This is a genomic window from Erwinia plantamica (assembly GCF_043420595.1).
Taxonomy (GTDB): Bacteria; Pseudomonadota; Gammaproteobacteria; order Enterobacterales; family Enterobacteriaceae; genus Erwinia; species Erwinia aeris.
This window is the reverse complement of record NZ_JBGCUC010000009.1, coordinates 1-222,817: the sequence shown is the minus strand read 5'-3', so window position 1 is coordinate 222,817 and position 222,817 is coordinate 1. Positions and strand designations below refer to the sequence as shown.

At 55.4% G+C, this 222,817-nt stretch carries 225 protein-coding genes, 3 tRNA genes, 1 pseudogene and 1 other annotated feature (1 of these 230 cut by a window edge); of the genes and pseudogenes, 105 read left to right on the top strand and 124 right to left on the bottom strand.

The genetic code is table 11. The features are described 5' to 3' along the window. The 3 genes from AB3U87_RS12365 to AB3U87_RS12355 all read left to right on the top strand — a co-directional run. Positions 1–318, top strand: the end of a protein-coding gene (locus tag AB3U87_RS12365; RefSeq protein WP_301253240.1) for a LysR family transcriptional regulator. Its footprint begins 606 nt before the window's first position; 318 of the gene's 924 nt are visible here — the last part of the coding sequence; its start codon lies beyond the left edge, outside the window; the stop codon is at positions 316–318. An 86-nt stretch (positions 319–404) separates the two neighbouring features. Next, complete coding sequence (gene gstA / locus AB3U87_RS12360) at positions 405–1,010, top strand: glutathione transferase GstA (protein WP_394149195.1); 606 nt, start codon at positions 405–407, stop codon at positions 1,008–1,010. An 86-nt stretch (positions 1,011–1,096) separates the two neighbouring features. Next, positions 1,097–1,837 (top strand): NADPH-dependent oxidoreductase, encoded by a 741-nt coding sequence (locus tag AB3U87_RS12355; protein WP_253454422.1) that lies wholly within the window; start codon positions 1,097–1,099, stop codon positions 1,835–1,837. A gap of 33 nt (positions 1,838–1,870) precedes the next feature. On the opposite strand, the gene pdxY is transcribed toward AB3U87_RS12355, so the two are convergent. The 5 genes from pdxY to anmK all read right to left on the bottom strand — a co-directional run bounded on the left by pdxY (position 1,871) and on the right by anmK (position 6,396). Further along, complete coding sequence (gene pdxY, locus AB3U87_RS12350; protein WP_125289802.1) at positions 1,871–2,731, bottom strand: pyridoxal kinase PdxY; 861 nt, start codon at positions 2,729–2,731, stop codon at positions 1,871–1,873. Between the two features lie 94 nt (positions 2,732–2,825). Further along, positions 2,826–4,100: a tyrosine--tRNA ligase gene (tyrS, locus tag AB3U87_RS12345; protein WP_253454423.1), complete on the bottom strand. Its 1,275-nt coding sequence runs from the start codon at positions 4,098–4,100 to the stop codon at positions 2,826–2,828. A gap of 134 nt (positions 4,101–4,234) precedes the next feature. Further along, complete coding sequence (pdxH, locus tag AB3U87_RS12340; protein WP_253454424.1) at positions 4,235–4,888, bottom strand: pyridoxamine 5'-phosphate oxidase; 654 nt, start codon at positions 4,886–4,888, stop codon at positions 4,235–4,237. 60 nt (positions 4,889–4,948) lie between these two features. Continuing rightward, the gene (locus tag AB3U87_RS12335; protein ID WP_253454425.1) at positions 4,949–5,254 is read right to left on the bottom strand and encodes an MliC family protein; all 306 of its coding nucleotides are present in this window, start codon (positions 5,252–5,254) and stop codon (positions 4,949–4,951) included. 20 nt (positions 5,255–5,274) lie between these two features. Next, positions 5,275–6,396, bottom strand: a complete 1,122-nt coding sequence (anmK, locus tag AB3U87_RS12330; protein ID WP_301253237.1) for an anhydro-N-acetylmuramic acid kinase — start codon at positions 6,394–6,396, stop codon at positions 5,275–5,277. Positions 6,397–6,669: 273 nt separating this feature from the next. On the opposite strand from anmK, the gene slyB reads away from it, so the two are divergent. Continuing rightward, positions 6,670–7,137 (top strand): outer membrane lipoprotein SlyB, encoded by a 468-nt coding sequence (gene slyB / locus AB3U87_RS12325; RefSeq protein ID WP_253461006.1) that lies wholly within the window; start codon positions 6,670–6,672, stop codon positions 7,135–7,137. Between the two features lie 27 nt (positions 7,138–7,164). On the opposite strand, the gene slyA is transcribed toward slyB, so the two are convergent. After that, a complete protein-coding gene (gene slyA / locus AB3U87_RS12320) occupies positions 7,165–7,599 on the bottom strand; it encodes a transcriptional regulator SlyA (protein ID WP_253454427.1) in 435 nt (144 codons plus the stop codon). Positions 7,600–7,748: 149 nt separating this feature from the next. On the opposite strand from slyA, the gene AB3U87_RS12315 reads away from it, so the two are divergent. The 4 genes from AB3U87_RS12315 to AB3U87_RS12300 are packed head-to-tail and all read left to right on the top strand — an operon-like array spanning position 7,749 to position 11,230. Beyond that, positions 7,749–7,988, top strand: coding sequence for a DUF1656 domain-containing protein (locus AB3U87_RS12315; protein ID WP_253454428.1), 240 nt, complete (start codon positions 7,749–7,751; stop codon positions 7,986–7,988). After that, complete coding sequence (locus tag AB3U87_RS12310; RefSeq protein WP_253454429.1) at positions 7,985–8,842, top strand: efflux RND transporter periplasmic adaptor subunit; 858 nt, start codon at positions 7,985–7,987, stop codon at positions 8,840–8,842. Before AB3U87_RS12315 ends, AB3U87_RS12310 begins: the two co-directional genes overlap by 4 nt. Further along, positions 8,839–10,842: an FUSC family protein gene (locus AB3U87_RS12305; protein WP_394149191.1), complete on the top strand. Its 2,004-nt coding sequence runs from the start codon at positions 8,839–8,841 to the stop codon at positions 10,840–10,842. The genes AB3U87_RS12310 and AB3U87_RS12305 overlap by 4 nt, the downstream gene beginning before the upstream one ends. A gap of 58 nt (positions 10,843–10,900) precedes the next feature. Continuing rightward, on the top strand, positions 10,901–11,230 hold the full coding sequence (locus AB3U87_RS12300) for a NirD/YgiW/YdeI family stress tolerance protein (RefSeq protein WP_394149189.1): 330 nt from the start codon (positions 10,901–10,903) through the stop codon (positions 11,228–11,230). A gap of 39 nt (positions 11,231–11,269) precedes the next feature. Here the strand turns inward: AB3U87_RS12300 and sodC are convergent, their stop codons facing one another. Together sodC and AB3U87_RS12290 are read right to left on the bottom strand one after the other, a co-directional pair. Continuing rightward, positions 11,270–11,788 (bottom strand): superoxide dismutase [Cu-Zn] SodC, encoded by a 519-nt coding sequence (sodC, locus tag AB3U87_RS12295; protein WP_394149187.1) that lies wholly within the window; start codon positions 11,786–11,788, stop codon positions 11,270–11,272. Between the two features lie 74 nt (positions 11,789–11,862). After that, positions 11,863–12,102 carry a DUF1289 domain-containing protein gene (locus AB3U87_RS12290; RefSeq protein WP_394149185.1) on the bottom strand — a complete coding sequence of 80 codons (240 nt, stop codon included), beginning with the start codon at positions 12,100–12,102 and terminating at the stop codon, positions 11,863–11,865. 131 nt (positions 12,103–12,233) lie between these two features. Here AB3U87_RS12290 and eptA point away from each other — a divergent pair, with 131 nt between their 5' ends. From eptA to rnt, 4 genes are all read left to right on the top strand, one after another. Continuing rightward, positions 12,234–13,901 carry a phosphoethanolamine transferase EptA gene (gene eptA / locus AB3U87_RS12285; RefSeq protein ID WP_253454434.1) on the top strand — a complete coding sequence of 556 codons (1,668 nt, stop codon included), beginning with the start codon at positions 12,234–12,236 and terminating at the stop codon, positions 13,899–13,901. Positions 13,902–13,961: 60 nt separating this feature from the next. After that, the gene (gene nemA / locus AB3U87_RS12280) at positions 13,962–15,059 is read left to right on the top strand and encodes an alkene reductase (RefSeq protein WP_253454435.1); all 1,098 of its coding nucleotides are present in this window, start codon (positions 13,962–13,964) and stop codon (positions 15,057–15,059) included. 210 nt (positions 15,060–15,269) lie between these two features. Then, positions 15,270–15,677: a lactoylglutathione lyase gene (gene gloA, locus AB3U87_RS12275; RefSeq protein ID WP_253454436.1), complete on the top strand. Its 408-nt coding sequence runs from the start codon at positions 15,270–15,272 to the stop codon at positions 15,675–15,677. Positions 15,678–15,780: 103 nt separating this feature from the next. Continuing rightward, positions 15,781–16,431, top strand: coding sequence for a ribonuclease T (gene rnt, locus AB3U87_RS12270; protein ID WP_253454437.1), 651 nt, complete (start codon positions 15,781–15,783; stop codon positions 16,429–16,431). Positions 16,432–16,492: 61 nt separating this feature from the next. Here the strand turns inward: rnt and AB3U87_RS12265 are convergent, their stop codons facing one another. Beyond that, entirely contained in the window at positions 16,493–16,831 is a 339-nt protein-coding gene (locus AB3U87_RS12265; RefSeq protein WP_125289787.1) for a Grx4 family monothiol glutaredoxin, read from the bottom strand. Positions 16,832–17,191: 360 nt separating this feature from the next. On the opposite strand from AB3U87_RS12265, the gene AB3U87_RS12260 reads away from it, so the two are divergent. Both AB3U87_RS12260 and purR read left to right on the top strand, forming a co-directional pair. Continuing rightward, positions 17,192–17,974 (top strand): C40 family peptidase, encoded by a 783-nt coding sequence (locus AB3U87_RS12260; RefSeq protein ID WP_301253223.1) that lies wholly within the window; start codon positions 17,192–17,194, stop codon positions 17,972–17,974. Between the two features lie 319 nt (positions 17,975–18,293). Then, the gene (gene purR / locus AB3U87_RS12255) at positions 18,294–19,319 is read left to right on the top strand and encodes an HTH-type transcriptional repressor PurR (protein ID WP_253454440.1); all 1,026 of its coding nucleotides are present in this window, start codon (positions 18,294–18,296) and stop codon (positions 19,317–19,319) included. A 30-nt stretch (positions 19,320–19,349) separates the two neighbouring features. Here purR and punR read toward each other — a convergent pair whose 3' ends face one another. Further along, complete coding sequence (punR, locus tag AB3U87_RS12250; RefSeq protein WP_253454441.1) at positions 19,350–20,258, bottom strand: DNA-binding transcriptional activator PunR; 909 nt, start codon at positions 20,256–20,258, stop codon at positions 19,350–19,352. A 114-nt stretch (positions 20,259–20,372) separates the two neighbouring features. On the opposite strand from punR, the gene punC reads away from it, so the two are divergent. Together punC and cfa are read left to right on the top strand one after the other, a co-directional pair. After that, complete coding sequence (punC, locus tag AB3U87_RS12245; RefSeq protein WP_253454442.1) at positions 20,373–21,560, top strand: purine nucleoside transporter PunC; 1,188 nt, start codon at positions 20,373–20,375, stop codon at positions 21,558–21,560. 298 nt (positions 21,561–21,858) lie between these two features. Beyond that, positions 21,859–23,007 carry a cyclopropane fatty acyl phospholipid synthase gene (gene cfa, locus AB3U87_RS12240; RefSeq protein ID WP_301253219.1) on the top strand — a complete coding sequence of 383 codons (1,149 nt, stop codon included), beginning with the start codon at positions 21,859–21,861 and terminating at the stop codon, positions 23,005–23,007. Positions 23,008–23,041: 34 nt separating this feature from the next. Here the strand turns inward: cfa and AB3U87_RS12235 are convergent, their stop codons facing one another. Next, positions 23,042–23,698, bottom strand: coding sequence for a riboflavin synthase subunit alpha (locus AB3U87_RS12235; protein WP_301253218.1), 657 nt, complete (start codon positions 23,696–23,698; stop codon positions 23,042–23,044). A 94-nt stretch (positions 23,699–23,792) separates the two neighbouring features. Between AB3U87_RS12235 and AB3U87_RS12230 the strand changes: the two genes are divergently transcribed. From AB3U87_RS12230 to AB3U87_RS12205, 6 genes are all read left to right on the top strand, one after another. Then, positions 23,793–25,166 (top strand): MATE family efflux transporter, encoded by a 1,374-nt coding sequence (locus AB3U87_RS12230; protein WP_253454445.1) that lies wholly within the window; start codon positions 23,793–23,795, stop codon positions 25,164–25,166. 141 nt (positions 25,167–25,307) lie between these two features. Continuing rightward, positions 25,308–25,384 (top strand) — tRNA-Val (locus AB3U87_RS12225). A gap of 4 nt (positions 25,385–25,388) precedes the next feature. Further along, a tRNA-Val gene (locus tag AB3U87_RS12220) sits at positions 25,389–25,465 on the top strand. 4 nt (positions 25,466–25,469) lie between these two features. Next, positions 25,470–25,546: transfer RNA gene (locus AB3U87_RS12215), tRNA-Val, on the top strand. 509 nt (positions 25,547–26,055) lie between these two features. After that, a complete protein-coding gene (pykF, locus tag AB3U87_RS12210; protein ID WP_125289780.1) occupies positions 26,056–27,468 on the top strand; it encodes a pyruvate kinase PykF in 1,413 nt (470 codons plus the stop codon). A 305-nt stretch (positions 27,469–27,773) separates the two neighbouring features. Then, positions 27,774–28,010, top strand: coding sequence for a major outer membrane lipoprotein (locus tag AB3U87_RS12205; protein WP_016169824.1), 237 nt, complete (start codon positions 27,774–27,776; stop codon positions 28,008–28,010). A 317-nt stretch (positions 28,011–28,327) separates the two neighbouring features. On the opposite strand, the gene AB3U87_RS12200 is transcribed toward AB3U87_RS12205, so the two are convergent. The 7 genes from AB3U87_RS12200 to sufA form a co-directional block, all read right to left on the bottom strand. Further along, positions 28,328–29,269 carry a L,D-transpeptidase family protein gene (locus AB3U87_RS12200; RefSeq protein WP_301729661.1) on the bottom strand — a complete coding sequence of 314 codons (942 nt, stop codon included), beginning with the start codon at positions 29,267–29,269 and terminating at the stop codon, positions 28,328–28,330. 70 nt (positions 29,270–29,339) lie between these two features. Further along, positions 29,340–29,762 (bottom strand): cysteine desulfuration protein SufE, encoded by a 423-nt coding sequence (sufE, locus tag AB3U87_RS12195; RefSeq protein ID WP_253454447.1) that lies wholly within the window; start codon positions 29,760–29,762, stop codon positions 29,340–29,342. Between the two features lie 24 nt (positions 29,763–29,786). Further along, positions 29,787–31,010: a cysteine desulfurase SufS gene (gene sufS / locus AB3U87_RS12190; protein ID WP_301729662.1), complete on the bottom strand. Its 1,224-nt coding sequence runs from the start codon at positions 31,008–31,010 to the stop codon at positions 29,787–29,789. Next, positions 31,007–32,284: a Fe-S cluster assembly protein SufD gene (sufD, locus tag AB3U87_RS12185; RefSeq protein WP_253454449.1), complete on the bottom strand. Its 1,278-nt coding sequence runs from the start codon at positions 32,282–32,284 to the stop codon at positions 31,007–31,009. Before sufD ends, sufS begins: the two co-directional genes overlap by 4 nt. Continuing rightward, positions 32,259–33,005 (bottom strand): Fe-S cluster assembly ATPase SufC, encoded by a 747-nt coding sequence (gene sufC / locus AB3U87_RS12180; RefSeq protein WP_125289775.1) that lies wholly within the window; start codon positions 33,003–33,005, stop codon positions 32,259–32,261. The genes sufD and sufC overlap by 26 nt, the downstream gene beginning before the upstream one ends. 55 nt (positions 33,006–33,060) lie before the next feature. Further along, positions 33,061–34,554 carry a Fe-S cluster assembly protein SufB gene (gene sufB / locus AB3U87_RS12175; protein WP_125289774.1) on the bottom strand — a complete coding sequence of 498 codons (1,494 nt, stop codon included), beginning with the start codon at positions 34,552–34,554 and terminating at the stop codon, positions 33,061–33,063. A gap of 5 nt (positions 34,555–34,559) precedes the next feature. Further along, a complete protein-coding gene (sufA, locus tag AB3U87_RS12170; RefSeq protein WP_125289773.1) occupies positions 34,560–34,934 on the bottom strand; it encodes a Fe-S cluster assembly scaffold SufA in 375 nt (124 codons plus the stop codon). A 392-nt stretch (positions 34,935–35,326) separates the two neighbouring features. Between sufA and AB3U87_RS12165 the strand changes: the two genes are divergently transcribed. Continuing rightward, a complete protein-coding gene (locus AB3U87_RS12165) occupies positions 35,327–35,731 on the top strand; it encodes a hypothetical protein (RefSeq protein WP_253454450.1) in 405 nt (134 codons plus the stop codon). 70 nt (positions 35,732–35,801) lie between these two features. Here AB3U87_RS12165 and ydiJ read toward each other — a convergent pair whose 3' ends face one another. Beyond that, complete coding sequence (gene ydiJ / locus AB3U87_RS12160) at positions 35,802–38,855, bottom strand: D-2-hydroxyglutarate dehydrogenase YdiJ (protein ID WP_394149174.1); 3,054 nt, start codon at positions 38,853–38,855, stop codon at positions 35,802–35,804. Between the two features lie 213 nt (positions 38,856–39,068). Between ydiJ and ydiK the strand changes: the two genes are divergently transcribed. Beyond that, a complete protein-coding gene (gene ydiK, locus AB3U87_RS12155) occupies positions 39,069–40,190 on the top strand; it encodes an AI-2E family transporter YdiK (RefSeq protein ID WP_253454452.1) in 1,122 nt (373 codons plus the stop codon). Between the two features lie 422 nt (positions 40,191–40,612). Here the strand turns inward: ydiK and ppsA are convergent, their stop codons facing one another. After that, entirely contained in the window at positions 40,613–42,994 is a 2,382-nt protein-coding gene (gene ppsA / locus AB3U87_RS12150; protein WP_394149172.1) for a phosphoenolpyruvate synthase, read from the bottom strand. A 467-nt stretch (positions 42,995–43,461) separates the two neighbouring features. Here ppsA and ppsR point away from each other — a divergent pair, with 467 nt between their 5' ends. Further along, positions 43,462–44,292 (top strand): posphoenolpyruvate synthetase regulatory kinase/phosphorylase PpsR, encoded by an 831-nt coding sequence (ppsR, locus tag AB3U87_RS12145; protein ID WP_125289768.1) that lies wholly within the window; start codon positions 43,462–43,464, stop codon positions 44,290–44,292. Between the two features lie 164 nt (positions 44,293–44,456). Then, positions 44,457–45,503, top strand: a complete 1,047-nt coding sequence (locus AB3U87_RS12140; protein ID WP_394149170.1) for a 3-deoxy-7-phosphoheptulonate synthase — start codon at positions 44,457–44,459, stop codon at positions 45,501–45,503. Between the two features lie 204 nt (positions 45,504–45,707). Here the strand turns inward: AB3U87_RS12140 and AB3U87_RS12135 are convergent, their stop codons facing one another. From AB3U87_RS12135 to AB3U87_RS12070, 14 genes are all read right to left on the bottom strand, one after another. Next, positions 45,708–47,147 (bottom strand): protein adenylyltransferase SelO, encoded by a 1,440-nt coding sequence (locus tag AB3U87_RS12135; RefSeq protein WP_370733952.1) that lies wholly within the window; start codon positions 47,145–47,147, stop codon positions 45,708–45,710. Positions 47,148–47,248: 101 nt separating this feature from the next. Further along, a complete protein-coding gene (locus AB3U87_RS12130; RefSeq protein WP_253454456.1) occupies positions 47,249–47,989 on the bottom strand; it encodes an EAL domain-containing protein in 741 nt (246 codons plus the stop codon). 330 nt (positions 47,990–48,319) lie between these two features. Continuing rightward, entirely contained in the window at positions 48,320–48,778 is a 459-nt protein-coding gene (locus AB3U87_RS12125; protein ID WP_301729668.1) for an NlpC/P60 family protein, read from the bottom strand. Between the two features lie 30 nt (positions 48,779–48,808). Then, complete coding sequence (gene btuD / locus AB3U87_RS12120; protein WP_394149167.1) at positions 48,809–49,543, bottom strand: vitamin B12 ABC transporter ATP-binding protein BtuD; 735 nt, start codon at positions 49,541–49,543, stop codon at positions 48,809–48,811. Beyond that, a complete protein-coding gene (locus tag AB3U87_RS12115) occupies positions 49,544–50,089 on the bottom strand; it encodes a glutathione peroxidase (RefSeq protein ID WP_253454459.1) in 546 nt (181 codons plus the stop codon). Between the two features lie 41 nt (positions 50,090–50,130). After that, positions 50,131–51,114, bottom strand: coding sequence for a vitamin B12 ABC transporter permease BtuC (gene btuC / locus AB3U87_RS12110; RefSeq protein WP_394149165.1), 984 nt, complete (start codon positions 51,112–51,114; stop codon positions 50,131–50,133). Positions 51,115–51,204: 90 nt separating this feature from the next. Further along, the gene (gene ihfA / locus AB3U87_RS12105) at positions 51,205–51,504 is read right to left on the bottom strand and encodes an integration host factor subunit alpha (RefSeq protein ID WP_004157378.1); all 300 of its coding nucleotides are present in this window, start codon (positions 51,502–51,504) and stop codon (positions 51,205–51,207) included. A gap of 4 nt (positions 51,505–51,508) precedes the next feature. Next, positions 51,509–53,896 (bottom strand): phenylalanine--tRNA ligase subunit beta, encoded by a 2,388-nt coding sequence (gene pheT, locus AB3U87_RS12100; protein WP_253454461.1) that lies wholly within the window; start codon positions 53,894–53,896, stop codon positions 51,509–51,511. A 15-nt stretch (positions 53,897–53,911) separates the two neighbouring features. Further along, on the bottom strand, positions 53,912–54,895 hold the full coding sequence (pheS, locus tag AB3U87_RS12095) for a phenylalanine--tRNA ligase subunit alpha (protein ID WP_125289759.1): 984 nt from the start codon (positions 54,893–54,895) through the stop codon (positions 53,912–53,914). A gap of 80 nt (positions 54,896–54,975) precedes the next feature. After that, positions 54,976–55,101 (bottom strand) — a sequence feature (Phe leader region). A 106-nt stretch (positions 55,102–55,207) separates the two neighbouring features. After that, positions 55,208–55,564: a 50S ribosomal protein L20 gene (gene rplT, locus AB3U87_RS12090; protein WP_016169860.1), complete on the bottom strand. Its 357-nt coding sequence runs from the start codon at positions 55,562–55,564 to the stop codon at positions 55,208–55,210. Between the two features lie 41 nt (positions 55,565–55,605). Beyond that, positions 55,606–55,803, bottom strand: coding sequence for a 50S ribosomal protein L35 (rpmI, locus tag AB3U87_RS12085; RefSeq protein WP_010275699.1), 198 nt, complete (start codon positions 55,801–55,803; stop codon positions 55,606–55,608). Positions 55,804–55,895: 92 nt separating this feature from the next. Further along, positions 55,896–56,447 (bottom strand): translation initiation factor IF-3, encoded by a 552-nt coding sequence (infC, locus tag AB3U87_RS12080; RefSeq protein WP_125289758.1) that lies wholly within the window; start codon positions 56,445–56,447, stop codon positions 55,896–55,898. A 3-nt stretch (positions 56,448–56,450) separates the two neighbouring features. Beyond that, entirely contained in the window at positions 56,451–58,379 is a 1,929-nt protein-coding gene (thrS, locus tag AB3U87_RS12075; protein WP_369896038.1) for a threonine--tRNA ligase, read from the bottom strand. 445 nt (positions 58,380–58,824) lie between these two features. Then, positions 58,825–59,580: a DUF481 domain-containing protein gene (locus AB3U87_RS12070; RefSeq protein WP_253454464.1), complete on the bottom strand. Its 756-nt coding sequence runs from the start codon at positions 59,578–59,580 to the stop codon at positions 58,825–58,827. 431 nt (positions 59,581–60,011) lie between these two features. Between AB3U87_RS12070 and ghoS the strand changes: the two genes are divergently transcribed. After that, positions 60,012–60,305: a type V toxin-antitoxin system endoribonuclease antitoxin GhoS gene (ghoS, locus tag AB3U87_RS12065; protein WP_301251789.1), complete on the top strand. Its 294-nt coding sequence runs from the start codon at positions 60,012–60,014 to the stop codon at positions 60,303–60,305. Between the two features lie 110 nt (positions 60,306–60,415). Then, the gene (locus tag AB3U87_RS12060) at positions 60,416–61,309 is read left to right on the top strand and encodes a fructosamine kinase family protein (protein WP_253454466.1); all 894 of its coding nucleotides are present in this window, start codon (positions 60,416–60,418) and stop codon (positions 61,307–61,309) included. A 5-nt stretch (positions 61,310–61,314) separates the two neighbouring features. Here AB3U87_RS12060 and AB3U87_RS12055 read toward each other — a convergent pair whose 3' ends face one another. After that, a complete protein-coding gene (locus AB3U87_RS12055; protein WP_253454467.1) occupies positions 61,315–61,854 on the bottom strand; it encodes a YniB family protein in 540 nt (179 codons plus the stop codon). A 164-nt stretch (positions 61,855–62,018) separates the two neighbouring features. Here AB3U87_RS12055 and hxpB point away from each other — a divergent pair, with 164 nt between their 5' ends. From hxpB to AB3U87_RS12025, 6 genes are all read left to right on the top strand, one after another. Then, positions 62,019–62,690, top strand: coding sequence for a hexitol phosphatase HxpB (gene hxpB / locus AB3U87_RS12050; protein WP_370733948.1), 672 nt, complete (start codon positions 62,019–62,021; stop codon positions 62,688–62,690). A gap of 376 nt (positions 62,691–63,066) precedes the next feature. Then, the gene (locus AB3U87_RS12045) at positions 63,067–63,657 is read left to right on the top strand and encodes a metal-dependent hydrolase (RefSeq protein WP_369896040.1); all 591 of its coding nucleotides are present in this window, start codon (positions 63,067–63,069) and stop codon (positions 63,655–63,657) included. Between the two features lie 158 nt (positions 63,658–63,815). Next, the gene (locus AB3U87_RS12040; RefSeq protein WP_301251787.1) at positions 63,816–65,213 is read left to right on the top strand and encodes an L-cystine transporter; all 1,398 of its coding nucleotides are present in this window, start codon (positions 63,816–63,818) and stop codon (positions 65,211–65,213) included. 147 nt (positions 65,214–65,360) lie between these two features. Further along, the gene (katE, locus tag AB3U87_RS12035) at positions 65,361–67,625 is read left to right on the top strand and encodes a catalase HPII (RefSeq protein WP_253454471.1); all 2,265 of its coding nucleotides are present in this window, start codon (positions 65,361–65,363) and stop codon (positions 67,623–67,625) included. A 175-nt stretch (positions 67,626–67,800) separates the two neighbouring features. Next, positions 67,801–69,144: an MFS transporter gene (locus tag AB3U87_RS12030; RefSeq protein ID WP_253454472.1), complete on the top strand. Its 1,344-nt coding sequence runs from the start codon at positions 67,801–67,803 to the stop codon at positions 69,142–69,144. 93 nt (positions 69,145–69,237) lie between these two features. Next, entirely contained in the window at positions 69,238–69,663 is a 426-nt protein-coding gene (locus tag AB3U87_RS12025; protein WP_253454473.1) for a DUF6515 family protein, read from the top strand. Positions 69,664–69,719: 56 nt separating this feature from the next. Here the strand turns inward: AB3U87_RS12025 and osmE are convergent, their stop codons facing one another. Next, a complete protein-coding gene (gene osmE, locus AB3U87_RS12020; RefSeq protein WP_125289739.1) occupies positions 69,720–70,055 on the bottom strand; it encodes an osmotically-inducible lipoprotein OsmE in 336 nt (111 codons plus the stop codon). 188 nt (positions 70,056–70,243) lie between these two features. On the opposite strand from osmE, the gene AB3U87_RS12015 reads away from it, so the two are divergent. From AB3U87_RS12015 to cho, 4 genes are all read left to right on the top strand, one after another. After that, a complete protein-coding gene (locus AB3U87_RS12015) occupies positions 70,244–70,825 on the top strand; it encodes a TetR/AcrR family transcriptional regulator (protein WP_253454474.1) in 582 nt (193 codons plus the stop codon). Next, on the top strand, positions 70,822–72,015 hold the full coding sequence (locus AB3U87_RS12010; RefSeq protein WP_253454475.1) for a multidrug effflux MFS transporter: 1,194 nt from the start codon (positions 70,822–70,824) through the stop codon (positions 72,013–72,015). Before AB3U87_RS12015 ends, AB3U87_RS12010 begins: the two co-directional genes overlap by 4 nt. Before the next feature lie 114 nt (positions 72,016–72,129). After that, the gene (gene nadE / locus AB3U87_RS12005; RefSeq protein ID WP_301251781.1) at positions 72,130–72,957 is read left to right on the top strand and encodes an ammonia-dependent NAD(+) synthetase; all 828 of its coding nucleotides are present in this window, start codon (positions 72,130–72,132) and stop codon (positions 72,955–72,957) included. 159 nt (positions 72,958–73,116) lie between these two features. Further along, positions 73,117–73,980, top strand: a complete 864-nt coding sequence (cho, locus tag AB3U87_RS12000; protein ID WP_394149155.1) for an excinuclease Cho — start codon at positions 73,117–73,119, stop codon at positions 73,978–73,980. A gap of 119 nt (positions 73,981–74,099) precedes the next feature. Here cho and spy read toward each other — a convergent pair whose 3' ends face one another. From spy to astA, 5 genes are all read right to left on the bottom strand, one after another. Continuing rightward, positions 74,100–74,594, bottom strand: coding sequence for an ATP-independent periplasmic protein-refolding chaperone Spy (gene spy / locus AB3U87_RS11995; protein ID WP_253454478.1), 495 nt, complete (start codon positions 74,592–74,594; stop codon positions 74,100–74,102). Between the two features lie 307 nt (positions 74,595–74,901). Beyond that, positions 74,902–75,900, bottom strand: a complete 999-nt coding sequence (gene astE / locus AB3U87_RS11990; RefSeq protein ID WP_301251779.1) for a succinylglutamate desuccinylase — start codon at positions 75,898–75,900, stop codon at positions 74,902–74,904. Between the two features lie 79 nt (positions 75,901–75,979). Further along, positions 75,980–77,305: an N-succinylarginine dihydrolase gene (astB, locus tag AB3U87_RS11985; protein WP_394149152.1), complete on the bottom strand. Its 1,326-nt coding sequence runs from the start codon at positions 77,303–77,305 to the stop codon at positions 75,980–75,982. After that, entirely contained in the window at positions 77,302–78,765 is a 1,464-nt protein-coding gene (gene astD, locus AB3U87_RS11980) for a succinylglutamate-semialdehyde dehydrogenase (RefSeq protein ID WP_394149150.1), read from the bottom strand. The genes astB and astD overlap by 4 nt, the downstream gene beginning before the upstream one ends. Further along, on the bottom strand, positions 78,762–79,796 hold the full coding sequence (gene astA / locus AB3U87_RS11975) for an arginine N-succinyltransferase (protein WP_253454482.1): 1,035 nt from the start codon (positions 79,794–79,796) through the stop codon (positions 78,762–78,764). The genes astD and astA overlap by 4 nt, the downstream gene beginning before the upstream one ends. Before the next feature lie 145 nt (positions 79,797–79,941). On the opposite strand from astA, the gene AB3U87_RS11970 reads away from it, so the two are divergent. Beyond that, on the top strand, positions 79,942–80,154 hold the full coding sequence (locus AB3U87_RS11970) for a hypothetical protein (RefSeq protein ID WP_394149148.1): 213 nt from the start codon (positions 79,942–79,944) through the stop codon (positions 80,152–80,154). A 108-nt stretch (positions 80,155–80,262) separates the two neighbouring features. Here AB3U87_RS11970 and AB3U87_RS11965 read toward each other — a convergent pair whose 3' ends face one another. Then, positions 80,263–81,168: a bestrophin family protein gene (locus tag AB3U87_RS11965; protein ID WP_253454484.1), complete on the bottom strand. Its 906-nt coding sequence runs from the start codon at positions 81,166–81,168 to the stop codon at positions 80,263–80,265. 90 nt (positions 81,169–81,258) lie between these two features. Beyond that, on the bottom strand, positions 81,259–82,692 hold the full coding sequence (locus tag AB3U87_RS11960) for a YchO/YchP family invasin (protein ID WP_253454485.1): 1,434 nt from the start codon (positions 82,690–82,692) through the stop codon (positions 81,259–81,261). A 168-nt stretch (positions 82,693–82,860) separates the two neighbouring features. Between AB3U87_RS11960 and AB3U87_RS11955 the strand changes: the two genes are divergently transcribed. The 9 genes from AB3U87_RS11955 (at position 82,861) to AB3U87_RS11915 (ending at position 92,916) form a co-directional block, all read left to right on the top strand. Next, complete coding sequence (locus AB3U87_RS11955) at positions 82,861–83,406, top strand: YbhB/YbcL family Raf kinase inhibitor-like protein (protein ID WP_301251773.1); 546 nt, start codon at positions 82,861–82,863, stop codon at positions 83,404–83,406. Between the two features lie 500 nt (positions 83,407–83,906). Then, positions 83,907–84,395, top strand: a complete 489-nt coding sequence (locus AB3U87_RS11950) for an SH3 domain-containing protein (protein ID WP_125289727.1) — start codon at positions 83,907–83,909, stop codon at positions 84,393–84,395. A 78-nt stretch (positions 84,396–84,473) separates the two neighbouring features. Further along, the gene (gene icmH, locus AB3U87_RS11945; protein WP_253454487.1) at positions 84,474–85,691 is read left to right on the top strand and encodes a type IVB secretion system protein IcmH/DotU; all 1,218 of its coding nucleotides are present in this window, start codon (positions 84,474–84,476) and stop codon (positions 85,689–85,691) included. Further along, positions 85,691–87,796: a type VI secretion system membrane subunit TssM gene (gene tssM / locus AB3U87_RS11940; RefSeq protein ID WP_253454488.1), complete on the top strand. Its 2,106-nt coding sequence runs from the start codon at positions 85,691–85,693 to the stop codon at positions 87,794–87,796. The genes icmH and tssM overlap by 1 nt, the downstream gene beginning before the upstream one ends. Positions 87,797–87,813: 17 nt before the next feature. Beyond that, positions 87,814–88,512, top strand: a complete 699-nt coding sequence (tagF, locus tag AB3U87_RS11935) for a type VI secretion system-associated protein TagF (RefSeq protein ID WP_253454489.1) — start codon at positions 87,814–87,816, stop codon at positions 88,510–88,512. Between the two features lie 34 nt (positions 88,513–88,546). Then, a complete protein-coding gene (gene tagH, locus AB3U87_RS11930) occupies positions 88,547–89,704 on the top strand; it encodes a type VI secretion system-associated FHA domain protein TagH (RefSeq protein ID WP_253454490.1) in 1,158 nt (385 codons plus the stop codon). Then, positions 89,701–90,474: a PP2C family protein-serine/threonine phosphatase gene (locus AB3U87_RS11925; protein ID WP_253454491.1), complete on the top strand. Its 774-nt coding sequence runs from the start codon at positions 89,701–89,703 to the stop codon at positions 90,472–90,474. Before tagH ends, AB3U87_RS11925 begins: the two co-directional genes overlap by 4 nt. 12 nt (positions 90,475–90,486) lie before the next feature. Beyond that, complete coding sequence (locus tag AB3U87_RS11920; protein ID WP_253454492.1) at positions 90,487–91,434, top strand: hypothetical protein; 948 nt, start codon at positions 90,487–90,489, stop codon at positions 91,432–91,434. 51 nt (positions 91,435–91,485) lie between these two features. Then, positions 91,486–92,916 carry a serine/threonine protein kinase gene (locus AB3U87_RS11915; RefSeq protein WP_253454493.1) on the top strand — a complete coding sequence of 477 codons (1,431 nt, stop codon included), beginning with the start codon at positions 91,486–91,488 and terminating at the stop codon, positions 92,914–92,916. 9 nt (positions 92,917–92,925) lie between these two features. Here the strand turns inward: AB3U87_RS11915 and AB3U87_RS11910 are convergent, their stop codons facing one another. Together AB3U87_RS11910 and chaB are read right to left on the bottom strand one after the other, a co-directional pair. Beyond that, a complete protein-coding gene (locus AB3U87_RS11910; RefSeq protein WP_253454494.1) occupies positions 92,926–93,603 on the bottom strand; it encodes a gamma-glutamylcyclotransferase in 678 nt (225 codons plus the stop codon). A 244-nt stretch (positions 93,604–93,847) separates the two neighbouring features. Continuing rightward, the gene (gene chaB / locus AB3U87_RS11905; RefSeq protein WP_253454495.1) at positions 93,848–94,078 is read right to left on the bottom strand and encodes a putative cation transport regulator ChaB; all 231 of its coding nucleotides are present in this window, start codon (positions 94,076–94,078) and stop codon (positions 93,848–93,850) included. Between the two features lie 380 nt (positions 94,079–94,458). Between chaB and chaA the strand changes: the two genes are divergently transcribed. Next, positions 94,459–95,550: a sodium-potassium/proton antiporter ChaA gene (chaA, locus tag AB3U87_RS11900; RefSeq protein ID WP_253454496.1), complete on the top strand. Its 1,092-nt coding sequence runs from the start codon at positions 94,459–94,461 to the stop codon at positions 95,548–95,550. A gap of 282 nt (positions 95,551–95,832) precedes the next feature. Here chaA and kdsA read toward each other — a convergent pair whose 3' ends face one another. Genes kdsA through hemA form a run of 6 tightly spaced genes read right to left on the bottom strand, consistent with a single transcriptional unit; the run spans position 95,833 to position 101,133 of the window. After that, positions 95,833–96,687: a 3-deoxy-8-phosphooctulonate synthase gene (gene kdsA, locus AB3U87_RS11895; protein WP_125289716.1), complete on the bottom strand. Its 855-nt coding sequence runs from the start codon at positions 96,685–96,687 to the stop codon at positions 95,833–95,835. Between the two features lie 28 nt (positions 96,688–96,715). Continuing rightward, positions 96,716–97,525, bottom strand: coding sequence for an invasion regulator SirB1 (sirB1, locus tag AB3U87_RS11890; RefSeq protein WP_253454497.1), 810 nt, complete (start codon positions 97,523–97,525; stop codon positions 96,716–96,718). Beyond that, entirely contained in the window at positions 97,522–97,920 is a 399-nt protein-coding gene (locus tag AB3U87_RS11885; protein WP_125289714.1) for a SirB2 family protein, read from the bottom strand. The genes sirB1 and AB3U87_RS11885 overlap by 4 nt, the downstream gene beginning before the upstream one ends. A 14-nt stretch (positions 97,921–97,934) precedes the next feature. Beyond that, positions 97,935–98,765, bottom strand: a complete 831-nt coding sequence (gene prmC, locus AB3U87_RS11880) for a peptide chain release factor N(5)-glutamine methyltransferase (RefSeq protein WP_394149140.1) — start codon at positions 98,763–98,765, stop codon at positions 97,935–97,937. Continuing rightward, positions 98,765–99,847, bottom strand: coding sequence for a peptide chain release factor 1 (prfA, locus tag AB3U87_RS11875; RefSeq protein WP_253454499.1), 1,083 nt, complete (start codon positions 99,845–99,847; stop codon positions 98,765–98,767). The genes prmC and prfA overlap by 1 nt, the downstream gene beginning before the upstream one ends. Before the next feature lie 32 nt (positions 99,848–99,879). Further along, positions 99,880–101,133, bottom strand: coding sequence for a glutamyl-tRNA reductase (gene hemA, locus AB3U87_RS11870; protein WP_253454500.1), 1,254 nt, complete (start codon positions 101,131–101,133; stop codon positions 99,880–99,882). Positions 101,134–101,350: 217 nt separating this feature from the next. Here hemA and lolB point away from each other — a divergent pair, with 217 nt between their 5' ends. The 3 genes from lolB (at position 101,351) to prs (ending at position 103,936) form a co-directional block, all read left to right on the top strand. Further along, a complete protein-coding gene (lolB, locus tag AB3U87_RS11865; protein WP_253454501.1) occupies positions 101,351–101,974 on the top strand; it encodes a lipoprotein insertase outer membrane protein LolB in 624 nt (207 codons plus the stop codon). A gap of 17 nt (positions 101,975–101,991) precedes the next feature. Beyond that, on the top strand, positions 101,992–102,849 hold the full coding sequence (gene ispE / locus AB3U87_RS11860) for a 4-(cytidine 5'-diphospho)-2-C-methyl-D-erythritol kinase (protein ID WP_253461009.1): 858 nt from the start codon (positions 101,992–101,994) through the stop codon (positions 102,847–102,849). A 139-nt stretch (positions 102,850–102,988) separates the two neighbouring features. Next, positions 102,989–103,936 carry a ribose-phosphate diphosphokinase gene (gene prs / locus AB3U87_RS11855; protein ID WP_124232585.1) on the top strand — a complete coding sequence of 316 codons (948 nt, stop codon included), beginning with the start codon at positions 102,989–102,991 and terminating at the stop codon, positions 103,934–103,936. Between the two features lie 71 nt (positions 103,937–104,007). Here prs and ychH read toward each other — a convergent pair whose 3' ends face one another. Continuing rightward, positions 104,008–104,289, bottom strand: a complete 282-nt coding sequence (gene ychH / locus AB3U87_RS11850; protein WP_125289708.1) for a stress-induced protein YchH — start codon at positions 104,287–104,289, stop codon at positions 104,008–104,010. A 260-nt stretch (positions 104,290–104,549) separates the two neighbouring features. On the opposite strand from ychH, the gene pth reads away from it, so the two are divergent. Further along, the gene (gene pth / locus AB3U87_RS11845; protein WP_125289707.1) at positions 104,550–105,134 is read left to right on the top strand and encodes an aminoacyl-tRNA hydrolase; all 585 of its coding nucleotides are present in this window, start codon (positions 104,550–104,552) and stop codon (positions 105,132–105,134) included. A gap of 52 nt (positions 105,135–105,186) precedes the next feature. Here pth and AB3U87_RS11840 read toward each other — a convergent pair whose 3' ends face one another. The 4 genes from AB3U87_RS11840 to AB3U87_RS11825 all read right to left on the bottom strand — a co-directional run bounded on the left by AB3U87_RS11840 (position 105,187) and on the right by AB3U87_RS11825 (position 110,714). Further along, positions 105,187–106,548, bottom strand: coding sequence for a J domain-containing protein (locus AB3U87_RS11840; protein ID WP_369896052.1), 1,362 nt, complete (start codon positions 106,546–106,548; stop codon positions 105,187–105,189). Continuing rightward, the gene (locus AB3U87_RS11835; protein ID WP_301729683.1) at positions 106,545–108,245 is read right to left on the bottom strand and encodes an Hsp70 family protein; all 1,701 of its coding nucleotides are present in this window, start codon (positions 108,243–108,245) and stop codon (positions 106,545–106,547) included. Before AB3U87_RS11835 ends, AB3U87_RS11840 begins: the two co-directional genes overlap by 4 nt. Before the next feature lie 209 nt (positions 108,246–108,454). Then, entirely contained in the window at positions 108,455–109,096 is a 642-nt protein-coding gene (locus tag AB3U87_RS11830; RefSeq protein ID WP_253454504.1) for an EAL domain-containing protein, read from the bottom strand. A gap of 136 nt (positions 109,097–109,232) precedes the next feature. After that, positions 109,233–110,714: a SulP family inorganic anion transporter gene (locus tag AB3U87_RS11825; RefSeq protein ID WP_394149135.1), complete on the bottom strand. Its 1,482-nt coding sequence runs from the start codon at positions 110,712–110,714 to the stop codon at positions 109,233–109,235. A gap of 335 nt (positions 110,715–111,049) precedes the next feature. On the opposite strand from AB3U87_RS11825, the gene ychF reads away from it, so the two are divergent. Further along, on the top strand, positions 111,050–112,141 hold the full coding sequence (gene ychF, locus AB3U87_RS11820; RefSeq protein WP_253454506.1) for a redox-regulated ATPase YchF: 1,092 nt from the start codon (positions 111,050–111,052) through the stop codon (positions 112,139–112,141). A gap of 413 nt (positions 112,142–112,554) precedes the next feature. Here ychF and AB3U87_RS11815 read toward each other — a convergent pair whose 3' ends face one another. Genes AB3U87_RS11815 through AB3U87_RS11800 form a run of 4 tightly spaced genes read right to left on the bottom strand, consistent with a single transcriptional unit; the run spans position 112,555 to position 116,531 of the window. After that, positions 112,555–113,865: an MFS transporter gene (locus tag AB3U87_RS11815; RefSeq protein WP_253454507.1), complete on the bottom strand. Its 1,311-nt coding sequence runs from the start codon at positions 113,863–113,865 to the stop codon at positions 112,555–112,557. After that, positions 113,858–114,493, bottom strand: coding sequence for a DUF4286 family protein (locus AB3U87_RS11810; protein ID WP_253454508.1), 636 nt, complete (start codon positions 114,491–114,493; stop codon positions 113,858–113,860). The genes AB3U87_RS11815 and AB3U87_RS11810 overlap by 8 nt, the downstream gene beginning before the upstream one ends. 2 nt (positions 114,494–114,495) lie before the next feature. Beyond that, a complete protein-coding gene (locus AB3U87_RS11805; RefSeq protein WP_394149132.1) occupies positions 114,496–115,839 on the bottom strand; it encodes an amidase in 1,344 nt (447 codons plus the stop codon). 11 nt (positions 115,840–115,850) lie between these two features. Continuing rightward, on the bottom strand, positions 115,851–116,531 hold the full coding sequence (locus tag AB3U87_RS11800) for a DUF2848 domain-containing protein (RefSeq protein ID WP_394149130.1): 681 nt from the start codon (positions 116,529–116,531) through the stop codon (positions 115,851–115,853). Positions 116,532–116,643: 112 nt separating this feature from the next. Between AB3U87_RS11800 and AB3U87_RS11795 the strand changes: the two genes are divergently transcribed. Continuing rightward, positions 116,644–117,318 (top strand): GntR family transcriptional regulator, encoded by a 675-nt coding sequence (locus AB3U87_RS11795; RefSeq protein WP_253454511.1) that lies wholly within the window; start codon positions 116,644–116,646, stop codon positions 117,316–117,318. 213 nt (positions 117,319–117,531) lie between these two features. Here AB3U87_RS11795 and AB3U87_RS11790 read toward each other — a convergent pair whose 3' ends face one another. Next, on the bottom strand, positions 117,532–117,933 hold the full coding sequence (locus AB3U87_RS11790; protein ID WP_253454512.1) for an H-NS family histone-like protein: 402 nt from the start codon (positions 117,931–117,933) through the stop codon (positions 117,532–117,534). 544 nt (positions 117,934–118,477) lie between these two features. On the opposite strand from AB3U87_RS11790, the gene AB3U87_RS11785 reads away from it, so the two are divergent. Then, a complete protein-coding gene (locus AB3U87_RS11785; RefSeq protein ID WP_253454513.1) occupies positions 118,478–119,062 on the top strand; it encodes a hypothetical protein in 585 nt (194 codons plus the stop codon). Positions 119,063–119,194: 132 nt separating this feature from the next. After that, positions 119,195–119,560: a DUF6404 family protein gene (locus AB3U87_RS11780; protein WP_253454514.1), complete on the top strand. Its 366-nt coding sequence runs from the start codon at positions 119,195–119,197 to the stop codon at positions 119,558–119,560. A gap of 238 nt (positions 119,561–119,798) precedes the next feature. Here the strand turns inward: AB3U87_RS11780 and AB3U87_RS11775 are convergent, their stop codons facing one another. After that, complete coding sequence (locus tag AB3U87_RS11775) at positions 119,799–120,821, bottom strand: isopenicillin N synthase family dioxygenase (protein ID WP_394149127.1); 1,023 nt, start codon at positions 120,819–120,821, stop codon at positions 119,799–119,801. A gap of 478 nt (positions 120,822–121,299) precedes the next feature. Between AB3U87_RS11775 and AB3U87_RS11770 the strand changes: the two genes are divergently transcribed. The 4 genes from AB3U87_RS11770 to dcuR all read left to right on the top strand — a co-directional run bounded on the left by AB3U87_RS11770 (position 121,300) and on the right by dcuR (position 125,986). Then, the gene (locus tag AB3U87_RS11770) at positions 121,300–122,394 is read left to right on the top strand and encodes a mechanosensitive ion channel family protein (RefSeq protein WP_370733930.1); all 1,095 of its coding nucleotides are present in this window, start codon (positions 121,300–121,302) and stop codon (positions 122,392–122,394) included. Positions 122,395–122,618: 224 nt separating this feature from the next. Next, positions 122,619–123,584, top strand: coding sequence for a LysR family transcriptional regulator (locus AB3U87_RS11765; RefSeq protein WP_253454518.1), 966 nt, complete (start codon positions 122,619–122,621; stop codon positions 123,582–123,584). A gap of 99 nt (positions 123,585–123,683) precedes the next feature. Beyond that, a complete protein-coding gene (locus tag AB3U87_RS11760; RefSeq protein WP_394149124.1) occupies positions 123,684–125,276 on the top strand; it encodes a sensor histidine kinase in 1,593 nt (530 codons plus the stop codon). Further along, complete coding sequence (dcuR, locus tag AB3U87_RS11755; RefSeq protein WP_253454520.1) at positions 125,273–125,986, top strand: two-component system response regulator DcuR; 714 nt, start codon at positions 125,273–125,275, stop codon at positions 125,984–125,986. The genes AB3U87_RS11760 and dcuR overlap by 4 nt, the downstream gene beginning before the upstream one ends. Here dcuR and AB3U87_RS11750 read toward each other — a convergent pair. Next, a complete protein-coding gene (locus AB3U87_RS11750; RefSeq protein ID WP_369896067.1) occupies positions 125,967–126,932 on the bottom strand; it encodes an FAD:protein FMN transferase in 966 nt (321 codons plus the stop codon). The two genes, dcuR and AB3U87_RS11750, sit on opposite strands and share 20 nt — an antisense overlap. Positions 126,933–126,949: 17 nt before the next feature. Next, positions 126,950–129,730 carry a flavocytochrome c gene (locus tag AB3U87_RS11745; protein WP_394149121.1) on the bottom strand — a complete coding sequence of 927 codons (2,781 nt, stop codon included), beginning with the start codon at positions 129,728–129,730 and terminating at the stop codon, positions 126,950–126,952. Between the two features lie 579 nt (positions 129,731–130,309). Between AB3U87_RS11745 and AB3U87_RS11740 the strand changes: the two genes are divergently transcribed. Both AB3U87_RS11740 and fumA read left to right on the top strand, forming a co-directional pair. After that, on the top strand, positions 130,310–131,809 hold the full coding sequence (locus AB3U87_RS11740; RefSeq protein WP_125289686.1) for a DASS family sodium-coupled anion symporter: 1,500 nt from the start codon (positions 130,310–130,312) through the stop codon (positions 131,807–131,809). 87 nt (positions 131,810–131,896) lie between these two features. Continuing rightward, entirely contained in the window at positions 131,897–133,543 is a 1,647-nt protein-coding gene (gene fumA / locus AB3U87_RS11735; protein ID WP_394149119.1) for a class I fumarate hydratase FumA, read from the top strand. Positions 133,544–133,932: 389 nt separating this feature from the next. Here fumA and AB3U87_RS11730 read toward each other — a convergent pair whose 3' ends face one another. Further along, the gene (locus AB3U87_RS11730) at positions 133,933–135,099 is read right to left on the bottom strand and encodes a type VI secretion system ImpA family N-terminal domain-containing protein (RefSeq protein ID WP_253454524.1); all 1,167 of its coding nucleotides are present in this window, start codon (positions 135,097–135,099) and stop codon (positions 133,933–133,935) included. Positions 135,100–135,729: 630 nt separating this feature from the next. Between AB3U87_RS11730 and treA the strand changes: the two genes are divergently transcribed. Together treA and AB3U87_RS11720 are read left to right on the top strand one after the other, a co-directional pair. Beyond that, positions 135,730–137,376: an alpha,alpha-trehalase TreA gene (gene treA, locus AB3U87_RS11725; protein WP_301251747.1), complete on the top strand. Its 1,647-nt coding sequence runs from the start codon at positions 135,730–135,732 to the stop codon at positions 137,374–137,376. A 265-nt stretch (positions 137,377–137,641) separates the two neighbouring features. Continuing rightward, positions 137,642–139,750, top strand: a complete 2,109-nt coding sequence (locus AB3U87_RS11720) for a TonB-dependent siderophore receptor (RefSeq protein WP_253454526.1) — start codon at positions 137,642–137,644, stop codon at positions 139,748–139,750. A gap of 63 nt (positions 139,751–139,813) precedes the next feature. Here the strand turns inward: AB3U87_RS11720 and AB3U87_RS11715 are convergent, their stop codons facing one another. Then, positions 139,814–140,062, bottom strand: coding sequence for a GlsB/YeaQ/YmgE family stress response membrane protein (locus AB3U87_RS11715; RefSeq protein ID WP_253454527.1), 249 nt, complete (start codon positions 140,060–140,062; stop codon positions 139,814–139,816). A 184-nt stretch (positions 140,063–140,246) separates the two neighbouring features. On the opposite strand from AB3U87_RS11715, the gene AB3U87_RS11710 reads away from it, so the two are divergent. Beyond that, positions 140,247–140,984: a flagellar brake protein gene (locus AB3U87_RS11710; RefSeq protein ID WP_394149116.1), complete on the top strand. Its 738-nt coding sequence runs from the start codon at positions 140,247–140,249 to the stop codon at positions 140,982–140,984. A gap of 49 nt (positions 140,985–141,033) precedes the next feature. Here AB3U87_RS11710 and emtA read toward each other — a convergent pair whose 3' ends face one another. Beyond that, positions 141,034–141,633: a membrane-bound lytic murein transglycosylase EmtA gene (emtA, locus tag AB3U87_RS11705; RefSeq protein ID WP_125289821.1), complete on the bottom strand. Its 600-nt coding sequence runs from the start codon at positions 141,631–141,633 to the stop codon at positions 141,034–141,036. 314 nt (positions 141,634–141,947) lie between these two features. On the opposite strand from emtA, the gene ldcA reads away from it, so the two are divergent. Further along, the gene (gene ldcA / locus AB3U87_RS11700) at positions 141,948–142,868 is read left to right on the top strand and encodes a muramoyltetrapeptide carboxypeptidase (protein ID WP_369896071.1); all 921 of its coding nucleotides are present in this window, start codon (positions 141,948–141,950) and stop codon (positions 142,866–142,868) included. After that, the gene (locus tag AB3U87_RS11695; protein WP_253454530.1) at positions 142,865–143,527 is read left to right on the top strand and encodes an MBL fold metallo-hydrolase; all 663 of its coding nucleotides are present in this window, start codon (positions 142,865–142,867) and stop codon (positions 143,525–143,527) included. Before ldcA ends, AB3U87_RS11695 begins: the two co-directional genes overlap by 4 nt. 14 nt (positions 143,528–143,541) lie before the next feature. On the opposite strand, the gene AB3U87_RS11690 is transcribed toward AB3U87_RS11695, so the two are convergent. From AB3U87_RS11690 to AB3U87_RS11680, 3 genes are all read right to left on the bottom strand, one after another. Then, the gene (locus AB3U87_RS11690) at positions 143,542–143,955 is read right to left on the bottom strand and encodes a GNAT family N-acetyltransferase (protein WP_394149113.1); all 414 of its coding nucleotides are present in this window, start codon (positions 143,953–143,955) and stop codon (positions 143,542–143,544) included. Between the two features lie 70 nt (positions 143,956–144,025). Further along, a complete protein-coding gene (locus AB3U87_RS11685) occupies positions 144,026–144,430 on the bottom strand; it encodes a hypothetical protein (protein ID WP_253454532.1) in 405 nt (134 codons plus the stop codon). 90 nt (positions 144,431–144,520) lie between these two features. Continuing rightward, positions 144,521–144,736 carry a YgdI/YgdR family lipoprotein gene (locus AB3U87_RS11680; RefSeq protein WP_253454533.1) on the bottom strand — a complete coding sequence of 72 codons (216 nt, stop codon included), beginning with the start codon at positions 144,734–144,736 and terminating at the stop codon, positions 144,521–144,523. Positions 144,737–144,929: 193 nt separating this feature from the next. Here AB3U87_RS11680 and AB3U87_RS11675 point away from each other — a divergent pair, with 193 nt between their 5' ends. Further along, positions 144,930–145,175 (top strand): DinI-like family protein, encoded by a 246-nt coding sequence (locus tag AB3U87_RS11675; RefSeq protein WP_125289676.1) that lies wholly within the window; start codon positions 144,930–144,932, stop codon positions 145,173–145,175. A gap of 288 nt (positions 145,176–145,463) precedes the next feature. Further along, the gene (locus tag AB3U87_RS11670) at positions 145,464–145,700 is read left to right on the top strand and encodes a hypothetical protein (RefSeq protein ID WP_253454535.1); all 237 of its coding nucleotides are present in this window, start codon (positions 145,464–145,466) and stop codon (positions 145,698–145,700) included. On the opposite strand, the gene AB3U87_RS11665 is transcribed toward AB3U87_RS11670, so the two are convergent. From AB3U87_RS11665 to AB3U87_RS11655, 3 genes are all read right to left on the bottom strand, one after another. Further along, a complete protein-coding gene (locus AB3U87_RS11665; protein ID WP_370733925.1) occupies positions 145,701–145,910 on the bottom strand; it encodes a hypothetical protein in 210 nt (69 codons plus the stop codon). A 544-nt stretch (positions 145,911–146,454) separates the two neighbouring features. Further along, on the bottom strand, positions 146,455–146,742 hold the full coding sequence (locus AB3U87_RS11660) for a phage holin family protein (protein WP_253454536.1): 288 nt from the start codon (positions 146,740–146,742) through the stop codon (positions 146,455–146,457). Further along, positions 146,729–147,109 carry a putative holin gene (locus AB3U87_RS11655; RefSeq protein ID WP_394149109.1) on the bottom strand — a complete coding sequence of 127 codons (381 nt, stop codon included), beginning with the start codon at positions 147,107–147,109 and terminating at the stop codon, positions 146,729–146,731. Before AB3U87_RS11655 ends, AB3U87_RS11660 begins: the two co-directional genes overlap by 14 nt. 523 nt (positions 147,110–147,632) lie before the next feature. Between AB3U87_RS11655 and AB3U87_RS11650 the strand changes: the two genes are divergently transcribed. The 4 genes from AB3U87_RS11650 to budC all read left to right on the top strand — a co-directional run bounded on the left by AB3U87_RS11650 (position 147,633) and on the right by budC (position 150,167). Next, a complete protein-coding gene (locus AB3U87_RS11650) occupies positions 147,633–148,079 on the top strand; it encodes a PACE efflux transporter (protein WP_253454537.1) in 447 nt (148 codons plus the stop codon). A gap of 186 nt (positions 148,080–148,265) precedes the next feature. Further along, complete coding sequence (locus AB3U87_RS11645; RefSeq protein ID WP_253454538.1) at positions 148,266–148,775, top strand: P-loop nucleotide/nucleoside kinase family protein; 510 nt, start codon at positions 148,266–148,268, stop codon at positions 148,773–148,775. Positions 148,776–148,785: 10 nt separating this feature from the next. After that, a complete protein-coding gene (locus AB3U87_RS11640; protein ID WP_301251739.1) occupies positions 148,786–149,271 on the top strand; it encodes a GNAT family N-acetyltransferase in 486 nt (161 codons plus the stop codon). 131 nt (positions 149,272–149,402) lie between these two features. Further along, positions 149,403–150,167, top strand: a complete 765-nt coding sequence (gene budC, locus AB3U87_RS11635; protein ID WP_253454540.1) for a meso-2,3-butanediol dehydrogenase — start codon at positions 149,403–149,405, stop codon at positions 150,165–150,167. Between the two features lie 25 nt (positions 150,168–150,192). Here the strand turns inward: budC and AB3U87_RS11630 are convergent, their stop codons facing one another. The 8 genes from AB3U87_RS11630 to AB3U87_RS11595 all read right to left on the bottom strand — a co-directional run bounded on the left by AB3U87_RS11630 (position 150,193) and on the right by AB3U87_RS11595 (position 157,938). Beyond that, the gene (locus AB3U87_RS11630) at positions 150,193–150,477 is read right to left on the bottom strand and encodes a hypothetical protein (protein ID WP_394149105.1); all 285 of its coding nucleotides are present in this window, start codon (positions 150,475–150,477) and stop codon (positions 150,193–150,195) included. Positions 150,478–150,539: 62 nt separating this feature from the next. Then, positions 150,540–151,217: an SOS response-associated peptidase family protein gene (locus AB3U87_RS11625; RefSeq protein WP_253454542.1), complete on the bottom strand. Its 678-nt coding sequence runs from the start codon at positions 151,215–151,217 to the stop codon at positions 150,540–150,542. An 823-nt stretch (positions 151,218–152,040) separates the two neighbouring features. Beyond that, on the bottom strand, positions 152,041–153,450 hold the full coding sequence (locus AB3U87_RS11620; RefSeq protein WP_394149102.1) for a 6-phospho-beta-glucosidase: 1,410 nt from the start codon (positions 153,448–153,450) through the stop codon (positions 152,041–152,043). A 106-nt stretch (positions 153,451–153,556) separates the two neighbouring features. Continuing rightward, positions 153,557–154,432, bottom strand: coding sequence for an ROK family protein (locus tag AB3U87_RS11615; RefSeq protein WP_394149208.1), 876 nt, complete (start codon positions 154,430–154,432; stop codon positions 153,557–153,559). A gap of 65 nt (positions 154,433–154,497) precedes the next feature. Then, the gene (locus AB3U87_RS11610) at positions 154,498–155,937 is read right to left on the bottom strand and encodes a 6-phospho-beta-glucosidase (protein ID WP_253454544.1); all 1,440 of its coding nucleotides are present in this window, start codon (positions 155,935–155,937) and stop codon (positions 154,498–154,500) included. A 20-nt stretch (positions 155,938–155,957) separates the two neighbouring features. Then, on the bottom strand, positions 155,958–156,299 hold the full coding sequence (locus AB3U87_RS11605) for a PTS lactose/cellobiose transporter subunit IIA (protein WP_253454545.1): 342 nt from the start codon (positions 156,297–156,299) through the stop codon (positions 155,958–155,960). Continuing rightward, complete coding sequence (locus tag AB3U87_RS11600; protein WP_253454546.1) at positions 156,299–157,618, bottom strand: PTS sugar transporter subunit IIC; 1,320 nt, start codon at positions 157,616–157,618, stop codon at positions 156,299–156,301. Before AB3U87_RS11600 ends, AB3U87_RS11605 begins: the two co-directional genes overlap by 1 nt. Beyond that, positions 157,618–157,938 carry a PTS sugar transporter subunit IIB gene (locus AB3U87_RS11595; protein WP_253454547.1) on the bottom strand — a complete coding sequence of 107 codons (321 nt, stop codon included), beginning with the start codon at positions 157,936–157,938 and terminating at the stop codon, positions 157,618–157,620. Before AB3U87_RS11595 ends, AB3U87_RS11600 begins: the two co-directional genes overlap by 1 nt. A gap of 287 nt (positions 157,939–158,225) precedes the next feature. Between AB3U87_RS11595 and AB3U87_RS11590 the strand changes: the two genes are divergently transcribed. Next, on the top strand, positions 158,226–159,254 hold the full coding sequence (locus tag AB3U87_RS11590; protein WP_253454548.1) for a LacI family DNA-binding transcriptional regulator: 1,029 nt from the start codon (positions 158,226–158,228) through the stop codon (positions 159,252–159,254). 472 nt (positions 159,255–159,726) lie between these two features. Here the strand turns inward: AB3U87_RS11590 and AB3U87_RS11585 are convergent. Then, positions 159,727–159,894 (bottom strand): annotated as a pseudogene (locus AB3U87_RS11585) (NADP-dependent isocitrate dehydrogenase); the annotation flags it as partial. A gap of 203 nt (positions 159,895–160,097) precedes the next feature. After that, positions 160,098–160,340 carry a DNA polymerase V gene (locus tag AB3U87_RS11580; RefSeq protein ID WP_394149099.1) on the bottom strand — a complete coding sequence of 81 codons (243 nt, stop codon included), beginning with the start codon at positions 160,338–160,340 and terminating at the stop codon, positions 160,098–160,100. Positions 160,341–160,494: 154 nt separating this feature from the next. Between AB3U87_RS11580 and AB3U87_RS11575 the strand changes: the two genes are divergently transcribed. Both AB3U87_RS11575 and AB3U87_RS11570 read left to right on the top strand, forming a co-directional pair. Then, positions 160,495–160,962, top strand: a complete 468-nt coding sequence (locus AB3U87_RS11575; RefSeq protein ID WP_394149097.1) for an STM2901 family protein — start codon at positions 160,495–160,497, stop codon at positions 160,960–160,962. Continuing rightward, positions 160,956–161,282 (top strand): DUF1493 family protein, encoded by a 327-nt coding sequence (locus AB3U87_RS11570; RefSeq protein ID WP_394149095.1) that lies wholly within the window; start codon positions 160,956–160,958, stop codon positions 161,280–161,282. Before AB3U87_RS11575 ends, AB3U87_RS11570 begins: the two co-directional genes overlap by 7 nt. A 30-nt stretch (positions 161,283–161,312) precedes the next feature. Here the strand turns inward: AB3U87_RS11570 and AB3U87_RS11565 are convergent, their stop codons facing one another. Beyond that, a complete protein-coding gene (locus tag AB3U87_RS11565; protein ID WP_394149093.1) occupies positions 161,313–161,495 on the bottom strand; it encodes a hypothetical protein in 183 nt (60 codons plus the stop codon). A 59-nt stretch (positions 161,496–161,554) separates the two neighbouring features. Continuing rightward, complete coding sequence (locus tag AB3U87_RS11560; RefSeq protein WP_394149091.1) at positions 161,555–162,811, bottom strand: phage tailspike protein; 1,257 nt, start codon at positions 162,809–162,811, stop codon at positions 161,555–161,557. 132 nt (positions 162,812–162,943) lie between these two features. Between AB3U87_RS11560 and AB3U87_RS11555 the strand changes: the two genes are divergently transcribed. Continuing rightward, positions 162,944–163,303 (top strand): Rap1a/Tai family immunity protein, encoded by a 360-nt coding sequence (locus AB3U87_RS11555; RefSeq protein WP_394149089.1) that lies wholly within the window; start codon positions 162,944–162,946, stop codon positions 163,301–163,303. A gap of 50 nt (positions 163,304–163,353) precedes the next feature. Further along, positions 163,354–163,482: a hypothetical protein gene (locus AB3U87_RS11550; RefSeq protein WP_394149087.1), complete on the top strand. Its 129-nt coding sequence runs from the start codon at positions 163,354–163,356 to the stop codon at positions 163,480–163,482. 30 nt (positions 163,483–163,512) lie between these two features. On the opposite strand, the gene AB3U87_RS11545 is transcribed toward AB3U87_RS11550, so the two are convergent. From AB3U87_RS11545 to AB3U87_RS11470, 16 genes are all read right to left on the bottom strand, one after another. Next, positions 163,513–165,990, bottom strand: coding sequence for a hypothetical protein (locus tag AB3U87_RS11545; protein WP_394149085.1), 2,478 nt, complete (start codon positions 165,988–165,990; stop codon positions 163,513–163,515). Continuing rightward, positions 165,983–167,239, bottom strand: a complete 1,257-nt coding sequence (locus tag AB3U87_RS11540) for a phage DNA ejection protein (protein WP_394149083.1) — start codon at positions 167,237–167,239, stop codon at positions 165,983–165,985. The genes AB3U87_RS11545 and AB3U87_RS11540 overlap by 8 nt, the downstream gene beginning before the upstream one ends. An 8-nt stretch (positions 167,240–167,247) precedes the next feature. Beyond that, entirely contained in the window at positions 167,248–167,937 is a 690-nt protein-coding gene (locus AB3U87_RS11535) for a DNA transfer protein (RefSeq protein WP_394149081.1), read from the bottom strand. Then, positions 167,921–168,307 (bottom strand): hypothetical protein, encoded by a 387-nt coding sequence (locus tag AB3U87_RS11530; RefSeq protein WP_394149079.1) that lies wholly within the window; start codon positions 168,305–168,307, stop codon positions 167,921–167,923. The genes AB3U87_RS11535 and AB3U87_RS11530 overlap by 17 nt, the downstream gene beginning before the upstream one ends. 3 nt (positions 168,308–168,310) lie before the next feature. Beyond that, on the bottom strand, positions 168,311–168,793 hold the full coding sequence (locus AB3U87_RS11525; protein WP_394149077.1) for a DNA stabilization protein: 483 nt from the start codon (positions 168,791–168,793) through the stop codon (positions 168,311–168,313). Beyond that, positions 168,786–170,561, bottom strand: coding sequence for a packaged DNA stabilization protein (locus AB3U87_RS11520; protein WP_394149075.1), 1,776 nt, complete (start codon positions 170,559–170,561; stop codon positions 168,786–168,788). Before AB3U87_RS11520 ends, AB3U87_RS11525 begins: the two co-directional genes overlap by 8 nt. Then, positions 170,533–171,018: a packaged DNA stabilization gp4 family protein gene (locus AB3U87_RS11515; protein WP_394149073.1), complete on the bottom strand. Its 486-nt coding sequence runs from the start codon at positions 171,016–171,018 to the stop codon at positions 170,533–170,535. Before AB3U87_RS11515 ends, AB3U87_RS11520 begins: the two co-directional genes overlap by 29 nt. Before the next feature lie 2 nt (positions 171,019–171,020). Next, a complete protein-coding gene (locus AB3U87_RS11510; RefSeq protein WP_394149071.1) occupies positions 171,021–171,275 on the bottom strand; it encodes a hypothetical protein in 255 nt (84 codons plus the stop codon). After that, positions 171,268–171,894 (bottom strand): WDGH domain-containing protein, encoded by a 627-nt coding sequence (locus AB3U87_RS11505; protein WP_394149069.1) that lies wholly within the window; start codon positions 171,892–171,894, stop codon positions 171,268–171,270. Before AB3U87_RS11505 ends, AB3U87_RS11510 begins: the two co-directional genes overlap by 8 nt. A 43-nt stretch (positions 171,895–171,937) precedes the next feature. Continuing rightward, a complete protein-coding gene (locus AB3U87_RS11500) occupies positions 171,938–173,233 on the bottom strand; it encodes a P22 phage major capsid protein family protein (RefSeq protein ID WP_394149067.1) in 1,296 nt (431 codons plus the stop codon). Continuing rightward, positions 173,233–174,156, bottom strand: a complete 924-nt coding sequence (locus tag AB3U87_RS11495; protein ID WP_394149065.1) for a scaffolding protein — start codon at positions 174,154–174,156, stop codon at positions 173,233–173,235. Before AB3U87_RS11495 ends, AB3U87_RS11500 begins: the two co-directional genes overlap by 1 nt. Before the next feature lie 11 nt (positions 174,157–174,167). Next, positions 174,168–176,273, bottom strand: a complete 2,106-nt coding sequence (locus AB3U87_RS11490; protein WP_394149206.1) for a portal protein — start codon at positions 176,271–176,273, stop codon at positions 174,168–174,170. Then, positions 176,273–177,784 carry a terminase large subunit domain-containing protein gene (locus AB3U87_RS11485; protein WP_394149063.1) on the bottom strand — a complete coding sequence of 504 codons (1,512 nt, stop codon included), beginning with the start codon at positions 177,782–177,784 and terminating at the stop codon, positions 176,273–176,275. The genes AB3U87_RS11490 and AB3U87_RS11485 overlap by 1 nt, the downstream gene beginning before the upstream one ends. Continuing rightward, entirely contained in the window at positions 177,765–178,250 is a 486-nt protein-coding gene (locus AB3U87_RS11480; protein WP_394149061.1) for a DNA-packaging protein, read from the bottom strand. Before AB3U87_RS11480 ends, AB3U87_RS11485 begins: the two co-directional genes overlap by 20 nt. Positions 178,251–178,266: 16 nt before the next feature. After that, positions 178,267–178,917, bottom strand: a complete 651-nt coding sequence (locus AB3U87_RS11475) for a hypothetical protein (RefSeq protein WP_394149059.1) — start codon at positions 178,915–178,917, stop codon at positions 178,267–178,269. Positions 178,918–178,978: 61 nt separating this feature from the next. Continuing rightward, positions 178,979–179,191: a helix-turn-helix domain-containing protein gene (locus tag AB3U87_RS11470; RefSeq protein ID WP_394149057.1), complete on the bottom strand. Its 213-nt coding sequence runs from the start codon at positions 179,189–179,191 to the stop codon at positions 178,979–178,981. A 106-nt stretch (positions 179,192–179,297) separates the two neighbouring features. On the opposite strand from AB3U87_RS11470, the gene AB3U87_RS11465 reads away from it, so the two are divergent. Next, positions 179,298–179,558: a helix-turn-helix domain-containing protein gene (locus tag AB3U87_RS11465; RefSeq protein ID WP_394149055.1), complete on the top strand. Its 261-nt coding sequence runs from the start codon at positions 179,298–179,300 to the stop codon at positions 179,556–179,558. A gap of 70 nt (positions 179,559–179,628) precedes the next feature. Here the strand turns inward: AB3U87_RS11465 and AB3U87_RS11460 are convergent, their stop codons facing one another. The 5 genes from AB3U87_RS11460 to AB3U87_RS11440 form a co-directional block, all read right to left on the bottom strand. Continuing rightward, entirely contained in the window at positions 179,629–179,718 is a 90-nt protein-coding gene (locus AB3U87_RS11460) for a helix-turn-helix domain-containing protein (protein WP_394149053.1), read from the bottom strand. 3 nt (positions 179,719–179,721) lie between these two features. Next, a complete protein-coding gene (locus tag AB3U87_RS11455; RefSeq protein ID WP_394149051.1) occupies positions 179,722–180,171 on the bottom strand; it encodes a hypothetical protein in 450 nt (149 codons plus the stop codon). 65 nt (positions 180,172–180,236) lie between these two features. Beyond that, positions 180,237–180,671, bottom strand: coding sequence for a lysis protein (locus AB3U87_RS11450; RefSeq protein WP_394149049.1), 435 nt, complete (start codon positions 180,669–180,671; stop codon positions 180,237–180,239). Further along, on the bottom strand, positions 180,668–181,093 hold the full coding sequence (locus AB3U87_RS11445) for a lysozyme (protein WP_394149047.1): 426 nt from the start codon (positions 181,091–181,093) through the stop codon (positions 180,668–180,670). The genes AB3U87_RS11450 and AB3U87_RS11445 overlap by 4 nt, the downstream gene beginning before the upstream one ends. Beyond that, the gene (locus AB3U87_RS11440) at positions 181,080–181,349 is read right to left on the bottom strand and encodes a phage holin family protein (RefSeq protein WP_394149204.1); all 270 of its coding nucleotides are present in this window, start codon (positions 181,347–181,349) and stop codon (positions 181,080–181,082) included. Before AB3U87_RS11440 ends, AB3U87_RS11445 begins: the two co-directional genes overlap by 14 nt. A 330-nt stretch (positions 181,350–181,679) precedes the next feature. Here AB3U87_RS11440 and AB3U87_RS11435 point away from each other — a divergent pair, with 330 nt between their 5' ends. After that, a complete protein-coding gene (locus tag AB3U87_RS11435) occupies positions 181,680–182,675 on the top strand; it encodes a hypothetical protein (RefSeq protein WP_394149045.1) in 996 nt (331 codons plus the stop codon). A gap of 192 nt (positions 182,676–182,867) precedes the next feature. Further along, a complete protein-coding gene (locus tag AB3U87_RS11430) occupies positions 182,868–184,844 on the top strand; it encodes an AAA family ATPase (RefSeq protein WP_394149043.1) in 1,977 nt (658 codons plus the stop codon). A gap of 40 nt (positions 184,845–184,884) precedes the next feature. Here the strand turns inward: AB3U87_RS11430 and AB3U87_RS11425 are convergent, their stop codons facing one another. The 9 genes from AB3U87_RS11425 to AB3U87_RS11385 all read right to left on the bottom strand — a co-directional run bounded on the left by AB3U87_RS11425 (position 184,885) and on the right by AB3U87_RS11385 (position 190,822). After that, positions 184,885–185,232, bottom strand: a complete 348-nt coding sequence (locus AB3U87_RS11425; protein ID WP_394149041.1) for an antiterminator Q family protein — start codon at positions 185,230–185,232, stop codon at positions 184,885–184,887. A gap of 45 nt (positions 185,233–185,277) precedes the next feature. Next, positions 185,278–185,571 carry a DUF1364 domain-containing protein gene (locus AB3U87_RS11420; protein ID WP_394149040.1) on the bottom strand — a complete coding sequence of 98 codons (294 nt, stop codon included), beginning with the start codon at positions 185,569–185,571 and terminating at the stop codon, positions 185,278–185,280. Next, entirely contained in the window at positions 185,564–187,105 is a 1,542-nt protein-coding gene (locus tag AB3U87_RS11415) for a DNA cytosine methyltransferase (protein ID WP_477181477.1), read from the bottom strand. The genes AB3U87_RS11420 and AB3U87_RS11415 overlap by 8 nt, the downstream gene beginning before the upstream one ends. Continuing rightward, the gene (locus tag AB3U87_RS11410; RefSeq protein WP_394149039.1) at positions 187,102–187,698 is read right to left on the bottom strand and encodes a DUF1367 family protein; all 597 of its coding nucleotides are present in this window, start codon (positions 187,696–187,698) and stop codon (positions 187,102–187,104) included. Before AB3U87_RS11410 ends, AB3U87_RS11415 begins: the two co-directional genes overlap by 4 nt. 45 nt (positions 187,699–187,743) lie before the next feature. Continuing rightward, positions 187,744–188,409 (bottom strand): autoinducer binding domain-containing protein, encoded by a 666-nt coding sequence (locus AB3U87_RS11405; RefSeq protein WP_394149037.1) that lies wholly within the window; start codon positions 188,407–188,409, stop codon positions 187,744–187,746. Positions 188,410–188,625: 216 nt separating this feature from the next. Continuing rightward, positions 188,626–189,093: a replication protein P gene (locus AB3U87_RS11400; RefSeq protein ID WP_394149035.1), complete on the bottom strand. Its 468-nt coding sequence runs from the start codon at positions 189,091–189,093 to the stop codon at positions 188,626–188,628. Continuing rightward, positions 189,083–190,105: a hypothetical protein gene (locus AB3U87_RS11395; protein ID WP_394149033.1), complete on the bottom strand. Its 1,023-nt coding sequence runs from the start codon at positions 190,103–190,105 to the stop codon at positions 189,083–189,085. The genes AB3U87_RS11400 and AB3U87_RS11395 overlap by 11 nt, the downstream gene beginning before the upstream one ends. A 14-nt stretch (positions 190,106–190,119) precedes the next feature. Continuing rightward, positions 190,120–190,563, bottom strand: coding sequence for a toxin YdaT family protein (locus AB3U87_RS11390; protein WP_394149031.1), 444 nt, complete (start codon positions 190,561–190,563; stop codon positions 190,120–190,122). Next, positions 190,514–190,822 carry a hypothetical protein gene (locus tag AB3U87_RS11385; RefSeq protein ID WP_394149030.1) on the bottom strand — a complete coding sequence of 103 codons (309 nt, stop codon included), beginning with the start codon at positions 190,820–190,822 and terminating at the stop codon, positions 190,514–190,516. The genes AB3U87_RS11390 and AB3U87_RS11385 overlap by 50 nt, the downstream gene beginning before the upstream one ends. A 134-nt stretch (positions 190,823–190,956) precedes the next feature. Here AB3U87_RS11385 and AB3U87_RS11380 point away from each other — a divergent pair, with 134 nt between their 5' ends. From AB3U87_RS11380 to AB3U87_RS11335, 10 genes are all read left to right on the top strand, one after another. After that, on the top strand, positions 190,957–191,370 hold the full coding sequence (locus tag AB3U87_RS11380; RefSeq protein ID WP_394149028.1) for a helix-turn-helix domain-containing protein: 414 nt from the start codon (positions 190,957–190,959) through the stop codon (positions 191,368–191,370). Positions 191,371–191,991: 621 nt separating this feature from the next. Then, the gene (locus AB3U87_RS11375; RefSeq protein ID WP_394149026.1) at positions 191,992–192,252 is read left to right on the top strand and encodes a hypothetical protein; all 261 of its coding nucleotides are present in this window, start codon (positions 191,992–191,994) and stop codon (positions 192,250–192,252) included. A 74-nt stretch (positions 192,253–192,326) separates the two neighbouring features. Further along, positions 192,327–192,659 (top strand): hypothetical protein, encoded by a 333-nt coding sequence (locus tag AB3U87_RS11370; protein ID WP_394149024.1) that lies wholly within the window; start codon positions 192,327–192,329, stop codon positions 192,657–192,659. A gap of 50 nt (positions 192,660–192,709) precedes the next feature. Beyond that, on the top strand, positions 192,710–192,868 hold the full coding sequence (locus tag AB3U87_RS11365; protein ID WP_394149022.1) for a hypothetical protein: 159 nt from the start codon (positions 192,710–192,712) through the stop codon (positions 192,866–192,868). Then, positions 192,834–195,797 (top strand): RecE family exodeoxyribonuclease, encoded by a 2,964-nt coding sequence (locus AB3U87_RS11360; RefSeq protein ID WP_394149020.1) that lies wholly within the window; start codon positions 192,834–192,836, stop codon positions 195,795–195,797. Before AB3U87_RS11365 ends, AB3U87_RS11360 begins: the two co-directional genes overlap by 35 nt. Beyond that, positions 195,794–196,897: a RecT family recombinase gene (locus tag AB3U87_RS11355; protein WP_394149018.1), complete on the top strand. Its 1,104-nt coding sequence runs from the start codon at positions 195,794–195,796 to the stop codon at positions 196,895–196,897. Before AB3U87_RS11360 ends, AB3U87_RS11355 begins: the two co-directional genes overlap by 4 nt. 3 nt (positions 196,898–196,900) lie before the next feature. After that, positions 196,901–197,179, top strand: coding sequence for a hypothetical protein (locus tag AB3U87_RS11350; protein ID WP_394149016.1), 279 nt, complete (start codon positions 196,901–196,903; stop codon positions 197,177–197,179). Continuing rightward, positions 197,173–197,418: an excisionase gene (locus AB3U87_RS11345; RefSeq protein WP_394149014.1), complete on the top strand. Its 246-nt coding sequence runs from the start codon at positions 197,173–197,175 to the stop codon at positions 197,416–197,418. Before AB3U87_RS11350 ends, AB3U87_RS11345 begins: the two co-directional genes overlap by 7 nt. Then, entirely contained in the window at positions 197,399–198,526 is a 1,128-nt protein-coding gene (locus tag AB3U87_RS11340; protein WP_394149013.1) for a phage integrase Arm DNA-binding domain-containing protein, read from the top strand. Before AB3U87_RS11345 ends, AB3U87_RS11340 begins: the two co-directional genes overlap by 20 nt. A gap of 19 nt (positions 198,527–198,545) precedes the next feature. Continuing rightward, the gene (locus tag AB3U87_RS11335; protein ID WP_394149012.1) at positions 198,546–199,298 is read left to right on the top strand and encodes a hypothetical protein; all 753 of its coding nucleotides are present in this window, start codon (positions 198,546–198,548) and stop codon (positions 199,296–199,298) included. A gap of 103 nt (positions 199,299–199,401) precedes the next feature. Here the strand turns inward: AB3U87_RS11335 and icd are convergent, their stop codons facing one another. Further along, the gene (gene icd, locus AB3U87_RS11330; RefSeq protein WP_301251733.1) at positions 199,402–200,652 is read right to left on the bottom strand and encodes an NADP-dependent isocitrate dehydrogenase; all 1,251 of its coding nucleotides are present in this window, start codon (positions 200,650–200,652) and stop codon (positions 199,402–199,404) included. A gap of 131 nt (positions 200,653–200,783) precedes the next feature. On the opposite strand from icd, the gene rluE reads away from it, so the two are divergent. From rluE to AB3U87_RS11290, 8 genes are all read left to right on the top strand, one after another. After that, positions 200,784–201,416 carry a 23S rRNA pseudouridine(2457) synthase RluE gene (gene rluE / locus AB3U87_RS11325; protein ID WP_253454550.1) on the top strand — a complete coding sequence of 211 codons (633 nt, stop codon included), beginning with the start codon at positions 200,784–200,786 and terminating at the stop codon, positions 201,414–201,416. 17 nt (positions 201,417–201,433) lie between these two features. After that, positions 201,434–201,910, top strand: coding sequence for an NUDIX domain-containing protein (locus AB3U87_RS11320; protein WP_125289649.1), 477 nt, complete (start codon positions 201,434–201,436; stop codon positions 201,908–201,910). Positions 201,911–201,968: 58 nt separating this feature from the next. Beyond that, positions 201,969–203,066 carry a tRNA 2-thiouridine(34) synthase MnmA gene (gene mnmA / locus AB3U87_RS11315; protein ID WP_125289648.1) on the top strand — a complete coding sequence of 366 codons (1,098 nt, stop codon included), beginning with the start codon at positions 201,969–201,971 and terminating at the stop codon, positions 203,064–203,066. A 50-nt stretch (positions 203,067–203,116) separates the two neighbouring features. Beyond that, positions 203,117–203,758 carry a high frequency lysogenization protein HflD gene (hflD, locus tag AB3U87_RS11310; RefSeq protein WP_125289647.1) on the top strand — a complete coding sequence of 214 codons (642 nt, stop codon included), beginning with the start codon at positions 203,117–203,119 and terminating at the stop codon, positions 203,756–203,758. Positions 203,759–203,776: 18 nt separating this feature from the next. Continuing rightward, complete coding sequence (purB, locus tag AB3U87_RS11305; RefSeq protein WP_125289646.1) at positions 203,777–205,147, top strand: adenylosuccinate lyase; 1,371 nt, start codon at positions 203,777–203,779, stop codon at positions 205,145–205,147. A gap of 148 nt (positions 205,148–205,295) precedes the next feature. Beyond that, positions 205,296–205,964, top strand: a complete 669-nt coding sequence (gene phoP, locus AB3U87_RS11300; protein WP_125289645.1) for a two-component system response regulator PhoP — start codon at positions 205,296–205,298, stop codon at positions 205,962–205,964. After that, on the top strand, positions 205,964–207,424 hold the full coding sequence (phoQ, locus tag AB3U87_RS11295) for a two-component system sensor histidine kinase PhoQ (RefSeq protein WP_125289644.1): 1,461 nt from the start codon (positions 205,964–205,966) through the stop codon (positions 207,422–207,424). Before phoP ends, phoQ begins: the two co-directional genes overlap by 1 nt. Positions 207,425–207,520: 96 nt before the next feature. Continuing rightward, positions 207,521–208,648: a ribosomal protein uL16 3-hydroxylase gene (locus AB3U87_RS11290; protein ID WP_253454551.1), complete on the top strand. Its 1,128-nt coding sequence runs from the start codon at positions 207,521–207,523 to the stop codon at positions 208,646–208,648. A gap of 37 nt (positions 208,649–208,685) precedes the next feature. Here AB3U87_RS11290 and pepT read toward each other — a convergent pair whose 3' ends face one another. Beyond that, positions 208,686–209,921, bottom strand: coding sequence for a peptidase T (gene pepT / locus AB3U87_RS11285; protein WP_394149011.1), 1,236 nt, complete (start codon positions 209,919–209,921; stop codon positions 208,686–208,688). A 68-nt stretch (positions 209,922–209,989) separates the two neighbouring features. Further along, positions 209,990–210,595, bottom strand: a complete 606-nt coding sequence (locus AB3U87_RS11280) for a helix-turn-helix domain-containing protein (protein ID WP_394149010.1) — start codon at positions 210,593–210,595, stop codon at positions 209,990–209,992. 93 nt (positions 210,596–210,688) lie between these two features. On the opposite strand from AB3U87_RS11280, the gene AB3U87_RS11275 reads away from it, so the two are divergent. Both AB3U87_RS11275 and AB3U87_RS11270 read left to right on the top strand, forming a co-directional pair. Next, complete coding sequence (locus tag AB3U87_RS11275) at positions 210,689–211,882, top strand: benzoate/H(+) symporter BenE family transporter (protein ID WP_394149009.1); 1,194 nt, start codon at positions 210,689–210,691, stop codon at positions 211,880–211,882. Between the two features lie 193 nt (positions 211,883–212,075). Next, positions 212,076–212,384: an EthD family reductase gene (locus tag AB3U87_RS11270; protein ID WP_253454555.1), complete on the top strand. Its 309-nt coding sequence runs from the start codon at positions 212,076–212,078 to the stop codon at positions 212,382–212,384. Between the two features lie 134 nt (positions 212,385–212,518). On the opposite strand, the gene cobB is transcribed toward AB3U87_RS11270, so the two are convergent. The 5 genes from cobB to lolC are packed head-to-tail and all read right to left on the bottom strand — an operon-like array spanning position 212,519 to position 217,413. After that, positions 212,519–213,349 (bottom strand): Sir2 family NAD+-dependent deacetylase, encoded by an 831-nt coding sequence (gene cobB / locus AB3U87_RS11265; protein WP_253454556.1) that lies wholly within the window; start codon positions 213,347–213,349, stop codon positions 212,519–212,521. A gap of 10 nt (positions 213,350–213,359) precedes the next feature. After that, entirely contained in the window at positions 213,360–214,271 is a 912-nt protein-coding gene (gene nagK / locus AB3U87_RS11260; RefSeq protein WP_394149008.1) for an N-acetylglucosamine kinase, read from the bottom strand. Position 214,272: 1 nt separating this feature from the next. Beyond that, positions 214,273–215,517, bottom strand: a complete 1,245-nt coding sequence (lolE, locus tag AB3U87_RS11255; protein WP_253454558.1) for a lipoprotein-releasing ABC transporter permease subunit LolE — start codon at positions 215,515–215,517, stop codon at positions 214,273–214,275. After that, positions 215,517–216,221 carry a lipoprotein-releasing ABC transporter ATP-binding protein LolD gene (lolD, locus tag AB3U87_RS11250; RefSeq protein WP_125289636.1) on the bottom strand — a complete coding sequence of 235 codons (705 nt, stop codon included), beginning with the start codon at positions 216,219–216,221 and terminating at the stop codon, positions 215,517–215,519. Before lolD ends, lolE begins: the two co-directional genes overlap by 1 nt. Then, positions 216,214–217,413, bottom strand: a complete 1,200-nt coding sequence (lolC, locus tag AB3U87_RS11245; RefSeq protein ID WP_394149007.1) for a lipoprotein-releasing ABC transporter permease subunit LolC — start codon at positions 217,411–217,413, stop codon at positions 216,214–216,216. Before lolC ends, lolD begins: the two co-directional genes overlap by 8 nt. Before the next feature lie 247 nt (positions 217,414–217,660). Here lolC and AB3U87_RS11240 point away from each other — a divergent pair, with 247 nt between their 5' ends. Together AB3U87_RS11240 and mfd are read left to right on the top strand one after the other, a co-directional pair. Continuing rightward, the gene (locus AB3U87_RS11240) at positions 217,661–217,870 is read left to right on the top strand and encodes a hypothetical protein (RefSeq protein ID WP_125289634.1); all 210 of its coding nucleotides are present in this window, start codon (positions 217,661–217,663) and stop codon (positions 217,868–217,870) included. Between the two features lie 77 nt (positions 217,871–217,947). After that, positions 217,948–221,391 (top strand): transcription-repair coupling factor, encoded by a 3,444-nt coding sequence (mfd, locus tag AB3U87_RS11235; protein WP_253454560.1) that lies wholly within the window; start codon positions 217,948–217,950, stop codon positions 221,389–221,391. Between the two features lie 127 nt (positions 221,392–221,518). Here the strand turns inward: mfd and gvpU are convergent, their stop codons facing one another. After that, positions 221,519–221,947 carry a gas vesicle accessory protein GvpU gene (gene gvpU, locus AB3U87_RS11230; protein ID WP_369896093.1) on the bottom strand — a complete coding sequence of 143 codons (429 nt, stop codon included), beginning with the start codon at positions 221,945–221,947 and terminating at the stop codon, positions 221,519–221,521. A gap of 431 nt (positions 221,948–222,378) precedes the next feature. Here gvpU and AB3U87_RS11225 point away from each other — a divergent pair, with 431 nt between their 5' ends. Further along, positions 222,379–222,726, top strand: coding sequence for a SymE family type I addiction module toxin (locus AB3U87_RS11225; RefSeq protein ID WP_301251724.1), 348 nt, complete (start codon positions 222,379–222,381; stop codon positions 222,724–222,726). Positions 222,727–222,817: the final 91 nt, after the last annotated feature.

Sequence of the window (222,817 nt, the reverse complement as noted above, 5' to 3'; positions counted from 1 at the left end):
GGCTTGCAGGAGCGCGTTCGCATCACGCCCAGGCTAACCGTTAACGAGGTGGAAACCCAGCTGATCGCCGCCCGCGCGGGAAAAGGCATCGCCCGCCTGCTCTCCTATCAGGTTTACGAGGATCTACAGGCGGGAACGCTGTGCGAAGTGCTGCCCGCGTTTCGTTGCGCCGCCGTTCCGGTGCAGCTGGTGACGCAGAATGTCAAATATATGCCCGCCCGCGTGCGGGCATTCTGGGAGCTGGCTCGCGCCGCGCTGCCCGAGCTTGCCTGTTTTCAGACCAATAAGCCGGGCCAGCCCGAAAAAGAGATCGATTAAGCCAGCCGCGTACGCAAAGCCGCTGACTTTTTGAGCAGACGGCACTAAGCTAAGAACATCTTTTCCTCTGAGTCAGGGAGTACGCCATGAAACTGTTCTTTAAACCCGGTGCCTGTTCGCTTTCGCCGCATATCGTGATGCTGGAAACGGGCCTGGATTTCACGCTGGTCAGGGTCGATACCGCCGCCGGGATCACCGAGCAACAGGAAGATTACCGCCGGATAAACCCAAAAGGAAAAGTCCCCGCGCTACAGTTTGACGACGGCACCGTGCTGACCGAAGGCGTAGCGATTGTCCAGTATCTGGCGGATCTGAAGCCCGACCGTCAGCTGCTGGCGCCGACCGGCACGCTGGCGCGCTACCAAACGCTGGAATGGCTGAGCTTTATCTCATCGGAGCTGCATAAAGGCTTTTCGCCGCTGTTCAGCGATGCCGCGCCGGACGACTATAAAACCGTGTTGCGCCAGCAGCTGGAGGAAAAATTCACCTGGATCGATGGCGAGCTGAAAGACAAACAGTGGCTGTCTGGCCTGCATTTCAGCGCCGCAGATGCCTATCTGTTTACCGTAATGCGTTGGGCGAAATTGCTGAAGCTGAATATAGCCAGCCTGTCGGCGCTGGAAGGCTGGTTTCAGCGCGTTGCGGCACGACCATCCGTAATTGAGGCCTTAGAGGCGGAAGGACTGAACTGAAGGCCTGCGGATGAGCCAGCGCATAAGGTGTTAAACCGCGTAGCGGCAATGCCTTATACTCTGCGGCTATTACATCTGGAGGTACTATGAGTTCCGTAATTGATATCCTTACCGCCCATAAAAGCGAGCGCAGCTTTACCGATCGTCCGATTGATGACGCTATCCTCGATCGTCTTGTTGCGTCCGCCTACCGTGCGCCAACCTCGGTGAACTCACAGCAGGTGTCGCTGGTTATTACGCGCAATGCCGAAGCTCGCGGCAAGATTTCCGCTATTGCCGGCGGCCAGCCGTGGATTGCCAAAGCGCCGCTGTTTATCACCTTTGTGCTGGATATGCATAAAAGCCAGCAGGCGATGGCGGCCATCGATAAAGAGCAGATTGCCCAGCAGAGTATTGAAAGCGTGGTCTCCGGCGCGACCGACATCGGCATTGCGCTGGGCGCCGTGATGACGGCCGCGCGGGCTGAAGGCCTGGGCATTGTGCCGATTGGCGGCATCCGTCGCGATCCGCAGGCGATGATTGAGCTGCTGCATCTTCCCGAGCTGACTTTCCCCGTGGTCGGGCTGGCGCTTGGCTATGTGGATGAGCCGGCGCATCAGAAACCGCGCCTGCCGCTGAGCACTTTCCGTCACGAAGAGCGCTACAGCACGGAAGGCCTGCAGGAAAATATCGCGGCTTATAATCAGGAGATGGTGCAGCACTGGCAGAATATCGGCCGCCAGGACGGCGAAAGCTGGAGCGAGAGCGTTTCCGGCTACTATCAAAATATCTATTTCCCGGACGTGCTGTCCGCGCTGCTTAAGCAGGGCTTCGGCAACGAGAAATAATGAGGTTGCCGGGCTGCTTTCAGCCCGGCAATATCAGAGTTTTACCGCATCAAAATGCTGCTGGGGATTGGCGATACTGTCCTGAGCCGCCACCAGTTGAAGCTCGTACTCTCCCATCTCATGGGTTTTCAGCATCACTTCATAGACCGCCGCCGTAATGTGCTCTAACGCCTCTTTCAGCCCCAGACCGTGCAGCAGATCCACCAGCAGCAGCCCGCTGGTCAGATCGCCGACGCCTACCGGCTGACGCACGCCAAAATCCACCAGCGGACGGCTGATATGCCAGGCCTCATCCGCCGTGACCAGCAGCATCTCAAAGCGATCGCTGCGCTGGCCTGCCCGCGCCAGATGCTTCACCAGCACGATTTTCGGCCCTTTGGCGATCAGCTCGCGCGCGGTGGCGATAGCCTGCTCCACGCTGTTGACCTCATGACCGCTGAGCAGCTCCAGCTCCAGCAGGTTCGGCGCAATAATATCGCTGGCGGGCAGCGCGCTGCGGGCATGAAACTCCGCCACGCCGGGCGCAACGATACAGCCCTTTTCAGGATGCCCCATCACCGGATCGCAGAAGTACCAGGCGTCGGGATTAGCCGCTTTCACCTGACGAACGATTTCGAGGATCTGCTCGCCCTGCTCTGCGGAGCCAAGATAGCCGCTGAGCACGGCATCACAGGTTTTCAGCCGGTCGATAGCCGCAATGCCGCTGACGATATCGGTCAGGTGGCTGGCGGGCATAACCACGCCGGTCCACTGGCCGTACTGGGTATGATTAGAAAACTGTACGGTATTCAGGGGCCAAACGTTTGCGCCCATGCGGCGCATCGGGAATTCCGAGGCGCTGTTGCCGGCATGGCCGAAAACGGTGTGCGACTGGACGGAGAGAATGTTTTTCATGGAAACCTTGCCGGAAAAAAGGGACGGGATGCTTAAAAGCGGGCTGGCGCGCCCCTGCTTCAGGACGCGCCTTTGTCTGTTCACGCCTGAAGCATTATTTCCAGACGATCAGACAGTAGTTCTTTTTACCACGGCGCAGCAGCGTAAAGCGATTAAACAGGCGATCTGCCGGTGCAAACGCGTATTCCGCGCTGAGCTGCACGTCACCGTTGATACTTACCGCTTTCGATTCGATCAGCTTACGCGCCTGGCCGCGAGACGGCGCTAAATCGCCGTCGACCATCGCCTGTTGCAGATCCTGACCGGCTTCCAGCTCAACAAACGGCATTCCGTCCTGCGCCAGCTGCTCAAAGTCCGCTTCGGTCATTTCCGCCAGGCTGCCGGAAAAGAGGCTTTTGGTAATGCGCTGCGCGGCGGTCAGGCCTTCTTCGCCGTGCACCAGCTTCGTGACCTGCTCCGCCAGCACATACTGGGCGCGAGGCGCTTTACCGCTGTTTTTGTCTTCTTCTTCCAGCGCATTGATCTCTTCAATGCTCATAAAGGTAAAGAACTTCAGGAAGCGGTAAACGTCGGCGTCCGCGGTATTGATCCAGAACTGGTAGAATTTGTACGGGCTGGTTTTCTTCGCGTCCAGCCACACCGCGCCACCTTCGGTTTTACCGAACTTGGTGCCGTCAGATTTAGTGATCAGCGGAACGGTCAGGCCAAACACCTGGTTCTGATGCAGACGACGAGTCAGATCGATACCGGAGGTGATATTGCCCCACTGATCGGAGCCGCCAATCTGCAACGCCACGCCGTAGCGCTCGTTCAGGCAGGCGAAGTCGTAGCCCTGTAGCAGATTGTAGGAGAACTCGGTAAAGGAGATGCCCTGGTCGTCACGGTTCAGACGCTGCTTCACCGCTTCTTTATTAATCATCTGATTAACGGAGAAGTGCTTACCGATATCGCGCAGGAAAGTCAGCACGTTCATGCTGCCGAACCAGTCGTAGTTATTGGCCGCTACGGCGCTGTTGTCGCCGCAGTCGAAGTTCAGGAAAGGCGCGACCTGGCCGCGGATCTTTTCCACCCACTCGTTAACGGTATCCGCGGTGTTCAGCTTGCGCTCGGCCGCCTTAAAGCTCGGATCGCCGATCAGACCGGTCGCGCCGCCCACCAGCGCCACCGGACGGTGACCGGCATCCTGGAAGCGCTTCAGGCAGAGAAGCGGGACCAGATGGCCCAAATGCAAGCTGTCCGCGGTCGGATCGAAGCCGCAATAGAGCGCGATTGGCCCTTGCGCCAGCCGCTCTGCTAACGCTTCCTCATCCGTTACCTGGGCGACCAGGCCACGCTCTTGCAATTGTTTAATCAGGTTACTGCTGCCCATCTGTGACTCCGTGTAAAAAAAGTCTGCACCTTTGCTGGTACACAGCTCTCCGCTGGCTAGCGGATGAAAAAAAGGGGTATAGAATAAAGCGCCGACGGGCTCTGTGCCAGCGCTTAACGGATTATTTCGCGCAATCAGGGCGCCAGACGATCGATTTTCCACGCCTCGTTGTCGCGCTGGTAGAAAAAGCGGTCATGCAGACGATGTTCGCCGCCCTGCCAGAACTCCATTGAGTCTATGGTAATGCGATAGCCGCCCCAAAAGCTCGGCAGCGGCACCTCGCCCTGCTGAAATTTCTGCTTCAGTTCCAGAAACTTGCCTTCCAGCACGCCGCGCGCGGAAATGCGGCTCGACTGTTTCGATACCCATGCGCCTATCTGGCTTTCGCGCGGGCGGCTGTGGAAGTACTTTATCACGTCGATCATTGACAGTTTTTCAACGCGGCCCAGCACCATCACCTGGCGCTCCAGCATATGCCACGGAAACAGCAGGCTGATACGCGGATTTTTTTCCAGATGCTGCGCTTTGCGGCTGCCCAGATTGGTGTAAAACACCATGCCGCGCGAATCAAAATGCTTCAGCAGCACGATGCGCTGGTAAGGCTGCCCGTGCTCGTCCACGGTCGCCACGCTCATGGCAGTAGGATCCGGCAGCTGCGCGGCAACCGCCTGGCTCAGCCACTGTTCAAACAGCACCAGCGGGTCGTCAGGCAGATCCTTGCGGCGCAGGCCGCCACGAGTATATTCACGGCGCAGATGAGCAATCTGCTGTAGGCTGTCGTCATTCATGGGATTTTCCGCTATCAGAGTTGAGGCATTGTGCGCCTCATCACAATCAATTTCAACGAGTTAACGGTTTTCGAGCCGGCAGTCGTCAATGATGATTTTGCCGTTGCGCTCCACAAAAGCGCCGTCGCCTTTTGACCAGAAAACGTAGTTTTCATCGGCATAGCGCGTGCCGGAAGCGGCGGGCTGCTGCTTCAGCGTCAGCGGATTGCCGTCCAGAATCAGATTCACTTCCTCACGATCGTTATCCAGCAGCACCGACAGCGGCAGCGTGCCGCAGCGATAGTGCAGCCGGCTGATTTTTTCAGGCGTCTGATGTAGACACCCGCTCAGCAGCAGCGCGGCCATCAGCAATAAACATTTTTTCATCTTTGCTCCATTCAGATAACTCAGCGGCAGCGCTGAACATTAGCGGGAAAGATTGCACCGATCACGGAGGCTTCGCGCGCGCCGGTCACGGAAGGCAGATTGCCCGGCTGCGATGAGAGCGTACGGCAGGCCAGCCAGGCGAAAGCCAGCGCTTCCATATCGTCACCGCGAATGCCGACCTCATCGGTGGCGTTGACTTCAATGCCCGGCAGCAGTGCTTTCAACCGCGCCATCAGCAGCGGGTTTTTTCCGCCGCCACCGCACACCAGCAGCCGCTCGCAGCCGCCGCTCAGCATCACCTGCTGCGCAATAGTGGATGCGGTCAGCTCGACCAGCGTGGCCTGCACGTCCTGCGGCGGCAGACCGGGGAAGTTAACCAGCTGCCGGTCGATCCAGGCCGGGTTGAAATATTCTCTGCCGGTAGACTTGGGCGCGGCCAGTGCAAACCAGGGATCCGCCAGCATTTGCTGCAATAAAGGATACACTACCTGGCCGCTGCTGCCCCAGGCGCCGTCCCGATCGTAAGGCTGACCCTGGTGACGCCAGATCCACGCGTCCAGCAGCATATTGCCCGGCCCGGTATCGTAGCCGCCCACCGGCTGGCCGGGGAGCAGCAGCGAGAGGTTGGCAATGCCGCCGATATTCAGCACCATCCGCCGCTCTTCAGGATGCATCAACACTGCCTGATGAAAAGCGGGCACCAGCGGCGCGCCCTGTCCGCCTAACGCCATATCCCGGCGGCGAAAATCCCCCACCACCGTAATGCCGGTCAGCGCGGCTATCTGGTTATTGTCGCCGATTTGCAGCGTATTAGGCGCGTCGCCCAGCGGCTCGTGCCAGACGGTCTGCCCGTGGCAGCCGATGGCGGCGATATCCTCTTTCTCCAGCCCTTCGCGCTCGATCAATGCCTGTACCGCTTCGGCAAACAGCCGGCCCAGCCGCGTATCCAGCTGCCCCAGCCGGGAAAGCGTCAGCGACTGCCCCTGGCTGACCGCCAGGATCTCCTGGCGCAGCGCCAGCGGCATGGGGTGGCAGTAGCTGGCCTGCTGCGCCACCATCTGCGGGTCAATTGCGGCCAGCACCACGTCCACGCCGTCCAGACTGGTTCCTGACATTACGCCTATATAACGTCCCGATCTCATCAAAGTCCCTTACCCGCTGTGGGAATATCAAACCTGAGTACAGCGTCGCAAAAACGGTGCAGCAATTCTATGATTAACTGTGCATTTTTACATGATGACAGACTTTTTACTGCGCTTTCCGCGCCGGCATTGATTTCAGGTTTACCCGCACTGCGCTATGCTTAAAGCAATTTTTTGACGTAACCACACAGCAGGCATTGCCTGTACCATATAATTAGGTTATTGATCGCTGCGCAATTGACTGCAGCACATGGAAAAGAAAGGAGTTTGATGATGTTGAAGCGCATGATGATCGTAGCACTGACCGGTGTGACTTTAGCAGGCTGCGCCAATGACAGCTCGCTTTCCGGCGACGTTTACACCGCCTCGGAAGCGAAACAGGTGCAGAGCGTCACTTACGGCACGCTGGTTGGCGTCCGTCCCGTCCAGATCCAGGGCGGCGACGACAGCAATGTGATCGGCGCGCTCGGCGGCGCGGTGCTCGGCGGCTTCCTGGGTAATACCGTTGGCGGCGGCACGGGCCGCAGCCTGGCGACGGCGGCAGGCGCAATTGCCGGCGGCGTGGCCGGTCAGGGCGTGCAGGGATCCATAAACAAAACTCAGGGCGTGGAGCTGGAGATCCGTAAGGATGACGGCAACACCATTATGGTGGTGCAGAAACAGGGCAACAGCCGTTTCGCTGTAGGACAGCGCGTCGCGCTGGCTTCCAACGGCAGCCAGATCACCGTTTCGCCACGCTAACCGAGGAACCGGCAATCGCCGGTTCTTTTATTCGCGGTTTTGCAGATCCAGAATATTCTTTTCCAGCCTGGCGATTAGCGTCACCAGCTGGTCGATCTCCTGCTGGGAGATACCAGCCAAAATATCATCCCGCGTGGCGTCGATAACATGCTCGACTTCGCTAATGATCGGCGCCGCTTCCTCGGTCAGCTTGATGCGCTTGGCGCGACGATCGCTGGCGCAGGTGGTGCGGGTAATCAGCCCTTTTTCTTCCAGCTGATCCAGCGTGCGCACCAGCGAAGGCTGTTCAATGCCGATGGCTTTGGCCAGCTGGATCTGCGACTGCTCCGGCGGCAGCTGATGAATATTGTGCAGCGTGACCCAGTGCGTCTGCGTCAGCTCCAGGGGTTTCAGGCGCTGGTCGATTAGCGATCGCCAGATGCGCACCAGTCTTGCGAGATCCGTTCCTAATGGGGTATCCAATTTCCTCTCCTTATAATTAGCTTGCTAGCTATCAAGCCTCATTCCAGGCTATTCTGCGAGTTTACAGGACAGAATACAAATATCATTCACATTAAGCGTAATGCCAATCTACAGCTATGCTGTGACCTGGGTAACAAGGAGTGCTTTAAGTGAACAATGCTTTTACGGCGGCTGTTTCGCCGCTAACCGACCTGGTTTTCGGCGCGTCGCTCTATTTTCCGCCGCTGTTTAAAGCCGTGCTGGCCGGGTTTTTCCTCTGGCTGCTGATCCACCCCGTGTTGCGCAGCTGGATCTATTCCGGCGAGATTTGGCATCCCACCCTGCTCGACCTTTCCCTGTTTATTCTCTGCGTCAGCGCTTCGCTGTGGCTACTGATGGCATTCGTATGAAATTCAACTCGCTAAAATATTTTTCAACGCTGATCTTCTTCGCCGCCGCGCTTTGCGCAGGCTGGTGGCTATGGAATTTTTATATGCAGTCACCGTGGACGCGGGACGGTAAGGTGCGCGCCGAGCTGGTTAATATCACGCCGCAGGTTTCCGGGCGCATTGAAACGCTGCTGGTAAAAGATAACCAGTTCGTGACCAAAGGCACGCCGCTGCTGACGCTGGACGCCGAGCCTTATCGCATCGCGGTGCTGAACGCCGAGGCGCAGCTGACGAAGGCACAGGCCGATCTGCTGAAGGCTCAGCATGAGTCGCGGCGGCGTCAGAGTCTGCCACGCAACGTGATTTCCGCAGAAGATTTGGATGCGGCCGAGCTGAACGCGAAGTCGCTGGCGGCGGCGGCAAAGGCCGCTCAGGCGCAGCTGGAACAGGCGCGCTGGAACCTGACCCAGACGCAAATCGCCGCGCCAACCGACGGCTGGATCAGCAATCTGGTGGTGCGGCCCGGTAACTATGCCACCAGCGGAACGCCGGTCTTCGCGCTGGTCGACAGCCACTCTTTTTATGTAATGGGCTATTTTGAAGAGACCAAGCTGCGCCATATTCGTCCCGGCTATCGCGCGACCGTGCGGCTTTACAGCGATAACCGCGTGCTGCACGGCGAGGTCGAAAGCATTGGCCGCGCTATTTACGATCAAAGCGTGGAAAGCGACAGCTCACTCATTCCCGATATCAAACCGAACGTGCCCTGGGTGCGCCTTGCGCAGCGCGTGCCGGTGCGTATTCGCCTGGCCGCGTGGCCAAAAGATTTGCCGTTGGTAGCGGGCACCACCTGCACCATCACCGTTGCGCCATGAACTGGCAGTGGCTGGAGTGGCAAAACCTGCCGTGGATCAAAGCGACCCGAGGCCAGTGGCGCTACGCGTTGCGCAATGCCCTCGCGATGTGTCTGGCGCTGAGCATCGCCTATGCGCTGGCGCTGGACGAGCCTTACTGGGCGATGACTTCCGCCGCTGTGGTGAGTTTTCCGACCGTCGGCGGCGTAATCAGCAAAAGTTTGGGCAGGATTGCGGGCAGCCTGCTGGGCGCGGGCGCGGCGCTGCTGATCGCGGGCTATACGCTGAACGAACCCTGGCTGTTTGCGCTGGCTATCGCGGGCTGGCTGGCGCTCTGCACCTGGATCCAGAACCATTATCAAAATAACGTTGCCTATGCGTTTTCCCTGGCGGGCTACACCGCCGCCATTATTGTGTTTACCACGGTTAATATTACGGAAATCGGCGATCTGTGGGAGATTACCCAGGCGCGCGTTTGCGAAGTGATTACCGGCATCCTGTGCGGCGGCCTGATGATGATGATCCTGCCCAGCACCTCGGACGGCGAGACGTTGATTAACTCGCTGAAAGAGATGCATCTTCGCCTGCTGGATCATGGACGACTGCTGCTGCAACGCGAAAGCACCGATAATGTGCGTAGCGCGCATGAAAACGTTATTGGGCAGATCCTCACGCTTAATCTGCTGCGTATTCAGGCGTTCTGGAGCCATTATCGCTTTCGTCGGCAAAACAACGTGCTGAACTATATCCTGCATCAGCAGCTGCGCCTCACCAGCGTGATCTCCAGCCTGCGCCGAATGCTGCTGAACTGGCCCGACGCGCCGGAAGGCCTCTATACCGTTGTACAGCAGCTGCTGGATGAGCTGGCGAGCGCCGACTGCGATAAATATCGTCTGGCGCGACTGCTCGCCAGCGCCGCGCCGCAGGATCAAAGCGACTATCGCTATCAGGCTTTCTGGCATCGTCTGCGCTATTTCTGCTGGCTGTGGCTGAATATCCGCCGCTGGCTGCGGCTGTTTGAACAGGCCGACGACGATACCCGCCTCGCACCGCCCGCCGCCCCGGCGCTCGCCAGGCACAGCGACAGTGCGGAAGCCAGCTGGAGCGCCCTGCGCACCTTTAGCGTAATCGTGCTGGGCTGCGCCTTTACTATCGCCACCCAGTGGGATGCGGGCTCGGCAGCGTTAACGCTGGCCGCCATCAGCTGCGTGCTCTACTCCTCCGTGCCTTCGCCCGTCAGCAGCGTGTCGCTGCTGCTGAAAACGCTGCTGCTGCTTTCCGTGTTCAGCTTTATCATCAAGTTCGGCCTGATGGTGCAAATCAGCGTGCTGTGGCAGTTTTTGCTGCTGCTGTTTCCGCTGCTGGTCACGCTACAGCTTTTCAAGGTGCAGCAGAAAAAGCGCGCCGCGCTGTGGGGCCAGCTGATTGTGTTTGGCGGCTCGTTTCTTGCCGTTACCAATCCGCCCACCTATGACTATCAAAGCTTTATTAACAATAATATCGCCAAGGTGTGCGGCGTGCTGCTCGCGTGGCTGGCTTTTCTTATTTTGCGGCCCAGTTCCGACAAGCGGCGCAGCCGCCGCCATATCCGGGCGCTGCGCCGCGAGTTTCTCGATCAGCTCAGCCGCAGGCCGCACCTTAGCCAGAGCCGCTTTGAGTCGCTGATTTACTATCGGGTCAACCAGCTGAACGCCAGCCGTGACGAGCCGGCCAGGCTGTGGCTGCTGCGCTGGGGCGTGGTGCTGCTGAACTGTTCGCATATTGTCTGGCAGCTGCGCGACTGGCAATGCGCTTCGCCCGCGCTGCTGGCGGTGCGGGACGCCATGCTGAGCAATCTGCATCGTATTATCAGCGGTAAAGGCGTACAGCAGCACGCGCTGGAAGAGACGTTAAAGGAACTGCAGGAAAATCTGGATCTGCTGGCGGCGGGCAAAACAAAAAGCGAAACGGAACTGGCGGGTATTGCCTGGCGGCTTTACTGCTCGCTCTCACAGCTGCAGCAGGCTTCGACATTGACATAACGCCGAGTTTTTCATTTATACTGGCCACGCTTACATGGAGTTTAACGAATGAGGGATCATGATGAAAAAAATTCTGGCTACCGTTTTTCTGCTCGCCTGTTCTCTGCCGGCTTATGCTCATGCGGCAAAAACCGTCACGGTTAAAGAGGCGAAAACGCTGCGCGATGATACTCGCGTGGTGCTGACAGGCAAAATCACCGGACATGCAGGCGACGACGATCTTTACTGGCTGCAGGACAGCACCGGGAAAATCCGCATTGACATTGATGATGACGAGTGGGAAGACAATCACGTAGCGATTGGCAAAACCGTGCGCGTGGTCGGCGACGTGGATAAAAACGGCGGGCATACCGAAATCGAAGTCGATCATATTAGCGTGCTGCGTTAGGCAATAAACCTGCCGCCGCGACGAGCGGCGGCGGTTTGGTTAGATCACCCCGCAGGCGAAACGGCCGCCTCCGCCGCCCAGCGGCGCAGGATGATCGGCATGGTTATCGCCGCCGGCATGCACCATCAGCGCTTTGCCTTTAATATCCGACAGTTTTTTAATGCGCGGCGCCAGCACCGGATAGGTCGCCGTGCCGTCGGCGCTCACATAAAGGGCCGGTAAATCGCCCAGGTGGCCATCCTGCCACGGTCCCAGATGCTTGCCGGTTTTTTGCGGATCGAGATGGCCGCCCGCCGCGCCTGCGGCAACCACTTTCCCGTCGGTGGTTTTTGGATCGCAGCTGCCGTTGGCGTGTACGTGAAAGCCGTGAATACCCGCAGGTAAATCTTTCAGCTGCGGCGTAAAGCTCAGGCCATAGGCCGTTTCTTCAATCGTCACCTGACCAATACTCGCCCCCGCGCCTTCAGGCGTGGCAAGCCTGATGTCGACTTTTTCGCTGGCGGCATGGGCCAGGCCGCAAAAGGCCAGCGATACCATAAGCAGGTTTATACTTCTCATTACACTTCCTCACATTTTGCTGTGGAAGCTATAAGCCTGGCCGCTATTTGCAGAACTGCATAAGAATCTGTCTACTAAAACAAAGAAGGCTGTTCCGGTTCGTCCGGCTCGGCCGGTTTGCCGACACGATGCAGTCGTTGCCAGCGCAGACGACAAAGCCGCAGCACCTCGCGTTTTTGCGCATCGCTGAACTTCATCCAGTTAAAGCGCTCCTCGCGGCTACGCAGGCAGCCACGGCAGTAGCCGCGATCGTCGCTCTGACAGATCCCCCGGCACGGGCTGGGAACGGGGAAAAACTCCAGTTGTTCGGCCAACGTCGCTCCTTATGCAGGGAAAATTTAAATGTAATATTAATGTTAGTCTTTTAACATCGTTTAGCCTCAGTTAATGTTTAATTGTGCTAACAAAGCTATGCTCATTCACCGCTTACTGCTGATGAACCTTTATGAAGCTGACTGCTTTACGCTGCAATGAAATCAGTTTTAACTTTTATGCTGCCTTGTTTTTTACGCTTATCCCGAATGCGCTGTTCTTTTTTCACGCCTGGGAGCGTATCCCTTACAGCGAGCTGAAGGATTATTTTTTCGCTGCCACCATGCCGCTGGTGCTGTTCTGCGGATTTCTGTTTATTTTTAGCGTGGCCGCCCTGCCGTGGATCAGAAAACCCCTGTTAATTTTTCTGGCTATCGTCAGCGCGGCGGCCAACTATTTTATTTACAGCTTTGGCACCGTTATCGACACCAATATGATCCAGAACGTGTTTGAAACGGATCTGCAGGAAGCGACCGCCCTGTTCAGCCTGCGCTATATCCTCTGGCTGCTTCTGCTGGGCCTGCTACCCGCGCTGCTTATCTGGCGAGTCAGGATTGTAACGCGGCGTCCATGGTGGATGAATATCGCTTTTCGCACCGGCACGGCCCTGGCTGCGCTGCTGGCGATCCTGCTGGTCGCCGCGCTGTTTTATAAAGATTACGCCTCGCTTATCCGTAACAATAAAGGCCTGGTGAAGATGATTACGCCGGTCAATATCGTCAGCGGCATTGGCCACTATATTGATAATCGCTGGTTTGACGGCGATCGCACGCTGATTAAAATCGGCCAGGATGCACGTAAAGGCCCGCAGATTTTAGCGCAGCAGAAAAAAACGCTGGTGGTGTTTGTGCTGGGCGAAACGGCGCGGGCGGAAAATTTTTCACTCGGCGGCTATGTGCGCAACACTAATCCGAAGCTGGCAAAAGATAACGTCATCTATTATCCCAACGCCACTTCGTGCGGAACGGAAACGGCCATTTCCGTACCCTGTATGTTTTCCAATATGCCGCGCGAGCATTACGATGCCAGCCTGGCGCGCCATCAGGAAGGGCTACTGGACGTAATGGCCCATGCGGGCGTCAGCGTGCTGTGGCGGGAAAACGACGGCGGCTGTAAGGGCGCCTGTGACCGCGTGCCGCATACCGACATGACGCGCTGGCAGCTGAAGAACTTTTGCCGTGACGATTACTGCCTTGACGACGTGCTGCTGTGGCGGCTGGATCGCTATCTGGACAGCATGAAAAACGACACGGTAGTTGTGCTGCATCAGATGGGCAGCCACGGCCCGGCTTACTACCGGCGCTATCCGGCAGACAAGAGGCCCTTTACTCCGACCTGCGACAGTAACCAGATCCAGGACTGTGACAGCCAGGCGCTGGTCAATACCTATGACAATACGCTCGTCTATACCGATTCAATGCTGGATGACACCATCGGCCTGCTGAAGACCTACAGCAGCCGCTACAACGTCGCGCTGATTTATCTTTCCGATCACGGTGAATCGCTGGGCGAACGCGGGATGTATCTGCACGGCGCGCCTTATCTTATTGCGCCCACTCAGCAGACGCATATTCCCTTTCTGCTGTGGCTTTCTGACGGCTACGCCAGCGCCTTTGGCATCAATAGTACCTGCCTGCGGCAGGCTTCCGGCGCGGCGGTGTCGCAGGACAACGTTTTCCATACGCTGCTGGGAATGATGAATATTGAAACCAAAGAGTATCAGCCTGCGCTGGATATGATCCGATCGTGCCGTACCGTTGCAGGTAGCGGCAATTTCTCTACTACGCTCAATAGTCACTGAAAATTTTGGCTTTGCCACCGCCGTATCGGCGGTTGGCAGCCGGTTTCCCAGGAGCGATAAATGCAGCTGAAAAAACTTTTTACCCCTTTAAAACTTGGCGCGATTGTGGTGCCTAACCGCATCTTTATGGCGCCGCTGACGCGCCTGCGCAGCATCGAACCGGGCGATATTCCTACGCCGCTGATGGGTGAATACTACCGCCAGCGCGCCAGCGCCGGGCTGGTGATCACCGAAGCCACGCAGATTTCCTTCCAGGCAAAAGGCTATGCCGGCGCGCCCGGCCTGCATACCGCCGAGCAGATCGCCGCGTGGAAAGCGATTAACGCCGGCATCCATCAGGAAGGCGGCCACAGTTCGGTGCAGCTGTGGCATACCGGACGTATTTCCCACAGCAGCCTGCAACCGGAAGGTAAAGCGCCCGTTTCGGCTTCCGCCATCAATGCCGAAACCCGCACCTCTCTGCGCGATGACCAGGGCCGGACGATCCGTGAAGCGACCTCCACGCCGCGCGAGCTGCGTCTGGATGAGATCGACGACGTAATCAACGATTTCCGTCAGGCCACAATCAACGCGCGCGAAGCGGATTTTGACCTGGTGGAGCTGCATTCCGCGCATGGTTATCTGATGCATCAGTTTATTTCGCCCGCGTCTAACCAGCGCACGGATGCCTACGGCGGCAGCGTGGAAAATCGCACGCGCTTTGCGCTGGAAGTGGTGGATGCGGCCATTGACGGCTGGCGCGCCGACCGGATCGGCATTCGTATTTCGCCGCTCGGCCCGTTTAACGGTCTGGATAACGGCGAAGATCAGGAAGCCGCCGCGCTTTACTACATCGGCGAGCTGGCGAAGCGCAATCTGGCCTATCTGCATATTTCAGAACCGGACTGGGCGGGCGGCAAGCCTTACAGCGATGCCTTCCGCGAGGCGATCCGCGCCGCTTATCCCGGCGTGATTGTGGGCGCAGGCGGCTACAGCGCTGAGAAAGCGGAAGCATTGATTGAACAAGGCCTGATCGACGCCGTAGCCTTTGGCCGCGACTACATCGCCAATCCGGATCTGGTCGAGCGCCTGCGGCAGAACGCGCCGCTGAACGAGCAACGCCCGGAACTCTTTTACGGCGGCGGCGCAGAAGGCTACACGGACTATCCGTTCCTGTAAGCGCCTGCGGGTTTTATCGCCGTCCGACGTCTGACGGCGCGAGAAAGCACGCATTTCCTGGTTTCCGCCAGGCTATAGCTGCTATTCTCTCACGCGGGTAAAACGGCCTGAAGGCCGTTTTACCGCCGGGAATGCCTGCTGGTTCCCGTAACGGCAGGAATTCAGGCTATGCTTGTTATCGGATGATAACGTTTGTTCAAAGAGGATGTTATGCGCTTACTTCACACCATGCTGCGCGTTGGCGATCTGCAACGCTCCGTTGATTTCTATACTAAAGTTCTGGGCATGCGCCTGCTGCGCACCAGTGAAAACACCGAATATAAATACACGCTGGCTTTCGTAGGCTATACCGAAGAGAGCGAAGGCGCGGTGATTGAGCTGACCTATAACTGGGGCGTGGATAAATATGACCTGGGCGATGCCTACGGCCATATCGCGCTGGGCGTGGACGACGTGGCGGCTACCTGCGACCGTATCCGCAACGAAGGCGGCAACGTAACTCGTGAAGCCGGCCCGGTTAAAGGCGGCACCACCATTATCGCCTTTGTGGAAGATCCGGACGGCTATAAAATCGAACTGATCGAAAACAAACACGCGGGCCACGGCCTGGGCGCGTAACGCGTCGGGGTGCCTTCCCGGCACCCTTCTTTCCCCTTCCCCTGCTGCAACCCATGCCGAAATTTGCCATAATACGCGCTCAATTTTCGCCTGTGAGATCCTGATGTCCGAATCGAACGAACTTAACGCCCTCAGCAGCCGTTTTCGCGGTTTTTATCCGGTAGTGATCGATGTTGAAACCGCCGGTTTCGACGCCAAAACCAACGCCTTACTGGAAGTGGCCGCCGTCACGCTGAAAATGAACGACGATGGCTGGCTGGAGAAAGACGAAACGCTCCATTTTCACGTTGAGCCGTTCGAAGGGTCGGTTCTGCAACCCGAAGCGCTGGCCTTTAACGGCATCGATCCTGCCAATCCGCTGCGCGGCGCGGTCAGCGAGTACGAAGCGCTGCACGCCATCTTTAAAGCCGTGCGCAAAGGTATCAAAGATCAGGGCTGCAATCGTGCCGTCATGGTGGCTCATAACGCCACTTTCGATCTGAATTTTATGAATGCCGCGGCGGAAAGAGCCGGGCTGAAGCGTAATCCTTTCCACCCGTTTGTCACCTTTGATACCGCCGCGCTGAGCGGCCTGGTGCTGGGGCAAACGGTGCTGGCGAAAGCCTGTACGGCCGCCGGAATGCCTTTCGACAGTTCTCAGGCGCATTCCGCGCTGTATGATACCGTGCAGACGGCCGATCTGTTCTGTGAGCTGGTTAATCGCTGGAAACGTCTGGGCGGCTGGCCGCTGGCGGAAACGGCGAACCTCGACTAAAAAAAACAGGCCTGACGCATTGTCAGGCCTGTCCGATAGTCTCTTCGCTTAGCGCAACGTTTTATTCTGCCGCGTCAGAAGGATATTTCTGCGCCGTCTCTTTGATCAGCTGCTGCAGTTCGCCCGCCTGAAACATCTGAATAATGATGTCGCAGCCGCCGACCAGCTCGCCGTCTACCCACAGCTGTGGAAAAGTCGGCCAGTTGGCGTATTTAGGCAGCTCAGCACGAATTTCCGGATTCTGCAGGATATCGACATAGGCGAAACGCTCGCCGCAGGCGGACAGCGCCTGTACGGCCTGCGCGGAAAAGCCGCAGCTTGGCAGTTTTGGGGAACCTTTCATATACAGCAGAATCGGGTTTTCTGCGATCTGGCGCTCAATCTTCTCAATGGTGCTCATAAATGCCTTCCTCAATCGGCTACTTCGTGTCTGTATAGTGTAGCGAGTCTGCGAGCGTGATGAAAATGTCATTTTCAGTCGCCCACTGACGCTACGGTCGGAAAACAAAATGTTAAAATACCATTTTCGGTCCGGCGGCGCTGCGTTAACTGTAAATATCAGCGGCAAATTTGCGCAGATAAATGTTTGAACAGGCTAAATTTTACAGCTTTTACCGCTTTGCGACGATTGAAACAAAAAAGGCCTTACTTTTTAGTAAAGAGTTCGATTAGAATCGTCCTGACTGACTGCCCAGGCGCAGATCTCCTTATTTAGCCATGCTCTTGCCACTGGCGGGAGCACAAACTGTTAATGGTAAAGATGCGTTTACTCATCACGTTGCTGATGCTGGCCTTTGCCCAGCTGTTTATGTCTGTGGCGCACGCATCGCCACACGCTGCCGTTAAAGCGGACCACCACAAAGCAGACAGCGCCACGCCTGCTCGTGAAGACGATCGCCGCAAGCGCCGCCCGGTGAAAACCTCTACACGTAAAGTAAAAGAAGCCAGCCCAACCAAAAGCCGTTCGCCCCTTGCTAAAAAGTTTAAGCTGCGCAAAAAAACGCAGACCGTCGCCGCTGCGCTGCCGCCCAAGAAACGCTATGGTCGTCATCGCTTGCGCAACGAAGAGACGGAAGCCTTAACCAGCGGCTCGGCCTCAGCCCCGCTTAAGCTCAGCAAAGCGCATCGCGCCCGCTATCAGAAAGCCCGCGAAACGGCGATGAGCAAGCTGATGAACCAGCTGGGCAAGCCCTATCTCTGGGGCGGCACCTCGCCCAAGACCGGTTTCGACTGTAGCGGTCTGGTCTGGTATGCCTATAAAGATCTGGTGAAGTTTAAGATCCCTCGCACCGCTAACGAAATGTACCATCTGCGGGATGCGGCTTCGATCAAGCGCAACGAGCTGGAAAAAGGCGATCTGGTATTTTTCAGCATCAACGGCCGCGCCTCGGCGGATCACGTTGGCGTTTACCTGGGCAACGGCAAGTTTATCCAGTCGCCGCGTACCGGCAAGGATATCCAGGTGAGTATGCTCAGCGAAGATTACTGGGAGCAGCACTACGTCGGCGCTCGCCGCGTCATGACGCCGAAAACTATCCGCTAGCCCACTCAGCAGGCTGGAGGCCCGGATCGCGCAAACGATCCGGGCCGGTTTACTCTTATTTGCGCAAAATTTTCGCCTGTTGCCCTAAAACCCTCGTGTTCTGCGCCTGCTCTTGTTAGAATCCACGGTTTGTTGCGCAACAGGCATTTAGCCGACATGACGCTCTGCTCAAGTCTGTTTCGCCACCCTGAACTCCCTCCTGGTATAACCATTCCGCAACAAATTATGCGCAACTTATATCAGGATTATCATCATTCCAGGCAATCGTTTAACAAACCGCTTTTCAGTGACTTATTGAACAGCGCAGGAGTCTTTTTCCATGGCAACCATAAAAGATGTGGCCAAACGCGCCGGTGTCTCAACCACCACGGTGTCCCACGTCATTAATAAAACCCGCTTTGTCGCTGAAGACACGCGGGAAGCCGTCTGGGCAGCGATCAAAGCGCTGCACTATTCGCCCAGCGCCGTGGCCCGCAGCCTGAAGGTCAATAACACCAAAACCATTGGCCTGCTGGCGACCTCCAGCGAGGCGCCCTATTTCGCCGAAATTATTGAGGCGGTCGAACACAGCTGTTTTGCCAAAGGCTATACGCTGATTTTGGGCAACGCGCATAACGAACTGGAAAAGCAGCAGGCCTATCTGTCGATGATGGCGCAAAAACGCGTCGATGGCCTGCTGGTTATGTGCGCCGAGTACCCGGATGAGCTGATTAAGATGCTGGAAGATCACCGCAACATCCCGATGGTCGTCATGGACTGGGGCGAGTCGCGCGGCGATTTTACCGACACTATTCTCGATAACGCTTTTGAAGGCGGTTATCTGGCAGGCCGCTATCTGATCGATCGCGGCCACCGCGATATCGGCGTGATCCCGGGCCATATGGAGCGCAATACCGGCGGCGGTCGTCATGCCGGCTTCCTCAAGGCGCTGAACGAAGCGGGGATTACGCTGCGCGAAGAGTGGCTGGTTCAGGGCGATTTTGAGCCGGAATCGGGCTATCGCGCTATGCAGCAGCTGCTGGCGCAAAAACAGCGTCCTACCGCGGTATTCTGCGGCGGCGATGTAATGGCAATGGGCGCGATTTGCGCCGCAGACGAGATGGGCCTGCGCGTACCGCAGGATATTTCGGTGATCGGGTATGATAACGTGCGCAACTCGCGCTACTTTACCCCCGCGCTGACTACCGTCCACCAGCCGAAAGAGCGTCTGGGCGCAACGGCCTTCAATATGCTGCTCGATCGTATTACCAGCAAACGCGAAGAGCCGCAGACGATTGAAGTGCATCCGACGCTGATTGAACGTCGCTCCGTAGCGGACGGCCCTTTCCTCGACTACCGTCGCTAAGCGCACGGGCGGCCATCTGCCGCCCGTCTTTTACGCCTCCCGCAGCCATTCGCTGTTCAGCGTTTCCGTTTCGCCTAAATAATCCAGCAGCCAGCGCAGCGCTGGCGACGCCTGCTGTTCCGACCAGCTGACGCAGCAGGGGCTATCCGGAAAAGGCGGATCCAGCCTCAGTTCGCACAGCGAGCCGTTTTGCAGCAGCGGTTGCGCAAGATGCCCCGGCACCATGCCGACACACAGCCCGGCCAGCAGGCAATCAAACGCGCTCTCCCAGTCCGGCGCGACCAGCCGTCGCTGATTATCCAGCGTCCAGGTGGTTCTTTTCGGCAGCGCGCGCGAGGTATCTTCCAGCACCAGCGAAGGCCACTCCCGGATCGCCTCCTCGCTAACCTTCTCCCGGTGTTGCGCAAGCGGATGATCCGCCTTCACCACGCAGCGCCAGTTGAGCATTCCCATATTGCGAAAAGCGAAGCGTCCGCCGACCGGAATAGCCTGCGTCGCGCCTATCGCCACGTCGACCCGGCCGTCGGCCAGTGCATCCCATACGCCGTTGAATACTTCCGGCGAAAGATGCAGTTCCATATCGGGAAAATGTCGGTAAAAATCCACCACCAGCTGGCGCGTACGCGCGGTTTTAACAATGCGATCGACGGCAATATTCAGCTGGCCGCGCCAGCCGTTGGCGACCTGCTGACACTGGCGTCGCGTGGCAAGCATTTTTTTGATAACACTCCGCCCTTCCTGGATAAAGACCTCGCCCGCCGCCGTTAAGACCACGTCCCGGTGACGCCGCTCGAACAGCGGCACCGCCAGCCACTCTTCCAGCTGGCGCACGGTATAGCTGATGGCGGACGGAACGCGATGCAGCTCCGCCGCTGCGGCGGTAAAGCTGCCGGTTCGGGCGACCGCATCAATCACCTCAAGCGAGTGTTCTGACCACATATTCTTCCTGCAAAATTTTTGAACGCAAGACGCAAATATTACCGTTTCACAACCGCTATCGCACTCTTTTACACTGCCGTCCGCTATTCACCTGATAAAAAAGAGCAAAATCTCATGCCGTCGAAAGGATTTTTACTTTACCTCGCGCTGCTCAGCGTTGCGGGTTTTCTTGCCACCGATATGTATCTGCCCGCCTTTACGGCGATGCAGCAGGATTTGCAAACCGAAGCGGGCGTCATCAGCGCCAGCCTCAGTCTGTTCCTGGCCGGGTTTGCCAGCGCGCAGCTGTTCTGGGGGCCGCTTTCCGACCGCATTGGCCGCAAGCCGGTGCTGTTGATGGGGCTGGGGCTGTTTGCCGTCAGCTGCGGCGCAATGTGGTGGGCGGAATCCACCACCATGCTGCTGACGCTGCGCTTTTTACAGGCGGTAGGCATTTGCGCCGCCGCCGTCAGCTGGCAGGCGCTGGTGATCGATCGCTATTCCGGCGCGCAGGCCAACCGCGTGTTTGCCACTATTATGCCGCTGGTGGCGCTGTCGCCGGCGTTGGCCCCGCTGCTGGGTGCCTGGCTGCTGAACCACTTTGCCTGGCGGTCGATTTTCCTGGCGCTGCTGCTGCTGGCCCTGATCCTGCTGGTCGCCACGCTTTTTCTGTCGACGCCTGCTCCAAAAGAGCATAAGGAAGAGGCGAAAGTGGGTTTCTTCACGCTGCTGAAGTCGCCGATCTGGAGCGGCAACGTGCTGATTTACGCCGCCTGCTCCGCCAGCTTTTTCGCCTGGCTGACCGGTTCGCCATTTATTCTGGCCGAACTGGGCATGTCGCCGGGCGATATCGGCCTTAGCTACGTGCCGCAGACGCTGGCCTTTCTCGCCGGCGGCTACGGCTGTCGGGCACTGCTGAAGCAGACCGAAGGCGCTTCGCTGCTGCCCTGGCTGCTGACGCTGTATGCCCTCAGCGTGGGCGCGTTTTTCATCGCCGCACAGGTGGAAACGCCTTCGACCTGGGCGCTGCTGCTGCCGTTTTGCGGTATGGCGCTGGCCAACGGCGCTATCTATCCGATTGTGGTGGCGAATGCGCTGCTGCCTTTTCCGCAGGCCAGCGGTAAAGCAGCCGCGCTGCAAAACACGCTGCAGCTTGGTCTCTGCTTCGTCGCCAGCATGATTGTTTCCGGTTTTATTGCTAACCCGCTCGCCACCACGTCGCTGGTCATGCTCAGTACTGTGTTTTTGACAATTATTGGCTATATTTTACAAAGGACGACGTTAGCCAACGCTCCCCTGACCCACGCTCAGAGCCGTCGTTAACTGGCTGAATCTATTTAGTTAGCGTCCTAACGATAAGGCGTTGAATATTGCCTGAGGTGAGCATATACTCAATTTCAGGCAATAATTCATAACAACTTTGTATCATTTTTTTGATTCCTGACAGGGTTGTCCGGGTGTTCTCTTTTGTGGCAGGCGTCACCCTCATTCTGTAGGTTTCAGTTCAATCCTCTGTAACGCCGGATATCAGGCGCACGGCTAAGCGTGCGTTTTCTCAAACCCTGTGGAAATTGATGATTCTTTTTCTCAGGTTTCAATCACGAAGGGTGATGGAGAAGCTATGAGTTCATCGTGTATAGAAGAAGTGAGCCTGGAAGAAAATCAGTGGTATCGAATCGCCCAGGAAATGTTACGCAACGCGGATATCGAAATTAACGGCACCCGTCCCTGGGATATTCAGGTGACCCATCCCGATTTTTTTAAACGCGTGATGCAGGAAGGGTCGCTGGGCCTGGGCGAAAGCTATATGGACGGCTGGTGGGAGTGCGAGCAGCTGGATATGTTTTTTCACCGCGTGCTGCTGGCTAAGCTGGATCAGCAGCTTCCTCGCCATTTTAAAGATACGCTGCGCATCGCCGCCGCGCGCCTCACTAATCTGCAATCCCGCAAGCGCGCCTGGATTGTCGGCAAAGAGCATTATGACCTTGGTAATGACCTTTTTACGCTGATGCTTGACCCCTACATGCAATACTCCTGCGGCTACTGGAAAGAGGCGGAAACGCTGGAGCAGGCGCAGCAGGCTAAATTAAAAATGATCTGCGAGAAACTTCAGCTGGAACCCGGTATGTCGCTGCTTGATATCGGCTGCGGCTGGGGCGGGCTGGCGGCTTATGCGGCGCGGCATTACAACGTCAAGGTGACTGGCGTGACGATCTCCGCCGAGCAGCAGAAGCTGGCGCAGCAACGTGGTGAAGGGCTGGACGTCACCATCCTGCTACAGGATTACCGTGACCTCGATCAGCAGTTTGACCGCATCGTTTCCGTTGGTATGTTTGAGCACGTCGGGCCAAAAAATTACGCCACTTATTTTAACGTGGTCGATCGCAATCTGAAGCCGGACGGCATCTTTTTGCTGCATACCATTGGTGCGAACAAAACGGACGATAATGTCGATCCGTGGATCGATAAATATATTTTCCCTAACGGCTGCCTGCCCTCCGTACGCCATATTGCCGAGGCGCACGAACCGCATTTTGTAATGGAAGACTGGCACAACTTTGGGGCGGATTACGATCTGACGCTGATGGCCTGGCACCAGCGCTTTTTAGCCGCGTGGCCGCAGCTGGCGGATAAATATGGCGAACGCTTTAAGCGCATGTTCAGCTACTACCTTAACGCCTGTGCGGGCGCTTTCCGCGCGCGGGATATTCAGCTCTGGCAGGTGGTCTTTACCCACGGTAAAGAGGGCGGATTGCGGGTGCCGCACTAGCGGACAAGGTCGGCCACTAAGCTGACCTTGTTTATTACTCTTCCGGCTGAATTTCCGCAGCGGCCGCCGCCAGCAGCGCCGCTTCACGCTGCGCCAGCACGCGCTCAACGGTTTCCACAATCGCCTGGGTATGCGGATCGATTTCAATATTCACTCTGTCGCCCAGCCGCTTGCCGCCCAGCGTGGTTCTTGCCAGCGTTTCCGGGATCAGATGCACGCAGAATTTGCTTTTGGTGACTTCGCCAACCGTCAGGCTGATGCCGTCAATCCCAATAAAGCCTTTGTGCAGAATATATTTCATCTGCTCGCTGTCCTGCGGCTTAAACCATATTTCGCGGTTATTTTCAGACGTCAGGATTTTGCAGATTTCGGCGGTAGTCATAATATGACCGGACATTAAATGGCCGCCGATTTCATCGCTGAATTTCGCCGCGCGCTCTACGTTAACAATATCGCCGGGCTTTAAATCCCCCAGGTTGGTAATACGCAGCGTCTCTTTTACCAGGTCAAAACTGACGCGGTTGCCGTCAACCCCGGTCACCGTCAGGCAACAGCCATTGTGAGATACGGAAGCGCCCAGCTCCAGTCCCGGCAGCAGCTCGTCCGGCAGGCGGACAATATGCGTGCGAAAATTCGGTTTCTCTTCAATTGCCAACACCTCTGCGGTGCCCTGCACAATACCGGTAAACATAATTATGACCTCGGTGGATTTTTCGCTATTCTTGTCTGATCTTAAAACTATACCAAATAGTCTTTCTCCCTTCAGTTAAAAAACAGGTGTATATGTGCAGAAGTATCTGACCGAGGCGCGTCAATTGCTGGCGCTGGCAATTCCGGTAATTTTTGCGCAGGTTGCGCAAACCGCTATGGGCTTTGTGGATACGGTGATGGCCGGCGACGTCAGCGCAACGGATATGGCTGCCGTTGCGGTCGGCACATCTATCTGGCTGCCCGCCATTCTGTTCGGCCACGGTTTGCTGCTTTCGCTCACGCCGGTTGTGGCGCAGTACAACGGCTCGGGCCGCCGCGATCGTATCGCTTTCCAGGTTCGTCAGGGGTACTGGCTGGCCGCCTTCGCTTCCCTGCTGGTTATGGTTGTGCTGTATAACGCCGGCTATGTTATCCGTTCTATGCAAAATATCGATCCCGTGATGGCGGATAAAGCCGTAGGCTATCTTCATGCGCTGCTGTGGGGAGCCCCGGGTTATCTTTTTTTCCAGACCGCGCGCAACCAGTGCGAAGGCCTCGCCAAAACCAAGCCGGGCATGGTGATGGGTTTTCTCGGGCTGCTGGTGAATATTCCGGTTAACTATATTTTTATCTACGGCCATTTCGGGATGCCCGCGCTTGGCGGCGTCGGCTGCGGCGTGGCGACGGCGTCCGTGTACTGGGTAATGTTTATCGCGATGAAAATATGGGTTTCGCGCGCCTCTTCCATGCGCGATATCCGCCTGGCGGATCGGTTCAGTCCGCCCGATGCGAAAGCGCTTTCCCGCCTCTTTAAACTCGGCCTTCCCGTCGCGCTGGCGCTGTTCTTTGAGGTGACGCTGTTCGCCGTCGTCGCGCTGCTGGTGTCGCCGATGGGCATCGTCGAGGTGGCGGGTCACCAGATAGCGCTGAACTTTAGCTCGCTGATGTTTGTACTGCCGCTTTCTCTTGGCGCAGCCACCACTATCCGCGTGGGTTTCCGGCTTGGTCAGGGCTCGACCGAAGGCGCTCGCGTAGCGGCATGGACGGCGCAGGGCGTGGGCATGTCGCTGTCGCTGCTGACGGCGCTGTTCACGGTGGTGTTTCGCGAGCAAATCGCGCTGCTTTATAATCAGAATCCGGCCGTGGTGGCGCTGGCGGCTCAGCTGATGCTGCTGGCCGCAATTTATCAGTTTTCCGATTCGATTCAGGTTATCGGCAGCGGCATTCTGCGCGGCTATAAAGATACGCGCGCCATCTTTTTTATCACTTTTATCGCTTACTGGGTGCTGGGCCTGCCCAGCGGTTACATTCTGGCATTAACGGACTGGGTGGTGGCGCCGATGGGCCCGGCGGGCTTCTGGACAGGCTTTATTATTGGCCTGACCTCCAGCGCGATTATGATGGTCTGGCGTATTCTGCGGTTGCAGCGGCAGCCTGAAGCGCAGCTGCTGGCACGCGCGGCCCGCTAACATCTTCATTTAAACCGGATGTTTAAAAATGCTGCGCTTCGCACAGTTGCGCAGCAGTCGCACCGAAAATAGCGATTTCTGCTTGCAAGCCGCCAGGGCTGTCGTTAATATTCGTCCCCGCTGTCACTCAGACAGCATGATGCGTTCTTAGCTCAGTTGGTTAGAGCACCACCTTGACATGGTGGGGGTCGGAGGTTCGAGTCCTCTAGAACGCACCACAGTGCGTCCGTAGCTCAGTTGGTTAGAGCACCACCTTGACATGGTGGGGGTCGGTGGTTCGAGTCCACTCGGACGCACCATCTTGCGTTCTTAGCTCAGTTGGTTAGAGCACCACCTTGACATGGTGGGGGTCGGAGGTTCGAGTCCTCTAGAACGCACCATCTTCTGCTTTCTCCCGTCACGTCTTTCCACGCCGCTGTTTTGTGTAATCACTTGTTTCAACGCGCTATTTATCTCCCATAATCTTTCGCTTCGGTCTGCTGCTTTTTCCCGTAACGCTTTGCTTCACCGCGCTGCCCTTTCTCGCGCCCGAATGGCTCTTTCTGCGCCCGGCCACCGCCTTTTTTTGCGCAACAATCTGATCTGGTGCAAGCTTTCCCCCGTTCCGGCCTACTTTTTAATTGGTTTTCAATGGGCTGAGTAGCTATAATACGAAACGTTGTTTCACTTGAATGGTTTCAGCGTATGGTTGGCCCTTTAGCAAAAACGATAGCTGGTTGCGCAACCGATCTTTGCGCCTGCGCCAAAACCGCGTTTAAACTTCCTCTGCACGCTTTTTTTCTGTCACCTATCCTTAAGCTGTATCGCAGTTCGCCGCTCGGGCGGTCGCACCCCCAATCACCGGGATTACGCTTTATTTCATCCATCACAACTTAACAGATGACTCGTCATGAAAAAGACCAAGATTGTTTGTACTATCGGTCCAAAAACCGAATCGGAAGAAATGTTGACCAACCTGCTGGACGCGGGCATGAACGTTATGCGTCTGAATTTCTCTCACGGCGATTACGATGAGCACGGTAAGCGTATCGCTAACCTGCGCGCGGTGATGAGCAAAACCGGCAAGCAGGCCGCTATTCTGCTGGACACCAAAGGGCCAGAAATTCGTACCATGAAGCTGGAAGGCGGCGCGGACGTGTCGTTGAAAGCCGGTCAGACCTTTACCTTCACCACCGACCAGTCCGTTATCGGCAACAGCGAGCGCGTGGCGGTGACCTATTCTGGCTTCACTTCCGATCTCTCTATCGGCAACACCGTCCTGGTGGACGATGGCCTGATCGGCATGGAAGTCACCGAAGTGACCGAAAACCACGTGGTTTGTAAGGTACTGAACAACGGCGATCTGGGCGAAAACAAAGGCGTTAACCTGCCTGGCGTTTCTATCCAGCTGCCAGCGCTGGCCGAAAAAGACAAGCGTGACCTGATTTTTGGTTGCGAACAGGGCGTGGATTTTGTTGCCGCCTCCTTTATCCGCAAGCGTTCTGACGTGCTGGAAATTCGCGAGCACCTGAAGCAGAACGGCGGCGAGCATATTCAGATCATCTCTAAAATTGAAAATCAGGAAGGCCTGAACAATTTTGATGAGATCCTGGACGCTTCCGACGGCATCATGGTGGCGCGCGGCGACCTGGGTGTGGAAATCCCGGTTGAAGAGGTGATTTTCGCGCAGAAGATGATGATCAAGAAATGTAACCGCGCACGCAAAGTGGTAATTACCGCTACGCAGATGCTGGACTCGATGATCAAAAACCCACGCCCTACCCGTGCAGAAGCGGGCGACGTGGCTAACGCCATCCTGGACGGCACCGATGCGGTTATGCTCTCTGGCGAAAGCGCCAAGGGTAAATACCCGCTGGAATCCGTCACCATTATGGCTACCATCTGCGAACGTACCGATCGCGTGATGAAAAGCCGTATCGACTCTCAGCATGACAGCCGCAAAATGCGCATCACGGAAGCCGTGTGCCGTGGCGCAGTAGAAACTGCCGAGAAGCTGGAAGCGCCGCTGATTGTGGTGGCAACCGAAGGCGGTAAGTCAGCCAAGTCCGTACGCAAATATTTCCCGAACGCGACTATCCTGGCGTTAACCACCAACGAACAGACCGCGCGTCAGCTGATCCTGAGCAAAGGCATTGTGGCGTCCGTGGTAAAAGAAATCGCTTCTACCGATGATTTTTACCGTATCGGTAAAGAAGCGGCTATCGCCAGCGGCTACGGTCGTAAAGGCGATGTCGTGGTGATGGTTTCTGGCGCACTGGTGCCAAGCGGAACCACGAATACCGCGTCTGTGCACGTTCTGTAATCAAAGATTACGCCTTGTAGTGAAAAAGCGCCCTGAGTGGCGCTTTTTTTACAGCTTAGCTCAAAGGTTTTTCTAAAAATTCCAATCGAGATTAACTATTCAATTGCGCTGTAAGGCGAGATAAGTCCGATTGAAATCGTCTGTTTTCGCTAAATTTTTTGGGCTTTTTCGTAAAGACGGTGCTTCTTTGAGCGAACGATCAAATTTAAGCACGTTCTAACCAAAAATTTATTCTCATTGGAAAAAACTTTGTGTAATACTTGTAACGCTACATGGAGATTAACTCAATCTAGAGGGTATAAATAATGAATCGTACTAAACTGGTACTGGGCGCGGTAATCCTGGGTTCTACTCTGCTGGCCGGTTGCTCAAGCAACGCTAAAATCGACCAGCTGTCTACCGACGTTCAGACTCTGAACGCTAAAGTTGACCAGCTGAGCAACGACGTGAACGCAATCCGTTCTGACGTTCAGGCTGCTAAAGACGACGCAGCACGCGCTAACCAGCGTCTGGACAACCAGGCTCACTCTTACCGTAAGTAAGAGTTCTGGTTTAAAAATGGCGCACATTGTGCGCCATTTTTTTTGCCTGTCGCCTTCACGGCTGCAGAAAGCGTTCCGGGCCGTTTATAACTGTTCCCCGTCCAGCCTCGCTTCGCGGCTGCAGAACACGTTCCCGCCCATTTTTAACTGCCCCCCATTCCAGCCCCGCTTTGCGGCTGCAGAGTGCGTTACGGGCCCTGCCCCCAGCTCTGGCCATCGCTTTGCGTTAGCGCTGAAAGCGCGAAGGCTTCAGAAAGCGTTCCAGCCCTTTTATGGCTTTCTGCCCACTTCCGCCCTCGCTTCACAAAGATAATCGCTTAAAGCGCTTCTGGGACGCTCTCAGACGCCGACGTTTCGCCCTTATTCACCAGCACCGGCAATCCCGCACGTCTTTTTAATGCTTCCTTAATAACCTGACTATCGCTCAGCGCGCTGCCTACAAATTTTTTGGTTTGCGCGGTCAGCGCAATCGGCATCGTTTGTGGATCGTCCTTCTCGCTGTGGGACAGCGGCTGATGGACTTCGATATAGCGCTTGCCGTCCGGCTCTGTGGCGTACTTAACGGGCTGATTGATAATCTGCACGCGGGTGCCTTCAGGCACGCTGTTAAACAGGTTTTCGATATCGTCAGGCCGCAGGCGGATACAGCCGGAGCTGACCCGCATCCCAATGCCGAAATCCGCGTTGGTGCCGTGGATCAGATAGTGGCCTTTGCCGTAAGCCAGGCGCAGCGCATACAGCCCCATTGGGTTATCCGGCCCGGCGGGTATGGTCGTTGGCAAGGTTTTGCCTTCCGCCGCGTAGCGCTTGCGGATATTCGGTGTGGGCGTCCAGCTGGGGTTAGGGATCTTCTGACTGATGCGCGTCACCATCGCAGGCGTGTTGGCGCCAAGCTGGCCAATGCCTATCGGGTAAACGACCACCTTATTTTCATCTTTTGGATAATAGTAGAGCCGTAGCTCGGCCACGTTGACCACGATCCCTTCCCTTTTGGTATCGGGCAGCAGCATCTGCGTAGGGATAACCAGTTTCGATCCCGCTTTCGGCAGCCAGGGATCGGTGCCGGGGTTGGCTTCCAGCATCCCTAACAGGCCCGTCTGAAAGTGCGCGGCAATGCTTTCCAGCGAGCGCCCGTCATCCGGCACGGTATAAAGCTGGTTTTCGCCAATTAAACGGCTGTCGGCGGCGGGAAGCGGATAATCGGCCGCACGCGCCAGAGAGAGGAAAAAAAATAACGAAGAGAGGAGTAGAGTTTTCATTTTTATTTCTCGCCAGGTAAACAACACTTCCCGTCATCATGACGGGAAGCCTGTCGAGAAGTGTAGCAACTTAGCGGCTGATACTGTCCTGCGCTTTCTGGCGAATAGCACGGATCATCGCTTCCAGACCCTGCGAGCGCGACGGCGTCAGGTGCTGGGTAAGCGCCAGCTCGCTGAACCACGGCCGCACGTCAAAATCGAGAATTTCCGCCGGGGTCATCTGCTGGTAAAGCACAAACACCAGGGCAATCAACCCTTTAACGATAGCGGCGTCGCTGTCGCCCTGCAGCAGCACGCGGCCCTGCTCGTCCAGTTCCATCACGATCCAGACCTGGCTCTGGCAGCCGGAAATGGTATTCTCCGGCTGGTGCAGCGAGTCCGGCAGCGCAGGCAGTTTCGCGCCCAGTTCAATCACATAGAGATACTTCTCTTCCCAGTTGGCGCAGCGGGAAAAGTTGCGAACCAGTCTCTCTTTATCGGGCAGTGTTGCCATGCAGTTCTCCTTTGCCTGGGCGGTTTAACCGCCCAGCAGCATATGTATACGTGTCAGGCCTGCCGCCAGGCGGTCGACCTCTTCCTCGCTATTATACAAAACAAAGGAAGCACGACACATCGCCGGGACGTCGTAGTGATGCATCAGCGGCATGGCGCAGTGGTGACCGGTACGAATGGCGATACCGTAGCGATCCAGGAAGCTGCCCACGTCATAGGCGTGATGCTTGCCCAGATTAAAGGCGATCACGCCTGCGCGATACTGCGGGCCGTAAATGACCAGATCCGGCACGGAGGCCAGCTTGTCCATCGCGTAGCGCATCAGCGCCTGCTCGCGCTGCGCAATGTTATCCAGCCCCAGCGCTTCCACCCATTTCAGCGCCGCGCCAAGGCCCATGATGCCGCCGGTATTCGGCGAGCCTGCCTCAAAGCGCCACGGCGCGGCGGCGTAGGTGGTGCCGGCGGTCAGGCTGACGGTGGCGATCATCGATCCGCCCCCTTCCCACGGCGGCATTTGATCCAGCATGGCTTTACGCCCGTACAGGATGCCGATGCCGGAAGGCCCGTATATTTTATGGCCGGAGAACAGATAAAAGTCGCAGTCCAGATCCTGCACGTCGACTTTTGCATGCATCACGGCCTGTGCGCCGTCAATCAGCGTAGCGACGCCTGCGGCTTTCGCCTGCGCCACCAGTTCTTTGACCGGATTAATGGTGCCCAGCACGTTGGAAACGTGCGTGACGGCCAGCATACGGGTGCGGCTATCCATCAGATTTGGCAGCGCGGCCAAATCCAGCTCGCCGTCGGCCGTCAGAGGGATAAAGCGCACTTCCGCGCCGGTGCGCTCGGCCACCATCTGCCACGGCACGATATTGGCGTGGTGTTCCATCTCGGTAATGATGATGTTGTCGCCGGGCTGCAGCTGGCTGCCGCCCCAGCTGCTGGCAACGAGGTTAATCCCCTCGGTCGTGCCCTTAACAAACACGATTTCCTCTGGCGAAGCGGCGTTAAGGAAACGCGCGGCGTGCGCGCGAACCTCTTCCATCTCCGTGGTCGCTTCGGCGCTCAGGGTGTGAATACCCCGATGCACCGCCGCATAGCCGTGCTCGTAGAAATGGCTTTCCGCATCGATCACCGCCTGCGGTTTCTGCGCGCTGGCGGCGCTGTCAAGGTAGGCCAGCGGCTGGCCATTCACTTCTCGCGCCAGAACAGGAAAATCGGCCCTGACGCGCGTCAGGTCAAAACTCATTTGATGCCTCCGGGGAAGCGCTGTGCGATACGCTGCATCACCGCCTCCTTGAGTACCTCGTCCGTGATGGCTTCGGTAAGCTCGGCGGCAAAGGCGTAGATAATCATGCGCTGAGCAGATTCTTCGCTGATGCCGCGAGCGCGCAGATAGAACATCTGTTCGTCGTCGATACGGCCAATGGTCGCGCCGTGGCTGCACTTCACGTCGTCAGCATAGATTTCCAGCTGCGGCTTGGTGTCCACTTCCGCCAGACGTCCCAACAGCAGGTTGTTGTTGGTCATCTGGCCATCGGTTTTCAGCGCGTGCTTCGCCACTTCGATCTTGCCGTTGAACACCGCACGGGCTTTGTCACGCACGATGGTTTTATGCAGCTGACGGCTCTGGCAGTAGCCTTTGTTGTGCTCCAGATAGGTTCGGCTGTCGCACACTTCTTTCTCTACCGGCAGCATCAGGCTGTTGATCGACAGCTCGGTGCCTTCGCCGTTCAGCTGCGTGCTGGTATTGTGACGGGCCAGCCCGCTGCCCAGCAGGAAGCTGTGGCTCTGCACGCGCGCATCACGTTCGATCAGCAGATCGTTATGCGCAAAATGGTTGCTGCTTGCGTGCTCGAAAGCCAGCTTGTAGTGCGTCAGTCGCGCATTATTGCCTACGGTCGCGGTAAAGCGAGCGCCGGTAAAGTGCGTGCTTTCATTCAGGCTGACGTAATGCTCGATAATCGTCGCCTCTGCGCCGTCGTCCAGCTGCAGATGGTGACGATAATGCGAGGTGTTCATCTCGTCCTGCGCGCTGCCGCTGCTGATATGCAGCAGGTAAACGGCACGTTCGGCCGATTTGCCGCGCGGCAGATGGATAGTGGTCACCTCTTCCGCCAGGCTTTCCGTCAGGTGCAGGAAAACTTCAGGCTGGATCGGTGCGCTCAGCTCGCGGCGGCCTGCGGCAATCTGAATATCAAACTGATCCCAGCTGCTGTCGCTCAGCTGCGCGTTGAACCGGCCATCGACGAAAACCAGTTTAATCGCGTCGATATTCAGCGCCAGCGCGGCAACGTCCGCTGCGCTCAGCTCGGCGGCCGTCGGCAGCACGAAGTTGTGCGCCAGCAGGCCATCCAGCGGCGTATATTTCCAGTTCTCATGCTTGCGCGTCGGCAGTCCTAAACGCAGCACCTGCTGCCAGTGCTGCTGAGCCTGCAAAGAACGCTGCTCGCCCTGGGTCTCGAACAGGTGATGCCACTGCTGCAGGGCGTTTTCACTATTCCTGTTCGGTAAGCCAGCCATAGCCTTGCTCCTCCAGTTGTTTCACCAGCGAGAAATCGCCTGATTTCACGATTTTTCCCTGATAGAGCACGTGCACAAAGTCAGGCTTGATGTAGTCCAGGATACGCTGGTAGTGCGTGACGATAATAAAAGCGCGCTTGCCGTCACGCAGCGTGTTCACGCCGTTTGAAACGATTTTCAGCGCATCGATATCCAGACCGGAGTCGGTTTCGTCAAGGATGCAAAGCTCCGGCTCCAGCGCCGCCATTTGCAAAATGTCGTTGCGTTTTTTCTCGCCGCCGGAGAAGCCGACGTTGACTGAACGGGTCAGCAGATCTTCCGGCATTTTCAGCAGGTGAATTTTGTCTTCGATAAAGTCCTGGAAGTCGAAACGATCCAGCGATTCCTGGTCGCGATATTTACGCACGGCGTTGACTGCCGTTTGCAGGAAAAACTGGTTGCTGACGCCAGGGATTTCCACAGGGTACTGGAAAGCCATAAAGATGCCTTCGCCCGCGCGATCTTCCGGCGACAGCTCCAGCAGATCTTTGCCTTTGAACTCAATGGAGCCGCCGGTGATTTCATACTCTTCGCGGCCCGCCAGCGTCGCGGAAAGCGTACTTTTCCCTGAGCCGTTCGGCCCCATAATCGCGTGGACTTCGCCCGGCTTCACCTCAAGGTTCAGGCCGCGCAGGATCTCTTTGTCTTCGATACTTACCTGTAAATCTTTAATGCTTAACATAATCTTTCCTGGGCAATACCTCTCGGCATTGCGCAAAATGAATAAGCAGCGGGGATCAGCCCACGCTGTGTTCGAGGCTGATCGCCAGCAGTTTTTGCGCTTCCACCGCAAATTCCAGCGGCAGCTCGGAGAAAACGTCCTTGCAGAAGCCGTTGACGATCATGGAGATCGCATCGTCTTCGCTGATGCCGCGCTGCAGGCAGTAGAACAGCTGATCTTCGCCAATGCGCGAGGTCGTCGCCTCGTGTTCCAGCTGCGCGGTGTTGTTGCGCGCTTCCACATATGGGAAGGTGTGCGCACCGCACTCTGCGCCAATCAGCATGGAGTCGCACTGCGTAAAGTTACGGGCATTGGTCGCCGTCGGCATTATTTTTACCAGGCCACGATAGGTGTTCTGGCTTTTACCCGCCGAAATCCCCTTGGAGATAATGGTGGATTTGGTGTTTTTGCCGATATGGATCATCTTGGTGCCGGTATCGGCCTGCTGATGTCCGCTGGTCAGCGCCACCGAGAAGAACTCGCCCACGGAGTTATCGCCGCGCAGGATCACGCTTGGATATTTCCAGGTGATCGCCGAGCCGGTTTCCGACTGCGTCCAGGACATCTTGCTGTTTTCGCCTTCGCACAGCGCGCGCTTGGTCACGAAGTTCAGGATGCCGCCTTCCGCTTCGCCGCCGGCGAACCAGTTCTGCACGGTAGAATATTTTACTTCCGCATCTTTATGGATGATGACTTCCACCACCGCCGCGTGCAGCTGATAGCTGTCGCGCACCGGCGCGGAGCAGCCTTCGATATAGCTGACGTAGCTGCCTTCATCGGCAATCAGAATGGTGCGCTCGAACTGGCCGGTTTTCGCCGCGTTGATGCGGAAATAGGTGGACAGCTCCATTGGGCAGCGTACCCCTTTCGGGATGTAAACGAAGGTGCCGTCTGACGCTACCGCCGAGTTCAGCGCCGCGAAGAAGTTATCGTTGGCCGGCACCACGGTGCCCAGATACTGTTTTACCAGCTCAGGGTGATCGTGGATCGCTTCGCCAAAGGAACAGAAAATAATGCCCTGCTCCGCCAGCTTGCCGCGATAGGTGGTTGACACCGACACGGAGTCGAAAATGGCGTCTACGGCCACTTCCTGCCCTTCGCGTACCGGCACGCCCAGCTGTTTAAAGGCGTTTTCCACTTCTTCCGTCAGGTAGTTCGGCGCCGCGGCGCCGGAAGTCTGCTGTGCGCCAGGCTCTGAGGCGCAGCTGTCATCGCAGCTGCCGCAGGACGGTGCGGAATAGTAGCTGTAATCCTGATAGTTCAGTGACTTATAGTTAGCTTTCAGCCAGTGTGGCTCTTCCATCTCCAGCCAGGCCGCGTAGGCTTTCAGGCGGAAATCAAGCATCCACTCCGGCTCATTGCGTTTAGCAGAGATCGCACGCACCACATCCTCATTGATGCCGTTGGCGAACTCCTCGGTTTGCAGCTGAGTGAAGAATCCTTCCTTGTACTTCTGGCGGCTTCCTTCCCAGACCTGCACGTCGTCTGATGTATCAGTATTTCGGGACATAAAATTTACTCAACGCCAAAGCTCTCACCACAGCCACAGGCGTGTTGAGCTTTAGGATTATTAAATTTGAAAATCTGGTTCAGGCCTTCACGAACGAAATCGACTTCGGTTCCGTCGATAAAAGGCATAGCCTGCAGCGGCACATAAAGATTCGCGCCGTTATGGGTAAACACTAAATCATCTGACGCAGGCTCTTTAATCAAATCCATGGTGTAGCCGAATCCGGCGCAGCCGGACGTCTTAACGCCCAGCTTTAAACCCTTAACGTGCGGGTCGCTGGCGGACAGCGCGATGATTTGCTGTGCGGCGCTGTCGGTAAGCGTCAGTCCTTTCCAGACGAAATCGTCCGGCGAAAAAGAAGCGGTCGTTGCTGATGGCATAACATTACCTCGCGAGTCGGTAGCCCTGCGGGCTGATACCCCTATGTTAGTGATAATGATTGTCTCTTCAACCTCTTGTTTTGCAGGGATTAAGGCCAACCGGGCTTTTTTGGGCCTCTTTATTCAGTTTAGACCCTGTGAAGAGGTTTGCGATGTGTGTCACGCAGTGATTTAACGAAATGGTAACACATTGAAAAGCAGCCAGTAAATATCAGCCGCGCTGCGCTAAGCAGGAATAATAGTTATTTTACCTCTTTCATCCTTAACGCGTATTGTTATTACCAATTTATCTGAGAGGCAGCATAAATCGATAAAAATTTTTTGCGCCAGCGTTGAATAATGCGCCAGTTATAATATGATAATGATTATCATTAGCGTGAATGGGTCCCGGAATGAATCTGACGATGAGTGCCTGGCTGCAACATAAAATTGATGAATACAAGTTTTCCATCCGGGATATCACCGTTGATTACACTATGGCGCAGGCCAAAGTGAATCGGCCTGAATGCACCCTGGAACAGCTGCGTAAGTTTAACGATACCTGTCTTGATATGGCCGAACTCTGCCAGCTAAACGGCGATGACCAGAGCTATCTGCACGCGCTCGGCAGGCTGCATCAACGTCTGTTGCAGGAATTGGGCAATCCCGAGCGGGAACGCCTCTTCCGTATGCAAGCCTGGCAGCTGGCGCGCCACTCGCTTACCCGTCTGTGCCATCAGCTCGCGCTGAGCGGCGAATGGGATAAGGCGACCGCGCTGCAAAATGAGTTTGTGCGCAAAGCCTCGCGAATTATGTAGCTCGCCGCCAGAACAGACCATTATACCCTGGCGGCGTGAAGATATCTGCTCTGGCATTACCGAACGCTGCTTAAAGCAGCTCCAGCAGCGCCTGTAAAGGATGCCGCATGCCGTTACCCTCGAGGCGTTTCACCTGGCTGCGGCACGAATAGCCGGTCGCCAGGCAGCGCTGGCGCGGCAGTTTTTGCAGCGCCTGATGCCATGACAGCTCATAAATACCCAGCGAGTTAGCCAGATTTTTTGTTTCATGCCCGTACGTGCCCGCCATACCGCAGCAGCCTACGCTGACGTTTTCCAGTTTTGCGCCAAAGCGCGCGAATATCCCTGCCCACTGCTGGCTGGATGCGGGTAGCGCAGTGACTTCCGTACAGTGGCCGAACAGATACCAGGCTTCGCCGCTTTGCGGGACGGGCTGGCGCGCCGGCAGCGCATTTTGCAGCCATTCATGCACCAGCTGCACGTGGAAGTCGCCGCGTTTTTCGCCAAGGATCTCTTTGTATTCGTCGCGGTAGCAAAGCACCAGCGCCGGATCGACGCCGACCATCGGCAGCTGGAGTTTCGCCACGCGATTAAGAAAATCCGCCGTTTTCTGCGCGGTTCTGGCGAAGCGCTGTAAAAAGCCTTTGATATGTTGCGCCTTGCCGTTGGGCGAGAAAGGCAGCACCACCGGCCGATAGCCAAGCTTCTCCACCAGCGTCACAAAATCGCTGACCAGCCTGGCTTCGTAATAGCTGGTAAACGGATCCTGCACGATCAGCACATGCTGCGCGCGCTGCGTTTCGCTCATTGCCTCAAGCTGCTCCAGGGTGGTGGTCACCGCCCGCTGCCCGGCCAGCTGCTGCTTCAGATTGGGCGAGGAAAGCAGCGGCAGATCGACCATGCCGATATGATCCTTACTCAGCTTGCGCACCAGCGGCTGGCGTAAAAAGAAGTTAAAGAACGTGGGCGCTTTTGCCATCAGCGGCGCGTAGCTTTCCACGCCGGCGACCAGGTGATCGCTGACCGGACGCAGATAGCGGGTGTGGTAAAGCTGCAGGAAACGGGAACGGAAGCCGGGCACGTCGATTTTTATCGGACACTGGGTGGAACAGGCTTTACAGGCCAGACAGCCCGACATCGCCTCTTTCACCTCGTGCGAGAAATCATATTCGCCGCGCTTCGCGTGCCAGCTGTTGCGGGTGCGCTCGATCATGCCGCGTAGGCTGACTTTCGCCTGGGGCAGCGAGCGTTCCAGCGCCAGCGGATCGACGCCCTGCTCCGCCAGCAGCCGCAGCCATTCGCGGGTCAGCGTGGCGCGGCCTTTCGGCGAGTGAATACGATTGCCGGTGATTTTCATCGACGGACACATCGGGCTGCGCACGTCAAAATTAAAACACAGACCGTTGCCGTTGCACTCCATCGCGCCGCGCCAGTCGCTGCGCACGTTGACCGGAATTTGACGATCGAAGGTGCCGCGCTTTACCGCATCCACTTTCATCATCGGCTCGTCAACGCCCAGGGGCGCACAAATTTTCCCCGGATTAAGCCGGTTATCGGCATCGAAGGCCGCCTTGATGCGGCGCAGGTCGTTGTATAACGCTTCGCCAAAAAACGCCGGGCTGTATTCGGCACGGAAGCCTTTGCCGTGTTCACCCCACAGCAGGCCGCCGTAGCGCGCCGTCAGCGCCACCACCTCGTCGGAGATTTGCTTCATCAGCATTTCCTGCTGTGGATCGCACATATCCAGCGCGGGGCGCACGTGCAGCACGCCCGCATCGACATGGCCAAACATGCCGTAGCTCAGGTTGTGGCTGTCCAGCAGCTGGCGGAACTCGACGATATAGTCCGCCAGATGCTGCGGCGGCACACAGGTATCTTCGACGAAAGGGATCGGTTTGGCGCGGCCTTTGGCGTTGCCGAGCAGCCCGACCGCTTTTTTACGCATGGCGTAAATGCGCTCAATACCGCCAATATCGTTGCACAGCTGATAGCCGATAATACCCGCCTCGCCGGCCGCCATCAGGCTTTCCAGCCGCTGGCAAAGTGAGGCGACCTGACCGTCGATCAGCGCCTTATCGTCTCCGGCGAACTCAACAATATTCAGCCCCAGCATTTCCTGGTCCGGCACGTTGGCGATCAGCTCGCTGACCGAATGCCAGACGATATCTTCCCGTGCCAGGTTCAGCACCTTTGAATCAACCGTTTCAACCGACAGCGCCTGCGCCTCCACCATAAAAGGTGCGCTGCGCAGCGCCGAGTCGAAGGAATCATATTTGATATTGACCAGCCGTCGCACTTTGGGGATCGGCATGATGTTCAGGCGGGCTTCGGTAATAAAAGCCAGCGTGCCTTCTGCGCCGCACAGCAGACGGGTTAAATCCACCTGCTGCAAATCGTCGCTGATGGCGTGGCGCAGATCGTAGCCGGTCAAAAAGCGGTTGAGCTTTGGAAACTTCTCAACAATAAGGTCACGGCGATCGCGGCAGCATTCCAGTACCGTGCGATAGATTTCGCCCTCGCGCGTTTGCTCCGCCGCCAGCTGCTCCGCCACGCCTGTCGGGATTGCCCGCGTATCCAGCAAGTCGCCGCCCAGCAGCACCGCGCGCAGCCCTAAAACGTGATCGGAGGTTTTGCCATAAACCAGCGAGCCTTGCCCTGACGCATCGGTATTAATCATGCCGCCGAGCGTGGCGCGGTTGCTGGTGGAGAGTTCCGGCGAGAAGAAGTAGCCCAGCGGTTTCAGGGCGGCGTTGAGCTGGTCTTTGATCACCCCCGCCTCTACTTTTACCCATCCCTGCTCCACATTGATGTCCAGAATGCGGTTCATATAGCGGGACATATCGACCACGATGCCCTGATTCAGCGCCTGGCCGTTGGTGCCGGTGCCGCCGCCACGCGGCGTAAAGACCAGGCTTCGATAGCGCTCTTCGCCCGCCAGACGAGCAATCAGCGCAACATCGGCCGTGGATCGGGGGAACAGCGCCGCATCGGGCAACAGCTGATAGATGCTGTTATCGGTGGACAGGGTAAGACGGTCGGCATAGCTGGTAGCGGTATCACCGGTAAAACCCTGCTGCTCTAACGCCTGCAAAAAATTCAGCACCAGTTGAACGAGGCCCGGCGCCTGAGAAATCTGTGGGATCATTATCGTGTGACCAGGTTGTGTTTGAGGTGTAACGTTTGCTCTTTCTTATGGTTTTATCACATTTTTTTATGACCTGTCGCCCTTTCAAAACCCCAGCGAAAAGAATAACGTGCCGTTTGTGTGGAAAATGCGTTTAATACATCAGGAGCGGAATGTCCGCTCCCGCTTTCCGGCCTTTCTGACGACTTTATTACTTGAGGTTAATGGTCATACATGAAGAACACGCAAAACGGATGGGATATGCTGCAAATCATCTTCTCCATCCTGTTTATTACGCTGCTGATCGTCGCCTGTCTGTGGGTGGTTCAGCCCTTTGTGCTGGGATTCGCCTGGGCGAGCATGGTGGTGATCGCCACCTGGCCTTTGATGCTGAAAATCCAGGGCTGGCTGTGGGGGCGCCGTTCACTGGCGGTGATCGCCATGACGCTGCTGCTGGTGCTGCTGTTTGTTATCCCCGTCGCGCTGCTGGTTAACAGCCTGATTGAGAACAGCGGGCCGGTAATCGCCTGGGCGACCTCGGGGCATGTGATGCTGCCGCAGATGCTGTGGCTACACGACATTCCGCTGGTGGGCAAAAAACTCTATTCCGCCTGGCGTCATCTGGTGGCGGGCGGCGGCACGGCGATGGTGGCCAGCGTTCAGCCCTATATCGGGCGCACCAGCATCTTTTTATTCGCGCAGGCCGGGCACTTTGGTCGCTTTATGCTGCATCTGGGACTGATGCTGCTGTTCAGCGTGCTGCTTTACTGGCGCGGTGAGCAGGTGGGTAACGGCATTCGCCACTTTGCCTATCGGCTGGCCCATCGTCGCGGCGACGCGGCGGTGCTGCTTGCCGGTCAGGCCATCCGCGCCGTGGCGCTTGGCGTGGTGGTTACCGCGCTGGTGCAGGGCGTATTAGGCGGTATCGGCCTGGCCATTTCCGGCATTCCTTACGCTACGGTACTGACGGTAGTGATGATCCTCTCCTGCCTGGTGCAGCTGGGGCCGCTGGTCGTGTTGATCCCCGCTATCATCTGGCTCTACTGGAGCGGCGACACCACCTGGGGCACCGTCCTGCTGATCTGGAGCTGCGTGGTGGGCACGCTGGATAACGTGCTGCGGCCAGTGCTTATCAGAATGGGTGCCGATTTGCCGATGATTTTGATCCTTTCCGGCGTGATCGGCGGGCTGGTGGCGTTCGGCATGATCGGCCTTTTTATTGGCCCGGTAGTGCTGGCAGTCTCTTATCGACTGGTATCGGTCTGGATGCATGAAGAACCCGCGCCCAGAGACGATCCTGAAGAGGTCGTTGAAGAACTTGCTGAAATAGAACAGGAAAATTCAGTTAAGCAATAACTTTAAGGCGGTTAGCATGCCTGACCGCCTTAATGCTTTAAAACCACCTATTACTTTAAAAGGCGCATTTGTTAAGCAACTTTTACCATTATCCGCCGGTTTTTCGCCCTTCCCGTCTCACTTACCGGCAATTGATTAATATAAGTACACATATCGCCCCTTACGCCTGCAATTTCAGTGATTAAATATTATCGTCTTTAAACTAATAAGAGGATTCTTAAAGACTCACTTCAGCGGGGGGAATAGTATATCGGTTATGTTTAGCAGCAACGCGCTGATTTATAAACAACCTTTTTCCCCAAACACCCTAAAGAATTGCTGTGTGTAGTCTTTGCCCATCCCATGTGATGGGCTTTTTTTTATCCATAGCAAAGCAAAAAGGCCGAACAAGTCGGCCTTTCACTGCGTCTGGTAATGAATCGCTACGCTTTAGGCAGTTCTGCCAGGCTTAACCAGGTCTGAACTACCGTGTCCGGATTGAGCGACAGGCTGTCGATGCCCTCTGCCATCAGCCATGCGGCAAAATCTTCGTGATCGGATGGCCCCTGGCCGCAAATGCCCACGTATTTTCCGGCTTTTTTCGCCGCACGGATCGCCATCGACAGCAGCGCCTTCACCGCATCGTTACGCTCATCGAACAGTTCTGATACCACGCCGGAATCCCTGTCCAGCCCCAGCGTCAGCTGCGTCATATCATTTGAGCCGATGGAAAACCCGTCGAAGTATTGCAGGAACTCATCCGCCAGCAGCGCGTTAGAAGGGATTTCGCACATCATAATGATTTTTAATCCGTTCTCGCCACGCTTCAGGCCCTGACGCCCCAGCTCTTCCACCACCGCTTTCGCCTGCGCGACAGTACGCACGAACGGCACCATCACTTCGACGTTGGTCAGCCCCATTTCGTTGCGCACGCGCTTGACGGCCTCGCACTCAAGCGCAAAGCAGTCGCGGAAGCTGTCGGCCACGTAGCGGCCCGCGCCACGGAAGCCCAGCATCGGGTTTTCCTCTTCCGGCTCATAGTGCTTGCCGCCGACCAGGTTAGCGTACTCATTGGTTTTAAAATCCGACAGGCGCACAATCACCCTTTTCGGCGAGAAAGCGGCGCCCAGCGTGGCGATGCCTTCCGTCAGGCGGGCAATATAGAACTCTACCGGATCGTCAAAGCCTTTCATCATGCTGCGGATCTGCTGCTGCAATTCCGGCGTCTGACTGTCGAATTCAAGCAGCGCCTTAGGATGCACGCCGATCATGCGGTTAATGATAAATTCCAGTCTCGCCAGCCCCACGCCCTCATTAGGCAGGCAGGCGAAGTCGAAGGCGCGATCGGGATTGCCGACGTTCATCATGATTTTCAGCGGCAGCGCGGGCATTTCATCAACCTGTGAGCTTTTTACCTCAAAGTCGAGCAGATCGTCGTAAACATAGCCGGTATCGCCTTCTGCGCAGGAGACGGTGACCTTATGGCCATCCTTCAGAAGCTCGGTAGCGTTACCGCAGCCGACCACGGCAGGAATACCCAGCTCGCGGGCGATAATGGCGGCATGACAGGTACGCCCGCCACGGTTGGTAACGATTGCCGACGCTTTCTTCATAATCGGCTCCCAGTCGGGATCGGTCATATCAGTGACCAGCACGTCGCCTTTTTCGATGCGGTTCATCTCGCTGATATCGTGGATCACTTTGACCTCGCCCGCACCGATACGATGGCCGATAGCGCGCCCCTCCACCACTACGGCACCTTTCCCCTGTAGCGTATAACGCTCCATCACCTGGCCATTGGAGCGCACGGTTTCCGGACGCGCCTGCACGATAAACAGCTTGCCGGTATGGCCATCCTTCGCCCATTCAATATCCATTGGCCGCTGATAATGTTTTTCAATCTGCACCGCCTGTGCCGCCAGCGCTTCCACTTCTTCGCTGCTGAGGCTGAAACGGTCACGCTCCGCTTCCGGCACGTCTTCGATTTTGACCTGCTCGCCGTGCGCCTGCGAATCGGCGTAGACCATACGGATTTTTTTCGAGCCCATGTTGCGACGCACGATAGCGGGACGACCCGCCGCCAGCGTCGGCTTATGCACATAAAATTCGTCCGGGTTAACCGCGCCCTGAACCACCATCTCGCCCAAACCATAAGCAGAGGTAATAAACACCACCTGATCGAAGCCCGATTCGGTATCAATGGTAAACATTACGCCAGCGGCGCCGGCATCGGAGCGCACCATCCGCTGTACGCCAGCCGACAGGGCGACGCCGCGATGATCGTAGCCCTGATGCACGCGATAAGAGATCGCCCTGTCGTTAAACAGCGAGGCGTAAACATGCTTCACCGCCACCAGCACGGCGTCGAAGCCCTGTACGTTCAGGAAAGTTTCCTGCTGGCCGGCGAAAGAGGCATCCGGCATATCTTCGGCCGTAGCGGACGAGCGCACGGCGAACGAAGCCTCGGCGTCGTCAGCGGAAAGCTGCTGGTAGGCTTCACGGATAGCCTGCTCCAGCTCTGGCTGAAAAGGCGTCTCTACAATCCACTCGCGGATCTGTTTACCCGCTTTTGCCAGTTCGTCCACGTCATCAATATCGGTTTTGTCCAACAGCGTATGGATGCGCTCACTGACGCCGCTCTGATCGAGGAACTGATTGAATGCATCGGCCGTAGTGGCAAAACCGTTGGGAACGGAAACGCCAAGCGATGACAAATTAGTGATCATTTCACCCAGAGAGGCATTTTTGCCGCCCACCCGATCAACATCGTTCATGCCAAGCTGGTTATACCAGAGCACAAACGGCAGTGCGCCTTGATTGGACATTGAAGCAATCCTTTTATGAATGAATTAATGGAAATAGCATCGTGCGTTTTTGAGCCTGGCACATTCCGTGTATGGAAAGAAACTGTTGAATCGTTCAAGCTGACTAAAAGGAAAACTTTAAGACTATTCCGCGAACAGCAATCTTATTTCGGGCGATAAAAATATATTTAAGCTTATGATATATAAGATTATTTTAATTAAAAGGGCTATTTAAAAAAGGAAGAGATGTGGCGAGCTATTTTGATTCCCTTTTAGCATGCTTTTCCGGAAAATAGCGCTTTTTACGCATGACAAACAGGAACGTTATTTCATTAATCCTCTTTTTCAGCCCCGTCTTTCTTTTTATAAAAACAAAAAGTTCATTACAATGAGAAGTGAAATTTTAATTTAATTTCGTCAGCTGGCGCTAATTGCTATAAGACTGTAGTTTAATTTACTCTGCCACTCAGTTTCTTAGGGATCGAAAAATGGACAGCAACGAACGCAGCGTATTTTATATTTCTGACGGAACGGCCATTACCGCTGAAGTGCTCGGCCACGCGGTGCTTTCGCAGTTTCCTGTCAACATTAACAGCGTGACGCTGCCCTTTGTGGAAAACGTGCAGCGGGCGCAGGCGGTCAAAGCGCAGATTAACGCTATCTGGCAGAAAAGCGGCCTGCGCCCGCTGGTGTTTATTTCTGTGGTCACGCCGGAAATCCGGGAAATTATTCTGCAAAGCGAAGGCTTCTGTCAGGACATCGTCCAGTCGCTGGTGGCGCCGCTTCAGCAGGAGCTGGGCATAGCGCCCGCACCGGTCGCCAACCGCACGCACGGTCTGACGGCCAACAACCTGGGCAAGTACGATGCGCGCATCGCCGCCATCGACTACACCCTGGCACATGACGACGGTATCTCGCTGCGCGGGCTGGAGGAGGCGCAGGTGATCCTGCTGGGCGTTTCGCGCTGCGGCAAGACGCCGACCAGCCTCTATCTGGCCATGCAGTTTGGCATTCGCGCCGCCAATTATCCTTTTATCGCCGACGATATGGATAACCTGAAGCTGCCGCCCGCGCTGCGGCCTTTCCAGAACAAGCTGTTTGGCTTAACTATCGATCCCGAGCGGCTGGCCGCGATCCGCCAGGAGCGGGCGGAAAATACCCGCTACGCGTCCATGCGGCAATGTCGGCTGGAAGTCGGCGAGGTGGAAGCCCTGTTTCGTACCCATCAGATCCGTTACCTCAACAGTACCAATTACTCCGTTGAGGAAATCGCCACGAAAATTTTAGATATCATGGGCCTGACGCGTCGAATGTACTGAGGCGCAGCCGTTTTTTGATTCCGCGCCAGAAAAAGTGATATTTATCCCGTTGCGCCGTTCTGTCCGGCGTTTCGGGTTGAAATCCACGCCGTGTCGGGTTTATTGTGATCGCCATCACTTCCCGGTATTTCCGCCGCTGCGAAGAAAAAAATTTTTGGACAACTATGAACAAGACAGATGAACTGCGGACCGCGCGCATCGAGAGCCTGATTACGCCTGACGAACTGGCGCAGCGTTTCCCGATCACGCCTGATATCGCCGCGAACGTGACCGCTTCCCGCCAGCGTATTGCCCGGATTTTGTCCGGCGAAGATCGCCGCCTGCTGGTGGTGATCGGCCCCTGCTCGCTCCACGATCCCGATGCCGCGCTGGCCTATGCGGCGAAGCTTAACGCGCTGCGCCAGCGCCATGCCGCCGAGCTGGAAATCGTGATGCGCGCCTATTTTGAGAAACCGCGCACCGTGGTGGGCTGGAAAGGCCTGATTTCCGATCCCGATCTGGACGGCAGTTTCCGGGTGAATCACGGCCTGGCCGTAGCGCGCGAGCTGCTGCTGGAGATCAACCGGTTGGGCATGCCTACGGCCACCGAATTCCTGGATATGGTGGTGGGTCAGTTCCTGGCAGATCTCATCAGCTGGGGAGCCATCGGCGCCCGTACCACAGAAAGCCAAATCCACCGCGAAATGGCTTCCGCGCTTTCCTGTCCCGTTGGCTTTAAAAACGGCACGGACGGTAATATTCAGATTGCGGTCGATGCGATACGCGCTGCCCGCGCCAGCCACATGTTCCTGTCGCCGGACAAGCATGGACAGATGACCATTTATCAGACCAGCGGCAACCCGTCCGGCCACATCATTATGCGCGGCGGCAAGCGGCCAAACTATCATGCGGAAGACGTCGCCGCCGCTGCCGCCAGCCTGCGCGAACACAGGCTGCCGGAACGGCTGGTTATTGATTTCAGCCACGGCAACTGTCTGAAACAGCACCGCCTGCAAAAAGAGGTCGCCGCGTCCGTAGCGCAGCAGATCCGTGACGGTTCGTCGTCGATTGCCGGCGTAATGATTGAAAGTTTCCTGAAGGAAGGCACCCAGAAAGTGCAGGCCGGTACGCCGCTGGTATACGGCCAGTCGATTACCGACCCCTGCCTGGGCTGGGGTGACAGCGAAGAGGTGTTAGCGCAGCTGGCCGAGGCGATTAAAGCGAGGCGCTAAGACAGGCCTGAAAGCAGGCAGGACGCCGTGCGCATGGACGCGCTGGCGTACCCTGCCTGCCGCTTTATCATCTTTGTTGAAGCCTGCATCACGTCCGTTTAATTACCCTCGTTAAAGCCTGCATCACGCCCGTTTAATCACCCTTGTTCAAGCCTGCATCACGTCCGTTTAATCACCCTCGTTCAAGCCTGCATCACGCCCGCTTTAGCTCGAGCAGCTGACCTCCAGCTTTTTACCCCAGTCTGGCGGACGCCGCATCAAATCGGCAAACTCCGGCGCGTCATCAAAAGGCCTGATCAGCGCCTGGTGTAGCCTGGCCAGCACGCTGACGTCATCCTGCTCGGCCTGTTCAATCGCCTGCTGGGCCAGATAGTTTCTTAACACCACGGCCGGATTGACCTGCTTCATCTTTTGCTGACGCGTAGCGTCGTCGCTCTCTTCCTGCAGTAACCGCTGACGGTAAATGTTGTACCAGCTGTCAAAGGCTTCACGATCGATAAACTCATCCCGCAGCGGCGAACGCGACTGCTGCTGCTCGGTATCGCACAGCATGCGGAAAGTCAGCGTATAGTCGCTGCCCTCTTTAGTCATCAGCGACAGCAGCCCGGTCAGAATGTTGTTATCGTCTTTATCCTGCGTCAGCAGGCCCAGCTTCGCGCGCATCCTGTCGCCCCAACACTGCATCAGCTCCGGCTCGTATTCCGCCAGCGCCTGCTTCAGCTGGGCGGTATCCAGCAGCCCGGAAAGCGCATGCGCCAGCCTGTTCAGGTTCCACAGCCCTACCACCGGTTGATTATCGAAGCTGTAGCGCCCCTGATAGTCAGAATGATTGCAGATAAAATCCGGTTTGTAGTCGTCCAGGAAACCGTACGGGCCGTAATCCAGCGTTATCCCTAATACCGACATGTTATCGGTATTCATTACGCCATGCGCAAAACCGACGCTCTGCCACTGGGCGATTAGCCTGGCCGTGCGCCTGACCACATCACGGAACCAGAGCAGATAGCGATCCTGCTCCTCCTGCAAATGCGGCCAGTGATGACGGATTAAATAGTCAGCCAGCTGGCGGACTTTTTCCGGCTGCTGCGCGTAAAAGAAATGCTCAAAGTGGCCGAAGCGGGCGTGGCTTTCCGCAACGCGCAGCAGCATGGCGCCGCGCTCGGTGGTTTCCCGCTGCACAGGCTCGTCGCTGGTAACGACCGTCAGCGCGCGGGATGTGGGAATACCGAGGTGATGCATCGCTTCGGAGGCAAGAAATTCGCGCAGTGAAGAGCGCAGCACGGCGCGTCCGTCGCCCATACGTGAATAGGGCGTCAGGCCCGCGCCTTTCAGGTGCCAGTCCATTTTACGGCCGTCGTCCAGCTGCTGTTCGCCCAGCAGGATGCCGCGCCCGTCGCCCAGCTGTCCCGCCCAGACGCCAAACTGATGTCCGCTGTACACCTGCGCCAGCGGCTGCATGCCCGGTAGCAGCTGCGCGCCGCTCCAGATAGCGGTTTTATCGGCGGTGAACCAGCTTTCGTCCAGCCCCAGCTCCCGCGCAAGCGGCGCGCTATGATAAAGCAGACGTGGGTTTTTCAGCGGCGTAGGATTGAGGGCGGTATAAAATCCCGCCAGCTCGTCATGCCAGCTATTGTTAAAATGCATACGCTCCCCTTACTGTTTACCGACGCCCTGATGCGCTTTCGGTACCGGCTTTAAGTGTAAACCTCATACGCTGCGGTAAACACGGAGAGAGTAAAGGGATATTACATCGCTTCGCCTGTCAGCTCTTTCGGCGGCACAATCAGCGAGGAAAGCGACTCTCCCGTTACCGGAGAAAACAGCGCGCTTTGAATACCGTCGAACTGATAGCGGCTGACTTTTTCCAGGCCGGTAATATCGTCCACGCCCTGGACAATAACCTGCTGGCAATGGGGCTTAATATGCTCCAGCAGCGTACTGATAAACGGCTGAAAAGAGATCCGGTTAATATTATGCTGAATAAAGCCTTTATCGAGCTTAATACGGGAAAAGAGATTGTCGTATACTGCTTTTGACGGCGCTTTTCCTGCGCCGTAATTCGCCAGGCTTAAATCAAACCTTTCACTGAGCGCCATCAGGCCGGGGTGATCTTTCCCCAACTTTAAGTCGGTGAAACTTTCGCTAATTTCCAGCTCCAGCCACGCCAGCGCGTCCAGTTTGCGGCTCAGAAACTCGCTATCAAGGATGGTTTGTGCCAGCAGTTCGTCTATTTTCAGCGTGACCTTCACTCTTTCCTGACTAAAAAAATCGGCGTGTCGTTCAATGCAGTTGATCTGATTCTGTAATAAAAGAATACGCTGATCTGTATTGAGCTGTGGTAGTAAAAGTTCCTGAGGGATGGCGACGTTAGCGGTACTGTGGGAAAAATGCGTGAGCAATTCGACGGCGATAAGCTGCCCGCCGAAACGGTAGATCGGGTTAAAAGCTGTGTGACTTTTATAATCCGCTTCCAGATGGATATTCATTTTTATTCAGCCATGATGCAGCCGCCGTACGGCGCATTAATACGCCTGTTGTACACCGACCAGGATAAAAACCCATAGCGGGTTAAGCTATCACATATTCAGCAAGAAAAAATGCTTTACTATTAAAGCATAGTTTCGTGCTGAGATATCCCCGTGGCGCATTTCTTTAAACTATCTTTACAAAATCCGACACGGGAAATCACTTTTAACGGGCTGGTTAAAGCCTGATGCAATAAGCTGCTAAACCGGCCCGCCGGGTTTATTATAGCCACAAAAGTTAACCGGCGGATAGATAAGCCTTTTCTGAAATTCGTTAGCAGGCTATATTAATTAAATACGCCTCGCCTGCCAGAAAACTTTTTTCCAGTACACGTTATTCAGCGACGATCGGATTACGCCCTGGCTGGTAGAAGCATGGATAAACTGGTCGTCAGTATCATAAATGCCGACGTGCAAACCGTTTTCTCCCGCGCCGGTTTTAAAAAACAGTAAATCGCCAGGCAACAGATCCTTTTTACCGATGCGCGTTCCCGTTTTCGTTTGCGCAAGCGTCGTACGCGGCAGCTGCAAATCAAAGCGATCGCGAAAGGTCAGATAAACGAACCCGGAGCAGTCAACGCCTCTGCGTCCCATGCCGCCGTAGCGATAGGGCGTGCCGCGCCACTCGCTGAGCTGTTCGTTCAGCCGGGCGATAACCATAATGGAATCGGAAAGATGGCCGTTCGGCGGCGGCGCATGGCTGCTACAGCCCGCCAGCAGGATAGCCAGTAATAAGACCAGGTAGCGCATAACAGATTCCCTTTATTCTTTGCCGCTGGTTTAAAACAGCGTGGTCAACAGCGATTGTCCTTCTACATCTATTTTTCTGAAAGGCACGTGATACACCGCCGACAGCGTTTCCGGCCGTAACACCTCTTCCGTGGCGCCCTGCCTCACTAAAACCCCCTCTTGCAGCAGCCAGATGCGCCGGGCGTGATGCAATGAATGATTGATGTCGTGTCCGCTCATGATAATCGTCAGGCCTTCTGCGACCCTGGCGGCCACACAGCGATCGAACGCGGCCTGCTGTGCCAGATCCAAACCGGTTAACGGCTCATCCAGCAGCAGCAGCTGCCCTTCCGGCTGCGCGGTCTGACAGAGCACCGCCACCAGACGCACCCGCTGCCATTCTCCGCCGGAGAGGCGGTTAAGCGAGCGAGCCAGTTTATCCGCCAGCTGAAAAGTTTCGCAAAGGGTTATCAGTATCCGATCGCCCTCGTCCACCAGCTGATGCTGCTTAAGGTAATGCCAGACCGGCATACTGCCAGGTGGTCGCTGCTGCTGGGCCAGATAAGCGCGATGGCGGGCCAGCGCATAGCCGTTCCAGGCCGACAGCGGCGTGCCGTTGAAAACGATACGCCCTTCCGCCGGCAACAATCCCGCCAGCGCCGCCAGTAAGGCGCTTTTACCTGCCCCGTTAGGGCCAAGCAGATGGATCAGCTCGCCCTTATCAACGCTGGCGGTAAAGGGCGCGAGGCGCTGCGCGACCGCAACGCCCTCACACTGCAACAGCATCTATTTTGCCAGCGCCGCTTTGATACTTTCCATCACAATAGGATCTTCCGGCGTCATATCCGGCGAGAAGCGCTGTACCACCGTGCCGTCGCGACCAACCAGGAACTTTTCGAAGTTCCATAAAATGTCGCCCGGCTCTTTTGGCGCGCGTCCTTTACTGCTCATACGCGCCAGGAAACCGCTATTTTCCGGCGCTACCGCTTCCGGTCTTGCCGCAATCAGCTGGCGATAGAGCGGATGCCGATGCGGGCCGTTGACCTCGATTTTACTGAACATCGGGAAGGTTACGCCATAGGTGGTGCTGCAAAACGTTTTAATCTCTTCGTTGCTGCCCGGCTCCTGCTCCAGAAACGCGTTGCAGGGGAAGCCAAGCACGGCAAAACCCCGATCCTGCCAGGCTTTGTGAATATTTTCCAACTGCTCATACTGCGGCGTCAGGCCGCACTTAGAGGCGACATTAACGATCAGCAGTACGTTGCCCTGCCACTGCGCCAGCGTCGTCGGTTCGCCATCCAGCGTCACCAGTTCTGTATCGTAAATACTCATTGGTTTTTCCTGTTTCAGTAGAGAAAAAAGCGGGCCGCAGGTCAGGCCCGGTTACGTAACAACAGCCAGATAAAAACCGGCGCGCCCAGCGTGGCCGTCACCACGCCGATCGGCAGCTCCGCCGAAGCGATGGCGATACGGGCCAGGATATCGGCCGCCAGCAGTACGCCGCCGCCCGCCAGCGCGCAGGCCGGCAACAGCATACGATGATCGCTCAGGTTGTTCAGCCGCAAAATATGCGGAATGACCAGGCCGACAAAGCCGATCGACCCGGCCAGCGCCACGCTGACGCCAATCAGCCAGCCTGTCGCCAGCACCAGCAAATTGCGCCACAGCAGCAGCGGCAGGCCGAGCTGGCGGGCGGAAACCTCGCCCAGCGCCAGCAAATTCAGCACGCGCCACTGGCGGCATAGCCACAGCAGCACCGGCAGCAGCGCCAACATCAGCCCGCCGTAGCGCCAGTCCACGCCGCTAAAGCCGCCCATCATCCAGTACATTAGCTGGCGCAGATCCAGGCTGGCGCTGAAATAGACCAGCCACGTCATGCCCGCGCTACAGATAATGCCTAAGGCCACGCCCGCCAGCAACAGGCGGCTGGTGGAAAGCGAGCGGCGGGAAAAACGCAGCAGGATAAAGGTAATCAACAGCGCGCCTGCAATGGCGAAAAAGCTTAGCGGCCACAGCCCGGTTACGCCGCTAAAAATCCCCAGCACCAGCCCAAGGCCTGAGCCGTTGGCGACGCCAAGCAGGCCCGGCTCCGCCAGCGGATTTTCAAACAGCGCCTGCATCACCGCGCCGGACACGGCCAGCGCCGCGCCGACCAGCAGCACCGCCAGCGAACGCGGCAGCCGCAGCTGCCAGACAAACAGTCGGTTTTCACCGCTGAACCAGCTTTGCGGAAAAAGCCAGCGGTCGCCGGCGCAGAGGCTAAGCAGAAAAACCAACACGCAGAAAATGCTCAGGATGCAGAGCCAGCGTCGCTGATGCCGACGGGCCAGCGCGATCCGTTGAGAAAGCAGAGTCATAAATCCAGGCCTGGCTAATGGAAACGGGCAGGGTTAGCGGAAATTCAGCGATAAAAAAGGCCGCGTAAGCGGCCTTTTGCAGAGCACTGGTCAGTCTTCTTTCGGCGTAGCGTTCTCAACCCGGCTTTTGAGCTTCTGCCCCGGCCGGAAAGTCACCACGCGACGCGCCGTAATCGGAATATCCTCGCCCGTTTTAGGATTACGTCCCGGACGTTGATTTTTGTCGCGAAGGTCGAAGTTACCAAATCCTGACAGTTTTACCTGCTCGCCGTTTTCTAAAGCGCGACGTACCTCTTCAAAAAACAGCTCTACCAGCTCTTTGGCATCCCGTTTGCTAAGCCCCAGCTTTTCAAACAGGTATTCAGACATCTCAGCTTTTGTAAGCGCCATAGGTTCAATCCCTCAAGGTTGCCTGGAATCGCTCTTTTAACGCCGCAACACATTTGGCGACGGTTGCAGCGATCTCCTCTTCTTCGAGTGTCCGGCCGGTATCTTGCAAAATCAGGCTGATAGCAAGGCTCTTAAAACCTTCATTAACACCCTTACCGCGGTACACATCAAACAAGTTTACGCCAACTACCTGATTTACGCCAACTTTCTTACATTCGGCGATAATATCTGCTGCGGGCACGTTTTCCGCCACCAGAACGGCGATATCACGACGGTTTGCCGGGAAACGTGAAATCTCGCTCGCCTCAGGCAGGACGCGGTCTGACACCTTATCCCACTCCAGTTCGAAGACCACGGTACGGCCGTTAAGATCCAGTTTCCGCTCAAGTTCCGGATGAACCACGCCCAGATAACCGATGCGCTGTTCCTGCAAATAAATGCCGGCGCTCTGTCCCGGGTGCAGGGCCGGATGCGCTTCGGCCCGGAACTGGATGTCGGCCAGTTTACCGGTCAAATCGAGGACGGACTCCAAATCACCTTTTAAATCATAGAAGTCAACTGCCTGACGCGCCAGATCCCAGTGTTCTTCATAACGCGCGCCGCTGATAACGCCCGCCAGCATAACGTCCTGCCGGATCCCCAGGTTTGCCTGTGTATCAGGCACAAAGCGCAGGCCGCTTTCAAACAGGCGTACGCGGCTCTGCTGGCGATTCTGGTTGTAGACAACGGCAGAGAGCAGGCCCGTCCACAGCGAGAGCCGCATTGCCGACATCTCAACTGAAATCGGGCTTGGCAGTACCAGGTTTTCCTCGCCCGGATGCAGCAATGCCTGCACTTTAGGATCGACAAAGCTGTAGGTAATCGCTTCCTGATAGCCTTTATCCACCAGCATCGCTTTTACCCGCTTCAGCGACAGGTTCGCTTCACGGTGCGAGGTCATTACCAGACCCGCCTGCACCGGCACGTCAGGAATATTGTTGTAGCCGTAAACGCGCGCCACTTCTTCGACCAGATCTTCCTCAATCTGCATATCGAAACGCCAGCCCGGCGCCACGGCCTGCCAGACGCCTTCGCCTTCCGTGACGTCACAGCCTAAACGACGCAGAATATCGCTGACCTCGTTGTCGGCAATCACGTGACCAATCAGGCGATCCAGCTTTTCACGGCGCAGCGTGATAGTCGCGCGCGCAGGCAGCGTCGCCTCGTTGGTTTGATCGATAACCGGCCCGGCCTCGCCGCCGCAAATATCGAGCAGCAGACGCGTTGCGCGCTCCAGCGCTTTATATTGCAACTGCGGATCGACGCCGCGCTCGTAGCGATGGGAAGCATCGGTGTGCAGTCCATGACGACGCGCACGGCCGGTGACAGAAAGCGGGCTGAAGAAAGCGCACTCGAACAGAACGTTAGTGGTTTCTTCGTTCACGCCGGAGTGTTCGCCGCCAAAGATACCGCCCATCGCCAGCGCTTTGTGGTGATCGGCAATAACTAACGTATCCGCGCTTAGCTTCACTTCCGCGCCGTCCAGCAGCGTCAGCGCTTCGCCCTCTTCCGCCATGCGCACCACAATCCCGCCGTCTACGCGGTCAAGATCGAAAGCGTGCATCGGCTGGCCCAGCTCAAGCAGCACATAGTTGGTGATATCCACCACCGGATCGATAGAGCGAATGCCGCAGCGACGCAGCTTTTCTTTCATCCATAGCGGCGTGGCGGCCTTGACGTTGATGCCCTTGATCACGCGTCCCAGATAGCGCGGACAGGCGTCAACCGCATCCACGCGGATCGGGAAGGTTTCTGCAATCGTAGCGGCAACCGGCTCAATAGCTGGCTCGTTTAACGGCAGCTTGTTCAGCACGGCAACGTCGCGCGCAATGCCGATAATGCCCAGGCAGTCCGCACGGTTTGGCGTCACGCTGATTTCAATGGTGTTGTCGTCAAGCTTGAGGTAGTCACGAATATCGGTGCCGACGGTCGCGTCCAGCGGCAGTTCGATAATGCCGTTGTGATCGTCGGAAATTCCCAGTTCGGAATAAGAGCAGAGCATCCCTTCCGACGGCTCGCCGCGCAGTTTGGCCGCTTTGATTTTAAAATCGCCCGGCAGCACCGCGCCCACCGTTGCCACAGCCACCTTCAGGCCCTGACGGCAGTTTGGCGCGCCGCAGACGATATCCAGCAGGCGGTCGCCGCCCACGTTAATTTTGGTGACGCGCAGTTTGTCAGCGTTCGGGTGCTGTCCGCACTCTACTACTTCGCCCACCACCACGCCGTGAAAAGCACCGGCTACCGCTTCCACGCCGTCCACTTCCAGACCGGCCATGGTGATCTGTTCGCTGAGCGCTGCGCTGTCGATGGCTGGGTTAACCCACTCACGTAACCAGAGTTCGCTGAATTTCATAGGTTTTACCCGCTCTTATTTAAACTGTTTGAGGAAACGTAAATCATTTTCGAAGAAGGCACGCAGATCGGTCACGCCATAGCGCAACATGGTCAGACGCTCCATACCCATCCCGAAGGCGAAGCCGGAATAGACTTCCGGATCGATGCCAACGTTGCGCAATACGTTCGGATGCACCATGCCGCAGCCCAGCACTTCCAGCCACTTGCCGTTTTTGCCCATCACGTCCACTTCCGCAGAAGGCTCGGTAAACGGGAAGTAGGAAGGACGGAAGCGGATCTGGAGATCTTCTTCAAAGAAGTTGCGCAGGAAATCGTGCAGCGTGCCTTTCAGGTTGGTAAAGCTGATGTTTTTATCTACGATCAGGCCTTCCATCTGGTGGAACATCGGCGTATGAGTCTGGTCGTAATCGTTACGGTAGACGCGGCCCGGCGCGATAACGCGGATCGGCGGCTGCTGGTTTTTCATGGTGCGGATCTGCACGCCGGAAGTCTGGGTACGCAGCAGGCGCGTGGCGTCGAACCAGAAGGTATCGTGATCGGCGCGCGCCGGGTGGTGTCCCGGAATATTCAGCGCGTCAAAGTTATGGTAGTCATCTTCGATCTCCGGGCCGGTTTCCACGGCAAAACCCAGCTCGCCAAAGAATGTCTCGATACGATCGATCGTGCGGGTCACCGGATGCAGACCGCCGTTTTCGATGCGGCGTCCCGGCAGCGAAACATCAATGGTCTCCTGCGCCAGGCGAGCGTTCAGCTCTGCCGACTCCAGCTCGTTTTTACGCGCGGTCAGCGCTTCCTGCACCTGCTGTTTGGCCTCGTTGATCACCGCGCCCGCTGCCGGACGATCTTCGGCAGGCAGGTCGCGCAGCGTGGTCATCTGCAGCGTAAGCTGCCCTTTTTTGCCCAGATATTCAACGCGTACCGTATCTAACGCGGCAACATCGTGTGCATTCTTAATGGCCGCTTGCGCGTTCGCCACCAGTTCTGCGAGATGTGACATGCTTTCCTCTTCTTCCAGCCGCCGTGGCCGGTCTGTTTTTTTATGGGGACGACAAGGCGCCCTGGATCTGCCGCGCCAGAAACAAAAAAGCCTCCACGAGGGAGGCTTTCAGCGCGATTTTTCGTTTCTTTTCTTTGCGCACAAGCCCCCGATGTTCAGGTGCTAAAGTAAAAAAAGAAACGGAAATTCGCGGTCATAATGCGTTGCCTGGTCGTCAAAAGAGGCTCTATTGAAAAACGCATGGACAAAAATGTCAATCTTTTGCTGCGGTTACAAAATAAAAGAGGGAGCAAGCTCCCTCTTTCACCTGACTTACGCCAGAGCTGATTTCGCTTTTTCGACCAGGGCAGTAAATGCCACTTTGTCGAATACGGCGATGTCAGCCAGGATCTTACGGTCGATTTCAATCGAAGCCTTTTTCAGGCCATTGATGAAACGGCTGTAAGAAATACCGTTAGTGCGTGCCGCTGCGTTGATACGCGCGATCCACAGCTGACGGAACTGACGCTTACGCTGACGACGGTCACGGTAAGCATACTGACCAGCTTTGATAACAGCCTGGAAAGCAACGCGGTAAACACGTGAACGTGCACCGTAGTAGCCTTTAGCTTGTTTTAAGATTTTTTTGTGACGTGCGCGAGCAACTACACCACGTTTTACACGAGCCATTTAGCTCTCCTGTTTAATATTCTGAATTAAAAAAAATAGACTTATGCGTACGGCAGGCAGGCAATAACCAGACCCAGATCGCCTTTAGACACCAGGCCTTTCGGACGCAGGTGACGCTTACGCTTAGTAGATTTTTTGGTCAGAATATGACGCAGGTTTGCGTGCTTACGCTTGAAGCCGCCAGAGGCGGTCTTCTTGAAGCGCTTAGCCGCGCCACGTACAGTTTTAATCTTTGGCATTTAAAAACATCCACTTCGCATTGTTAATAAAATAAAACAGGCAGGCGAACAGCGATCGGCGGCGAACCGCCGAACCGCTGCTACTTTATGGCCTACTGTTTCTTCTTAGGAGCGAGCACCATGATCATCTGACGACCTTCGATCTTCGAAGGGAAGGATTCGACAATCGCCAGATCCATGTCTTCACACAGATCTTTACGGACGCGGTTAAGCATTTCCATACCGATCTGCTGGTGCGCCATCTCACGACCGCGGAAACGCAGCGTGATTTTAGCTTTATCACCCTCTTCCAGAAAGCGAATCAGGTTGCGTAGTTTTACCTGATAGTCGCCATCATCGGTGCCAGGACGGAATTTAATTTCCTTAACCTGGATAATCTTTTGCTTTTTCTTCTGTTCTTTAGAAGATTTGCTTTTCTCGTAAAGGAATTTGCCGTAATCCATGATACGGCAAACGGGCGGCTCGGCGTTAGGGCTGATTTCTACTAAATCAACGCCTGCTTCCTCTGCTTTTTCTAAAGCCTCATTCAGACTGACAATACCAATCTGCTCGCCATCGACGCCAGTCAGACGAACCTCGGTGGCGCGGATTTCTTTGTTAATGCGATTAGGACGCGCCGGTTGAACTCGTTTTCCGCCTTTAATACCTTATTCCTCCAGTTGATGAAGATTGCGACTGCGGATTTCATCCTGCAGCTTCGCGATCGCTTCGTTTACGTCCATGCTGCCCAGGTCTTTACCACGGCGGGTGCGAACGGCAACCTTGCCTGCTTCCACCTCTTTATCACCACAGACCAACATATAGGGGACACGACGTAACGTGTGCTCGCGGATTTTAAAGCCAATCTTCTCGTTTCTCAAGTCCGCTTTTACACGAATGCCCGCATTCTGAAGTTTTTGGGTCAATTCTGCAACATATTCGGACTGGCCATCGGTGATATTCATCACCACTACTTGTACAGGAGCCAGCCAGGTCGGGAAGAAACCGGCGTACTCTTCGGTCAAAATACCGATAAAGCGCTCCACAGAACCCAGGATAGCGCGGTGGATCATCACCGGCACCTGACGTTCATTATTTTCACCCACGTAGGAGGCGCTCAGGCGGCCCGGCAGCGAGAAGTCCAGCTGAACGGTGCCACACTGCCATGCGCGATCCAGACAGTCATGCAGGGTGAACTCAATTTTAGGGCCGTAAAATGCGCCCTCGCCCGGCTGATACTCGAACGGAATAGCGTTCTCTTTCAGCGCGGCAGCCAGATCGGCCTCTGCACGATCCCACTGTTCGTCACTACCGATGCGCTTAACCGGACGGGTTGACAGTTTCACCACGATTTTTTCAAAACCGAAGGTGCTGTACATGTCGTACACCATACGGATGCAGCTATTCACTTCAGCGCGCACCTGCTCTTCCGTACAGAAGATATGGGCGTCGTCCTGAGTGAAGCCGCGTACGCGCATCAGGCCATGCAGCGCGCCAGACGGCTCGTTGCGATGGCAGCTACCAAATTCCGCCATACGTAGCGGCAGGTCGCGGTAAGATTTTAGACCCTGATTGAAAATTTGCACGTGACCAGGGCAATTCATTGGCTTGATGCAGTATTCACGGTTCTCCGAAGAGGTCGTGAACATCGCTTCTTTATAGTTTTCCCAGTGGCCGGTTTTCTCCCACAGCACGCGGTCCATCATCAGCGGACCTTTCACTTCCTGATAGTCATACTCAGTTAGTTTGCTGCGGACAAAAACTTCCAGCTCGCGGAAAATTGTCCAGCCGTCATTGTGCCAGAACACCATGCCCGGCGCTTCTTCCTGCATATGATACAGGTCAAGCTGTTTACCGATTTTACGGTGGTCACGCTTGGCCGCTTCTTCCAGGCGTTGCAGATAGGCAGACAGCTGCTTTTTATCCGCCCAGGCGGTACCGTAGATACGCTGCAGCATTTTGTTGTTGCTGTCGCCGCGCCAGTAAGCGCCGGAAATTTTCTGCAGCTTAAAGTGATGGCAGAAGCGCATGTTAGGCACGTGCGGGCCACGGCACATATCCACGTACTCTTCGTGATGATAGAGGCCCGGACGGTCGTCGTGACTGATATTTTCGTCAAGAATAGTCATTTTATAGGTTTCGCCACGGGCAGCAAAAGCGTCACGCGCCTCCTGCCAGCTTACCTTTTTCTTGACGACGTCATAATTCGTTTCGGCCAGCTGGTGCATACGCTTTTCCAGCAGCTCGATATCTTCCTGGGTCAGGGTATGATCCATATCGACATCGTAGTAAAAACCGTTGTCGATAACCGGACCGATTGCCATTTTGGTATCTGGCCACAGCTGCTTGATCGCGTGTCCCAACAGGTGCGCGCAGGAGTGGCGAATAATTTCCAGTCCGGCTTCATCTTTAGCGGTAATGATGGCGACGTTCGCGTCTTCCGCGATCGGATCGACCGCATCCACCAGCTCGCCGTTTACGCGGCCTGCGATACAGGCTTTCGCCAGACCCGGACCAATGTCCTGGGCAATCTCGATCACGCTAACGGCGTGATCGAAGGTACGCTGACTTCCATCAGGAAGTGTAATTACGGGCATGATACATCCTTAGCTGCAGTGGTAACCCATACGCAAGGCTACATACAAAATTCAGGTTTAGTATATATATCAGGCTGGTGTCTCTTAAAATCAACTCACAGTTGTCAATTTGGAACAGCGCCTGATACACAGAGTCAAAAGCCTGCCGTCGGCAAAAACCTTTGAAGGAGTAATATCTTACACGTCATAGCGCCGAAATGCACGGCGGGATGCAGAATCAGGAATCCGCGCCGCAAAATCCGCTGCCGATGGCTTTACGTTAAACGGGATATCTGACCGCAAGCTGTAAGGTGGTTTTCCCCTATAGCCACAGCTCCGCTGAGGAGCGCCATAAGCTTGTGGTGAGAGTATCGTGCCGGGGCGGCTTTAAAAATGGTGAAAAGCAAGCATGAAGCGCTGGACGGAACAACCAGGTGGGCCACAGAAACGTGGCCCGGCAGGCTTTTTACATGGCGTAAGAAAGCTGAATAGTGGTTTTGGTATCGGTTTTATCCGGCGCGGATGACGGTGGGTTCTGGTTCCAGGTCACGTTATAGGCCATCTTCAGCGAGAAGTGGGCGTTAATCGCCACCTGCAAACCGGTTTCGGAGTTCACCGTGGTGTCATCGCTACCCAGCACGGAAACGCCCTGGACAAATTTAGTGGTGTCGGTCAGCTGCCACTGATAGCTGGCCGCGCCGTAAGCCAGCGCCTGCGTCTCATGACCGCCATCGTGGTAATCGTCATAGCGTACGCCAGGACCGGCTTCCAGACGCAGCGAGTGCACCGGACCGTTCAGGATCTGGCGACCGTAACCGGCAGCCAGAATAGAGCGGCCGTCGTAGCCGTTGAAACGATCGCTTAACCAGCTGGCCTGACCAAACAGGTAATCGGAAGGGTTCAGGTTATAACGTGAACGGCCGCCAACCTGATAGGTTTCAGAAGAACGCTCATCGTTGGAAGAAGTGTTGCTGGCGTTGCCCCACAGGCTGTAGGCCATCTGGTTCTGATACCAGGTCATGTTGGTGCTGGCCGTCAGCGAGGAGCTGGTGGTGTTGCCGGTCTGAGCCAGGTAACCCGCCGCCGCATTGCCTTCAAAGTTCTTTTTGGCCGTAGAGGGATCGTCCATGACGGTAAAGACATTATTGTCCGCCAGTGCCTGGTGACAAAAAACTCCGCCGGAAAGTAAAAGAACTGCCGACAACTTGTTAAGCGCTTTCATTAAATAAGATCCATACCACTGAGAATTGAAAAGAGGTGAGTCTGAAGAGTTTTACCGGGCGTTCAATCTCTTTTATTGAAAGAATAGTAACATTTTGTTAAATGCTTCCGGATGCTTATGAATCAGGCTCACCCTACTCTAAATGGGACTATTCTTATCAGCGCGACCCGGCGCAGCCTGCTTTTCCTCGTATGTTCTTCGGCAATCTGGCTTTCGGCAGACATAAATATGTCAAAGCATTGCCTGTTACGTAATAATGTAACTTCACTGATTTACTTCTGAATATAAAATTCTGTCGGGATTTTTCGACCGCCTGAAGCTTTGCCCCCTCGCTAAAACGGCTTCCACAGGCGTTAAGCCCGATAGCTGGCTGATAAAAGGCGATGATGAACTATGCTAAAAAAAGAAGAAGGTAAACAAAGGAGTTCATCATGGTTTCGTCTGATATTGAGCAATATGTCGTCACTTTCCGTTTTAAAGATGAAGGGCTTAGCGATGTCCTTGAGCTGAACAGTGCCCTGACCAACGGCGGATTTACCACCTCGCTGCACGACAAGGAAGGCCACCCGCACGAGCTGGGCACAAACAGTTTCGGTATCGTCAGCGCGCTGAGCGCAGAGCAGATACGCGAACAGGCAATCAACCTGGGTGAAATCGTGCTGGGCGAAAAGCCGGAGGTGGAGGTGGAGCGCTGGCAAGCATTTCAGCAGAAAAGCGAAAACTGACGTTTTGTAAAAATGTGTTGTTCATTACGTAAACACTGGTTTTGTCTATTATTTAAGCGTTAGTATCAGCATGTCCCGCAGCAAGTCACAGCGAAAAAGAGGAAACCGCTATGTGGTCAGCCATTGGTCGTCTGTTGAGTGAGCAGTCAGGTGATGCTGAAATCAGCCAGCGTACAGCGTTGCCAGGAGGCGATGTGCATCCGGCGTGGCGCCTCCGCTACGGCGATCGCGACGTTTTTGTTAAATGTAACGGCCGTGAAATGCTCGATCTTTTTACCTGGGAAGCCGATCAGCTGCAGCTTTTGAAGCGCACCGGCACCATCCGCGTGCCGGATGTCTACGGCGTAGGTTACGATCGGGACGTCAGCTTTTTACTGCTGGAGTATCTTCCCCTTTCGCCGCTCCATGCGCAAAGCGCCCATCAGCTTGGCCAACAGCTGGCGCGCCTTCACCAGTGGAGCGATCAGCCACAGTTCGGCCTGGATTTCGATAACAATATCAAAACGTCGCCGCAGCCTAACAGCTGGCTCAAGCGCTGGTCGGTCTTTTTTGCCGAGCAGCGTATCGGCTGGCAGCTTCAGCTCGCGGCGGAAAAAGGCGTGCAGTATGGCGATATCGATCTGATTGTGCGCTGCGCCAGGGAGCTGCTCGACTCGCATCACCCTCAGCCTTCGCTGCTGCACGGCGATCTCTGGCCGGCAAACTGCGCGACGGCGGCTGAAGGGCCCTGCGTGTTCGATCCGGCCTGTTACTGGGGCGACAGAGAGTGCGATCTGGCGATGCTTCCCTGGTTTCCGGCGCTGCCGCAGGAGATTATGGAAGGCTATGAGTCGGTATGGCCGCTGCCTCGCGATTACCAGCAGCGCCAGCCGGTTTATCAGCTCTACTATCTGCTTAATCGGGCAAACGTCTTCGGCGGCGAATGGCTGAAGGAAGCCCAGCGGGCGGTCGGCGCCCTGCTGGACCAGGCGGAGGCGGGCAAACAATTTGCCCGTCCGGCGTAGGGCCGTCAGCTGATAAAGCCTGCCAGCTTAAGCACAAAATAGCCCGCAACGGCTATCAGGATGGGCAACACGTACAGCGGAAAAAACTGCAGAAAAATGGTGTGGCGCGGCACCACGATTTTTTCTTCCAGCTGCTGGCGGCTGCGCCCTTCTTCACCTTTCGCTTTTTCCAGGATCATCTGATCCTCAATGCCTTCACGCAGATGCCGGGACTGTCGCCACATTCTGGCGCCGGAGGCCTGTAGCGCCAGCCCGACGAAAATCAGTATATAGATTAGCCAGAACAGCCAGTTGCCGCCCTGGTTAAAATCCGGCACCGGTGAATTATGCCAAAAGGCGTTTAAAAAGCCGGTATTGAAGCGGATCATATCGATCATCACGTGAGAAAAATCCTGCATTACCGCATTGATCCCTTCGCGCTTTTCACGACTCACTTCCAAAAAACGCATCAGTGAAACCAGCGTGGAAATCAGCGCCGGAATAAAGATAATCCAGCCGGCGATCCGCTTTAGTATCGCGACTCTTCCAGCCTGTTGATAAGTCATGCTTTCTCCTGTCCTTATGCTGTGAGGGCTGTAAGTTTACCCTCGCCCGGCAAAATGTGCCTGAAAAAAGTGTGCCCTTAAGCGGAAAGGCAAATTAACGCGCGCAATGCTCTGGCTGTTAACTTCATGTTAAGGTGTCAGAAAACTGCTAACGGAGCCGCATTATGTCTTATTCACGTCCAGTGCTAGCCGCAATTTTTGATATGGATGGATTACTAATTGATTCCGAGCCGCTATGGGAACGCGCGGAGCTGGACGTTTTCGCTACGCTGGATGTCGATCTTTCCCGCAGAAGCGAGATGCCGGATACGGTAGGCCTGCGCATCGATCAGGTTGTGCGCATGTGGTATGAAACGCTGCCCTGGATCGGGCCATCGCAGGAGGAAGTCACGCAGCGTATTCTTACCCGCGCGCTGACGTTAATCGAGGAGACGCGGCCGCTGCTGCCCGGCGTGGAGCTGGCGCTGAAACTGTGCCAGGCGGAGGGGCTGAAAATTGGGCTGGCTTCCGCCTCGCCGCTTTTTATGCAGGAAAAGGTGCTGGCGATGTTCGGCCTGCGTCACTATTTCGAAGTGCTGGCCTCGGCAGAATCGCTGCCGTACAGCAAACCGCATCCGCAGGTCTATCTGGACGCGGCCACCCGTCTCGGCATCGATCCGCTTAACTGCGTTACGCTGGAAGACTCCGTTAACGGTATGATTGCGACCAAAGCCGCAAGGATGCGCTCAATCGTGGTGCCTGCGGCCGTTTATGCCGACGATGCGCGCTGGGCGCTGGCCGACGTCAAACTGACCTCGCTCACCGAGCTGGGCAGCAAGCATCTGCTTGGCAAGTAACATCAGTGTCCGCTTTCCGCCCTGCCGTAAACTGGCCGGGCGGTACGGCTTCTTTAAGCAGAATGAAATGCTGACCCTGCTGCTTCCCGTCAGCTGAATGTTAACAGGCAGATACAGCCTTTCGCTATTTTCTACCCGGCAATGAAATCTGTAATCGGTGGAAGACCTTTGCGCGTCCAGCCCCTTAATCAAGAGTATTGATGCCATTACGGCGCTTAACCGCTTATACTAACTGGAACCGCTACGTTTTCTTATCCATGCTCAACGCGCAGACGTAAAGGAAATATTAACCTTTCGTTACAGCGTCACATATTTATTCTACTGTATATATCCCCTATACTGGATGCATTGACAGTTCAGTTACCGAGCGTTTTCCATGACGGCCGAAGGCCACGTTATTTTTGCTATCGCCAGCGCGATTTTTGCCAAGCGCGCCGACCTGACGCCCGTTCTTGGTGATGGCGACTGGTGGCACGTTATTCCCGCCACGCTGCTTACCTGCCTGCTGCCGGATATCGATCACCCGCGCTCTACCCTTGGTCAGCGTTTTCGCTGGCTGTCGCAGCCCATTGCGCGCGCCTTTGGGCATCGGGGCTTTACCCACAGCCTGCTGGCCGTAATCGGTGGCGTGGCGCTGCTTCAGCTAAAACTGCCGCAGGAATGGGTGCTGCCTGCCGATGTCTTTCAGGGCATGGTGCTGGGCTACCTCAGCCATATTGTCGCCGATATGCTTACGCCTGCCGGCGTGCCGCTGCTGTGGCCCTGCCGCTGGCGTTTTCGCCTGCCGCTGCTGCACAGCCGCAACGGCAACCAGATGGAGCGAATGCTCTGCCTGACGCTGGTTGCGCTGGCGCTATGGTTCCCGGCCGGGTCGCCCTCTTTTGGTGCGGCAAGCTGGCCCCTGCAAATGATCGATCAGGTGCAAAACAGCGTTACGCGTTTTATAAATCACCAGGTAGCGCAATAAGTCACCGATTTCGTTCAATAAATTATAAACTATTCCTTTTGATTATATGGGCGTCTCTCCGCGAGCTGCTACCATCGCCCCCAACGCGTATCCGATGCGCAATAAAAATAGCTCACTGACGAGGCCGCTGATGCCTCGTCAAAAAAGGAGATCTGGGGATGAATTTTCCATTAATTGCAAACCTGGCGGCGTTTATTCTGCTGCTGGGGCTACTGGCTAAAAGCGGCAACGCCAGCTGGAGCCTGGCGAAAAAAGTGCTGCTGGGCCTGGTTGTAGGCGTGCTGTTTGGGCTGATCCTGCACACTATTTACGGTGCCGATAACCCGGTGTTGAAAGAATCCATTAGCTGGTTCAACGTTGTCGGCAACGGCTACGTACAGCTGTTGCAGATGATCGTCATGCCGCTGGTGTTCGCTTCGATTCTCAGCGCCGTGGCCCGTCTGCATAACGCGTCGTCGCTGGGCAAAATCAGCGTGCTGACTATCGGCGTGCTGCTGTTCACTACGGCGATTTCCGCGCTGGTGGGCGTTTTTGTTACCTGGCTGTTTGGGCTCAACGCCAGCGGTCTGGTGCAGGGCGTGCAGGAAACCGCGCGCCTGTCTGCGCTACAGTCTAACTATATCGGTAAAGTGGCCGACCTTTCCGCGCCGCAGCTGCTGCTCTCTTTCGTGCCGAAAAATCCTTTCGCCGATCTGACCGGGGCCAATCCGACCTCTATTATCAGCGTGGTGATTTTTGCCGCTTTCCTGGGCGTCGCCGCCCTGCATTTACTGCGTGACGACAAACCGAAAGGCGAGCGTGTGCTGGCCGCCATCGACGTGCTTCAGGCATGGGTGATGAAGCTGGTGCGTCTGATTATGAAGCTGACGCCTTACGGCGTAATGGCGCTGATGACCAAAGTGGTCGCCAGCTCTAACCTGGCGGATATCGTCAAGCTGGGCAGTTTTGTCATTGCATCTTATCTGGGCCTGGCGATTATGTTTGCGGTGCACGCGCTGCTGCTTTCCGTTAACGGCGTCAATCCCAGGCGTTTCTTCCGCAAGGTCTGGCCGGTTATCACTTTTGCTTTTACCAGCCGCTCCAGCGCGGCGACCATTCCGCTGAGCGTGGAAGCGCAAACCCGCCGCCTTGGCATTCCGGAATCGATCGCCAGCTTCTCAGCCTCTTTCGGCGCCACTATCGGCCAGAACGGCTGTGCCGGGCTGTACCCCACCATGCTGGCGGTGATGGTTGCGCCAACGGTAGGCATTAACCCGTTCGATCCGGTCTGGATCGCCACGCTGGTTGGCATCGTTACGCTAAGCTCTGCCGGCGTAGCGGGCGTGGGCGGCGGCGCGACCTTTGCCGCGCTGATCGTTCTGCCAACGCTGGGCCTGCCGGTCACGCTGGTGGCGCTGCTGATTTCGATTGAACCGCTGATCGATATGGGCCGCACCGCGCTTAACGTTAATGGTTCAATGACGGCGGGAATGCTGACCAGCCAGTGGCTGAAGCAAACTGATAAATCTCTGCTGGACGCGGAAGCGGACAACGAAGCCGAACTGGCGCATCGTTAAGCAAAACGTTGTTTATGCAACCTGTTCAGGGGCCGCTCAGCGGCCCTTTTTATTGTCTGCTAAACATAACCCTTCGGTTTCCGGGCGTACCTCGCGCACTGTTCTATAGTTAATGGTTAGAAACACACATCACAGGAGCAAGTGAGCATGTCGAAAGAAACCGATAACAAGGAAATCACCCATAATGCCCCGTTAACCGGGCCTGATTCCGCAAAGCCGGGAATGGATTCGCTGGCACCCGCCGATGGCTCGCATAAGCCGCTTTCTGAGCCAACGCCGCCCGGCAAGCAGCCTACTGCGCCCGGCAGCCTGAAAGCGCCCGAGACCAGTAACGCCAAGCTGGACGCGCTGGAAACCTTCCGTAAAGGCGGCGAGAATTTCCCGCTGACAACCAATCAGGGTACGCGCATCGCTGACGACCAGAACTCGCTGCGCGCCGGTACTCGTGGCCCAACGCTGCTGGAAGATTTTATCCTGCGCGAAAAGATCACCCATTTTGACCACGAGCGCATTCCTGAACGTATTGTCCATGCCCGTGGTTCAGCGGCGCACGGCTATTTCCAGCCCTATCGCGATATGAGCGATATCACCAAGGCGGATTTCCTGCGCGATCCTGAAAAGCAGACGCCGGTTTTCGTGCGTTTCTCTACCGTTCAGGGCGGTGCAGGCTCGGCGGATACCGTACGCGATATTCGCGGCTGGGCCACCAAGTTCTATACCGATGAAGGCGTTTTCGATTTAGTCGGCAACAATACGCCGGTGTTCTTTATTCAGGACGCGCACAAATTCCCGGACTTCGTGCATGCGGTAAAACCCGAGCCACACAATGAAATTCCACAGGGCCAGAGCGCGCACGACACCTTCTGGGATTACGTCTCGCTACAGCCGGAAACGCTGCATAACGTGATTTGGGCAATGTCCGATCGTGGCATTCCGCGCAGCTACCGCACGATGGAAGGCTTCGGCATTCACACCTTCCGCTTTATTAACGCCGAGGGCAAAGCGACCTTTGTGCGCTTCCACTGGAAACCGGTCGCGGGCAAAGCTTCGCTGCTGTGGGACGAATCACAAAAACTCACCGGCCGCGATCCCGATTTCCATCGCCGCGATCTGTGGGAAGCCATTGAGGCGGGCGACTATCCGGAATATGAGCTGGGCGTACAGCTGATCCCGGAAGAAGATGAATTCAAATTCGATTTTGACCTGCTGGATGCCACCAAGCTGATCCCGGAAGAGCTGGTGCCGGTGCAGCTGGTCGGTAAGATGGTGCTGAACCGCAATCCGGACAACTTCTTTGCCGAAACCGAGCAGGTTGCTTTCCATCCCGGCCACATCGTTCCCGGCCTGGATTTCACCAACGATCCGCTGTTACAGGGCCGTCTGTTCTCCTATACCGATACGCAGATCAGCCGTCTTGGCGGGCCTAACTTCCATGAAATTCCGATTAACCGTCCGACCTGCCCTTACCATAATTTCCAGCGTCAGGGGATGCACCGTACGGATATCGATACCAACCCGGCCAACTACGAGCCGAATTCCATCAACGATAACTGGCCGCGCGAAACGCCGCCGGCTCCGCATCGCGGTGGATTTGAAAGCTATCAGGAGCGTATTGAAGGCCACAAGGTGCGCGAGCGCAGCCCTTCCTTCGGCGAATACTACTCGCAGCCGCGCCTGTTCTGGAACAGCCAGACGCCTGTTGAGCAGCAGCACATTATTGACGCCTTCTCTTTTGAGCTGAGCAAGGTGGCTCGCGCCTATATCCGCGAGCGCGTCGTGGATCATCTGGTGCGTATCGACGTGTCGCTGGCTAACGGCGTGGCGGAGAACCTGGGCATCGCGCTGTCCGATGAGAAGATGCATACCGCGCCGCCGAAAGACGTTAACGGCCTGAAAAAAGATGCCAGCCTGAGCCTTTATGCCGTGCCAAGTGGCTCGATCAAAGGCCGCCAGGTGGCGCTGCTGATCAGCGACGGTGTGGTAGCGGCAGACGTGCTGGCAATCTTGCAGGAGCTGAAGGCGCAGGGCGTGCACGCCAAGCTGCTGGCGCGTCATATGGGCCAGGTTCGTGCCGACGACGGTTCTAATCTGCCTATCGACGCTACCTTTAGCGGCCTGCCGTCGTTGACCTTTGATGCGGTGATCGTGCCGGACGGCAACATCGACGCGCTGCTGCTCAGCGGCGACGCCCGTTACTTCCTGCTGGAAGCCTATAAGCATCTGAAGGTGATTGGCCTGAGCGGCGACGCCCGCCGCTTCAAATCGCAGTTCGGTCTGGGCGACAGCGAGCGTGAGGAAGGCGTCATCGAAGATGATAAAGCCGAAGGCGTGCTGATGAGCGAGTTCCTGGCCGCGATGGCCGCGCACCGCGTCTGGTCGCGCAGCCAGAAGGCGCTAAGCGTTCCGGCTTAATCCGCCGTTCGTTTGTTCACTGAAGGTGCAGCCGGTAGCGGCTGCGCCTTTTTATTTGGCATCTCCTGCCGATTAGCGCGCATAAAGCGCCTTTCGCCCGCGCCTTATCCGATCTCTACACTGTGGCACTGAACTTGCTTCTTCCTGATACCACTCGTTGTTCAGGAGAAGATCCATGAGAGTTGACACCCGCTATCGTTACCGCATTTTCGCCATGCTGTTTTTTATCGCGCTGATCAACTATATCGATCGCGGCGCCCTCTCCTTCGCGGCAAACGCCATTTCTGCGGAATTTCATTTCAGCAAAACGGAGCTGGGCGTGGTGCTGAGCTATTTCGGCTTTGGCTATCTGTTCGGCTCGCTCTGCGGCGGGTTTCTGGCCGATCGGCTGGGCACAAAAAAAGTCTGGCTGCTGGCGGGCGTGCTCTGGTCGCTGTTGGAGATCGCTACCGCCTGGGCGGGAGAGCTGGGCGTGGCGCTGTTTGGCGGCTCGGCCATTATGGGCTTTGCCGTAATGCGCATCCTGTTCGGCTTTGCCGAAGGCCCGGCCTATGCGCTGATGAACAAAGCTATCGCGCACTGGGCGCCCGATAACGAGCGCGGCATGGCGCTGGGCATCGGCTTACTCAGCACCCAGGTAGGCGCGCTGCTGACGGCACCGATCGCCGTGGGCCTGCTGCTGTTGACCAACGACTGGCGGCTGATGTTTATCCTGCTCGGCGTTTTCTCGCTGATCGCTATGGTGATTTTCGCGCGAATTTTCACCGACAGCCCGATGCAGCAGCCGCGCGCCAGCCAGGCGGAGCGCGAGTTGATTATGCAGGGCCAGCAGCAAAGCACCGCCGGGCCGCGCCTGCCGTGGTGGCGCTTTTTCACCAGCCGCACGCTGGTCTGCAACGCGCTGGGCTATTTTTCTTTCCTGTATGTCACCTTTACCCTGGTCACCTGGGGGCCGAAATATTTGCAGGACAGCTTTCACTACGATCTGCACTCGCTCTGGTATGTGGCGATGATCCCGTGGAGCGGCGCCTGCATTACCGTGCTACTCGGCGGCAAGATTGCCGACACGCTGCTGAAGCGCTCCGGTAATCTGCGGCTGGCGCGCAATCTCTTTGCTGCCGTCGGGCTGCTTTGCACCGGACTCTGCTTTATGGCGATCCCGTGGATGGCTTCCGCCGCCGGGATTATCCTGCTGATGACGCTGGGCAACGCCCTGAACGCGCTGGTAAATAACGTTTACTGGTCGGTGGTGATTGACGTCACGCCGAAATCCACGGTCGGCACCTATAGCGGGATGACGCTGGCCATCGCCAACCTGGCATCGATCCTGTCGCCAATGCTGAGCGGCTGGCTGGCGGAGCATTTCGGCTACAACGCCATGTTCAGCGCGACGGCGGCCATTGCCTTCGGCAGCATGCTGGCGATGACGCTGCTGCAACCGGAGAAAAAGCTGACGGCAACGCCCCCTGTCAGTCCCGATCTGGCAGCCAACATGGAGGCGGAGTTAAGAATACGTTAAGCAGTGTAAGCAACCCGCAATAGCCGCAGCCGCCGCTTGCGTTTTCACTGGCCCGGAGTAATGTTAGCGGCAGTGAGGACCAGGAGAAACTGTATGAAAAAGGTGATAAGCGCTCTGTTCGCCTTAACGCTGTTGTCGCCAACGCTGGTGGCAGCGCATCCTGGCGGCTGGGGACCGGGGCCAGGCTGGGATCGCGGTCCGGGTTGGGATCGCGGTCACGGCTGGGATCGCGGCCACGGTTGGGATCGCGGCCGTGGGCCGGGCAGGCTCTCTTTTTTACCGGGAGCGGCAGCGGCGGTGATTATCGGCGGTCTGACCTATTACGCGCTCAACGGCAACTACTACCAGCGCCAGCACGATAACACCTATGTAGTGGTGCAGCCGCCGGTAGAGCGCTTCAGCAGCGATATGCGCGCGCTTGATTACAACGGCGAACGCTTCTACGTGCAGGAAGGCCACTACTATCGCCGCGATATCGACGGACGCTATCTGGAAGTGCCGCGACCGCCAGGCCTGTAGGCAACAGGCATAAAAAAACCGGCTAAGGCCGGTTTTTTCTTTACTCCGTCAGGCGATTACTGATTAACCTGCGGATCGGTATCGTACTCTTTGCAGCTCTGGAAGCCGTAGTTCATTACGCGGCCTGTGTCGCTGTAGCTGACAAAGTAGGTCTGCTGCTTGCCGTCACGCTGGCCCAGCACATAGGTCTGGCAGGTGCCGCGAGCGTGAACCATGGTGATTTCAGTTGAAGGCGGGCCGGCGATATCGCGAACCTGCTGGCGGGTCATGCCTTTTTTCACGTCCTGTACCACAGGCTTAGTGACATAGCTTTCCGCGCGGTCATAAGCTGAACAGCCGGATAATACAGCAAGCGCCACTGCCGCACCGATAAGTCCTGTTACCTTGTTCATGTTTTTTATTCCTCATTTATTGTCCATGTCGCTTTAAGCTTGGAACATAAATGCAGAGTTATCAACTTTATGGCAGAAAAAAACGCTTACCCCGGCCGGATAAAGACGCTTATAATGCCGCCCCCGAGAATGAACGTTCATTCTCAAACGGCGCCTGCGCCTTTTGTCATTGCCCAGCGCGAGGGAGTATGAGCCAACCCAATCCAACCCGCGACGCCCGCCATCGGCAGCGTCAGGACGAAATTATCGCTGCCGGTCGTCGCTGCTTCCGCCAGTCCGGCTTTCACGGGGCCAGCATGGCGCAGCTGGCCGCCGAGGCGCGGCTTAGCGTAGGTCAGATCTATCGCTATTTTGCCAGTAAAGACGCGATTATCGAGGAGATGGTCAGGCGCATTATCGATGCCCGTCTGCAACATATCAAAGAGACCGCTACCGCCGATCTGCCTCGCCTGCTTGCCTGGCGTCACGCGCTTAACGAAGACGACGAGGCGCTGATGAAGGAAGTTGCAGCGGAAGCGACCCGCAATCCGGTCGTGGCCCGCATGATGGCGGAGGCCGACCACCGCATGTTTACCCAGGCCTGCCTTAACGTAAAGCGCGACCATCCCGCTATGAGCGATGAACAGGTGCGCGCCTGCGTAGAGGTCATGGCCGTCCTGACGGAAGGCACGGCCTGGCGACGCCTGACGCCGCAGAAAGCGTCGGCGGAGCGCCTTTACCAGCTTTACCAACACATCAACGCACTACTTTTCACCACAGAGGATCCATGACATCTGCACACCCCAACCGGTTTGGCTATGCCATTACGCTCGGCCTGCTGGCAGCGCTCGGGCCGCTTTGTATCGACCTGTATTTACCTGCCCTGCCCGCGCTTGCCCGCGACCTGGCCGCGCCTACCGCCACCGCCCAGCTTAGTCTGACCGCCGGCCTGATTGGCCTCGGCGCCGGCCAGCTGATATTCGGCCCGATGAGCGATAAATATGGCCGCATCAAGCCGCTGCTGCTGTCGCTGGCGCTGCTGCTGATCGCCTCCGTCGGCTGCGCGATGGCACAGACTATCCACCAGCTGCTGCTGGCGCGCCTGTTTGAAGGGCTTTCCGGCGCAGGCGGCGCGGTGCTTTCCCGCGCTATCGCCAGAGATATGTACAGCGGCCACGACCTGACGCGTTTCTTTGCTTTGCTGATGCTGGTCAACGGCCTGGCGCCCGTCGCCGCGCCGGTGCTGGGCGGCGCGCTGATGACGCTGCTGAGCTGGCGCGGCCTGTTTATGGTGATTGCCGTTATCGCGCTGCTGCTGTTTATTCTGGCGCGCGTAAAACTGCGCGAAACCTTAACGCCGGAACGCCGCAGCCAGGGCAGCCTGTTTTCCGCGTGGGCCGTGCTGGGTCAGGTGGTTATCCACCGTCCCTTTATGGGTTTTTGTCTGACCCAGGGCTTTATGATGGCCGGGATGTTTGCCTATATCGGCGCTTCGCCTTTTGTTTTACAGCAGATTTATGGCCTCTCGCCGCAGGCGTTCAGCTTCTGCTTCGCCGCCAACGGTATCGGCCTGATTATCGCTTCGCAAACCAGCGCGCGCCTCAGCCCGCTGTGGGGTGAGTATCGCGTGGTGAAAGGCGCGCTGGTGCTGGCCTTGGTCTCCTCCGCCAGCCTGCTGCTGGCCGGTCTGAGCGGCGCGGCGCTGCCTTTCGTGCTGGTCGCCCTGTTCTTCAGCGTGGCGAGCAACGGCGCGGTCGGCGTGGCTGCCGCCTCGCTGGCGATGCAGAGTCAGGGCCATCGCGCCGGCAGCGCTTCCGCCGTGCTGGGCGTGGTGATGTTTACCCTGGGCGGCATCGCCGTGCCGGTGACGGGTATCGGCGGCACCTCGGTGTTGACCATGACCGCCACCATCTTCGGCTGCTATATGCTGGCCATCGCCATGTTCGTTTTGGTGGCGCAAAAACCGAAAAAGCCTGATTAATCAATAAAAGGCGCGTAAATAGCGGGTTCAACCTTGTTGTTTCGCGCCTGGCACGTTAATTTTAAGACAGAGGTTTTCGGCAACTGCCCTGACACTAAATCTGAGGAGAGGTAAATGGCTCTGCAACAGGAAATTATCGAAGCGCTGGGGGTTAAACCCACTATTGATGCACAGCAGGAAATTCGCACCAGCGTCGACTTTCTGAAAGCGTACCTGAAGGCTTACCCGTTTATTAAGTCGCTGGTACTGGGTATCAGCGGCGGTCAGGACTCCACGCTGGCCGGCAAGCTCAGTCAGCTCGCCATCAGCGAGCTGCGTGAAGAGACCGGCAATCAGGACTATCAGTTTATCGCCGTGCGTCTGCCCTATGGCAATCAGACAGATGAACAGGACTGCCAGGACGCGCTGCAGTTTATTCAGGCCGATCGCGTGTTGACGGTTAACATCAAAGAAGCGGTGCTGGCCAGCGAAAAAGCGCTGCGCGATACGGGTATCAACCTCTCTGATTTCGTGCGCGGCAATGAAAAAGCGCGTGAAAGGATGAAGGCGCAGTACAGCATTGCCGGTATGACTTCCGGCGTGGTAGTGGGAACGGATCACGCCGCGGAAGCGGTGACGGGCTTCTTTACCAAATACGGCGACGGCGGCACGGATATCAACCCGCTGTTCCGCCTGAACAAAGGCCAGGGCAAACAGCTGCTGAAAGCGCTGGGCTGCCCGGAGCACCTCTACCTTAAACAGCCGACCGCCGATCTGGAGGACGATCGTCCCGGTTTGCAGGATGAAGTGGCGCTGGGCGTGACCTATGAGATGATCGACCAGTATCTGGAAGGCAAGAAGATTGCCGACGACGCGGCGAAAATTATTGAGGGCTGGTATCTGAAAACCGAGCACAAACGCCGTCCGCCGATTACCGTATTTGATGACTTCTGGAAAAAATAAACCCGCCGGGCGGCTTTCCGGTCGCCCGCTTTTTTACGTTATTTTCCCTCTTTTCGTCGCTTGCCGTCAGCGGCATGTTGATTACCAGCGCGATCCGACTCTTTTTTATCCAGCAAACGCCTGATACACTGTATAAGCAAACAGTAAGCGGAGTGCAATGTGGTCAGACGTCAAGCCAGCCATCGCCTGTCTTTTGAACCGGCGGCAATTTATCAGTATCCCGAACACCTGCGGCCTTCGCTGGAAGGTCTGCCTTCCCTGCCCGGCGTGTATACCTTTCATGGCGACAGCGAATCCCTGCCGCTCTATATCGGTAAAAGCGTCAATTTGCGCAGCCGGGTAATGTCCCATTTTCGTACGCCGGACGAGGCGAAAATGCTGCGCCAGGCGCGTTACGTCAGCTATATCACCACGGCGGGCGAACTGGGCGCGCTGTTACTGGAAGCGCAGATGATCAAGGTGCAGCAGCCTTTGTTCAATAAGCGCCTGCGCAAAAACCGCCAGCTTTGCTCGCTGCTGATAAGCGATCTGAAGCCCAGCGTGGTTTACGCCAAAGAAGTCGATTTTTCCCATACTTCCGATCTGTTTGGCCTTTACTCCAGCCGCCGATCGGCGCTGGAAACGCTACAGAAAATCGCCGACGAACAGCGGCTTTGCCTGGGCCTGCTGGGGCTGGAGAACGTCAGCAAAGGCCGCGCCTGTTTTCGCGCCAGCCTGGGCCGCTGTGCGGGCGCCTGCTGCGGTAAAGAGACGCCGGAAGCCCATCACGAGAGGCTGCTGGCCGCGCTGGAACGCGTGCGCGTGCAGTGCTGGCCTTGGGAGGGCGCGGTCGGCGTGGTGGAGGATGGCCCGCTGAAAACGCAGATCCACGTGATCAATAACTGGTTTTACCTTGGCTCGGTGGATGATATCAGCGAGGCGGGCAAGCTGACCTCCACGCCACAGGGTTTCGACAGCGACGGCTATAAAATCCTCTGCAAGCCCATCGTCAGCGGCAAGTTCCCGATCGTTCCGCTTGGCTGACGCCACGTCAGCGCCGACAGCCAGATAAACGAAACCGCCGACGCTGCTCCCTGGTTCAGGAAACAGCGTCGGCGGTCTCAGGCGTGGCCTGCCGGGCGATCGCACCCGGCGGCTAAGGCTTATTCAGCGGCCGGTGCGGCTGGCGCAGGCTCGCCGTGGTGCGGCTTCTCGGTCAGACGTTTTTCAAAGTTCGCATTGAACTGTTTTTTCTGCTCCGGCGTCAGCACGTTATACATTTTGTTCTGCGTTTCCAGCATGGAAAGCGCACGGGCTTTGCCGTTAGCCGACATTTTCTCCGCCTGCGCTTCCGCTTTGGCCTTGTCGAAGCTGTCAGCCGCGATGATGCTGTGCAGCGTGCGGCGCTCTTCCAGGGAAGGACGCGGCATCTCTTTATGCGCCTCTTTCATGATGCTGCGCATCTGCTCTTTCTGCGCGTCCGTCAGGTTGAGGCCTTTGAACATCTCGTGCGGCCCACCGTGGCGAGGCGGCTTGTGCATCATTGGTTTATCTGCGCCAGCCGGTGCCGGCGTGATGTTATCTGCTGCGGCATGAACAATATTCGCCGCGCCCATTGCCAGTGTCATAGCTACAACCAGAGAAGTTAATTTACGCATACTATTTTCCTTTTGCATTTCTGTGACGACAGCGTTGTCGTAATGTCGGGATTCAGTTTATTGCGCTGAACGTCAAGTAGTCAGAACGTGGGTAAAGCCTTGAAAGCATAAAAGATAAAAAAGCGGCAATCATGGAGAGAATGCGAAGATTATGGTGAGGAATTGCAAAAGGATATGTATTTAGCGCGTTTAATGCAGAAATTGTGGAGGAGTGTAATACAGCCGACAGGAACGAGAAAGGAAAAAGTAAGGCGGGACGACCGCCGATGGGCTGGCATGAAGCGTCCCGGTCGGCGTCGTTGCGTTATCAGCTGCTGCCGCTGGTTTCATTATGGGCGTTATCTTCCACCAGCATCAATCCGGCGCGCTGCCCTTTCGCCACGTCGGGATTGGGAAAAAGAACATATTCCCGCGCCTGCTGCACGTAGCAGCGTTTGTCACCATCCTCCGCCAGCAGCGTGCCCTGCGGGAAAGCGGTAAAGTTCAGCGTTTCCGCGCCCATATGCAGCACGAAAGCCTCGGTAAAACGGGTGATCTGCTGCGAAACCCGATAGCGCTGCGGCGGCTCGCCCACGGGCGGTAAAGGTTCACCGGAGAGCAAAGCGGCCAGCGCGTCGCGCGCGGCGCTAAAAAGCGTTAAATCGTTGCGGCCAAAAGGCAGCGCTTTACCTAACTCCAGCGTGCAGCTGGCCGCGTTAAAGTGCTGCGAACTGTAATGCGTAAAGGTGCCGCCCGGCGAGCGATGGAACACCAGCGCCTCAAGTCCGGCCGCGCTCAGCCAGTGCAGGAAGGCGTCCGGCCAGGGCGTTTCACGCAGCGGCATGACGCCGAAGCGGCTGTGCCAGGAGCCGCGAATGGCGGTATGCAAATCCAGATGCCAGCGGCTCTCTTCGGTGCAGCTCACCTGCCAGAACGTCTCCAGCGCCTGTTCCAGTCGCCAGGCGCGCCGCGCTTCGGGATGGTCATCGTACTGCTGCCAGCGGCCGCCGAACAGCCGGTTGAGATCGCAATGGCGATAGCGTTTGCCGCTGGCGATCGCTTCCGGGTTGCCCAGAATAACCAGCACGCGCGCCTTGAGCGGCCGCTTGCCCGCCAGCAGCTCGCCGACCAGCTGGTTCAGGATTTCAATGGGCGCGGTTTCGTTGCCGTGGATCCCGGCGGAGATCACCAGCGCCTGCGTACAGGGCTGATGCGGATTAAGTTCAAGAATGCCGTGGTCCAGCCACTGCCAGCTTAGCTGGTCGTTGCGGCCGGAAACTTGTGCAGGCGGCTCTGTGCTTAACGTCTGCTGAAGAAAGTCCTGCATAGGTTCTCCTTATTATAGTTCTCCCTGCGACTGCCAGCGCGCGCCCGGGGTCAGCCCGACGCGCCCTGTTCCTCCCTGATTAGCGTTGGAAAGAGTAGATACTTCCTAAGTCTAGCATCTTAGTCAGCTCATCCAGCGCTTCGCGGTTTTCCGTGAGCAGCTGCGGGTCAGCCAGATCCGCCTGGCAAAGCCTGTCGCGGTAGTGGCGATCCACCCACGCATTGAGCAAGGTAAACAGCGTATCGGTCAGCATCACCGCCGGATTGACCGCCGCCAGCTCCGCCTCGTTCATCACCACGCGCAGCCGCAGGCAGGCTGGCCCACCGCCGTTGCCCATGCTTTCCCGCAGGTCGAAGACGTGCAGCTCGTCGATCGCGCCGCCTTCCGTGAGTTCGTTCAGCCAGCGCCAGACGCCGTCGTGCCGACGCGCCTCTTCCGGCAGCGCCAGCAGCATTTTGCCGTCCGGCTTGCTTAACAGCTGGCTGTTAAACAGATAGGTGGCGACGGCGTCGCTGACGCTGACCTGCGCATCCGGCACCACCACCGGCGTAAAGCCCGGCAGCCTTTCACGCAGCCGATCGAACAGCGCCTGCTGCTCCAGAAAAGCCAGCTCGTGACAGAACAGCACCTGCTGATTGCTGACGGCGATCACATCGTTGTGGAATACGCCCTGGTCAATCACCGCCGGATTCTGCTGCGCAAACAGCGTCCGGTTCGGATCAAGCTGATGCAGCCGCGCCACCGCCTGGCTTGCCTCCAGCGTTTGCCGCGCCGGATAGCGTGCCGGGATTAGGCCGCCGCCGCCCTCTTCGCGTCCATAAACGAACAGCTGTACGCCCGGCTCGCCGTAGCCCGCGCTGAAACGATTATGGTTGGCCGCGCCTTCATCGCCAAACATCGCAACCTGCGGCAAGGCGTCATGGACGCAGAAGTGGCGCACGTCGCGGAACATCGCGCGCAGTATCGCGCCCGTGGTGGGCGCTTCCAGCGAGCGGTGAAATTTGTTGTTCAGGTTCGCCACGGTCAAATGCACGCGGCTGTCGGCGCTGTCGGCGGAAGGCGAGACGGTAGCGGCGTTAGCGACCCACATTGCCGAAGCGGAACTGACCGCCGACAGCAGCATCGGGGCCTGCGCGGCCGCTTTCGCCAGCACCTGCGGCTCGGTGCCGCTGAAGCCCAGCTGGCGCAGTGCCGCCATGTTCGGCCTTTCGTGCGGTGGGATCACGCCCTGCGCAAAGCCCCTGTCGGCCAGCGCCTTCATTTTCAACAGGCCCTGCTTTGCCGCCAGTTTGGGGTCAGAGAGCTGATGCTGATGCCGGGAGGAGGCTTCGTTGCCAAACGACAGCCCGGCATAGTGATGGGTTAAACCGGGCAGGCCGTCAAAATTGACTTCGCGGGCGCTCATGATGCTTCTCCTGTGGGGCTGAAATCCAGGCCGGGCGACAGCGCGGCGGGCAGCGAAAGATCGGCCGAGGCCAGCGAAGCCAGCGGCCACGCACAGTAGTCCGCCGCGTAAAACGCACCGGGACGATGGTTGCCGGACGCGCCGATGCCGCCGAAAGGTGCGGTGCTGGCCGCGCCGGTCAGCGGTTTGTTCCAGTTGACGATCCCGGCTCGCGCCTCGATCAGCAGCCGATCAAACAGCTCGCGATGCGGCGAAATCAACCCGCAGGAAAGACCGTAGCGGGTGGCGTTGGCAATGCGGATCGCCTGGCTGAAGTCGTCATAGCGGATCACCGCCAGCAGCGGCCCGAACACTTCTTCGTCCGGCAGCGTCAGCGCCGTCACGTCGATGATGCCCGGCGTCAGGATAGCGCTCGTTTTCGACGGCCAGCGCATCGGCAGCAGCACTTCGCCGCCCGCCGCCACGCGCGATTGCCATTCCCCGTAAATGTGCTCCGCCGCCTGCGGCGAAATCACGCTGCCCATAAAAGGCTGCGGATCGGCGTCCCAGCGTCCCGGCTCGATTTTTGCCGCCACCGCCGCCAGGCGGGCAAGAAACGCATCGCCCTGCGCGCCACGCTTCACCAACAGCCGACGCGCGCAGGTGCAGCGCTGTCCCGCCGTGATAAAGGCCGACTGAATAGTAAGATGAACAGCGGCGTCGATCGACTGCGGATCCTCGACGATCAGCGCGTTGTTGCCGCCCATCTCCAGCGCCAGCATTTTTTCCGGCTGGCCGGCGAACTGCCTGTGCAGCTGATAGCCGGTCGCCGCGCTGCCGGTAAAAAGCACGCCGTCCAGCGAGGACTGCGTCAGCGTCCTGCCACAGTCGCCGCCGCCCTGCAGCAGATTCAGCACGCCGTCCGGCAGCCCCGCCTGCTGCCAAAGGCGAACCGTCTGCTCGGCGGTCATCGGCGTCAGCTCGCTGGGTTTAAACACCAGCGTATTTCCGGCCAGCAGCGCGGGCACGATATGCCCGTTCGGCAGATGGCCGGGGAAGTTATACGGGCCTAAAACCGCCAGCACGCCGTGCGGCCGGTGCCGCAGCTCGCTGTCGCCCTGCTGCGCTTCCCCGCTGCGGGCGTGATAAGCGCTGACGGAGATGGCGATTTTATTGATCATCGCCTGCACTTCCGTGGCGGCTTCCCAGCGCGGCTTGCCGGTTTCCCGGGCGATAGTGGCGGCCAGCTCTGCCTGATGTTGCAAAAGCAGCGTGGCAAAGCGTTCCGCCAGCGCGACGCGTTCCGCAAAGGGACGTTTCGCCCAGCCGGGAAAGGCGGCGCGGGCCGCCTCGACCGCCGTCGTTATTTGTGCCTGACTGGCGGCCCGGCCCTGCCACAGCGGCCGCGCGTCGATCGGATCCTGCTTGCTGAGCGCTTCGCCGTCGCCGGTCAACCACGCTCCGTTAATAAAATGGGTCATGCTTTTTTCTCCTCGCAGCCCAGAGTGACCACGCGCAGGCTGTCGCCCTGCCCGCAACGTAAAACAGCCGCCTGTTCCGGCGTCAGCGCCAGCGTGTCCGCATGCGGGTCGGCGTTGAGCAACACGACGCGAAAATCTTCGTAGCGCTCGTTGCCCACCAGGCAAAGCGGCAGCCTGTCGCTCCCTGCCGGCCCGATCGCCGCGCGCAGCTGCCGACTTTTGCGGATCGCCCGCACGCGATCGATATCGCATTCCAGCGTTGGGCCGCCGTCAAAAATATCCACATAGTTTTGATAGCGAAACCCTTCTGCCTCCAGCACCGCGCGCGCCGGTGCGGTTTGCGGATGGGTCTGCCCGATGGTGGCCTGCGCTTCGGCAGAGAGATAGTCGATATAAAGCGGATGCTTGGGCATCAGCTCGGCAATAAAGGTTTTTTTGCCGGTGCCGCTCAGGTAGTCGGCGGTGGTAAAAGAGATGGAAAAAAAGCGGCTGCCTACGCTCTCCCAGAAAGGTGAATGCCCGTTTTCGTCGCTGACGCCGCGCATCTCCGCCACGACTTTTTGCATAAAGCGGTGGCGGAAGGCGGCCATAAACAGAAAGCGGGATTTCGAGAGCAGATAGCCGTTTTTACCGCTGCGGTAATCGGGATCGAGAAACAGCGTGCAGAGTTCGCTGCTGCCGGTGTGATCGTTACTGAGCGACAGCGTAGGCAGCACTTTGTAGACGTTCAGTTCGCGCGAGGCGTGCACCTGCGTGCCGACGCGAAAGTTATACCAGGGATCCTGCATACCAACCGCCACCTCGATGGCGCAAATCCCGATTACGCGGCGCGTCGCCAGCTCTTCCAGCACAAAGACATAGCCCTGATCGGCCTGCGGCAGCTGGCCGCGCCAGGTTTGTATTGAGCGCTCAATCCTTGCGCTCAGCGTGGCGCTGTCGGCAGGCAGCGACGTCAGTCCGCCGCCGGTTTTACCGGCCAGCGTCATTAACTGCGCCAGGTCGTCGTGCTCTACGGGACGGATGACCATCATGATAACGCTCCTCGCGCGCGGCAGGTAAATTAAAGGTTTCAATAATGTTAATTTGGTGTACCACACTGTATGTTGCAGACTTTATGCCAGCCAGTACAAAAATGAATAAAAAAAGTGATAAAAAGAAAAATCAAAGAGATAGGATATGGCGCTATTCACTTTAATTGCATATAAAGTGAATAACGCTCAGGCGGTGCGGGCTGGCGAGACGGTAAAACAGCACGGTTATGCAACTGAACCAGTAAATAATGTTTTTGTGATCGCGAACGTCAATTATCAATCGCCCGGCACAAAGCGCGCACCTTGGGCGTGCAGTACGCACCAGAAAACAGCGCGGCTGAATGCCTGCGTCAGGTAACAGAAAATAGCGCGGCTGGACGCCTGCGTCAGGTAACAGAAAATAGCGTGGGCCTGGTGCCTGTAGCAAACATGCAGCACGCATCAGAAAACAGCGTGGGTCAGGTGCCTATGTCAGGCGATAGTACCGATCGGGAACCGGCGCTTCGGGGAGTTCGCGCTGGTTGTTCATCTCCAGCAGATTGATTTCTATATTGGTGCACATCGCATCCATCGGCAGATGGTTGTTGGCGTAGCCGAAAGGCATTTCCAGCTCCTCCGCCAGCGTATCCAGCGAAAGAAAGCTATAGGCGATAAAAACCGACACCAGCGGCGTCATATAGTGCAGATCCGGCACCAGCGCGAAAGGCAGCAGCGTACAGAACAGGTAAACGGTGCGGTGCAGCAGCAGGCCATAGGCGAACGGCACCGGCACGCTGGCCAGCCGCTCGCAGCCGCCCAGCACCAGCGAAAGCTGATGGATGCTGTTATCCAGCTGCGCGTAAACGATATCCGAGATCGCTCCGCTGCGGCGCTGGTCGGCCAGCCACTGGGATATTTTCAGTTCAATCGCATTGGTACGCGCGCGTCGCCGCAGGATGTCTTCGGCTTCGTCGCCCAGAAAACGGTTGAGATCCTCCCGCGCATCGGTGCGCCTGAGCTGGTGCTTGAGGCTATAGCAAAAGGCCATCAGCAAAGCGGCGATACGCGGCGCATCGGCCGGCGAGATCGCCAGCACCTGGCGCTGAATATCGCGGCAGGTAATTAGCAGGCTGCCCCAGAGCTGCCGCGCCTCGGAAAAGCGCGCATAGCAGACGCTGTTGCGAAAACCCAGGAAGATAGCGATGGAGACGCCGAGCAGGCTGAAAGGCGCCAGCGTCAGCTTTACGCCCAGGGTTTCGTACCAGTCCAGGCAGAAAATGGCGATAATCGACATCAGCAGATTCAGGCCAAGCCGGAACAGGATGCCGGGCAGCACGGAGCCGTGCCAGGAAAAAAGGCGAACAAACCAGTGGCGATGAGGACGGACGATCATAATAAGCAGCCGTAATTTTTTTAGAAAGAGTGGCAAATTCCGGCCGCTCTGCCCAGCTATTTCTGTGATAACTGTCACATCAGGCGCTGGTCAGGGCGCCATCAAATTGAACGAGTCCGCGCCGGAAGACTGTAAGGTTACCGGCGGCGTCAGCTTCAGGGTGATCCAGTTCGAGGTCACCCGCTGCTGCCTGCTGTCCTCGACGGTCACCGACAGATGGTATTCGTTGGTCGCTTCCGGCGAGCTGTCCCAGGCCGGAACAATGATGCTCCAGCCGTCCGGGCTGACGTTGTTGGCAGGCGGCGTCAGGCTCAGCGCCTGGGTGTCGCCCTGCCAGCTAATCGCCTTCAGCGGATTCGCCTGGCGAATCTGTAGCTTCAGGGGCAGCGTTTCGCCCGGCTGCACCTGCCACGGCGGCGTTGCCAGAAACACCGACAGCGTTTTCCGCTGGCGGAACTCCATCACCGGCAGATTACTGCGCGTTACCGCGTCGTAGCGGCTGCCGCTGAGCGAACGCGCGGCGGCCACGTTATCCGCCGACAGCTGCTTGCTCAGCGCCACACCGATCTGATAGTTCATTTTTAGCCCGAGCTGATCCTGCGTTTCGCCGCTGTCCGCCGTCTTATGCGAGGCGGTCAGCGTAAACAGCGGCACCGGCGTATAGCTAACGCCCACTTTAATTGCGGCAGGGTTGCTGCTCTGCGTGCCGCTGTTGAACAGATCGACATTGTCGCCCAGATAGCGTTCGTAGCTGAGCGAGACGCCGAGCTGCTGATAGAAAGGCAAATAGCCCTGCGTGGTGATGTCGTAGCCGCGCGCCATCCGCATCTCCTGCGTTGTCGAACGCTGCCGCCAGCCGGAAAGCGGCTGATAGTAGTTGGCGGAAAAGCGCAGATAGTGGCTCCAGGCCTCTGCGCCCAGCGATCCGCGCCGCTGGTTTTCGGTAAACAGCTCGTCGACAAAGGCGTTATAGCCCAGTCGCCAGCTACCGGTCAGCCAGCGCTGGCCAAGCCCCGCGTTGCCGACCAGCCCGTCATCCGTCTGCTCAACGCCCAGCTGGCTGAACGTCAGATACTGATAGTTATCCTGCCACGGCGTAAGCAGCTGCGCGGACGAGCCGTCGAAATTGCCGTTGCTGTCCACCAGCAGCGATAAGTTGGCCTGACCGTAGGGAGAAAGAAGCTGTTGCCCTTCGTTTTCAACGCGCTTTGCCGCCTCGTCGCGGAAATGATTAAAGGCCCAGGCGCCCGCCTCGCTGCTCAGCGATTTATCTTCATCGCTGTTCATACTGGCTTCGCCGATGCTTTTCATCGCCTGCGCGATACGCTTTTCCAGCGCCTGATCCGAACCGCTGCTGCTGCTACCGAGATCGGGCAGCTCACGGGCGAAGCGGGCAGGATCGGCAAAAGGCGCGTCGGCGACGCGGGTCTCCGTCATCAGCGCCTGAGCAAGCGGCGACAGGGCCAGCAGCCCGGCTGAAACCAGCGCTCTGGCGGGAATGGGAAAGGCAGTTATTTTTTTCATCACGTTATCAGCGGTCGTTAAGCCTTTTTCTGAATAAGAAACTTGGATGTAGATCACAAAAAACTAGCTTAACACTTTTATTTTGTCAGCGGCACCCGCCGTGCCTGCTGGCAGAGCGGCGAATTATCAACCAGACTTTGCGCTAACCTCTTAACCCGGAAACCTCTGATGAAAAAAAGTCTGCTCGCAGCGCTGCTGCTGACGGCCGCGTCCGCGTCTGCCGCCCCGGTTTTTACGCTCAGCTCCCCCGACTTTAACGATAACGCGCTGATGGCGAAAAAATTCGCTGGCGCCGCCAAAGGCAACGCCAGCTGTACGGGAGAAAACATTTCGCCGGCGCTGAGCTGGAATAACCCGCCTGAAGGCACCAAAAGCTTTGCGCTGGTGGTGACCGATCCTGTAGGCGCTAAGGGGCTGGGCGTCGATCATCTGGTGGCCTACAACATTCCTTTTCAGCGCACCAGCTTTGCCCAGGGCGAGCTGACCAGCGGCAAAGGCTATACGGGCGGGAAAAATTCGCCGGGCACTCTGCGCTATCACGGCCCGTGCCCGCCGGTCGGCAGCGGCGAGCATCATTATAACTTCACGCTGATCGCCACCGATTTACCGGCAAATGGACTGGAGCAGGGCTTAACGCGCGAGGCGCTGTTTGGCCGACTGAAGGGCCATACGCTGGGCGCCGCTGGCCTGATTGGACGTTTCGGCAACGGTTAACCGTGAGCGTTGAGCGCGTACGCTCCGGTATGCTTTATCCCGTAAGGATTGCCATTGCGAGCCAGGCACCCCGGCGCGGTTAGTATGATGCGCCAGGCGTGCCGGCACGGTCAGCCGCCGTTGTGCCATGGCGACCAAAAGTGACAGCGTCACTTATAGCCTGCGGATCGGCAGCCTTTAATGCAGTAACCAGGCAGGAAGGATTTAGCCCGATGAGAGAGGAATAAAGGCACCGCTAATGCGCATTCGATTCGCCTGTTTGAAAAAGAGGAACAGGCAATATCCGGGCACTTTATTCCGCTAAACGGGCCAATATCGCCGGGCGGCTGTCAATAACATGTTACGCCCCCGTTCGCAATTGTTCCCATTCTCAAAAGCGTCATGTAGACTAAATACAAATTTATCTTTCTGTAAAACAGAATGATTTTCACGTGGCGGCCCTGCCGTCCGTGAAGAGTGGATTGTAGCCGTAACCACTGACGATATTCACGAGGATCAATGTGAAAATAAGCATCGCGTTAACTCTGCTGGCAGCGCTCGCCCTGTCGGCCTGTAAGGCTCCTGCTCCTGCCGTCACGGACGATACGCTGGTCACTTCCAGCGTCGACGGCGTGACCCTGACGCATCGTCATGCGATCCAGGCTCCTCAATCCTTTACGCCAGTCAATGAAACCTATCGGGCGCTGTACAACGCTTCCGTTATGAACCGTCCTGATTTCGGCGGCAGCCTGGTTCGCTACCTGGAAAACGGCAAGCCTTTCACCGTGCTGGGCGAGGTGGAAAACCACTGGCTGGCTATCGCCGAACCGGACCAACAGGAGCTGATCGGCTACGTACCTTTCAAAGCCGGCGTGAAAAGCGAACTTTATGACGCCACGCTGCGTAGCGATCGGCCACGCCCGCGCAAAACCAAAAAAGTGTGCGTTGACGTCGGCGGACAAAGCAAAGCCTGTCGCAATAACGACACGGCCACCTGGATCCTGGAATAGGCGCGGTCCGCAGGGATCGCCCACTCAGAGAAAGCAAAAGGCGCCTTGCCCGCCACCTGGATGAGAAAGTAAAGCCTGATGACCCCGGAACACCATGCTGACGCGCCTGCCACCGTCAGCCAGGAAAACCCGCTACTCGCCGCCGCCGCGCCTTTGCTGAACGCAATTGTGCAGATCCGCCTGGCGGCAACCCATGACGATCCCGCTGGCCTGCGCCAACAGCTGGTGGATGAGATCCGCCAGTTTGAGACGCGCTGTAAACAGGCTGGCCTGCCGTTCGATATGATTATCGGCGCCCGTTACTGCCTGTGCAGCGCGCTGGACGAGGCCGCGGCCCAGACGCCCTGGGGCACACGCGGCGTCTGGTCGGGCAACGGCCTGCTGGTGACGTTTCATAATGAAAGCTGGGGCGGCGAAAAAGTGTTTCAGCTGCTGTCCCGCATCTCGCAGACGCCGGCGCAGCACCTGTGGCTGCTTGAAACCATCCACTATTGCCTGCTGCTGGGCTATGAAGGCCGCTACCGCGCGGTAGAGCAAGGCCGGTTGCAGCGCGACGCTATCCGCACCCGTCTGGCCCAGCTGATTACCGACACGCGCGGCGCGCTGCCGCCGCCGATGCAGCCGCAGCCGCAGCAACCCGTCGGGCAAAATACGCTGTGGCGTCCGCCGGTTCCGCTTTGGGCCAGTGTGGCGCTGGCCGCTTTTCTCGCCGGTCTGATCTACTCGGGGCTTAACTGGCGGCTGGGCAATGCCGCTGAACCGCTGCTGCGTGCCATTTGGGAAACGCCGCTGCCCAGTAACGAAATTGCCCGTAGCAGTTCGGCTCAGGCGCTGCTGGATCTGCGGCAACGGCTGGACGACCTGATTGCGGCACGGCAGCTCGACGTGGCCGACGGCACTAACGGCAGCAAGGTCATTATCGCCTCTGATAAGCTTTTCCGCCCAGCGGGCAGCGATCTGCTGCCTGAAGGCCGCGCGCTGATCACTCGCGTTTCGGCCGCCATGGACAATATCAAAGGCACCGTGCTGGTCAGCGTTTATACCGATAATCAGCCCGTGCGCTCCGCCCATTTCGCCTCTAACTATGAATATTCGCTTGCGCAGGCCCACACCGTCAGCGCGCTGATGCGTCAGCAGATGCTGGAGCCGAATCATCTTATCCGCAGCGAAGGCCGTGGCGACAGCAATCCGCTGCTGCCCAACGACAGCAGCGAAAACCGGGCGCGCAATCGTCGGGTAGAAATCGTGCTGTTACCGGCACCTGAAGTCCAATCCAGTCAGGCGGAGAAATACTGATGCCTTCCCTTCTCTTTTCTCTTTTTTCCAGCCGCTTGCTGTGGGGCTTTTTCGGCATTACGGCGCTTTGCGCGCTGATCTGGATGACCGGGCCGCTGCTGTCGCTGAACGATATTCACTGGCTGGAAAGCAGCATTAACCGCCAGATAGCCATTGGCCTGTGCTATTTTTTGTGGATCCTTTTCCAGCTGATCCCCCAGCTTTATCGCGCCTGGTTTAACAGCAAGCTGCTGAACAATCTGCAAAAATATAACCTTGACCACGCCGAGCAGGCGGCGGCGGAAGAGCTGCTCAGCGCGCTGTTCAGCGAGGCGGCGACTCTGCTGAAGAAAAAGCATTTTCCCGGCCGCAATCGTCATCGCGGCTGGCTGCAACGGTTTAGCGCGCAGTATCTCTATCAGCTGCCCTGGTACATCATCGTCGGCGCGCCGGGCGCGGGTAAGACCACGGCGCTGCTGAATTCCGGACTGGAGTTCCCGCTGGGCGACACGCTGGGCAGAAGCGCGCTGCGCGGCGTAGGCGGCACCCGCCACTGCGACTGGTGGTTTACCGAAGAAGCCGTGCTGCTGGATACCGCCGGACGCTATACGCTACAGGAGAGTCAGCGCGCCAGAGACGCCAGCGAATGGCAAACCTTTATCTCGCTGCTGAAGCGCTACCGCGCCCGCCAGCCTATTAACGGCGTGATCATGACCATCAGCGTGGCCGATCTGCTTAGCGATTCGGCCGACGCGCGCTACGTGCAGGCAACCGCGCTGCGCAGCCGCATGAAAGAGCTACACCAGCAGACCGGCATTCACTTTCCGGTGTATGTCATGGTGACCAAAACCGATCTGCTGAAAGGATTTATGAGCTACAACGGCTCTCTGGATAAAAGCCAGCGCGACGGGATCTGGGGCTTTACCTTCCCGTGGGAGCCCGATCGCCTCAGCGAACCGACCATTGGCGCGCAGTTTGACCGGCAGTTCCGCGAGCTGACGGCACGCCTTCAGGCCGATTTGGCCGGAAAGATGGCAAAAGAGAGCGATTTGACCCAGCGCGCGGACTGCTTTTTGTTTCCGCAGGAGTTTGCCTCGCTGCGGCCCCTGCTGGCGGAGTATCTGGAGATCGTCTTTGCGCCGGAAAAAGACGGCCTGCCCTGGGCGCCGCGCGGCCTGTTTTTCACCAGCGGCACGCAGGAGGGTCTGCCTTTCGACCGCATTATGGGCGAGCTGACGCGCAAGCTACAGCTGCCGCAGGCCACCAGCCACTCTATCGCCAGTTGGGATACGGTGCACCGCAACGCGCCGATCCCGGCTAATAAAGGGCAAAGCTATTTTATCCATTCCCTGCTCAGGGATCTGATTTTCCAGGAGAGCGGCCTTGCCGGCAGCGATCGCACCTGGGAACACCGTAATCGGCTGCTGCACTGGGCCAGCTACGCCTCGCTGGCGCTGGCGCTGCTGATCGCTACGCTGTTCTGGACCACCAGTTATTATAAAAATCAGCGCTATCTGCAGCAGGTGGAGGCCCGCCTTGAGCCGGTTGATAAGCAGGCGCAGCGGCTGGTGAACAATAACACCGGCGATATCCTGGATCTGCTACCCTTCTTAAATAGCCTGGTTGCCCTGCCGCAAAGCGACAGCTTCTCGCTGGACGATCCGCCGTTGAGTATGCGGGCGGGGCTTTACCGTGGTGACCAGATCGGCACGGCCGCGCTGGGCTTTTATCAAAATGCGCTAAAGACGCTGTTGCTGCCGCGAGTGGCGCAGAATATTACCGAGGCGCTGCGTAATGATAAGGGCGACGACAGCGATTTCAGCCGCAACGCCCTGCGCGCTTACCAGATGCTTTATCAGCCGCGCAGCTACGATGGCGAGTTCTTACGCGGCTGGGTGATGCAGAATTTGCAGCGAACGCTACCCGCCAGCGTAACGACCCGGCAGCTTCAGCAGCTGGACTGGCATTTAAGCCAGCTGTTGGATCGCCAGATCCAGACCTCGCCGTTTGTCAGAGACAACGCGCTGATTATGCGCAAGCTGGCCGTGAGTATTGACAGCGCGGGCAAGCAGGACGCCGGCACCGCGGCAACCTCTGGTTCGTCGGTTCAGGCCACGAACCCTTAGCGGGAAAGGGGATAACCATGACGGAAAAAAGCGAGCTGGGTTGGTACGGCAAGCTGCCGGGCACCGGCGATTTTTTACAGCGTCGTCTGCCTGAACCCATCGTGGCCAGCTGGTCAAACTGGTTCCAGCTCGGCTTATCGCACTGGTATCAGCATGGCGAAGCCGTAGGCGAACTCTTTAGCCGCGCGCCCGTCTGGAATTTCGCCCTGCCCGCCACGCTTGGCGTACAGCGGGTACAGATTGGCTGCCTGTTACCTTCGCGCGATCGCGTTGGCCGCAGCTGGCCCCTGCTGGCGCTACAGAGCGTGCCGGTCAGCCACTGGCATCCGGCGCAGCTTGCCGTTTCCGGCGACTGGTTTCGGGCGCTGGGCGAAGCGCTTCATCACGCGGTTTCGCAAACCTGTACGCCGGCCCAGCTTGAGCAGGCGCTGTTGAGCCTGCCGCCGCTGTCGCTGCCCGATACCAGCCGCTCCGATATTATGGACGTGATCGGCTATCAGGATCTGCCCTGCACGCTGGCCTGGCATGAGGTAGCCAACCGTTTTGACCCTATGCGCTATACCAGTTACTGGTGGACTAACCAAAGCGACGGCTATCCGTTAGCCAGCCATAAACACAGCGGTAATCTTACCGCCCGGCTCTTTACACAACTTTTTGACCCGGCCGCCGTAGCGCAGCCGGGTCGTCATGGACTCTATCCACCGATGTTTGAATAGGGTGACCGAATGACCCAGGTTTCAGGAAAAGCGCATGCGATTTACCCTTGTTGAGAGCAAAACCGAGGCGCCCGTTAACGTCTGTGATTTTGCTCCGCCCGGCGGCACAATAGGCCGAAGCGTAGATAACGATTTGGTTTTGCCAGACAGCGAACGCGCGATTTCACGTCTTCAGGCCGTGGTGCACGTTGCCGGGAACGGCGAGTGCAGGCTGACCAATCATGGCAGCGTGATTGCGATTTTACATAACCATGTCCCGCTGGCGCGCGGTAAGCAGATCCTGCTGCAGCACGGCGATCTGCTGGGGATCGGTGACTATCAGATTGCGGTGAGCGATCCTACCCGCATTGAAGAAAAGCCCTTCAGCGACGTTGACCCGCTGACGCTGTTTACCGAGGATCGGGCGCTGCCGGAAGATCCCCTGGGGATCCTGAACGAACAGGTGCCGATTGTCGTCCCGGTGGAGCGCGAACCTTCGCCCGTGCGGCAGCAGCACCGTCCCGGCGATGCCCGCCTGGGTATCGATCCTGTCGCTCACGAACCTGCCCAGGCCGAACGCGCCGCCGGCGCAAGCAACGAACAGCGTCTGCTGGCCGCGCTGATGGAAGGGATGGGGCTGGAAAGCGGGCCGGGAAAACCGCCTTTTACCGAAGAACAGATGCGTACTACGGGCAGAATGCTGAGCCTGTTTTCGCAAGGCACCGTCGCCCTGCTCTCTTCCCGCTCGATCCTTAAGCGCGGCGTGAAGGCGGAAATGACCATGATCCTGAACGAGGCCAATAACCCGTTCAAGATCCTGCCGTCGGGCAAAACGGTGCTGATGCAGATCTATCAGAGCCAGATGCCGGGTTTTATGCCGCCTGAACAGGCGGTACGCGATGCGCTGGTCGATTTGCAGGCGCACCAGCTGGGCATGATTGCCGGGATCCGGGCGATTATCGCCGCCATGCTGCAATCGTTTAATCCGCAGCGGCTGGAGGATCATGCCCGCCGCGACGGCAATCTGCCGCGCATTGGCCTCAGCGCCATAAAAAAAGCCGCCCTGTGGGACTATTTTTTGCGCCACTATCAAAATACCTCTGGCGAAATTGAGGATGATTTTCATACCCTTTTTGGCGACGCTTTCCTACAGGCCTATGATATGGAAGTGAATCAGTACAAAGATTCGCAAATCAGACCGGAACAAGAATGAAAATAAATCATGCCTCCACGTCGCAAACGGGCGCGCGTGAGAGTAATCAGGATGAAACCGGCGCGCGCGTAGGCGAGCACTCAGCGTGTTTTCTGGTCTGCGACGGCGTTGCCGGCACGGCTGGCGGCGAACAGGCTGCCCGCATCGCCCGCGACGTATTGCTGACGCACGCTGACGATCGTCCTTTTACCGCCTGCGACAGCAAAGCATGGGTGGAGGATGCGGAAGAAGCGATCCGCCTGGCGCAGAGGAAAAATCTGAATTTTGAGCGGATGAGCACCACGCTGGCGGCCCTGTTTATCGACCGCGATCGGCAGCTGGCCTGGTGGGCGCACGCGGGCGACAGCCGGGTTTACCACTTCCGCCGCGGGTTTATCCATTCTGTGACGCGCGACCATAGCCTGGCCCAGCAGCTAAAGGATGCTGGTGTAGATAATACCGGCATTAACAGTAACTTACTTTATAATGCTCTTGGCGCAGAAGGGACACAGCCCGTCAGCTACAGTGAAGTGATGCCGCTGGAGGATGGCGACGTCTTTCTGGTCTGCACCGACGGCTTCTGGTGCAATTTGCAGCCCGGCGAGATGGAGCAGGCTTTGCGCATGGTCAGCTCGCCCCATGAATGGCTGGCGCTGATGCATAAAGCGATCAATCGCAGCGAGAAAAAAGATAATTTAAGCGCGGTAGCTGTCTGGGTTGGCTCGCCGCAGGATACTACCCTGTTACAATCGATGGCGGATTCCGCTCGCTTTCTTCCGTCGCGTGATTAACCAAGGAACGCTATGAAATTCTGGTTGCCGGCTGTCACACTGTTGTTTGCAACTACCGCTCAGGCGGAAGACTACCGCGTGGTCTATTCTCCCAGCCTGGCGCTGGAAGTCTTTATCGATAACGTGGAAAGTAATGCGCCGAAGGACTGGTGTCAGGAGAATATCCCTCTGCGCATCGTCTCGGGCAAAAGCAAAGAGTCGAACGTGCTCAACACTTTTTTGCCGCGCGTAGGCAAGCTGCTGAATAACCAATGCGGCAAGCTGAGCGAGCTGCCGTGGCAGATGACCAACGAGGCGGGCTCGGTGCTCGCTTCCGGCACCGCCGCAAAAGTGCAAAACTGGCGGCCGATCGTTATTGCCGACGGCACCGCTGCGGCCACCGCCAGCAACGCGGAACCGCTGGATTTGTCGCAGCCTGCCAACAGCGCGCCGCTGCAGCATTTCGATCTGCCGGGCGGCTGCCACTTCCGCACCTGGTGGGACGAACGAGGCCAGTCGCTGTTTATTCCGGATGCCCGCCATCTTAGCTGCTCCACGGAAGGCTGGCTGGAAGGCAAAAGCGAACTGACGCTGGCCAGCAACGGCAAGACCCAGGCGATCCCCGTACAGTTTTATCAGGGCTTCCCTTTACGTAACCTGCACCCGTCGCCGGGCGAGCTGACTATCGTCGCCGCGAATAACCAGCGCCTGGTCGTGGCCAAAAAGAGCGCGCCGGACAGCTGGCTGCTGCTGACGTTTAATCCGCAGCTGCACGTCTGGTCTTTTGAAGGCGCGCTGCTGGTGAAAATGAGCAAAAGCCAGGCGAACGATGCCGCGCTGCTGAAAAATCGCGTTGAGGCGCTGCGCAAAACGTGGGGCGCGTTGACCAATCCGCAAGTGAAAATAAATGTGCTGCTGGTGAACGACCTGCATGCAGATCTGGCCGATCCGGCTATTGGCGCCTGGCGCACCGTTAACTGACTGCATTTTCCCGCAGGGTGAAAAGTCGCTAACGCTTAGAGAGTGTTTACTATGTCGGCAAACGATAAGAAAAACGTGCCCAACGCCCTTCCGGCCGGGCACCGTTTTAACGAATTTGAAATCAAAGAGGTTATCGGCGGCGGCGGCTTCGGCATTGTTTATCGCGCCTGGGATCATCTGCTGGAACGCACCATCGCCATTAAAGAGTATCTGCCGGTATCGCTGGTTTCGCGCGATGAGAACCTGACTATCGCGCTGCGCGGCGAACGCTATCAGAAACTGTTTACCGCCGGGCTGAACAGCTTTATCCAGGAAGCCCGCCTGCTGGCCCGGTTTAACCATCCCGGCCTGCTGCACGTGCTGCGCTTCTGGGAAGAAAACGGCACCGCCTATATGGGCACGCTGTACTACAGCGGCATGACGCTAAAGGAGTGGCAGCTGGGCAGCCCTGAAACGCTGACCGACGCCTGGATCCGCCAGCTGCTGCCGCCGCTGTTCGGCGCTATCGACACCATCCATCAGGCGGGCTATCTGCATCGCGATATCTCGCTGGACAATATTCAGATCCAGGATAACCAGCTGCCTGTGCTGCTGGACTTCGGCTCCGCCCGCAAGACCATCGGCAACCTTTCCGACCAGACGGAAATCATGCTTAAGCCAGGCTATGCGCCTATCGAGCAGTACAGCGAAGAGAGCGACAGCGATCAGGGGCCGTGGACGGATATTTATGCGCTGGGCGCGGTGCTGCATACGCTGGTGACCGGCAGTCCGCCGCCGGTCAGCGTGGTTCGCTGTATCGAGGATCGCTACCAGCCGCTGACCCAGCTGCGCCCTGAAGGATTTTCGCTGCCTTTGCTGAATGCGATTGACCGCGCGCTGGCGATGAAACCGCAGGATCGTCCGCAGACTGTCGATGAGTTTGCCGCGCTGATTGCGCTGCCGGTGAGTACGGTAGAAGAGCTGGTGACCAGCGTGACCAGGGTGCCTGAAGAGATCGTGACGCCAATCGTGACGCCGGAAGTGCAGCCGGAACCGCCAGCTATTACCGTGGCGCCCGCCTCGGCCAGTGCGGAGTATGCCTCGCTACGCCACCACAAACTGGCGAAACCGCTGATGATTGCCGCTGGCGTCGCGCTACTGGCGCTGATCGGGCTGCTCGTCGCGCTTAACCATGGCGATGACGCTTCTGCGCCGGAACAGTCTGCTGCGGCCGATAATGCCGGAGGCGCGACGCCATCGACCGCCGTCACGCCTGCGGACAAGCCGACCATCGCCACGGTCTATCTCAAGCTGACCAGCGGCGAAACGGTAATGCTGAACGGCAAACCTGTCGAGGCGAAGCCGAATACCAGCGGTTACGCCGCGCTTAATCTGTCTGCGGGACATTATACTATTGAGGTCCACGCTGCCGATTCTGCCGTGCATACTCAGCAGCTGGATATTGATAAACCGGGCACCTGGCTGATCAATCCCGGCTCCTGAGGACGCGGCTCAGCCGGCCAGGTCGTTGTGGTAGACCTGAAGATCGCGGACGCGCTGAACCAGATCGGTCAGGCAGTCATCATAAAGCCCGCGCCTTTTCAGCTCCTGCTCCAGCGAAAAAAGATATTGCGCGTTGGTGCCCAGCGGCCCGCTGGCCTGAGCAATCAGCGGCGCGATAGTCTGCGGGCAGGAGTCGGCCTCATACAGCGCGTGACGCGGATCCATAACAAAGGCCAGTGCCGTCACGCTGCGACCGTCGGCCAGCTTCAGCTCGCACCAGGTCGGCAGGTAGCAGCCGGTAACCATCTCGCGTTTCCACAGCAGCTCCAGCTCCTCGGCCAGCTTCGCTTCCGGCAGGCGGAAGGCCAGCCCGGTGGTGCTGCCGCCCTCTTTCAACGCCAGCATCCGCCCCGGCTGCTGGGCGGTGCCGCGTCCGGCGGTAAGCCGCAGGCAAAACGCGCGATGCCAGCCGTTTAGCGTGCCTTCCGCTACCTCATCGGACTCGAATACCGGGTTCCACATCAGCGAACCGTAGCCAAAAATCCACACCGGACTGTGATCGGGACGGCAGGCCAGGGTAGCCGCCAGCGAGGCCGCTCGCTGCTCGCAGCTCCACAGCAGCGATTCCTCAATGGCGCCAAAGGCCGTTTTACAATCTGCTTTGGCCAGGAAGTCTCTTGTTAACATTCGCCCTCTCCGCTACTGCCCGTTCCCTGCTGCATTTGTTGTGACATAAATGTGTCGTTACGCTTACCTGACCTTAAGTCATTTCAGGCGTGCCGATCAAGTTTGAAGCGCGTCACAAAAGAATAAATTTACCTTAGGTTTATCATCGGCGGCATAACGGGGAACTTCAGGGTAACGGCGGAGAAAAATCAGTGGTGACGGCGAGGACAGACGAGGCTGCCCGCGACGAGCAGCCCGACGGCATTCAATGCTTCTTATGCCACTTATCATCGTCGCCCTTTTCATACTGGTTTTTAACGGCTGCCCACGCCACCTTGTGCGCCACTTCTTCGCGCGACTCATCGCCCCGACGATCTTTCTTCTCTTTGTATTCATCCCAGGCGCTGTTAAACGCCTCCTGATAAATGTCCTGCGCGTGAGCGGGCAGCACGTTTTTGACACTGTCAGGCAGGGATTCTCTTGAACGGTATGGCATTATCAATCTCCTTGTTATCAGACGTTTTAAGCCTGGAACAAAATCGCTGCGGATGCCACTTATCTCTTTTTAGTGAGGTCACATACTAACTATTCCGTAACAGTCGTTTATCTCGGTAAAATTGATAAATCTCCGCTTTGATCGTCATGATAAAAAGCAGAGAGAGATAAAAAACACTTTGTTAATCAAGATAATTACAGGGAGATGCAGATTTAGGCCCAGCCCGGATAATTATCAGGTTATTCAGGTAAAATCATGTAAAGTTTACCATCAGTTAACCTTACTGCCGTTACACTGCGGGCGGTTGTTATATAATCAATGCACACAGCAATGGTTGCGTCTGTTTCGCAGTTGGACGGTCAGAAAAGGAAATATTGCCTATGAGCGCGCAAGAAAGCGTCAGAACACGTCATAAAGAATCATCCCTGGTCCTGCCGCTCGCGGCCCTGGTTATCCTGTGGTTTTGGGGCGCCTCAGAATCTTTACCGGCCATCATCGGCATTAATTTGCTGGCGCTGGTGGCTATCCTTAGCAGCGCGTTCAGCGTGGTGCGACACGCGGACGTGCTTGCGCACCGCCTCGGCGAGCCTTACGGTTCGCTGATCCTCAGCCTCTCCGTAGTGATCCTGGAAGTCAGTCTGATTTCCGCGCTGATGGCGACGGGCGATGCGGCGCCGATGCTGATGCGCGATACGCTTTACTCTATCGTGATGATCGTAACCGGCGGGCTGGTGGGCTTCGCGCTGCTGCTGGGCGGGCGCAAGTTTGCCACCCAGTACGTTAATCTGGCGGGCGTAAAGCAGTATCTGATCGCTATTTTCCCGCTGGCCGTGCTGGTGCTGGTTTTCCCCAACGCGCTGCCGGAAGGCAATTTCAGCGCTGGCCAGGCGCTGCTGATTTCCGCCATTTCTGCCGCGATGTACGGAGTGTTTCTGCTGATCCAGACCAAAACGCACCAAAACCTGTTCGTTTATGAGCATGAGGACGAAGGCGACGACCCGCATCACGGCAAGCCGTCCGCCCATTCCAGCGTCTGGCATACCTGCTGGCTGCTGGTGCACCTGGTAGCCGTGATTGCCGTCACCAAAATGGATTCCAATACGCTGGGCGCGCTGCTGACCGAACTGAACGCGCCTGAGCAGTTCACCGGTTTCCTGGTGGCGCTGCTGATCCTCTCGCCGGAAGGCCTGGGCGCTATTAAAGCCGTGCTGGCGAATCAGGTGCAGCGTGCGATGAACCTCTTTTTCGGCTCGGTGCTGGCCACCATCTCGCTGACCGTGCCTACGGTAACCATTATCGCCACGCTCACCGGCCAGGAACTGATTTTCGGCCTGGAGCCGCCGCACATGGTGATTATGCTGGCCTCGCTGCTGCTGTGTCAGATCTCTTTTTCGACCGGCAGAACCAACGTGCTGAACGGCGCGGCGCATCTGGCGCTGTTTATCGGCTATCTGATGACGGTGATGCTGTAGGCGTTACGGCGCAAGATATCGCGGCCTGAGGGAAAGGCGGATAACGACTCTGCGGTTAAGGTATGAGATACGGCGTGACTCGCAGATCTGCGGTGACAGGATGTGAGGCGGACAAACTGAAGGTCTGCGGTTACAGGATGTGAGGCGGACAAACTGAAAGGTCGACGGTTACAGGATGTAAGGCGGCAGACTGAAAGGTCGGCGGTGACAGGATGTAAGGCGAATTGATTAACAGGTTAGCTGTTCAGGCCGGCGCCCTCGGGGCAGCCGGCCTGATTTTTATCAGCTGCTGGTATCCAGCGCCGGGAAGTTTTTCACCAGATCGTCAATCGCTTTAATCTGCATCAGGAAAGGCTCCAGCTTGTCCAGCGGCAGCGCGGACGGGCCGTCGCATTTCGCATTGGCCGGATCCGGATGCGCTTCGATAAACAGCCCGGCCAGGCCGACAGCCATACCGGCACGCGCCAGCTCGGTAACCTGACCACGGCGACCGCTGGAAGCGGCACCAAACGGGTCGCGGCACTGTAGCGCGTGCGTCACGTCGAAAATGACCGGGCTACCGTTGGAAACCTGCTTCATGACGTTAAAGCCCAGCATGTCCACCACCAGGTTGTCGTAGCCAAAGTTCGCGCCGCGATCGCACAGGATAACCTTCTCGTTGCCGCCTTCCGCGAACTTCTCAACGATGTTGCCCATCTGACCAGGGCTGACGAACTGCGGCTTCTTGACGTTGATGACCGCGCCGGTTTTCGCCATCGCTTCCACCAGATCGGTCTGACGCGCCAGGAAAGCAGGCAGCTGGATCACGTCAACCACGTCGGCCACCGGCTGCGCCTGGCTGGCTTCGTGCACGTCGGTGATAATTTTCACGCCGAAGGTCTGCTTCAGCTCCTGAAAAATCTTCATGCCCTCTTCCAGACCCGGCCCGCGATAGGAGCGAATCGAAGAACGGTTAGCCTTGTCGAACGAGGCCTTAAACACGTAAGGGATGCCCAGCTTCTGGGTCACGGTGACGTAGTGCTCACAGATACGCATAGCGAGATCGCGCGATTCCAGTACGTTCATACCGCCAAACAGCACGAACGGCAGATCGTTTGCAACCTTAACATCACCAATGCTAACGACTTTTTGTTTCATCTCTTCGCCTTATTCTTTGTTTAACAGATTAGTGCAGCGTGATCTGTTTCTGTTCAATCGAATGGATCTGTAATTTAATCATTTCGCTGACCGGATCTTCCGGGCACTGTTCAACAAAATAGGTCAGATCGCTTACCGCCACGTGCTCGCAGTCCAGCTGCGCGAAAATCAGCCCGCGATCGCGGATTTCATAAGGATCGTCCGGGTCCATATTGACCAGCACCTGGCTGACCTGCAGCGCCAGCTCCATCTGCTTTTCTTCCATCAGCGCGGCTTTCAGCGTATCCAGCATCTTGTTCAGCACCAGCTGCGGCTCGGCCTCCTGTAGATCGTCGTCGTACAGTTCAGCGACCGGGCCGATATTGCCCTTCAACCACACTTCCAGCGTGTGCTCATCCAGCGTTTCGCCGTTAAAGGGATTGATCAGCCACATCTCTTCGTCAATCCAGTCGGCCCGCAGAATCAGCTGCGTGGGAAAAATCACCGGCATCAGCGGCAGCGAGAGTTCGTGAGCGATATGCAAAAAGATCACGCCCAGCGAGACGGCGGTGCCCTGACGGGTTTTCAGCACGTTATCCAGCCACAGCGTGTCGGACAGGCGGTAAACGCCGCTCGCGCCGCCGAAGCCCCAACGCTGCCAGAACAGCTCAATCAGTTTCTCCAGCTGCAAATCCTGCTCCAGCTGTAATGGAATGGTGGCGCGCGCCTCTTTAACCAGCTCCGCCAGCTGCTTCTTCACGTCTTCAGCAGGAAACTCAGGACGGATGGCCAGCGTGGCCGCAATTACCGCCTCGCACAGCGGGGTCGCTGTGTCTTCTTCAGTTGCTATCGACGTCATACATTCCCCAACAATGGCATTTTTGTGGTGGCCAGATGGTAAATCATTACCAGCATCGCGGCCGCCACGATAAAAGCTATCCAGCGCGTTTTTTGCGCGCGTGGTTTGCGCCCAAGGGCAATAAAGCCAAGCGCGATATAGATAATAACGCCAAACAGCTTTTCAGTCAGCCATGCGCCCTGAGGCGTAAAGGGATAAAAGTGCGTTATCGCCACCAGCATCGCGCCCGAAAGCAGCAGCAGCGTGTCGTTAAGATGGGGCACGATGCGTACCCAGCGCTTTTGCAGCATCCCTGAGCCGGTCTGAAGCCAAAAGAAACGCAGCAGAAACAGCGTGGCGGTAAGGATTACCGTCAGCAGATGCAAATTTTTTACAGCACTGTACCAGTCAGCCATTTATTTTCCCTCGTTCAGGGTTTTTGCGCATAAGTCACGCGGTCATTGCCGCCATAATCCCGGGCGGTGGCGACGTTAACAAAACCGGCCGCCCGCAGGATCGCCTGCACGGCCTGCGCCTGTTGCCAGCCATGCTCTAACAGCAGCCAGCCGCCGGGCAGCAGCGCCTCTCCCACCTGAGCGGCGATAATCCGGATATCAGCCAGGCCGCCATCCGCCGCCACCAGCGCGCTTTGCGGCTCAAAACGCACGTCGCCCTGCCGCAGATGTTCGTCGGCTTCATCAATATAGGGAGGATTGCTGACGATAACGGCAAAACGTTGGCCCGCCAGCGCGCTGAACCAGTTGCTGAGGCGAAAAGCGGCGTTATGGATGCCAAGACGTTGCGCGTTGCGCTGCGCCAGCTCAACGGCGCCCTGGATGCGATCGACGCCGGTGACGCGACAGTCGGGCCGTTCACTGGCGATAGCCAGCGCGACCGCGCCGGTACCGGTGCCCAGATCCAGTACCGCCGCCGGTTCGGCAGGAAGATGTGCCAGCGCCTGCTCCACCAGCAGCTCGGTGTCCGGCCGGGGGATAAGCGTATCGGGGGAAACGCTGAGCGGCAGCGACCAGAATTCACGCTCGCCGATCAGGTAAGCAATTGGCTCGCCGTTAACGCGGCGAGCCAGCAGCGCAGCCAGACGATCCTGCTCGCTTTGGGTCAGCGCCGTCTCGTCAAAGGCGATTAGCCAGCTGCGGGAGCGGCCGGTGACAAAGCCCAGCAGGATCTCCGCATCTCTTTTCGGGCTTTCACTGCCCGCCAGTTCGGTAATGGCTCCTTTCAGCCACTGGCGAATCTCCATTACTCCTGCTCGGACAGGGCGGCCAGCTGGTCTGCCTGATACTCCTGCACTACAGGCTCAATCAGCATATCCAGCTTGCCCTGCATCGCTTCGTCCAGACGGTAGATGGTCAGGTTAATGCGGTGATCGGTAATACGACCCTGCGGATAGTTATAGGTGCGGTTGCGGTCGGAGCGATCGCCGCTGCCCAGCAGGTTGCGGCGCGTTGAGGCTTCTTCCTGCTGACGACGGGCGCTTTCGGCCGCGCGAATGCGGGAACCCAGCACCGCCAGCGCCTTGGCTTTGTTTTTGTGCTGCGAACGCTCGTCCTGACACTCCACCACGATGCCGGTCGGCAAGTGGGTAATACGGATAGCGGAGTCGGTGGTGTTAACGTGCTGGCCACCCGCGCCCGATGAGCGGAAGGTATCGATTTTCAGATCGCTCGGGTTGATATCCGGCAGCTCGGCTTCCGGCACTTCCGGCAGCACCGCAACGGTACAGGCGGAAGTGTGGATACGGCCCTGCGATTCCGTTTCCGGCACGCGCTGCACGCGATGGCCGCCGGACTCGAACTTCAGGCGGCCGTAGGCGCCTTCGCCGACGATTTTGGCGATCACTTCTTTATAACCGCCGTGCTCGCCCTCGTTGGCGCTCATCACTTCCACTTTCCAGCGGCGCGATTCCGCATAGCGGCTGTACATGCGGAAGAGATCGCCAGCGAAAATGGCCGCTTCGTCGCCGCCGGTGCCGGCACGCACTTCCAGATAGCAGTTGCGCTCGTCGTCCGGATCTTTCGGCAGCAGCAGCACCTGTAGCTCCTGCTCCAGCTGCTCGCTGGCCTCACGCGCCTCTTTCAGCTCTTCCTGCGCCATATCGCGCATTTCCGCATCGTTAAGCATCTCTTCGGCGGCGGCGATATCTTCCTGATTCTGCTGCCAACGACGGAAACACTGGCTGACATCGGTCAACTGCGCATACTCGCGCGACAGCGCGCGAAATCGCTCCTGATCGGCAATCACGCCAGCATCGCCCAGCATCGCCTCGACTTCCTCGTGGCGTTCCTGCAAGGCTTCCAGTTTGGCAACAATAGAAGGCTTCATGAATATTCCCTGTATATAAAGAGGTAAAAACGCTACAGCCCCAGGCCGTCGCGTAAAATCTGCAGGCGTTCGTCATCGCCGTCGCGGGCGGCCTGCTGAAGGGATTTGGTTGGGGCGTGGATCAATTTGTTGGTGAGCTTATGGGCCAGCTCACGCAGCACGGCCTGCGCATCTGCGCCCTGAGCCAGCGCCGCCAGGGCGCGCTCTTCCAGCTCGGCGCGCACCTGCTCGGCCTGCGAGCGATACTCGCGGATGGTCTGGCTGGCGCTCTGCGCGCGCAGCCACGACATAAACTCGTCGCTTTCCTGCACAACGATAGTTTCCGCCTGCACGGCGGCCGCTTTACGCTGCGCCATGTTGCTTTCGATAATCGCCTGGAGATCGTCCACGCTGTAGAGATAGGCGTTAGGCAGCTTGCCCACTTCCGGCTCGACGTCGCGCGGCACGGCGATATCCACCAGCAGCATCGGCTGATTGCGGCGCTGTTTCAGCGCGCGCTCCACCATTCCTTTACCGATAATCGGCAGCGGGCTGGCGGTAGAACTGATGATAATGTCGGCTTCTGCCAGACGCGAGTCGATCTCCGCCAGGCTGATGACTTCGGCATCAACCTCGTCGGCCAGCTTCTGGGCGCGTTCACGGGTGCGGTTAGCGATAATCAGCTTCTGCACTTTATGCTCGCGCAGATGGCGCGCGGCCAGCTCGATGGTTTCGCCCGCGCCGACCAGCAGCACGTTGACGGTGGACAGCGACTCAAAGATCTGCCGCGCCAGCGTACAGGCGGCAAAGGCCACGGAAACGGCGCTGGCGCCGATATCGGTTTCCGTGCGCACGCGCTTGGCGACAGAGAAGGATTTCTGGAACATTCTCTCCAGCTCGCTGGAGATAGTGTGGCCGCGATGCGAATCGGCGTAGGCTTTTTTCACCTGGCCCAGGATCTGCGGCTCGCCGAGCACCAGCGAATCCAGCCCGCTGGCGACGCGCATCAGGTGGCTGACGGCTTCGTTATCGTGGTGCCAGTACAGGCTTTTACGCACTTCATCGGCGCTGAGCTGATGATAGTCGCACAGCCATTTCACCAGCTGTTCCTGCAGGTTTTCCTGTTGTTCAACGCTAAGGTATAACTCGGTCCTGTTACAGGTAGACAGCACGACGCCGCCCTGTACCAGCGGCTGAGCAAGCAGGCTGTCGAGAGCCTGATCCAGCGTATCCGGCGAGAACGTCACGCGTTCGCGCAGAGCCACAGGAGCCGTTTTATGATTTATTCCGAGTGCCAGCAACGTCATGAGTCAGGTCTGGGAGATCCCACTGTTGATAGGGTTTTGTGAGGCGCATTCTACAAGATGCGCGAGATCAAGAAAAGCCACATTCGCCGTTCGCTGCGATTGATATAGCTATTCAGCACGAAACAGGACAAATTGAGTATTGACGCGGCCCCTGGCGGTCGATAGTTTGAACGGTTACTTTGCGCGTCAGCGCCTGAACGGAGTCTGAGGAGTCCCCATGTTTATGTCGAATCGCCGCCTGCTGCGGCTTCTTCCGCTTGCCAGCGTGCTGCTGGCTGCCTGTAGCGTTAATAAACCCCAGGGGCCAGGACAAAGCGTCACCTCGCCACAGTGGCAGCAGCATCAGCAGGCTGTCGAAAAAATCACCCAGTACCAGACGCGCGGCGCTTTTGCCTATCTGTCCGACAAGCAAAAGGTCTACGCCCGTTTCAACTGGCAGCAAACCGCGCCGGATCGCTATCGTCTGCTGCTGACCAACCCGCTGGGCAGCACCGAACTCCAGCTGGACGCACAGGGCAGCGTGGTACAGCTGGTCGACAATAAAGGCAAGCGCTATACCAGCAACGACGCCGAGAAGATGATTTCGCAGCTGACCGGTATGGATATTCCGCTCAACAGCCTGCGTCAGTGGATGATGGGCCTGCCGGGCGACTCAACCGACTATACGCTGGACGATAAATATCGCCTGCGTGAAGTCAACTACAGCCGTAACGGCCAGCAGTGGACGGTGACCTATCAGGCCTATGACAACAAGCAGCAGCCTGCCCTGCCGGCCAATATGGAGCTGCGCGAAGGCGATCAGCGCATCAAGCTGAAAATGGATGGCTGGACGGTAAAATGACGGCAGTCGCTAAGTCGGTGGTCGCTAAGTGGCCCGCGCCCGCTAAACTTAATTTATTCCTCTACATTACCGGCCGTCGTCCTGACGGCTATCATGAGCTGCAAACGCTGTTCCAGTTTCTGGATTATGGCGATACGTTAAGCATCCAGCCGGACAGCAGCGGCCAGATTACGCTGCTGACGCCGGTCGACGGCGTGCCGGACGAAGAGAACCTGATCGTTCGCGCGGCCAGGCTGTTGCAGACGCGCGCCAGGCAGCAGGGCGTCCTGCCGGAAAACGCAGGCGCATCGATCGCTATAGAAAAACGGCTGCCGATGGGCGGCGGACTGGGCGGCGGCTCTTCGGACGCCGCTACCGTGCTGGTGGCGCTGAATCATTACTGGCGAACCGGCTTCAGTTTTGCCGAGCTGGCGGCGCTGGGCCTGCGGCTGGGCGCGGACGTGCCGGTCTTTGTGCATGGCTTTGCCGCCTTTGCTGAAGGCGTTGGCGAAACGCTGACGCCGGTTAACCCGGCAGAAAAATGGTATCTGGTGATCCACCCTGGCGTTCACATCTCGACGCCGGTGGTGTTTAACGATCCTGAACTGATCCGCAACACGCCGGTAAGGGAAATCAGCCAGTTATTAGCGGATAATTACCGCAATGATTGTGAGCCAGTAGTAAGAAAACGTTTTCGCGAGGTTGAACAGCTTGTTTCCTGGCTGCTAGAATACGCGCCGTCGCGCCTGACCGGAACCGGCGCTTGCGTGTTCGCTGAATTTGACACCGAGCCCGCTGCCCGTCAGGTGGCTGAGCTTGCTTTGAAAAAGTGGCAGGGCTTTGTTGCGCGAGGCGTTAACGTCTCGCCGCTGCACCGCTACCTTTCCGAGCAATAAGAGCCGCGGCGACCGCTTCACCCTGTTCCTGAAGCGGCGCGGCGCTCGATTACACCCGTATGGACCCGTCAGCGGTATACCGCCCAGTGCCGCTGACGCAGATGTTCATTCTCTGGACGCAAAGCCTGAGGTTCTTCTCGTGCCTGATATGAAGCTTTTTGCTGGTAACGCCACCCCGGAACTAGCACAACGTATTGCCAACCGCCTTTACACTAGCCTGGGCGACGCCGCCGTCGGTCGTTTCAGTGATGGTGAAGTGAGCGTACAAATCAATGAAAATGTACGCGGTGGTGATATTTTCATCATCCAGTCCACCTGTGCACCTACCAACGATAACCTGATGGAACTGGTTGTTATGGTGGATGCCCTGCGCCGCGCTTCCGCTGGTCGTATTACCGCTGTTATCCCCTATTTTGGCTATGCCCGTCAGGACCGTCGCGTGCGTTCTGCTCGTGTGCCTATCACGGCTAAAGTAGTCGCGGATTTCCTCTCCAGCGTCGGCGTTGACCGCGTTCTGACTGTGGATCTGCATGCTGAACAGATTCAGGGCTTCTTTGACGTCCCGGTTGATAACGTTTTCGGCAGCCCAATCCTGCTGGAAGACATGCTGCAAATCGGTCTGGAAAACCCTATTGTGGTTTCGCCGGACATCGGCGGCGTGGTGCGCGCCCGCGCAATCGCCAAGCTGCTGAACGATACCGATATGGCTATCATCGATAAGCGTCGTCCGCGCGCCAACGTTTCGCAGGTGATGCACATCATCGGTGACGTGGCGGGCCGCGACTGCGTGCTGGTTGATGACATGATTGATACCGGCGGCACGCTGTGTAAAGCCGCCGAGGCGCTGAAGGAGCGTGGCGCGAAGCGTGTCTTCGCTTACGCCACTCACCCTATTTTCTCCGGCAATGCCGTAGAAAACCTGCGTCATTCCGTGATTGACGAAGTGGTGGTTTGCGACACCATTCCGCTGCCGGAAGAGATCAAAGCCCTGCCGAACGTGCGTACGCTAACGCTCTCCGGCATGCTGGCGGAGGCTATTCGCCGTATCAGCAATGAAGAGTCTATCTCTGCGATGTTTGAGCACTAATCGGATAGCTGCGGCTAAACGAAAAGCGGGACAGATTATCTGTCCCGCTTTTTTTATGGCGTAGCCGGCTATCAGTGATGGCCGTGTCCCGAAGCGCGACGGCAGCGCTTGTCGCCATAGTGGCGCACCCAGTAGTAATGATCGGTGATTTTTTCGCGGCCGCTAAGGCGGGCGCCGACCAACCACATCAGCGCGCCGATAAAGATGGCGAAAATAGAGCCGTTAACCAGCATTTGCGGCAGCTGTAGCTGCGGCAGTTGATTCAGTACGGCATAGCCTATGCCGGTTACCATGACGGCCAGGCCGATCACCATCAGGGCGTTGCCGGTTAAATTAGCGTGTCTGCGTTTCATTTGTCACCTCCAGATGCCAGTGCATTCCTGTGCGGTTAGTGCCATAAGTTTATGCAATGGCTGGCGGATGCGTTGCGGGCCAGATCACATTTGTTGCTAAAAGTTTGACAAAACTTTACGCGCACTTCGCTGATTTTTCTATAGAAAACGCATTATCACCCTGATCAACTATTGTGATATAGCGCGCACTTTTGAGTTCTGTCGCCGCTCTTAGTACACTAGCGCCCTTCCCTGATGCAGCCTTTTAGGAAAACAGACAAGTGAGCAGCATTAAACTGATTGTCGGCCTTGCCAATCCCGGTGCGGAATATGCCGCCACGCGTCATAACGCGGGCGCCTGGTATGTGGATTTACTGGCTCAACGACACAATCAGTCGTTAAAAGAAGAGAGTAAGTTTTACGGCTACACGGCCCGGCTCAATATCGGTGGCGAAGACGTCAGGCTGCTGGTGCCGACGACCTTTATGAACCTGAGCGGCAAGGCCGTTGCGGCAATGGCCACCTTCTACCGTATCGCGCCGGAAGAAATCCTGGTAGCGCATGACGAGCTGGATCTGCCGCCGGGCGTGGCAAAATTCAAACAGGGCGGCGGCCACGGCGGCCATAACGGCCTGAAAGATATTATCAGCAGGCTGGGCAATAACCTGAACTTCCACCGTCTGCGCATCGGTATCGGCCATCCGGGCGATCGCAACAAGGTCGTGGGTTTTGTCTTGGGCAAGCCGCAGGCGGCGGAACAGACGCTGATCGACAACGCCATTGACGAAGCGGCGCGCTGCACCGAGGTGTGGCTGAAGGAAGACAGGCTAAAGGCGATGAACCGGCTGCACAGTTTTAAAGGTTAAGCTAATGAAGGCTGGCTGATTGCTGATAAAAGCGCTCAACCAGCCGTCTGGATTAAGCAAAGAGCTTAAGCAGCGCTACGCCAGTCAGAACAAATACGGCCAGGCAGAGTAGCGCCCAAATAACCGAAAACCATGAGAAATCCATCCATTCCATTAACTTCCAGGGGCTGGCAAAGATTCGGCTCATTACTCTGCCGGGGCGGCGTATAAAAGGGATGCCTTGTGGCCATGCCGCCCAAAACACCATCGACAACACCAGTATCGCAAGCAGCATAACCAGCGCAATGCCGCCATGACCGGAAGGCGGCATAGTAACGATGGCGGCAAAAAACAGTCCGCCAAAAAATAGCTGGATCGCCATCAGCGAGAAAATAAATTCGGTAAAGAGAAACCACTTCACCCATTGCGGCCTGCTTTGAAGGCCCAGCATGACGGCGTCATTGATATACAGGTAAAACATCACTGTCAGAACAGCGATAGCGCTAACGGTCGTATTGATGCCCGACAGAGGGATAACCGCATTAAAGACCAACGCCCAGAACACCAGCAAAAAAATCCCCTGCCAGCTGAGCGCCGCGCGAGGTTGACTCAGGAACCGCAGCACAGGCTGATTTAGCCGTGGAACAATTTCAGGAAAATAATACCCCAACCTGTTTGCCTGTTGTGCAAGGAGCGTGAGCAGACCCGGTATCAGGCGTATCCAGAAAGGCACCTTTTCGCTATCGCTCTTTAGCAGGCGAATCGCTGCCCTGTTGAGCATCGTGCCGTGCTTCTCTTCTGCCTCCATCTCTTTCCATGCCCGGTTCACTTCAGTTTCGCGTAGTTGTTCATGCAGCGCCTCCTGAATGTGATACGGAATAATATGGCTGTAGTCGTACTCGTCCATTCCCCATCCCAACAGGCCGCTGACGCGTTCAAGCAGGCCTTCGGTCAAACCGGGGCTCTCTGCCAGCGCAGCCGCAAGCTGTCGATGGAAAAGCTGTTGCTGCTGCAGGCTCCCCGCTTTGAACACGCTCTCTGACAGGCGATTCATCATAATAATGCCTGTCATTTCTGTGTTTACCAGCTGATACGCCAGTTTATGCAGCTCCTTTTCGCTGTACAGCAAATCTGCTTCAGGAGGGACGGCTGTTTCTCCAACGGTAAAGCCGTTGGCGACTTCACCCTGTTGGATCAGAGGTTCAGGTTCGTGCTTCTCCTGTATCGGCGGTAAAATATCGGCAGTGCTGTCCTCGTGATCAACGATAATGTCAGCCTGCGCCCGTCGCTTTGCCTCATCGAATGCTTCACGCAGCTGCTGATAGCCTGCCGGATCGCTATCCGGTCGATGTTTTTTTAACTGGCGGGCATACGCACGGCGGATTTCCCCTTCATCACGCGTGGGTGACAGTTCCAGCGTCTGCCAGATGCTCATGGCAGGAGGCCCTCTTTGTACTGTTGTAAAAAGTGTTCGGCATCTTCTCTTGATGAGGCAATACGGCGAAGATCCTGACCCTCCAGCGCCTGTTCAAACGCGGTAGTCAGCCGATCCATCCATGCTCGCTCATCGCCAAGTAAGCGTTCATAAAGGCGCGAACAGCGAGCGAGCAGCTCACGATTTTCCGGTCGATCGCGAGGATGCTGTTTAATATCGGCCAGCTTTTGCAGGCTGGCGGCAATTTGCTCTTCGCTCATCTGCCCCGGCACCTTTTCTATCACCAGCCGTGCTATTACCGGACTGCCGTCATAGCGACACTCCACTTCCAGCAGGCCGTCCAGCGTGTAGGTGAACCGCACGTCAACGGTCAGTTCACCTGCCGGTCGAGGAGGAACATCAATACTCATTTCGCCGAGAAAAACGTTATCCTGAACCCTGCGCCCTTCTCCCTGATATATTTTCAGCAGGACGCAGGTCTGATTGTCGCTAACTGTATTCAGCGTCTCGGTTTTGCTTACCGGCAAAAAGGTATTGCGCTCAATAAGCGGCAGGAAAAAGCCGGGTTCAATCTGATTACCATGGCGCTTAACCACCTCAATGCCGAGGGAAAACGGCATCACGTCGGTAAGAATAATGTCTTCGACCGCAGCATCGGCCATCACCATTCCGGCCTGTATGCCTGCGCCAAGCGCAACGGCTTCGTCTGGATTGAGATCGTGGCGAGGGAAACGCCCAAAAAGCCGCGCAACGGTTTGTCGAACCAGCGGCATACGGGTTGCGCCACCCACCAGCAATATGTGGTCGAGATCCTGAAGAGAAAAACGCGCATCGTGCAGCGCCTGCTGTACCGGACGCTGTAAACGCATCAGCAGCGGCTGGCTGCACTCGGCCAGCTGAGCCTCCGTAAAAGTCCAGCTCCACTGCCGACCGGCCCATTCCAGCGAAGCCTTAGCCTCGGTAGCGTGGCTCAGCATTTGCTTCATGCTTTCCGCTTTTGCCAGCAGCGCCGCTGCCAGCCCGGCCTGCGCAGATTTCAGCTCGGGATGCTGGCTCAGCATCCACTGTACAATCGCCTGTGAGAAATCATCGCCGCCAAGCCGGATATCGCCGCTGCTGGCACGAACTTCCACCACGCCCTCGAACATATCAATGACGGATACGTCAAATGTCCCGCCGCCAAGATCGAAAGTGAGGTATTTTTGCTCACGATTTTCCAGCAGGCCAAAAGCAAGTGACGCGGCGGTTGGCTCATTAAGCAAGCGTATTGCGTCCAGCCCAGCCAGCCGGGCAGCATTTTTCACCGCCCGACGCTGAACGTCATTAAAATAAGCGGGTACGGTAATAACGGCCTGTGTTAATTTTTGCCCAAGCCAGCTTTCCGCATCCTCTTTGAGCTGGCGCAGTAATAATGCCGACAACTCTTCGGCACGAAATTGCCTGGAACCAAGTGCCAGCGAAACCTCCGTGCCCATATAACGCTTAAAACTCGCCTGGGTCAGCGCATGATGGCTTTGCAACCGTTCGCGCGCCGGACGTCCAATAATCAGATTAGCTTGCTCATCAAGGCCTACAACCGAGGGCGTTAATACCTCGCCCCATTTATTCGGGACTAAAACGGCTTGACCCTTTTGCCAGACGCAAACCGCGCTATTAGTGGTTCCAAGGTCAATTCCTATAACCTGCTCAATTGCCATGAGTTGTCCTTACTTCCCTGTGGAAGCCATTTAATTTCAGATAAGGAAACGTTATTCGATGCTTATAAATAACTTTTTCTGTTCAGGTAAAGAGCTGCTATCCATTGTTTCAAACTCTCAGCCAGGCCTGAAGGGGATCGGAATATTCTTCCCCAAAATAGATTGAACCCTACGTCAGACAGCTATTGGCTTCCGGTTCTGGCTAACCGTTAACCCCCATCCGTGCCATCAAGCGCGTCCAGCGCCATTGTCTGCGCATAGTAACCCTGCACGCCCCAGACTTTGTTGGCGGCCAGCTTCTCCAGCTGCCCTTCGTTCTCTACGCCCTCCACCAGCACGCGGTTGGTGTAGCGGCGAATATGGGCGATCAGCACGTTAAAGAACGGCTTGCTGATATTATCGAGGTAAAACTGCCGATCCAGCTTAACCACTTCAAACATCTTCGACTGTAACGCATTCAGATTGGCATCGCCTGCCCCTAAATCATCCAGCCATAAGATGTTCAGCCGATCGGTCAGCGCCCGCAGCAGAGGATTGTTTGGCCCGTCGTGCAGGTTGGGGAAATTTTCAGAAAGCTTCAGCCGCAAAAAAGGCAGCTGGCTGAGGATTTGCTGGATAAAAGGCGATTCGGTTACCGCGCAAGCCAGCGGAAAATCGATGGTCAGGCAGCACAGCAGCCCGTGCAGCTGAAAATAGTCCGCGTAGCGTTCTACCGTCAGCAGCTGATCCAACAATCGGCTCTCGGCGTCCCCGGTTTGCGGCGCGGTCTGGTGTGGTAAAACGGTGAGCTCAAGCGCAATCAGCTCGCCGCTAAGAGAGTGAATCGGAACGTAACAGTAATTATTAGTCATGCTTTATAGCCAGCTCAGGACGCCCTGCCAGTGATTATATTCGTCATATCGCCAAAAACCAGTGATTTAATCTAAACCACTGGGCAATATAACGATTTTTATATATATCGGCAGGGCCAGCCTTAGCTTTACGCTTTTAGTCGCTATCGGCCGCAACTTTATAATCAGGCGCATCCAGCTCGTGGCTACAGAAAGGCCCTGCCTGTTTTAACAGACTGATGCAATCTTCACTAAGATGCCGCAGCCTGACGCTTTTTCCTTCCGCTATATAGCGGGCGGTCAATTTATCGATGGCCTCGACGCCGCTGGAATCCATCACCCGCGTACGGGCGAAGTCGATCACCACTTCCTGTGGATCCTTGGCTGGCGTAAACAGTTCCTGGAAGCTGGCGGCAGAGGCAAAAAACAGCGGCCCTTCCAGCCGATAGGTCTTTTGCTCGTCGCGCTCTTCCTGTGCCACGATACTGATGCGGGCATGTTGCCAGGCAAAAACCAGCGCGGAGATGATCACGCCAAAAATCACCGCCATGGCCAGATCGGTATAGATGGTGACCACCGTGACCGCAATCATGATAACCGCATCGGGCTTTGGCATACGTTTCAGACGGCGCAGCGAGCTCCACTCAAAGGTATTAATACAGACCACAAACATAATACCGGCCAGCGCCGCCACCGGCAGCAGGGCAATATATTTAGACAGGCTGACCACAAACAGGATCAGCAATACTGCGCCGACCAGGTTAGAGATGCGTCCACGCCCGCCGGAGGTAAAGTTGATGATCGACTGTCCAATCATCGCGCAGCCCGCAAAGCTACCAAAGAACCCGCACAGCGTATTGCCGATGCCCTGCGCCACGCACTCTTTGTTGCCGTTGCCTTTTTTACTGCCCATTTCATCCAGTACTGCCAGCGTTAACAGCGATTCTATCAGCCCAACCAGCGCGATAATCACCGAATAAGGCAGCACAATTTTCATTGTGGCCCAGCTTAACGGCGCTTCCGGCAGATGGAAGAACGGCAGCGTGCCGGAGATATCGGCCAAATCCCCTACCCGTTTGGTATCCAGTCCAAAGCCGATGGCAATGGCGCTGATGGCGATTAGCGCCGCCAGCGAGCCGGGAATGACTTTGGTAAATTTAGGAAACAGCCAGACGATCAGCATCGCCAGCGCCACCAGGGCATACATGACCGGCCCCTGGTTTTTAATCATCGGGATCTGCGCCAGCGCGATAACGATAGCCAGTCCGTTTACAAAACCGTAGATAGCCGGCTGCGGCACAAGGCGGATAAATTTCCCCAGGCGGAACAGGCCAATAGCCAGCTGGATCAGCCCGGCGAAAATCGTCGCCAGCAGCACGTATTCATAGCCGTGAGTCTGAATAAGACTGACCAGCACCACCACAATCGAGCCGGCCGCGCCGGAGATCATCCCCGGTTTGCCGCCGAACAGCGCGGTGATCAGGCCCAGGATAAAGGCGGTGTGCAGACCGATAGTCGGCGACAGGCCGGCTAGCAGAGAAAAGGCCGTGGCTTCCGGAATAAGGGCCACAGAGACGACAGCGCCGGCCAGAACGTCATTTTTGACGTCGGCAGCCCTGAGGTTGCTCAGTTTGAACATGCTGATTTCCGTTTTTTATCAAATGCAGGTGATTACCGCGCCGCCAGTTTGGGACACAGTTTGAACTCGCCAGAAAGACGAGAAGCGCAACAGGCGTGGAAGGGAGATTTCAGGGTGGCGTAAGCAGGGAGCAGTGCATCCGCGGCGTTCTCCGTCTGTTGTCAAAGATTGTCAGTATGTGAAAACGTGAGCAAGATCTCAACCCCCTTCTCCCACGCGCGGGTAGAAATCCCCGCCATCCAGGCGATAATTACGTGTATAATGCGCAAAAACTTGTGCTAACCAGCTTACCGGGGAAGATTTCTTCTCCTGCAATTAATTAAGGTGATTCAAACATGGGATTCAAATGCGGTATTGTGGGCCTGCCTAACGTCGGGAAATCCACACTGTTCAATGCGTTAACCAAAGCGGGTATCGAAGCGGCAAACTTCCCGTTCTGTACCATTGAGCCGAATACCGGCGTGGTGCCAATGCCCGATTCCCGTCTCGACAAACTGGCGGAGATCGTCAAGCCACAGCGCATTTTGCCAACCACCATGGAATTTGTGGATATCGCGGGCCTGGTAAAAGGCGCGTCGAAAGGCGAAGGCCTGGGCAACCAGTTCCTGACCAACATTCGCGAAACCGAAGCTATCGGCCACGTTGTCCGCTGCTTTGAGAACGACAACATCATCCACGTTAACAATAAAGTTGACCCGGCTGACGATATTGAAGTGATCAACACCGAACTGGCGCTTTCTGACCTGGATACCTGCGAACGCGCGCTGCAACGCGTACAGAAGCGTGCAAAAGGCGGCGATAAAGACGCTAAAGCTGAACAGGCCGCGCTGGAGAAATGCCTGCCGCACCTGTCTAACGCCGGCATGCTGCGCTCGCTGGATCTGAGCGAAGAAGACAAAGCGGCCATCCGCTATCTGAGCTTCCTGACGCTGAAGCCAACGATGTATATCGCCAACGTTAACGAAGACGGTTTTGAAAACAACCCGTACCTGGATCAGGTGCGTGAAATCGCGGCTAAAGAAGGTTCCATCGTAGTGCCGGTTTGTGCTGCCGTTGAATCCGACATCGCCGAGCTGGAAGATGCCGATCGCGAAGAGTTTATGGCCGAGCTGGGTATCGAAGAGCCGGGCCTGAACCGCGTCATTCGCGCCGGTTATTCTCTGCTGAACCTGCAAACTTACTTCACCGCTGGCGTGAAAGAAGTGCGCGCCTGGACTATTCCGGTTGGCGCCACCGCTCCGCAGGCCGCCGGTAAAATTCATACCGACTTTGAGAAAGGCTTTATCCGTGCCCAGACCATCGCCTATGAAGATTTCATTACCTATAAAGGTGAACAGGGCGCGAAAGAAGCCGGTAAAATGCGTTCAGAAGGCAAAGAGTACATCGTGAAAGATGGCGATGTGATGAACTTCTTGTTCAACGTCTAATCTACCGCTGATACCTGTCAGCCGCAGAGAAAAGTAAATTTTATAAAAAAGCCATCTGCTATGCAGATGGCTTTTTATTTATGAAGCAGTGGTTTTCTCCCACAGGCCTCAACTGAGGATAACAGTGAGCTTTTCTTCATTGTTTTTATCGCTTCCTGACAGGTATTTGAACGTATATTGCAGATAGATGTTTCCCTTGTCCTCGCTCTTACAATCACTACCGATAAATTACGTCCGTTCAGGTTTAACAGCCGGTATAAGCTATAACTGCCTGCCAGGAGTAAAGAAGCCGCCGCCCGGCTGATTTTTTTCCAGCGCGGTTCGTCGGTCGAAGAGATATCGGGTGCAGTAGAGGCAGGGTGCAACCATAACGGGGAAAATAATATGTTGTGGCATTCCTTCGCCACCTGTTGTTAGCGATGGTGCGCCGTTTCTTTCGCTTTCCACACGGCAAACAGCGTTATCGCCAGCGCCAGACAAACATATAGCGACACCCACAGCGTGCTGCCCATCTCTTTATACAGCGTAGTGATAATTAAAGGTGCGAAACCGCCGCCAACAATTCCGGCAAGCGTATAGGCGAGCGAAGAGCCAGCGTAACGTACATGACCGGGAAACTGCTCGGTGACAAACGCCGCCTGCGGGCCGTACATCATGGCATGGATCAGCAAGCCGCCAATCACCGCCAGCACGATCAATACCGGCTGGGTGCTGTCGAGCAGTACAAAAAACACGAACGACCAGACAACGGCCAGCAGCGCGCCGGTAATGTAAACCGGGCGCCTTCCCCACTTATCCGACAAGGCGCCAAACATCGGCACGGTAACGGCATTGCCAATGGCGCCCAGCATCGTCGCCAGCAGCGCCAGCGGGCGCGGCATATGCAGGACGGTAGTCACATAGGTCAGCGTGAACACCACCACCAGCGCGTACAGCACATCCGACCCGATACGTGCGCCACCGGCAATCAGCAGCTGTTTAGGGTAGTTAAGAAAAACCTCTTTCAGCGGCGTATGCGTGGTTTTCTCCGCCGCCTGCATCGCCACAAAGGTTGGCGTCTCCTCCACGCCACGGCGCAGCCACAGGCCAAACATCACCAGCAGCAGGCTCAGCAGAAAAGGAATGCGCCAGCCCCATGCCTGAAACTGTCCGGCGCTCATGGCTACCGTCACCAGGGTGATAAAACCAGTACCGATCAGCGTTCCGCAGGAAGGCCCCACCTGCGCGAAAGAAGCATTGCGGCCGCGCTTGTCGGCATCGCCATGTTCCATCGACAGCAGTACCGCGCCGGCCCATTCGCCGCCAAGTGCGATGCCCTGCACAAAGCGCAGCGCCACCAGCAGGATGGGGCTCCAGATCCCCCAAACGGCATAGCCCGGCAGCAGGCCCATCAGGGCGGTCGTGACGCCCATAATCACCAGCGTAATAATCAGCACCGCCTTACGACCGGCGACGTCGCCAAGATGGCCGAAGACAAAGCCGCCCAGCGGCCGGGAAATATAGCCGACCGCATAGGTAGAGAACGCCAGGATCGTTCCGACCAGCGGATCGAAGCTGGGGAAGAACACGTGGTTAAACACCAGCGCGGCCATAATGTTGTAAACAGTAAAGTCATACCATTCCAGAGCCGTGCCAATCGAGCTGGCCGCCGCCAGGCGACCCGTTTTTGATTTGCTTCGCTTCGGGCGTACCGCCTGATGCAGCGTGGAGTGCGTATCAGCCATGAGTCATCTCCTGTCGGGTTAGTGTCCAGCTAAGGGCATAGCGCTGCACCTCGCCCGTCAGCAGTTCTGCCGCAACGGAAGCCAGCCGATCGCAGCATGGCGCATCGCTACAGCTGATAAGTAGCATCGGCAGCATCTGGCGGTTCTCTTTCCCTTCCATCGGCAGCGGCGTGCTCAGATCCGCATCGGGCGTCAGCAGGCTGGAAGAGATATAGCCCGGCGTCTGGCCGATTTGCTGCTGCCAGGCGCTCAGCGCCGCGCTGTCGACCGCTTGTGCAAGCGTGACCACCGCCAGCTGGCTGCCGGTGCCTTTACCGTGGGTATGGGTAACGGCGCTGACCCGGCGCATCGGGTTGACCATCTTTTGCAGATTTTTCACCGACCACTCGGTCTGGCGCGTGAACGCCGCGTGATAGTCCACGCTGGTAAAAGCCTCCAGCGATTCGGTTTCATACAGGCCCAGATATTTACGTTCGGCGTTAATCGCCTGGTAGCGCGTGCCGCTTAAAAAGCCGCTGATGGCCACGCGCTCCTCAACGTGTTCATGGTCATACCACTGGTTAAAATCCGCTTCGTCATCCGCGCCAATATTGGTGGCGACAAACAGCATGCCGTGAGGTTGCTTCATCTTCAGGATCTCCGGGTAAGGGCAGTTTCCACGGCAACAGCCCAGCTGATTAAGCGGGCATCGTCGCCATGAACGGCAGCAAGACTGAGGCCAACCGGCGCATGACCGGCCGGGTGACAGGGTAAGGAAATGGCGCAGCCATCCAGCATGTTGATAACGCTGGTGTTACGCAGCATCAGAGCGTTGATCTCCATATAACGCTGCGGCTCGTCCAGCGAAGCGATAGTCGGCGCAATCTTCGGCACGGTGGGCATCAGCAGCGCGTCGAAGCCTTCCAGCGCCGTGTTGATACGCCGCTGCCAGGCTGCGCGCTGCTGATAAAGTTCAGCGGCATCCTGTTCAGTCAGCTGGCTGCCGCGCTGCAGGCGCATCAGCACCTGCGGATCGTAAGCTTCGGGCCGGGCCAAAGCCGTACGCTGATGCCACTGCCAGGCTTCATAAGCCGTAATACCGCCGCGCGCGTTCAGGGTATTCAGCTCATCCAGCTCGGTAAGTGGCAAGGCCACCAGCGTGGCCCCGGCTTCCCGGAGAAGATCAAGCGCGTACTGCCACGCCTGCGCTACGTCCCGATCCAGATCGTCCAGGACGCGAGTTTGCGGTACGGCAAAGCGGGCGTGGCGCAGATCCGACTCCCGCATCTCAAGAGGCTTTTCGGCAATGATGCTGTCAAGCAGCCAGCAGCTGCGAACGTCATGCGCAATAACGCCAATGCTGTCCAGCGAAGGCGCAAGCGGCAACGTGCCCGCCTGATCGATTCGGCTGGCGCCAGGTTTAAAGCCGGTCAGGCCGCAGAGCGCGGCGGGAATACGTACGGAACCGCCGGTATCGGTACCAATAGCGCCCAGACACAGCCCATCCGCTACGGCCACCGCCGCGCCGGAAGAGGAGCCGCCGGGAATACGTTTCTCCTCGCGCCGCCACGGGTTGGCAGGCGTGCCGTAGTGCGGATTGATGCCCAGCCCGGAGAAGGCGAATTCGGTCATATTGGTCTTACCGACTATCGCGGCGCCAGCCCGATTGAGCTTCTCTACCACGCTCGCGTTCGCCGTGGCGACCGGCGCATCGCTTAACAGGCGTGAACCCGCCGTCGTCGCCTCGCCTTTTACATCGAACAGATCCTTAATGCTGATGGGAAGCCCATCGATCGGGCTACGTGATTGCCGGGCTTGCCAGCGTTCTCCCGCCTCAATAGCCTGCTGCGTGGCCTGCGCCTCATAACGAGTGATGAAAACGCGCGCGCCTTCTTTTTCAGGATCGCGTGCGGCAGCCAATGCCGCCTGCGTGAAAGTTTCAGGCTGAACGTTCCCCGCCTGTAGCTGCTGACTTGCCTGCCAGAGTGTCGTCATAGCCGCGCTCCTTATGCAACGACCGGCAGTGCGCCGGTGCGGTAAGTGTGCTCCAGCGTGCGGCCCAGCACCGGATCGTGCAGCGCCATCCGAAACTCGCTGGCCGGACGGATGCCGCCGATAGTGCTCAGCGTGCCGCAGGACATGGCCAGGCCGTCAGCGGCCGTTTCGCCCTCCAGATAGCGCGAAAGCAGCGCCTGTGGAGTCAGCAGCGACGACAGCGAACCTTGTTGATAAACCACCCATTCGCCCTGCTCTTTTATCCAGGAAGTCAGCTCCAGCGCATCCCAGTGCTCCGCCACTTCGCGCATGCGCCACGCGCCGCTTGCCACCGGTTTGATGCAGGCCTGCTTGGAAAGCGCCACGCTGAAGGTTTCCAGATAGCGATCGGTGTGATCGGAGGTAAGAGAAACCCAGCACTCTCCGCGATGAAAAAAGACGAAAGGTTCGGCTTCGCCGGATGTTTCGTTGCCCACGACTTCCAGCAAGGCGTTCTGGCTGAGCTGATTAGTGGCGACGCGGTAAAAAAGCGGCACTGCACCAGGAGCAGGCACGCCTAACGCTTCAAGCTCCCGAATATGGTGCAGGACGGCATCCCGATCGCGCCCTGCCCAGCCCGCAATAACAAAGCGGGTTACGTCGACATCGAGTCTGGCAGCGGCTTCGTCGCCGGTAATGAACTGTAGGTGCATGGCAAAACCCTCATTTGAAATTAGAGTGAAATTTCACTCGCATTTCAAACTAGCGATTTTCATGCCAGCTTTTTGTGTAATATGTCGCAAAGGCTTAAACAGGAACGGCATCATGAATGAGTCAGCTGGTGAAAATGTGAACCCGATCGAGCGGAAAAAATATCTGTCGCTGAACGAACAGGCCTACCTGGCGTTCAGGCACAGGCTGATCACGCTGCGTTACAAGCCCGGCGATTATCTTAATACCGCCCAGGTAATGGACGATCTGGAAATGGGGCGCACGCCGATCAATCAGGCGATCCACCGCCTGGCTACCGAAGGGCTGCTACAAATCATTCCCCGCAAGGGCGTTATGGTCGCCCCGTTGTCGATCGATGATGCGCTGGAATTGATTGAGGTGCGGCTGGTTAACGAAACGCTGTGCGCGCAGCTTGCCAGCCAGAAAGTAAATAAGGCGCACCTTAACCAGCTGCGCGAGCTGAATCAGCAGATCGGGCTTGCCGGCGGCTCGCGCAACAGAGAGAAAATGATGTTGCTGGATCGCGAGTTTCACCAGGTGCTGGCGGATATTGCGGGCAACCGACGGCTTGCGGATATCCTGAGCGTTATTCACGCGCAGGCGCAGCGCTTCTGGGCGACAACGCTGTCGAGCGTCAGCCATATGGATGAGGTTATCGCTGAGCATAATGAAATTATTGCGGCGCTGGCCTCCGGGGATATTCAGCGCGTGACGGCAGCAACCCGCGCGCATATTGACTCTTTTAGACGCGCGCTGCTCTCTACCTGAAAAGCTGACCGCAGCCTGCAACCGGGGCTGTCGGGCCTGGGTGGTTTAGCGCAGCGATCGGTTTGCGGGGCCGGGATTTATAATCAAAGGAAGATACGCTTCAGCGCCAGAAGACCACTCTGCACGGCGTAATTGATATATTGCTCTTAAAGAGCCGTAAGGCAAAATAAGGCAGCCTTGACGTTCTGCCTTATTGGCCTGATATCCGATCGATTAGATCAGGAAATCGTGCAGCGACTGACCGTTTGCAATGGCATTCTTAACAGGTGTCGGCGTGCGGCCCTGCCCGGTCCAGTATCTGACTTCATTATTGCCGTCGAGGTACTTATATTTTGCGGGACGAGGCGCGCGCTTCTTTTTTGCACGGGCGACGGGCGGCAAATTATTGACCAGTTCTGTCGGTAAAATGCCGTCTTCAAGCATCAGTTCACGGTACATTGCCAGCTTTTCCGCTTTTTCGCGGGCTTCGGCTGCCTGCGCGCTGGCGGCTTCACGACGTTCATTCACGATAATTTTCAGCTTTGATAGTATCTCTTCAAGATCCTCTGTAGCCATATTGCGCGCCTGTGCACGTAGCGAACGGATATTTTTCAGGCTGCTCAGGGTAAAACTCATACATCATTTCCTTAAATCTACTGATTAATAAAACGGCGATCGTTCGCCGTCAGCGGCAAGGGTACCATTTATTGCGTTGTGATTTAAGTTGATGGGCGATAATCAGACGAGTCTGCGGGAATTATATGCAATTAATGTCCTGAAAAAAGGATATAACTTATGGATCCTGCCGGAATCGACATTTATCCGAAAAATGTATTCACTTTCAAAACTACTTGCCTGATTTATACTGATTGTGGAAGTAATTTCCGGCGTCCCGAATATCGTTACCTTTTTAAAAAAACCAAAATCGGGTCTGGTAGTATAAAAATCCCTACCGGTAATATCAAAGACAGTTGATATGTTTTATGCTACCAGCAGCAAGGTGGTTATTAGCCACCTGTCTAAAAACCATATTGGAAATTTATAAAATAACTGTAAAAAGATAGCTGAATCGCCTGTACGACAGATTCTCCGCCAGACCATTATTTCACTGAGCAGTCCTGTCGCATAACCTCTGGTAACTATATTAACAATTTCAACCTTTAAAAGGAGGTTTCGGAAAATGCAGCCTCAGAACGTTTGCCGGGAAGACAAGCGGTATCAGCTAACTGCTACGCTGAAAGCGCAAATAGCGGAGCAGCGGCTACACAGCAGGCTGTGGCGGAGGTTACTTAACCTGTTTATCAGCACTGACGAGCAACAAGCATACTCACAGTTGATAAGCAGTCAGGCCGGAATGAATGAGGAAAATGTCGACCAGCTTAAGGAACCTGAGAACCAAAGGATGCTTTGCGACGTGCGCACTAAAGAATGGCTTCAGTTGCAAATTGTGCAGAACGCACGGCTGACGGAACTTAACGCGCGGGCAGATGGCGAGATTATCGGCACTGTCGTTTCCGATTTCACTCTGGACACCGTGCTCTACCCTTTTGAAGCGAATCGGCAACAGTTTGCGCCTTGCCTTCCCGCAGTCATCTGCGCCGGGATCATGCATCGACAAAGCTGGCTGGAGGTAAGCGCCAGGCAAATACTTAGTGCCCTAATAAAGATCATCCAATTAATTAATAACAACTTCCAGGTCAACTTACTGGCTAATAATTTATTTTTACCGACGCATAAAGCGCAGACACCCTCTTTGGGGAGATAAATTAACCTGCTGGATTATAACTACTTTTTTCCCGTTCCGATGATGTTTCCAGAATTTTCTAAAAAATCTTAAAAAAAGTATATTTTTTGACCCTTCCGTTATAATTAGACAAAAGAAAAACAAGAGGGGGGTATGCAAATGACCGGGGACTCAGTTTTTGAAAAAAGAAAAAATCGTGCCATGGCGATTATGGAAGGCAGGGGGATGTGGCCCAGCATCTACGCCCCTCCGTGCCATATATTTCTGTGGCGGTTGGGGATCCATGTGCCTCCACCGCCCTTCTCAACATTCTGGACGAACTTTTTCAGCTTTGCCGTCGTCTATACGCCGTTCTGGGGGATAGTAATGTGGTTTATTTTCTGGAAATCTCAGGGAGCCACGCTGCTTTATGCCGCTACCTCGACGCTGATAGCCGGTCTGGTTTTCGGGGTGATTATGGCGGCGTTCCAGGAATGGCGAAAACGAGCTAATCACCTGCCAGCGTGGGAAAAGCTATAAAAACGCGGCTGCCGGGCCTGAATCCGGCAGCCGATTTCTCGTGGCCTTTTATACTGCCGCATCATCAGGCTATTAACAGGCGGCCGTCTTTACGCATGCCGTTTCCGGCATGCGGACCTCTTCCGCTGAGGTTCACTATAGCTTTCTTACCCCCTGTTATGTTGTTCCATCATGCCGAACCGCAGCAGCAGCGCTTATCAAAGGCAAATGGCCAATGCGCCTGTGGAGCGCATCTTTCTTAACAGTGCTCAGTGAAGTCTGCATAGAAGCGCTGCGCCACGTCGGGATGCGAGCGCAGCCGCCCTTTTAAATAGTTCCAGCCGACCTCCCGCAGCAGCGGATTTTGCGGATCGCTGTCCGGCCCCTGCGCCATGTTCGCCAGCGCTTCCGGCAGCTGATATACCGGCACCACGGCGTCAAGCTGGGCGCCAAGAAAAAAGGCGACAGATAAACGCTCCTGTTCCGTCTGCGGCGATACTACTCGGTGCACGGTGGCACGCAGATAGCCGTTGGTCGCCAGCTCAAGCAGCTCCCCAATATTGACTACAAACGAACCGGGTAAAGGCGTCGCCGCTGTCCATTCGCCAGGACGAACCTCAACCTCCAGACCTGGCTTATCATCCTGCAGCAGCAGCGTCAAAAAACCAGAATCCTTATGCGCACCCACGCCCTGACGCGATTCGCTGTCGGTGCGCCCCGGATAGCGGATCAGTTTGATATGTTCATTGGGGAAAGCGCCGTAAAGGCCGTCGAAAGCGTCCTGCGGCAGTTGCAGCGCCTCGGCGAAAGCACGCAGCAGTTTCAATGCGACCTCAGTCATTTCCTGCTGCCAGCGCGTTAGCACAAGTTGCAGTTCCGGCAGCGCTTGCGGCCACTGGTTAGGCCCCTGCATTCTTTGCCATGCCGGAATATCTGGCGAGACGGGTAACGCCTCTCGTTCCGCGCCGATATCGAACTGTTCGCGATAGTCAGGCTGATTACGGGTTATCTCTACGCCAGCAAGGTTATAGCCGCGAAAATGCGGCGAATTCGCCATTTTGACCCTGAGTTTCTCTTCCGGCGGTAAAGCAAAGAACGCGCGAGCAACCTGCTGCACTCTGTCGATCAACGGCTGGTTGATCCCATGATTGATCAGATAGAAAAACCCGACTTCACGTGCCGCCCGGGCAAGCGAGTCGAGCAAGGCTGAACGCTGCTGCGCCGATGCGGTTAATTGAGCGAAATCGATAACCGGAAGCGTTAACGGACTTTGTTGGCTCATGACTTTTATCCTGGCTGAAAGAGGCTTAGTTCCACATTGCCACTCCGCCTGTACTATCTCTACGAACTATTCATGCTATCTATATGCAAATATCAGAAGTCATTTTGCCTCGTTTATTACCTGCTCTTTGCGTTAAAACCCGACCAACTCCATCAGCAGAAACGGCTAAAACTTCCTGATAAGAATATAACTATCAGCCAGAAAATAAATACTCAGCCTGGCCCACCAGATTAATTATTAATTTTTATAGCAACTCAATGGAAAAGCTTATTATTACCCAGCCACCTGAAGCTGAAATAATAACCACAAAAACATGATACAGCCTTTTATAACAGCAAGTTAGATTAAAAAATCCCCACAAATATTTAAGTACAGCTTCATTTTAACAGTAAAATTTAATTAGCAATCAAAAAACAGCTATCCCTTTGAATTTTCTACTACACTTACTCTCTTACCCATTCAGAATAAAGGAGGCCGTGTGAAAGAAATCTTTCATACAAACTATTTGAAGTTGATTACGTCAGTGACCTTCTGGGGTAACATTCTGCTGGTAGTGGTGATCACCGCTGTGACTTTCTTCCTGATCCGCAAAGTTATCTCTCTGCTGGAAAAACGGATAGGCTCGTGGGCGGAAGATCATGAAAATCGCGTGGCGCACCGCGTCTTTCTGGACGTGCTGAAAAGAACCCGGGTCACGCTGATCTTTATCGCTTCTTTTCTGTTCAGCCTGCAGTTTATCGTGTTGCCCGGCCAGGTCAGCGGCACCATCCCGCACGCCTGGTTCCTGGTGCTGGCGCTGCAAATCGCGCTGTGGCTGGATCAGGCCGTGCAGTCCTGGCTGCGCTATTCGCTGACGAACTTCGGCCCGGACTCGCACCGCAATCCTGTCACTACCATCATTCTTGGGCTGCTGTTCCGGGCGCTGGTCTGGTCGGTGATGATCCTGTCGATACTCGCCAATGCGGGCGTCAATATTACCGCGCTGGTGGCAAGCCTGGGCGTCGGCGGTATCGCCATCGCGCTCGCGGTACAGACGGTGCTGAGCGACCTTTTCGCCTCTCTTTCAATCGGTATTGATAAGCCTTTTGAGATCGGCGACTTTGTGGTGTTTAACGACGTGGCGGGCACTATCGAACATATCGGGCTGAAAACCACGCGCATCCGCAGCCTGAGCGGCGAGCAGATCGTCTGTGCCAACGCCATCCTGCTGCAGCAAACCATCCACAACTATAAAAGGATGCAGACGCGCCGTATCGTCTTCAGCTTTGGCGTGCCGCTGGCGACATCGGCCGAGCAGCTGCGCAAGATTGGCCCCATGATTGAAGAGGTGATCGGCCGCATTGATAAAACCCGCTTTGACCGCGCGCACCTGGCCTCTTTCGAGTCCGATCGCATTATGTTTGAGGTGGTACATATCCTGAAGTTTTCCGACTATAACCAGTACATGGATATTCAGCAGGAGATTAACCTGCGGATCAAAGAGTATCTGGAAAAGACAGGTATTGGCCTGGCCGGGCCGCACCGTTTTGTGACCTTTGAAAATTCGCTGCCGCAGGAGGAACAGCCTGCCTGAGAAAGATAGCCGGTGCTGCCGGCTATTTTTGCCAGCGGGCGCGGCAAAAACCGTTCTCGCTGGCCGCGCGGCATTCTGACACCAGCCTGGCGATGAGTAACGCCGCTTTCAGTTAAAGAAGCGGCGTTGCCGGTTGCGTCTGATTAGCGAATATCATTAAACTTGGTCTCCTTTAGCACCGCCAGCGTTGCAGCATTGAATCTGGCTCATCACCTGGACGATCCATGCCCGTTAAACCCACAGCCGCGCTGTCACGCAGCGATCTCGCCGACCTGAACGCTTTTCGCATGGTGGAACGCCTGCGCAGCTTTACCAAAGCCGCCGTGGAGCTGGGCATTACTACCTCCGCGCTCAGCCACGCTATTCGCAATCTGGAAACGCGGCTGGGCGTGCGGCTGCTGAACCGCACCAGCCGCACCGTTGCCCCTACCGAAGCGGGCGCCAGCCTGGCGCGGCGGCTGAACGTCGGTTTTCAGGAGATCGGCGACGCGCTGGATGAGGTAAATCGCCTGCGCGATCGTCCGGCAGGCCGTCTGCGCCTGAATGTGCTGAGCGACGGTGCGCGACTGATTGTGGGCCGCTATCTGCCAAAGTTCCTCAGCAAGTATCCGGAGGTTGAGGTGGAAGTCTGCGTGGACGATCGCATGGTGGATATCGTGGCGGAAGGCTTCGACGCCGGTATCCGTTTTGGCGGCACCGTGCCGGAAGACTTAGTCGCCGTAAAGCTGGGCGCGGATCTGAAATGGGTTGCCGTCGCTGCGCCGCGCTATCTTTATCACCGCCCGCCGCTGCTGGAGCCTGAAGATCTTCGCGCGCATTCCTGTATCCGTATGCGCACCGGCCAGGGCGTGATCTATAAGTGGGAGTTTCGTCAGGGCAACGACTACCGCGTGATCGACGTGCCGGGACAAATTTGCGTCAGCGAAACCACGCTGGCGCTGGAGCTGGCGCTTGCCGGAACGGGTATCGCTTACTGTCTGGAAGACCGCGTAAAAGAGCCGTTGCTGAACGGCGCTCTGCACGTGGTATTGCCCGACTGGTCGCCCGTCGAACCTGCGCTATGCCTCTACTATCCGGGCCATCGGCGCGTGCCGCAGGGCCTGCGCGAACTGATTGCCCTGCTGCGCGAAGAAATAGCGGCAGAAGCACGGCGGGCGCCGCGCCAGATGACCTCAGGCGCTGTCGCCTGATGGCGCTCCGGCGACGGGCCGTCCGCTTTTTCCTGCCGGCGTCGTCCGCTATAGTAATCCTTCGCCAGCCCGTTTCGTCCCGCCAGTCATGGAGCGATCATGAGTAACCCGTCCCGTAAACGTCCACTGAAGCTCAGCACCTCCGTCAGCCTGATGGTCGGCGCGGTGCTCGCCGTGGTTTTGCTGATCGTTCATCTGTTCTATTTTTTCCAGATAAGCCATATCACCCGCACCGGCGTTAAGGATAAAGCGCTGGCGGTGGCGCGTACCCTGGCCGATTCTGCCGAAGTACAGCGCGGCCTGCTGCTGCCCGCCGATCGCAACATTATTCAGCCGCTTACTCAGGCGGTACAGGAAAGCAACCATTTGCTGTTTGTCGTGGTCACCGATATGCGCGGTATCCGCTATTCTCACCCTGATAAAACCGCCATCAACCGCCCTTTCATCGGCGAGGATTTGCAGCCGGCGCTGGCGGGTAAGGAAAACGTGTCGATCAATCGCGGCCAGCTGGCGCAGGCGCTACGCGTATTTACGCCGATTTACGATGCCCGGCAGCGGCAGATTGGCGTGGTGGCGGTAGGTATCTCGTTGAGCGAGGTCGCGCAGCAGATCGCGCGTACCCGCTGGTCGGTACTGTGGACGGCACTGTTCGGCGTGCTGGCGGGCGCTATCGGCACCTGGTGCCTGGTGCGGGCCTCCCGCCGCGTGCTCTCCGGTCTGGAGCCTTACGAGATTTCGATGCTGTATGAGCAGCGCCAGGCGATGCTGCAATCGATTAAGGAAGGCGTTATTGCGGTGGACGATCGCGTACAGGTCACGCTGATCAACCGCGCCGCGCAGCAGCTTTTTACCGAAGCGCGCCATCCGCAGGACGAAGCGCCCGGCCCGCTCATCGCCAACCTGCGCGAAGTGGTGCAAAGCGGCGTGCCGCAGCGCGACAGAGAGCTGCATTTCAAGGGGCGCGTGCTGCTCAGCAATACCATGCCGGTGCGCAGCAAGGGCATGATTATCGGCGCGGTCTGTACCTTCAGGGATAAAACCGAGGTCAGCCAGCTGGTGCAGCGGCTGGACGGCCTGGTCAACTATGTTGACGCGCTACGCGAGCGCTCGCATGAATTTATGAACAAGCTGCATGTGATCCTCGGCCTGCTGCATATGAAAAACTACCAGCAGCTGGAAAGCTATATCCTGAAAACCGCCAACGGCTATCAGACAGAGATTGGCTCGCTGCTGATGAAAATTAAATCGCCGGTGATTGCGGGCTTTCTGTTAAGCAAGATCGAACGCGTGACCGATCGTGGCCACCGGCTGATCGTCAGCGAGGACAGCCTGCTGCCGGACTGCGGCAGCGAAACGCAGTCCGCCGCGCTGATCACCATTCTGGGCAACCTGATTGAGAACGCGCTGGAGGCCGCAGACGGCCAGCCCGGCGGCGAAATCAGCGTGCTGCTGCACTATCAGAACGGCTGGCTGGCCTGCGAGGTCAGCGATGACGGGCCGGGCATCCCGGAACCAGATGCTATCTTTGAGAAAGGCGTTTCCAGCAAAGGAGACGATCGGGGCGTGGGCTTGTTCCTCGTCAAACAACAAACCGAAAGCCTTGGCGGAAAAATTATTGTAGAGTCCGAACCCGGCGTTTATACGCAATTTTTAGTCCAACTGCCCTGGGATAGAGGAAACAAAAGCGCATGATTAACGTGTTAGTCGTCGATGATGACGCCATGGTCGCCGAGTTGAACCGCTGCTATATCGGCCAGCTGGAAGGATTTCACTGCGTGGGCATAGCCTCGACCCTGCAACAGGCAAAGGAGATGGCGCTGCATGGCGGCATTGATTTGATCCTGCTGGATATCTATTTGCAGCAGGAGAGCGGGCTGGATCTGCTGCCCGCGCTGCGCCAGGCGAAGCAGGCGGTGGATGTAATTGTGATCTCTTCCGCCGCCGATGCCGATACCGTCAGGCAATCGCTGCACTACGGCGTGGTGGACTATCTGATCAAGCCTTTCCAGTTCTCGCGTTTTGAAGAGGCGCTGACCGGCTGGCGTCGCCGCAAGACGCTGATGGACAGCCAGCCCTGGTATCAGCAGGCCGATGTGGATCGGCTGCTCCACGGCGACAGGGATGCGCCAGCCGAAGGCAAACGCCTGCCGAAAGGCCTGACGCCGCAGACGCTGCGCACGCTCTGCCAGTGGATTGACGCGCATCCGGCGGAAGAGTTCTCTACCGACGAGCTGGCCGCAGCGGTCAACATCTCCCGCGTCTCCTGCCGCAAATACCTGATCTGGCTGGCGCAGTGCCATATACTCTTTACCAGCATCCACTATGGCGCAACCGGCAGGCCGGTCTACCGCTATCGGCTACAGGCCGAATACAGCGAGCTGCTTAAACAGTACTGTCAATAACCCGCCAGCGCTCGTCCAGCAGCCGGAAAGGCTGTTGGGTTGCCAGCACTACCTGCTGCTCTCGCGTCACGAAAATGGCCTCGATCTGCGGATAATCCTTCAGGAAAACAAGGCTCTGTTCTACGCCCAAGCCATACAGCAGCGTGGTAAAAATATCGCCGTCGAGCGAACGGTCAGAAATGACCGTTACGCCGAGCAGCTCGTTGTCCAGCGGATAACCGGTTTGCGGATTGAGGATATGGTGATAGCGGCGGCCGTTCAGCTCGAAGTAGCGCTCATACACGCCCGACGTCACCACCGATTTATTGCTGACGGCGACGCTGCCGATCAGCGCGCCCGGCTCGCCAAAAGGCAGCTGCACGCCTATCGCCCATGCCGTTTCGCCTGCGGGTGCATCAAGCGTTTGCAGGTTACCGCCAAGGTTGATCAGCCCGCAGAAGCAGCCACGCTGATGCAGAAAATCCCTGACCACGTCGGCGATATAGCCTTTGGCTATCGCGCCCAGATCGATCTCCATGCCGGGCTGCGGCAGAAACACCGTCTGCTGCTGCTCGTCCAGCTGCACGCGGGCGGGATCGGTTAATGCCAGCAGCGCCTGTAGCTCGTGCGCGGGCGGCACGCTGTCGCCCTGAAAACCGATTTTCCAGCGCTTGACCAGCGGCCCGATAGCGAAGTTGAAACAGCTTCCGGCCAGCAGGCTCACTTCCCTGGCGCGTTTGATCAGCGCAAACACCGGCGCGCTGACCGCAACGGGATGGCTGCCCGCCGCCGCGTTCACCGCCATCAGCTGCGAACCGGCACGATTCACGGTAAACAGATTTTCCTGCTGGCGGATCAGGCGGAACACGTCGCCCGCCAGCTTTTCGTCGTGCTCCGCCAGCTTCAGCAGGATGGGCGAGCCCATCAGCACCGCAGAGTAAGCGTAAAGTCGCGCGTCAGCTGGCATCGTGGCTCTCCGGTGTGTTAATGATGCAGGGCGAAATCAGCCGCGTGACGTCCGGCCAGCGTGCCGAAGATAATGATATCGGCAATAGCGTTGCCGCCGATACGGTTACCGCCGTGAATGCCGCCGACGACTTCACCCGCCGCCCATGCCCCGGCAATAACCTGCTGCTGCTCATCCAGCACGGCGGTATCGCTGTTGATGGTGACGCCGCCCATCGTATGGTGCACGCCGGGCGCGATGCGGATGGCGTAAAACGGCCCCTGGTTCAGCGGATGGCGCATCGCGGTCTGACGACCGAAATCCTCATCCTGCTGGCGCTCGACAAACAGGTTGTAGCGCTCCAGCGTCGCCAGCAGCGCGTGCAGATCCATATTGAGCTTGATCGCCAGCTCCTGCGGCGAAGACGCGCTGACCACAAAGCCTTTGGCAAGGTATTCGTCGGCCGCCTTGTTGTTCAGCCTGACCTGTTCGTCAAAAATCACCCAGGCGCTTTTCTCCGGCAGCGCGATAATATCCGCCGACACTTTATCGCGGGTCGCCATCTCGTTGCAGAAACGGTGTCCCGCCTGGCTGACCAGAATGGCGCCGCCGCCGCGAATCGATTCGGAGATCAGATAGGAGGTGGTTTGCTCTACCGTTGGATGGATTTGGATTTCGCCCATATCCACCGTGCCCGCGCCAAGTTTTTGCAGCAGCGCGATACCGCTGCCGGTCGCGCCCTTATGGTTAGTGGTGACAAAGCCGTCCAGCTCCGGCCGGTAATGGGTGACCAGCTCGCGGTTGGCGCTGAAGCCGCCGGTGGCAACGATGACGCTGCGGGCGTTAAGAATGCGGCTGTCATAATATTCATCGACCACCTTCACGCCGCTGACCCTGCCGTCGGTATAAATGATCTCTTCCACCGAGGTTTCCAGCAGCACCTCGATATTGCGCTGGTTAATGTTTTTCACCAGGCCGCTGATCAGAAAGCCCCCTACTGCCGAGCGGTCTGCCGGACGATGGGTGCGGTCGATGCTCATGCCGCCGGTGATGGTGATATCGTTCAGCTCAATGCCTTTCGCCGCCAGCCATTCGATAGCCTCAGGCGCCAGCTCCACAAACTCTTTCAACAGCACGGGATTGTTTTTGAAATGGCCGCCTTTCAGGGTTTCTTCATAGAACAGCGTTTTGCTGTCCTTGATGCCTTTCAGCTTCTGGAAGCGCGTTTCCGCCGCGTTCATGCCTACCGAGGCCTTGATGGTATTGCCGCCGATGGTCGGCATTTTTTCGATAATGGCCACGCGCGCGCCTTCGTCATGCGCCTGGATAGCCGCCGCCAGGCCCGCGCCGCCGCTGCCGATAACCACCACGTCGTAGTTTTGCGGCGCCTGCGGATTGCCGCCCTCTTCTATTACATGCTCTTTGCTGGAGGTAGCGAGCGCCCGCGAAACCGCTTTTTTCAGGGCTTCACTTTGGGTGGTGGCGCCGGTAATCGCATCCACATGCGGGCTGTTAGCAACCAGAATGCGGTTGCGCAGGCTTTCGAACGTGGTGGTGAAATCGACGTCGAGCGTATCGTCCGGCACCAGCGTGATATCGGTAATGCGATCGGTATCCAGCGCGACGTTGATTTTTAGCTTCAGCGCCTCCGCCTCGACTTTTTCCTGATAAACGCCCGCTTTATATTTGCGGCCGGTCGCGCTCATATCGCGGATCATCGCATCCACCAGCGAGAAGCGCCACAGCGGCTCAGGGATTTTCAGCGCCTCGCGCCGGTTGCTGTCGATATAGAGTTCCAGATGGTCGTTGTGAATAATGCGATCGGCCCAGTCAGGATAGGCGATGCAGGCTTTGCCGATTGCCACCAGATCGAAACCGTGCTCCAGCCCGCTTTCGGCATCGGCTTTATTCACCACGCCGCCGACGCCGATCACCGGAATTTTTGCCAGCGTTTCGGAGCGCATAGCGCGGAATTTGGTAATCAGCGGCGTGGGATCCTGGGTGTCGACGATAGAAGGCCGCAGCAGCTGCCCTACGGAAAAATGCACGTAGTCCAGCCCGCGCTCGGCGAGTTTTTCCAGCAGATACATCGTGTCGTCAAAGCGAATACCGGGGACTTCCAGCTCTTCCGGCGAGAAACGATAGCCGATGATAAAGGTATCGTCCGCGAAGCGTTCGGCCATTTTATGCGTGATATCCAGCACCGCCAGCGGGAAGCGCGTGCGGTTATCGCGGCTGCCGCCCCACTGGTCGTCGCGCTGGTTGGAATTGGGCGAATAGAACTGCTGGATCAGGTAGGTGTTCGCGCAGTGCAGCTCCACGCCGTCGAAGCCGGCCTTGATGGCGCGGTTCACCGCGTCACCGAATTTGGTGATCATCACCTCAACTTCTTCGCCGGTCAGCGCCTGCGGCGTGGTGGCGCCTTCACGCGGCGCGGCGATGGCGCTGGGCGCAACCGGCGTTCTGCCGCCGATCAGCTCCGGCTCCACCATCCTGCCGCCGTGATAAATTTGCAGAATAGCCTGCGAGCCTTTGGATTTGATCGCGCTTGCTATCCGCGCCAGGCCCGCGATTTTGTTATCGCTGTCAATGCCTATCGCGCCGGGAAATGCCGGCCCTTTGGGATCAATAAAACAGCACTCCACGATCACCGCGCCCAGGCTGCCGGCACGTTCGCGATAATACTCTACCAGTTCACTGGTGACGGTGCCGTCGTAGAATCCCGTACAGGTGGTCATTGGCGCCATTACCAGACGGTTTTTTAATACGGCGCCATTCGGCAGCGTCAGCGGATTAAGGATCGGGGTGAGCGTGTTCATTATTATCGACTCCAAAATTTAAATTTTTGAACCGTGTTACATAAGAAACGTTTTCGCTTAATTAACGGGTTCTGCTTTATGCAATAAATATATCAATTCTGGATTTATTAAATCGGTTAATTTAGTTATTAAACTTTTTAAATTACCAGAAACAATTACCGCATTATGTCACGCCGTCACCGCTCTGATTGTTACTCATTAGTTAACTAAAAGCAAATTCCAATTGCCACCTAAAAATAAAACCAATAAAATCAATACGATAAAAATAGCACCAGCTATTTCAGGAAATAAAAACGTAACAGTAAACTGCTCTACACGTAACAATTTTGGGAAGGCAACCAGGGAAAATGCATTTTCCAAAAAAAAGAACAAAATGGCTGGAAATATTTATTGATCCAGATCAATATTATTATTCAGGGCGACCTGCATTATCTTCACAGTTCCTTAATAGTATGTTAAAAACATGTTTAAAAAGGTCATCCTGTCACCAGGGTCGCGGTAAATAAGCCCGTTTAAAAAGGGCGTAGCCATTAACCGGGACATATCTCTTTTATTACTGTTAACTTGCAGATCAACACTATGAAAACAAAATCAACGTCGAGTGGATCGCCCGCCTCACCGGGAACCAAAAAACGTCTTGTTATGCTTTTTCTGCCCGTGCTGGTCACGGTGCTGCTGCTGCTGACGCCGGTCCCCGGCGGGCTGGAGCCTTACGCCTGGCGCTTCTTCGCGGTGTTCGTCGGCGTCATCGTTGGCCTGATCTTCGAACCGTTGCCCGGTGCGGTGATCGGCCTGACCGGGGTGGTGGTCATTGCCCTGTTCAGCCACTGGCTGCTGTTCAGTCCGGCCGAGCTGGCCGACCCCAAATTCCAGGCCGCCACGCAGTCCTTTAAATGGGCGGTCAGCGGGTTCGGCAACTCTACGGTCTGGCTGATTTTCGGCGCGTTTATGTTCGCTGCGGGTTATGACAAGACGCAGTTTGGCCGCCGTCTGGCGCTGATCCTGGTGAAGTATCTGGGGCGACGCAGCCTGACGCTGGGCTACGCTATTACCTTCGCCGATCTGCTGCTGGCGCCTTTTACCCCGTCCAACACGGCGCGCAGCGGCGGGACTATCTACCCGATTATCGCTAACCTGCCGCCGCTGTACGGTTCCAAACCCAACGATCCCAGCGCGCGTAAAATTGGTTCTTATTTGATGTGGGTGGCGATCACCGCAGCCTGTATTACCAGCTCAATGTTCCTGTCGGCGCTCGCGCCTAACCTGCTGGCGCTGGCGCTGGTGAAAAGCATCGTGGGCTTCGATATCTCCTGGGGGAACTGGTTCCTCGCCTTCCTGCCACTGGGCCTGCTGCTGATCTTAACCATGCCTTTACTGGCCTACTGGTTCTATCCGCCGGAAGTGAAGATCAACGACGAGGTGCCGCGCTGGGCAAAAAGCGAGCTGGAAAAACTGGGCAAGCTGTCGCGCAACGAAATGCTGCTGCTGCTGTTTGTCTGCTGCGCGCTGCTGATGTGGATTTTCGCCACCAGCTGGATTGAACCGGCCATGGCGGCGCTGCTGGTCGTGGTGCTGATGCTGTGGACGGGCGTACTGAACTGGAACGATATCACCAGCAATAAACCGGCCTGGAACACCTTCGCCTGGTTCGCCACGCTGGTGGCGCTGGCGGATGGCCTGGCGCGCGTCGGCTTTATCGCCTGGCTGGGCAAAGAAGGCGGCCAGCTGCTGACCGGCATCGATCCGCAAGTGGCGGCCGTGATGCTGCTGGTGGCCTTCTTCCTGCTGCACTACCTTTTTGCCAGCACCACCGCTCATACCACCGCGCTGCTGCCGGCCATGCTGACCATCGCTGCCGCCATTCCGGGCATCAATATGCCGGTCTACTGCCTGATGATGGTGACCTCGCTCGGCGTGATGGGGATTATCACCCCATACGGCACCGGCCCCAGCCCAATCTACTACGGCAGCGGCTATCTGCCGACCAAAGACTACTGGCGGCTTGGCACTATTTTCGGCGCGATTTTCCTCGGCGGCATGATGCTGATTGCCTATCCGTGGATGGTCATGATGTTCTGACCGTAAAAAAACCAGGCTGACGGGCCTTTTCCGGCCCCGGCCTCTTTCCTTGCCGTGGCGCACGCTACGGCTTACCAGGTGAGCAAAATGTCAAACAAACCTTTCGTCTATCAGAACCCTTTTCCTCTCGCCCCTGACGAAACCGAATACTATCTGCTGAGCAGCGATCACGTTTCCGTCAGCGAATTCGCCGGTCAGGAAGTGCTGAAAGTCGAGCCGGAAGCGCTGACTTTGCTGGCGCAGCAGGCGTTTCACGATGCCGCTTTTATGCTGCGTCCCGCACATCAGCGCCAGGTCGCCGCCATTCTGAGCGATCCGGAGGCCAGCGAGAACGACAAGTATGTGGCGCTGCAATTTTTAAGAAACTCCGAGATCGCGGCGAAAGGCGTGCTGCCAACCTGCCAGGATACCGGCACGGCCATTATTATGGGCAAAAAAGGCCAGCGCGTCTGGACCGGCGGCGGCGATGAAGCGGCGCTGTCGCAGGGGGTTTACAACACCTACAGCCAGGATAATCTGCGCTACTCGCAGAACGTCGCGCTGGATATGTATCGCGAGATCAATACCGGTACTAACCTGCCTGCGCAGATCGACCTCTACAGCGTGGACGGCGATGAGTATAAATTTCTCTGCATGGCTAAAGGCGGCGGCTCCGCCAACAAAACCTACCTGTGGCAGGAGACGCGCGCTCTGCTCAACCCCGGCAGGCTGGAGGCCTGGCTGACCGAGAAAATGCGCACGCTGGGCACGGCGGCCTGCCCGCCTTACCATATCGCCTTTGTGATCGGCGGCACCTCGGCCGAAAGCACCCTGAAAACGGTCAAGCTGGCCTCAACGCACTACTATGACGGCCTGCCGTTTGAAGGCAATGAGCATGGCCAGGCGTTCCGCGATCGCGAGCTGGAGCAGGCGCTGCTGGCGGCCGCGCAGAAGCTGGGGCTGGGCGCCCAATTCGGCGGCAAATACTTCGCCCACGATATTCGGGTGATCCGCCTGCCGCGCCACGGCGCTTCCTGCCCGGTCGGCATGGGCGTTTCCTGCTCCGCCGACCGCAATATCAAAGCGAAAATCAACCGCGAGGGCATCTGGATTGAAAAGCTGGAGGATAATCCGGGACGCTATATTCCGGCCGAACTGCGCCAGCAGGGTGAAGGCGAGGTGCATCAGATTAACCTCAACCGGCCGATGGAAGAGGTGCTGGCGCAGCTGTCGCGCTTCCCGGTTTCTACCCGGCTTTCGCTAAGCGGTACCATTATCGTGGCGCGCGATATTGCCCATGCGAAGTTCGCCGAACGGCTGGAAAGAGGCGAAGGTTTACCGCAGTACCTGAAAGATCACCCCGTTTACTACGCCGGCCCGGCCAAAACCCCCGAAGGCTATGCTTCCGGCTCGCTTGGCCCGACGACCGCCGGACGAATGGATTCTTATGTCGATCGTTTACAGGCCAACGGCGGCAGCCTGATTATGCTGGCGAAAGGCAACCGCAGCCAGCAGGTGACCGATGCCTGTCGCGAACACGGTGGCTTTTACCTGGGCAGTATCGGCGGCCCGGCGGCGGTGCTGGCGCAGCAGAGTATCAAGAGCCTGGAGTGCGTGGAATACCCGGAACTGGGTATGGAAGCAGTGTGGAAGATTGAGGTGGAAAACTTCCCGGCGTTTATCCTGGTCGATGATAAAGGCAACGACTTTTTCACGCTGATTGCGCAAAATCAGTGCGGTAAATGCGCTAAATAATCAGCGGCCCCTTTATCGAATAAAGGAGCCAGCCATGAGCGCGCCAGATAAAGGCTGCTGGCGCGCTAATACAACGACAGTGCCCTGCCCGTTACATGCCCTGTAAATTCGCTTCTTATCCACCCTGTTTATTTGCTGGCGCTACTTATCCCCTGTAAAAAATAACCTACACCCCATCTCTGGGGGAAACAGAAGCGCGCAGTAAAAATGAACCTGATAAAATACCACAGGGTTATTTTTGAAAAACGACTGGTAAAACAAGCGGGTCTTGTTACGAGCCTGGCTATAACGATGAAAAGCTCCGTTAAGAAACAGAACACATATTCCGTCCATCTTCTTTATACTATTTCAGGAAAACGTCATTCGTTTAAAAAGAAGCGCGCAGGCTATTATTTATTATTCTCCGAAGCGTCTTTACTGGCAGACTGAAGAATAAGCGCGTAGCGCGCCAGCAGCTGTTTTAAGCGATTCTCTATTTTCCCTCTTAATACCGGCGATAGCGGATTCGACTCAAGCTGACGCAACAGCTCCTCTGCGGGCTGCATCGCTTCCAGAGGCTGCCGAAGAGTGACCAGCTGAGCCTCGAATTCCGTATAGGTAAGACAGCCAGCGCGCTGCTCCTCCGGCACCTTCACCAGCGCCAGCATTTTTTTTAATCTCAACCGTGCCGTATGCCACAGCACCAGCTGCTCCCTGGGCAGCGCGGCCAGCATAACGGCCTCCTGCCAGTTTTTATCCTGGCCGCCCAGCTCTGGCGTAACCTGGCGGGCCAGCAGAGCAATCCGCTGCGCTTTATCCGGCTCGGGCTGCATCAGCTGCAAAGCCCACGAGCCTAAAGCGCACAGCAGGCAGGCGACAACCATGCCGGCAAAAAAGCCCCGGCTACGCTCCCAAAAACTAAAACTGACCGTGAGCGCGCCAGAGCTGGTCATATCACCCGGCACGTAAACCAGCGGCGTGAACTCATCGCTACGGCCAGCCCGCGCCAGGGTCGCCCTCGTCAGCATGGTCCGGTCAGTTTTGAGCTGGCGTTCCGGCACGGTAAGCTGCGCTATAAGCTCGCTGATTTGGATATTCAGGCGATCAAGCTGGCTCAGATGCTTGTAGGCCAGCACCTCAAGCGTGTTGACATTTTGTTCCAGCTGCGCCTGCAGTCGGTAAAGCAGATCGAGATCGCTCGCTTCCGGCTGAAGCTCCTTAAGCCGTTGTTGCATCCCGGCGCTCAGCCAGGTCACAATCGCCAGCCGGGCGGAAAGCGGCTGCGGCCAGAGCGTCGGCCACTGATGTTTCATCATTGCCGTAATGATTTCAAACCCTTCGCACAATCCCGGCAGCCCGGCGCTGTGCGCCCTGGCCAGCGTATACCAGGCCACGCTTTGCAAATCCATGCCGTTCGCCCGAAAAAGCGCGATCGCGAGCGCCTCCACGCGCTGCCAGTCCGGGCCTGACTCGCCAGGCTGATTGAGCAAGGCGATTTCCTGCCGCAGGGCGGAAAATTCCGCCAGCGCGCGAGGATCGCCGCCTGTCTGCAAAATATTGTCGCCGTGTGTTGTCATGCCGGTTGTTCCTTTTTTCCAATAATTCTGTCAATCCCTGAATGGACCTCAAGCGTTTGCGTCAATATACTTTCCCACGTCACGATAAAAAATTTTCCTCAGGACAGAGGATAAAACCGTGATGTCACCCTAAAGTCACCTGTAATATATTAACCATAATAGTGATTTGCAAAAGTAATTTATCGTTCCTCGTTGCAATGAGGATGCTTCTTCACAAAACAGGCGGCTTTTATTTTCATTATTTCACCATCCGATCTTTTTCAGTAACATAAAGCGGCGGCTTGTTGGCAAGCGTAGCAAACAGCCCGCTAAAAAATTATCGAAAAAAGATCCTTCATAAAACCACCGTTCCAGTTAGCGGGTTGTTTTTTACGGACGGCCGCTGATATCAGATGGCTTTCAGGAAGCTATTAGCCGCCGCATCCTGAATAAGCCATTTTTACTTTATTTGCTTAATAGATTTGATTAAATATTTCCAGTTTGTACCCCTTTTCTTTCACGCGCCGTTGATAAAAAGCCTGGCGCATCACATTTCGCGGCACCGGTCCGGGCGAACTCCGGAATTTCGTCTAAAGTTTGTTTCAGGGTCAATAACTTACAGCTATTCGATTGGGATAGGGAGAACGACTAATGCAGAAAGTTGAAAAACGTCAATGGAAAACCGTGCTGTCGCTGCCGTTGCTGATTGCCGCGCTGACGCAGGCCGGCTTCGCCGCTGCCGCCGATGGGCAGCCGCAGCCGCCTGATATGACGCTGGGGCCGCTGTTTAAGGCGGTGCAGGCCGCTAAACTGTTTCCCGATCAAAAGACCTTCGCCGACGCCCTGCCGAAAACCAGTCCCAGCCTGATCCTGGCAGACTGGCAGATGCAGAGAAAACAGCGCAATTTCGACCTGCGCCGATTTGTGAATACCAACTTCACGCTGCCCACCAACGGCCCGGCCTACGTGCCACCTGCCGGACAGAGCCTGCGTGAACATATCGACGGGCTGTGGCCGGTACTGACCCGTAACGCCACGCCGGTTAACCAGTGGGATTCTCTGCTGGCGTTGCCCAAGCCTTATGTCGTGCCGGGCGGCCGCTTCCGGGAGATTTACTATTGGGACAGCTATTTCACGATGCTTGGCCTGGCGGAAAGCGGCCACTGGGATCGCGTGCAGGATATGGTAGATAACTTCGCCTCGCTGCTGGATAAATATGGCCATATCCCTAACGGCAACCGCAGCTATTATCTCAGCCGCTCGCAGCCGCCTTTCTTCAGCCTGATGGTCGACCTGCTGGCGACTCATAAAGGCGACAGCGTCTATCGTCAGTACCTGCCGGAGCTGCAGAAAGAGTATGACTACTGGATGAACGGCGCTGACCACCTCAAAGCGGGCGAAGCCAGCAAGCGGCTGGTGAAGCTGAAAGACGGCGCGCTGCTGAACCGCTATTGGGACGCCCGTGACGTGCCGCGTACCGAATCTTATATGGACGACATCGCGACGGTGGAAAAAGCTAAAGGACGCGATAAGGGCGAGCTTTATCGCGATCTTCGCTCGGGCGCGGCCTCCGGCTGGGATTTCAGCTCACGCTGGTTCGCTAAGCCGGACGATATCTCCTCGATTCAAACCACCGCTATTTTGCCGGTCGATCTGAACTCGCTGATGTTTCATCTGGAAAAAACGCTGGCGCGCGCCAATAAAGAGGCCGGTCAGGCGGACGCCAGCGAGCGCTTTGCGCAGCGGGCCGAACAGCGCCAGCAGGCGATTAACCGCTATTTCTGGGATGAAAAACAGGGCTGGTACGCCGACTATGACTGGAAGATGGCGCAAGTCCGTCCGCAGCTGACGGCCGCGACGCTGTTCCCGCTTTATCTCAAGGCGGCAACGGCGGATCAGGCCAACCGCACGGCGACGGCGGTCCAGGCGCAGCTGGTGAAGGAAGGCGGCCTGGTAACAACCAACGTCAACAACGGCCAGCAGTGGGATGCGCCAAACGGCTGGGCGCCGTTGCAGTGGGCAGCCGTGGAAGGGCTGAACAACTACGGCAAGCAGACGCTGGCGAAAGATATCGGCATGCGCTTTTTGAAAAACGTGCAGACCACCTATGACAAAGAGCACAAGCTGGTCGAAAAATATGTGGTGGAAGGCAATAACCTGGGCGGCGGCGGCGGCGGCGAATACCCGCTACAGGACGGCTTCGGCTGGACCAACGGCGTCACGCTGAAGTTAATGGATCTCTACTGCCCGAAAGGGGTGGTATGTAATAACGTCGGCGATATCACTAAAGGCCAGTAAGCCTTTCTTCAGGCGGTCCAGGATCGCCTGATTTCCCCCTGCTTGTTTCTCTCCCTTCGTTGCTTACCAGAAAATCACGCACGCTTGCCTGATTCCTCCTGCTTATTTTTCCCCTTCACGCCGTTTATCAGAAAAATCACGGATTGTACGCCGTAGTTGTAAAGATAATAATTATCATTAAGATTGTCATACTCTTTACACTTTTGCTGCCAGCCGTTAACAAGTCGGGCAGCGCTTTCTGTTTGAACTCTGAAAGGGAAGAAGCATGGTTTTCGCTCAAAAACGCCTGCTGTTCTGTACTACGCTGTTTGTCTCGCCCGTTGCCCTTTGCGCCGCCGATACGCTGGTCGTTACCGCCGCTCCTGCCGAAACGGCCACTACGCCGACCTCCGGCTATAACGCCACCACCAGCCAGGGCGCAATGAAAACCGACCGGCCGCTGGCGCTTACCGCGCAGGCCGTTTCCGTTGTCACCCGACAGCAGATGGAGGATCAGGGCGCAACCGACGTCAACCAGGCGCTGAGCTATACCGCCGGTGCTTTTACGAATTTTGCCGGCGCAGCCAGCCGCTACGATACCGTTTCGCTGCGCGGCTTCCACGGCGGCGACGTGGATAATATCTTCCTGGACGGCTTGCGGCTGATGAGCGATCCCGGCAGCTACAATATACTGCAGGTCGATCCCTGGTTTCTGGAACGTATCGACGTAATTAAAGGCCCCTCATCGGCGCTTTATGGTCAAACGGTGCCCGGCGGGCTGGTGATGGAAAGTTCGAAGCGTCCGCAGTTCAGCCAGCAGGGCCATTTCCGCGCCTCGGCGGGCAACCATAACAGCACCAGCACCGCCTTTGATTATACCGACGCCATTAACGAACAGTGGGCATTCCGGCTGACCGGCCTTAGCCGCCACAGCGATACGCAATACGATCATACGCGCGAAGAGAAATACGCCCTTTCCCCTTCCCTGCTCTGGCAGCCGGATGAAGATACCTCTCTGCTGCTGCGCGCTTATCTACAGAAGGATCCTTCCGGTGGCTATCACGGCGCGGTGCCCGGCGACGGCAGTATTACTGAACATAACGGACGCAAGCTGAGTACCGGCTTTTACGATGGCGACAGTTCTCTGGATCAATTTAAACGGCGCGAGCAGATTTACAGCTATGAATTTGCCCATCGCTTTAACGATACCTGGGCTTTCCGCTCCAACGCCAGCTACGCCCATTCCAATGTCGATCTCGATCAGGTTTACCAAATTGGCTGGGATACGGCTGACGCGGATCGGCTGAACCGCTATTACTCCGGCTCCCGCTCGTCACTCGATGCCTTTGCGCTGGATAATCAGCTGGAGGCGGATTTCGCCACGGGCGAGCTGGCACACAAAGTCGTGCTGGGCGCGGAGTACCATCAGTATAAAAACGATCTTTACGAAGCCAGCGGCAACGCCAGCCAGCTGAACGCGCGCACGGGTGAAGCGCTGGGGCCGCAGCCGGATTACGATTTTTCCCGCTCGCAGCGCCGCTACTATCAGACCGGCGTTTATTTGCAGGACGAGATGAGCTGGCAGCAGTGGCATCTGGATCTGTCCGGGCGCTATGACCGTATCGTATCGCAAACGGAGAACGATGCGACGGCAGACAAGCATCGCCGCCAGGACGATCATCTCAGCGGGCGCGCCGCGCTGCTTTACGCCTTTGCCAACGGCGTTTCGCCTTACGTCAGCTACAGCCAGGCGATTACGCCGCAGTCCCTTTCCGACATTAACGGCAATCTGCTACAGCCGACGACCTCGGAGCAGTATGAAACCGGCGTGAAATATCAGCCGCCGGGCACCTCGGATCTCTATAGCGCGGCAGTGTACGATTTAACGCAGAAAGATGTGGGCAACCGCGTGGTTAAGGAATCCTATTACGACCCGGCAGGCAAAGTGCATTCGCAGGGGCTGGAGCTGGAAGCCCATCACCAGTGGACGCCGCGCCTGAGCACGCTGGCCAGCTACACGCTTAATCACGTCCGTTATAAGGATGCCGTGGACGGCAACGACGGCCACACGCCTTATGTGACGCCAAATTCGATGGCTTCTTTCTGGGGTAAATATCAGTTTGCGTGGGGCGTCAGCGCGGGCGCGGGCGTACGCTATATCGGCAAGCAGTGGGCAGACAATGAAAACACCACGCGCCTGCCCTCCGTCACGCTGTTTGACGCTTCGGTACGGGCCGATCTTGGCGTCTGGAACCCCAGCCTGAAAGGCGCGTTTGTGCAGCTTAACGCGACTAACCTCACCGACCGTCACTACGTCGCGGCCTGCTACGGCACGGGCTACTGCTACTGGGGAGCGGAACGTTCGGTGATGGCCACCGTCGGCTACGATTTCTGAGGCAGATAAGAAAAACCCCACGCCGGAGCGTGGGGTTTCTCAGTAAGCTTTACCGCTGCGCGATTAGCTTCTGACTTTACGGTAGATCCACAGCACAACGATGGCGCCAATGACCGCCACGATAAAGCTGCCGAAGTTGAAGCCGTCTACCTTGCCGAAACCGAACAGCGTACTGATCCAGCCGCCGACCACGGCGCCGACTACGCCCAGGATCACGGTGATAATAATACCGCCACCATCTTTACCCGGCATAACCCACTTAGCGATGATACCGGCAATCAGACCGAAAATGATCCATGACAAAATTCCCATTTACTGCTCCTTTGCTTGTACTGATTAGACGGCATAAGTATAGGCAAGATTTCTAACTCTGTGATTTAAAGCCAAACTTTTTGCAATTTTTTTTTCGGACCGGCTAAAGCGTCACGCGCCGATGCCGATAATTTGACGTAACACCGCCAGGTGCGGGTTTGCTGACACCCAATCGGAGTAGGACGTGAAAGAAGAAGAAAAAGAACAATATCTCAAGCGTGGCCCGCTCGCCGTGCTTGCCGTATTAAAAAATCTGCTGAAAAATCAGACGCCTGTTCTGGTTTGCCATGCGAGGGGCCAGTTTATTACGCGGCTGCTGTATGCGGATAAAGAGCGTCTGATCGTCGACTACGGCAGCAATGAGTATGAAAACCAGCTGGCGCTGGAAATGAATGAACTGCATCTGGCCGCAGAAACCTACGGCGCAAAAGTCGAGTTTACGCTTAACGCCCTTGAAAACGACAGTCATGAAGGCCTGCCTGCCTTTGGCGCCGGGCTGCCCGACGAGCTGTTGATGATCCAACGACGTGAGTTCTTTCGCGTGGCCGTCCCGCTTGACCCCATTTTTTACTGCTATGTCAAATGGCCGGACGGCAGCGGCCAGGGCCGGATGCGAGTCCAGGATCTCTCGCTGGGCGGTATCGGCGTGTTAAGCGATTCTCCCATTCCGGAAAGCCTGGAGGGTGGCGAAATCTTTAAGAAAGTGTGTGTTGAACTGGGCGAATATGGTCGCCTTGAGGCGGACGCCACGCTGATTAACGTCGGCGAGCGCAGCGTGGTAGGCAATAAAAATGAAACCGTGGTCACGCCGCGCCTGAGCTTTCGCTTCGCCTCGCTGGATTTCAGCCAGGAGCGCCTGTTACAGAACGTGATTTTCTCGCTGGAACGTCTGGCGCGCGAAAAAGCCACCCGCTTTCAGTAGCCGTAAGCCATCCTGCTGACGCAGCAAGCTTTATCAGGTCGCGCGTCCGCTAAATTGTCCGGTAGGCCGTGGTCACCTTCCACAAATAGCGCGGCGCCTGCGCTGCCGGATGCTTGTTCTGTACATGCTGATAAAACTCTTCCGGCGTCATGGCGTTGATCATGGCGATAGCCCGATCCCTGTCGCGTGAGAACGTTCTCAGCAGCGCGCCTGCGCCATTAGCGTAGGAAACAATAGTGGCGTAGCGCAGCGTTTTCGGATCGCGGATCCCCGACAGCGAACTATCCTGCAAAATTTTCAGATAAGCCGTACCAATATCGATATTTTTCACCGGATCGCGCAGTTCCGAGGTGCTTGGCTGCCCGCGACGGCCCTGTACCCGATAGACTTCCCGGCCCGCCGTAGAGGCTTTTATCTGCATCAATCCAATGGCATTCGACTTACTGACTACCGTTGGATTGCCGCCCGATTCCACGGAAATGATCGCCTCAACCAGCTTCTGATCGACGCCGTAGTTATGCGCGGCGTTTTCCGTAAACAGCGACCAGGCCTGAGCAACCTTCCCCGGCGGCGCCTTGGTGAGCGGGGTTTGCCGCTGATGTTCATTCGGTTTATGCGGCTGGCTGGCGCACCCTGCCAGCAGGAGCATACTCACGATCGCCACTGTTTTTATGCTCTTCACGCTATTTTATTCCTCTCAGCTTTAGCTTCGCGTTTTATCATAGCGGCGATTTGCCGGGATAATATTACCGAAACTCTTAATTTAGCGCAGCGGTGGATGACTTCAGCTGCGCTTTTCGTCATTATCAGCCGTATTGGACCCTGGATTGCGTAAAATGATTCATTAACCCTGCGCAGAAAACAGATGTCCCGCCTGAAAGTACAAGGCTAACAGCTTTACCGCGACGAAAAACCGTTGAATAAGGGCCAAAATTTAACCAATTAAGGATAAAAGTGAAGATTATGTCCGTTACTCCACGCACTTTTCATTTGATCGCGCCTTCCGGCTATTGTCAGAATCAGGCGGCCGCGCAGCTCGCCGTGCGGCGTTTGCAGGAGCAGGGTCATCAGGTGACTAACCTGCAAACGATCGCCCGTCGCAGCCAACGTTTTGCCGGTAGCGACGAGCAGCGGCTACAGGATTTGGATTTACGACAGGTCGAAGCGGATATTGTGCTGACGGTTCGCGGCGGCTACGGCGCCACCAGGCTGCTTCCCGGTTTCGATGCCGCCGCGCTGGCGGCGCGTCTGCGCGAGCGCCCGCTGGCAATTTGCGGCCACAGCGACTTTACCGTGATCCAGATGGCGCTGCTGAAGGCGGGCGGACAAACCTTCAGCGGCCCGATGCTGGCAGGCAATTTTGGCGCGGAGGTCGTTTCTGATTTCACCCTCGATCATTTCTGGCGGGCGCTGACCTCGCCCGAATTCACGCTGGAATGGCCCACCGCGCCGCAGGATGTAGACGTTTCGGGCACGGTTTGGGGCGGAAATCTGGCGATGCTGACTTCGCTGATCGGTACGCCGTGGCTGCCGGAGATCGACGGCGGCATCCTGGTGATTGAGGATATTAACGAGCACCCTTTCCGCGTGGAGAGAATGCTGCTGCAGCTGGCGCAGCACGGCGTGCTGGCACGGCAGAAAGCCATTGTCACCGGCAGTTTTACTGGCGTAAAACTCAGCGAGTACGACAACGGCTATGACTTTGACAGCGTGTGGACGCTAATACGCGAGCTGACCGGCCTGCCGGTGGTGACCGGGCTGGAATTTGGCCATCACTGGAACACCGTCACGCTGCCGCTTGGCGCGCATGGCCAGCTGCGGGTCGCAGGCGATGTCGCCAGGCTGACTCTGTCAGGGCATGCGGTACTGCGGGAGCATTCATGAAGCAGCTGTATGAAGATCTGTGGATCTCAACGCCGGAGTTTCCGCCGGGCGAACGCGATCCGGAAGTGATGATGCACGGTTTTCTGCTGAAGCTTTCACGCGGCAACGTGCTGATTTCACGCGTTGAGGATCATGAAGACCATAATATTATCAGCGATCTCGGCGGGATTTTTCGCCACTATCTGACCCACTGGCACGAGGCTGGCCCGGGCGCGCGACTGCTGCAGCAGCGTTTTAATTCGGCGCTCTATTGCCACAACCGCGCGCTTGGCCCCGTCAGCTCGTTCGCCGAAGCGGACGACACCTTTAATCAGGCGGAAGTGCACTGCGGCAGCCTGCACGTGGTGCCCACGCCGGGCCATACGCCGGGCAGCACCACCTACCTTTATGCTTCGCCCTATGGCAAAACCTATCTGTTTGTCGGCGATACTATCAGCCTCAGCCACCAGCGCTGGGTAACCGTGCTGGTGCCGGAAAGCAACGAGGCCGATCTGAAAAAAACGCTGGAGTTTTATCGGGCGCTGCGCCCGGACGTGGTGCTGATGGGAACCACAAAAGGCCACCTTTCCTGGCAGGAAGTGACGATGCGGGAGTGGCTGGCGCTGCTGGATGAGGCGGAGAACTCGCCGCTGGATCTGCGTCAGCGGCCAGGAGAATAATCGTCGTCTTCCTGCTACAGCGTTTTCGTCAGGTAAAACCGCTGGTGCACGCGCGGATAGTTATCCAGTACCAGCCGGACAACGTAGCCCTGTTTTTCATAGAAAGGCCGGGCCTGGAAGCTGGCGGTATCGACCTGAGCGTAGAGGCAGCCGCGTCGACGGGCCTCTTCTTCCACCGCCTGCATCAGCGCCGTGCCTGTCCCCTGCCCACGCAATGCTTCGCTTACCCAAAGCATATTAATGCGCAACCAGTTGCCCACCGTTGAACCCGTCAGGCCGGCAAGTTTTTTGCCGCTGGCGTCTTCAATAAATGCCCCGATACTTTTTAACTCGCCGATAGCCATAAAATGCGAGTTATAAGCCAGCAGGCCGGCTTCAATTTCCGCCAGTTCGTCCGCCCCAGGCTGGTGCGTTATTCTGATAGTCATAGACTCCTCTTTTATACGTAAAAGTTTGCGGCCCGCGCCGGCCTCCCGGCAAGATTGCCCGACTGACTACTCAGGATTCGACCTTTCCCGACGCATCGGTTCGTTGCAATGTTACCGTGCTGTTTTCGCGTTCGCCGGTGCGGCTACAGGAAACCAGGTTTTTCTTACCGTCATACGAGAAAAAGGTCTCATTGGTGCTTTTGTTCATCACCATCTGGTCTCCGTTGCGAAACAGCACGATAGCCACTTTATCGCCGTTATCGGTACGGGACTGCTGGCTGCCGGACGCAATCTGGAAGTTATCGCCCGCCCACAATACCGTGGTCAGGCCATACTGTGCGTTGGTCACGGTCATGGTTGGCCTGCCCGGACAGGTAATCTGATACTCGCTGTTTTGTAACGGCGCAGTGCCTTCAGAGGATTGAGCGAAAAAAGAACAGGCGCAAAGGCCGCCGAGGGCAAGTAAACGAAGCATGAGCATTCTCCGGGCAAGTGTCTGACAGGTCTGGCACAGTATCCTGCCCGCGTCGTGGTTGGGCCGCAATCGGAAGTGGCCTGGTCTGCGTTACAGGCTGCTCATCTCTTTAATATCCGCCTGGTTTACCGCCTGCTGCCTGCCGGATTCATCGGTGTAGATAACCATACCGGTCGCCTTATCAATTTCCGGCTTCCCTTCAACAACCTTTGTGCTGCCGTCGCGCATATGAATGATATGGTCATTTGCGCAGCCGCTCAGTAAAGTGGCCACGGCAATCAGTGGAAAAAGTAACAATTTTTTCATCTTTTCTCTCCTTAAGTTAACCGAGGGAAGTGTAGTCTATGTGCACAGCAATTTTTGATGATTGCTGCGCAGCGGGAGGGGCCGCAAGTGTCGACCAGATAAGGAAAGTTATCGCCGCCATCAACAAATTTCAGTTGAAGCCAGGCAGATTTAACTGTATTTTTATCCAGCATTGATAACCAGGATCCCTCTCATGTTTGTTGAACTGATTTACGATAAGCGCAACGTTGCGGGCTTACCAAACGCGCAGCAGCTGATTTTAGATGAACTGGAAAAGCGCATTAAGCGAGTTTTCCCCGATGCCGACGTCAAAGTAAAACCTATGCAGGCAAACGGCGTGAAAACGGACGCCAGCAAAAGCGACAAATCGGTAATGTTGAGAATTATTGAAGAAATGTTCGATGAAGCGGACCAGTGGCTGATTGCAGAAGAATTTTGATAACCCTCGCACTTCAGGCGTTATTATAACGATTTTTGCCCGTGGACGGTTGCGTTTTACCGTCTTCATGCCACTATTCTTCTATCAAGTTTCCCTGGTGTTGGCCCGTGATTATCCTCTTTGCGGGCATTTTTTTATCTGAAAACTGAAACCGCACTGATACATCCCCCTCTTTATTACTTTAATGAGTTGTTAAAATTTATTTAAATAAATTTAAATTTCGTAACAACCTAAAGTTTTCTCCGGACGAGCCGACGATCTGAGCAGGCAATTAATTGAGACGCAACTATGGCGGTTATATCTGTTCCTGCGCTGGGAGGGCTACTGGCGAAGGCTGAATGGCGTAAAGGCTCGCCGTTAACGAAGGAAGAAGTGGAAAAGATTCGGGATATCACCACGCAGGTTTTAGTACCGGATAATATAGCCCGCACGCTGGATCCTTTTTGCGGATACGCTAATGTCGATCCGCAAAAATGCTGGGAAACCTGGCAACGCTATCGGGCCGACGCGCTGGCCCGAAGGTAATCAGCGGTTTTCCTGCGTTTTTTGATGCTCAGCGATTTCGGCGTAAAGCAGATCGTAAACCTGTGCAGCGTAGGCCGAGCTGTCTCGCAACATTTGAATAGCATCCTCAAGCGTTTGCGGCTCCATCTGGCCTACAATTCGCCACCCCAAAGCGATGTTCTTCGCTTCTTCCAGTCGTTCCGGATGATAGACATACGCAGCTTCTGACACGAAATTCTCCTGATTTGAGTTTTGGCCCTATTTTACTGAGCAATGGCTGAGCATCTCAACCCTTGATTTAAACAGATTTAACTTTTTTGCCATTTTAACCCATCTTTTACCGGAAAATGTTTCTTTATCCGGCAAATCTACAGGGGATTAAAGAGAAAAACAGACTAATCCTGGCAGAAGAAAGTTGTAAACCCAATGAAGATTAACTACCGCTGGTAAATAATGTAAGGAAATCGTTCGTTTTACCATTATTAATGAAACTTTCCCGTAACAGAACATTTCTGGCGGATTTGGCTTTATTCGCATCGTGAAAGAAAGCGATTTATTAATAGCGGGAGCGGGGATTGACTGCCTTTTAATACAGCAGGTTATGTCTGAAAAGAACGCGCAACAGATTGATGGATAAGCGGCAGAGTGAACATGTATTTATTACGCTAATTTAGCTTAGGTAAGAATAATATATTAATACGGCGTATGACCTTAACAGTACCGTTCAAAAAAAGAACTCCTGCCAGTGAGACAAGCCGACCGGCAGGCGAAAATTTCATCTACCGGGGCGCAGCACGGCAAGGATCTCCGCTACGTTGCCTTTTGAGCGAAATACCGCCGCGCAGAACACCAGATTGATGAGGATAGAAGCCCAGCTGCTATGACTGTAATCATCAAAGAAATAACGAAACGGAACCGAACCATAGGCCAGCACCAGCAGATAGGCCAGCCATGATGCCCACCATTGATGGTGCGCGCCGGGCTTACGGAAAAACATCAGCCGCAGGGCAATTGCCGAGCAGGTGATCACATTGGTAATCACCATAGGATCATTTGTGACCATGAAAGCCTCCTTTGATGCGGGCCAGCCAGGCGGCCGGATCCTGCTGATTAAAGAATGTTAAGGTTTTAATGGCCAGCGCCGAGAGCAGTACCGCTCCAAGCCCATCCAGCGGCCTGTCGCTATATCCCAACAGGCCAGCCAGTTTGGCGCCTACAACATCGGCGCCGAACACGCCCACGATCCATGAGACAACAAAATAAGCAGCCCGCACGCGCAAAGCGATGTCAGCTGCGCCGGCAACATAAAACACCGATCCGGCAAAGGCGCCAAACAACACGCTGTAGTTCATGCCACCTAACTGACTCGCCACACTCGCTCCGGCTGAAGATACCACACCAATCCTCACTACCATTTCATGAATGAACATAGAGCCCCCTTTCTGCTTCAGCGTCTTCTCAAATGGACGAGAAAAAAATCCCGGCCTGCGCCAGGAATAAGAAAATTCGATTTAGCACAGCTGGAGTAGTTGATATTTTTACATTAGTGCGGGAAATGCGTACGCGTGAGGGCGCTGTAAATTTATTTGGTGCTGATTCTGAAAAGCCACGCAGCTAACCAGACGAGCTGTCAGTCCTGATAAGGGAACCGTGCGGTTCGACGCTATGACGCTGCCTGAAGGGTCATGAGGTCGTAAAGGAAAGGTAGACGGCGCGGCATTTATTCGGCGAAAGGCATCGCTTCTGCTGTGACCAGCAGTTTATCAAGTTTTTTTCGCTTTCAGTCTCAGAAATGACGCCACAGGGTGCGTCAACCTGTTTTATGCGTTCAGGATCCCGCGATAAAGACAAGAAATGATGGTAGACAAAGTTTCCGGTAAGCAGGATTGCTACCCTACCGGCCCGTAACCGCCTGCCTGCCGGGCGCAACCGTTGAGATTATCGGAAACTTTAATGGAAACAGTGTTAAACAAAACGTTGAAAGAAAGGGTTTTTCACTCAATACTTTTTGAGGTGGTGGCTAATGTCCTGATTGCGCTCATGCTGGCGGCGATATTAGCCGTGCCCGTAACGCAATCTGCCGTGCTGGCAGCGCTGTCCGCCGTCACGGCGATGCTGTGGAATGTTATTTTTAATCGCCTGTTTGATGCTGTTCAGATAAGAATGGGTTTCAGGCGGAGCCTGCCTGTCAGGATCCTCCACGCCGTCCTTTTTGAAGCCGGACTGCTTGCCGTCCTGATCCCGGTAACCGCCTGGTGGTTTACCGTCTCATTGTTGAAAGCCTTTATGTTGCAAATTGCGCTGGTCGCCTTTTTTCTGCCTTATACCGTTGTGTTTAACTATGTTTACGACTTTTTCCGGTTTCATTGGGTTTGCCGCTCCAGGGGCGCAGAGAGGTGATAATGCCGCGTATTATAACAAGCTGCCTGATTTTACTGGTTTTAGCCGTGCTGATTATCAATTATTCGGTGCCCATCAGGTTCGCTGTAGAGGATCTGCTTTACCATCTGGCGCTGTTTCTAATGCGCCTTCGCTCGCCCTGAACGGTTTGCTGTAAAAAGGGTATTGTCGTTAACGAGGAATGTTATGGTCGATTCTGCTGCTTCTCCACCCTTGCTGCATCTGCTGTGCGGTAAAATTGCTTCCGGTAAATCCACCCTGGCGCAGCAGCTTGCCAGTGCTCCCCGCACGCTTATCCTGTCTGAAGACAGCTGGCTGTTCGGGCTTTATGGCCCGGAAATGAAAAACGTCACGGATTACGTCAAATACGCTGCAAGGCTGCGCGATACGCTGACGCCTCATCTTGTTGCCCTCTTGACAACGGGCACTTCCGTAGTGCTTGATTTTCCGGCAAATACGCTTGCGCAACGCCAGTGGATGAAACAAATTGTGGACCAGGCCCGCTGTATGCACATCCTGCATTTCCTGGATGAGCCAGACAGTTTGTGTAAAACCCGGCTGGCGTTAAGAAACCAGGCAAAAAACCATGACTTTGCTGCTACAGAGGCCGAATATGAGCTTATCAGCCGCTATTTTGTTGCGCCGGTAAAAGAAGAAGGTTTTAACATCAAACGTTATTCCAGCCACGCTGGCTAAGGTCAAGCCGATGATCAGACGGGCACGCCCGGAAGAAGCGCGGGCGCTATGGCAACTACGCAACCTGGCTATCCGCGCCGGTTGTAGAGCGTCCTACGGTGAAGAGAAGGTCATGGCCTGGACGCCGGACAAAATGCCTGGTGGCTATCTTCAGGCCATTGTTCAGCACCCTTTTTTTGTGGCAGACGCGCCGGGTTTTCCCGTAGCGACAGGCTTTCTTGACAGCGAAAAGCACAGCGTGGAGGCCATTTTTACCCTGCCGGACCATATGGGCAAAGGGTACGCCACGCAAATTTTGACTGCCATAAAAAATGAGGCCCTCTCCAGGGGCATCACCACGCTCACCCTTTCCTCCACGCCGGACGCCATGACATTTTACCAGCGTCACGGCTTTACGCTGCTCAGAGAATCGGTTTACCACTCTGCGCTGGCGGGCGATCTGCTCTGCATGGAGATGCAGGCCGGGCTGTTACATTCAGAAAAAGTTACATTCTGAAACCCCTGAAAAACCAGCTAAATAACAATAAGTTAATTGCCTCCCCTTTTTGCCGGGCTTGCGATCCGTCACAGGCCTGCCAGGGTTAACGGAGCGTTTTAACAAGAGATTTATTCCAACAGGAGGTTAATATGGCCCGTTTTCAGCAAAAAGTCGTGGTGGTAACCGGTGCAGGTTCCGGTATTGGTCAGGCTGCGGCAGAACGCTTCGCCAGCGAAGGCGCTTCCGTGGTGCTGGTAGGCCGCACGAAAGAAAAGCTGGATAAGACGCTGGCGAAACTGGCTCAGGGTGAGCATCTGGTTGCAACTTGCGACGTGGGTGAGGCGGAACAGGTAGAACGGCTTGCCAAAAACGTACTGGATAAATATGGTCGGGTGGACGTGCTGGTAAATAATGCCGGCCAGATCGTGCAGGGCCGCATTCATGAGATCGCGCTGGACGACTGGAAACAGCTGATGAAGGTTGACCTGGACGGCGTGTTCTACTGCGTGCACTACTTTATGCCCGCGCTGCTGAAAAGCAAAGGCAACGTGGTTAACGTTTCTTCCGTTTCCGGGCTGGGTGGCGACTGGGGAATGAGCGTTTACAACGCCGCCAAGGGCGCGGTCACCAATTTTACCCGCTCGCTGGCGCTGGATTATGGCGAAGACGGCGTACGCGTAAACGCCATCTGTCCCGGCTTTACCTTTACCGATCTGACGGAAGAGATGAAAGATAACCAGCAGCTGCTGAATAAGTTCTATGAGCGTATTCCGCTGGCGCGTGCAGGTGAACCGGAAGATATCGCCAGCGCGATTGCCTTTATTGCCAGCGATGACGCCCGCTATATCACCGGCGTTAATCTGCCGGTCGATGGCGGTATCATGGCATCCAACGGTCAGCCTAAACAGGCCTGATGTTTCCGGCGGCACGGCGTGCCGCCTAATCCTCGTTATTGGCCGCTCGCCATTGATCAATCATTTCCGCCGTCACTTCTTTTACATAGCAAATCGGCGCCTCACCGCCCTGCCTGCTCCATGCGCTTCGTCCACCGCAGCGACTGCCGTTTCTGGCTGAATTAAACGGGCAGGCGCAGCTACCCGCATAGTCTGCGATGGACTCGGCTACAATCCGCTGCTGCACTTCCTCGTCCGACAGCCGGGCAGCCAGCGCCGGGTCTGCAAAAAAAAATATTATCGCCAGGCTTAATACCCATTTTAATCTCATAGCGCCTGTCCTTACGATCTTCTTGCTGTTTGCAGCGGAAAGGGATGTTTTTATGTGCGACCTCAGGCCGTTTCAACCTCATCAATCAGCTCGGGACGCTGATTTTTGACATTGCCCACGGCCTTACTAACCGGATGCCAGGCAAATTCATCAATCGGGACGGCCCCCTCTTTTACTATTTCGCTCGCCTGCTCCGGGGTGGTTTTTTCACTTATCCAGGCAAGCGCGGCCTCGGGCGTCAGCACCAGCGGCCGACGATCGTGAATATCAAGGAGTCCTTTATCGCTGGCGGCCGTTACGATCAAGAAGCCCTCATGGTCGTCCTCTTTGTTAAAAGGCGCTTTACCGATGGCCGCAAAAAAAAGCGGCCCGCCGCTCTGATGATAAATAAAGTAAGGCTGCTTGTTACTGCCGTCGCGTTTCCATTCGTACCAGCCGTCGGCCATGACTATCGCCCGCCCGCTGCGCCAGAGCGGCTTAAACATTTTGCCCGTCGCCGCCGTTTCCGATTTAGCGTTAATCAGCGGCTGCTTATGCCACCATTCCGGGCTGTATCCCCAATGGACAGGATCGAGATGAAGCGTCGCGTCACGTTCATTGAGCAACAGTACGCGCGTACCTGGCGCCACGTTATAGCGGCCAAGCGGCTCTGGATCGTAAGCGATATCCCGCTCGATACTGTTGCTCAAGGCTTCCAGATAAGCCTCACGGGATCGGTATTGAGTAAAACGTCCGCACATAATCGTCTCCTTTTCGATAAGCGTAGCAGCGAAAAACGGCAGGCCGCCCATGCCGTTCCCTTTTTTTCACGCGCTCGTAGCAGGCATGATTCGCCCTTTTGTAACGAAAGTTTATTAGTTACTGTCGCTTACCTTACCGCCGCAGGCTGAGCTGGACAGCCTGGCGGAAACAGCGTGATAGTACTGTTTTTTTATCAGGATCCTTATTGGGATTTATAAGCGTATATTATCTTTGCTTCGTCACTTACAGAGAACAGAGATGAAAAAAACGACCTTGCTTTTGCTGGCGTCCCTGATGGCTGTGCTGTCTGCTTCAGCATTCGCCTGTCCTAAGGGACAACATCCCCATGGCGGTACCGGTTCCCATCATAAAGGCGGCTATTGCTCTTACTGAGTCTTATTTTCAGAGCACCGCCCCCGAGTGATTTTTTATCAAGGCGCAAGCATTTATCAGCATGGCAAAGACCTGACACAGCAACATTGCGCCTTTTATAACGGCTTTAGATGAACAGGTTCAGCGCTCATCATCGCCGACTGCAAACAGCACTCCCCCCACCACAGATCGCCAGGCTCCCCCTGTCAGCGGTAAACTTAAAAAAGAACAGCATGCTGGCCGTCAGAAATCAGAGGGCAATGAACGGATAGCGCGCTAAAAACCTGTAACGGCGCTGAATAAAGTGTTTATCAGCCTCCGACAAGAAGGTTTCTTTACGCCTTTGAGCAGGTATGGCATCACCTTATTTTTTAAAAAAGGATAGCGATGGCATCAGGAAGATATCAGGTATACAGGCTGCCGCCCGACACGGACGGCAGGTGCTGGCCGTCAGGCATGCGCTTCGCGGTCCGCCAACAGCTGGTCGACAAACGCGACGATTTCCGGCTTATCCCGCTCTATTTGCGCTATTTTTTCGGCAAATTTCGGCAGATACGCCTTATGGGCATACAGTAGCGCATCCAGCACTTTGATGGCCGTATCGCCAGCCGGGATCAGCGGATTGATGGTAAACGCATGCAGCGCCGCGCCATAATCGCCGGTCACGGCCGCTTCGATAGTGGTTTCCTCCATCGCCTTCATCAGCTGGATCATGCCTCGCGCCGCAGGCGGCAGCGCTCCCCAACGCAGCGGCTCCGGGCCATGCGCGGTAATAGCTGCCGTCACTTCCACAATACAGTCGAAAGGCAGATCGGCAATGGCGCCGTTATTGCGCGTTGACACCACCATCTGTTTACCGGTGTTGTTCTGGATAGCGGCGATCAGATCGCAGGCCGCATCGCTGTAGTGTGCGCCGCCGCGCTGGCTCAGCTCTTCCGGTTTGTAGTTAAGGTTGACGTCCTTGTAGAGTTCAAACAGCCGCTTTTCGGTTTTTTTCACCACCTCGGCGCGCGTTTCATACTGCCTGAATTCTTCAACAGCGTGCGCCAGCATCGGCTCCTGTAAATAGTAATAGCGATGATAGCCGCACGGCAGAATGCCAAGGTGTTTGACCTGCTCATAGTGGAAAGGGATCTGGTGAATATTTTTCAGGCCTTCATCAGAGCGATCGCACTGTTCCGGCGCATAGATTTTATCGATCAGTTCGGCGGTGCGTTCATTTCCTTTGTTGTCCCAGACGCGGTGCCAGTGAAAATGGTTAAGCCCGGCGAACTTGAAGTTTAGTTCGGCCTCGGGGGTCTGCAGCAGCTCACAGGCCTGGGTGATATGGCTGAAAGGCACGTTGCACAGCCCCACCGTTTTTTCCCATTGACCATATTTTATCGCGGCTTCCGTCACCATCCCGGCCGGATTGGTAAAGTCGACCAGCCACGCGTTGGGACAAAGCACGCGCATATCGTCAATAATTTCCAGAATAACGGGAATGGTGCGGAACGCTTTAAACAGCCCGCCCGCACCGTTGGTTTCCTGCCCCAACAGGCCGTTAGCCAGCGGGATAACCTCATCTTTCAGGCGAGCATCCAGCAGCCCTACGCGAAACTGCGTGGTCACGTAGTCGGCATCTTTCAGCGCCGCTTTACGATCGAGCGTCAGATGAACCTGCCAGTCCAGTCCGGCTGCCGCAATCATACGCTTCGCCATATTGCCGACGATTTCCATTTTTTCGGCGCCGTCCGCAATATCCACCAGCCAGAGTTCCGCAATGGGTAACCGATCCTTGCGCAGGATCAGCCCTTCGATCAGTTCCGGGGTATAGCTGGATCCGCCGCCGATGGTGACAATCTTTATTTTGTTTTGCATACAAAAAGCTCCTTGAATGAGCGGACAGACAGAGAGTGGGCTGAAAGCAGGTAGCCCTGCCCCTCACCGCATGGATGATGAATGACTGAATAAAACCCGCTGGGCTTTATTTATGCCGGCTGTTCAGGTAGTGATACACCGCGCCCGTCAGCCCCGCGCTGTTGCCATGGCTGGCTCTGGCGACAGACACCGTCAGGCCATACCAGGCCAGATGCGCTTTGATCTCGTCGATAAAGCCTAGCCGTTCGGTTATGCCTCCCCCCAGGAAGACACATTCCGGATCGAACAGATGCGCCAGGTTATAAATGCCCGAGCAAAGATCCTGATAAAATTGCGTAACCAGCCGGACGCAAATTTTATTTCCCTGGTCATAACCGGCGAATATCTCTTCGCCCGTGACCGTTTCCAGCGGCCTGTCGCTTATCAGCGAATAGCGCCTGCGCAGGACCGCCAGCGTGCAGTTTTCATTCATGGTGTAGCTGTTCAGCCGTCCCGCGCCCGGCCGCTCGCTGAGCAGGTAGCCGAATTCGCCCGCCCTGAAACGATGCCCGCGCACCAGCTCGCCGTTGCAAAAGAGCGCGCCGCCAATGCCCGTGCCGATAGTCATCATCAGAAAATCCCGCATCGTCTGTGCGTGGCCCAGCCAGCGTTCGGCCAGCAACGCGCAGTTGGCGTCGTTTTCTACGCTAACGGGCAGGCCGGTTTTATTTTGTAGCCACGCCTGTAAAGCAAAGCCGTCAAAATCGCGCAGGGAGCCGCCCATCGTAATAAAGCCCGTCCAGGGATCGACGTAGCCGGGAACGCTCAGGGCTATTCCTTCGCATTCGGAATGGCTCGCCAGCCATGCCTGAATCGACGCCAGTATGTGCTCGCCGGAAAAATTCGGGACCGCCGTTTTTTCCTGCGCCAGGATCTCGCCCTTCTCGTTCAGCACGCCCATTTTTAAGGCGGTTCCGCCAATATCGTAAGCTGCAATTCTCATCATTCACTCCGGCTTGTTGGCGGGCGGCATGGCATCGCCCGTCAGGCCTTTCCGGTCAGCCGGATTTAAAGGGATGCACCGTCAGAGGCGATAACCTCTTTATACCAGTCGAAGCTTTTCTTTTTGGCGCGGGAGAAATCGCCGCTGCCGTCATCGCTGCGGTTAACGTAAATAAAACCGTAGCGCTTATCGTACTGTCCCGTGCCGAAAGAGACGCAGTCCAGACAGCCCCAGGGCGTAAAGCCCATCAGATCGACGCCATCCTCCAGCACGGCTTTTTTCATCTGCACAATATGCTCGCGCAGGTAGCTGATACGGTAGTCGTCGTTGATCTCGCCGTTTTCCTCGACCTTATCGAACGCGCCGAAGCCGTTTTCCACGATAAACAGCGGTTTCTGGTAGCGTTCATAGAGCATGTTAAGCGTGTAGCGCAGGCCGACCGGATCGATCTGCCAGCCCCAGTCGGAAGCTTTTACGTGCGGATTTTTGCGGCTGCCGGGGAACGCCTCCAGCGGCGTATCGTCAGTTTGCCGGGCGGTCGCGTACTCTACGGCGTTGCTCATGTAGTAGCTGAAGCCAAGGTAGTCGGTGCAGCCTTCGCGCAGCGTCTGCTCGTCTTCCGGCGCCATATTGATAGTAAATCCGCGCTGCGCCCACTCTTTGCGAACCCAGGCAGGGTAAGCTCCGCGCATATGCACATCGCCAAACAGATAGCGCTGCTGCATCGCTTTGTGCGCGTACATTACGTCGTCCGGATGACAGGACCACGGATAGAGCGGCACCATCGCCAGCATGCAGCCAATTTTAAAATCCGGATTGATGGCGTGGCCCAGCTTTACCACTCTGGCGCTGGCAACAAACTGGTGATGCAGCACCTGGTACATCACTTCTTCAGGGTTTTCGTGATCGGTAAAAATGACGCCGGAGTTGCTGTAGCCATACAGCGGCTTGCGCCAGTTGCGCTGATTGTTGATCTCGTTAAAGGTCATCCAGTATTTCACTTTGTGCTTATAGCGCTTTAGCACCACTTCGCTGTAGCGCACAAAGAGGTCAATCAGCTCCCGGTTAAGCCAGCCGCCATACTGTTTAACCAGATGCAGCGGCATTTCAAAGTGCGACAGCGTGATCACTGGCTCAATGCCGTGCTTTAACAGCTCGTCAAAAACGTCATCATAAAACTTCAGGCCCGCCTCGTTAGGCTCGACCTCGTCACCCTGCGGAAAAATACGCGTCCAGGCGACAGAGGTGCGGAAACACTTAAAGCCCATTTCCGCAAACAGCGCGATATCTTCCTTGTAACGATGATAAAAATCCGTGGCGAGGTGATTAGGATAATTTTTACCGGCAATCACGCCGTCGGTGATTTCTCTGTCCACACCGTGCGAACCGCCCGTCAGCACGTCGACAATGCTCGGGCCTTTGCCGCCCTCCTGCCAGCCGCCCTCAACCTGATGAGCAGCGACGGCGCCGCCCCATAAAAAATCAGCGGGTAATTTGTCAGACATAAATGGTTCCTTTTTAAAAACTACTGCGTACGGGTTTTGGTCAGCTCCTGCACTTCACGATGCAGGTAGATAATCTCTTCCACCAGCTCACGGCACAGCATGGCATTCATCAGGTGATCCTGTGCATGCACCAGGATCAGGTTGACCGGGATTTTGCCGCAGCCTTCGTCCGCGCCGATCAGCTCAGTCTGGATCCTGTGTGCTTCACGCACGGCTTTTGTCGCCTCCAGCAGCGAGGCGTCTGCCTCTTCCCAGCTATGCTTTCGCGCCGCCTGGAGCGCCTGCATGGCAGCAGAGCGCGCTTCACCGGCATGGATAATCAGCTCCATCACCGTCGTTTCCATATCCTGTGGTGCATCCATTATTTGGTCTCCTCAGCCAGAACCATGCCGTCAGCCATTTCCGCTTCCTGTTGCAGCAGCTGGCGTTCATACATTTTGAAGAACGGGTAATAAATTAACGCCGACAGGCCAATCAGAAACGCGACCAGCACCACCGCGCGCCAGTCCCACCCCGTAGACCAGGCAGCGCCAATCGGGCCGGGCGTAGTCCACGGCGCCAGGGAAATGGCATGGTTAATCAGGTTGGTGCGCGTCGCTGTCCAGGCGATAACCGCGTTGATCAGCGGCGTGGTCACAAAGGGAATAAACAGCAGCGGATTCATTACTACCGGCGAACCGAAAATGATGGGCTCGTTGATATTGAACATGCCGGGAACCAGGCCCAGACGACCGATCGAGCGCAGATGGGCAGACTTGCTGCGCAGATAAAGGATCACCAGACCCATAGTCGCGCCGGAGCCACCCACCGTAATAAAGAACTGCCAGAACGGCTCAACAAAGACTTTGGTGACCTCCTGCCCCGCGTTAAGCGCTTCCTGGTTAATACCCAGGTTAGCCAGCCAGAACGCCTGGAGCAGGCCGCCGACGATTGCCGCGCCGTGGATGCCGGCAAACCAGAGCAGATGGCACAGCAGCACGGCTATCAGCACGGCGGGCAATGAGTCCGCAGCGGACAGGATTGGCGCAAACAGAGACATAATTGCCTGCGGCAGGATCAGCCCGAAATGGCTCTCCATAAGCAGATTCAGCGGATAAAGCGTGAGGAAAATAACCAGGATCGGGATCAGCAGATCGAAAGACTGGCGGATTTTGGGCGGCACCTGTTCGGGAAGCTTAAAGCCAATATTGTACTTCGTCAGCAGATGCATGATTTCGGTACAGTACAGGCTGATAAGAATGGCGGTGAAGATGCCCTCACCGCCCAGAGAGGCAACCGACAGCGCACCATCTTTTTGCGGCGCGGCGACCACCAGAAAGGTCATCAGCGAGAGCAGCGCGGCCATCAGGCCGTTGAGCTTATAGCTCTGCGCCAGGTTATAGGCGATAGCGCTGGTGATGAAGACGGCCATAATCCCCATCGTCATATTGTAAGGCATCATCAGCTGGTCGTTATATTGCCTGACGATGCCCAGCCACCATTTTGCAAAAGCCCACTGGCTGTTTTCACTGAACGGCGGATGAGAAAACAACAGCATAAAGGAACCTACAATTAAAAACGGCATGGAAGCAATAAAGCCATCTTTAATAGCGACAACATGTCTTTGTGAAGATAAGCGCGCGGCTACCGGACTGATACGATTTTCAATCACCCCAAACAGCGAATCGGCCAGTGTGCTCATTATGCCCCCTGATGAGATTCAATAAGCGACAGGGCGGATTGCAGAATTTTTTCGCCGTTAAGCATCCCATAATCCATGGTGTTAATAACGGCAACCGGTTTATGGTATTCGGCCGCGCATTTCTGAAAATCATTGAGCTTGTATTTGATTTGCGGGCCCAGCAGGCAGCAGTCAAAATCAGCGATCTTTTCGCTGAACTCTTCCATGCCAACTGCCTGAATTTTCGTATCAATCCCGAGCTTTACGGCGGCCTTTTCCATCCGCTGCACCACCATGCTTGTGGACATGCCTGCAGAGCAACATAATAATATCTTGATCATAACATCCCCCTTTGTTTCCTGAATTTTTACGCGCCATTCGATCAGCCTGCAACCGGTTACAGATCCTCTTTTTGCTTTTTGTGATCCATCACCCACTCATTCAGTAATTTATTTATCGCTAAACATAAAATAATGTGAGACCGGTTACAGATTATTTATTTATGACGCACCTGAATATATTTACCGTGCATCATTTAATCTTTTCTGGCGTGGCGAGAAAAAAATGCGGGTTTTAACCGCTGCGTTTTTGGTTACAATAAGCGGCCGATACAGAAAGGAAACTCTCCATGATTACGATGCTGGATGTGGCCAGGCGTGCTGGCGTCTCAAAAGCGACCGTTTCTCGCGTGCTGGCCGGGCATGGCTACGTGTCGAAAACGGTGCGGGACAAGGTCATGAGCGCCGTGGAGGAGATGGGCTACCGGCCTAACTTACTGGCGCGTAATCTGGCGACCAACCGCAGCCAGAGCATTGGCCTGATGGTGCCCAATACCCTTTATAACGGCCCCTTTTTTAGCGAGCTGCTCTATCAGGTAGCGACGCTGACCGAACAGCTGGGGTCGCAGCTGGTGCTGGCCGACGGCAAACACACGGCGGACCAGGAGCGGCAGGCCATCAATTTTTTGATCGACAGCCGCTGCGATGCCCTGATCATTTATCCAAGATCGTTGAGCGTAGAAGAGATCGACGCGCTGATCCCGACGATCAGTAAGCCGATGCTGATCCTGAACCGCAGTTTAAAAACGTTCCCACACTATGCCGTCTGCGCCGATCATGAAAACGATACGTTCCAGGCGGTGGATTATCTGATCGGCCAGGGACATCGGGAAATCGCGTTTATCAAAGGCATGGCAGGATCGCATACCGGTCTCAGCCGACTGAACGGCTATTTATCCGCGCTAAAACGGCATGAGATTACGCCACATCCGGCGCTGATGCTGGAAGGCGGCTGGACTAATGAGAGCGGCAGGCTGGCGGCCTGCGAGCTGCTGCGGCGCAACGTCAGGTTTTCCGCTATTGTCGCCAGTAATGACGATATGGCGATCGGCGCCGCCTGCGCGCTGAGCGCCGTGGGGCTGAAAGTGCCGGACGATGTCTCCCTGCTCAGCTTTGATGATATCCCCGTCGCCGCCTATGTGACGCCAGCGCTGACTACCGTACGCGTGCCGGTTGCAAAGATGGTGTCCAGCGCGATGATGCAGCTGGCGAAAATGCTGGATGGCGGGCAGGTCGAGCCGCTGGCGCTGATGCCGGGCGAACTGATCCGCCGACAGTCGGTGGGGATCGGGCCTTATGGTAAGGCACAGGAGAGATGAAGCCTGCCAGGGATCGGCAAGCCGTTATCTTACTTTTCCCGTTACAAACCCGGCGATCTCACGGTTTCCTGAGGTATAGCCTGGGGATTCTCTCTCCCGTCAGATGTGCTGTTATAACCCTGTAGCGATCACACCACTTTTGCATGAAACAGTAGAATTATTTATATTATCTGCAAATTTTTCAAAGGCGATGGCATTGCCACGCTTAGAGCAATCACTAGGCACGTCATGTAGCCCAGGATATTGTGTGGTGAAGAGATCCGGACATCTTAATAATCAGGTGTGGAAACGGTTCAGGGATGCCCCTTTTAAGAGTGGGTTATAACCTGTTTCCATTGCGAGACGGGGCGTTAGCACTATTTAAACTGCGCTTATTATGTACCGTTTTAAAAGGATTTGGATAAAGGCCTGGAATATAAAAAGCCAACATAAAATTTACATCCTATGTTGGCTACATATTGCAAAACTCAGCTTACATATGCTGAATCATTGCATCGCCAAACTCTGAAGATTTCAGCAGTTTAGCGCCGTCCATCAGACGTTCGAAGTCATAGGTCACGGTTTTGGCCGCGATGGCACCTTCCATACCTTTAACAATCAGGTCTGCGGCTTCGAACCAGCCCATGTGACGCAGCATTAGATAAATATAATAGACGTTACTTGTTGATAAAATTAGGAATATTCGAATAAAGTGCTGCTACGCATGCTATTTTAGCCGTTCTGTAACCGCTTGATTTTGAGAGAACTATTTTTGGTTTTGATAACCAGTTTCCGGTGCAAAAACCTTTAAAGGTTACGTTACTAAATATTTTAACAACATCAGTTGATTACAAGAAAGTGGTCTTAAAATCCACCATTATTTGGATTGAAGAGCTGGAACGTCCGCCGCTCACCTTCCTCACTGGAAACATCTTTGAAGCTACATTGGTACATCTCGATCCACTCGTTTGCCTGGCGCAACGTCCAGATGTGGTTATAGCGAGTCAGGTTCTGTACGAAATCGACGGTAGTTACCGTTCGGCGACCCTTTGGACTGATCTTGATGCTCTTCCTAAATGCTGTTGCGATGTCATCGTAGCGCGCCATTGCTGCCTCTCCATATAACTGTTTTTATATACAGTAGTAATCCCCATTACGAAAAGCAAGCGTTACTATTTCACGATGCAATTATGTGTTTACGTAACCTCTAAAAAAATCCATATTAATAGTGGCTAAACAACGAGTAACTTAAGGACAAGTGATGGATACTGTTGAAGAACTGAACAACACATATTATTACGCAGGTAGATCTAATCTCACAGCTTGTGAATTACTATTCATGATATTTTGTGAAAAAACTATTGAACAGTTAGGATTAGATATAGAAGATATGGCAGCTGTGATTGCTATTGTTTCAGGTAGAAACAATATCCCGACGCGTGCGAAGCCAGGGGGGGCAATAAAAAACACTTCTATAGCATCAATAACTGCCAGACGTGTATTTAAGAAATCAAAATTCCCATTTATGATTAAATTACCAACTATAGTTGGCCATATTACCAAACCCAAAACATTAAAAATAAGAATGGTAGCAAATATAGGAACATTTGTTGGCCGCTCAGTACCTGTACTGGGATGGGCTATTTTAGCTTCTGACGTATCGCAAATAACATGGAATACGATAAGGGATTATAATTTCATTGCACGGGGAGATGATAAGATATGGTAAATAGTATTGAAAATAAAATCTTTGATTTTGTGCAGGCCTTTGCCGGCTCTTATGTGTTTAGCACTAAAAAAATGCAATTGTCAATCGAGACAGATCTGGATTCCGATTTACAACTGGATGATGCTGAAGCTGAAGAGCTTATGGAGAACTTTTTTAAAAAATTCTCCATAAAAAAGGAAAATTTCAATATAAACAATTACTACCCGCCTCAACCATTTTCGCTAAATCCCTTTAAAAAGGCAACGCCCACCCCTGTCCCTGATTTGACTATAGGTATGCTAATAGAATCAGCTAAAGCTGGTCGTTGGCTCTATGATTAATCTAAAGCCCGGCTTTCGCCGGGCTTTTCGTTACTTCAGCAGCTGTAGCGCAAAATCCACAGCTAAATCCGGCTCCTGTTCTGACAGCTCTTCAATCGCTTCCGCCAGGCTCTCATTTGTGACCAGTCGCCCAGCAGCCACCAGCTGATAAACTGCCTCGCCGTAGAGTTTGCAAACCGCTGCGTGCGCTTGGTCTGTAAAATCCGTTTCCATAATTCCTCCGTTAAAAAACTCACGATAGCACCACACGCGCCGATGAACAGTGAAACCGATCAGGCGCTGGCTGCGAAAATATCCCAGTTTGTTGACCAGCCGAAAGTTGATTTTGTCGATTTGTCGTAAGTACCCCCACCCACGAGATTATCTGGCGTTAGAGCGGTAAATACGTTCGTCGCCCGTCCGATAACGTCCGGCCCCTCGCCCAGAGGATCCCGGACTATCGCTCCCTCTGGAGCCAGGCTAATTTCTACAACCGAAGGCGATAAATCTATAGCTAACAAATGTGCTGTTCCGTGAAAATAATAGTTAGACGAATGTAAGCCGACTGAGCTAGCGGCCCCTACGCCTAATACACCCTCTATAAAAACGTTGCAGCCATAAAACCGTAAATCGCTACACGACACAAACTGCCCACCTCCTGTGGGGCCACCAGCAGTGGTTTTTAAGACCAAATTTATGCCTTCATAAATTAGTAACTGCAGGCCTGTAGACGATCCGATCGCTGTGCCGCTGACCATCCCGTTATCCTGTACAAATGTGTCAAAAATAAGCGTAGGGCGCTGCAGCCTGTCATCAGCTTCCGGCCACCAGCCATATCGTGATCTGTAGTCTTCAAAAATTGGATCATCGTAATAGATGAATGTCAGGTGAAACGAACCAACTCCCAGCGAATAACTTTTATCAAGCGCGAACGTCTCTCCTGCTCTCAGATGAATAGTATAGCTGCCCGGCATCGCGCGTTCGGCGATGCGCCTGAGCGCCTCTCCGACTGTCTGAAGCGGCGCTGCTCGCGTGCCTGCGGCGTCGTTTGAGCCTGCAGTCGTCACATACAGATTGATAATGTCGTCCGGGCCAACCAGGCCATAGTACAACCCGTCGTCACGTATCTGTAGCTGGTTGCCCTCGTCTTCTGAAAGCTGCACGCCCAGCAGATCGGATTCTGTGCCGGTGCCGTGTAAAGTCTGATCGTGGTATACGTTGAGAATATACGGCCCACGGCAGCGCGGGAAATAGAATGCCTGGGCGCCAAGCTGGTCATAAACGGCGATCGAATAATCCTGTGTCACAACCAGTTTGACGACCTGCCCGCTAATCACGGGATAGCCGCCAGCGTTGATGGCGATCGGCTGCGCGATGGGCGTCAGCGTGCCGTTCTCGCCTTCGTGATAAACAGTTATGCGGTTCGCTTCGGCGGTCGGGTTGGTATCCACGGCGCCAACATAGATTTTGCCGTTGAACACTGTGCTGAACTGGCGCGGCATAGTGTAGAGCTGAACGGGGAGCGCCAGCGGTACTGCGGAATCAGTCATGAAACTTTCCTCATGAAAAGGAATGCCCGCTGCGCTGCGGGCTTGATTGATGGATAAATAAACAGTAACCACTTTTTTTATGTGGTTGTATGATACTTAATTCAGGAAACCTCAAAATTAAGAGGGAAGAAATTGAAATTCAAATATCTAATGTTTTTCTTAATTATCATGTCTTGTAATACTTATGCGTTTAATACAGGGCAAGACCTTGCTAAAGCTGCCGTCATGTATGATATTTGGAAGCAAAGCGGTAAAAAAATTGACGGCACTCAGGGTAGCTATCAGGCTGTTATGTATCAATTTTATGTAGATGGCGCAGTATCTGCGCTTCACTCAACCAGACAAGTATGCTTACCAGATGGAAAATCCATGTATGAAATTGATGATGAAGTGCTGAGATATATTGATAATAATATTGGAAGTATTAAGAAACTGTCTGGTGCGCTTGCTGTAACAACTGCATTAAAGAATAGTTATCCTTGTTCAAACTAGTTAATATTTCTCAGCCAAGAGTATTGCATCTTTCTATGGAAGAGTGATTTATGAAAAATGAATTATATAAAGATTTAAAAAAAGGATATCCCAAGTTTAAAAAAGAGGCATCCATAGGCGTATTCGCCATTGCCTGTGCTGTTCTTTTTATAATTATTACTTCATCAATATTTGGTTAGGACTGCAAGACAGTTCCGATGATTAAGGCATTACTTTGAATCGCTGGCTAACCACCCTACTAAACCTACTCTGGCGATAGTGCGTCGATCGCTCTCTGGGATAGAAGCAAAAAAATCTCGCCATTCCTGTGAAGTTCTCAGCTGACTTTCGGCAGGCATTGCATTATTGCCTGGCGCTACACTTCTCTGAGCGCGAAACGCCGCCTGGTAAGCGGGAGAGCTGATCAATTTCTCCGTCGCTTCCGAAGATGCGGCGCCGCCTGCAATCCTGGCCTTTTCCGCAATACGCTCGCCTATCGCCGCACCACCCAGCGCTCCAAACGCGCCGCCCTGCGCACCAACCATAGTGCCGACTTTAGTAGCATATTTTGCCATCATGTCATGCGATGCCGTGACGCGATCAAAACGTTTAGTGAAATCGTTTAAAGCACCAGTTGTCACCTCATGAAGCTTTGCCTTGCGGATAGCATCAGCTACGGTATAAAGGTCCCTCAGCCCCTTTTTTGTCTCGGCGGGTAGATGCGGTTCCAGGAGTCGAATGTTCCCGTTCTTCATCAAATTTTGATACCAGTCTGCGTAACCACCAGGGTTAAATTCAGCCCCACGTTTACCGGCCGACAGCATATCCCGGATAGCTGTCGCAACTATCTCTGTTCGCATCTGACGAGAGGGAATATTCATCATCAGTTCTCTAAAGCTCTTACCGCTACCTTGCGCCATTGCTGACAAGGCCGCCGATGCTTTCGTTGTGACATCGCCAGTCAGATTTTTACCGCGCAGATTGATGGTTTGCTCTTCAAGGTTTTTGCGCATTTGCACCAGACGTTGAGCCACTTCAAAATCTCGACGGCTTCCTACCTCACCTAATGCTGCACGTTGATCCTCGGAAAGTTGAGCATAAAGCCGCGATAAAGCAGCTTCATCGGCGTCTTTATATGGCCCACTTTTCTTGTACAAAGCCTGTCCAACCATTCGCCGCTGCTTATTAAGGTTGGCATAGGTCAAACGGCCCTCCGGCCCTGGGTTAACCGCTTTAAAAACTTTTTGCTCAATCGGATCGAGATTCTCCCAACCGCCCAGTTCATCAGCCTGTTGTTCCAGATGGCGAGCGGTGTTGTGGGCTTCAACCTGCGATCCGGGAGGCAAAGCTTTATCGACGCGTGCATAAAGGCCATCGCTACGCCGTTCCAGTGAGGCCATCCGACTATTCATCTTACCGATAAAATATTCATTCATAGCCAGCGCATCAGGCATGCCCGCAACTTCATCGATCATATCCCCGGCATTTTGAGCAAGCTTCATTGTTGCCTGATCTTCCTGCACTCTGAGCGCTGAACCTTTACGGGATTTGATAGCCTGTTCTACTGCCTGGTATTGCGCATTGCCAGACATGTGAGAGGGCAGCAGGTCGTCCGCCACACCTAACCGTTCAGCAGCAGCGATAACGTCCTGTCGGGGCTGCGCATCAAGCCCCCGTAATGATGATGCCAGATCGGGATTTTTACTATTAGCTATATCCCGGACGGCATCCTGCATCCGCTCTTCCTCTGGCGAAAATATTTTTTTTGCTTCTGCTTCAATTGCTGCGGGCGATGCTTCGCGTTCTGCTGCTTTGGCGCCCTGCGTAGCGGAGTCAGCTACAGATTTTGCAACATTCATTCCTCGTTTTATCAGGCCAGCGGTGGCATTTACTACCGGCGCAGCGGCACGTACAGCTCCACTGGCCAGCGCACCGGTAGCGAGATCTGTCGCCAGCGACTGAGGATTGTCCGCACTGCTGTTATGAGCCAGTGCGCCAGCAGTATTCTCAGCCAACATGTCAGCCACCTTTGTTGCGAAACGCTCCGCACGTCCGGCGCCTGCTACAGAACCCAGCGCGGCGGCTGTACGCTCCGCACCAATCCCAGGGATCAGGTAAGGCCCAATTTCTGCACCTAACTTAGCGTACTCGTTCTGCGGACGGAGAGCATCCGGTAGCGTAAATCCCACAGACGGTTGATAAGTTCCATCCACGATCCCAGCCTGACTGCCCAGCCAAGCCCCGGCACTTTTAATCGTATCCGTTAACCCTGGGCGATTTGAATCATTAATCAGAGCGTTGCCAATTTTCCCGCCGATCTTATTGCCCAGCCATCTCTCCGCGCTGCCTGCTGCATTTTCAACCGCGTTAGGGATGTTTGCCACATTTACGGCGAATTGAGCCAGCCCTTTACCAGCCTCCGGTACACTCCCCAGTAGCTCATCACGCCGTGTTTGTCTTGCCTGATCGCCCCAGCCATTATCTTTTTGCAACGGTGGCGGATCATTCCACATGGTCGCAGAGTTTTCTAACTGCTGTAATGCCGAAGGATAGGCTGTATAAAATTGCTGGCGCGCTTCAGCGGCGCTGTTACCTGCGCGAGGAGCAACGACTTCATTAAAATATTGCTCCTGGGCTTCGCTTTGTTGTTGCGGCGAAAGCTGCTGATACTGAGGCGACGAAATAACTTCTCTCCACGGTTTAGCCATTATTCATCTCCCACAATGGCGAATGATCCGGAGTCTCCGGTTTGTTCTGCGTATTTCTAACAGTTGGAGGCGAAGCGCTCTGCGTTTTATTTCTAACAGCCGCAGGCGGTGTGCTGTTTGCAGCTTGGCCGGTTGCATACGCTGGCGTGTACCCTTTGAGGCTCGTTTCCAGCTTGCCTGCTATCTGCTCAAGCCTGCCTTTTATTGCTTTATAGGAACCACGTATACCGTTATCTCCTACGTTCAGACCTGACGACATTGATGTTAAAAATGCCAAATCTTTGTCAGACATTGATCCTTTCAGGAGCTTCAAATTGCCGGCGGTGAGCATTGCTTGAAGCTGCTTTGCCTTATTAATGAGATCGATACTTTCGCCTTCAAATTTTGGTATCCGTGATTGAAATGAACCGGTAACAACATCTAAATAAGGATCCTTGGCAATGCTACGCGCCAGCTGGAGCGCCTCGTACGACATATCTTTACCCTGCTTAATCTGTTCCTGTCGTTCTGCTATCGCCTCATTATTGGCGTCAATTTTTTGCTGCGCTGCCTGCCGTTTCAGGTCATTGTCAGCGGCCTTGTATTGGTTTTCCAGCTGCTTTTGCTGATAATTCAGCCGCTTCAGTTCCATATCATCAGCATGAAACTGGGCCTGCTGATTCAGTCCGGCCCAGCCGCGAGCGTTCGTCATATTGTTATTACGGGCCGTTTCCGCCAGCGTTTCACGCTTAATTTGCCGATCGTCCCGATTACCCTGCTCAGCGTAATAATCCTTCACGCCCAGCGCGCCCATGCCCACTGTGTCAATAATGCGCTGCGTTCCCTGTGGATCCTGTTGGTACTGCTGAAAAAGCTCTTCTGGCGTGCTGCCGATGCTCTGCAATACGTCCCGGTTTTTCATCGCAGCCTGGACGAACGCCTCAGAATTGCCGCTGGCAGCCGCTATGCGCAAATCCCGCGCGGCATTGCCTAACGCCATGCGGTGATTATCGTCGCGGAAGCCGATCGCTTTCTGCACCGTCTCCATCTGCTGCGGATATTTTGCGACGATGGCATCCAGCGCCGCAGGATCGCCGGACGAATACGCGGCCTGCCAGTCGCGCTGGAATTGTTGCTGGGCCTCCTGCTGTGCCTGGGCCTGCCGCATCTGCAATGTGCGTACTCCCAGCCCCTGAAGCATTGTTCCTGCCTGTAAACCGCCAAGCATACTGGCACGCAGCGGCGCGCCGTAATCGATAGGATCAACCATGATTCACCTCAATATGCGCCGTAAGATACGGGCAGCCCCATAGCGCCAACACCACCGAGCCCGCCGGAGGCCACTGTGCCGGCCGTGCCGGAAGTAAGCGCGCCGGTCGTTGCGCCGCCGAAAAGTCCCGAACCATACGCACCGAGCGCCAGGCCTCCTAATCCCATCAGCGAATTAAATCCGGCCGTCTCTTTGCCCGCCTGTGCCGCGCCAATCTGGCTCATGTTGTTGCCGTATGCGTTGGCATAATTGCTGCCGCTGGCATTCATTGTGTTTGCGGCATTCATCCCTACACCTGTCAGCCCCATGAGGTTGTTATACTGGCTGTTCAGATATTGTTGGCCGAGCTGCGGCGCAATCGTGGCCAGCGCGTTGCTGGTGGCCGTCGAGCCGAGGCCGCCCGTTGCCTCGGCGCCAGCCAGTTGCTGATAGCGGGCCTGATTCGCCAGGCCAGAGTATTCTGACGAGTTGTAATAATCCGCCAGCGTGCCGCTGCGGTTATTGACCAGATTTTGCAGCCCTTCCAGCGCCGTGCTGCCCGCGTCGTAATACGGCGTCATGCGCTGCACCTGGTCGTTATACATCTGCTGCTGCATCGCGTTTGCTTTATTCGCCGCGTTGACCTGTGCATCCGCCGCTGCGCTGGTACCCGTTATGCCGCCGATTACCCTGCCGATAGTTTTAGTTATTCCACTCATTCGGATACCTCTTCATTAAAATAAGAAAGCCTTTGCTTCCGTCGATATATTCAACCTCCCCGCGCCAAGTCTCCCGAAAGCCAAATTTTTTAGCCAAATTGCACACCTGCTTATGCTCTATTCGGATCGGTGCATGAATCTCCCGATTGCCAATCAGGGCCAGCACGTCGCGTACAGCATCGCGGCAGCGCCAGCGCTGGCCCGGCTGCATGGCCATGTGCAGATCAACATGATCACCGAGTTCTATCGTGGCGAAAATACCGCACCGCGCCCACAGCCAGTAACTGACGGGAATAGGTGGCCACGACGGCACCCCCCACAGGCGAAACAGCGCCTGCCCGGTGAGAGCATCTATTTTTTGAAGGTTCATGATTTAGTCTATTAAGCCGTGGGCGCGCAGCGCGTCTTCCAGTGCCTTGATGCGCTGACGGGCTTCTTTCAGTCCGTCCGGCGCGGTAGCAGCGTCATAAGACTGATCTGCACTAAAACCGCCCCTGTACGCGCTGCCGGTCGCCGCAGTGAAGCCGGTAACGCGGGCGCCGATAACCTGCACGCCGTTTATCGTGAATGATGCCGCGCCGAACGCGCCGGCGACGGCCTGCGCATCCGTGGCCGCTTTGGAAACGTAATCGCCGGAAATCTGCTCCAGCGTCGCGCCCTGGGCGGCGATCTGCTCGTCCTGCTCGTTGTTATGCTGCTGTGCCGCTTCCGCCGTACTGCTGGCGGTATTGGTCTGGCTCGCCAGTAGCTGCATATCGCTGCTTTGATTAAGAACGTAGAGCTGATAAGCGCGGGAAAAATTCGACGGCAGCATCATCGCATCGATGCGTGTCGCGGTTAACTGAACGTCAGCCATAGCCAATCCTTAGCTGGCAGTACGCCAGCGCCGCCGGGGTTTTCGTCACAAAGCGCAGCCGGAAACCAATATTTTTCCGGCACCGCCCAACCTGGCGCCAGATTATGCGCTGGTCATAGCGATAGCGATCGTCAGACGGAATCAGCTGTTCGTGCCCGAAGTTAATGCCATCCGTTGTGGCCGCGATAAAACATTTTTCCGCGTACAGCGCCAGCCCGGCAGCCGTCTCGATCTCAAAATCAAAAAGCAGCTGGTTATCCGCTTTCGCCAGCGGCGTATGCAGCAGCAGTTCTGCGGCCTCGCCGTATTGCGATGCGATCGCAAAATCCAGCGCGCCAGCAATACCTGTCGTTTTGTCGCCAACCGTCATCGCCGAGCCATCCCACACAAAATCCACGGCGCGGTAAACGTCGTCATACAGCCCGGATTTGAGAATGCACCATTGCGGCGAATCGCCGGATGCCGTGGAGTCAAAGCAGAGGGTATGGCGCTGCAGGTGTACCAGCAATAATTCGTGACCGTCGAACCGCACCGCCTCCAGTACAGCACCAGCCAGTTCGTCAGCGCTGTAGCCCGCCAGAATTTTATTCACCGTCGGCGTAGAAAGCTCTTTTTTGCTGCCGCTGTCGATTATGAAAATACCCGGCGCGCCGGTGGCAGGATGGCTGAGCACGGCGAATGATTCGCCGTAGTGGCATTTGCAATGCGTGCCGGCGATCCCGATATTGACCATCAACGACGGCTGGGCCATGTAGACCGACTCTGTGACGCTGGTGCTGCCGGTTAGCGAAAAATACTCAGTCGTTGACGAGCCAAAACAGACGACCATATCGCGCCAGTTCGCCACGCCTTGTATCCCGTCCGGCATGGATTCGGCCCGGTACAGCGGCCGGTATTGATCCGGATGCGTCTCGTCCTCTAAATCCGTGATGCCGAAATTATCGCTGCCGTCTTTAACCCAAATATACCGGCTGCGGTTATGGCAGATATCGCGCACCGCGCCGATTTCATATTGCGCATAATCTTGCGTGATTTCCTCAACAACCAGATCCACAGAAATAGCCGTCGCATCCTCGCCGCCGCCGTTAAATGTCCATGACAGACTTACCAGGCTGCCGCTGGTTTTCTTACCGTCCACCAGCACGCCGGACAGCCACGGCCCGCCGCCGTCTGGCTCTGTTTGCGTCTGCTCCTTACCCCACTGGTTTTCGCTGATTGTCAGCGCTTCGCCTGTCGTGCCGTCCGCCTTTGTCGGCGTCAGCGTGATCGTAATTTTTCCGTTCTGCGACTCATCAGGGACAAGAAAAGCATCGCCGCCGGCGCCGTGCGTCCATGCATTGAGCGTTTTTTCGTAGCCCTCCCTCGTTACAGCCGCTGATGGCCAGTTATCCAGCGGCGTTAGCGTTTTATCGCTGTAGCTATAAAAAAGCAGCTGGCCATTTGCCGCCACGCCCTGGCTGTTATAGCTGTGCGCCATACTCACGCGGCCGGTGCCGGGGATCGTTACGCCCAGCGCCGTGCCGGCAGCGTACATCCGCGAACCGGCAACGCGGAAAACCTGGTTCTGTTTCGTGTTGTACTCCGCCCCGCGCGACACGCCAGCCACGTCGCTCGTTTTTACGATCCCCGGAAATGAGCGCATATAGCCAGCGGCGTTTAAAACAGGCTGCGGCACAGCGAGCATGTTGACTGGCAGGAGATCGGCGTAATCAGCAATGTGAGATTTTTTCCCCTTGCCCTTAATTATCGGAAGCTGGATCACTGGCATGGCGTTTTACTCCGCGAAAATAGCGTGGGGCGTGGCGGTTGCCGCTGCCGGTCGGCATGCGGCTGGGATAATGCAGGTGCGGCGTTCGCCAGCGCGTCAGATACTTGATGATCCGCTCTTTGCCATACTGTGCTTTTGCAAGGAGCTGCGCGGGCGGCTCCTGCCCGTAATCGCCCAGCATTCGGATCGCCAGGTTAATGATGATGGCGTTTAGCGAAAATTTCGGCAGGTTGTGAACGTCTTCCGGCAGCGGCGCAACGCCGCTTTCAGAAAATGCATAGCCGATATCGATGCCGCGCCGTTCATCATCCATCAGCCACTCGGCCAGCATCAGCTCTAAATCCTCCAGCCCATCCTCGACGGATTGCGGATCGATATCTGTCAGCGTCGCACTGCTGGCCAGCCCTGCCTTTCGCAGTGCCGCGTTAACGATTTCGCCTTTAGTCGTCAGTTTCATAGCTACCGCCTTTCAATGCAGGCCTGTATGTAATCTGTTTTCAGAGACTCCAGCGCGCCAACCATCGCATAAGGTTTTCCGCCGTTGTGCCAGCAGTCCATAACGTCACCTTCAACACTGATAAGTACCGCTGCAAACGTCTGAAAATGCCCTTCCCGGACGTGCTTTAAGATTTCTTCCAGTCGCCTGACTATTTCCTTTTGATTGCGCTCGTTTTGTTCGTCTTTCTGAAAAGGCACGATTTTTAATTCACTCATCAGCTACCGCCTTTGGACGCCCGCGTTTTTTCGGTGCTGACGCCGCAACGGTTTCTGCTACCGGTTCAGTTTTTGTCCCTGTCCCTGGCTCTGGCTCTGGCTCTGGCTCTGGCTCTGGCTCTGGCTCTGGCTCTGGCAGGGTGAGCGTTAACAGCCGTTCCAGCACATCCTCTGGCGTATGTCCGTCCCACTCTTTGCCAAATTCCAGTTCTGTGCCGGCAGGTAAAAACGGAATTTCAGATTCCGGCAAGTGATAAGTCACAGCGCCCGCTGGGGTATCAATGCCCGCAAGTATCCACCCCTCCCAAACCTCGCCGTCGCTGTGCGAAAAACTCCACCACGAAAGCGCCGGACAGGCGCGCATCAGCGAGGAAAACAGGCGCACGCGGTGCGCGTACAGCTCGTTAAACGTGTGATAGCCGTCTGACACCTCACCCATATCAACCGGGGTTTCCGGCTCTGATACCGGTTCCGCTGCTGGTTTACGCAGTTCGGCCGGGTGATTAACCCAGCCAGCGGCGAGATATTTTCCCATCTCTGCGCGATCGATAATTTTCACATGCGCCGACATATTCCAGACGCGCTCAGGCCCACCAGCTTTATAAACTGTCGTTTTCATAAAATTTCCCATTAAAAAAGGGGCCGAGGCCCCGTTAACTGGTTTATTGCATCTGGCCTGCGAGGCCCACGCCGATCGCATCCGGGCGCGTCGCGTTGACCGAATACCACAGCGCGATGCGGCATTTACCTGAAAGCGTATAGATATCGCCCTGGGTTGCGAAAATACCGTTCAGGCCCACTTCCGGGATGCTGAATGATTTGCACTTCATACCGGAGAACAGCTCATGCGTTGCCGGGATCGGCTGAGACACGATGCGGATCGCGTCATCTGCCCACCAGATATTCGTCGGCGCATCAGCAACATTCAGAACATTGACGGCCATCGCGTCAACCAGACCGGTGTTAACGTTGGCATATGCGCGCTGTTCAGCAGTCAACGACTCATCATCCAGCGCGATCGGCTTCGGCGTAATTTCCACCGTTGTTTCATCAATCACGCGGGTAACAGCAAATGTCGCATCGCCAGTCAGCACATTTTTCGCCATCTGTGACAGGAATTTCACGCCAGCGAAACCAACCTTATCGCCGCGTTTGAGGCCTGTGGTTGACGACAGCCTTACCTGGGCAAAACGGTTATCGACGTTTTCTTTGTTGCCGTCTGAGTCCTCAATCCATGCCTGTGGCTTGAACGAATGAGCGCCAGAAACCGTTAATCCTGTAGCGGTGGATGCTTTCAAAACCGGCAGCTTTGGTGAGCGTAGTACGTCATCAAAACCGGCAACCTTTTTCTGGATAGTGCCTTTTTTGTAGGCATCTTCAGTCAGGCGTCCGTAGATATCACGTTTCACCAAATCATATCCGGCGCGTTTATAGTCCGTTGCGTTGAAAAAGTACGACAGGCCCGCATCACGATTCATCTCGCGAGCGAACATGACCGCCTCAGCGTCAGCCAGAAAATCCCAACCGCCACCATCTTTTTTACCGATATGTTCGACGCTGGTAACTACCAGAGAACCCATCTCAGCAGCTGTTTTTGCGATATTCACCTCGACGTTATTCGCCAGTTTCTTCGCCGCTGATTGAATACGGCGGCGATAGCTGGTTTCATCGCGTAGATCATCAGCACGTAGCGCGAAAAAATCGTTATCCGGCGCGCCCATGTTGACCTTAACCGACAATTCCAGCAGATCAGTTTCTTTGCCTGTCAAATCCCAGCCTTCTTGCGTCGGGCTTTCCATCTCCAAAGGCATCCAGTGCGTGTTGCTTGCGCGCTGCATCGCCCCGGCATCAGGCGGCGAATATTTTGACGCTTTTTGCGCCATTGGGGTTAAATTAGTGACCGTCTCGATCACCTCGTCAATGCCGTATGTAACGACCTGACCTTCGTTTAGAGACATTATTTTTTACCTTCCAGCATGCGTTTAATTTTGCGGTATGTATCCAGATCGCCCTTGTCTGCCGCTGCATCCATCTGTTTTTCGAGCGACGCGCGATTAGAGGCGGTGACATCGCCTGTTATTGGCTGGTCAGCCGCCGGGGCTTTGGATACGGCTTTACCGCGCGGTTTGATAGTGAGGCGTTCTGATAAGCGGGTTAGCTCAATCAACGCTTGTTGTGGGTTTAGCGTCAGCAGTCCGCGAAGTTTTTCTGGATTTGCGCCCAGGTGATAAAACATCGCTGCGGATTTTTCGGGAAACAGGGACATGATTTCGGCATCCAGGCCCTGCGGCAGAATGCTGCGCACCACTTCCTCTTTTTCCTCAAAATCCGGCAGGTTTAATTTTTCAGCGGCGTCGTAATGTGCGCGTGCCGCTGCTGCGAACTGCGTATGCTGGCGCGTAAATTCCTGGGTTTTCCGGCTCTGCTCAGTCACTGCGCTTGCGCGCGCGTCCTGGGCTTTCAGCAGCCACTCGTTCTGTGCCGCCTGGAAAGCGGCCATAGCCGTGTTGGTATCGAAGCCGTATTTTTCCAGCGCCTTATCTGACAGAAAATCGGTGTACTGCGGCTGCGCCGGTAACTCAGGTTTTACGCGTAAATCCTCCGGTAGCTCACCACGCTGTACAGCCTCGGCCGCTTGCTCCAGCTCGCGCTGACGTTTACGCGCGATGCGGCGGGCAGCGAATTTGGCGTTCTGCGTGGTTTTTTCCGGGCTGGTGGTTGTCTCATCGTCGCTCAGAACAATGTCGAAGCCCTGCTCCTGCTCCTGTTGTTGCTGTTCCTCCTGTTGCGTCTGGCCGTTTTCCTCCGCAGTGGTAACGGTTGTCTGTTCTGCGGGCAGGGTTGATTCTTCAGTTGCCTGAATTTCGGTGGTGTCTGTCATGATTTTTCTCTCTACTGAGGTAAGGTCTCGCCCAAAGGCGGAAGGGTCTCACCGTTTCCGGCGGGGATTTTTTGTTGTTGCTGATTAGCAACGTCATGCATCAGCTTCAGCGCCTCAATCACGGCTTTGCTGTCTATGTTACGAGCCTGAGCCAGCTTGTAGATAGTTTCAGCCTGAGATTTCTGTGCGTCCTGCTGTGCAGTAAATGCCTTGATTTCTGTCTGGGCGGTCTGGCTCTGCGCTTTCGCCATTTCCGCTTGAGCGGCGATAACCTGGGCCTGCGCCAGCACCATGTTTGGATCCTGCTGGTTCTGCTGCGCCGCCTGGGCTTCCTGTACCCATGCCTCTTCTTCCGGCGTCTCCGGTTTTTTCAGGCCCTGGACAACAAGCTGTTTCGTTGCGAAATTGCGCGTAATTTCGATGCCCTTGCCGTCCAGCAGCGCCAGATATTGCAGTAGAAGCACATTCCAGACTTGGTGCTCTGGCGGCACGGTTTTCAGTAGTTCCTGAATTTCCGCGCGGTTCTGGTCTTTCATGCTCTGGAACGATGGCCCGGCGTCGGTATAGCACTCATAGCGCCCGCGTATATCATTCAGCACAACGACGCGGCCGGACTGATAGTCGACAGTTTGCGAGAGGGTTTCGACTTCCTTCTCGCTGCCGTCCTCCAGCGTCATTAAAATTTTGCGCGGGACGTCGTACAGGTCATTAACCATGCCCTGGTAAATTTGCCCGTCGCGGCGCATAGCGGTAGCCAGGTTATCAAGGAAAACGAACGTTTCCATGTCCGCGCGCTGGTTCAGCTGATTCACTGTGTCGAATGCAACTTGGTTGCCGTCTACTGCGCCAGCGTCAACACCAGACGTCGCCACTTCTTTTACAGCTGCCGTGGCGGCTTCCAGCAAGTATTGATTCGCTTGCGGAATTGTTGGGCTTTCCATGTATGTCAGGGGATTTGGCGGTAAATCTCGCTCATCCTCATCTTTTCGGTTCAACAAGTAATACGGAAAACTTGTTCCGGCGACAAACATATGTTCATAGCCGTCAACTTGCTCGGGCCAGAAAAATGGTTTTTTATCGGGACTCTTACCAACAATGTCCGCGTTAAACGACATAATCATGTTGCGCAGGCGCTGGCCGTCCTTCGTCAGCCGGACGACACCCTCGTATACTTCTTTATCGTCAACGAATCCCCACTCGCCATAAACAGGGACGATCGGTAGATGCTCACCGGCTATCAGCTCGCGATTTTTCAGCACGGCGGTGTTTGAGAGGATGCTCTTATAAACGCGCCGGCGCGTAACCTGACGCTCAGCGACTTTCTGCATACCAGATTCCGCCAGCTCGTCGATCACGTCTTTAATGTCGCGTTTGTAATAACTGACAGGTTCGCCGCCCTGTGGATCCTGATAGATAAAAACCGTTTCTTTCTTTTCTTCGACTTCGTAATACTCAGCGACAAACAGCGAGTCGTTTGTCTGCCAGTTAAACAGCGTGTCGTTCGGCGACGTGAATGACGGCAGCTCGTCGGCGTCCAGCCCGTATTTTTTTGCAAACGACTTCCAGCCCGATTTGCTCAGCGCGCTGATAACGAAAACGTGCTGCGCGTCACTTTTATCGATCTCTTTCGCGTTCGCATCCCAGACGACGTGAGAGCACGCGCCATGGATCGCCTGCCTGCGAATTATCTGGTTGTTGCTCGTCGGGTCGTTATCCTCATGCTCTGTGACCAGTCGCCAGGCACCTACGCCGCCCTCAATTTGTTCTTTAACCGCCACGTTAACCGCGTTGCGCGCAGAGTTATGCCGCATATCGGTACGATAGAGCCCCATCAGCACATCTGCAGAATCGGGATCAGCGCCATCTTTGGGCCGGTAGCGGACGTCGATCGGGTTTTTGCGCATCTCAGCCACCAGCTTACGTACGACTGGCCGCACAACGTCGAACTGCCCGCGATACCGCAGTGTAGTGAACTGCTCTAACCAGTCGTCCCAATGACTGACACGCGAGAAAAACAGGTCGTTGCGGGCCTCTTTGCGCGCGTCTTCGCCCGCGCTCCAGTCCTGATCGAACTGCTGGAGAATGTCGTCTAATCGGGTGTTTTTTTCGTCGGCCATCATCTGCCTCGCTGTATTGGCCGGATCGGGGCCGGGATTTTTTTCTGTTTGGGTTTGCGGATATTGCGGAGCTGGCGCGCGCTGCGGCGCATCATGTACGCGTAGCGGAGAGCGGAAATTATGTCATCGTTGAGTTTTACGATTTTCCCGTTTTCGTCCCGATGATAGAGGCGGAACTCGTCGAAAAACGGTTCGCAGGTATTGAAAACTTTGAGCCGCCCCTCAGTCATCAGATCGCGCAGCTCAGTAATGCCGGGCTCAACCGCATTACCGCCATCGGGCCAGGTCGCGTGCTCCGGCAGCATCAGGAATCCGGCATCAACATACGTTGCGCGGAGCTCCTCGCCCCCTCCTTTTTCGTGCTGATAGCCATCGTGCGGCCACGCCGTCGGAATGCCTTTACTCCAGCCTTTAACCGCCGCCCAGGCCTCAGAAACTTTCGTCTGCCGGGCTTTCCAGGCGCGGGCAAGATAGAAAATATCAGCATCCTTGTCCCACCAAATTTGCACGTGCGCCTGTGGATGATCCCAGCCAAAATCCTGGCCGTTAATAACGTAAAAATGCTCCGGGCATTCGAACGGCTGGCATTTAATCGTCTCTTCAGTGATCTGGAAAATTCTACCGCTGCCCATTGTCGGGATGCCCTGGGCGCGGGCTTCGCGCTCGTGCTCAGGATATGACGCAATGATTTGCTCGCGCTGCTCGGGAGTGTAATGCTCGGCTTCGTGGATCGTCATCGAGACGACTTTTTGCGCCTTGCTGGGGTTTTTGAGGAATTTTGTCACGACGTCCGACATACCCATCAACGGCGTGAACGTCAGTATTGAGTACTGGCCATATTTGTTTGTGCGCGTCAGCCCCTCTGAATAAATCGCATATGGCGGCTCTTCGTCGAACCAGACGCCGTGAACCGTGTCGGCCTGCCAGCGCGCGCGGCCCTGCGAATACGGTTTGAAATAGACCAGGCTCGCGCCATCTTCTACGCCGTCAGCGTTGTGGTGCTTAACAAGAATGCGATCGATAAGGCCCGGAAAAAAAGGTGATTTCACGTAGCTGATAATGTCGTCTTTCGGGATAGAGCCGTAGCCGGGTTCCTGATTTTCGTCTTCGTCGATACGCCCACACAGAACGCGCTGAGTCGATTTAGTTACTGTCTCGTTTGTCTCACCACCGACCCAGAAAACGACCGGCTCGTTAAAGCGCCGCCCGCGCCACTCACCTTCATACGCGCCGTCGGCAGGATAGCCGGCGGTGCCGGGATAGCTGCCAGTCAAATGGAAAGCCACCTCTGCGCCGCCAGTCCACGTTTTGCCAAGCTGATTACCGGCCATGAAACAGCGTTCAGTGAACTCGGCGCCAGCGTCCAGAAATTCACGCTGTTTTTTGTAAGGGGAGTATTCGAAAAGCCGGTGAGTTTTGCTGTACTCGTCCTCGGCTTCCAGCAACTCCAATAATTCGAGCTGCTCCTCGTCAGACAGATTATCCAGATTTTTAATCAGTGCGTTTTCCACGGCTCAGTAGCTCCGCAATTCGCGATTTACGTTTTTCGCGATCTGCTTTTTCCGGCGTCACGTCCTCCACCTGTCGTTTATCTGCCAGGCCCAGGTCGCGAGCAATAATATTAGCGTTCAGCAGATCAGCAGCGGCCCCGGAGAATTTCTGGTTGTAAATAATTTTCTCTGCTCGCGTAGTGACCAACGAAAAATCTTCCTTCGCTCTGTACTGTTGCCAGGTGTTTTCAGCGATATCAAGAAAAAGACACAGGCCGGTAATCGTCATTGCGCGCATTTTTTTAACTGACGTGCGTGTAATCTGCCCTTGAAAACAGAAAACTTTTTCTTCTTTAAGTGGATTTTTTTCCACCCAATCAAAATATTCAAGACAAGCAACCCAGAGTTCATCGGGCGATCCAAATTTAGGATTTCGCCCGTGACTACTGCGCGCCAGCCAGAATTTGTTGCCTTTAGGCGCGGCCATATTATTTATCCTGTGTTTATACGTAATAATCGATAGTTAATTGTATCTTTGTAACCGCAGACGACGACCAGACGTCGACTTCTTCAAGAGAGCCAGCGTTATTTGTTATGTGCGTGGGTAGTGTTGAAAAATAAATGGTGTACGTTACGGTACTTACACCGTTCACTGTTAAATAGCTGTCAATCGTAGATACGTGCGTTATTAATGTTGCAACGCCGTTTACTACATTAACTAGCGGCTGACTTAAATTTATTGTCAAATCATTCCATGATCGCGGCGTGTTCGACAGCGTCGTACTAAATCTGACTACATATCCCGCAATCGACTTCATAGCACTCGGCACCTGCCCCGGCATGCCGCCGGCAGCCATCGCTATCTTGACTCGATCTTTAATGGGAGTTAACGAGAAACTTTCGCCCGAGTCGCTTTCCTCAGTGTCACCCAGCACAATCACTGATGTTTCGCGATTATTAGCTGCAGTTTTCACGAAAATATCGGTTACGCCGCGTATGGGAAAGTTTTTTGTGACGGTGTATGCGTTGCGATCAAATTCGGGCTGCTCGTTATAAGCGAGAAGCACCTTGCCCTGGCGCACTTGTAGCACAGCAGGCCCGCTGAGCGTAAATTTTTGCCAGCCGTCATTGATAGTAAATTCTGTTGGATTCATGATTTTTCCCCATAAAAAAAACCGCCCGGAGGCGGTGATAGTGGTGTGTTGGTCGTTAACGTCAGTGAGAATAGCGCGACGGCCAGATCTGTTCGGGCGGTGTATCCAGCGCCTCAGCAATCAGCCTCTCCCCTTTTGGCCAATGGCGGTTCAGCGCATTCGCCAGCGTAGACGAGGCGAGTCCGGCCCCGCGGGATACAGCGGAAAGCGAAGTTCCTCTCTTCTTCAGCCCGGCAATGATATCTGCCGGGTGCCAGTCTTTTGCATTGTCCATAGTAGTGTCCTTACTAAGCTAATGTCGTAACTCGACAATAGAACGTTTTGTTCTATTTTCAAAGCTCCGTGATAGTCGTTTTTGTTCTAATTGAGAGATCGAGCACATGCCGTCATTTTTCACTAACGACTATCAAACGCTGATCGGGCATCTCGTCGAAGCGAGAAAGAAAAGTGGGATCACGCAAATGCAGCTAGCACAAGCGATGCGCATCGAGCAAACGCTGGTTTCGCGGATCGAACGCTGCGAGCGTAGGATTGATGCCGTCGAATTTCTTCACATTTGCGCATTATTGGGCGTCAGTACAGACGAGATTTACGGACATCTGAAGCCACGCTTCGCAGTATTACAGCCCGCAACGAAATAGCATTATCGTAGGCACTCAGTGAATACCTGCTGGAATGCCAACAAAAAACCGCCCGGAGGCGGTTGCTGACTTAATTAGTGTAGCGCGATGGCCAGATCTTTTCCGGCGGCACGTCAAGCGCTTCGGCAATCAGCCGCGAACAATGCCAAAATAAAATCACATTTTAATTGTCGTTTTTCTCTTTGATTTTTTTCTCATGAGGAGTAAGGCCAAAAGATATAACTTTATTATAATCAAGAGCATCGCCACTTAACTGCTCCTCTAATAAATGCTCTCTTACCATCCCTATCACTTTCCTAAAGTTTGGCTGGCTATGGCTCAAAACTCCTGAGACTTCCTCCGCAATATTTTTAGGAAGCCAAATAAAAGATTTCAACGTAAGCTCTCTAAGTCTTTTCCTGTCTTCTGTTGGTGTAGTCCATTCGGCAATGAGATCAGCAACCAATTCAGCCTTGAGTTTTCTTGTATGTTCTTGTTCTCTTTTTTCTGAATTAATTTTAAAAGTTTCTTCTACTGAGCTTTTCACCCATGACGAAACGAAGGCTTTAGCAAATAAGACAATTAAAATTAGCACTACATTTAATGAAATAGAAATAATTTCCAAATTAGACATTACATTCACTCCTAAATAGTATGATTATAATTATCGGCATTAAGAGGATTATCTTTAGTTTTCTCCTATTTAAAACACTGCTCTCTGATATACGCCTGCAACCCCTCAATCATTTTCCCGTTAAGCTCGATTCGCTGCCTGAGAATCCAATAATCCCGTTCAGCGGCGTCAGTAAGTCTGGCGCGGGTTGCATCAACCACGCCGGCGGTGCTGGCGGTTTGCCGCGTGCAGGTGGCTGCGAGCTGCAACCGGCGGCGGCCAGCAGCAACATCACGCTGCAGCTGATCAATAGTTGCCTGCGCATCTGCTAATTCTCCCATAAGTTTTTCGTCAAGCGCAGCTACAGCCTGCTGGCGCTTCTGCATATCGTCTATCGTTGTCTGCTGTTCTGCCGCCTGCGCTGCTGCCTCTGCATAATGTGCGCGGTAATACAGCGCCGCTTTACCCATCGCCAGCGCGGCCACCAGCAATACGCCAACTGCTGCAATTTTCGCGTTCATGACAGAAACAGCTCGCGTTCTGCATCGCGCCGCCTGCGCAATCCTGCCAGCGGTTTGCCGTCAGCATTAATCCAGCGCCCGAATTGCTCCGCTGCCCCGGCATAATCCCCTGCATTCATTTTTTTCAGCAGTGTTGAGCGGACAAAATTCCCGGCGCCAACGTTGAACACGAACGACACCAGTGCATCAAACTGACCCTGAGTCATTTTTACTCTGACGTTCGTGTTTACTACCAACTCTGCAACCTGCAAATCCTCACGCAGATACGCATCTGCCTGGCGGCCTGTAATCGTGTCACCGGGCTTGACGCCACGAGTATGCCCATAACCGATCGTTAGCACACCAGCGCTGCATCGGTACGCTGTAAGCTGTAGCCCTTCAAATCTTTTAATCAGCTCAATGCCACGGTTACTGATTTTCATTTTTTATCCCTGTCAGCCGTTCCCAAAAATAATTCAGCGCGGCGGATCCCATCGTTCCTGACATACCGGCAGCAACAAGCGTGTAATAGATGCTAAGGCCTGACTCAATCGCGAGCAGTCCACCCATTAATCCAGCAAACCCTGAAACAACAACCTGTGCCAGGGCAGCAACCCAGCTCCACGCCTGGTTATTCCGACGTACCTCAACAATGTATTTAACCAGCCCGCCCCATATCGACATGGCAGTAATGAGCATCCAAGCCAACAGGCCATAGGAGTCAGGATCACGACTTGGCATTTTCATTACTCCACCTCCCGGTTAGCGGGTGGTTAACAGATACAAAAACGCCCCAGCGAATGCCGAGGCGTCATCAGAGGAAGACTTGCGGTTAATAATTGGACTGGGGTGATGTGAAGCAAAGGCCACCACTAACACAGTACGAACTTTTTTGCGGACCGCGTTAGTGCTTTTTTCATAATTTTCATTTATGTTTGGCATATGAAAGCTATGAAATGTAAAAATTTAAAGCAACACTGTTTTTCTCATGAATGTCACTTTCATTAACGCCTTGAAAAGGAGAGCATTTTGGCAGAAAACGATACGCTCATTAATACTGAGGCTCAGGCATTTGAGTTTATTAAGAATTACCTTTCTGGATCTTCTTTGCCAGAAAACATATCCTTTGGCGACTGGCCTAGCTTAACCTTTCGATTGACTGGCAAAAAATTTAACAAAAGCCTGACACCATCAGTTATGAAAGGCTTTGTAGAAATGCAGGCTCAAATTAACAAGTCCTATGCGCTTGCTAAATACGGCCTTCCGGACTCACGAAAGTTGACAAAGGAAGAATCAGAAGCCCTTGAAATTGAAGTAACGATTGAAGAAGGATCATCACTCGTTGAAGTCAATATTGATGGCTTTCTAACAAAACTTACACAGGAACTATCAGGAAAAATGACGTCTCAGGAAATTGTCTTGACAGTGCTGGGCGCGGCAGTTATCTGGGGAGGGGTTACAGCGTTTAAATACTTCCTCAACCACCGTAAGGAGATACGGTTAGCCGAGATAGCTAAAGAAGGCGCTCAAGCACACCTTCTAACTATGCAAACTATGAACGAACAGGAAACTGAACGCCTGAAAATCATTGCTGGTATGGTTAAAGAAAAATCGTTACTTGATAACATGGATCGTATGTCATATGACGCTAAAACCGAAATGGTAAAATCATTCGCGCGTGCAGATACTGCACAGATTGATGGTATCACCCTCGATTCAGAAATGGCCAGGGAACTGACAAAGAATGCCCGCCGCCGCTCAGAAGAAATTCGTATTGAAGGTATTTATCGTATTGAGGAAGTTAACAATACTGATCCAGAATGCTTTAAAGTTAGAATCCGCAAGGATCGAACTGATGAAAGAATGACTTGCGTGGTGCAGGATATATTTTTGGATGAGTCAGGCAATAAAGATGCCTTACAGAAAGCAGAATGGGAAAGAAAACCAGTTCATTTAAGCATTAATGCCAAACATGTTGATGGAATAATCAAATCAGCCGTCATACTATATGTTAAAGATATATAGTGAAAGCTCGATTAACAACTCTTTAATTCTAATCTTTAAGTCTTAATAAGTAATATTACGTTGTTTCGTCCATCATTATCAACTTTTGCTTAGGTTTAAATGAATGTAAAGATCCGATTAATTAATGCACAGCCTTCATTTTTTTGAATCTAAACCACTTAGAATATTATTTTAAATTAATATGGATAAAAGATGACAATAACCCTGCACTCTAATAGAGAACACAAAGGTTTTAGCCTTAAAAGTCCAATTAACTTTGATGGGTATCTTTGTATTATTACCGGGAAAAACGGTTCAGGAAAGACCCGTTTGCTTGAAAGCATGAGAGTAGCTACCATTACAACACAAGATGGTATAGAAAGCATTCAAACAAACAATACTGCCTTAATTAATACAGAAATACCTAGTAGGAATAACTTTGTTAATGAAGGGAACTACCTAATTAATGATCATATATCAACTAGATTGATGCTTGCTCTAATGGGCAAAGATGATTTAGATGAAATCCACACATCATGGACAATAGAAATATTTGAGCCTAACGGAACGGTTATGGGCCAGTCCTCATTTAATCCCAGGGAAATATTCAAAAGAGCCACGAAAACATTTAAAAAATCGCTCTCTGAATTAACACGAGATGAACTTAAGCTTTCAATCATTATAAACAATGAATACGGCAGAGCTGAGCTTGACGGTTATAGCTCTTTATTAAATAACTGTTTAAGTCAGCTTTCAATTAACTATTATCAAGCTAAAGATCTTGATGCTACACTTCGAGCCAAAGGTGTTTATAAACTAGAAGAAAATGAAAAGTTAGCAACCTTATTGCGCGATTATTTTGGAAATTGCGCACCTGAAATTAACTTTTCCAGCATCGTTGAAAAATTATTTAGGAATAAATTTAAAGTAAGCTCGCCTCCAGTGAGAGAATCGACATTCAACTACACCCCAGCATTAATATCAACTGAAAGTGAAACCAAAATATCTATATCAGAGTTATCATCTGGTGAAAAGGTTATTTTTTGGCTAGCTCTTAGCACTTTTGAGGCTATATACACTAAATACCATCCTTCTTTTAAAGGTAGTAAGATAATAATGTTAGATGAGCCTGATGCTCACCTTCATCCTCAGATGATATTAGACTTTTATGAGTGCCTTAAAAGTTTCCATGACCAAATGGATATTAATTTTATATTCACCACACACTCACCCACCACTGTAGCCTTATCTCCGTCAGATAACATCTTCAACCTAGAATATGATAGCGAAGGAAAATTCACAGCTCAAAAAGTCAGTAAAGACAGAGCGATATCTGAATTATTAGATGGTGTCTCGCAAATAGCCATAGATCCTGAAAACAGCAGGCAAGTGTATGTGGAAAATGAAAATGATGGTGCCACCTACGAGCTAATATATAGCAATATAAAAAACCGTTCTTCTTTAATAGATAAGGGTATTACATTATCTTTCATCAGTGCAGGTCAGAAAATAGCAAAAACTGAACTAGAAAAACATATTAAAGCGGTCTATGGTGAAAACCACGAAAAAATGGAAAATTTAATAAATAGAATAAATGGTTCAGGAAGCTGCGGTCAAGTTATTGGTGTTGTAGAGTATTTGAAAGAGGGAGGAAGCCGTACCGTTAGGGGATTGATTGATTGGGATAACACACAAAGAAATCATGATGAATCAGTTAAGGTTAGTGCCAAAGACTATGCTTATTCTATTGAGAATTTAGTATATGACCCTCTGAGCCTTTATGCGTTCCTTACATCTAACAGGTATTATAGTTGCAACTATTTCTTTAGTTGCGAAGATGATTTTGCTTGGCGAAAGGCCATCGACGATCAAGCTCTTATGCAAAAAATAATAGATGTAATCACTTATGACTTATTTGGCAGAGAAAACTTAAGAAACCACACCATTAAATATATGAATGGGATGATTTTGCTAGGTGATAAAGAATACTTCATCCCTAGCGAGGGAAGTAATGGCCATGACTTTGAAAGAGTAATTTTAAATAAATACCCCAAACTAAATGAGATTTTCAAACGGACAAGCGGCCTTCCATTTGTTTATTATTTTACAAGTAAAGTCACATTAGGTCTATTAAGTTGGGAGTATCTCAACCAGCAATTTGAGCTTACCTTTTCTGAACTTCAAAAGTAGTTTTTGCCGCCCATCTCGGGCGGCTTAACCAACCCTTCATTTATAACTCAACGGCCATTATTGCTAGACAACCTTCAACGAAGCCTTCAGCCATCTGAATTTTAATGCGAATTATTTTTTCATCGCACCTAAGTCGCTTGGCTAGCTGTCGTTTTGGCACTCCCTTTACATAATAGGCTATCAGTAATTCATATTCATCCGGCCGTTTCTGCTTGAGCCTTCCCACACATGAATCGACTGTGAGTGCGTCTGAATCCGTGCATGATGCATCCACACGCGTATCAGGCAGTAGCCCCTTAAAACCAGCAGCAATTGGAGAGTAATCCATTTCTAAGCGCTGACGTGACCAGGCGCCCCACTGTTCTAAAACCTGTTGAATATCACGCATTGCTCCAACCTCTTATACCACCATTTTCTGGTAAAATCGGGGACTTCATAAAACACCCTCGTCTCTCAAAATTTTCTGTGTGCGCAGCACGCCCTCTGCGTGAAATAGCCGCAGCTCGTCGCGTGTAAATTGGGCTTTGGTTCTGCCGTCGATCGCGTCATGGCATGCGCTGCAACTGTGCGCGCCCTGCTCGTCGTCGGGTTTGCAGCCCGCGCCGCAGGTTCCCGCCAGGCGGTAATGCGCCAGCACGGTAGTTTCCGGATTGAAATTGCAAACGCCGGGAATACGGATCTGACATTCGCGGCCGCGCGCGGCTTTTCGCAAATCGCGTTTACGCATCGGCCAGGCTCCTTGCTATCCTCTCGCCCAGCCAGCGCATTACCGGCACGGCCATAGAATTTCCGATCGCGCGATATCGCGGCCCGTCAGGACAATGCTCAGCCGTTTTTTTCCGCCAGGGGATTTTTGTATGATCGTCAGGAAATCCTTGGAGGCGTTCACATTCACGCGGCGTTAAGCGACGAACGGCAAATCTGTTGGCGAGCATAGTTACCGTGCTATTTTCGAATTGCCCTGGCTTTCTGGCTCTTAGAGGCGTGTGAGCTGGCGTTTCTTTAGCAACTTCTGACGCAAGCGTTCCGTGAATATCAAAGGCGCGAAAATCGCTGACTAAAACATGCGCTTTATCTTTGCCGCCGCCAGCCGCGCGCAAACTATTGGCCACCTCGCCGCCAAGCTCTGCTGTCGTCCCGCCATCGCGGCCGGGCAGAGAAACGCAGATTGCCGGATAACCCTGCCCTGGTTTGCCGCCGCCCGTCGATAGTGGGCCGGTTATCTGGCCATCGTTATTCTGAAACCGGACTTCTCCGCGCCCATTCTCGCCAAATGCCACAATGCCGTGTTGCGCCCCTGCCTGTAAGGTGAACATCGGATCGCCATTTAGACCAATTCCTGTGCCGGCACGCTTATCAGTGGTACTGAGCCCTGTTCGCTTACCCACTTCCAGCAACGGGCATACATGCTGTACAGCGAAAGTTTCAACGTCAAAATCCTGGCGCTGCCCGCGCGTATTCAGGCATGCGGCAACGTCCAGCGGGCCGGAGCAATTTCCGCCGCCGTAGGCTGAAATCAGGTGCCCGGCTGCTGCGTGGGCGAAATCCGGGCCGCCGACTCCAGCGCCTGCTGCAGTAAGGGGGGCAACTGGCGTCCCCGTTTTTCTGCGCGGCGGAGTATTCCGGCGCAGGCTTTCGGGCTCAAAAAATATTTTTGCGGGATCAAGGTCGTCTCGAGCACTTGCGATAACGAACACACGGCGGCGTCGTTGTGCCACTCTGAAAAATTGAGCATCGAGGGTTCGCCAGGCGACAGCTCTTTCGGGGCCAGTAACATAACCAGCGTGCGTCCATTTTCCCCCTGCCACGTCCAACGGGCTGCTTTCTCCGGCAAGGCCCGCAATAAAGCAGCCGAAGGCATTATCTTTGCTGGTGAGCACGCCGGGGACATTTTCCCAGACGATAATTGCTGGTGGTTTTCCGCATTCGCGGCGTTTTTCGTCGATTGCATTTACCAGTTCCACAAAAGCTAAAGTCAGCTGACCGCGCGCGTCAGCCAGGCCGTTACGCAGGCCCGCGACAGAAAATGCCTGGCAGGGCGTACCGCCCACCAGCAGATCCGGCGCTTCAATTTCGCCCGCTAAAATTCTGGCAGCGAGCCGGGTCATATCGCCCAGGTTCTGGACGTGCGGCCAGTGGTGCGCCAGCACTGCAGATGGGAATTTCTCGATTTCTGAAAACCATGCGGGCTGCCAGCCCAGGCTATGCCATGCCGCTGTAGCGGCTTCGATGCCGCTGCAAACTGAGCCGTAACGCATCATGCGAACTCCAGCAGCTGCGCGGCCACGTTTTCGGCTTCTTCAGGCATGCGAAAGCAGCGGAATAAGATAAAATTCCACAGGACGTTAAAAACGGATTTATAGAGAGCCTGAAATGTGTCCTCGTCCATCTTCGCAAAGCTGATGGATTTCGGCACGCGGCGCCGCAGGCCATCGGGCAGGATGACCGTATCGTAGTAACCGGCCTCGACGATCGCCCATGCGCGGTATGGCTCGAACGATTTCAGCAGGACAACGTTAGCAGCCCGGCGCTGGCCGATCGCGTGCAGGTAATCATCGGCTGCCGCGCTGAGCGTGTCGCCGTGCTGGCCCGCCATACTGACCAGGTATTTTACGAACCCCTCCACCAGCTGGCGTTCGCCTGGCGTCAACGTGCCGCCGGCGGGCGTCCAGTATTCGAATCCCAGCTGCAGCAGTTTGAAAAAGCGTTTATGAAACTGGTAATTTCTGGTGCGCCGGAATTCAGCGCCTACCCACTCGCCCAGCTTGATACGCTGTAGAAATTCGCTGGCTTCTGGCGTTGCTGGTGTCAGCAACGCCGGGCCAGATTTTAAAAACTGTATTAATTGCGCCATTTGGTTTCCCCTGAAATGGCGCGGCAGGTTACAGGCTGTTCAGACCTATGACGCTATATTATCAAATCCACTGGGCGAATTGGAGGCCCGTTTTCTGACTATTTCGGCTAATGTGTCAATTGGCGCAATAATTTCATTATCCATGATTGGCCGCACTATTTTTGCGTCTGCTGTTTGATAAATCTGATAACGTCGACAGCCTGGATAGATCACATCACATTCGACGCCACGCATCCGCATGTTTTTTTCATGACAGTCACGCAATATTTTTTTGAAATTGTTTTGATTACGCTCAATTGTCTGGCGGAATTCGTATATTTCGCCTGTTTTTCTAATCAGGGTCAACATCGCCACGTTATTCAGTTCATCATGCAGCGTAAACGTGTGTCCTTGCATAACGCCGTAATCGCGCGCACTTTTGAAAATATTCACGTCGCCCAGGCTCAGCGACATAGCCGTCTGATCCCAATAAAAATCACTTTTGCCACTGGTTCCTGTAATTATTACCGGATCTGTGCGATGGCGATTATTTATCTGATAGTCAGATTCAAACCAGTCAATCCTGTTACTCAGAATATAAAAAAGATTCGGATTGTTTTTATTTATCAGTGCATATGTAAAAATTACGTCATCAAACATCGTCAGCTGTTGCTGGATGCAATTGCGCATCTCGATATCAAAATCATTCTGATGCTTAAATAAATTTAGCATATTAGACTCTCACGGAATTAAATTGATTTATAACAAGATATTATTTAAATATCATCGTCCGTGAACGCCGCTCTTTTTTGTTAAATAATAATAACATCCATTAAATTAGATGACCGTATCATATCATTTTCTGGAAATTACTGAACATTTGTTTATCGAGTCATGAACACCTGTTTAATGTTTATTTATGCTCGTATCATTTAATTAATATTCACTCTATTTTTTAAACCAACCGGCAGCCTGTCGCCGTAAATATTCGGCGTGCAATGCCTGTGCGGGGGTTGGGCCGGATGGGCTGACAGGAGCTGCCAGCTGGGCGCGTACAGGGGGTACAGAATATCCAGCGTCCGTTTTTTTCTCCCAGCGTTGCAACAGCGCAGCAGCACGTTTTTCGTGTTCTGCGTGAGTCAGATTACGCTCGACACCCTCACGCCGTAGCTCGATGCAGATGTGATATAAAACCGGCTGGCGCCACGGAAACCTATCCGCAGAGCCGTAACGCCACTCGTTTTCTCGCCAGCGTTTGAACTCGCTCAGGACGTCTGCCGTGGTGATGCCCAAGCCACCGCCGCCGCAGTCTGCCACCAGCTGCATGAATTCAGCAAAATCCGGCGGCCAGCTGTTCCCGGCCCGGCAACGGTCAACGCACGCCGTAGCCACCCGCCTGAGCTGGTCAGATGTCATCGCCGCCGTCTGGGTTTCCCATAGCTGGTTCGGCCGGTTGCCGTTTTTCGTAATCCAGCGGTTCGAGTAGATTTTGATCATCAAATCCCACAGCCGCCACGCTGGCGTATCCGCCGCGTTCGTACTGTTCCTGCTGCTCTCGTAGCCACTGCTCGCGGCCTGCCCTGAGCTGCCGTTCTGCCAGTGATTCCCCGTTTGCTGGTACATGGATTACCTCTCGATGAATGCGATGCGGTGAGTCCTGCTCACGCTGCAGCCAGTTCGTGATGAATTTACGGATCCCGCGGCTGGTTTTGGTTTTTTTGGGGTTGCTGTCCAGCCAGCCGCGCATGTTTCGCAGCTGCTGACGAATATCCACGGCTGGATATAACCCGGCCATTTCAGCGATGAAATCCGTGCTGACCGGATATTCCCCGCCACCTCCTGAGAGCGGGAGGGTTATAAAAATTTCTGCTGGTGGTTTGGCGTCGGCCTGGAGCTGTTTTTTTGCTCCGGGCAAGAGATCTTTAGGTTTTAGATCTTTATCTTTTATTATCTCTTCTTCTCTTATCTGTGGTGTGACGCGCGTGACGTCACGTGATGCTTCGTGACGTGACGTGATGGAGGCTTCTTTCTCGCCCTCCGCTTTTTTACGCTCGCGATATTTCCTGGCCCGCTCCGCAGCAGTCATGACGGGCCTTCCACTACTTCTCTGCCCTGTTGCAGGTGCCTGTCTTTTGTCCCAGCCGGTAATAATAGTTCCGTCCAAAACCCGCCCTTGCATAGCAGAAATCACGTCGACAACGTGACGCTCCGTCACGTCGAGTGCGCTCGCAATATCTTCATTCGTGACGGTCACGTGACGTGACGTGACGCCGTTACTGTCCGTGACAGGATTCTGCGCAGCGCTAACTAAAAGCTGGAGATAAATCGCCTGAACCAGGGCGATTGGCTGCCCTGACGCTTTTGCTATCGTTCGCCATTTTGGATCGTTCGGCATGTCATGCCATAGTCGAAGCCATGAGTTGGCCATAAGCACCTTTTTGATTAAATCGCCGCAGTATTCATGACTGCAATTTTTACAGCCGTAAATGCCGCGATTGCCCTTTCCACTTCCCTTTCGATTACTGATGCCGGCGCTTTCAGATGCACAGCATTAGCGGCGCCGATTGCATCCCGCGCCGCGACCGTCGCTAACAGCGTCGGATTATCCGGATCCACCAGCCGCGCGCGCCGTTCTGGCGGCAGCGCAGCGAGCAAGGCGGGCGCAATCGCTTCCGCCTGGCGCCGGTAATAATCTGTAGCGCCGCGCAGCACCCGCTTCAGCTGCTGCTCAACATTATGCAGATCCCGCGCCGTCACTGCTGATTGTCGAAAATCAGATCGCTGTTTGGCGACCCGCAATGCGACATTTTTCCACCCGATTTCTGTGGCCCAGCTCTCAATTTCGCGGGCGATCTGTGCCCTGCTTGCGTCCGTGCTGATTTTCATGAATCAGATTTCCTTCGTCAGATTCGATATGTTGTTGTCCGGGCGGCAAGCCGTCCGTTGCGTTTGGGTAAAGTTGCGGATCAACTTGATGCGGCGTGATGCCCCAGTCTAGCGCTGCGCATAATGGGATTACGTAATACGGCGGAAATTTTCCCTTTTTCAGCCATGAACTTACATTTTGCGGACTCGTTTTGATTCGACGAGCGATTTCGCTTCTGTTCGTGATCCCAAAGAGCATATTTTTAATCTGAGCTTCCATATCTTCACTCTCAAAATGAATATCGGATGCAAATTAATCCATAAAAATGAAATTTTCAACATAAATTGAAGTTTTCTTCAAATGACCACTATCAATATTCGTTGTAAAATGCAATAAATATTGAAGGATTCACGATGACTAAACACGACGTAGCATCTCGAAAGATAAAACAGCTACTCTTCGAAAAGGGCTGGAATCGAAGTGAACTAGCCCGCAAGCTTGGTGTTAGTGCGCAAACTGTTCACCAGTGGGATAAGGGTATTACAAGGCCCAATGGAGCCAACTTAACTAAATTGGCCGAGGTGTCCGGAAAAGCAGAAAGCTGGTTTTTTCAGGCAGATAATGATGATTCTCCTGTAAGTCCTTCAAAGCCTATGCTGATGAAAGACGATGAGTTCTCAGAACTTACAGAAGAGGAAAAGCGGCTGATTCGCGTCTATCGCCTTTTGGCTGATTATGATGGTAACAATATGCTGTTAGCTTTTGAGATGCGGTATAAGGAATTGAAAGCTTACGAAAAGTATACAAAACCCCCATCAATAAAATAACCCTATCCCTAAACCGGCAATCAGCCGGTTTTTTTTCGCCTACCTAAAATTAAACCTTCGTAAATTCATAAAGATAAACAAAATTTCATTTTTTAATGAAATTTTCAGTTGAAATTTTCACTCTTGCTTTGTATCTTCTTCTCCAACGCAACAGCACCAACAGACTTAGCTGGCGCGGCAGGTTTACAAAATGTTCCGCCGGCCCGGCGTAAGGGCAAAAAATTTAGCTGGTTGTGACGCAGGAGAACCGCAGCACTCATCGCGACCTGCCACGATTACCGCGCCGCAGCCGGCTAAACAGAGATTACGGCCACACCAGGGCCAAATACGGGCGCCGTTGGCGTCGCCGGATCCGTAACCGGCACCGAATAACCATGTAGCAGCAGTGCCACTCAGGTAAACGCGGCGGCGTCTGATGTGGTGATCCCGCCGAGTTGGTAAGTCCACGTGATTGCGTGGTAACTCCAACCAGGCTGGCTGTGAGGTCAGCACCAACAAACGGAGGGAATCTGATGTTCATAGGGATAGCCGCACTTTTGGGCGGCATGGTTGGCGCCAGCCTGGCGCTGCTGGCGGTCGGTCTGGTAGTCGCAGCTGGCCGGGATTAACGGAGATATCACGATGGGAACGCTCGTTTCATGGACGCCAAGCAATGGCGGTTATTACCCGGTTTTATGCAGCAGGTGCAATTTGCAAATAGGCGGATTTAAAACGCTGCTCCAGAAAAACAAAATCAGAAAACATCTCGACAATCTCCATTATTGTTCGGCAAAAGTTGTTCTGATTACAGACCCTAAAAAACTGGCCGAAGCACAAGCGGCCGCGCGAAACAGAGATTTCGAGTTAGGAAATAAACTACTGCGTGAAGCGTACTCACATTAATTCTTAGCCACACCAGGGAAATATATGCCGAATCATCGGCAGGGCATCACTCAACATAAAGAAAGGAAATCAGTATGAAAACAAAAATCTTTGCTGTTAAATTCGACGCCGAGAAATTAATAGAAATGTCAGACCGCGCCGTTTTTGTAATTACTGTTAATAAAGAGGTAATTGGTTATGTAGCGAAAAACGAGACGGGCTTAGAAAGAATTTTTACTCCTTTCACTGCTGACGGCGAATTATCAGAATCGCACTGTATAGCATGTGCTGCTGAAGAACTATTTGCACACTATAGCGGGCTACCACGAGAAGCTTTTAATGCCGCAGACACAGAAGAGGAGCCGAATCCTATTGCGTCTCTGCTAATTGCTGCATTAGCTGCCCACAACCGCGTAACTCGTCATTAATTACGGCCCGGCCGCTCCGGTGGCCGGTAAAATCTGAAGGAATAGAAAATATGTTCGAATTAACTCCTGAACAAGCACAAATTCTGGTGGCGTTTCTCGATAGCGAATACGTCAACTTTATTGATACTTGCGACGAACTTGCAGCAGAAGACCAGGGCGGTAAAGAAATCGCTGATGCAATATTTAAGGCGCTCGGTGGAGACGAATAAAATGCCCGCTTACTCTTATTTTCTAAAAGCCAAACAAAAGTTTGATAAAAAAAGCCTTTTTATTCATTTCGATGCTAAGGATGATAAAGCGGCTTTAAATAAAATCGCGTATCTGATGGATGAATCAGATTTAGATGATGCGCATTATTTTAAACCGGTTCGCACAGATTTTCCTGTCGTTGATGACTTGCCGCCAGAAAACGTTTTCGACGATACCTGGTGCGATCGTTATGAACTGGTCGGCAAAACGTGGCAGCCGATCCCCGGCCCGGCCGAAACCGTCAAAATCAACGCCGGCGCGCCTGCTGCTGGCGAACCGGCAGAACTGCCGACAGCACAACCGGTAAACGTGCCGGCGGCGTCGGACGTGGCCGCAGCGCCAGCAGTGGCTGAACCGGCGCCAGCGGCAGCCGAATCGGACGACGATATTATCTGCACGGCCGACGGCGCCACGCTCGTACAGCGCGTGCTTGGTGCATGGCTCTATAAAAACTTCAGGGGATTGACTCGTCAGCAGGGTCGGGAAATCCATCGCTTGCAGCACGACACCGACGCCACCTACCCGCAAAACCTGCTGCTGGCAGTTAACAGCTCGTCTGTGCGTCAGCTGCAACACGTTTTTCCCGAAACCATTTTTATGCTCGTTACCGCTGTTAAGTCGATATGGCCAGCGGCCGGTAAAGCGCCGACTGTCGGACTGTTGTTGCAGTTTATCGAGGAATGGTTAAACGCGCACAACGACGCTGCCGGCGCGGGCGCCGGACGCGACAAAATCCGCGCTGACGTCGTGGCAAAATGGGTCAAACGCTATAACAAACCGGTTATTGAGCACCGCACGTCCAGCGGCACAAATGCCGGCGGCGGTAATGTCACGGATCGTGGCGAAAATTTCAAACACGATTTCGACACGCTGGCGCTGGAAGTCGCGATCGGCATTGTTGGCCGCGCGATGGATTTCGATATCTATAACCTGCGCGGCGGCGTCATTAATCGCGCCCGCGATATCGTTAAACTCAAAGAAAAACCTTTCCCGGCCTGGTTCGACGCTCTGCGCAGTTCCGCTGGCATCCTCGACTATTCCCGCGCCGCGATCATAGCGCTCGTTAAATGCGCACCGGACGACGTTCACAACAACCCCATAGCGCTGCGCGAATACATCAACAGGAATCTGACGGAATCAGATCACGCCCACCCTACCCCGGAAACCATCGCGGCCGCGTGCGGCACGCTGCCAGCTGAAGGAACGCATAATGAAAATGAGGAAGGACAGGAACATCAAAACACGGATCGCGTATTGGCAGACGCTGCACAGCCGGCTGAACCAGTTTCAGGCACAACAGACGAACATGAGGCAGTCGCGGAAGCGCTGGCAGATCCGGTTTCGGTAGACAGTGAAACCACCTCAAACGAGGGCGAAAAAGAGGAAGTGACCAGCAGCTCGCCAGAAGTGTTCGCGCCGCTGGGCAGCGGTAAATATGACGTTTCGGCGCTGTTTGCCGGTTCGCCGCTTGCTGGTACCACAATTAAGCCAGAAGCAGCGGAAATCATACCAGAGCAGCCGATAACTGAACCTGAATCGGCCCAAACCGTACCAGAACCGGACGAACCAGAACCGGCCGCGCCGGCACCAGCTTATTTCGAGCCTGGCCGCTACGCCGACCTTCCGAACGCCGTCTACCACGCTGCTAACGGCATTAGCAGCACAATGCTGAAAGATGCGCGTGTAAGTCTGCTCTGGTATCACGGCCGCCACGTCGCAAAGACGATTCCCCGCGAGGCCACCAGCACATTAAATTTTGGAAATTTGGTGCATACGCTGGCACTACAGCCGGAAAAACTCGCCGCTGAATTTAACATCGAGCCAGTGATCCCGGCCGGCGCGTTTACGACTATCGCCAGCATGAAAAAGGCGATCGAAGCGTACAACGCTGCGATTCCGCCAGGCCTCAGCATTGACGATATCAAGGCCCGGATCGAGGCGTACAACAACGGCCAGAAAAAACCGCATCCGCTTAGCTGTGACGCGACGGAAACAGGAATGCTGTACGGCATGTTGCCGCCTGAATTCCAGACTATCCCTGATGACCAAAAACATACAGTCGCCGCAATGAAAGCGGCCATTAAGCAGTACAACAGCACGCTGCCGGCGCAGCTTAAGACGTCCGGCGGCCGCGACGAGCTGCTAAGCGTTCTGGAAACCATCGAGCCGCAGATCGTTGCAGCGGAGCGCCAGCGGCCTCAGCCGGTCAACACCAGCGGCAACAAAGAAGAGCTGACCGCGATCGTGAAAAAAATCCGCCCGGATGCCGTCTTTGCTGACGAACTGATCGATGCGTGGAAAAGCTGCGACGACGGCCGGATCCCGGTTACCCAAAAACAGATGCGCCATGCGAAAGCATTGCAAGCCGCGCTGCTGGCGCATCCAACAATCGGGCCGCTACTGAGCCATCCCGATCGTGAATCTGAGGTGAGCTATTTCGGCATCGATGACGGTACCGGGCTCGAAGTCCGTGTACGTCCAGATATTGAGATCACCACCGGCGGCCGCCGCATCGGCATGGATCTGAAAACCATTTCAATGTGGGGAGTAAAACAGGATCAGGTAAAAGGCCGCCTGCACCGCGAGATTATCGCGCGGGATTACCATCTCAGCGCCGCTATGTATAGCGACGTCGCCGGCTTCGACCAGTTTTTCTGGATTTTCATTAACGCTGACGAAAATTACGCATGGGTAGCGATTGTCGAGGCATCGCCGGATCTGCTCGACCTGGGCCGCCTTGAATACAAAAAAACGCTGCGTGATATCGATGACGCATTGAGCACCGGCCAGTGGCCCGCGCCGATCACAGACGACTACACCGACGAACTCAACGATTACGACCTGCGCCGCCTTGAAGCGCTGCGCGAAGCATACGGAGAAATGTTATGACCGATTTAGCGATTTTGGAGCAGGAAAACCAGAATGCCAATATTGCCATTTTTCATCCGCAATCATTGGCCGCTATACAGTCTTTCGCTGCGGTAATGGCGTCTGGTGTATCAACCGTGCCGGCGCATCTTCAGGGCAACCCTTCTGACTGTATGGCCGTCACAATGCAGGCGCTGCAATGGCGCATGAACCCTTACGCCGTAGCGCAGAAAACCTTTCTTGTCGGCGGCGTGCTGGGTTATGAGGCCCAGCTTGTTAACGCAGTAATCACAACACGCGGCCCGCTGACCGGCCGGATCCAATATGACTGGTTTGGCCCGTGGGAAAAAGTGATCGGGAAATTCGATATTCGGAAAAACGATAAAGGGAAGGAGTATCGCATTCCCGGCTGGCGGCTGGCCGACGAGGCTGGGATCGGCATAAAAGTTTGGGCAACCCTCAAGGGCGAAAATGCACCCCGCGAACTTGTTTTGCTACTGGCCCAGGCCAGAACGCGTAATTCTACTCTATGGGCCGACGATCCCCGCCAGCAGCTGGCATACCTGGCCGTTAAGCGCTGGTCGCGTCTGTACTGCCCGGAAGTAATCCTGGGAGTCTATACGGCTGACGAGCTGGAAGAGCGCACTGAAAAAGACATCACGCCGGCAGCAGATCGCGTCGTTCTCAGCGAGCTGGCCAGCGCCGCGCCACCAGCTGATCCGGTACCGACGAAAGCCACCAGCGAAGCACCGGCGCCGGAACCTGCGGCGCCGCCGGCAGAACCGAAGATTGCCGCACAGCTGCGCGACGATATCCAGAAAGCTGACACGCCAGCGCGTGCTACAGAACTGCGCGCGCTGGTGGAGGAAAAAAAAGCGGAGCTGGGCATCTCGCTATACACAGAACTGAAAAATAAAGCCGTTGCACGTTATTACCGCCTGAACGCTATGGCTGCCATCAATGCAAAATTTGATGAACTGTCACCAGAATTAACTAATGCCGTAGAGGAGTTTAACGCCCTGCTGGCGCTGATTAATAAATCCCAGCGCTTTCTCGAGCCAGCAGAATTCGAAAGGTTTTCTGTCGCGGCTGAAGATATGCGCGCGGAATATGGAGTTTAAATCATGACTGGTAAAGCCCAAATAACATGGCCAGAAAAAGTTGCAATGCTGGAAGAGCGGCTCGCAAAGCTGAGCTCTAAAGATGCCCGTTGGGAAAGCATGGCTCAGGGGGTCGATAAATATGCGGACGTTAAGCAAGCTGCGGCTGGCATTGCTGAAAGAAAAGGCAATGATGCGATGGCACACCGGCTTTATAAAGAAGCCGAACGCGCGCGGAAATTTGCTCAACAAATTCGCGCGGGCGGAATAGGCGAAGAAGAAGTGAGAAGAACATCATGCTAAGAAATTTGACGTTACAGGAGTGGGCGCAAAGAAAATATAGCAGCCATCCTCCAGCCTTGGGAACACTAAGGCAATACGCTAAAAATAACTTTTTTAACCCACCGGCCCGCAAGGAAGGAAGATACTGGCGGGTACGAGAGGATGCTGAACTCGTAGGTAACCTGGAACGCCCTGAAGTGAAAACTAACGATAACCCGCTCCTGAAAAGGATACTAAACGATGGCTGCAAGACCACGTAAGAATAATGTCAGGATCCCAAACCTTTACCCTCTCTACAGCCGAAAGGTAAATAAAATTTACTGGCGTTACAAGCATCCGGTCACAGGTAAATTTCATGGATTAGGCGATAACGAAGAAGAGGCAAAAGCTATAGCTATTGAGGCTAACAGCCGCCTGGCTGAACACCGAACACGACAGATCACTGCGCTAAGTGACAGAATCGCAGCAACTAAGGGAAAGGCTGTCACCGTTTCTACCTGGGTAAACCGTTACTGGTCTATCCAAAAAGAAAGGCTTAAAGCCGGCGAAATCCGGCCTAACACATACAAACAGAAGAACAAACCGGTACAGTTACTTCTGAATAGTTTCGCTATGAAAGAACTACCGGCAGTAAATGTCCGTGATATAGCTTCAATCCTTGACGCGTACAAAGCCTCAGGGCAAAACAGGATGGGACAGGTTGTACGTTCTGTACTGATTGACGTTTTTAAAGAGGCTCAGCATGCTGGCGAGGTACCGCCCGGCTATAACCCGGCGCTTGCAACTAAACAACCACGGCGCCGGATTACCCGCCAACGCCTCAATCTTGAGGAGTGGCAGCGCATATTTGAGATCGCTGATGCAAACCATAAGTATATGGGCAACGCTATGCTACTCGCCGTCGTGACCGGACAGCGTTTAGGAGATATTGCAAAAATGCGCTTTGAAGATATCTGGAACGAGCATCTTCATGTCGTACAGCAAAAGACCGGAGTAAAGTTGGCTATCCCTCTTTCTCTAAGATGTCAGGCACTCGATATCTCGTTACAGGAAGTGATAGCCCGTTGCCGGGACTATGTAATAAGTCCATGGCTAATACATTTTTTTAGAAATACAACTCATGGTAAGCGTGGCGGCCAGGTGACAGCAAATACACTGACTACTAATTTTAGTAGGTCTCGTGACAAAGCGAATATCGAATGGGGTGATGGTACGGCTGCGACTTTTCATGAGCAAAGATCACTCTCAGAAAGACTTTATAAGAACCAAGGGGTAGATACCAAGAGGTTGTTAGGACATAAATCGCAGAGACAAACAGACCAATATAATGATGATCGTGGTAAAAACTGGTGCTATATTATAGCGTAACTCATTGTAAGGAGAGAAAATGGAGTACCCCTATTGCTTAATCCCAATCACCATATATATAGTAGTTATTGCTAGCGCATATGTAAAATCTAGGTGGTCTGCGCCTCCCACCAGGCTTTACCATACAACTTTGGCAACCGCCGTTGATAATATTTTAGCCACAAAAAAGTTTACTACCTATACAGAAGGGGTTGCTTTTTTTTCATCCAATAAAAACACCAAAAAACTAGGGAAAGATTCTATCGCGATAAAAAACATATTAATAAATATTAAAGAATGCAAAAAAGATAAAATAAAACCACTTTCATTCTTAAAGAAAAATGGCCCGTTCGGTTACCTCAAAAAATATAACAATCTAAAGACAATAACGGTTTCAGGAAATGCAATAAGTGAATTCAAGAACATATTCGAACCTAAAGCCAAGAATATTTTTAATATCTGGGGTGCGTGGAAATCATTAACTGATCAATGGGTGACAGTAAAGCAAGGAGACCTAATATTCACACAGATAAATAAAAGCAATGAAATAACAGAATTAAATATTAAAGTTAAGACCGGAAAAGCGGATTGCCTTGCAAAATGGCAAAAGAGAGGCATGTTAGTATTAAATGCAGTGATAGCCACTGGAGTTTTAATTATCACTTTACTCGCTTTCTCTTTAACTTTCTTCTGGCTTAACCTAATTTATTTATGCATATTACTTGCCACATTAATAACTATATTATTATGGGCGGCATTTAATAAAAGGATTTACGAATGCGTAAATAAGTGAGTTTTGATAAATTATTTTGATAATTTTTTGATAACCATTAGCAGACCATAAGAAGCCAACACAATTTCAACAATTGTGTTGGCTTAATGTTGCAAAACTCAGCTTACATGTGCTGAATCATAGCATCGCCAAACTCTGAAGATTTCAGCAGCTTAGCGCCATCCATCAGACGTTCGAAGTCATAGGTAACGGTTTTGGCCGCGATGGCACCTTCCATACCTTTAACAATCAGGTCTGCGGCTTCGAACCAGCCCATGTGACGCAGCATCATTTCTGCGGACAGGATAACGGAACCCGGGTTCACTTTATCCTGACCTGCATATTTAGGCGCCGTACCGTGGGTGGCTTCAAACAGCGCACATTCGTCGCCGATGTTTGCGCCAGGTGCGATACCGATACCGCCAACCTGCGCCGCCAGGGCGTCGGAGATGTAATCGCCGTTCAGGTTCATACAGGCGATAACGTCATATTCTGCCGGACGCAGCAGGATCTGCTGCAGGAACGCATCGGCGATCACGTCTTTGATAACGATCTCTTTGCCGGTGTTCGGGTTTTTGATCTTCATCCACGGGCCGCCGTCAATCAGCTCGCCGCCGAACTCGTCTTTCGCCAGCTGGTAACCCCAGTCTTTGAATGCGCCTTCGGTGAACTTCATGATGTTGCCTTTGTGCACCAGGGTCACAGAATCGCGATCGTTGGTGATGGCGTATTCAATCGCCGCGCGTACCAGGCGCCTGGTGCCTGCTTCTGAACATGGCTTCACGCCGATGCCGCACTGCTCAGGGAAGCGAATTTTCTTCACGCCCATTTCGTCGCGCAGGAATTTGATCACCTTATCCGCTTCCGGCGTACCGGCTTTCCACTCGATACCGGCATAGATATCTTCGGAGTTTTCGCGGAAGATCACCATATCGGTCTCTTCAGGACGTTTAACCGGGCTTGGCGTGCCGGTGTAGTAACGGACCGGGCGCAGGCAGATATAGAGATCCAGCTGCTGGCGCAGGGCCACGTTCAGGGAACGAATACCGCCGCCAACTGGCGTGGTCAGTGGGCCTTTAATCGCCACACGGTACTCTTTGATTAAATCGAGGGTTTCCTGCGGTAGCCAGACGTCCTGGCCGTACAGCTCTACTGATTTCTCACCGGTATAAATTTCCATCCAGGAAATTTTACGCTCACCGTTATAAGCTTTCTGCACGGCGGCATCGACCACCTTGATCATCACGGGAGAAACGTCGACCCCAATACCGTCACCTTCAATAAAAGGGATGATTGGATTGTTTGGGACGTTCAGCTTGCCCTGATCCAGGGTGATTTTCTGACCTTCCGCCGGAACAACTACTTTGCTTTCCATTAACCTCTCCTTCGAGCGCTTTTTTGTTAATGATTTGTAAGATGCGCGTCAATACTACTCGAATATTCACGCCGCGCCAATCTTCACCGCTTTGCGTTATAATGCGCCCATTGTGAACAAGTGCAAAGACTATGCGTAAATCTTCCGTTAATAATCACCGCCTTAAACGATTCAGCCCGGCCCGCAGCGCGAAAGCCGCCGACAAGGGGCCAAGGCGTGTTATCGTTTTTAACAAACCCTTTGACGTCCTGCCGCAGTTCAGCGACGAGGCAGGCCGCAGCACGTTAAAAGATTTTATTCCCGTTAGCGGCGTTTATGCTGCCGGCCGTCTGGACCGCGACAGCGAAGGCCTGATGGTGCTGACCAACGACGGCGCGCTGCAGGCTAAGCTGACGCAGCCGGGCAAACGCACCGGAAAAATCTATTATGTTCAGGTGGAAGGCGCACCGGGCGAGCGTGATATTCAGCCGCTGCGCGATGGCGTTAATCTGAAAGATGGCCCTACACTGCCCGCTGGCGTAGAAATCGTCGAGGAGCCGGAGTGGATTTGGCCGCGCAACCCGCCGGTACGCGAGCGCAAGGCTATTCCCACCAGCTGGCTGAAAATCACTTTATTCGAGGGTCGGAACCGTCAGGTGCGGCGCATGACCGCCCATATCGGCTTCCCTACCCTGCGTCTGATCCGCTTTGCTATGGGCAATACGGCGCTGCAAAACTTATCGCCCGGCGAATGGCGCGACGTCACCGGCGACTTTCCCCTCTAAGCCTGCAAGGAGTCAGCATGTTTAAACCGCACGTTACCGTAGCCACCGTCGTTCAGGCGGAAGGCCAGTTTTTGGTGGTTGAGGAAATGGTGCGCGGCCGCGCCACCTGGAACCAGCCCGCAGGCCACCTGGAAGCCAACGAGACCCTGCTGCAGGCCGCCGCGCGCGAGCTGTACGAGGAGACGGGCCTGGAGGCCGTTCCTCAGGTTTTTCTGCGGCTTCATCAATGGATCGCGCCCGACAATACGCCGTTTCTGCGTTTTTTGTTCGCGCTGGATTTACCGAAAATGCTGCCGACCAGCCCTCAGGATCGCGATATCGATCGCGCATTATGGTTGCCGCCGGAGGCGATTATCGGTGCGAAAAAGCTCCGTTCGCCGCTGGTTGCCGAAAGTTTGCGAATTTATCAGCAGGGCGTACGCTATCCGCTTGAGGTGCTGAGCGCGTTCCAGTGGCCCTTTAGCGAGGATGCGCCCGCCGCCGACGCGTGGTAGAATATGCCGCAATTTTAAAGTGCAGCCTTTAACTGCAACTCAAAGTCGGGTATTTCTCATGTCATTAGGTAAAAAAGTGATCGTCGGTATGTCCGGCGGCGTGGACTCCTCCGTTTCCGCCTGGTTACTGCAACAGCAGGGCTATCAGGTTGAAGGCCTGTTTATGAAAAACTGGGAAGAGGACGACGGTGAGGAATACTGTACCGCAGCGGAAGACCTGGCGGATGCGCAGGCGGTCTGCGACAAGCTGGGCATCCACCTGCATACGGTGAACTTTGCGGCGGAATACTGGGACAACGTGTTCGAGCATTTCCTCGAAGAGTATAAGGCTGGCCGCACGCCTAACCCGGATATTCTCTGCAACAAAGAGATCAAATTCAAAGCCTTCCTGGAGTTCGCGGCCGAAGATCTGGGCGCGGATTTTATCGCTACCGGTCACTACGTGCGTCGCCGCGACGTTGACGGCAAAAGCCAGCTTTTGCGCGGTCTGGACGACAACAAAGATCAAAGCTACTTCCTCTATACGCTGGGCCATGAGCAAATTGCGCAGAGCCTCTTTCCGGTTGGTGAACTGACCAAGCCAGAAGTGCGCCGCATTGCCGAAGATCTGGAACTGGTGACGGCGAAGAAGAAAGACTCTACCGGCATCTGCTTTATCGGCGAACGCAAGTTCCGCGATTTCCTGGGGCGCTATCTGCCCGCTCAGCCCGGCGCTATCGTCAGTACGGAAGGCGACGTCGTGGGCGAGCATCAGGGGCTGATGTATCACACGCTGGGCCAGCGCAAAGGACTGGGGATCGGCGGCACCAAAGAAGGCAGCGAAGAGCCGTGGTACGTGGTGGATAAAGACGTGGCGAACAATCTGCTGGTGGTTGCGCAGGGTCACGACCATCCGCGCCTGATGTCGGTCGGGCTGATCGCCCAGCAGCTGCATCTGGTCGACCGCGAAATTATCGCCGCGCCAATGCGCTGCACGGTGAAAACCCGCTATCGCCAGAGCGATATTCCCTGTACGGTAACGCCGCTGGGTGCCGATCGGCTGGAAGTGCGTTTTGACGAGCCGGTCGCGGCGGTCACGCCGGGCCAGTCCGCCGTGTTCTATCAGGGTGAAATCTGTCTGGGCGGCGGCATTATCGAAGAGCGTCTGCCGCTTTAAAAAGGTTATGCCGGGCGGGCCCCTGTCCGGCGGCGCATACAGGAGTTACCGTGGCGAAAAATTATTACGACATTACGCTGGCCCTCGCGGGCATCTGCCAGGGCGCGCACCTGGTGCAGCAGCTGGCGCATCAGGGACACTGCCCGCCCGAGTCGCTAAAGGTGTCGCTGTCGAGCGTGGTCGATCTCAACCCCTCCTCGACGCTCGCCGTTTACGGTGGCAAAGAAGAGAACCTGCGCTTCGGGCTGGAGACGCTGATTGCCGTGCTGAACAGCAGCAGCCGTCACGGCGCGGGCGCGGAGCTGACGCGCTACACCCTGAGCATGATGGTGCTGGAGCGCAAGCTGAGCGCCAGTAAAACCGCGCTGGACGAACTCTCAAAACGCATTGCGCAGCTGGATCGCCAGCTGGCGCATTACGACCTGGAATCCGATACGCTGCTGAGCGCTATGGCCGCCATCTATGTGGATGTGATTAGCCCGCTTGGCCCGCGTATCCAGGTCACCGGCTCGCCCGCCGTGCTGCAAAACTCGCAAATTCAGAGCAAAGTCCGCGCCGCGCTGCTGGCCGGTATTCGCTCCGCCGTACTCTGGCATCAGGTAGGCGGCGGCCGCCTGCAGCTGATGTTTTCACGCAATCGCCTTGTGAAAGAGGCGAAACAAATTTTATCCCGTTGTCCCCAACCTCTTTAATCTTCAGGAGTTACACTGATGGAATTATCCTCTCTGACTGCCGTCTCCCCTATTGATGGCCGTTATGGCGACAAAGTCAGCCCGCTGCGCGCTATTTTCAGCGAATTTGGCCTGCTGAAATTCCGCGTTGAGGTTGAAGTACGCTGGTTACAGAAACTGGCCGCCTGCGCAGAGATCAAGGAAGTTCCTGCATTTGACGCTGACGCAAACGCTTACCTTGATGCCATTGTCGCTAATTTCAACGAAGAAGACGCCGCGCGTATTAAAACCATCGAGCGTACCACCAACCATGATGTCAAAGCGGTTGAGTATTTCCTGAAAGAGAAAGTAGAGCCGGTTGCCGCGCTGCACGCCGTATCTGAATTTATTCACTTCGCCTGTACTTCTGAAGATATCAACAACCTCTCGCATGCGCTGATGCTTAACACTGCGCGTCGTGAAGTCATCGTGCCCTACTGGAACAAAATTATCGCGGCGGTTAAAGACCTGGCGGTACAGTATCGCGATATTCCGCTGCTTTCCCGTACGCACGGCCAGCCCGCCACGCCTTCCACGCTCGGCAAGGAGATGGCGAACGTCGCCTACCGCTTTGAGCGCCAGCTGCGTCAGCTGGAGCGCATCGAGGTGCTGGGTAAGCTCAACGGCGCGGTCGGCAACTACAACGCCCACATCGCCGCCTACCCGGAAGTGGACTGGCACCAGATGAGCGAAAGCTTCGTCACCTCGCTGGGCATTACCTGGAACCCCTACACCACCCAGATCGAGCCACACGACTACATTGCCGAAATGTTTGACTGCATCGCGCGCTTCAATACCATTCTGATCGACTTCGATCGCGACGTGTGGGGCTATATCGCGCTGAATCATTTCAAACAGAAAACCATTGCGGGCGAAATTGGTTCCTCCACCATGCCGCACAAGGTCAACCCAATCGACTTTGAAAACTCCGAGGGCAACCTGGGTCTGGCTAACGCCGTGATGCAGCACCTGGCAAGCAAGCTGCCGGTTTCCCGCTGGCAGCGCGATCTGACCGACTCCACGGTGTTGCGTAATCTGGGCGTCGGCATGGGCTATGCGCTGATCGCCTATCAGGCGACGCTGAAAGGCGTGTCCAAACTGGAAGTGAACCGCGATCGCCTTCTGGACGAACTGGATCACAACTGGGAGGTGCTGGCGGAACCAATCCAGACCGTGATGCGCCGTTACGGTATTGAAAAGCCTTACGAAAAACTGAAAGAGCTGACGCGCGGCAAGCGCGTGGATGCCGCAGGCATGAAAGCCTTTATCGATGGTCTGGCGCTGCCGGAAGAAGAGAAAACCCGCCTGAAGCTTATGACGCCCGCCAACTATCTGGGCCGCGCGGTGCAGATGGTCGACGAGCTGCCGTAATTTTCCGCGCGCCGTCTGGTTCGCGCTACATCAGAAGGCCGACGCAAGTCGGCCTGTGTTAATCTATTGTTTATCTGCTTTAACCTATACTTTCCTCAGATCGTAATCGGCCCCGGTCTTTGACCGAATCTACTGAAAGGATAATGTTATGCGCGTATTGATTGTGGAAGATAATCCCTTACTGCGTCATCATCTGGCCGTGCAGCTGCGCGAAATGGGCCATCAGGTAGATGCGGCGGAAGATGCCAAAGAAGCTGACTATTTTCTTACCGAACATACCCCCGATATTACCCTGGTCGATTTAGGCCTGCCGGATGAAGACGGCATGACGATGATCCGCCGCTGGCGCGGTCTGGAAGTCAAACAGCCGATCCTGGTGCTGACGGCTCGCGAAGGCTGGCAGGCTAAGGTAGAAGCGCTGGAAGCCGGTGCCGATGACTACGTGACCAAGCCTTTTCATATTGAAGAAGTGGTGGCCCGTATGCAGGCGCTGATGCGGCGCAACAGCGGCCTGGCTTCACAAATCATCTCGCTGGCACCTTTTCAGGTCGATCTGTCGCGGCGCGAGCTGAGCGTCAACGAGCAACAAATTAAGCTGACCGCTTTTGAATACACCATTATCGAAACGCTGATCCGCAATGCCGGTAAGGTCGTCAGCAAAGATTCGCTAATGCTCCAGCTTTATCCCGACGCTGAACTGCGTGAGAGCCACACCATCGACGTATTGATGGGGCGCCTGCGTAAAAAAATTCAGGCCGTCTGGCCGCAGGATGTGATCACCACCGTCCGCGGGCAGGGTTATCGGTTCGATCTTTAATGACGTTACTTCGTCCTGATACGCCTTTTTCACTGCGCGCCCGCTTTCTGTTAGCTACGGCGGCGGTCGTGCTGATCCTGTCGCTCTCTTATGGCATGGTGGCCGTTGTCGGCTACGTGGTCAGTTTTGATAAAAACACCTACCGGGTAATGCGCGCGGAGAGCAATCTCTTTTTTACGCTGGCGCAGTGGCAGAATAACCAGTTAACCATTGCCCAGCCCGAGCGGGTATCGCTTAACTTCCCTACCCTGGTTTTTATCTATAACGAGGACGGCAAGCTGCTGTGGCAGCTGCGCGACGTGCCGGAGATCCGTTCTCGCATCAAGCGAGAATGGCTTAAGCGCGCTGATTTCTATGAAATTGATGCCGATAACAACATCAGTCGCCAGGCGCTGGGCGATAATAAGGAAGCGCAAAATAAGCTGACCGCCTATGACGACGATAACAACGACACTTTTACCCACTCGGTAGCGGTAAACCGCTACGCGGCGACGCCGACCCTTCCGGCGTTGACCGTGGTCGTGGTGGATTCTATTCCTCAGGAGCTGCAGCATTCCGACGTGGTATGGTCGTGGTTCAGCTATGTGCTGCTGGTCAACCTGCTGCTGGTCATTCCTTTGCTGTGGCTGGCCGCGCACTGGAGCCTGCGGCCGATAGGCCTGCTGGCCGCACAGCTGCGCGAGCTGGAGCACGGCACGCGCGAAACCCTGGCCGACGAAACGCCGCAGGAGCTGCAAAGCCTGGTGCGCAACCTGAATTTCCTGCTGGATAACGAGCGTCAGCGCTACACCCGCTATCGCACCACGCTCAGCGATCTGACCCACAGCCTGAAAACGCCGCTGGCGGTGCTGCAAACCACGCTGCGTTCGCTGCGCGGCGGCCGCAACCTTTCCGTCGAGCAGGCCGAACCTATTATGCTGGAGCAGATCAGCCGTATCTCGCAGCAGATCGGCTACTATCTGCACCGTGCCAGCATGCAGGCCGATCACAACGTGCTGAAGCGCGAGCTGCATTCCGTGCCGGCGCTGCTGGACAGCCTCTGTTCGGCACTGAACAAGGTTTATCAGCTGAAAGGCGTGGAGCTGACGCTGGATATCTCGCCGGAAATTACCTTTGTCGGCGAGCAAAATGACTTTATGGAAGTGCTGGGTAACGTGCTGGATAATGCCTGCAAGTACTGCCTGGAATTTGTGGAAATCCGGGGTCGCCAGACCGACGATGAGCTGCATTTGATCGTGGAAGACGACGGGCCGGGCATTCCGGAAAGCAAACGCGATATGATTTTTATTCGCGGTCAGCGCGCCGACACGTTGCGTCCCGGCCAGGGCATTGGTCTGGCCGTGGCGCGCGATATCGTGGAGCAGTATGCCGGCGATATCATCGCCACCACCAGCGAATTGGGCGGCGCCCGAATGGAAGTCATCTTCCGCCGTCAGGAAGTGGTCGGCGAAAAACCCTGAAGGCGGCTATTTGCGGCGGCGGCCGCAAATGCTTTTCCCTGCCATCCTTTCCGACTGTTATAATCGATGAAATTCAGCGTTTCAGGAAGACCCATTATGGATTATCAGCTCGATCTCAACTGGCCCGATTTTATCCAGCGCTATTGGCAAAAGCGTCCCGTCGTGCTCAAGCGCGGCTTTAAAAATTTTGTCGATCCTATTTCGCCGGACGAGCTGGCCGGTCTTGCGATGGAAAACGAGGTCGACAGCCGCCTGGTCAGTCATGACAACGACAAGTGGCAGGTCGCGCACGGGCCGTTTGAAAGCTTTGACCACCTTGGCGAAAACAACTGGTCGCTGCTGGTGCAGGCGGTCGACCACTGGCACGAGCCTTCGGCCGCGCTGATGCGCCCTTTCCGCTTTCTGCCGGACTGGCGCACTGACGATCTGATGATCTCCTTCTCCGTGCCCGGCGGCGGCGTTGGTCCGCATCTGGATCAGTACGATGTCTTTATCATTCAGGGCACCGGCCGTCGCCGCTGGCGCGTGGGCGAAAAAGTGGCCATGAAGCAGCACTGTCCGCATCCGGACCTGCTACAGGTCGAGCCGTTCGACGCGATTATTGATGAGGAAATGGAACCGGGCGATATCCTTTATATTCCGCCAGGATTCCCACACGAAGGCTACTCGCTGGAAAGCGCGATTAACTATTCCGTTGGCTTCCGCGCGCCAAGCGGCCGCGAGCTGATTAGCGGCTTTGCGGACTATGTGCTGTCGCGCGAGCTGGGCAGCCGTCGCTTTACCGATCCGGACGTGCCAGCGCGTGAAAATACCGCAGAAATTCTGCCGCAGGAGCTGGACGGTATCCGCGAAATGATGCTGGAAGTGATTAACCAGCCGGAACACTTTAACCAGTGGTTTGGCGAGTTTATCTCCCAGTCCCGCCACGAACTGGATGTGGCGCCGCCGGAACCCCCTTACCAGCCGGATGAGATTTACGACGCGCTGCAACAGGGCGACAGCCTGCAACGTCTGGGCGGCCTGCGCGTGCTGTCTATTGGCGATGCCGTGTTCGTTAACGGCGAGCAGCTTGAATCGCAGCGGCCGGACGCATTGCGGGTGTTAGCGAATCAGCATTCCGTGCACGCGGCGGATCTGGGCGAGGCGCTGGACGATCCGTCTTTCCTGGCGCAGCTGGCGGCATTGGTTAACAGCGGCTACTGGTACTTCAGCGAAGAAGAATAACCGTAACGGCCCTGATTTCAGGGCCGTTTTTACTTGCTCAGGCTTTTTTCGCTTTTTCCGCCGTCAGCGCCGCGATGCGCATAATCACCGTCACCGTTTTTTCCATAATATCCAGCGAGGCGAACTCGTGCTTGCCGTGATAGTTATAGCCGCCGGTAAAAATGTTCGGGCAAGGCAGTCCCTTAAACGACAGCGCCGCGCCGTCGGTCCCGCCGCGTATCGGCTTCGTCACCGGCTCCACGCCGCTTTCCCGCATCGCCTGTAGCGCCAGCTCAATAATATGCGCATGCACTTCGACCTTTTCGCGCATGTTGTAATAGCTGTCTTCCGTCTGCACCTCAATGCTGACGCCCGGCTGTTTGCCCTCGCTCAGCGTGGCGGCGATATCTTTCATCACCTGTTTTCTGGCTTCAAAGCTGTCGCGGTCGAAATCGCGGATGATGTAGTGCAGCTCCGCTTTATCCACGCTGCCTTTGATACCGTGCAGATGGTAAAAGCCCTCATAGCCTTCAGTCTGCTCCGGCACCTCTTTTTCCGGCATGGCGGCGTGAAAACGCATCGCCAGATCCAGCGCGTTGACCATTACGCCTTTAGCGCTGCCGGGATGCACGTTGTTGCCGACAATCTTCACGGTAGCGGAAGCGGCATTGAAATTCTCATATTCAAACTCGCCCAGATCGCTGCCGTCGATGGTATAGGCCCACTCGGCGCCAAAAGCCGCCACGTCGAAACAGCTGGTGCCTTTGCCTATTTCTTCGTCCGGGGTAAAAGCGATGCGGATATCACCATGCGGCACGTTCTCGCTTTTCAGCCGGGCGATAGCCGTCATGATCTCCGCCACGCCCGCTTTATCATCCGCGCCCAGCAGCGTTTTACCATCGGTGGTGATCAGCGTGTGGCCCGTCAGGCGGTGCAGCACGGGGAACATCACCGGCGACAGCACCTCATCGCCAATGCCCAGCGCGATGTCGCCGCCGCGATAGTTCTCAACGATCTGCGGATTAACATTTTTACCGGTAAAGTCCGGCGACGTGTCCATATGGGCGATAAACCCGATGGTTGGTACAGGCCAGGCAACGTTTGCAGGCAGGGTCGCCATAACGATGGCGTGCCCGCTCAGCGTGACGTCGCTCAGCCCCAGCGCTTCCAGCTCCTGTTTTAACTCACGAGCCAGCCGCCATTGCCCTTCCGTACTGGGAACCTGCCGAACATGTGCTTTGGACTGCGTGTCGAATGAAACATAGTGCAAGAAGCGTTCGAGTAAATTTGTCATCTGCCTTCCCTCTGAGTGCGGACGGTTATTATCTGTTATTTTGCCCGACGTTTATTGCGTCAGGTCAGTTACCTGCTCGGATCCTGCGGCTTCGGCGCGCCCCCGCCCGGAAGGCTAAAGGCGCACGGATAGTGGATCAGACTGTAAAAACGCACCGGCGCTGTGCCGTCATTGCGGTAGCTGTGCGGCGTATCGGCCTGAAAACGCAGCCCTTCGCCTGCTTTAAGCGTATGCCATTGCGCGCCGGTCACCAGCCGGAGTTCGCCTTCAATAACGACAACGTGTTCAATTACGCCGCGCTCATGGGCGGAAGACTCGCTGAGCGCGCCGGCGGCCAGCTCAACCACCAGCATGTCAAAACCCAACTGGCGATCGAAGGGAAACAGCGGGCTGGCCTGCATGGTCGTATGCTGCTGTCGCCAGCCATCGGTTCCTACGCTGCGAAGAAAGGCGCTCTCAGGGGCGGGGTCGGCAATAAAATGCGAGAAAGGCACGTTAAAACCGGTCGCTATCTTCCATAGCGTCGCCACGGTTGGGCTGGATTCGCTGCGTTCTACCTGGCCAAGCATCGCTTTGCTGACGCCTGTCTGCGCGGCGGCTTCCGTCAGGCTCCAGCCGCGCGCCAGGCGCAGCACTCGCAGAATACGACCAGGTTCCGGTAGTGTTTGTGGCATCAAAACTCCCCCGTTTTTTCCTTAGCATAACACTTGTGCGTTATAGCGCACAGTGCTAGCTTGTGCGTTATAACGGTCAATCGGGAGAGGATCATGCGTCCTGCCTTTTCTTTGCGTCACCTGACTTTTCCTGCCGTAGTGGCGGGGTTTGTCGCGGTGCTGGTGGGCTACACCAGCTCTGCCGCCATTATTTTCCAGGCCGCCGGGGCCGCTGGCGCAACGGCGGCGCAGACTGGCGGCTGGCTAAGCATGTTGGGTCTGGCAATGGGCGTGACCTCTATTGGACTGTCGATCTATTATCGCGCGCCCGTGCTGACGGCCTGGTCCACGCCGGGCGCGGCGCTGCTGGTCACCAGCCTGCCCGGCATTCCGATGCCGGAAACCATCGGCGTATTTATCTTTGCTTCCGGGCTGATTTTTCTCTGCGGCGTGACCGGCCTGTTTGCACGCCTGATGAACCATATTCCGCAGGCGATTTCCGCCGCCATGCTGGCGGGCATTTTATTGCGTTTTGGTCTGGATGCTTTCGCCTCGCTGCAGCCTGATTTTACGCTGACGGCCAGCATGTGCCTGGCTTACCTGTTAGCGCGCCGTTTTCTGCCGCGCTACGCCATTGTGCTGACGCTGCTGGTGGGTCTGGCCGTCGCGGCGATAAAGGGAGAGATCCACCTTTCGCAGCAGCCGCTGACCTTTGCCGTGCCGGCATTTATCGCGCCGCATTTTAGCTGGTCATCGCTGCTCGGCATTGGCGTTCCCTTTTTTATAGTGACGATGGCCTCACAGAATGCACCCGGCATCGCCACGCTGAAAGCGGCAGGCTATCCGGTGCCCGTTTCGCCGCTGATGAGCTGGACCGGGCTGGCTTCGCTGCTGCTCTCTCCTTTCGGCGGTTTTTCCGTCTGTATCGCGGCCATTACGGCGGCAATCTGTATGGGGCCGGACGTGCATCCCGCTCCGCAGCGTCGCTACTGGGGCGCGGTCTGCGCAGGCTTTTTCTATCTGCTGGCGGGCCTGTTTGGCGGCGCGATTGGTCAGCTGTTCAGCGCGCTGCCGCCTGCGCTTATTCATACCCTCGCCGGGCTGGCGCTGCTGGGAACGATAGCGGGCAGCCTGCAGCGCGCGCTGGCGGAGGATAAACAACGTGACGCGGCGGTGATTACCTTTCTGATCACGGCGTCGGGCCTGTCGCTACTGGGGATTGGCGCGGCGTTCTGGGGGCTGGTGGGTGGGATAGTGGCGCATCTGGTGTTTTGTTTGCCACGCCGCCAAGACGGGTTGCCGATTTGAGCGCTATTTTACCGGCTGGCGTGACTGCCGTTGCGCCAGAGACTATGCGCGCGGCCTGCTGTATCAGCCACGCTGCCAAAGGCAAAGCACAGATACAGTCGTGACTCAGAGCGCTAATCACCTTGCGTGCCTCCTCGCTATAATGAGGATTACCCGGCGCGCTGCGTGCCGGGCGCAACCAAAGAGGTGAAATTTGATTAAATATAGCGTGTTATACCCGAACGTTGAAAACGGTGAGTTCGATCATGACTACTATCGCGATGTGCATCTGCCGCTGATCCAGGCAAGGATGGGCGACTATCTGGTGTCCTTCTCCATCGACAAAATCATTGGCACACCTGAAGGTACGCCAGCACCTTATGTTGCCGCCTGCCATCTGGTTTGCCGCTCTGTCGAGGATCTGCAAAAAGGCATGGAAGGTCATATCGATGAGATTGTGGGTGATGTGGCAAACTTCACCAATATCACGTCAGTGAAGTGGATTTCTGAAGTCGTGGCGTAACATGAGCGAAAAAAGGCGGGGAGAAATCCCGCCTGAGCCTTATTTCTGCCTGAGAAACGTAACGGCAATCATATACACAATCGCAAAAGCCATGCAGAAAAAGGACGGCAGGTTGCCGTCCCATATGGCATGGGTTACTTGATCTTCGCCAGCAGGCGCTGCACAAATTCCGGCACCACCTCGCTTGCCAGTCCGTACTCTTTCTCTTCGAATTCGCTGCCGACCTGGCTTGGCTCCAGGTTCAGCTCGACGGTATGGGCGCCCTGCAGTTTCGCCTCATGCACAAAGCCCGCCGCCGGATAGACGTGGCCGGAGGTGCCGATAGCGATAAAGTAGTCCGCCTGCGCCAGTGCCTGATAGATCTCATCCATCTGTAGCGGCATTTCGCCAAACCACACCACGTGCGGGCGCAGCACCGACGGGAACTGACAGCAGTGGCAGCGATCGTCTTCCTTGACGTCTTCCTGCCAGTGCAGCACCTGGCCGCTGGAGACGCAGCGCACCTTCAGCAGCTCGCCGTGCATATGGATAACGTTACGACTGCCCGCGCGTTCGTGCAGGTTATCAATATTTTGCGTCACCAGCAGAAAGTGGTCGCCCAGCGCGGCTTCCAGCTCGGCCAACGCTTTGTGCGCCGCATTGGGCTGGATATCGCCGCTGGTCAGCTGGCGACGGCGGGCGTTATAAAAAGCCTGCACTTTTTGCGGATCGCGCGCGAAGCCTTCCGGCGTCGCCACGTCTTCCACCTTGTGCTCCTCCCACAGGCCGTCGGCAGCCCGGAAAGTGCGGATCCCCGACTCGGCAGAGATACCTGCGCCGGTCAGGACAACAACTCGCGGTAAAGGATGCATGGCGATCTCCAGATTGCGGTCGCGTTCGAAAATGCGCTGACGCAAACGCTGCTGCACCTTGCGTCGGGTTTTCTTGTAGCGAGCCAGTCTCAGCCGGCGACGGGGTGTACGCATGTTAAATCCTCTAATCCTTAATGTGCAAAAAAGCGGCGCCGCGCGTGCCGCCTGCATCGCCATGGCGGGCTTTGGCAAAACGCGGCGGCTTTGCTCGCGGCAGCAGATGCGTTGCCACCTGCTGCTCCAGCCCGTCGTAAAGCGCGCCAAAACCAGACAGCCCGCCGCCCAGCACCACCAGATGCGGATCCACCAGCGTCAGCCAGTTTGCCAGGCAAACGGCCAACAGCGCCTGATAGCGGGCGGTATGGGCTATGGCCTGCTCGTCCCGTTGATAATAACGGCTGGCGATTTCCGGCGCACTGAGATCTGACTGATTATGCAGCCGCCACAGGCGGGCAAAGCCCGGCCCGGAAAGCCACGGCTCGATACAGCCGCGCTTGCCGCAGCCGCAGAGGGGCTGCGCCACGTCGCGGCCCAGCACTTCCAGCGCATCCAGCGGCAGCCGCATATGGCCAAACTCGCCTGCGACGAAGTTGCGTCCGGTCAGCGGTTTGCCTTCCACTATCAGCCCGCCGCCCACGCCGGTGCCCAGGATCAGCCCCAGCACCACCGGATAGGTTTTGAACTCGTCGTCCCAGGCTTCCGACAGCGCAAAACAGTTGGCGTCATTATCAATACGCACTTCCCGCCCCAGCCGCTGGCTCAGATCCGCCTGCAGGCGCTGTCCCTGCGCCGCCGGCACGTTAGCGGTAAAGACCGTGCCGTCATCCGGCACGGGCAACCCAGGGATGCCCATACCGACGCTGCCCCGCGTGCCGCAGAACTTATCGGCTTCGTCCGTCATCGCCGCCAGCCTGTCGAGCAGCTGCGCGTAATCATGCGTGGGCGTGGCGGCGCGCTGGCTCCAGATAAGCTGGCGCTGCTCGTTATAGACGCCAAGCGCGATTTTGCTGCCGCCGACGTCAAAGCCGTAATACATGTTACTGCCCACTCAGCACGCGCGCCGGATCGATGCGGCTGGCGCGTCTGGCCGGATACCAGCTGGCGATCAGGCTCAGCAGCAGCGAGGTAAGCAGCACGATGCCCACATCCTGCCAGTGCACTTCTGACGGCAGAAAATCGATAAAATAGATATCGCCGGACAGGAAGTGGTAGCCGGTTAAGGTTTCGATACCGTGGATAATCGGCGTCAGGTTAAAGGCCGCCAGCACGCCGACCACCACGCCGCTGACGCTGCCCAGCAGGCCAGCCATCAGCCCGTACCAGACAAAAATAGCGCGGATCAGTCCGTCCCTGGCGCCCAGCGTGCGCAGCACCGCGATATCGCCGCTCTTGTCCTTCACCGCCATGACCAGCGTGGAGACAATGTTAAAACAGGCCACGCCGATCACCAGCACCATTGCCAGATACATAATGGCGCGGATCATCTGGATGTCGCGGTACATATAGCCGTAGGTGCCAATCCAGCTGCGGATATAGACATAGGCGTGCGTCACTTCGCCCGCGTCCCGCACCAGCTTCTGCGCGGCAAACGGATTGGTCATCTTCAGCGCGATGCCCGTGACACTGTCACGCATCGCCAGATAATTTTGCGCATCCTGCAACGGCACCAGCGCCAGGCTGTGATCCAACATCCCGCTCAGCGCCAGAATGCCGCTGACCTGAAGGCGCACGCGTTTCGGCTGGAGCAGCTTATGTTCGGGATCGCTGTTGGGGATCATAATAGTCAGCCAGTCGCCCTGCTTTACCTTCAGGCTGTTGGCGACGCCCTGACCTAAAATAATCTGCTGCTTGCCCGCGCCGAAGCTTTGCCAGGCATTATTCTGCACATAGGCAGGCAGCGCGCTCAGTTTGGTTTCCTGCTGCGGATCGACGCCTTTAACCTGGATCGCCTGAAGCTTTGCGCCGCTCTCAATCAGGCCGGTGAAATTGATATAGGGTGCAGCCGCCGCAATGCCCGGAACCTGCTCCACCTTCGGCAGCAGCGACTGCCAGCCGGTAAAGGGCTGGTTGACCGGTTCGATTTCACCGTGCGGCACCACGGCCAGAATGCGGTTATTCAGCTCGCGTTCGAAGCCGTTCATGGCGCTGAGGCCAATAATCAGCACCGCCACGCCCAGCGCAATGCCAACCGTAGAGATCGCTGAAATCAGCGATACCATACCGCCGCGACGGCGCCCACGGCTGAAGCGCAGGCCCAGGAGCAGAGAAAGAGAACTTGCCATTACGCCATGCCCGCCAGCGTCAGTTCTTCGCTGAGCACGCCGTCACGCATTTCCATCTGGCGGTTAAGCCGCTTCGCCAGATGCAGATCGTGCGTCACCACCAGAAAAGCGGTGCCCTGACGCACGTTCAGTTCGCCCAGCAGATCGAAAATGGCGTCGGCGTTGCGCGCGTCCAGGTTGCCGGTCGGCTCATCCGCCAGCACCAGACGCGGATTGTTTACCAGCGCGCGGGCAATCGCCACGCGTTGCCGTTCCCCGCCCGAAAGCTCGGAAGGCCGGTGCGCCGCCCGCTTTTCCAGACCAACCGCACGCAGCATATCAATGGCTTTCGCCTCGGCCTGCGCCTTGCTGGCCTTGCCAATCAGCAGCGGCATGGCGACGTTTTCCAGCGCGCTGAAATCGGGCAGCAGATGGTGGAACTGATAGATAAAGCCCAGCTCGCGGTTGCGCAACTCCGCCTTTGCCGACGAAGACATGCCGTTCAGCGACTTGCCGTTAAACACCACGTCGCCGGAGGTTGGCGTATCCAGCCCGCCCAGCAAGTGCATCAGGGTGCTTTTGCCGGAGCCGGAGCTGCCAACAATCGCCATCATTTCGCCAGGCGCCACGCTGAAAGAAACATTACGCAAGACGTCTGTCTGGACGCTGCCTTCCTGGTAGCGTTTGCACAGGTTGTCGCACTGCAACAGAATCGGGTTACTCATAACGTAAAGCCTCAGCGGGTTGAACGGCGGCGGCGCGCCAGGAGGGATAGAGCGTGGAAAGCAACGCCACGGCCATCGCGATAACAACAATGGTGGCCACCTGAATGGCGGAAATCTCGACGGGCAGCGCCGCGCCATCCAGGAAGATGCCGATCAGCGGCATCAGATTATTCAGCTGGCTGGCAAGCAGCACGCCCAGCAGCGCGCCGACCAGCGAGCCAACGATGCCGGCGGTTGCGCCCTGCACCATAAATATCAGCACAATTTGCCGGCGGGTCAGCCCCTGAGTTTGCAGGATCGCCACTTCGCCCTGCTTTTCCATAATCAGCAGGCCCAGCGAGGTGATGATATTAAACGCGGCGACGGCGACAATCAGGCTGAGCAGCAGCCCCATCATGTTTTTCTCCATCTTCACCGCCTGGAACAGCTCGCCCTTGCGCTCGCGCCAGTCTTTCCAGACCAGGCCGTCCGGCAGCTTCTGCTCGCTGAGCGTATCCACCTGGAGAGGTTTGTCCAGCCACAGCCGCCAGCCGGTGATATGGCCAGCCGGATAGCGCATCAGGCGCGAGGCGTCCTGCTGGTTGACCAGGATCTGATAGCCGTCCACCTCGCTGTTGGCGGCGAACGTGCCGATAACGGTAAACAGGCGCTGGCTGGGCAGCCGCCCCATCGGCGTAAACTGGCTGGCGGACGGCACCATCAGCCGCAGCTGGTCGCCGCGCTTCAGCCCAAGCTGCTCCGCCAGCTGTTCGCCGACGATAATGCGGTACTGATTGGGCTGTAGATCGCTCTGCTTCACATTGGCGAGATACGGCGTCAGCGGATCCGGCTCGTCAGGGTTGATGCCCAGCATAACGCCGACGCCGACGCTGCGGGCGCTTTGCAGCACCACGTCGCCGGTGGTCAGCGGCGTGACGCGACTGACCCCTTTCAGCTGTAGCGAATCCGCCGGCACCTGCTGCGGGTCGATCGAGCCTTTCTCGCTGCTAATCAGCGCCTGGGGCATCAGGTTTAAGGTGCTTTTTTCCAGCTCGTGTTCAAAGCCGTTCATCACCGACAGCACGGTGACCAGCGCCAGCACCCCCAGCGTGATGCCGATGGCGGAAAGCCAGGATACAAACCGCCCGAAGCGGTCTGATGCTCGCCCGCGCATATAACGCAGGCCGATAAATAACGCGACAGGTTGATACATGTAATCCGTCTTCTGGCGGTAATAAGGCAAAAAGTGATCGAAGATGATAAAGGTTAGCCCGGCGTTATGGAACCTCTAAGCCGCTGACTCTTTTGCTAAGTTTTGTTATCTCTTGCGACACGCGCTTTTATTGGCGAAATATCACACTAAAAACGACCGTTAATTACTCAATTATTACGCAAAAAAGGGCATAGACTTAATTATCCCTTAAAGGGAGCAGCGTAGAGTAAAGGCGGGAGTGGTCATAATGTCAAAGTATGAAAAAGGCAGTATTGTCCGGCATAAAACGGGCGAAATTAAAGGACTGGTCGTCAACGTGTTTGAACAGGGCGATGCGCCGGCGGGCTATTACGTGAAGTGGGACGATGGCAATCACAGCTATCACGGCGAAAAAGAACTCATTTGGGCAAACATTGACCGACCCAGAATGCACTACACCCAACAATCGCCGAAATAGAGGTATACTCGGTTAGCCGAACAGGAAACGCGTCGTTTTCTGCTCTCCCTTTATGTGAAGAGACCGACTAACTGACTATGCCTGAACAAGCCCGATATACCCTGCCAGCAAAAGCAGGCGACCAGCGCCAGCTGGGACAATTAACCGGTGCCGCCTGTGCGGTGGAATGTGCTGAAATCCTGGCGCGACACGGCGGCCCCGTGATGCTTATCGCACCGGATATGCAAACCTCGCTGCGGCTGCAGGATGAAATCCGCCAGTTTACCGATGAGCCGGTATTAACGCTGGCCGACTGGGAAACGCTGCCTTTCGACAGCTTTTCGCCGCATCAGGAAATCATCTCTTCCCGTCTCTCCACGCTTTATAATCTGCCCTCGCTGGAAAAAGGCGTGCTGATCCTGCCGGTTAACACGCTGATGCAGCGCGTCTGTCCGCACAGTTTTCTGCATGGCCATGCGCTGGTGATGCGCAAGGGCCAGCGCCTGTCGCGGGATACGCTGCGTTCCCAACTGGAGCAGGCAGGCTACCGTCACGTCGATCAGGTGATGGAGCACGGCGAATACGCCACGCGCGGCGCGCTGCTGGATCTCTATCCGATGGGCAGCGAGCAGCCTTACCGCATCGACTTTTTCGATGATGAAATCGACAGCCTGCGCCTGTTCGACGTCGACAGCCAGCGCACGCTGGAAGAGGTCGAGGCGATCAATCTTTTGCCCGCGCACGAGTTTCCCACGGACAAAGCGGCCATTGAGCTGTTCCGCACCCAGTGGCGCGAGCACTTTGACGTCCGGCGCGAGGCCGAGCACATTTACCAGCAGGTCAGCAAAGGCACGCTGCCGTCCGGTATCGAATACTGGCAGCCGCTCTTTTTTGAGCAGTCGCTGCCCGCGCTGTTCAGCTATCTTCCGGCCAATACGCTGCTGATTAACACCGGCGATCTGGAAGGCGCAGCGGAACGCTTCTGGCAGGAAGTGATGGCGCGCTTTGAAAACCGTCGCGTCGATCCGATGCGTCCGCTGCTGCCGCCGGAAAAGCTGTGGCTGCGCACCAACGAACTGTTCAGCGAGCTGAAAAACTGGCCGCGCGTGCAGCTGAAAAACGAGGCGCTGCCGGAAAAAGCCGTCAACACTAACCTGGGCTATCAGCCGCTGCCCGACCTGGCCGTCCAGGCGCAGGCGAAAGCGCCGCTGGATGCGCTGCGTCGTTTTCTGGAATCGTTCAGCGGCCCGGTGATTTTTTCGGTAGAGAGCGAAGGCCGTCGCGAGGCGCTTCAGGAGCTGCTGGCCCGCATCAAGCTGGTGCCGAAGACCATTCACGCGCTGCATGAGGCGGAGCAGCCCGGCGCTTACCTGATCGTCGGCGCCAGCGAGCACGGCTTTATCGACAGCCTGCGCAACCGCGCGCTGATTTGCGAAAGCGATCTGCTGGGTGAGCGCGTCAGCCGCCGCCGTCAGGACACGCGCCGCTCTATCAACCCGGACGTGCTGATCCGCAACCTGGCCGAGCTGCATCCCGGCCAGCCGGTGGTGCATCTGGAGCACGGCGTCGGCCGCTATATTGGCCTGACCACGCTGGAAACCGGCGGCATCACGGCGGAATACCTGATGCTGACCTATGCCGGCGACGCCAAACTCTACGTGCCGGTCTCCTCGCTGCATCTGATTAGCCGCTATGCCGGCGGCGCAGACGAAAACGCGCCGCTGCACAAGCTCGGCAGCGATGCCTGGTCGCGCGCGCGGCAGAAAGCAGCGGAAAAAGTCCGCGATGTGGCGGCCGAGCTGCTGGATATCTATGCTCAGCGAGCGGCAAAAGCGGGCTTTGCCTTTAAGCACGATCGCGAACAGTATCAGCTATTTTGCGACAGTTTCCCGTTTGAAACCACGCCGGATCAGGCGCAGGCGATTAACGCGGTGCTCAGCGATATGTGCCAGCCGCTGGCGATGGATCGCCTGGTGTGCGGCGACGTCGGCTTTGGTAAAACCGAAGTGGCGATGCGCGCCGCTTTCCTCGCGGTAGAGAACCACAAGCAGGTTGCGGTGCTGGTGCCGACCACCCTGCTCGCCCAGCAGCACTACGATAACTTCCGCGATCGCTTCGCCAACTGGCCGGTGCGCATTGAAATGCTTTCCCGTTTCCGCAGCGCGAAAGAGCAGGCGCAGATCCTGGAAGAAGCGCGTGAAGGCAAAATTGATATTCTGATCGGCACCCATAAGCTGCTGCAAAGCGAAATCAAATGGCGCGATCTGGGGCTGCTGATTGTGGATGAAGAGCACCGCTTCGGCGTGCGCCATAAAGAGCGCATCAAGGCGATGCGGGCCGATGTTGATATTCTGACGCTGACCGCGACGCCTATTCCCCGCACGCTGAATATGGCGATGAGCGGCATGCGCGACCTGTCGATTATCGCCACGCCGCCTGCCCGTCGTCTGGCGGTGAAAACCTTTGTCCGCGAGTTCGATAACCTGGTGGTACGCGAAGCTATCCTGCGTGAAGTGCTGCGCGGCGGCCAGGTTTATTACCTCTATAACGACGTGGAGAACATCGAAAAAGCCGCCCATCGCATTGCGGAGCTGGTGCCGGAAGCGCGCGTCGCCGTGGGGCATGGCCAGATGCGCGAGCGCGATCTGGAACGGGTGATGAACGATTTCCATCATCAGCGCTTTAACGTGCTGGTCTGCACCACGATTATTGAAACCGGCATCGATATCCCGACCGCGAATACCATTATTATCGAGCGCGCCGACCATTTTGGCCTGGCGCAGCTGCATCAGCTACGCGGCCGCGTGGGCCGTTCGCATCATCAGGCCTATGCGTGGCTGCTGACGCCGCATCCAAAAGCGATGACCACCGACGCGCACAAGCGTCTGGAGGCGATCGCCTCGCTGGAGGATCTGGGCGCCGGTTTTGCGCTGGCAACGCACGATCTGGAAATTCGCGGCGCGGGCGAGCTGCTGGGCGAGGATCAGAGCGGCCAGATGGAGACGATTGGCTTCTCGCTGTATATGGAGCTGCTGGAAAACGCCGTGGACGCGCTGAAGGAAGGCCGCGAGCCGTCGCTGGAAGATCTGACCAACAGCCAGACCGATATCGAACTGCGGATGCCGTCGCTGCTGCCGGACGATTATATTCCGGATGTGAATACCCGCCTGTCGTTCTATAAGCGCATCGCCAGCGCGCAGCAGGAAGGCGAGCTGGACGATTTGAAAGTGGAGCTTATTGACCGCTTCGGCCAGCTGCCGGACCCGGCGCGCAACCTGCTGGATATCGCCACGCTGCGCCTGCTGGCGAAGAAAATTGGCATCCGGCGCGTTGAAGCGAGCGAGAAAGGCGGTTTTATCGAGTTTGCGGAGAAAAACAAAGCCGACCCGTCCTGGCTGATTGGCCTGTTGCAAAAAGAGCCGCAGAACTGGCGGCTTGATGGCCCAACGAAGCTGAAGTTTGTGCGCGACCTCGCCGAGCGCAAGCTGCGGGTGAAATGGGTGCGCGACTTTATGACGCAGGTGCTGGAAAACGCCGCCTGATGCGTCTGCTGCCGTTGCCGCCTGCCCTCAGCAGGCTGCAACGGTGTGCTTTACCGAACAGGTGGACGGTTAGCCTGAGCATAACAGGCTAACACGATTATTCTCCGCTAAAACTCTGCACGCCGCGCTATTCTTCGTTCGACGAAATGCCCAACATAAAGCCATCTATCTCTTCTATTTTAATCCTTAACAGCCCGTTTTTATGATGCGAGAACTTTTCCGATCCTAACCGGAAGGCGACATCTTTCAGATGCAAAAAATTAAGCGGCACTGACGCGTCGTCATCTTCCGGCGTGTAGTACGCCTCGCCGGTGCGTTTAAAATAATTCGCTATCGCCTGCTCTACCGTGCCTTCCTGCGCGTCGCCAAAAAACTCGACGATTTTCTCGTAATATTCCTTACCGGAAATGGTGTTGCCCGTTACCAGCGCGCCTTTTACAAACAGCGTAACGCCCAGGCCGACGCCCAATTTACTGGCGATATTAGCGATAAAGTTCAGATCGGCGTCGCGCATTTTACTGGCGAACACGTTAGTCATTTCACTTTGTTCAGACATGCCGTTCTCCTTGCCGTTATAAAGGGGATCTATCAACTACCTTAATGAGTTTAGTGGAGAACGGGTCGCTGACCAGTCGGACGCCGATCGCCGATTTTCCGCCGCTGGCCGTCTGGCGAGGATTGCCTGTCCGCCCCGACTTGCCGTTATTTATCGTTGAATAGCCTGTCGTCCGGCACAGAAATCGGTTTCAGCAATGGTAAAAAAAGATATTAACCAGGCGAGGTACGTCAGAGAAAAACATTAATGCAGTTTGTGGAACTGCCTCGCATTTTATCGTTGCGTTTTCAGCGAGTTTGCACAGGAGAAGGCGTATATTTAAGCAATGAGGGAAGACAGGAAGAAGGAGAAGAGAGGTGTTTTTAGCGCGGTAATAACGGGGTGGAGCCCGCTATCACCGCTAACCACAAATAACTGTTTGGGAGTTAATCATGGCTAAGAAGGATTGTAAGTCAGAACCGCGCGTAACTGAAGCGCCGCAGCCGACCACTCGCTGCGAGTTTTACAGCCGCGCCGCGCACCGAGCAATATTTTTACGCGGCGAGTGGATAGAACAGGCAGGCTTTGCCGAAGGGATGCCGCTGAAAGTACGCGTGATGCCGGAATGTATTGTGATCACGGCGCAAAACGGCCGCGAGCTGTGGGGCTGTGTTGAGGGATTGAGCGTAGCGCATATCAATCATAAAAAGGTGAAGCAGTGGATAAAGGATTTCCCCGGCGCGTTGCAGGATAGCGACGATGCACCAGTGTTCAGGCGGAGTAACGGGGGCTTTGTGTAAGCCATCCTGGCTTGCTGGCTTGCTGGCTTGCTGGCTTGCTGGCTTGCTGGCTTGCTGGCTTGCTGGCTTGCTGGCTTGCTGGCTTGCTGGC

What these genes read in the sequence shown, in the direction of transcription:
- gstA (WP_394149195.1), top strand. Translation starts at nt 405, where the DNA reads ATGAAACTGTTCTTTAAACCCGGTGCCTGTTCGCTTTCGCCGCATATC.
- AB3U87_RS12355 (WP_253454422.1), top strand. Translation starts at nt 1,097, where the DNA reads ATGAGTTCCGTAATTGATATCCTTACCGCCCATAAAAGCGAGCGCAGC.
- pdxY (WP_125289802.1), bottom strand. Translation starts at nt 2,731, where the DNA reads ATGAAAAACATTCTCTCCGTCCAGTCGCACACCGTTTTCGGCCATGCC.
- tyrS (WP_253454423.1), bottom strand. Translation starts at nt 4,100, where the DNA reads ATGGGCAGCAGTAACCTGATTAAACAATTGCAAGAGCGTGGCCTGGTC.
- pdxH (WP_253454424.1), bottom strand. Translation starts at nt 4,888, where the DNA reads ATGAATGACGACAGCCTACAGCAGATTGCTCATCTGCGCCGTGAATAT.
- AB3U87_RS12335 (WP_253454425.1), bottom strand. Translation starts at nt 5,254, where the DNA reads ATGAAAAAATGTTTATTGCTGATGGCCGCGCTGCTGCTGAGCGGGTGT.
- anmK (WP_301253237.1), bottom strand. Translation starts at nt 6,396, where the DNA reads ATGAGATCGGGACGTTATATAGGCGTAATGTCAGGAACCAGTCTGGAC.
- slyB (WP_253461006.1), top strand. Translation starts at nt 6,670, where the DNA reads ATGTTGAAGCGCATGATGATCGTAGCACTGACCGGTGTGACTTTAGCA.
- AB3U87_RS12310 (WP_253454429.1), top strand. Translation starts at nt 7,985, where the DNA reads ATGAAATTCAACTCGCTAAAATATTTTTCAACGCTGATCTTCTTCGCC.
- AB3U87_RS12305 (WP_394149191.1), top strand. Translation starts at nt 8,839, where the DNA reads ATGAACTGGCAGTGGCTGGAGTGGCAAAACCTGCCGTGGATCAAAGCG.
- AB3U87_RS12300 (WP_394149189.1), top strand. Translation starts at nt 10,901, where the DNA reads ATGATGAAAAAAATTCTGGCTACCGTTTTTCTGCTCGCCTGTTCTCTG.
- sodC (WP_394149187.1), bottom strand. Translation starts at nt 11,788, where the DNA reads ATGAGAAGTATAAACCTGCTTATGGTATCGCTGGCCTTTTGCGGCCTG.
- eptA (WP_253454434.1), top strand. Translation starts at nt 12,234, where the DNA reads ATGAAGCTGACTGCTTTACGCTGCAATGAAATCAGTTTTAACTTTTAT.
- nemA (WP_253454435.1), top strand. Translation starts at nt 13,962, where the DNA reads ATGCAGCTGAAAAAACTTTTTACCCCTTTAAAACTTGGCGCGATTGTG.
- gloA (WP_253454436.1), top strand. Translation starts at nt 15,270, where the DNA reads ATGCGCTTACTTCACACCATGCTGCGCGTTGGCGATCTGCAACGCTCC.
- rnt (WP_253454437.1), top strand. Translation starts at nt 15,781, where the DNA reads ATGTCCGAATCGAACGAACTTAACGCCCTCAGCAGCCGTTTTCGCGGT.
- AB3U87_RS12265 (WP_125289787.1), bottom strand. Translation starts at nt 16,831, where the DNA reads ATGAGCACCATTGAGAAGATTGAGCGCCAGATCGCAGAAAACCCGATT.
- AB3U87_RS12260 (WP_301253223.1), top strand. Translation starts at nt 17,192, where the DNA reads ATGCGTTTACTCATCACGTTGCTGATGCTGGCCTTTGCCCAGCTGTTT.
- purR (WP_253454440.1), top strand. Translation starts at nt 18,294, where the DNA reads ATGGCAACCATAAAAGATGTGGCCAAACGCGCCGGTGTCTCAACCACC.
- punR (WP_253454441.1), bottom strand. Translation starts at nt 20,258, where the DNA reads ATGTGGTCAGAACACTCGCTTGAGGTGATTGATGCGGTCGCCCGAACC.
- punC (WP_253454442.1), top strand. Translation starts at nt 20,373, where the DNA reads ATGCCGTCGAAAGGATTTTTACTTTACCTCGCGCTGCTCAGCGTTGCG.
- cfa (WP_301253219.1), top strand. Translation starts at nt 21,859, where the DNA reads ATGAGTTCATCGTGTATAGAAGAAGTGAGCCTGGAAGAAAATCAGTGG.
- AB3U87_RS12235 (WP_301253218.1), bottom strand. Translation starts at nt 23,698, where the DNA reads ATGTTTACCGGTATTGTGCAGGGCACCGCAGAGGTGTTGGCAATTGAA.
- pykF (WP_125289780.1), top strand. Translation starts at nt 26,056, where the DNA reads ATGAAAAAGACCAAGATTGTTTGTACTATCGGTCCAAAAACCGAATCG.
- AB3U87_RS12205 (WP_016169824.1), top strand. Translation starts at nt 27,774, where the DNA reads ATGAATCGTACTAAACTGGTACTGGGCGCGGTAATCCTGGGTTCTACT.
- AB3U87_RS12200 (WP_301729661.1), bottom strand. Translation starts at nt 29,269, where the DNA reads ATGAAAACTCTACTCCTCTCTTCGTTATTTTTTTTCCTCTCTCTGGCG.
- sufE (WP_253454447.1), bottom strand. Translation starts at nt 29,762, where the DNA reads ATGGCAACACTGCCCGATAAAGAGAGACTGGTTCGCAACTTTTCCCGC.
- sufS (WP_301729662.1), bottom strand. Translation starts at nt 31,010, where the DNA reads ATGAGTTTTGACCTGACGCGCGTCAGGGCCGATTTTCCTGTTCTGGCG.
- sufD (WP_253454449.1), bottom strand. Translation starts at nt 32,284, where the DNA reads ATGGCTGGCTTACCGAACAGGAATAGTGAAAACGCCCTGCAGCAGTGG.
- sufC (WP_125289775.1), bottom strand. Translation starts at nt 33,005, where the DNA reads ATGTTAAGCATTAAAGATTTACAGGTAAGTATCGAAGACAAAGAGATC.
- sufB (WP_125289774.1), bottom strand. Translation starts at nt 34,554, where the DNA reads ATGTCCCGAAATACTGATACATCAGACGACGTGCAGGTCTGGGAAGGA.
- sufA (WP_125289773.1), bottom strand. Translation starts at nt 34,934, where the DNA reads ATGCCATCAGCAACGACCGCTTCTTTTTCGCCGGACGATTTCGTCTGG.
- AB3U87_RS12165 (WP_253454450.1), top strand. Translation starts at nt 35,327, where the DNA reads ATGAATCTGACGATGAGTGCCTGGCTGCAACATAAAATTGATGAATAC.
- ydiJ (WP_394149174.1), bottom strand. Translation starts at nt 38,855, where the DNA reads ATGATCCCACAGATTTCTCAGGCGCCGGGCCTCGTTCAACTGGTGCTG.
- ydiK (WP_253454452.1), top strand. Translation starts at nt 39,069, where the DNA reads ATGAAGAACACGCAAAACGGATGGGATATGCTGCAAATCATCTTCTCC.
- ppsA (WP_394149172.1), bottom strand. Translation starts at nt 42,994, where the DNA reads ATGTCCAATCAAGGCGCACTGCCGTTTGTGCTCTGGTATAACCAGCTT.
- ppsR (WP_125289768.1), top strand. Translation starts at nt 43,462, where the DNA reads ATGGACAGCAACGAACGCAGCGTATTTTATATTTCTGACGGAACGGCC.
- AB3U87_RS12140 (WP_394149170.1), top strand. Translation starts at nt 44,457, where the DNA reads ATGAACAAGACAGATGAACTGCGGACCGCGCGCATCGAGAGCCTGATT.
- AB3U87_RS12135 (WP_370733952.1), bottom strand. Translation starts at nt 47,147, where the DNA reads ATGCATTTTAACAATAGCTGGCATGACGAGCTGGCGGGATTTTATACC.
- AB3U87_RS12130 (WP_253454456.1), bottom strand. Translation starts at nt 47,989, where the DNA reads ATGAATATCCATCTGGAAGCGGATTATAAAAGTCACACAGCTTTTAAC.
- AB3U87_RS12125 (WP_301729668.1), bottom strand. Translation starts at nt 48,778, where the DNA reads ATGCGCTACCTGGTCTTATTACTGGCTATCCTGCTGGCGGGCTGTAGC.
- btuD (WP_394149167.1), bottom strand. Translation starts at nt 49,543, where the DNA reads ATGCTGTTGCAGTGTGAGGGCGTTGCGGTCGCGCAGCGCCTCGCGCCC.
- AB3U87_RS12115 (WP_253454459.1), bottom strand. Translation starts at nt 50,089, where the DNA reads ATGAGTATTTACGATACAGAACTGGTGACGCTGGATGGCGAACCGACG.
- btuC (WP_394149165.1), bottom strand. Translation starts at nt 51,114, where the DNA reads ATGACTCTGCTTTCTCAACGGATCGCGCTGGCCCGTCGGCATCAGCGA.
- ihfA (WP_004157378.1), bottom strand. Translation starts at nt 51,504, where the DNA reads ATGGCGCTTACAAAAGCTGAGATGTCTGAATACCTGTTTGAAAAGCTG.
- pheT (WP_253454461.1), bottom strand. Translation starts at nt 53,896, where the DNA reads ATGAAATTCAGCGAACTCTGGTTACGTGAGTGGGTTAACCCAGCCATC.
- pheS (WP_125289759.1), bottom strand. Translation starts at nt 54,895, where the DNA reads ATGTCACATCTCGCAGAACTGGTGGCGAACGCGCAAGCGGCCATTAAG.
- rplT (WP_016169860.1), bottom strand. Translation starts at nt 55,564, where the DNA reads ATGGCTCGTGTAAAACGTGGTGTAGTTGCTCGCGCACGTCACAAAAAA.
- rpmI (WP_010275699.1), bottom strand. Translation starts at nt 55,803, where the DNA reads ATGCCAAAGATTAAAACTGTACGTGGCGCGGCTAAGCGCTTCAAGAAG.
- thrS (WP_369896038.1), bottom strand. Translation starts at nt 58,379, where the DNA reads ATGCCCGTAATTACACTTCCTGATGGAAGTCAGCGTACCTTCGATCAC.
- AB3U87_RS12070 (WP_253454464.1), bottom strand. Translation starts at nt 59,580, where the DNA reads ATGAAAGCGCTTAACAAGTTGTCGGCAGTTCTTTTACTTTCCGGCGGA.
- ghoS (WP_301251789.1), top strand. Translation starts at nt 60,012, where the DNA reads ATGGTTTCGTCTGATATTGAGCAATATGTCGTCACTTTCCGTTTTAAA.
- AB3U87_RS12060 (WP_253454466.1), top strand. Translation starts at nt 60,416, where the DNA reads ATGTGGTCAGCCATTGGTCGTCTGTTGAGTGAGCAGTCAGGTGATGCT.
- AB3U87_RS12055 (WP_253454467.1), bottom strand. Translation starts at nt 61,854, where the DNA reads ATGACTTATCAACAGGCTGGAAGAGTCGCGATACTAAAGCGGATCGCC.
- hxpB (WP_370733948.1), top strand. Translation starts at nt 62,019, where the DNA reads ATGTCTTATTCACGTCCAGTGCTAGCCGCAATTTTTGATATGGATGGA.
- AB3U87_RS12045 (WP_369896040.1), top strand. Translation starts at nt 63,067, where the DNA reads ATGACGGCCGAAGGCCACGTTATTTTTGCTATCGCCAGCGCGATTTTT.
- AB3U87_RS12040 (WP_301251787.1), top strand. Translation starts at nt 63,816, where the DNA reads ATGAATTTTCCATTAATTGCAAACCTGGCGGCGTTTATTCTGCTGCTG.
- katE (WP_253454471.1), top strand. Translation starts at nt 65,361, where the DNA reads ATGTCGAAAGAAACCGATAACAAGGAAATCACCCATAATGCCCCGTTA.
- AB3U87_RS12030 (WP_253454472.1), top strand. Translation starts at nt 67,801, where the DNA reads ATGAGAGTTGACACCCGCTATCGTTACCGCATTTTCGCCATGCTGTTT.
- AB3U87_RS12025 (WP_253454473.1), top strand. Translation starts at nt 69,238, where the DNA reads ATGAAAAAGGTGATAAGCGCTCTGTTCGCCTTAACGCTGTTGTCGCCA.
- osmE (WP_125289739.1), bottom strand. Translation starts at nt 70,055, where the DNA reads ATGAACAAGGTAACAGGACTTATCGGTGCGGCAGTGGCGCTTGCTGTA.
- AB3U87_RS12015 (WP_253454474.1), top strand. Translation starts at nt 70,244, where the DNA reads ATGAGCCAACCCAATCCAACCCGCGACGCCCGCCATCGGCAGCGTCAG.
- AB3U87_RS12010 (WP_253454475.1), top strand. Translation starts at nt 70,822, where the DNA reads ATGACATCTGCACACCCCAACCGGTTTGGCTATGCCATTACGCTCGGC.
- nadE (WP_301251781.1), top strand. Translation starts at nt 72,130, where the DNA reads ATGGCTCTGCAACAGGAAATTATCGAAGCGCTGGGGGTTAAACCCACT.
- spy (WP_253454478.1), bottom strand. Translation starts at nt 74,594, where the DNA reads ATGCGTAAATTAACTTCTCTGGTTGTAGCTATGACACTGGCAATGGGC.
- astE (WP_301251779.1), bottom strand. Translation starts at nt 75,900, where the DNA reads ATGCAGGACTTTCTTCAGCAGACGTTAAGCACAGAGCCGCCTGCACAA.
- astB (WP_394149152.1), bottom strand. Translation starts at nt 77,305, where the DNA reads ATGAGCGCCCGCGAAGTCAATTTTGACGGCCTGCCCGGTTTAACCCAT.
- astD (WP_394149150.1), bottom strand. Translation starts at nt 78,765, where the DNA reads ATGACCCATTTTATTAACGGAGCGTGGTTGACCGGCGACGGCGAAGCG.
- astA (WP_253454482.1), bottom strand. Translation starts at nt 79,796, where the DNA reads ATGATGGTCATCCGTCCCGTAGAGCACGACGACCTGGCGCAGTTAATG.
- AB3U87_RS11970 (WP_394149148.1), top strand. Translation starts at nt 79,942, where the DNA reads ATGGCGCTATTCACTTTAATTGCATATAAAGTGAATAACGCTCAGGCG.
- AB3U87_RS11965 (WP_253454484.1), bottom strand. Translation starts at nt 81,168, where the DNA reads ATGATCGTCCGTCCTCATCGCCACTGGTTTGTTCGCCTTTTTTCCTGG.
- AB3U87_RS11960 (WP_253454485.1), bottom strand. Translation starts at nt 82,692, where the DNA reads ATGAAAAAAATAACTGCCTTTCCCATTCCCGCCAGAGCGCTGGTTTCA.
- AB3U87_RS11955 (WP_301251773.1), top strand. Translation starts at nt 82,861, where the DNA reads ATGAAAAAAAGTCTGCTCGCAGCGCTGCTGCTGACGGCCGCGTCCGCG.
- icmH (WP_253454487.1), top strand. Translation starts at nt 84,474, where the DNA reads ATGACCCCGGAACACCATGCTGACGCGCCTGCCACCGTCAGCCAGGAA.
- tssM (WP_253454488.1), top strand. Translation starts at nt 85,691, where the DNA reads ATGCCTTCCCTTCTCTTTTCTCTTTTTTCCAGCCGCTTGCTGTGGGGC.
- tagF (WP_253454489.1), top strand. Translation starts at nt 87,814, where the DNA reads ATGACGGAAAAAAGCGAGCTGGGTTGGTACGGCAAGCTGCCGGGCACC.
- tagH (WP_253454490.1), top strand. Translation starts at nt 88,547, where the DNA reads ATGCGATTTACCCTTGTTGAGAGCAAAACCGAGGCGCCCGTTAACGTC.
- AB3U87_RS11925 (WP_253454491.1), top strand. Translation starts at nt 89,701, where the DNA reads ATGAAAATAAATCATGCCTCCACGTCGCAAACGGGCGCGCGTGAGAGT.
- AB3U87_RS11920 (WP_253454492.1), top strand. Translation starts at nt 90,487, where the DNA reads ATGAAATTCTGGTTGCCGGCTGTCACACTGTTGTTTGCAACTACCGCT.
- AB3U87_RS11915 (WP_253454493.1), top strand. Translation starts at nt 91,486, where the DNA reads ATGTCGGCAAACGATAAGAAAAACGTGCCCAACGCCCTTCCGGCCGGG.
- AB3U87_RS11910 (WP_253454494.1), bottom strand. Translation starts at nt 93,603, where the DNA reads ATGTTAACAAGAGACTTCCTGGCCAAAGCAGATTGTAAAACGGCCTTT.
- chaB (WP_253454495.1), bottom strand. Translation starts at nt 94,078, where the DNA reads ATGCCATACCGTTCAAGAGAATCCCTGCCTGACAGTGTCAAAAACGTG.
- chaA (WP_253454496.1), top strand. Translation starts at nt 94,459, where the DNA reads ATGAGCGCGCAAGAAAGCGTCAGAACACGTCATAAAGAATCATCCCTG.
- kdsA (WP_125289716.1), bottom strand. Translation starts at nt 96,687, where the DNA reads ATGAAACAAAAAGTCGTTAGCATTGGTGATGTTAAGGTTGCAAACGAT.
- sirB1 (WP_253454497.1), bottom strand. Translation starts at nt 97,525, where the DNA reads ATGACGTCGATAGCAACTGAAGAAGACACAGCGACCCCGCTGTGCGAG.
- AB3U87_RS11885 (WP_125289714.1), bottom strand. Translation starts at nt 97,920, where the DNA reads ATGGCTGACTGGTACAGTGCTGTAAAAAATTTGCATCTGCTGACGGTA.
- prmC (WP_394149140.1), bottom strand. Translation starts at nt 98,765, where the DNA reads ATGGAGATTCGCCAGTGGCTGAAAGGAGCCATTACCGAACTGGCGGGC.
- prfA (WP_253454499.1), bottom strand. Translation starts at nt 99,847, where the DNA reads ATGAAGCCTTCTATTGTTGCCAAACTGGAAGCCTTGCAGGAACGCCAC.
- hemA (WP_253454500.1), bottom strand. Translation starts at nt 101,133, where the DNA reads ATGACGTTGCTGGCACTCGGAATAAATCATAAAACGGCTCCTGTGGCT.
- lolB (WP_253454501.1), top strand. Translation starts at nt 101,351, where the DNA reads ATGTTTATGTCGAATCGCCGCCTGCTGCGGCTTCTTCCGCTTGCCAGC.
- ychH (WP_125289708.1), bottom strand. Translation starts at nt 104,289, where the DNA reads ATGAAACGCAGACACGCTAATTTAACCGGCAACGCCCTGATGGTGATC.
- AB3U87_RS11840 (WP_369896052.1), bottom strand. Translation starts at nt 106,548, where the DNA reads ATGAGCATCTGGCAGACGCTGGAACTGTCACCCACGCGTGATGAAGGG.
- AB3U87_RS11835 (WP_301729683.1), bottom strand. Translation starts at nt 108,245, where the DNA reads ATGGCAATTGAGCAGGTTATAGGAATTGACCTTGGAACCACTAATAGC.
- AB3U87_RS11830 (WP_253454504.1), bottom strand. Translation starts at nt 109,096, where the DNA reads ATGACTAATAATTACTGTTACGTTCCGATTCACTCTCTTAGCGGCGAG.
- AB3U87_RS11825 (WP_394149135.1), bottom strand. Translation starts at nt 110,714, where the DNA reads ATGTTCAAACTGAGCAACCTCAGGGCTGCCGACGTCAAAAATGACGTT.
- ychF (WP_253454506.1), top strand. Translation starts at nt 111,050, where the DNA reads ATGGGATTCAAATGCGGTATTGTGGGCCTGCCTAACGTCGGGAAATCC.
- AB3U87_RS11815 (WP_253454507.1), bottom strand. Translation starts at nt 113,865, where the DNA reads ATGGCTGATACGCACTCCACGCTGCATCAGGCGGTACGCCCGAAGCGA.
- AB3U87_RS11810 (WP_253454508.1), bottom strand. Translation starts at nt 114,493, where the DNA reads ATGAAGCAACCTCACGGCATGCTGTTTGTCGCCACCAATATTGGCGCG.
- AB3U87_RS11805 (WP_394149132.1), bottom strand. Translation starts at nt 115,839, where the DNA reads ATGACGACACTCTGGCAGGCAAGTCAGCAGCTACAGGCGGGGAACGTT.
- AB3U87_RS11800 (WP_394149130.1), bottom strand. Translation starts at nt 116,531, where the DNA reads ATGCACCTACAGTTCATTACCGGCGACGAAGCCGCTGCCAGACTCGAT.
- AB3U87_RS11795 (WP_253454511.1), top strand. Translation starts at nt 116,644, where the DNA reads ATGAATGAGTCAGCTGGTGAAAATGTGAACCCGATCGAGCGGAAAAAA.
- AB3U87_RS11790 (WP_253454512.1), bottom strand. Translation starts at nt 117,933, where the DNA reads ATGAGTTTTACCCTGAGCAGCCTGAAAAATATCCGTTCGCTACGTGCA.
- AB3U87_RS11785 (WP_253454513.1), top strand. Translation starts at nt 118,478, where the DNA reads ATGCAGCCTCAGAACGTTTGCCGGGAAGACAAGCGGTATCAGCTAACT.
- AB3U87_RS11780 (WP_253454514.1), top strand. Translation starts at nt 119,195, where the DNA reads ATGCAAATGACCGGGGACTCAGTTTTTGAAAAAAGAAAAAATCGTGCC.
- AB3U87_RS11775 (WP_394149127.1), bottom strand. Translation starts at nt 120,821, where the DNA reads ATGAGCCAACAAAGTCCGTTAACGCTTCCGGTTATCGATTTCGCTCAA.
- AB3U87_RS11765 (WP_253454518.1), top strand. Translation starts at nt 122,619, where the DNA reads ATGCCCGTTAAACCCACAGCCGCGCTGTCACGCAGCGATCTCGCCGAC.
- AB3U87_RS11760 (WP_394149124.1), top strand. Translation starts at nt 123,684, where the DNA reads ATGAGTAACCCGTCCCGTAAACGTCCACTGAAGCTCAGCACCTCCGTC.
- dcuR (WP_253454520.1), top strand. Translation starts at nt 125,273, where the DNA reads ATGATTAACGTGTTAGTCGTCGATGATGACGCCATGGTCGCCGAGTTG.
- AB3U87_RS11750 (WP_369896067.1), bottom strand. Translation starts at nt 126,932, where the DNA reads ATGCCAGCTGACGCGCGACTTTACGCTTACTCTGCGGTGCTGATGGGC.
- AB3U87_RS11745 (WP_394149121.1), bottom strand. Translation starts at nt 129,730, where the DNA reads ATGAACACGCTCACCCCGATCCTTAATCCGCTGACGCTGCCGAATGGC.
- AB3U87_RS11740 (WP_125289686.1), top strand. Translation starts at nt 130,310, where the DNA reads ATGAAAACAAAATCAACGTCGAGTGGATCGCCCGCCTCACCGGGAACC.
- fumA (WP_394149119.1), top strand. Translation starts at nt 131,897, where the DNA reads ATGTCAAACAAACCTTTCGTCTATCAGAACCCTTTTCCTCTCGCCCCT.
- AB3U87_RS11730 (WP_253454524.1), bottom strand. Translation starts at nt 135,099, where the DNA reads ATGACAACACACGGCGACAATATTTTGCAGACAGGCGGCGATCCTCGC.
- treA (WP_301251747.1), top strand. Translation starts at nt 135,730, where the DNA reads ATGCAGAAAGTTGAAAAACGTCAATGGAAAACCGTGCTGTCGCTGCCG.
- AB3U87_RS11720 (WP_253454526.1), top strand. Translation starts at nt 137,642, where the DNA reads ATGGTTTTCGCTCAAAAACGCCTGCTGTTCTGTACTACGCTGTTTGTC.
- AB3U87_RS11715 (WP_253454527.1), bottom strand. Translation starts at nt 140,062, where the DNA reads ATGGGAATTTTGTCATGGATCATTTTCGGTCTGATTGCCGGTATCATC.
- emtA (WP_125289821.1), bottom strand. Translation starts at nt 141,633, where the DNA reads ATGCTCCTGCTGGCAGGGTGCGCCAGCCAGCCGCATAAACCGAATGAA.
- ldcA (WP_369896071.1), top strand. Translation starts at nt 141,948, where the DNA reads ATGTCCGTTACTCCACGCACTTTTCATTTGATCGCGCCTTCCGGCTAT.
- AB3U87_RS11695 (WP_253454530.1), top strand. Translation starts at nt 142,865, where the DNA reads ATGAAGCAGCTGTATGAAGATCTGTGGATCTCAACGCCGGAGTTTCCG.
- AB3U87_RS11690 (WP_394149113.1), bottom strand. Translation starts at nt 143,955, where the DNA reads ATGACTATCAGAATAACGCACCAGCCTGGGGCGGACGAACTGGCGGAA.
- AB3U87_RS11685 (WP_253454532.1), bottom strand. Translation starts at nt 144,430, where the DNA reads ATGCTTCGTTTACTTGCCCTCGGCGGCCTTTGCGCCTGTTCTTTTTTC.
- AB3U87_RS11680 (WP_253454533.1), bottom strand. Translation starts at nt 144,736, where the DNA reads ATGAAAAAATTGTTACTTTTTCCACTGATTGCCGTGGCCACTTTACTG.
- AB3U87_RS11675 (WP_125289676.1), top strand. Translation starts at nt 144,930, where the DNA reads ATGTTTGTTGAACTGATTTACGATAAGCGCAACGTTGCGGGCTTACCA.
- AB3U87_RS11670 (WP_253454535.1), top strand. Translation starts at nt 145,464, where the DNA reads ATGGCGGTTATATCTGTTCCTGCGCTGGGAGGGCTACTGGCGAAGGCT.
- AB3U87_RS11660 (WP_253454536.1), bottom strand. Translation starts at nt 146,742, where the DNA reads ATGGTCACAAATGATCCTATGGTGATTACCAATGTGATCACCTGCTCG.
- AB3U87_RS11655 (WP_394149109.1), bottom strand. Translation starts at nt 147,109, where the DNA reads ATGTTCATTCATGAAATGGTAGTGAGGATTGGTGTGGTATCTTCAGCC.
- AB3U87_RS11650 (WP_253454537.1), top strand. Translation starts at nt 147,633, where the DNA reads ATGGAAACAGTGTTAAACAAAACGTTGAAAGAAAGGGTTTTTCACTCA.
- AB3U87_RS11645 (WP_253454538.1), top strand. Translation starts at nt 148,266, where the DNA reads ATGGTCGATTCTGCTGCTTCTCCACCCTTGCTGCATCTGCTGTGCGGT.
- AB3U87_RS11640 (WP_301251739.1), top strand. Translation starts at nt 148,786, where the DNA reads ATGATCAGACGGGCACGCCCGGAAGAAGCGCGGGCGCTATGGCAACTA.
- budC (WP_253454540.1), top strand. Translation starts at nt 149,403, where the DNA reads ATGGCCCGTTTTCAGCAAAAAGTCGTGGTGGTAACCGGTGCAGGTTCC.
- AB3U87_RS11630 (WP_394149105.1), bottom strand. Translation starts at nt 150,477, where the DNA reads ATGAGATTAAAATGGGTATTAAGCCTGGCGATAATATTTTTTTTTGCA.
- AB3U87_RS11625 (WP_253454542.1), bottom strand. Translation starts at nt 151,217, where the DNA reads ATGTGCGGACGTTTTACTCAATACCGATCCCGTGAGGCTTATCTGGAA.
- AB3U87_RS11620 (WP_394149102.1), bottom strand. Translation starts at nt 153,450, where the DNA reads ATGCAAAACAAAATAAAGATTGTCACCATCGGCGGCGGATCCAGCTAT.
- AB3U87_RS11615 (WP_394149208.1), bottom strand. Translation starts at nt 154,432, where the DNA reads ATGAGAATTGCAGCTTACGATATTGGCGGAACCGCCTTAAAAATGGGC.
- AB3U87_RS11610 (WP_253454544.1), bottom strand. Translation starts at nt 155,937, where the DNA reads ATGTCTGACAAATTACCCGCTGATTTTTTATGGGGCGGCGCCGTCGCT.
- AB3U87_RS11605 (WP_253454545.1), bottom strand. Translation starts at nt 156,299, where the DNA reads ATGGATGCACCACAGGATATGGAAACGACGGTGATGGAGCTGATTATC.
- AB3U87_RS11600 (WP_253454546.1), bottom strand. Translation starts at nt 157,618, where the DNA reads ATGAGCACACTGGCCGATTCGCTGTTTGGGGTGATTGAAAATCGTATC.
- AB3U87_RS11595 (WP_253454547.1), bottom strand. Translation starts at nt 157,938, where the DNA reads ATGATCAAGATATTATTATGTTGCTCTGCAGGCATGTCCACAAGCATG.
- AB3U87_RS11590 (WP_253454548.1), top strand. Translation starts at nt 158,226, where the DNA reads ATGATTACGATGCTGGATGTGGCCAGGCGTGCTGGCGTCTCAAAAGCG.
- AB3U87_RS11580 (WP_394149099.1), bottom strand. Translation starts at nt 160,340, where the DNA reads ATGGCGCGCTACGATGACATCGCAACAGCATTTAGGAAGAGCATCAAG.
- AB3U87_RS11575 (WP_394149097.1), top strand. Translation starts at nt 160,495, where the DNA reads ATGGATACTGTTGAAGAACTGAACAACACATATTATTACGCAGGTAGA.
- AB3U87_RS11570 (WP_394149095.1), top strand. Translation starts at nt 160,956, where the DNA reads ATGGTAAATAGTATTGAAAATAAAATCTTTGATTTTGTGCAGGCCTTT.
- AB3U87_RS11565 (WP_394149093.1), bottom strand. Translation starts at nt 161,495, where the DNA reads ATGGAAACGGATTTTACAGACCAAGCGCACGCAGCGGTTTGCAAACTC.
- AB3U87_RS11560 (WP_394149091.1), bottom strand. Translation starts at nt 162,811, where the DNA reads ATGACTGATTCCGCAGTACCGCTGGCGCTCCCCGTTCAGCTCTACACT.
- AB3U87_RS11550 (WP_394149087.1), top strand. Translation starts at nt 163,354, where the DNA reads ATGAAAAATGAATTATATAAAGATTTAAAAAAAGGATATCCCAAGTTT.
- AB3U87_RS11545 (WP_394149085.1), bottom strand. Translation starts at nt 165,990, where the DNA reads ATGGCTAAACCGTGGAGAGAAGTTATTTCGTCGCCTCAGTATCAGCAG.
- AB3U87_RS11540 (WP_394149083.1), bottom strand. Translation starts at nt 167,239, where the DNA reads ATGGTTGATCCTATCGATTACGGCGCGCCGCTGCGTGCCAGTATGCTT.
- AB3U87_RS11535 (WP_394149081.1), bottom strand. Translation starts at nt 167,937, where the DNA reads ATGAGTGGAATAACTAAAACTATCGGCAGGGTAATCGGCGGCATAACG.
- AB3U87_RS11530 (WP_394149079.1), bottom strand. Translation starts at nt 168,307, where the DNA reads ATGAACCTTCAAAAAATAGATGCTCTCACCGGGCAGGCGCTGTTTCGC.
- AB3U87_RS11525 (WP_394149077.1), bottom strand. Translation starts at nt 168,793, where the DNA reads ATGGCTGACGTTCAGTTAACCGCGACACGCATCGATGCGATGATGCTG.
- AB3U87_RS11520 (WP_394149075.1), bottom strand. Translation starts at nt 170,561, where the DNA reads ATGCCAGTGATCCAGCTTCCGATAATTAAGGGCAAGGGGAAAAAATCT.
- AB3U87_RS11515 (WP_394149073.1), bottom strand. Translation starts at nt 171,018, where the DNA reads ATGAAACTGACGACTAAAGGCGAAATCGTTAACGCGGCACTGCGAAAG.
- AB3U87_RS11510 (WP_394149071.1), bottom strand. Translation starts at nt 171,275, where the DNA reads ATGAGTGAATTAAAAATCGTGCCTTTTCAGAAAGACGAACAAAACGAG.
- AB3U87_RS11505 (WP_394149069.1), bottom strand. Translation starts at nt 171,894, where the DNA reads ATGAAAACGACAGTTTATAAAGCTGGTGGGCCTGAGCGCGTCTGGAAT.
- AB3U87_RS11500 (WP_394149067.1), bottom strand. Translation starts at nt 173,233, where the DNA reads ATGTCTCTAAACGAAGGTCAGGTCGTTACATACGGCATTGACGAGGTG.
- AB3U87_RS11495 (WP_394149065.1), bottom strand. Translation starts at nt 174,156, where the DNA reads ATGACAGACACCACCGAAATTCAGGCAACTGAAGAATCAACCCTGCCC.
- AB3U87_RS11490 (WP_394149206.1), bottom strand. Translation starts at nt 176,273, where the DNA reads ATGGCCGACGAAAAAAACACCCGATTAGACGACATTCTCCAGCAGTTC.
- AB3U87_RS11480 (WP_394149061.1), bottom strand. Translation starts at nt 178,250, where the DNA reads ATGGCCGCGCCTAAAGGCAACAAATTCTGGCTGGCGCGCAGTAGTCAC.
- AB3U87_RS11475 (WP_394149059.1), bottom strand. Translation starts at nt 178,917, where the DNA reads ATGAATCCAACAGAATTTACTATCAATGACGGCTGGCAAAAATTTACG.
- AB3U87_RS11470 (WP_394149057.1), bottom strand. Translation starts at nt 179,191, where the DNA reads ATGGACAATGCAAAAGACTGGCACCCGGCAGATATCATTGCCGGGCTG.
- AB3U87_RS11465 (WP_394149055.1), top strand. Translation starts at nt 179,298, where the DNA reads ATGCCGTCATTTTTCACTAACGACTATCAAACGCTGATCGGGCATCTC.
- AB3U87_RS11455 (WP_394149051.1), bottom strand. Translation starts at nt 180,171, where the DNA reads ATGTCTAATTTGGAAATTATTTCTATTTCATTAAATGTAGTGCTAATT.
- AB3U87_RS11450 (WP_394149049.1), bottom strand. Translation starts at nt 180,671, where the DNA reads ATGAACGCGAAAATTGCAGCAGTTGGCGTATTGCTGGTGGCCGCGCTG.
- AB3U87_RS11445 (WP_394149047.1), bottom strand. Translation starts at nt 181,093, where the DNA reads ATGAAAATCAGTAACCGTGGCATTGAGCTGATTAAAAGATTTGAAGGG.
- AB3U87_RS11440 (WP_394149204.1), bottom strand. Translation starts at nt 181,349, where the DNA reads ATGCTCATTACTGCCATGTCGATATGGGGCGGGCTGGTTAAATACATT.
- AB3U87_RS11430 (WP_394149043.1), top strand. Translation starts at nt 182,868, where the DNA reads ATGACAATAACCCTGCACTCTAATAGAGAACACAAAGGTTTTAGCCTT.
- AB3U87_RS11425 (WP_394149041.1), bottom strand. Translation starts at nt 185,232, where the DNA reads ATGCGTGATATTCAACAGGTTTTAGAACAGTGGGGCGCCTGGTCACGT.
- AB3U87_RS11420 (WP_394149040.1), bottom strand. Translation starts at nt 185,571, where the DNA reads ATGCGTAAACGCGATTTGCGAAAAGCCGCGCGCGGCCGCGAATGTCAG.
- AB3U87_RS11415 (WP_477181477.1), bottom strand. Translation starts at nt 187,105, where the DNA reads ATGATGCGTTACGGCTCAGTTTGCAGCGGCATCGAAGCCGCTACAGCG.
- AB3U87_RS11410 (WP_394149039.1), bottom strand. Translation starts at nt 187,698, where the DNA reads ATGGCGCAATTAATACAGTTTTTAAAATCTGGCCCGGCGTTGCTGACA.
- AB3U87_RS11405 (WP_394149037.1), bottom strand. Translation starts at nt 188,409, where the DNA reads ATGCTAAATTTATTTAAGCATCAGAATGATTTTGATATCGAGATGCGC.
- AB3U87_RS11400 (WP_394149035.1), bottom strand. Translation starts at nt 189,093, where the DNA reads ATGACATCTGACCAGCTCAGGCGGGTGGCTACGGCGTGCGTTGACCGT.
- AB3U87_RS11395 (WP_394149033.1), bottom strand. Translation starts at nt 190,105, where the DNA reads ATGGCCAACTCATGGCTTCGACTATGGCATGACATGCCGAACGATCCA.
- AB3U87_RS11390 (WP_394149031.1), bottom strand. Translation starts at nt 190,563, where the DNA reads ATGAAAATCAGCACGGACGCAAGCAGGGCACAGATCGCCCGCGAAATT.
- AB3U87_RS11385 (WP_394149030.1), bottom strand. Translation starts at nt 190,822, where the DNA reads ATGGAAGCTCAGATTAAAAATATGCTCTTTGGGATCACGAACAGAAGC.
- AB3U87_RS11380 (WP_394149028.1), top strand. Translation starts at nt 190,957, where the DNA reads ATGACTAAACACGACGTAGCATCTCGAAAGATAAAACAGCTACTCTTC.
- AB3U87_RS11375 (WP_394149026.1), top strand. Translation starts at nt 191,992, where the DNA reads ATGGGAACGCTCGTTTCATGGACGCCAAGCAATGGCGGTTATTACCCG.
- AB3U87_RS11370 (WP_394149024.1), top strand. Translation starts at nt 192,327, where the DNA reads ATGAAAACAAAAATCTTTGCTGTTAAATTCGACGCCGAGAAATTAATA.
- AB3U87_RS11365 (WP_394149022.1), top strand. Translation starts at nt 192,710, where the DNA reads ATGTTCGAATTAACTCCTGAACAAGCACAAATTCTGGTGGCGTTTCTC.
- AB3U87_RS11360 (WP_394149020.1), top strand. Translation starts at nt 192,834, where the DNA reads ATGCAATATTTAAGGCGCTCGGTGGAGACGAATAAAATGCCCGCTTAC.
- AB3U87_RS11355 (WP_394149018.1), top strand. Translation starts at nt 195,794, where the DNA reads ATGACCGATTTAGCGATTTTGGAGCAGGAAAACCAGAATGCCAATATT.
- AB3U87_RS11350 (WP_394149016.1), top strand. Translation starts at nt 196,901, where the DNA reads ATGACTGGTAAAGCCCAAATAACATGGCCAGAAAAAGTTGCAATGCTG.
- AB3U87_RS11345 (WP_394149014.1), top strand. Translation starts at nt 197,173, where the DNA reads ATGCTAAGAAATTTGACGTTACAGGAGTGGGCGCAAAGAAAATATAGC.
- AB3U87_RS11340 (WP_394149013.1), top strand. Translation starts at nt 197,399, where the DNA reads ATGGCTGCAAGACCACGTAAGAATAATGTCAGGATCCCAAACCTTTAC.
- AB3U87_RS11335 (WP_394149012.1), top strand. Translation starts at nt 198,546, where the DNA reads ATGGAGTACCCCTATTGCTTAATCCCAATCACCATATATATAGTAGTT.
- icd (WP_301251733.1), bottom strand. Translation starts at nt 200,652, where the DNA reads ATGGAAAGCAAAGTAGTTGTTCCGGCGGAAGGTCAGAAAATCACCCTG.
- rluE (WP_253454550.1), top strand. Translation starts at nt 200,784, where the DNA reads ATGCGTAAATCTTCCGTTAATAATCACCGCCTTAAACGATTCAGCCCG.
- AB3U87_RS11320 (WP_125289649.1), top strand. Translation starts at nt 201,434, where the DNA reads ATGTTTAAACCGCACGTTACCGTAGCCACCGTCGTTCAGGCGGAAGGC.
- mnmA (WP_125289648.1), top strand. Translation starts at nt 201,969, where the DNA reads ATGTCATTAGGTAAAAAAGTGATCGTCGGTATGTCCGGCGGCGTGGAC.
- purB (WP_125289646.1), top strand. Translation starts at nt 203,777, where the DNA reads ATGGAATTATCCTCTCTGACTGCCGTCTCCCCTATTGATGGCCGTTAT.
- phoP (WP_125289645.1), top strand. Translation starts at nt 205,296, where the DNA reads ATGCGCGTATTGATTGTGGAAGATAATCCCTTACTGCGTCATCATCTG.
- phoQ (WP_125289644.1), top strand. Translation starts at nt 205,964, where the DNA reads ATGACGTTACTTCGTCCTGATACGCCTTTTTCACTGCGCGCCCGCTTT.
- AB3U87_RS11290 (WP_253454551.1), top strand. Translation starts at nt 207,521, where the DNA reads ATGGATTATCAGCTCGATCTCAACTGGCCCGATTTTATCCAGCGCTAT.
- pepT (WP_394149011.1), bottom strand. Translation starts at nt 209,921, where the DNA reads ATGACAAATTTACTCGAACGCTTCTTGCACTATGTTTCATTCGACACG.
- AB3U87_RS11280 (WP_394149010.1), bottom strand. Translation starts at nt 210,595, where the DNA reads ATGCCACAAACACTACCGGAACCTGGTCGTATTCTGCGAGTGCTGCGC.
- AB3U87_RS11275 (WP_394149009.1), top strand. Translation starts at nt 210,689, where the DNA reads ATGCGTCCTGCCTTTTCTTTGCGTCACCTGACTTTTCCTGCCGTAGTG.
- cobB (WP_253454556.1), bottom strand. Translation starts at nt 213,349, where the DNA reads ATGCGTACACCCCGTCGCCGGCTGAGACTGGCTCGCTACAAGAAAACC.
- nagK (WP_394149008.1), bottom strand. Translation starts at nt 214,271, where the DNA reads ATGTATTACGGCTTTGACGTCGGCGGCAGCAAAATCGCGCTTGGCGTC.
- lolE (WP_253454558.1), bottom strand. Translation starts at nt 215,517, where the DNA reads ATGGCAAGTTCTCTTTCTCTGCTCCTGGGCCTGCGCTTCAGCCGTGGG.
- lolD (WP_125289636.1), bottom strand. Translation starts at nt 216,221, where the DNA reads ATGAGTAACCCGATTCTGTTGCAGTGCGACAACCTGTGCAAACGCTAC.
- lolC (WP_394149007.1), bottom strand. Translation starts at nt 217,413, where the DNA reads ATGTATCAACCTGTCGCGTTATTTATCGGCCTGCGTTATATGCGCGGG.
- AB3U87_RS11240 (WP_125289634.1), top strand. Translation starts at nt 217,661, where the DNA reads ATGTCAAAGTATGAAAAAGGCAGTATTGTCCGGCATAAAACGGGCGAA.
- mfd (WP_253454560.1), top strand. Translation starts at nt 217,948, where the DNA reads ATGCCTGAACAAGCCCGATATACCCTGCCAGCAAAAGCAGGCGACCAG.
- gvpU (WP_369896093.1), bottom strand. Translation starts at nt 221,947, where the DNA reads ATGTCTGAACAAAGTGAAATGACTAACGTGTTCGCCAGTAAAATGCGC.
- AB3U87_RS11225 (WP_301251724.1), top strand. Translation starts at nt 222,379, where the DNA reads ATGGCTAAGAAGGATTGTAAGTCAGAACCGCGCGTAACTGAAGCGCCG.